The sequence below is a fragment of the Methylobacterium sp. WSM2598 genome (assembly GCF_000379105.1).
In the GTDB taxonomy this organism is placed as follows: domain Bacteria; phylum Pseudomonadota; class Alphaproteobacteria; order Rhizobiales; family Beijerinckiaceae; genus Methylobacterium.
Genome location: NZ_KB900609.1, coordinates 1,857,985 through 2,080,725, shown reverse-complemented (window position 1 = coordinate 2,080,725; position 222,741 = coordinate 1,857,985). Strand labels below are relative to the sequence as shown.

205 protein-coding genes, 3 tRNA genes and 15 pseudogenes (1 of these 223 only partly in view) are annotated in these 222,741 nt (G+C 69.5%); 98 read left to right on the top strand and 125 right to left on the bottom strand.

Annotation, left to right across the window (positions count from 1 at the left end; all coding sequences use genetic code 11):
• Positions 1–128 precede the first annotated feature (128 nt).
• The 4 genes and pseudogenes from MET2598_RS0109750 to MET2598_RS38930 form a co-directional block, all read right to left on the bottom strand.
• Positions 129–1,199, bottom strand: a complete 1,071-nt coding sequence (locus tag MET2598_RS0109750; protein ID WP_026190627.1) for an IS630 family transposase — start codon at positions 1,197–1,199, stop codon at positions 129–131.
• A 317-nt stretch (positions 1,200–1,516) separates the two neighbouring features.
• Positions 1,517–2,554 (bottom strand): IS110 family transposase, encoded by a 1,038-nt coding sequence (locus MET2598_RS0109745; RefSeq protein WP_018260697.1) that lies wholly within the window; start codon positions 2,552–2,554, stop codon positions 1,517–1,519.
• 124 nt (positions 2,555–2,678) lie between these two features.
• Positions 2,679–2,936, bottom strand: coding sequence for a hypothetical protein (locus MET2598_RS38935; protein WP_269083041.1), 258 nt, complete (start codon positions 2,934–2,936; stop codon positions 2,679–2,681).
• 49 nt (positions 2,937–2,985) lie between these two features.
• Positions 2,986–3,947 (bottom strand): annotated as a pseudogene (locus MET2598_RS38930) (IS630 family transposase).
• A 335-nt stretch (positions 3,948–4,282) separates the two neighbouring features.
• Between MET2598_RS38930 and MET2598_RS40925 the strand changes: the two are divergent.
• Together MET2598_RS40925 and MET2598_RS0109725 are read left to right on the top strand one after the other, a co-directional pair.
• On the top strand, positions 4,283–4,801 hold the full coding sequence (locus MET2598_RS40925; RefSeq protein ID WP_157182120.1) for a hypothetical protein: 519 nt from the start codon (positions 4,283–4,285) through the stop codon (positions 4,799–4,801).
• Between the two features lie 859 nt (positions 4,802–5,660).
• Positions 5,661–6,587, top strand: a complete 927-nt coding sequence (locus MET2598_RS0109725) for a site-specific integrase (RefSeq protein ID WP_018260692.1) — start codon at positions 5,661–5,663, stop codon at positions 6,585–6,587.
• A 393-nt stretch (positions 6,588–6,980) separates the two neighbouring features.
• On the opposite strand, the gene MET2598_RS0109720 is transcribed toward MET2598_RS0109725, so the two are convergent.
• Entirely contained in the window at positions 6,981–8,003 is a 1,023-nt protein-coding gene (locus tag MET2598_RS0109720; RefSeq protein ID WP_157182119.1) for a hypothetical protein, read from the bottom strand.
• A gap of 491 nt (positions 8,004–8,494) precedes the next feature.
• Positions 8,495–8,647 (bottom strand): hypothetical protein, encoded by a 153-nt coding sequence (locus tag MET2598_RS40920; RefSeq protein WP_018260690.1) that lies wholly within the window; start codon positions 8,645–8,647, stop codon positions 8,495–8,497.
• 301 nt (positions 8,648–8,948) lie between these two features.
• Between MET2598_RS40920 and MET2598_RS0109705 the strand changes: the two genes are divergently transcribed.
• The 5 genes and pseudogenes from MET2598_RS0109705 to MET2598_RS0109680 all read left to right on the top strand — a co-directional run bounded on the left by MET2598_RS0109705 (position 8,949) and on the right by MET2598_RS0109680 (position 13,998).
• A complete protein-coding gene (locus tag MET2598_RS0109705) occupies positions 8,949–9,575 on the top strand; it encodes a DsbA family oxidoreductase (RefSeq protein ID WP_020493644.1) in 627 nt (208 codons plus the stop codon).
• A 192-nt stretch (positions 9,576–9,767) separates the two neighbouring features.
• Positions 9,768–10,499: a hypothetical protein gene (locus MET2598_RS40915; protein ID WP_157182118.1), complete on the top strand. Its 732-nt coding sequence runs from the start codon at positions 9,768–9,770 to the stop codon at positions 10,497–10,499.
• A gap of 115 nt (positions 10,500–10,614) precedes the next feature.
• Positions 10,615–12,137 (top strand): annotated as a pseudogene (istA, locus tag MET2598_RS36235) (IS21 family transposase).
• Positions 12,138–12,148: 11 nt separating this feature from the next.
• Positions 12,149–12,892 carry an IS21-like element helper ATPase IstB gene (gene istB / locus MET2598_RS0109685; protein ID WP_018260687.1) on the top strand — a complete coding sequence of 248 codons (744 nt, stop codon included), beginning with the start codon at positions 12,149–12,151 and terminating at the stop codon, positions 12,890–12,892.
• A gap of 527 nt (positions 12,893–13,419) precedes the next feature.
• A complete protein-coding gene (locus tag MET2598_RS0109680) occupies positions 13,420–13,998 on the top strand; it encodes a class I SAM-dependent methyltransferase (protein ID WP_018260686.1) in 579 nt (192 codons plus the stop codon).
• Between the two features lie 56 nt (positions 13,999–14,054).
• Here MET2598_RS0109680 and MET2598_RS0109675 read toward each other — a convergent pair whose 3' ends face one another.
• Positions 14,055–14,387 carry a hypothetical protein gene (locus tag MET2598_RS0109675; protein WP_018260685.1) on the bottom strand — a complete coding sequence of 111 codons (333 nt, stop codon included), beginning with the start codon at positions 14,385–14,387 and terminating at the stop codon, positions 14,055–14,057.
• 35 nt (positions 14,388–14,422) lie between these two features.
• Between MET2598_RS0109675 and MET2598_RS36230 the strand changes: the two genes are divergently transcribed.
• The gene (locus MET2598_RS36230; protein WP_018260684.1) at positions 14,423–15,166 is read left to right on the top strand and encodes a hypothetical protein; all 744 of its coding nucleotides are present in this window, start codon (positions 14,423–14,425) and stop codon (positions 15,164–15,166) included.
• Between the two features lie 105 nt (positions 15,167–15,271).
• Here the strand turns inward: MET2598_RS36230 and MET2598_RS0109665 are convergent, their stop codons facing one another.
• Entirely contained in the window at positions 15,272–16,288 is a 1,017-nt protein-coding gene (locus MET2598_RS0109665; protein ID WP_026190623.1) for a TRAP transporter substrate-binding protein, read from the bottom strand.
• Positions 16,289–16,703: 415 nt separating this feature from the next.
• The gene (locus tag MET2598_RS0109660) at positions 16,704–17,585 is read right to left on the bottom strand and encodes an ABC transporter substrate-binding protein (protein ID WP_157182117.1); all 882 of its coding nucleotides are present in this window, start codon (positions 17,583–17,585) and stop codon (positions 16,704–16,706) included.
• Positions 17,586–17,754: 169 nt separating this feature from the next.
• Here MET2598_RS0109660 and MET2598_RS0109650 point away from each other — a divergent pair.
• A protein-coding gene (locus MET2598_RS0109650; protein ID WP_085984585.1) for an IS3 family transposase occupies positions 17,755–18,998 on the top strand; the annotation gives its coding sequence in 2 pieces (ribosomal slippage) (positions 17,755–18,079 and positions 18,079–18,998; 1,245 coding nt in all).
• Between the two features lie 352 nt (positions 18,999–19,350).
• Positions 19,351–19,527, top strand: a complete 177-nt coding sequence (locus tag MET2598_RS40910) for a hypothetical protein (RefSeq protein WP_157182116.1) — start codon at positions 19,351–19,353, stop codon at positions 19,525–19,527.
• Positions 19,528–19,538: 11 nt separating this feature from the next.
• Here the strand turns inward: MET2598_RS40910 and MET2598_RS0109645 are convergent, their stop codons facing one another.
• Positions 19,539–20,870, bottom strand: a complete 1,332-nt coding sequence (locus tag MET2598_RS0109645; RefSeq protein WP_018260681.1) for a DUF2382 domain-containing protein — start codon at positions 20,868–20,870, stop codon at positions 19,539–19,541.
• Between the two features lie 760 nt (positions 20,871–21,630).
• Here MET2598_RS0109645 and MET2598_RS0109640 point away from each other — a divergent pair.
• The 3 genes and pseudogenes from MET2598_RS0109640 to MET2598_RS0109635 all read left to right on the top strand — a co-directional run bounded on the left by MET2598_RS0109640 (position 21,631) and on the right by MET2598_RS0109635 (position 23,207).
• Positions 21,631–22,386 carry a DUF72 domain-containing protein gene (locus MET2598_RS0109640; RefSeq protein ID WP_018260680.1) on the top strand — a complete coding sequence of 252 codons (756 nt, stop codon included), beginning with the start codon at positions 21,631–21,633 and terminating at the stop codon, positions 22,384–22,386.
• 157 nt (positions 22,387–22,543) lie between these two features.
• A pseudogene (locus MET2598_RS40905) lies at positions 22,544–22,808 on the top strand (FAD-binding protein); the annotation flags it as partial.
• Positions 22,809–23,130: 322 nt separating this feature from the next.
• Positions 23,131–23,207: transfer RNA gene (locus MET2598_RS0109635), tRNA-Arg, on the top strand.
• Positions 23,208–23,620: 413 nt separating this feature from the next.
• On the opposite strand, the gene MET2598_RS0109630 is transcribed toward MET2598_RS0109635, so the two are convergent.
• Complete coding sequence (locus tag MET2598_RS0109630; RefSeq protein ID WP_012332651.1) at positions 23,621–23,989, bottom strand: PRC-barrel domain-containing protein; 369 nt, start codon at positions 23,987–23,989, stop codon at positions 23,621–23,623.
• Positions 23,990–24,322: 333 nt separating this feature from the next.
• On the opposite strand from MET2598_RS0109630, the gene MET2598_RS38915 reads away from it, so the two are divergent.
• Positions 24,323–25,273: a hypothetical protein gene (locus MET2598_RS38915; protein WP_084673805.1), complete on the top strand. Its 951-nt coding sequence runs from the start codon at positions 24,323–24,325 to the stop codon at positions 25,271–25,273.
• Here the strand turns inward: MET2598_RS38915 and MET2598_RS0109615 are convergent.
• Positions 25,204–26,196, bottom strand: coding sequence for a mechanosensitive ion channel family protein (locus tag MET2598_RS0109615; protein WP_018260678.1), 993 nt, complete (start codon positions 26,194–26,196; stop codon positions 25,204–25,206). The genes MET2598_RS38915 and MET2598_RS0109615 overlap by 70 nt on opposite strands.
• A 13-nt stretch (positions 26,197–26,209) precedes the next feature.
• Positions 26,210–28,459 carry a cation:proton antiporter domain-containing protein gene (locus MET2598_RS0109610; protein ID WP_018260677.1) on the bottom strand — a complete coding sequence of 750 codons (2,250 nt, stop codon included), beginning with the start codon at positions 28,457–28,459 and terminating at the stop codon, positions 26,210–26,212.
• 609 nt (positions 28,460–29,068) lie between these two features.
• On the opposite strand from MET2598_RS0109610, the gene MET2598_RS0109605 reads away from it, so the two are divergent.
• Positions 29,069–29,320 carry a hypothetical protein gene (locus MET2598_RS0109605; protein WP_026190622.1) on the top strand — a complete coding sequence of 84 codons (252 nt, stop codon included), beginning with the start codon at positions 29,069–29,071 and terminating at the stop codon, positions 29,318–29,320.
• An 88-nt stretch (positions 29,321–29,408) separates the two neighbouring features.
• On the opposite strand, the gene MET2598_RS0109600 is transcribed toward MET2598_RS0109605, so the two are convergent.
• A complete protein-coding gene (locus tag MET2598_RS0109600; RefSeq protein WP_026190621.1) occupies positions 29,409–30,455 on the bottom strand; it encodes a GGDEF domain-containing protein in 1,047 nt (348 codons plus the stop codon).
• A 597-nt stretch (positions 30,456–31,052) separates the two neighbouring features.
• Here MET2598_RS0109600 and MET2598_RS0109590 point away from each other — a divergent pair.
• Positions 31,053–31,415 (top strand): response regulator transcription factor, encoded by a 363-nt coding sequence (locus tag MET2598_RS0109590; RefSeq protein ID WP_012332656.1) that lies wholly within the window; start codon positions 31,053–31,055, stop codon positions 31,413–31,415.
• A 779-nt stretch (positions 31,416–32,194) separates the two neighbouring features.
• Here the strand turns inward: MET2598_RS0109590 and MET2598_RS0109585 are convergent.
• Positions 32,195–32,374, bottom strand: a complete 180-nt coding sequence (locus tag MET2598_RS0109585) for a hypothetical protein (RefSeq protein ID WP_012332657.1) — start codon at positions 32,372–32,374, stop codon at positions 32,195–32,197.
• Between the two features lie 215 nt (positions 32,375–32,589).
• Between MET2598_RS0109585 and MET2598_RS0109580 the strand changes: the two genes are divergently transcribed.
• A complete protein-coding gene (locus tag MET2598_RS0109580; RefSeq protein ID WP_018260673.1) occupies positions 32,590–32,868 on the top strand; it encodes a hypothetical protein in 279 nt (92 codons plus the stop codon).
• A gap of 21 nt (positions 32,869–32,889) precedes the next feature.
• On the opposite strand, the gene MET2598_RS0109575 is transcribed toward MET2598_RS0109580, so the two are convergent.
• Together MET2598_RS0109575 and MET2598_RS42110 are read right to left on the bottom strand one after the other, a co-directional pair.
• Positions 32,890–33,162, bottom strand: a complete 273-nt coding sequence (locus MET2598_RS0109575) for a PilZ domain-containing protein (RefSeq protein WP_012332659.1) — start codon at positions 33,160–33,162, stop codon at positions 32,890–32,892.
• 85 nt (positions 33,163–33,247) lie between these two features.
• Entirely contained in the window at positions 33,248–33,589 is a 342-nt protein-coding gene (locus MET2598_RS42110; protein WP_198293008.1) for a hypothetical protein, read from the bottom strand.
• A 211-nt stretch (positions 33,590–33,800) separates the two neighbouring features.
• On the opposite strand from MET2598_RS42110, the gene MET2598_RS0109565 reads away from it, so the two are divergent.
• Both MET2598_RS0109565 and MET2598_RS0109560 read left to right on the top strand, forming a co-directional pair.
• Positions 33,801–34,055: a hypothetical protein gene (locus MET2598_RS0109565; RefSeq protein WP_012332661.1), complete on the top strand. Its 255-nt coding sequence runs from the start codon at positions 33,801–33,803 to the stop codon at positions 34,053–34,055.
• 32 nt (positions 34,056–34,087) lie between these two features.
• Entirely contained in the window at positions 34,088–34,318 is a 231-nt protein-coding gene (locus tag MET2598_RS0109560; protein WP_012332662.1) for a hypothetical protein, read from the top strand.
• A gap of 1,000 nt (positions 34,319–35,318) precedes the next feature.
• Here the strand turns inward: MET2598_RS0109560 and MET2598_RS0109555 are convergent.
• From MET2598_RS0109555 to MET2598_RS0109540, 4 genes are all read right to left on the bottom strand, one after another.
• Positions 35,319–35,684 carry a septal ring lytic transglycosylase RlpA family protein gene (locus MET2598_RS0109555; RefSeq protein WP_018260672.1) on the bottom strand — a complete coding sequence of 122 codons (366 nt, stop codon included), beginning with the start codon at positions 35,682–35,684 and terminating at the stop codon, positions 35,319–35,321.
• A 405-nt stretch (positions 35,685–36,089) separates the two neighbouring features.
• A complete protein-coding gene (locus tag MET2598_RS0109550; protein WP_018260671.1) occupies positions 36,090–36,644 on the bottom strand; it encodes a ComEA family DNA-binding protein in 555 nt (184 codons plus the stop codon).
• Positions 36,645–36,724: 80 nt separating this feature from the next.
• A complete protein-coding gene (locus tag MET2598_RS42105) occupies positions 36,725–36,868 on the bottom strand; it encodes a hypothetical protein (protein ID WP_018260670.1) in 144 nt (47 codons plus the stop codon).
• Between the two features lie 6 nt (positions 36,869–36,874).
• The gene (locus tag MET2598_RS0109540; RefSeq protein WP_012332668.1) at positions 36,875–37,159 is read right to left on the bottom strand and encodes a hypothetical protein; all 285 of its coding nucleotides are present in this window, start codon (positions 37,157–37,159) and stop codon (positions 36,875–36,877) included.
• A gap of 233 nt (positions 37,160–37,392) precedes the next feature.
• Between MET2598_RS0109540 and MET2598_RS0109535 the strand changes: the two genes are divergently transcribed.
• A complete protein-coding gene (locus MET2598_RS0109535; protein ID WP_018260669.1) occupies positions 37,393–37,857 on the top strand; it encodes a MarR family winged helix-turn-helix transcriptional regulator in 465 nt (154 codons plus the stop codon).
• 156 nt (positions 37,858–38,013) lie between these two features.
• Here the strand turns inward: MET2598_RS0109535 and MET2598_RS0109530 are convergent, their stop codons facing one another.
• Both MET2598_RS0109530 and MET2598_RS0109525 read right to left on the bottom strand, forming a co-directional pair.
• Entirely contained in the window at positions 38,014–39,333 is a 1,320-nt protein-coding gene (locus MET2598_RS0109530; protein WP_018260668.1) for a pilus assembly protein TadG-related protein, read from the bottom strand.
• 193 nt (positions 39,334–39,526) lie between these two features.
• On the bottom strand, positions 39,527–40,789 hold the full coding sequence (locus tag MET2598_RS0109525; RefSeq protein WP_018260667.1) for a pilus assembly protein TadG-related protein: 1,263 nt from the start codon (positions 40,787–40,789) through the stop codon (positions 39,527–39,529).
• Positions 40,790–41,262: 473 nt separating this feature from the next.
• On the opposite strand from MET2598_RS0109525, the pseudogene MET2598_RS36225 reads away from it, so the two are divergent.
• Together MET2598_RS36225 and MET2598_RS43705 are read left to right on the top strand one after the other, a co-directional pair.
• Positions 41,263–41,976 (top strand): annotated as a pseudogene (locus MET2598_RS36225) (IS5 family transposase); the annotation flags it as partial.
• A 104-nt stretch (positions 41,977–42,080) separates the two neighbouring features.
• Positions 42,081–42,194, top strand: a pseudogene (locus tag MET2598_RS43705) (IS5 family transposase); the annotation flags it as partial.
• Between the two features lie 16 nt (positions 42,195–42,210).
• Here the strand turns inward: MET2598_RS43705 and MET2598_RS0109515 are convergent.
• Positions 42,211–43,830 (bottom strand): gamma-glutamyltransferase family protein, encoded by a 1,620-nt coding sequence (locus MET2598_RS0109515; protein WP_012332672.1) that lies wholly within the window; start codon positions 43,828–43,830, stop codon positions 42,211–42,213.
• Positions 43,831–44,067: 237 nt separating this feature from the next.
• Between MET2598_RS0109515 and MET2598_RS0109510 the strand changes: the two genes are divergently transcribed.
• The 5 genes from MET2598_RS0109510 (at position 44,068) to MET2598_RS0109490 (ending at position 49,485) form a co-directional block, all read left to right on the top strand.
• Positions 44,068–45,555: an ABC transporter substrate-binding protein gene (locus MET2598_RS0109510; RefSeq protein WP_018260664.1), complete on the top strand. Its 1,488-nt coding sequence runs from the start codon at positions 44,068–44,070 to the stop codon at positions 45,553–45,555.
• 13 nt (positions 45,556–45,568) lie between these two features.
• A complete protein-coding gene (locus MET2598_RS0109505) occupies positions 45,569–46,513 on the top strand; it encodes an ABC transporter permease (protein ID WP_012332674.1) in 945 nt (314 codons plus the stop codon).
• 103 nt (positions 46,514–46,616) lie between these two features.
• Positions 46,617–47,531: an ABC transporter permease gene (locus MET2598_RS0109500; RefSeq protein ID WP_018260663.1), complete on the top strand. Its 915-nt coding sequence runs from the start codon at positions 46,617–46,619 to the stop codon at positions 47,529–47,531.
• Positions 47,528–48,556 (top strand): ABC transporter ATP-binding protein, encoded by a 1,029-nt coding sequence (locus MET2598_RS0109495; RefSeq protein WP_018260662.1) that lies wholly within the window; start codon positions 47,528–47,530, stop codon positions 48,554–48,556. The genes MET2598_RS0109500 and MET2598_RS0109495 overlap by 4 nt, the downstream gene beginning before the upstream one ends.
• Entirely contained in the window at positions 48,553–49,485 is a 933-nt protein-coding gene (locus MET2598_RS0109490; protein ID WP_018260661.1) for an ABC transporter ATP-binding protein, read from the top strand. Before MET2598_RS0109495 ends, MET2598_RS0109490 begins: the two co-directional genes overlap by 4 nt.
• Positions 49,486–50,014: 529 nt before the next feature.
• Here the strand turns inward: MET2598_RS0109490 and MET2598_RS36215 are convergent.
• From MET2598_RS36215 to MET2598_RS0109475, 5 genes and pseudogenes are all read right to left on the bottom strand, one after another.
• Positions 50,015–53,176 carry a PAS domain-containing protein gene (locus MET2598_RS36215; protein WP_018260660.1) on the bottom strand — a complete coding sequence of 1,054 codons (3,162 nt, stop codon included), beginning with the start codon at positions 53,174–53,176 and terminating at the stop codon, positions 50,015–50,017.
• Positions 53,177–53,894: 718 nt separating this feature from the next.
• Positions 53,895–54,128 (bottom strand): hypothetical protein, encoded by a 234-nt coding sequence (locus MET2598_RS40900; protein WP_157182115.1) that lies wholly within the window; start codon positions 54,126–54,128, stop codon positions 53,895–53,897.
• A gap of 391 nt (positions 54,129–54,519) precedes the next feature.
• Positions 54,520–54,651, bottom strand: a pseudogene (locus MET2598_RS40895) (IS630 family transposase); the annotation flags it as partial.
• A 1-nt stretch (position 54,652) separates the two neighbouring features.
• Positions 54,653–54,984 (bottom strand): annotated as a pseudogene (locus MET2598_RS38905) (IS110 family transposase); the annotation flags it as partial.
• Positions 54,985–55,140: 156 nt separating this feature from the next.
• Complete coding sequence (locus MET2598_RS0109475; protein ID WP_012332679.1) at positions 55,141–55,344, bottom strand: dodecin family protein; 204 nt, start codon at positions 55,342–55,344, stop codon at positions 55,141–55,143.
• Positions 55,345–55,943: 599 nt separating this feature from the next.
• On the opposite strand from MET2598_RS0109475, the gene MET2598_RS0109470 reads away from it, so the two are divergent.
• Complete coding sequence (locus MET2598_RS0109470; RefSeq protein WP_012332680.1) at positions 55,944–56,432, top strand: hypothetical protein; 489 nt, start codon at positions 55,944–55,946, stop codon at positions 56,430–56,432.
• A gap of 193 nt (positions 56,433–56,625) precedes the next feature.
• Here the strand turns inward: MET2598_RS0109470 and MET2598_RS0109465 are convergent, their stop codons facing one another.
• From MET2598_RS0109465 to MET2598_RS0109435, 7 genes are read right to left on the bottom strand one after another with little or no spacing between them, the layout of a single operon-like run.
• Positions 56,626–57,618 (bottom strand): FAD:protein FMN transferase, encoded by a 993-nt coding sequence (locus MET2598_RS0109465; RefSeq protein ID WP_018260657.1) that lies wholly within the window; start codon positions 57,616–57,618, stop codon positions 56,626–56,628.
• Positions 57,615–58,196, bottom strand: coding sequence for a nitrous oxide reductase accessory protein NosL (locus tag MET2598_RS0109460; protein ID WP_018260656.1), 582 nt, complete (start codon positions 58,194–58,196; stop codon positions 57,615–57,617). The genes MET2598_RS0109465 and MET2598_RS0109460 overlap by 4 nt, the downstream gene beginning before the upstream one ends.
• Entirely contained in the window at positions 58,193–59,023 is an 831-nt protein-coding gene (locus tag MET2598_RS0109455) for an ABC transporter permease subunit (RefSeq protein ID WP_012332683.1), read from the bottom strand. The genes MET2598_RS0109460 and MET2598_RS0109455 overlap by 4 nt, the downstream gene beginning before the upstream one ends.
• Positions 59,020–59,925: an ABC transporter ATP-binding protein gene (locus MET2598_RS0109450; RefSeq protein WP_026190618.1), complete on the bottom strand. Its 906-nt coding sequence runs from the start codon at positions 59,923–59,925 to the stop codon at positions 59,020–59,022. The genes MET2598_RS0109455 and MET2598_RS0109450 overlap by 4 nt, the downstream gene beginning before the upstream one ends.
• Positions 59,922–61,277 carry a nitrous oxide reductase family maturation protein NosD gene (locus tag MET2598_RS0109445; RefSeq protein WP_018260654.1) on the bottom strand — a complete coding sequence of 452 codons (1,356 nt, stop codon included), beginning with the start codon at positions 61,275–61,277 and terminating at the stop codon, positions 59,922–59,924. Before MET2598_RS0109445 ends, MET2598_RS0109450 begins: the two co-directional genes overlap by 4 nt.
• Positions 61,278–61,311: 34 nt before the next feature.
• Positions 61,312–63,249, bottom strand: coding sequence for a TAT-dependent nitrous-oxide reductase (gene nosZ, locus MET2598_RS0109440; protein ID WP_018260653.1), 1,938 nt, complete (start codon positions 63,247–63,249; stop codon positions 61,312–61,314).
• A 16-nt stretch (positions 63,250–63,265) separates the two neighbouring features.
• Positions 63,266–65,515, bottom strand: a complete 2,250-nt coding sequence (locus MET2598_RS0109435) for a NosR/NirI family protein (RefSeq protein ID WP_036270321.1) — start codon at positions 65,513–65,515, stop codon at positions 63,266–63,268.
• A gap of 309 nt (positions 65,516–65,824) precedes the next feature.
• Between MET2598_RS0109435 and MET2598_RS0109430 the strand changes: the two genes are divergently transcribed.
• Positions 65,825–66,643: a ferritin-like domain-containing protein gene (locus MET2598_RS0109430; protein WP_012332688.1), complete on the top strand. Its 819-nt coding sequence runs from the start codon at positions 65,825–65,827 to the stop codon at positions 66,641–66,643.
• A gap of 204 nt (positions 66,644–66,847) precedes the next feature.
• Here MET2598_RS0109430 and hmpA read toward each other — a convergent pair whose 3' ends face one another.
• Positions 66,848–68,083: an NO-inducible flavohemoprotein gene (gene hmpA, locus MET2598_RS0109425; RefSeq protein ID WP_012332689.1), complete on the bottom strand. Its 1,236-nt coding sequence runs from the start codon at positions 68,081–68,083 to the stop codon at positions 66,848–66,850.
• A gap of 95 nt (positions 68,084–68,178) precedes the next feature.
• Between hmpA and MET2598_RS0109420 the strand changes: the two genes are divergently transcribed.
• A complete protein-coding gene (locus MET2598_RS0109420; RefSeq protein WP_012332690.1) occupies positions 68,179–68,652 on the top strand; it encodes an Rrf2 family transcriptional regulator in 474 nt (157 codons plus the stop codon).
• Positions 68,653–68,926: 274 nt separating this feature from the next.
• Here the strand turns inward: MET2598_RS0109420 and MET2598_RS40890 are convergent, their stop codons facing one another.
• From MET2598_RS40890 to MET2598_RS42700, 3 genes are all read right to left on the bottom strand, one after another.
• Positions 68,927–69,442 (bottom strand): hypothetical protein, encoded by a 516-nt coding sequence (locus tag MET2598_RS40890; protein WP_157182114.1) that lies wholly within the window; start codon positions 69,440–69,442, stop codon positions 68,927–68,929.
• A gap of 206 nt (positions 69,443–69,648) precedes the next feature.
• On the bottom strand, positions 69,649–70,011 hold the full coding sequence (locus tag MET2598_RS0109415; protein ID WP_012332656.1) for a response regulator transcription factor: 363 nt from the start codon (positions 70,009–70,011) through the stop codon (positions 69,649–69,651).
• Between the two features lie 79 nt (positions 70,012–70,090).
• Positions 70,091–70,483, bottom strand: coding sequence for a LuxR C-terminal-related transcriptional regulator (locus tag MET2598_RS42700; RefSeq protein WP_018260651.1), 393 nt, complete (start codon positions 70,481–70,483; stop codon positions 70,091–70,093).
• Between the two features lie 412 nt (positions 70,484–70,895).
• Between MET2598_RS42700 and MET2598_RS0109405 the strand changes: the two genes are divergently transcribed.
• The 3 genes from MET2598_RS0109405 (at position 70,896) to MET2598_RS0109395 (ending at position 74,624) form a co-directional block, all read left to right on the top strand.
• Positions 70,896–71,636 (top strand): HAD family hydrolase, encoded by a 741-nt coding sequence (locus tag MET2598_RS0109405; RefSeq protein WP_018260650.1) that lies wholly within the window; start codon positions 70,896–70,898, stop codon positions 71,634–71,636.
• Positions 71,633–73,915: a glycoside hydrolase family 65 protein gene (locus tag MET2598_RS0109400; RefSeq protein ID WP_018260649.1), complete on the top strand. Its 2,283-nt coding sequence runs from the start codon at positions 71,633–71,635 to the stop codon at positions 73,913–73,915. Before MET2598_RS0109405 ends, MET2598_RS0109400 begins: the two co-directional genes overlap by 4 nt.
• A gap of 367 nt (positions 73,916–74,282) precedes the next feature.
• On the top strand, positions 74,283–74,624 hold the full coding sequence (locus tag MET2598_RS0109395; protein WP_012332693.1) for a DUF1476 domain-containing protein: 342 nt from the start codon (positions 74,283–74,285) through the stop codon (positions 74,622–74,624).
• 122 nt (positions 74,625–74,746) lie between these two features.
• On the opposite strand, the gene MET2598_RS0109390 is transcribed toward MET2598_RS0109395, so the two are convergent.
• The 4 genes from MET2598_RS0109390 to MET2598_RS0109370 all read right to left on the bottom strand — a co-directional run bounded on the left by MET2598_RS0109390 (position 74,747) and on the right by MET2598_RS0109370 (position 78,399).
• Entirely contained in the window at positions 74,747–74,977 is a 231-nt protein-coding gene (locus tag MET2598_RS0109390) for a hypothetical protein (RefSeq protein WP_018260648.1), read from the bottom strand.
• A gap of 178 nt (positions 74,978–75,155) precedes the next feature.
• Complete coding sequence (locus MET2598_RS0109380) at positions 75,156–77,162, bottom strand: erythromycin esterase family protein (protein ID WP_018260646.1); 2,007 nt, start codon at positions 77,160–77,162, stop codon at positions 75,156–75,158.
• Positions 77,163–77,210: 48 nt separating this feature from the next.
• Entirely contained in the window at positions 77,211–77,666 is a 456-nt protein-coding gene (locus MET2598_RS0109375; protein ID WP_026190615.1) for a host attachment protein, read from the bottom strand.
• A 214-nt stretch (positions 77,667–77,880) separates the two neighbouring features.
• The gene (locus MET2598_RS0109370) at positions 77,881–78,399 is read right to left on the bottom strand and encodes a hypothetical protein (protein WP_018260644.1); all 519 of its coding nucleotides are present in this window, start codon (positions 78,397–78,399) and stop codon (positions 77,881–77,883) included.
• 585 nt (positions 78,400–78,984) lie between these two features.
• Between MET2598_RS0109370 and MET2598_RS0109365 the strand changes: the two genes are divergently transcribed.
• From MET2598_RS0109365 to MET2598_RS0109355, 3 genes are all read left to right on the top strand, one after another.
• A complete protein-coding gene (locus MET2598_RS0109365) occupies positions 78,985–81,861 on the top strand; it encodes an AMP-binding protein (protein ID WP_018260643.1) in 2,877 nt (958 codons plus the stop codon).
• A gap of 3 nt (positions 81,862–81,864) precedes the next feature.
• Complete coding sequence (locus MET2598_RS0109360; RefSeq protein ID WP_012332699.1) at positions 81,865–83,703, top strand: AMP-dependent synthetase/ligase; 1,839 nt, start codon at positions 81,865–81,867, stop codon at positions 83,701–83,703.
• Positions 83,704–84,029: 326 nt separating this feature from the next.
• Positions 84,030–84,269: a hypothetical protein gene (locus MET2598_RS0109355; RefSeq protein WP_012332700.1), complete on the top strand. Its 240-nt coding sequence runs from the start codon at positions 84,030–84,032 to the stop codon at positions 84,267–84,269.
• A gap of 52 nt (positions 84,270–84,321) precedes the next feature.
• Here MET2598_RS0109355 and MET2598_RS42100 read toward each other — a convergent pair whose 3' ends face one another.
• The 3 genes from MET2598_RS42100 to MET2598_RS0109340 form a co-directional block, all read right to left on the bottom strand.
• On the bottom strand, positions 84,322–84,462 hold the full coding sequence (locus MET2598_RS42100) for a hypothetical protein (RefSeq protein WP_012332701.1): 141 nt from the start codon (positions 84,460–84,462) through the stop codon (positions 84,322–84,324).
• A gap of 206 nt (positions 84,463–84,668) precedes the next feature.
• Positions 84,669–85,004 carry a c-type cytochrome gene (locus tag MET2598_RS0109345; protein WP_018260642.1) on the bottom strand — a complete coding sequence of 112 codons (336 nt, stop codon included), beginning with the start codon at positions 85,002–85,004 and terminating at the stop codon, positions 84,669–84,671.
• A gap of 52 nt (positions 85,005–85,056) precedes the next feature.
• On the bottom strand, positions 85,057–85,872 hold the full coding sequence (locus tag MET2598_RS0109340; RefSeq protein WP_012332703.1) for a universal stress protein: 816 nt from the start codon (positions 85,870–85,872) through the stop codon (positions 85,057–85,059).
• Positions 85,873–86,085: 213 nt separating this feature from the next.
• Here MET2598_RS0109340 and MET2598_RS0109335 point away from each other — a divergent pair, with 213 nt between their 5' ends.
• The 3 genes and pseudogenes from MET2598_RS0109335 to MET2598_RS40885 all read left to right on the top strand — a co-directional run bounded on the left by MET2598_RS0109335 (position 86,086) and on the right by MET2598_RS40885 (position 87,691).
• On the top strand, positions 86,086–86,736 hold the full coding sequence (locus MET2598_RS0109335) for a BON domain-containing protein (protein WP_012332704.1): 651 nt from the start codon (positions 86,086–86,088) through the stop codon (positions 86,734–86,736).
• Positions 86,737–86,810: 74 nt separating this feature from the next.
• Positions 86,811–87,082, top strand: a pseudogene (locus MET2598_RS42695) (hypothetical protein); the annotation flags it as partial.
• A 150-nt stretch (positions 87,083–87,232) separates the two neighbouring features.
• Positions 87,233–87,691 carry a cytochrome c gene (locus MET2598_RS40885; RefSeq protein WP_157182113.1) on the top strand — a complete coding sequence of 153 codons (459 nt, stop codon included), beginning with the start codon at positions 87,233–87,235 and terminating at the stop codon, positions 87,689–87,691.
• Between the two features lie 394 nt (positions 87,692–88,085).
• On the opposite strand, the gene MET2598_RS38895 is transcribed toward MET2598_RS40885, so the two are convergent.
• The 5 genes and pseudogenes from MET2598_RS38895 to MET2598_RS42685 all read right to left on the bottom strand — a co-directional run bounded on the left by MET2598_RS38895 (position 88,086) and on the right by MET2598_RS42685 (position 91,327).
• Positions 88,086–89,126, bottom strand: coding sequence for an ABC transporter substrate-binding protein (locus tag MET2598_RS38895; protein WP_157182112.1), 1,041 nt, complete (start codon positions 89,124–89,126; stop codon positions 88,086–88,088).
• Between the two features lie 916 nt (positions 89,127–90,042).
• The gene (locus tag MET2598_RS0109330) at positions 90,043–90,240 is read right to left on the bottom strand and encodes a hypothetical protein (RefSeq protein WP_012332707.1); all 198 of its coding nucleotides are present in this window, start codon (positions 90,238–90,240) and stop codon (positions 90,043–90,045) included.
• Positions 90,237–90,503: a hypothetical protein gene (locus MET2598_RS0109325; RefSeq protein WP_012332708.1), complete on the bottom strand. Its 267-nt coding sequence runs from the start codon at positions 90,501–90,503 to the stop codon at positions 90,237–90,239. Before MET2598_RS0109325 ends, MET2598_RS0109330 begins: the two co-directional genes overlap by 4 nt.
• A 25-nt stretch (positions 90,504–90,528) precedes the next feature.
• A pseudogene (locus MET2598_RS42690) lies at positions 90,529–90,938 on the bottom strand (hypothetical protein); the annotation flags it as partial.
• A gap of 53 nt (positions 90,939–90,991) precedes the next feature.
• Positions 90,992–91,327 carry a hypothetical protein gene (locus tag MET2598_RS42685; protein ID WP_236728697.1) on the bottom strand — a complete coding sequence of 112 codons (336 nt, stop codon included), beginning with the start codon at positions 91,325–91,327 and terminating at the stop codon, positions 90,992–90,994.
• A 662-nt stretch (positions 91,328–91,989) separates the two neighbouring features.
• On the opposite strand from MET2598_RS42685, the gene MET2598_RS0109310 reads away from it, so the two are divergent.
• Positions 91,990–92,508, top strand: coding sequence for a Cache 3/Cache 2 fusion domain-containing protein (locus MET2598_RS0109310; RefSeq protein WP_020493643.1), 519 nt, complete (start codon positions 91,990–91,992; stop codon positions 92,506–92,508).
• On the opposite strand, the gene MET2598_RS38885 is transcribed toward MET2598_RS0109310, so the two are convergent.
• From MET2598_RS38885 to MET2598_RS0109290, 4 genes are all read right to left on the bottom strand, one after another.
• The gene (locus tag MET2598_RS38885; protein ID WP_084673802.1) at positions 92,487–92,750 is read right to left on the bottom strand and encodes a recombinase family protein; all 264 of its coding nucleotides are present in this window, start codon (positions 92,748–92,750) and stop codon (positions 92,487–92,489) included. The two genes, MET2598_RS0109310 and MET2598_RS38885, sit on opposite strands and share 22 nt — an antisense overlap.
• A gap of 935 nt (positions 92,751–93,685) precedes the next feature.
• Positions 93,686–94,621, bottom strand: coding sequence for a class I SAM-dependent methyltransferase (locus MET2598_RS0109300; RefSeq protein ID WP_026190614.1), 936 nt, complete (start codon positions 94,619–94,621; stop codon positions 93,686–93,688).
• Positions 94,618–95,571: a class I SAM-dependent methyltransferase gene (locus MET2598_RS36195; RefSeq protein WP_036270319.1), complete on the bottom strand. Its 954-nt coding sequence runs from the start codon at positions 95,569–95,571 to the stop codon at positions 94,618–94,620. The genes MET2598_RS0109300 and MET2598_RS36195 overlap by 4 nt, the downstream gene beginning before the upstream one ends.
• Entirely contained in the window at positions 95,571–96,878 is a 1,308-nt protein-coding gene (locus MET2598_RS0109290) for a glycosyltransferase (protein ID WP_018260634.1), read from the bottom strand. Before MET2598_RS0109290 ends, MET2598_RS36195 begins: the two co-directional genes overlap by 1 nt.
• Before the next feature lie 592 nt (positions 96,879–97,470).
• Between MET2598_RS0109290 and MET2598_RS38880 the strand changes: the two are divergent.
• From MET2598_RS38880 to MET2598_RS0109280, 3 genes and pseudogenes are all read left to right on the top strand, one after another.
• Positions 97,471–97,656, top strand: a pseudogene (locus tag MET2598_RS38880) (IS5/IS1182 family transposase); the annotation flags it as partial.
• A gap of 600 nt (positions 97,657–98,256) precedes the next feature.
• A complete protein-coding gene (locus MET2598_RS38875; RefSeq protein ID WP_083784677.1) occupies positions 98,257–98,451 on the top strand; it encodes a hypothetical protein in 195 nt (64 codons plus the stop codon).
• 76 nt (positions 98,452–98,527) lie between these two features.
• A complete protein-coding gene (locus MET2598_RS0109280) occupies positions 98,528–98,848 on the top strand; it encodes a hypothetical protein (protein WP_012332714.1) in 321 nt (106 codons plus the stop codon).
• Positions 98,849–98,879: 31 nt separating this feature from the next.
• Here the strand turns inward: MET2598_RS0109280 and MET2598_RS43700 are convergent.
• Positions 98,880–99,147, bottom strand: a pseudogene (locus MET2598_RS43700) (hypothetical protein).
• Between the two features lie 2,031 nt (positions 99,148–101,178).
• Between MET2598_RS43700 and MET2598_RS0109265 the strand changes: the two are divergent.
• Positions 101,179–101,505 (top strand): hypothetical protein, encoded by a 327-nt coding sequence (locus MET2598_RS0109265; protein ID WP_026190613.1) that lies wholly within the window; start codon positions 101,179–101,181, stop codon positions 101,503–101,505.
• A gap of 70 nt (positions 101,506–101,575) precedes the next feature.
• Positions 101,576–102,187, top strand: coding sequence for a 5-formyltetrahydrofolate cyclo-ligase (locus tag MET2598_RS0109260; protein WP_018260629.1), 612 nt, complete (start codon positions 101,576–101,578; stop codon positions 102,185–102,187).
• On the opposite strand, the gene MET2598_RS0109255 is transcribed toward MET2598_RS0109260, so the two are convergent.
• Positions 102,174–102,488, bottom strand: a complete 315-nt coding sequence (locus MET2598_RS0109255) for a helix-turn-helix transcriptional regulator (protein WP_084673801.1) — start codon at positions 102,486–102,488, stop codon at positions 102,174–102,176. The genes MET2598_RS0109260 and MET2598_RS0109255 overlap by 14 nt on opposite strands.
• Positions 102,489–102,546: 58 nt before the next feature.
• Here MET2598_RS0109255 and MET2598_RS38865 point away from each other — a divergent pair, with 58 nt between their 5' ends.
• The gene (locus MET2598_RS38865; protein ID WP_012332720.1) at positions 102,547–103,509 is read left to right on the top strand and encodes an ABC transporter substrate-binding protein; all 963 of its coding nucleotides are present in this window, start codon (positions 102,547–102,549) and stop codon (positions 103,507–103,509) included.
• Positions 103,510–104,136: 627 nt separating this feature from the next.
• Here MET2598_RS38865 and MET2598_RS0109245 read toward each other — a convergent pair.
• Positions 104,137–104,212: transfer RNA gene (locus tag MET2598_RS0109245), tRNA-Glu, on the bottom strand.
• Positions 104,213–104,329: 117 nt separating this feature from the next.
• Here MET2598_RS0109245 and MET2598_RS0109240 point away from each other — a divergent pair.
• A complete protein-coding gene (locus tag MET2598_RS0109240; protein WP_018260626.1) occupies positions 104,330–105,151 on the top strand; it encodes a TrmH family RNA methyltransferase in 822 nt (273 codons plus the stop codon).
• 15 nt (positions 105,152–105,166) lie between these two features.
• Here MET2598_RS0109240 and MET2598_RS0109235 read toward each other — a convergent pair whose 3' ends face one another.
• From MET2598_RS0109235 to phnG, 9 genes are all read right to left on the bottom strand, one after another.
• On the bottom strand, positions 105,167–106,702 hold the full coding sequence (locus MET2598_RS0109235) for a CYTH and CHAD domain-containing protein (RefSeq protein ID WP_012332722.1): 1,536 nt from the start codon (positions 106,700–106,702) through the stop codon (positions 105,167–105,169).
• 150 nt (positions 106,703–106,852) lie between these two features.
• A complete protein-coding gene (gene phnN, locus MET2598_RS0109230; protein WP_012332723.1) occupies positions 106,853–107,386 on the bottom strand; it encodes a phosphonate metabolism protein/1,5-bisphosphokinase (PRPP-forming) PhnN in 534 nt (177 codons plus the stop codon).
• 1 nt (position 107,387) lies between these two features.
• Positions 107,388–108,524, bottom strand: a complete 1,137-nt coding sequence (locus MET2598_RS0109225; RefSeq protein ID WP_012332724.1) for an alpha-D-ribose 1-methylphosphonate 5-triphosphate diphosphatase — start codon at positions 108,522–108,524, stop codon at positions 107,388–107,390.
• Positions 108,525–108,537: 13 nt separating this feature from the next.
• Positions 108,538–109,242, bottom strand: a complete 705-nt coding sequence (gene phnL / locus MET2598_RS0109220) for a phosphonate C-P lyase system protein PhnL (protein WP_018260625.1) — start codon at positions 109,240–109,242, stop codon at positions 108,538–108,540.
• Positions 109,239–110,012: a phosphonate C-P lyase system protein PhnK gene (phnK, locus tag MET2598_RS0109215; protein WP_012332726.1), complete on the bottom strand. Its 774-nt coding sequence runs from the start codon at positions 110,010–110,012 to the stop codon at positions 109,239–109,241. The genes phnL and phnK overlap by 4 nt, the downstream gene beginning before the upstream one ends.
• Positions 110,009–110,896 carry an alpha-D-ribose 1-methylphosphonate 5-phosphate C-P-lyase PhnJ gene (locus tag MET2598_RS0109210; RefSeq protein WP_018260624.1) on the bottom strand — a complete coding sequence of 296 codons (888 nt, stop codon included), beginning with the start codon at positions 110,894–110,896 and terminating at the stop codon, positions 110,009–110,011. The genes phnK and MET2598_RS0109210 overlap by 4 nt, the downstream gene beginning before the upstream one ends.
• Complete coding sequence (locus tag MET2598_RS0109205) at positions 110,893–112,005, bottom strand: carbon-phosphorus lyase complex subunit PhnI (RefSeq protein ID WP_018260623.1); 1,113 nt, start codon at positions 112,003–112,005, stop codon at positions 110,893–110,895. The genes MET2598_RS0109210 and MET2598_RS0109205 overlap by 4 nt, the downstream gene beginning before the upstream one ends.
• 3 nt (positions 112,006–112,008) lie before the next feature.
• Positions 112,009–112,629 carry a phosphonate C-P lyase system protein PhnH gene (phnH, locus tag MET2598_RS0109200; RefSeq protein WP_018260622.1) on the bottom strand — a complete coding sequence of 207 codons (621 nt, stop codon included), beginning with the start codon at positions 112,627–112,629 and terminating at the stop codon, positions 112,009–112,011.
• Positions 112,629–113,108, bottom strand: coding sequence for a phosphonate C-P lyase system protein PhnG (gene phnG / locus MET2598_RS0109195; RefSeq protein WP_084673800.1), 480 nt, complete (start codon positions 113,106–113,108; stop codon positions 112,629–112,631). The genes phnH and phnG overlap by 1 nt, the downstream gene beginning before the upstream one ends.
• Before the next feature lie 78 nt (positions 113,109–113,186).
• Between phnG and phnF the strand changes: the two genes are divergently transcribed.
• Both phnF and MET2598_RS0109185 read left to right on the top strand, forming a co-directional pair.
• Entirely contained in the window at positions 113,187–113,936 is a 750-nt protein-coding gene (gene phnF, locus MET2598_RS0109190) for a phosphonate metabolism transcriptional regulator PhnF (RefSeq protein ID WP_012332731.1), read from the top strand.
• 538 nt (positions 113,937–114,474) lie between these two features.
• Positions 114,475–114,894 carry a tellurite resistance TerB family protein gene (locus tag MET2598_RS0109185; RefSeq protein WP_012332732.1) on the top strand — a complete coding sequence of 140 codons (420 nt, stop codon included), beginning with the start codon at positions 114,475–114,477 and terminating at the stop codon, positions 114,892–114,894.
• A 78-nt stretch (positions 114,895–114,972) separates the two neighbouring features.
• Here the strand turns inward: MET2598_RS0109185 and phnE (MET2598_RS0109180) are convergent, their stop codons facing one another.
• The 6 genes and pseudogenes from phnE (MET2598_RS0109180) to MET2598_RS0109155 form a co-directional block, all read right to left on the bottom strand.
• Positions 114,973–115,833, bottom strand: a complete 861-nt coding sequence (gene phnE / locus MET2598_RS0109180; protein WP_018260620.1) for a phosphonate ABC transporter, permease protein PhnE — start codon at positions 115,831–115,833, stop codon at positions 114,973–114,975.
• Positions 115,830–116,714: a phosphonate ABC transporter, permease protein PhnE gene (gene phnE / locus MET2598_RS0109175; protein WP_018260619.1), complete on the bottom strand. Its 885-nt coding sequence runs from the start codon at positions 116,712–116,714 to the stop codon at positions 115,830–115,832. Before phnE (MET2598_RS0109175) ends, phnE (MET2598_RS0109180) begins: the two co-directional genes overlap by 4 nt.
• A 34-nt stretch (positions 116,715–116,748) precedes the next feature.
• Complete coding sequence (gene phnD, locus MET2598_RS0109170; protein WP_012332735.1) at positions 116,749–117,678, bottom strand: phosphonate ABC transporter substrate-binding protein; 930 nt, start codon at positions 117,676–117,678, stop codon at positions 116,749–116,751.
• 53 nt (positions 117,679–117,731) lie between these two features.
• A pseudogene (gene phnC, locus MET2598_RS36190) lies at positions 117,732–118,530 on the bottom strand (phosphonate ABC transporter ATP-binding protein).
• Positions 118,531–118,768: 238 nt separating this feature from the next.
• Positions 118,769–119,386: an acetyltransferase gene (locus tag MET2598_RS0109160; RefSeq protein ID WP_012332737.1), complete on the bottom strand. Its 618-nt coding sequence runs from the start codon at positions 119,384–119,386 to the stop codon at positions 118,769–118,771.
• Entirely contained in the window at positions 119,383–120,072 is a 690-nt protein-coding gene (locus MET2598_RS0109155; protein ID WP_018260617.1) for a DUF1045 domain-containing protein, read from the bottom strand. Before MET2598_RS0109155 ends, MET2598_RS0109160 begins: the two co-directional genes overlap by 4 nt.
• A gap of 103 nt (positions 120,073–120,175) precedes the next feature.
• Here MET2598_RS0109155 and selB point away from each other — a divergent pair, with 103 nt between their 5' ends.
• The 4 genes from selB to MET2598_RS40875 all read left to right on the top strand — a co-directional run bounded on the left by selB (position 120,176) and on the right by MET2598_RS40875 (position 124,049).
• Positions 120,176–122,131, top strand: a complete 1,956-nt coding sequence (gene selB / locus MET2598_RS0109150; protein WP_236728696.1) for a selenocysteine-specific translation elongation factor — start codon at positions 120,176–120,178, stop codon at positions 122,129–122,131.
• An 8-nt stretch (positions 122,132–122,139) separates the two neighbouring features.
• Positions 122,140–122,232 (top strand) — tRNA-Sec (locus tag MET2598_RS0109145).
• 169 nt (positions 122,233–122,401) lie between these two features.
• Positions 122,402–123,574 (top strand): tyrosine-type recombinase/integrase, encoded by a 1,173-nt coding sequence (locus MET2598_RS0109140; RefSeq protein ID WP_018260615.1) that lies wholly within the window; start codon positions 122,402–122,404, stop codon positions 123,572–123,574.
• Positions 123,567–124,049: a hypothetical protein gene (locus MET2598_RS40875; protein ID WP_157182110.1), complete on the top strand. Its 483-nt coding sequence runs from the start codon at positions 123,567–123,569 to the stop codon at positions 124,047–124,049. The genes MET2598_RS0109140 and MET2598_RS40875 overlap by 8 nt, the downstream gene beginning before the upstream one ends.
• Here MET2598_RS40875 and MET2598_RS0109135 read toward each other — a convergent pair.
• From MET2598_RS0109135 to MET2598_RS0109105, 7 genes and pseudogenes are all read right to left on the bottom strand, one after another.
• Complete coding sequence (locus MET2598_RS0109135; RefSeq protein ID WP_018259945.1) at positions 124,015–124,824, bottom strand: IS5-like element ISMtsp14 family transposase; 810 nt, start codon at positions 124,822–124,824, stop codon at positions 124,015–124,017. The two genes, MET2598_RS40875 and MET2598_RS0109135, sit on opposite strands and share 35 nt — an antisense overlap.
• Before the next feature lie 131 nt (positions 124,825–124,955).
• Positions 124,956–125,870: a carbohydrate ABC transporter permease gene (locus MET2598_RS0109130; protein WP_012332742.1), complete on the bottom strand. Its 915-nt coding sequence runs from the start codon at positions 125,868–125,870 to the stop codon at positions 124,956–124,958.
• The gene (locus MET2598_RS0109125; RefSeq protein ID WP_012332743.1) at positions 125,867–126,748 is read right to left on the bottom strand and encodes a carbohydrate ABC transporter permease; all 882 of its coding nucleotides are present in this window, start codon (positions 126,746–126,748) and stop codon (positions 125,867–125,869) included. Before MET2598_RS0109125 ends, MET2598_RS0109130 begins: the two co-directional genes overlap by 4 nt.
• A 145-nt stretch (positions 126,749–126,893) precedes the next feature.
• Positions 126,894–128,270, bottom strand: a complete 1,377-nt coding sequence (locus tag MET2598_RS0109120; protein WP_018260613.1) for an ABC transporter substrate-binding protein — start codon at positions 128,268–128,270, stop codon at positions 126,894–126,896.
• Between the two features lie 307 nt (positions 128,271–128,577).
• Positions 128,578–129,761, bottom strand: a pseudogene (locus tag MET2598_RS36185) (IS3 family transposase).
• Positions 129,676–130,218 (bottom strand): annotated as a pseudogene (locus MET2598_RS38860) (IS66 family transposase zinc-finger binding domain-containing protein); the annotation flags it as partial. The pseudogenes MET2598_RS36185 and MET2598_RS38860, both read right to left, overlap by 86 nt.
• 508 nt (positions 130,219–130,726) lie before the next feature.
• Positions 130,727–131,905, bottom strand: coding sequence for a Hint domain-containing protein (locus MET2598_RS0109105; RefSeq protein ID WP_018260610.1), 1,179 nt, complete (start codon positions 131,903–131,905; stop codon positions 130,727–130,729).
• Positions 131,906–131,908: 3 nt separating this feature from the next.
• Here MET2598_RS0109105 and MET2598_RS42680 point away from each other — a divergent pair, with 3 nt between their 5' ends.
• Both MET2598_RS42680 and MET2598_RS0109100 read left to right on the top strand, forming a co-directional pair.
• Positions 131,909–132,100, top strand: coding sequence for a hypothetical protein (locus tag MET2598_RS42680; RefSeq protein WP_018260609.1), 192 nt, complete (start codon positions 131,909–131,911; stop codon positions 132,098–132,100).
• 515 nt (positions 132,101–132,615) lie between these two features.
• Entirely contained in the window at positions 132,616–133,773 is a 1,158-nt protein-coding gene (locus MET2598_RS0109100) for a YncE family protein (protein WP_018260608.1), read from the top strand.
• Between the two features lie 30 nt (positions 133,774–133,803).
• Here MET2598_RS0109100 and MET2598_RS40870 read toward each other — a convergent pair whose 3' ends face one another.
• From MET2598_RS40870 to MET2598_RS0109070, 5 genes are all read right to left on the bottom strand, one after another.
• Positions 133,804–134,034: a hypothetical protein gene (locus MET2598_RS40870; protein WP_157182109.1), complete on the bottom strand. Its 231-nt coding sequence runs from the start codon at positions 134,032–134,034 to the stop codon at positions 133,804–133,806.
• Positions 134,035–134,135: 101 nt separating this feature from the next.
• Positions 134,136–134,423 (bottom strand): YARHG domain-containing protein, encoded by a 288-nt coding sequence (locus MET2598_RS0109090; protein ID WP_018260607.1) that lies wholly within the window; start codon positions 134,421–134,423, stop codon positions 134,136–134,138.
• A gap of 608 nt (positions 134,424–135,031) precedes the next feature.
• Complete coding sequence (locus MET2598_RS0109080) at positions 135,032–135,265, bottom strand: GcrA family cell cycle regulator (protein WP_012332750.1); 234 nt, start codon at positions 135,263–135,265, stop codon at positions 135,032–135,034.
• A 208-nt stretch (positions 135,266–135,473) separates the two neighbouring features.
• Positions 135,474–136,832, bottom strand: coding sequence for a hybrid sensor histidine kinase/response regulator (locus MET2598_RS0109075; RefSeq protein WP_018260605.1), 1,359 nt, complete (start codon positions 136,830–136,832; stop codon positions 135,474–135,476).
• Positions 136,829–138,037, bottom strand: coding sequence for an FIST N-terminal domain-containing protein (locus tag MET2598_RS0109070; protein ID WP_018260604.1), 1,209 nt, complete (start codon positions 138,035–138,037; stop codon positions 136,829–136,831). Before MET2598_RS0109070 ends, MET2598_RS0109075 begins: the two co-directional genes overlap by 4 nt.
• Before the next feature lie 566 nt (positions 138,038–138,603).
• Between MET2598_RS0109070 and MET2598_RS0109065 the strand changes: the two genes are divergently transcribed.
• The 5 genes from MET2598_RS0109065 to MET2598_RS0109045 all read left to right on the top strand — a co-directional run bounded on the left by MET2598_RS0109065 (position 138,604) and on the right by MET2598_RS0109045 (position 145,585).
• Positions 138,604–139,359, top strand: a complete 756-nt coding sequence (locus MET2598_RS0109065; RefSeq protein ID WP_012332753.1) for a response regulator — start codon at positions 138,604–138,606, stop codon at positions 139,357–139,359.
• A gap of 187 nt (positions 139,360–139,546) precedes the next feature.
• Positions 139,547–141,610, top strand: coding sequence for a carbon starvation CstA family protein (locus MET2598_RS0109060; RefSeq protein ID WP_012332754.1), 2,064 nt, complete (start codon positions 139,547–139,549; stop codon positions 141,608–141,610).
• Between the two features lie 7 nt (positions 141,611–141,617).
• The gene (locus MET2598_RS0109055; RefSeq protein WP_012332755.1) at positions 141,618–141,842 is read left to right on the top strand and encodes a YbdD/YjiX family protein; all 225 of its coding nucleotides are present in this window, start codon (positions 141,618–141,620) and stop codon (positions 141,840–141,842) included.
• A 348-nt stretch (positions 141,843–142,190) separates the two neighbouring features.
• On the top strand, positions 142,191–143,126 hold the full coding sequence (locus tag MET2598_RS0109050) for a DMT family transporter (RefSeq protein ID WP_012332756.1): 936 nt from the start codon (positions 142,191–142,193) through the stop codon (positions 143,124–143,126).
• Between the two features lie 65 nt (positions 143,127–143,191).
• Complete coding sequence (locus tag MET2598_RS0109045; RefSeq protein WP_018260602.1) at positions 143,192–145,585, top strand: Tex family protein; 2,394 nt, start codon at positions 143,192–143,194, stop codon at positions 145,583–145,585.
• A 348-nt stretch (positions 145,586–145,933) separates the two neighbouring features.
• Here the strand turns inward: MET2598_RS0109045 and MET2598_RS0109040 are convergent, their stop codons facing one another.
• Together MET2598_RS0109040 and MET2598_RS0109035 are read right to left on the bottom strand one after the other, a co-directional pair.
• The gene (locus MET2598_RS0109040; protein ID WP_012332758.1) at positions 145,934–146,221 is read right to left on the bottom strand and encodes a hypothetical protein; all 288 of its coding nucleotides are present in this window, start codon (positions 146,219–146,221) and stop codon (positions 145,934–145,936) included.
• A gap of 310 nt (positions 146,222–146,531) precedes the next feature.
• Positions 146,532–146,975: a phasin gene (locus MET2598_RS0109035; RefSeq protein WP_012332759.1), complete on the bottom strand. Its 444-nt coding sequence runs from the start codon at positions 146,973–146,975 to the stop codon at positions 146,532–146,534.
• Positions 146,976–147,213: 238 nt separating this feature from the next.
• Between MET2598_RS0109035 and MET2598_RS0109030 the strand changes: the two genes are divergently transcribed.
• From MET2598_RS0109030 to MET2598_RS0109000, 7 genes are all read left to right on the top strand, one after another.
• Positions 147,214–150,216, top strand: a complete 3,003-nt coding sequence (locus MET2598_RS0109030) for a PAS domain-containing sensor histidine kinase (RefSeq protein WP_026190609.1) — start codon at positions 147,214–147,216, stop codon at positions 150,214–150,216.
• Positions 150,217–150,312: 96 nt separating this feature from the next.
• Positions 150,313–151,629: an ABC transporter substrate-binding protein gene (locus tag MET2598_RS0109025; protein ID WP_012332761.1), complete on the top strand. Its 1,317-nt coding sequence runs from the start codon at positions 150,313–150,315 to the stop codon at positions 151,627–151,629.
• Between the two features lie 194 nt (positions 151,630–151,823).
• Positions 151,824–153,164 (top strand): MFS family transporter, encoded by a 1,341-nt coding sequence (locus MET2598_RS0109020; protein ID WP_012332762.1) that lies wholly within the window; start codon positions 151,824–151,826, stop codon positions 153,162–153,164.
• 64 nt (positions 153,165–153,228) lie between these two features.
• Entirely contained in the window at positions 153,229–153,501 is a 273-nt protein-coding gene (locus MET2598_RS0109015) for a hypothetical protein (RefSeq protein ID WP_018260601.1), read from the top strand.
• Between the two features lie 417 nt (positions 153,502–153,918).
• Positions 153,919–155,868, top strand: coding sequence for an acetate--CoA ligase (gene acs, locus MET2598_RS0109010; protein ID WP_012332764.1), 1,950 nt, complete (start codon positions 153,919–153,921; stop codon positions 155,866–155,868).
• A 322-nt stretch (positions 155,869–156,190) separates the two neighbouring features.
• On the top strand, positions 156,191–156,499 hold the full coding sequence (locus MET2598_RS0109005; protein WP_012332765.1) for a DUF485 domain-containing protein: 309 nt from the start codon (positions 156,191–156,193) through the stop codon (positions 156,497–156,499).
• A complete protein-coding gene (locus tag MET2598_RS0109000) occupies positions 156,496–158,187 on the top strand; it encodes a cation acetate symporter (protein ID WP_012332766.1) in 1,692 nt (563 codons plus the stop codon). The genes MET2598_RS0109005 and MET2598_RS0109000 overlap by 4 nt, the downstream gene beginning before the upstream one ends.
• Positions 158,188–158,326: 139 nt before the next feature.
• Here MET2598_RS0109000 and MET2598_RS0108995 read toward each other — a convergent pair whose 3' ends face one another.
• From MET2598_RS0108995 to MET2598_RS0108985, 3 genes are all read right to left on the bottom strand, one after another.
• A complete protein-coding gene (locus MET2598_RS0108995; RefSeq protein ID WP_018260600.1) occupies positions 158,327–159,847 on the bottom strand; it encodes an undecaprenyl-phosphate glucose phosphotransferase in 1,521 nt (506 codons plus the stop codon).
• 101 nt (positions 159,848–159,948) lie between these two features.
• Positions 159,949–161,355: a glycosyltransferase family 4 protein gene (locus MET2598_RS0108990; protein ID WP_012332768.1), complete on the bottom strand. Its 1,407-nt coding sequence runs from the start codon at positions 161,353–161,355 to the stop codon at positions 159,949–159,951.
• A gap of 142 nt (positions 161,356–161,497) precedes the next feature.
• Positions 161,498–162,070 carry a polysaccharide biosynthesis/export family protein gene (locus MET2598_RS0108985; RefSeq protein WP_012332769.1) on the bottom strand — a complete coding sequence of 191 codons (573 nt, stop codon included), beginning with the start codon at positions 162,068–162,070 and terminating at the stop codon, positions 161,498–161,500.
• A 175-nt stretch (positions 162,071–162,245) separates the two neighbouring features.
• On the opposite strand from MET2598_RS0108985, the gene MET2598_RS0108980 reads away from it, so the two are divergent.
• A complete protein-coding gene (locus tag MET2598_RS0108980; RefSeq protein WP_018260599.1) occupies positions 162,246–164,525 on the top strand; it encodes a GumC family protein in 2,280 nt (759 codons plus the stop codon).
• A gap of 216 nt (positions 164,526–164,741) precedes the next feature.
• Positions 164,742–165,248 carry a L,D-transpeptidase gene (locus MET2598_RS0108975; RefSeq protein WP_012332771.1) on the top strand — a complete coding sequence of 169 codons (507 nt, stop codon included), beginning with the start codon at positions 164,742–164,744 and terminating at the stop codon, positions 165,246–165,248.
• A 274-nt stretch (positions 165,249–165,522) separates the two neighbouring features.
• On the opposite strand, the gene MET2598_RS0108970 is transcribed toward MET2598_RS0108975, so the two are convergent.
• From MET2598_RS0108970 to MET2598_RS0108960, 3 genes are read right to left on the bottom strand one after another with little or no spacing between them, the layout of a single operon-like run.
• Entirely contained in the window at positions 165,523–165,849 is a 327-nt protein-coding gene (locus MET2598_RS0108970; protein WP_018260597.1) for a cupin domain-containing protein, read from the bottom strand.
• A gap of 52 nt (positions 165,850–165,901) precedes the next feature.
• The gene (locus tag MET2598_RS0108965) at positions 165,902–166,276 is read right to left on the bottom strand and encodes a PH domain-containing protein (RefSeq protein WP_018260596.1); all 375 of its coding nucleotides are present in this window, start codon (positions 166,274–166,276) and stop codon (positions 165,902–165,904) included.
• 12 nt (positions 166,277–166,288) lie between these two features.
• Positions 166,289–166,495 carry a DUF1674 domain-containing protein gene (locus tag MET2598_RS0108960; protein WP_012332774.1) on the bottom strand — a complete coding sequence of 69 codons (207 nt, stop codon included), beginning with the start codon at positions 166,493–166,495 and terminating at the stop codon, positions 166,289–166,291.
• 121 nt (positions 166,496–166,616) lie between these two features.
• Between MET2598_RS0108960 and MET2598_RS0108955 the strand changes: the two genes are divergently transcribed.
• The 3 genes from MET2598_RS0108955 to purH all read left to right on the top strand — a co-directional run bounded on the left by MET2598_RS0108955 (position 166,617) and on the right by purH (position 171,702).
• Positions 166,617–167,960, top strand: coding sequence for an RsmB/NOP family class I SAM-dependent RNA methyltransferase (locus MET2598_RS0108955; RefSeq protein WP_018260595.1), 1,344 nt, complete (start codon positions 166,617–166,619; stop codon positions 167,958–167,960).
• A gap of 106 nt (positions 167,961–168,066) precedes the next feature.
• Entirely contained in the window at positions 168,067–169,788 is a 1,722-nt protein-coding gene (locus tag MET2598_RS0108950; protein ID WP_018260594.1) for a heparinase II/III family protein, read from the top strand.
• A 309-nt stretch (positions 169,789–170,097) separates the two neighbouring features.
• Positions 170,098–171,702 carry a bifunctional phosphoribosylaminoimidazolecarboxamide formyltransferase/IMP cyclohydrolase gene (gene purH / locus MET2598_RS0108945; protein WP_018260593.1) on the top strand — a complete coding sequence of 535 codons (1,605 nt, stop codon included), beginning with the start codon at positions 170,098–170,100 and terminating at the stop codon, positions 171,700–171,702.
• Here the strand turns inward: purH and MET2598_RS0108940 are convergent.
• Positions 171,674–172,834 (bottom strand): GGDEF domain-containing protein, encoded by a 1,161-nt coding sequence (locus MET2598_RS0108940; protein ID WP_018260592.1) that lies wholly within the window; start codon positions 172,832–172,834, stop codon positions 171,674–171,676. The two genes, purH and MET2598_RS0108940, sit on opposite strands and share 29 nt — an antisense overlap.
• A 300-nt stretch (positions 172,835–173,134) precedes the next feature.
• Here MET2598_RS0108940 and MET2598_RS0108935 point away from each other — a divergent pair, with 300 nt between their 5' ends.
• On the top strand, positions 173,135–174,418 hold the full coding sequence (locus MET2598_RS0108935; RefSeq protein ID WP_012332779.1) for a DUF3422 family protein: 1,284 nt from the start codon (positions 173,135–173,137) through the stop codon (positions 174,416–174,418).
• Positions 174,419–174,426: 8 nt separating this feature from the next.
• On the opposite strand, the gene MET2598_RS0108930 is transcribed toward MET2598_RS0108935, so the two are convergent.
• From MET2598_RS0108930 to MET2598_RS0108900, 7 genes are all read right to left on the bottom strand, one after another.
• Entirely contained in the window at positions 174,427–174,669 is a 243-nt protein-coding gene (locus MET2598_RS0108930; protein WP_012332780.1) for a hypothetical protein, read from the bottom strand.
• Between the two features lie 281 nt (positions 174,670–174,950).
• Positions 174,951–175,187, bottom strand: a complete 237-nt coding sequence (locus MET2598_RS0108925) for a hypothetical protein (protein WP_018260591.1) — start codon at positions 175,185–175,187, stop codon at positions 174,951–174,953.
• A 273-nt stretch (positions 175,188–175,460) separates the two neighbouring features.
• Complete coding sequence (locus tag MET2598_RS0108920) at positions 175,461–177,077, bottom strand: ABC transporter ATP-binding protein (RefSeq protein ID WP_018260590.1); 1,617 nt, start codon at positions 177,075–177,077, stop codon at positions 175,461–175,463.
• The gene (locus MET2598_RS0108915) at positions 177,074–178,510 is read right to left on the bottom strand and encodes a M20 family metallopeptidase (protein WP_018260589.1); all 1,437 of its coding nucleotides are present in this window, start codon (positions 178,508–178,510) and stop codon (positions 177,074–177,076) included. Before MET2598_RS0108915 ends, MET2598_RS0108920 begins: the two co-directional genes overlap by 4 nt.
• A gap of 48 nt (positions 178,511–178,558) precedes the next feature.
• A complete protein-coding gene (locus MET2598_RS0108910; protein WP_012332784.1) occupies positions 178,559–179,488 on the bottom strand; it encodes an ABC transporter permease in 930 nt (309 codons plus the stop codon).
• Positions 179,485–180,399 (bottom strand): ABC transporter permease, encoded by a 915-nt coding sequence (locus tag MET2598_RS0108905; RefSeq protein ID WP_012332785.1) that lies wholly within the window; start codon positions 180,397–180,399, stop codon positions 179,485–179,487. Before MET2598_RS0108905 ends, MET2598_RS0108910 begins: the two co-directional genes overlap by 4 nt.
• Positions 180,400–180,406: 7 nt before the next feature.
• The gene (locus MET2598_RS0108900) at positions 180,407–181,981 is read right to left on the bottom strand and encodes an ABC transporter substrate-binding protein (RefSeq protein WP_018260588.1); all 1,575 of its coding nucleotides are present in this window, start codon (positions 181,979–181,981) and stop codon (positions 180,407–180,409) included.
• A 162-nt stretch (positions 181,982–182,143) separates the two neighbouring features.
• On the opposite strand from MET2598_RS0108900, the gene MET2598_RS0108895 reads away from it, so the two are divergent.
• Positions 182,144–183,037 (top strand): LysR family transcriptional regulator, encoded by an 894-nt coding sequence (locus tag MET2598_RS0108895; protein ID WP_018260587.1) that lies wholly within the window; start codon positions 182,144–182,146, stop codon positions 183,035–183,037.
• Between the two features lie 46 nt (positions 183,038–183,083).
• Here the strand turns inward: MET2598_RS0108895 and MET2598_RS0108890 are convergent, their stop codons facing one another.
• Positions 183,084–183,293, bottom strand: a complete 210-nt coding sequence (locus tag MET2598_RS0108890; RefSeq protein ID WP_012332788.1) for a hypothetical protein — start codon at positions 183,291–183,293, stop codon at positions 183,084–183,086.
• Positions 183,294–183,464: 171 nt separating this feature from the next.
• Between MET2598_RS0108890 and MET2598_RS0108885 the strand changes: the two genes are divergently transcribed.
• On the top strand, positions 183,465–183,944 hold the full coding sequence (locus tag MET2598_RS0108885; protein WP_012332789.1) for a hypothetical protein: 480 nt from the start codon (positions 183,465–183,467) through the stop codon (positions 183,942–183,944).
• A 9-nt stretch (positions 183,945–183,953) separates the two neighbouring features.
• Here MET2598_RS0108885 and MET2598_RS0108880 read toward each other — a convergent pair whose 3' ends face one another.
• Positions 183,954–184,658 (bottom strand): spermidine synthase, encoded by a 705-nt coding sequence (locus MET2598_RS0108880; protein WP_012332790.1) that lies wholly within the window; start codon positions 184,656–184,658, stop codon positions 183,954–183,956.
• An 87-nt stretch (positions 184,659–184,745) separates the two neighbouring features.
• Between MET2598_RS0108880 and MET2598_RS0108875 the strand changes: the two genes are divergently transcribed.
• From MET2598_RS0108875 to MET2598_RS0108845, 7 genes are all read left to right on the top strand, one after another.
• Positions 184,746–184,952, top strand: a complete 207-nt coding sequence (locus MET2598_RS0108875) for a hypothetical protein (RefSeq protein ID WP_012332791.1) — start codon at positions 184,746–184,748, stop codon at positions 184,950–184,952.
• A 272-nt stretch (positions 184,953–185,224) separates the two neighbouring features.
• Positions 185,225–185,434: a cold-shock protein gene (locus tag MET2598_RS0108870; RefSeq protein WP_018260584.1), complete on the top strand. Its 210-nt coding sequence runs from the start codon at positions 185,225–185,227 to the stop codon at positions 185,432–185,434.
• An 87-nt stretch (positions 185,435–185,521) separates the two neighbouring features.
• A complete protein-coding gene (locus tag MET2598_RS40865; RefSeq protein WP_150108662.1) occupies positions 185,522–185,743 on the top strand; it encodes a hypothetical protein in 222 nt (73 codons plus the stop codon).
• 26 nt (positions 185,744–185,769) lie between these two features.
• On the top strand, positions 185,770–186,108 hold the full coding sequence (locus MET2598_RS0108860; RefSeq protein ID WP_036270726.1) for a DUF6481 family protein: 339 nt from the start codon (positions 185,770–185,772) through the stop codon (positions 186,106–186,108).
• Positions 186,109–186,222: 114 nt separating this feature from the next.
• The gene (locus tag MET2598_RS0108855) at positions 186,223–186,423 is read left to right on the top strand and encodes a hypothetical protein (protein WP_012332795.1); all 201 of its coding nucleotides are present in this window, start codon (positions 186,223–186,225) and stop codon (positions 186,421–186,423) included.
• Positions 186,424–186,568: 145 nt separating this feature from the next.
• Positions 186,569–186,775, top strand: coding sequence for a hypothetical protein (locus MET2598_RS0108850; protein WP_236728695.1), 207 nt, complete (start codon positions 186,569–186,571; stop codon positions 186,773–186,775).
• 296 nt (positions 186,776–187,071) lie between these two features.
• A complete protein-coding gene (locus tag MET2598_RS0108845) occupies positions 187,072–187,326 on the top strand; it encodes a hypothetical protein (protein ID WP_012332797.1) in 255 nt (84 codons plus the stop codon).
• Positions 187,327–187,416: 90 nt separating this feature from the next.
• On the opposite strand, the gene MET2598_RS0108840 is transcribed toward MET2598_RS0108845, so the two are convergent.
• From MET2598_RS0108840 to MET2598_RS0108795, 10 genes and pseudogenes are all read right to left on the bottom strand, one after another.
• Positions 187,417–187,815, bottom strand: coding sequence for a c-type cytochrome (locus tag MET2598_RS0108840; protein ID WP_018260582.1), 399 nt, complete (start codon positions 187,813–187,815; stop codon positions 187,417–187,419).
• On the bottom strand, positions 187,805–188,701 hold the full coding sequence (locus MET2598_RS0108835; protein WP_018260581.1) for a cytochrome c oxidase assembly protein: 897 nt from the start codon (positions 188,699–188,701) through the stop codon (positions 187,805–187,807). The genes MET2598_RS0108840 and MET2598_RS0108835 overlap by 11 nt, the downstream gene beginning before the upstream one ends.
• Positions 188,702–188,745: 44 nt before the next feature.
• Positions 188,746–189,135 (bottom strand): hypothetical protein, encoded by a 390-nt coding sequence (locus MET2598_RS0108830; RefSeq protein WP_012332800.1) that lies wholly within the window; start codon positions 189,133–189,135, stop codon positions 188,746–188,748.
• Positions 189,136–189,142: 7 nt separating this feature from the next.
• Positions 189,143–189,676, bottom strand: a complete 534-nt coding sequence (locus MET2598_RS0108825) for a cytochrome c oxidase subunit 3 (protein WP_236728894.1) — start codon at positions 189,674–189,676, stop codon at positions 189,143–189,145.
• Positions 189,677–189,777: 101 nt separating this feature from the next.
• A pseudogene (gene ctaD, locus MET2598_RS36180) lies at positions 189,778–191,695 on the bottom strand (cytochrome c oxidase subunit I).
• Positions 191,692–192,708, bottom strand: a complete 1,017-nt coding sequence (gene coxB, locus MET2598_RS0108815) for a cytochrome c oxidase subunit II (protein WP_018260580.1) — start codon at positions 192,706–192,708, stop codon at positions 191,692–191,694. Before coxB ends, ctaD begins: the two are co-directional and overlap by 4 nt.
• On the bottom strand, positions 192,705–193,268 hold the full coding sequence (locus MET2598_RS0108810) for a c-type cytochrome (protein ID WP_012332804.1): 564 nt from the start codon (positions 193,266–193,268) through the stop codon (positions 192,705–192,707). Before MET2598_RS0108810 ends, coxB begins: the two co-directional genes overlap by 4 nt.
• Positions 193,265–194,128, bottom strand: a complete 864-nt coding sequence (locus MET2598_RS0108805) for a substrate-binding domain-containing protein (protein ID WP_018260579.1) — start codon at positions 194,126–194,128, stop codon at positions 193,265–193,267. The genes MET2598_RS0108810 and MET2598_RS0108805 overlap by 4 nt, the downstream gene beginning before the upstream one ends.
• Positions 194,129–194,177: 49 nt before the next feature.
• Entirely contained in the window at positions 194,178–196,019 is a 1,842-nt protein-coding gene (locus MET2598_RS0108800; RefSeq protein ID WP_084673798.1) for a methanol/ethanol family PQQ-dependent dehydrogenase, read from the bottom strand.
• 399 nt (positions 196,020–196,418) lie between these two features.
• A complete protein-coding gene (locus tag MET2598_RS0108795; protein ID WP_018260577.1) occupies positions 196,419–197,036 on the bottom strand; it encodes a TetR family transcriptional regulator in 618 nt (205 codons plus the stop codon).
• A gap of 103 nt (positions 197,037–197,139) precedes the next feature.
• Here MET2598_RS0108795 and MET2598_RS0108790 point away from each other — a divergent pair, with 103 nt between their 5' ends.
• Together MET2598_RS0108790 and MET2598_RS0108785 are read left to right on the top strand one after the other, a co-directional pair.
• The gene (locus MET2598_RS0108790) at positions 197,140–197,946 is read left to right on the top strand and encodes an SDR family NAD(P)-dependent oxidoreductase (RefSeq protein ID WP_012332808.1); all 807 of its coding nucleotides are present in this window, start codon (positions 197,140–197,142) and stop codon (positions 197,944–197,946) included.
• The gene (locus tag MET2598_RS0108785; protein ID WP_018260576.1) at positions 197,943–199,271 is read left to right on the top strand and encodes an SCP2 sterol-binding domain-containing protein; all 1,329 of its coding nucleotides are present in this window, start codon (positions 197,943–197,945) and stop codon (positions 199,269–199,271) included. Before MET2598_RS0108790 ends, MET2598_RS0108785 begins: the two co-directional genes overlap by 4 nt.
• Positions 199,272–199,388: 117 nt before the next feature.
• Here MET2598_RS0108785 and MET2598_RS43695 read toward each other — a convergent pair whose 3' ends face one another.
• Positions 199,389–199,805 carry a DUF1330 domain-containing protein gene (locus tag MET2598_RS43695; protein WP_442919006.1) on the bottom strand — a complete coding sequence of 139 codons (417 nt, stop codon included), beginning with the start codon at positions 199,803–199,805 and terminating at the stop codon, positions 199,389–199,391.
• Positions 199,690–201,021, bottom strand: coding sequence for an acyltransferase family protein (locus MET2598_RS0108775; RefSeq protein WP_236728694.1), 1,332 nt, complete (start codon positions 201,019–201,021; stop codon positions 199,690–199,692). Before MET2598_RS0108775 ends, MET2598_RS43695 begins: the two co-directional genes overlap by 116 nt.
• Positions 201,022–201,039: 18 nt before the next feature.
• On the opposite strand from MET2598_RS0108775, the gene MET2598_RS0108770 reads away from it, so the two are divergent.
• The 4 genes from MET2598_RS0108770 to MET2598_RS0108750 all read left to right on the top strand — a co-directional run bounded on the left by MET2598_RS0108770 (position 201,040) and on the right by MET2598_RS0108750 (position 205,459).
• A complete protein-coding gene (locus MET2598_RS0108770; RefSeq protein WP_236728693.1) occupies positions 201,040–202,515 on the top strand; it encodes a sensor histidine kinase in 1,476 nt (491 codons plus the stop codon).
• A 141-nt stretch (positions 202,516–202,656) separates the two neighbouring features.
• Positions 202,657–202,956, top strand: a complete 300-nt coding sequence (locus MET2598_RS0108765) for a hypothetical protein (protein ID WP_018260572.1) — start codon at positions 202,657–202,659, stop codon at positions 202,954–202,956.
• Between the two features lie 450 nt (positions 202,957–203,406).
• Positions 203,407–204,216: a 2OG-Fe(II) oxygenase gene (locus MET2598_RS36175; RefSeq protein WP_236728692.1), complete on the top strand. Its 810-nt coding sequence runs from the start codon at positions 203,407–203,409 to the stop codon at positions 204,214–204,216.
• 406 nt (positions 204,217–204,622) lie between these two features.
• Positions 204,623–205,459 (top strand): lytic transglycosylase domain-containing protein, encoded by an 837-nt coding sequence (locus MET2598_RS0108750; protein ID WP_018260570.1) that lies wholly within the window; start codon positions 204,623–204,625, stop codon positions 205,457–205,459.
• A 272-nt stretch (positions 205,460–205,731) separates the two neighbouring features.
• On the opposite strand, the gene MET2598_RS36170 is transcribed toward MET2598_RS0108750, so the two are convergent.
• Complete coding sequence (locus MET2598_RS36170; protein ID WP_018260569.1) at positions 205,732–206,028, bottom strand: DUF6894 family protein; 297 nt, start codon at positions 206,026–206,028, stop codon at positions 205,732–205,734.
• 706 nt (positions 206,029–206,734) lie between these two features.
• Here MET2598_RS36170 and MET2598_RS0108740 point away from each other — a divergent pair.
• Together MET2598_RS0108740 and MET2598_RS0108735 are read left to right on the top strand one after the other, a co-directional pair.
• The gene (locus MET2598_RS0108740; protein ID WP_018260568.1) at positions 206,735–206,971 is read left to right on the top strand and encodes a hypothetical protein; all 237 of its coding nucleotides are present in this window, start codon (positions 206,735–206,737) and stop codon (positions 206,969–206,971) included.
• Between the two features lie 613 nt (positions 206,972–207,584).
• Positions 207,585–208,616 (top strand): calcium-binding protein, encoded by a 1,032-nt coding sequence (locus MET2598_RS0108735; protein WP_018260567.1) that lies wholly within the window; start codon positions 207,585–207,587, stop codon positions 208,614–208,616.
• 346 nt (positions 208,617–208,962) lie between these two features.
• On the opposite strand, the gene MET2598_RS0108730 is transcribed toward MET2598_RS0108735, so the two are convergent.
• The 4 genes from MET2598_RS0108730 to MET2598_RS0108710 form a co-directional block, all read right to left on the bottom strand.
• A complete protein-coding gene (locus MET2598_RS0108730) occupies positions 208,963–209,850 on the bottom strand; it encodes a helix-turn-helix domain-containing protein (RefSeq protein ID WP_018260566.1) in 888 nt (295 codons plus the stop codon).
• A gap of 178 nt (positions 209,851–210,028) precedes the next feature.
• Positions 210,029–210,340 (bottom strand): hypothetical protein, encoded by a 312-nt coding sequence (locus tag MET2598_RS0108725; protein WP_036270725.1) that lies wholly within the window; start codon positions 210,338–210,340, stop codon positions 210,029–210,031.
• Between the two features lie 44 nt (positions 210,341–210,384).
• A complete protein-coding gene (locus MET2598_RS43690) occupies positions 210,385–211,380 on the bottom strand; it encodes a hypothetical protein (RefSeq protein ID WP_442918991.1) in 996 nt (331 codons plus the stop codon).
• A 16-nt stretch (positions 211,381–211,396) separates the two neighbouring features.
• Positions 211,397–212,644, bottom strand: coding sequence for an MFS transporter (locus tag MET2598_RS0108710; RefSeq protein WP_236728691.1), 1,248 nt, complete (start codon positions 212,642–212,644; stop codon positions 211,397–211,399).
• A gap of 478 nt (positions 212,645–213,122) precedes the next feature.
• Between MET2598_RS0108710 and MET2598_RS0108705 the strand changes: the two genes are divergently transcribed.
• The 8 genes from MET2598_RS0108705 (at position 213,123) to MET2598_RS38835 (ending at position 220,346) form a co-directional block, all read left to right on the top strand.
• Positions 213,123–213,848, top strand: coding sequence for a sulfotransferase family 2 domain-containing protein (locus MET2598_RS0108705; protein ID WP_018260561.1), 726 nt, complete (start codon positions 213,123–213,125; stop codon positions 213,846–213,848).
• A 414-nt stretch (positions 213,849–214,262) separates the two neighbouring features.
• Complete coding sequence (locus tag MET2598_RS40855; protein ID WP_330218364.1) at positions 214,263–214,898, top strand: sulfotransferase family 2 domain-containing protein; 636 nt, start codon at positions 214,263–214,265, stop codon at positions 214,896–214,898.
• A 547-nt stretch (positions 214,899–215,445) separates the two neighbouring features.
• Positions 215,446–216,666, top strand: a complete 1,221-nt coding sequence (locus MET2598_RS0108695) for a tyrosine-type recombinase/integrase (RefSeq protein WP_036270315.1) — start codon at positions 215,446–215,448, stop codon at positions 216,664–216,666.
• Positions 216,667–216,669: 3 nt separating this feature from the next.
• Positions 216,670–217,428 (top strand): hypothetical protein, encoded by a 759-nt coding sequence (locus MET2598_RS40850; RefSeq protein WP_157182106.1) that lies wholly within the window; start codon positions 216,670–216,672, stop codon positions 217,426–217,428.
• A 68-nt stretch (positions 217,429–217,496) separates the two neighbouring features.
• Entirely contained in the window at positions 217,497–217,673 is a 177-nt protein-coding gene (locus tag MET2598_RS38840; protein WP_018260558.1) for a helix-turn-helix domain-containing protein, read from the top strand.
• A gap of 14 nt (positions 217,674–217,687) precedes the next feature.
• Entirely contained in the window at positions 217,688–218,728 is a 1,041-nt protein-coding gene (locus MET2598_RS36165) for an AAA family ATPase (protein ID WP_018260557.1), read from the top strand.
• A 107-nt stretch (positions 218,729–218,835) separates the two neighbouring features.
• Positions 218,836–219,090: a hypothetical protein gene (locus tag MET2598_RS0108680; protein WP_018260556.1), complete on the top strand. Its 255-nt coding sequence runs from the start codon at positions 218,836–218,838 to the stop codon at positions 219,088–219,090.
• Between the two features lie 1,001 nt (positions 219,091–220,091).
• Complete coding sequence (locus MET2598_RS38835) at positions 220,092–220,346, top strand: hypothetical protein (protein WP_084673795.1); 255 nt, start codon at positions 220,092–220,094, stop codon at positions 220,344–220,346.
• Positions 220,347–220,426: 80 nt separating this feature from the next.
• On the opposite strand, the gene MET2598_RS0108675 is transcribed toward MET2598_RS38835, so the two are convergent.
• From MET2598_RS0108675 to MET2598_RS0108660, 4 genes are all read right to left on the bottom strand, one after another.
• A complete protein-coding gene (locus tag MET2598_RS0108675) occupies positions 220,427–220,681 on the bottom strand; it encodes a hypothetical protein (protein ID WP_018260555.1) in 255 nt (84 codons plus the stop codon).
• Positions 220,682–220,864: 183 nt separating this feature from the next.
• Complete coding sequence (aqpZ, locus tag MET2598_RS0108670; RefSeq protein ID WP_026190603.1) at positions 220,865–221,599, bottom strand: aquaporin Z; 735 nt, start codon at positions 221,597–221,599, stop codon at positions 220,865–220,867.
• An 82-nt stretch (positions 221,600–221,681) separates the two neighbouring features.
• Positions 221,682–222,110, bottom strand: coding sequence for a hypothetical protein (locus tag MET2598_RS0108665; protein WP_026190602.1), 429 nt, complete (start codon positions 222,108–222,110; stop codon positions 221,682–221,684).
• Between the two features lie 52 nt (positions 222,111–222,162).
• Positions 222,163–222,741: the 3' portion of an AraC family transcriptional regulator gene (locus MET2598_RS0108660; protein WP_084673794.1), read on the bottom strand. The gene runs 525 nt beyond the window's last position; only the last 579 of its 1,104 coding nucleotides appear in the window; its start codon lies beyond the right edge, outside the window; it ends in the stop codon at positions 222,163–222,165.

The following is a 222,741-nucleotide window of genomic DNA, read 5'->3' as shown; positions in this document are numbered from 1 at the left end:
CCAACCGATCCTCAGCAGACATCATCAAGCAGCAGCCCTGCGCTGACTGCGGACAGAAGCAAGCCTCCGGCGAAGAGATGACGCTCAGAAGGGATTGACACCAATGCCCGTTACAGAAGTGCAGTGACTCATTCGGATGGTGCAGCGTTGCCGTTGATGGCATCGAGGATGGCAGTGGCTGGCTTGGTCCAGACAAAGGGCTTGGGCTTATCATTGTGCTCGGCGATGGAGCGGTTGATCGCGGCCTGAAGGTCCACGATCCCGCTGAAGCTGCCCCGCTTCAGCCTGCGCCGGGTCAGAGCCGAGAAGAAGCCTTCGACCGCGTTCATCCACGAAGCCGAGGTCGGAGTGAAGTGGAAGGTCCAGCGTGGATGACGAGCCAGCCAGGCCCGCACCTTCGGGTGCTTGTGGGTGGCATAGTTGTCCAAGATCACGTGGATCAGCTTGCCGGCCGGCACTGCTGCCTCGATGGTGTTGAGGAAGCGCAGGAACTCGTCGTGGCGGTGACGCTGCATGCAGCGGCCGATCACGGTGCCGTCCAGGACGTTGAGCGCCGCAAACAGTGCCGTGGTGCCGTGCCGGACGTAGTCGTGGGTCTGGGTCTCGGGGCGTCCCGGCCTCACGCCTCGGCTCGGGCGGGTGCGCTCCAGGGCCTGGATCTGGCTCTTCTCGTCCAGCGACAGCACCACAGCGTGGCGCGGCGGGTCCATGTAGAGGCCCACGATGTCCTCGACCTTCTCGGCGAAGGCAGGATCGTTCGAGCGCTTGAAGCTGCGCACCCGATGCGGCTGCAGGCGATGCGCGTCCCAGATGCGCTGGACGGAGCGCAACGAGATCCCGACGGCTTGTGCCAGGGCGCGACCGGTCCAATGGGTGACCTCGCCGGGCGGCTCGGAACAGGTGAGGGCAAGCACCTCGGCCACGGTGCCGGCGGAATGGGGCGGCTTGCCGGGCGGGCGGGTCTTATCGCGCAGCAGACCCTCGACCCCCTCCTCGGCGTAGCGCTGCTGCCAGCGCCAGACGGCGGGCCGGCTGACCCCCGCCTGCTGGGCGACGTCCAGGACGGGGAGGCGCTCGGCTGAGAGCAGGACGATGCGGGCGCGCTGGATGTGCTTGAGGGGCCGCGCCCGATCGGCGACGATGGCGGACAGGCACGTCAGGTCGGCGGCACTCGGGATCACACAGACAGTCTGAGCCATGCCTCAGACTCGCACGGCTCACGCCCGTTGTGAATCCTCCGTATGCGTCAGAGCACTTCTGTAACGGGCATTGGTGTCAATCCCTTCTGAGCGTCATCTCTTCGCCGGAGGCTTGCTTCTGTCCGCAGTCAGCGCAGGGCTGCTGCTTGATGATGTCTGCTGAGGATCGGTTGGCCTATCTAGGGTCGCGCAGTCACCTCGTCGGCGCTGCTGTGCACTGAACGGCCTGACCGGATCCATCGTCCCGGCGAAGGGACTCGGCCTCGGGGGGGCTGATGGTGATGAGCCCACCCGAAGAGTGTGTCGTCTCTCCTGGTCTAAGCGGCGGCCAGAGGCGCAGCTTTGTGAGTGACGAAAGAGGTCTGGTCGCGCAGCATCCGGTGCAGCACGACCGCGAGCTTGCGTGCGAGGGCGACCTTGGCCTTGCGCAGACCTGCACGCTTGGCGACGCTCAAGGCCCAGGTCTTCAGGTCGGATCCCTTCACCGGCCGCATCAGGATGACATTGGCCGCCTCATAGAGGGCGGTGCGCACTCCAGCGTCGCCGACCTTGGAGATCCGCCCCGTGTAGTCCGTCTCGCCGGACTGATACTTCTTGGGCGTCAGGCCAAAGTGGGGTCCAACCGCTCGTGATGAGCGAAACCGCTGCGGATCGTCCACCGCCGCCACGAAGGTCAGCGCCACCACGACGCCCACGCCGGGTGTTGTCATCAAGCGATGCGCCCTCTCGTCCTGGCGCGCCATAGCCCGCACCCGACGCTCAAAACCGCGGAGCTCCTCAGCGAGCACCTCTCGCGCCTTCAGCAGCGCGGTCGCGATCATCTCCAGAGCGGGATGGCCGTCGACCAGTGTCCGTATCCGGGCCGGATAGGTCTTCGGCGTCGTGGCGCCGACCTTCAGCCCGAAACCCCGCAGGATCCCGCGCAGGCTCATCTCCATATCGTGCAGCTTGCCCTGCACCAGCTTGCGCGCCGTCAGCATCGCACGGACCTCCTGCGCCGGGACCGACTTGCAGTGCACCGGGCGGAACCAACCCAGCCGCATCAGCTGAGCGATGCCGCGGGCGTCCTTCTTGTCGGTCTTCACCGGCATGGTCTTGAAGGCTGCGCGCACGTGGCGGGTCTCCAGCAACTCCACCGCCAAGCCGGCCCTGCTCATGGACGCGTAGAGCCACTGCGACAGCGGCCCGGCTTCCAATCCGATCCGCTCCATGGCCACGGGATGCTCGGCGAACCAGCTGATCAGGGCGTCAGGCTCACTCAGCACCTTCGCTTCGCGGACGATCTTCCCCTCAGCATCGACGACACAGACGTATGAGGCTTCCAGAGACACGTCGATCCCGGCATACTGCTTCATGGTCGTTCCTCGATGATGCTTGGCGCAGGCCCAAACCTGACGCCGTTGACTTCGGACACCATCATTCTGAGGGACGACCACCCAACCTCAAGCGCTCCGGTGTTCGGCGCGCCCGTTACATCATCTAGTTCGCGTTCAAGCCCATCTCCTGGCTCTGGAGCTTGCGCTTCCAGAGGCTCTCCATCCCGAGGATCTCCTCGTCCGTGGTGTCAGACCCGGCGACCTGAAGCACGGAGACCTGGTAGTCCGAGGGGTCGCGCGCCCTCAGGCGCACGTTCCCGCCGCGCCCGGTGCGCGCATAGTCCTCCCACCGACCGAGGAAGCCCCCGGCGCCGGTAGCCGAGCCGACGTAGACCTCCTTGGTTCTCGGGCACGTCAGCAGATAGACGCCCTTCGCGGCAGTCAGCGCGACCTTCTAGAGCGGCGCCCGATCATGTTGAAGCATAAGCATCGTCCTCATGCCCGCCTCCCGTTAAGTAATTGCGACACTCTTCGGGTGAGAAGTGCGTGAAAGTTCGGCGGATCGCCGCCCAGAGATCGCTGACGGTGCGGGCCGCCGCGCTGCGCAGGAGCGCTTTGAGCTTTGCGAGGGCCTGTTCAATCGGGTTGAACTCAGGCGAGTAGGGTGGGAGATCCAAGAGCCGGGCTCCGGCTGCCTCAATCGCCTCGCGCACCCCCGCCACCTTGTGGACGCCGAGGTGGTCCAGGATGAGCGTGTCGCCCGGCCTCAGGGTCGGGACCAGCGTCTCAGTCACGTAGGCGCGGAAGCGCTCACCCGTCACAGGCCCGTCCAGCAGCGCGATCGCCTCGGGCCCGGTCGTCCTCAGCCCGGCGATGACGGTGGTGGTCTTCCATTCCCCGGCCGGTGCCGCGATCCGGCAGCGCTCGCCGCGCGGTGCCCAGCCATAGCGGCGGACCATGCTGGTGTTGGCAGCCGTCTCGTCCAGGAACACGAAGCGGTCCGGGTCGAGGTCGAGTTGGCCCTCAGACCAAGCCTCGCGCGCCACTCTTACATCGTCTCGATCCTGCTCAGCTGCGTGCAGCGCCCCTTTTTGCGCGTGATCCGGTGCCGGGCGAAGAAGCGCGACAGACTGGTGGGGCTGACCGCAACGCCGTGCTCCTGAAGTGCCTCGCGCAACTCGCGCAGCATGATCTGCGGGCGAGCCTGGTAGGTCTGCAGGATGAGATCGGCATGAGCCTCGATGTAACGGGAGCGCTAGTCGCCGCCCCCCGGCTTGGGCGCGACGTGCCCCACGGGCTCCTTCTGCTGCGACCAGCGGCTGGCGCTGGCCCGGCTCACCCCAAAACGCTCGGCAGCTTGCCGGCAGGCCGCTCCGGCTGACACGGCGAACGCCACGCGCTGGCGCAGATCAACGGACAAGGTTGTCGGCATCGCCTCCTCCTTGCCCTATTAACCCCCAGCCGCCCGGCACAGCTTCCGATCGGACGAGCCCCGCCCTAGCCACTCATCAGTGAGGTGTAGCACACGGGACGGAGCAGCGCGGGCGGTAGTGTTCTCCGCGCAAACGGATAGACGTCATTACTGGTTTCGTTGAATACCAACGCGGCGCCCGGAACCGAGAGCTCTCAGCTCGTGTCGGATCAGTAAATAATGACTTATCGAATGGGAATCGATTTTGGCGTGCCAGCGGAACTTACAACACGCTCCGGGATTAAGATGGCAGTGGGCACTGACACTCACCCCAATCAAGAAATGCGAGAATATACATGAAGCTTGCATCTGGAATTTGGGATTCTGGAAGTCGTCGTGAAGTTATAAAGAAGCTGAAGGAAGGATCAACGCCGCGCAAATTGTCTTTAGAATTCGGAACACCTATTGGAACTATATATAGATGGAGAAGAGAGGCGGGCATTAACACTGCTGTTTCACGTCGACCTGGCACTATCATGGAAAAGGCGATCGAAACGGAACGGAATTTAGTCTCTATTATCGATAAATTTAAAACATTCGAAGCGCTGGATGATAATATAGTATCAGAATTCAACAGTAAAATTAAAGTGGCAAAGGAGATAATGCTGTCGCAATTGGGAAATGCTGAATTAATAATTAAGCTATTAAACACATCCCTGAAGGCGTCTGAGGAAATTATGCGGAAAAGCAAAGTTATATCATCCACGGAAGAGGAAAATTTTAACTCGGGGGCGCCAGAAATGCTAGAAACGATCGAAATCATCAGAGATTTTCATAGCTTCGTCAAGAGAATCAAACAGCTTAAACTCGACTAGGCGTCAACGTATCTGCTTGTTGATTGTGCTCACAAGGTTTCTGTAACCAGCCGCACGGCGCATGCGAATGAGCCGTGCGAACCTGCGCCTGTGACCCTGTTCCGGCACCTCCTGCCAGGCCTCGATCTCCCACGACATGCTCGACCTCCCGGGGGTAGTCCTGGACTTCAAGGAATGGTCGTGGACCTTCACGTTCCCTTTCCCGGCTCCTGCAAGAGCAACATGCCGCAATCTGAGCCCTCACCGATCAGCACGGAGCCGCGCCAGGGTGGGCTGCCCTGCCAGACCCTGAGTAACCGGCACGCGTCCTTCTGCGCCAGAACGATGAACAGGCAGGGGACAACCTGAGTGCGCGATGTCCCCTCCGTGTCCGTTACGAACGGATGCGAACAATCCGCTGCCGGGTTCAAATGTCCCCTACTTGTCCCCTCAATGTCCCCTCCGTGTCCGGCCGGAAGCTGAATGCGAATAGGTTTGAGCTGAATGTCCCCTTCGGGTAAGACGGTGGGCCGGAGAGCGCCGCCCTCGATGTTCGCTGACAGAAAACCGTGAACGATGTTCATATGGGGCGAGGCGGCGGCCGACCTCGTGCGTGTTCGCCTGCCGCCGGACCTAGTCCTTGTCGAGCCTGCACGTCCATCTCGCCTTCGTTGATCGTGCCGAACCTCATCCGGTCCGGCGCAGCGAGACATGCCTCCGCCTCGACCATACCCTCGACGACGTCACGCGACCCGGACCTCTCCTTGCAGGCCCTCCGGCGGCGTCCTTCAGTGCAGCGCTCACGAGGGACACCAGGAACGCGATGGCGACGATCAGAAAGCTCCGGGGCCGCTGGCAAGCATCCGTCAGGCGCAAGGGTATGCAACCCCGCTCCAAGAGCTTCGACAGCAAGAGCGACGCCGAGCGCTGGGCCCGCACTCTCGAAGCCGAGCTCGACCGCTGTGGCGCCCTCCCCGACACTCGCGTCGCAGAGAGCACGACGCTGACCGCGATCCTCACCCGCTACCGCGACGAGATCTCGCCCACGAAGCGCAGCTCGGTCTCGGAGGTCGCGCGCATCAACGCCATCCTGCGCCGGCCGATATGCCACCGCACGCTGGCACTGCTCTCGACCGCGGATCTCGCCAGCTACCGCGACGAGCGGCTCAAGAAGGTGGCGCCCGCGACCGTAATCCGGGAGTTGAACACCATCTCGCACGCGATCGATACGGCTCGTCGCGAGTGGGGCATCCACCTCGCCCAGAACCCGGCCAAGCTCGTCCGCCGCCCTGCCCTGCCCCGGGGCCGCACGCGCCGCCTGGAGGGCAACGAGGAGCAGATCCTGCTCGCCGCCGCGGACGCCGGGCGGGTGCGCTACCTGCGCCCGCTGATCGTGCTTGCGATCGAGACCGGCATGAGGCGCGGCGAGTTGTTGTCCCTGCGCTGGGAGCACGTCGACCTCGAGCAGCGAGTCGCGCACCTCCCGATGACGAAAAACGGCACGAGCCGGGACGTCCCGCTCTCGACCCGGGCCGTGGAGACGCTCAGAGCCCTCAGGACGGGCGAGAGCGAGATGGTGTTCACCGCAGCCCCGAACGCCGTGAGGCTCGCCTGGGAGCGCCTGACGCGCCGCGTAGGGCTCGAGGATCTGCACCTGCACGATCTGCGGCACGAGGCGGTGTCACGCCTGTTCGAGAAGGGCTTCAACGTTGCCGAGGTCGCGACGATCTCGGGGCACCGGGAGCTGCGCATGCTCCAGCGCTACACCCACCTCCGGGCCGCGGATCTCGCAAGCCGGCTTGGGTAGGAGGATCACCCGGAAGCTCATGGAGGTCGAGCGTGCCGCACCGGGGTGTCTCGTCCCTCGTAGCGGACGCACGCCTCCGGAGGAGCCGGACACCTCGGTGTTAAGCACGAAGCATCGACATAGGCGCACCCCTAGCCGGAGCCTCACTAAGCTTCGAGACCCTCTTTCATGCCCAGAGCTTCTTCAGCTTCGAGACGCCGTTATCCGGAGCCGGTGCCTCCCATCCTGAAGCTTGGAAGGGTGTAACGCTCTCCTTCTATTGAATACTCTCTTGAAGTGTTTCTACCATATGGAGAGCGTTACACCTGCCTCCGAGACACCCTCCGGCTCCCGCCGGAGGCCGCCTGCCAGAGTCTATGAGGATCCGGATCAGGTTCCGGCCCCTCCCGTAGCTTACGCTGCCTCGTCCAGGTTCCCGGCCTCCTCACCAGCCCCGACCCGTGCGAGCCGCTGCTTCTCCCGGAACCTGCGGACGCGTTCCCTACCCAGCTCCCGGACGTGCGCACGATGGGGATCATCGGAGCCATACCGTGCCACGACCGCGGCGCACGTGCGCTCCGACTCCCTCACACACTGCGCGGCGAGCGGGCACTTAAGACACGGGCCAGCGTTCACCTCCAGGGGCGCCGGGAGCCCGAAGCACGACGGGATGAGCTGCTCGTCCGGCACGTGCTCGACCGGGTCCGGGCCCCCAATTGCCCGCTCCCGAGCCATGGTCACGTGCTCCTCGCCGAAGAACTCCTCGGCCACGTGGGCCGGCAGCACCCGCATCATGTCGATGGACGCACCCAAGGCGAGCACCGGGCTCGACCTCTTGCGGGTCGTGCGTGCGACGTGCTGCTGGTGCGCGAGCTGGTCCGGCAGCCCGCAGAAGTTCTCGGTGCGGTAGTGCGGCAGTTCGGAGAGCCAGCGCGCGCCGACCAGCTCCTCCTCCCAGCGCTCCTTCACCGCCTTGATGCAATCGGCGGTGCGCATCTGCCCCGGCCGCAGCAGGCGCGTCTGCTTGGCCCGCCGGACCGCCGTCTCCATGTTCGTGTAGCAGTAGATGAAGTAGCCCATCCCGAGCGTGTCAGCGTGGACGCGCGCGTTCCAGAACGTGCTGAACTCCTGCCGATCGTGCCAGAGCTCGCCGGACGCGATGCCACGCTTGTCGGCCGCAACAGCGGTTTCGAAGTTCCGGCTCCACTGTATGCGGTAGGCCCTCTGATACTCCTCCACGAACTTGAGCGTGGCTTCGACGGGGGAGAGGAAGCGGTAGTCGAACCACTTGGTCTGAGCGACGTCGCGCTCAGCCTGCCAGCAGGCAGGGGTCATGTAGGCGGCGGCCTGCAGGAGGAGCTGGGCGCGCTCCTCCATGATGGTCGGGTCGAGCTCGCCGATGGCGCGCATGGGGGTGCGTTCAGATGATGCGGTCATCTGTCGGGGTCCTTCCAGGTCTGGGGCAGCCGCACGAACTCGTCGGCACATTTTCGCTATAGCGATCGGCCATCGGCGCTTCACATGAGAAACGCAAATTCTCGGCCCCAAAGCGCCAAGCCGCCAGGAAGCCCACTGGCGGGCGCTCTTCGCGCCAGCTACTCACCAGCTCTTGATACCGCCAAGCCGCTCAGCGACGGTCCCTGGCCATTCTACGGGGCATCCAGATCGTGGGGCCGGTCGGGCAGGCCCCGATGACCATCCTTCGCGATCGCTAGCTCCACCCCTGACCAGCTCGATGCCCCTGCCCCGCACTCCGCCCACCGAGATGCGGATGCTCGGCTACGCGGAAGTCGCGGTCGTCATGCATGAACTAGACCTACGCGGAGGCTCACGCCGTTCCCGCCGAACCCATCCTCCTGATCGTGAACCCGCTCGCCGGGCCAGGGCTCGCGCTACTCGACGTCGTGGACAAGCATCGCTGTCAGAAGCTAGGCGGGCGCGGCGTCCTGGTTGAGCAGGATCGCCCGGCGCGCCTGGTTCTTAAGGTGGATGACCGACCCGTCCGCGTCGGCGTGGCCCAGTAGGAGCTCGCCCTCGTTCAAGATAATGGCGATCTCGCTGCCCTGCGTGTCCACCGTCATACACCGACCAGGAGATCACCAGCACGGGGCCCCGGCAGTGCGCGGCCCGAAGGTGGATCGAGCCAATCCAGGGCGGAGGGAGCACCGACAGCCCGGTCGCGGAGATGGACCAGCACGACCATGTGGCTGGGAAGGGCACAGGCGAGCGTTTCCAGCGGCAGCTACTCACCCAGCTCTCGACACCGCCAAGCCGTCCAGCGACGCTCCCAGCCCATGCTGCGCAGGGCCCACACTGCAGGGAAGGTGAGACTGGTCTCCAAGCGCAGGATCGGCCATGTCCTCGTCGAGCAGGAGCACGCCCATGCCGTTGACGATCTCCGTGTTCTCCGACGTGATCTGCCCGTGGTGCTACCTCGGCAAGCGCCGGCTCGAACGCGCCCTCGATCAGCTCGGGCTGCGCGAGACCAGCGCAGTCGAGTGGCTGCCGTTCGAGCTGAACCCGGACATGCCGGTCGAGGGCATGGAGCGCGCCCTCTACCGCGCCCGGAAGTTCGGGGCCGAGCGCAGCGCGCAGCTCGACGCGCAGATGGCGGAGCTTGGACTGCAGGAGGGCATCAACTTCGCCTTCGAGCGGATGCACCGGACCCCGAACACGCGACGTGCCCACATGCTGATCGCGTTCGCCACGCAGCGCGGACGAGCGGGAGCGGTGGTAGACGCCCTGTTCCGCGCCTACTTTGAACAAGGCCGAGACGTTGGCGACCCCGATGAGCTCCTCAACGTCGGGGTAGCGGCAGGCCTCGATCAGGCCCCCGTTGTCGAGGCACTCAACAGCGAGCAACTCGGGCAGTCCGTGGAGCACGTCGAGCAACAGGCCGCCGAGATGCACGTCACCGGCGTGCCGTTCTTCATCGTGGACCGCAAATGGGCGGTCTCCGGCGCGCAGCCGACTGAGCGATGGCTCGAGGTCTTCAGCTCTAATGTCTAAGCATTCAAAGGACTATACGGGTGTGATCACGCGACCGGAATAAGGTCCCGGCAACATGCAGCGTGGTCACTGCACATCAAAGCCGGCCAGCAACCGCCAGTGCAGCGAAACAAGATCCATTAGCAATGTTCCTAGCTGTTCGATTTCAACGATTGACGACAGCCTGCTGGCCTCCTTTCTCGTGGCACCCCTATGAGTGATCATTTCCTTGATGTCGAGCCATCATTTGCTAACCAATGGCGGGCGGTCATCCTGTTTGGACGCAATACCGCTTCTTACAAATTCGCGCTGGCCGAGGCGCTGCTTGAGCTGGCTCCAAGCAGCGAGTTAGTCCTCCTTGAGGATTTGGCCTTGCCCTACGCACAAGCCTTGTGTCGCCATCTCAAGAATACACCTAAACAGGCAACAAGCTCATCGAGCCGTTTCCTGGATGAGTGCCGAAGGTTCAACGATGGCAGCTCGAGTGAGGAACAACTCAGGGCTGCCACGATTCGCCTCGGCTTCAATAATGTCATTGACGCGTTTCATAATCTAGCGATTCGTGAGCTTCCGAGCCGCTTCTTTGTTGACGAGCGAAAAGAATCAAAGGGCCTTCGACTCACTGACGCGTTTTCTACGCTGGTGAACGAGCATTCACCACAGGGGCTCCAACGTGAAACCGATGCTCGCTGGTGTTTGGTCGAGACCGCTTGGGAGCTTGGCCTAACGCGCTCTGTCATCGCTTTCGACCAAGTGACGACCGATCTGGTTGTAGATCGCAACCGCAGACGTGTGAGCGTGACGTCATGCCGGCACGCATTGAACGGCTATCAGAAAGGACACTGCTTCTATTGCTATGTGCGGATTCCGATTGAAGTCGGCCACCGGTTCCGAGGCGAAGCCGGCCAGCGTTCCGATTTGATGTCGGCCAGCGTTCCGAGATGAAGCCGGCCACTCGGTAGCCGGCATCGGCCACGGCGCATCCCCGCGGGTCAGCAACCGCGGCATCCCAGTCCTCGAGCACGAGGAGAGCGGGATGCCGGCCAGGAGACAGCTGACCATGCGACAAATCAAACAGATGCTGCGGCTCGCCCACGATGGGGTGAGTTCGCGCGAGATCGGACGAACGCTGGGCGTGGCCCGCTCGACCGTGCAGGACAACCTCGCCCGGGCAACCGCCGCCGGCCTAACCTGGCCGCTTGGCCCCGGGGTCAGCGACGCGGTGCTGGAACAGCGCCTGTTCGCCCGGGCTGGGGTGAAGCAGGGGGCATGCGGCGACTGCCCGAGCCGAACTGGCCCTCGCTGGTCAGGGAGATGCGCCGGCCCGGGGTCAACCTCACGGTGCTCTGGGAAGAGTACCGGGAGGCCCATCCGGAGGGCTACGGCTACTCCCGGTTCTGCGATCTCTATCGCGAGTTCGAGCGCCGGCTCACCCCGGTGATGCGCCAGCATCATGCCGCCGGTGACAAGGTCTTCGTCGACTACTCCGGCAAGAAGGTCGGGATCGTCGACTCCACCACCGGCATCGTACGCGAGGCCGAGATCTTCGTGGCGGTGCTCGGCGCGTCGAGCCTGACCTACGCCGAGGCGACCTGGACCCAGACGCTGCCCGACTGGATCGGCGCGCATGTCCGCCTGTTCCGCTTCCTCGGCGGTGTCCCCCGCCTCGTCGTGCCCGACAACCTCAAGAGCGGGGTGCACAAGGCCTCGTTCTACGATCCCCGAACTCAACCCGCTCCTACGGGATGATGGCCGAGCATTACGGCGTCGGCGTCCTGCCGGCGCGGCCTCGTAAGCCGCGCGACAAGGCCAAGGTCGAGGCCGGGGTTCGCTTCGCCCAGAGCTACATCCTGGGACGGCTGCGCCAGCAGACGTTCTTCTCGCTGGCCGAGTGCAATGCCGCCATCGCCGCGATGGTGGAGCGCATCAACGCCCCCCTGATGCGCCGGCTCGGCACCACGCGCCGCGCCCTGTTCGAGGCGATCGAGCGCGCGGCGCTCCGGCCCCTGCCGGCGGAGGACTACAGCTTCGCCGAATGGCGGCTGGCCCGGGTCAACCTCGACTACCACGTCGAGGGGGGCGGCTTCCTGTACTCGGTGCCCCACGCCCTGATCCGCGAGCAGGTCGACGTGCGCCTTACGGCGCGCACCGTCGAGGTGTTCCATCGCGGTCAGCGCGTCGCCGCCCACGAACGCCGCTACACCGGCGGCCGGCGGCCACGGCACCAATCCCGACCACATGCCAGCCGCCCATCGCCGCTACGCCGAGTGGAGTCCCGAGCGCTTCCGGCGCTGGGCGCGGAGCATTGGGCCGGAGACGGAGGGGCTGGTGATCGCCATCCTCCACGACCGGCCTCATCCCGAGCAGGGCTTCCGTACCTGCTTGGGTCTCCTGCGCCTCTATCGCGGGCTCGATCCGAGCCGGGCGGAGGCCGCCTCGGCCCGGGCCGTGGCCGTCGGGGCGCTCACCTACACCAGCATCGCCGCAATCCTGGCCAAGGGCCTCGATCGCGCAGCCCCGCCTGCCGAGGCCGTCCCGGTGATGCTCCACCCCAACCTGCGCGGCCCGCGCTACTTCCACTGACGGAGACGACGATGCTTAGCCATCCCCCCCTCGATCTCCTGCACGAGCTCGGCCTGAGAGGCATGGCCTCGGGCTTCAAGGCGCTCGACGCTAACCCGGAAGCCCGCGCCCTCGGCCATGCCGAGTGGCTCGGACTGCTCCTCGACCACGAGGCCACGGCTCGGCGACAGAAGCGCTTCGAGACCCGCGCTCGCGCCGCGCGGCTGCGCCATCCCGCCAGCATCGAGGACGTCGACTACCGCAGCCATCGCGGCCTGGACCGGGCGCTGTTCCTCAAGCTCGCCACCAGCGACTGGATCCGGACCCGGCGCAACCTCGTGATCACCGGCCCATGTGGCGTGGGCAAGAGCTGGCTGGCCTGCGCGCTGGGGCACAAGGCCTGCCGGGACGACCTCTCGGTCGTGTACTACCGGGTCCCGCGCCTGTTCACCGCGCTGGCCCTCGCCCGCGGCGATGGCCGCTACGGCCGGTTGCTGCGCCAGATCGCCAAGGTGAACCTGCTGATCCTCGACGATTGGGGGCCCGAGCCGCTCCTGCCCGAACAGGCTCGCGACCTCCTCGAGATCGTCGAGGACCGCTACGATGCCGGCTCGACCCTGATCACCAGCCAGGTGCCGGTGGATCGCTGGTACGAGATCATCGGCATCCCCACGCTCGCCGATGCCGTCCTCGACCGGCTGCTGCACAATGCCCACCGCATCGAACTCGCCGGCGAGAGCCTGCGCAAACGCAAGGCGACCGAGCCCGCCGCTTGACCCGCCGATCCGACCTCGTGATCTTCACCCCAGACCCGCGGGAGCGCCCCGTCGCCGGTCGGCTTCAGATCGGAACGGTGGCCGGCTTCGCCTCGGAATGACGGCCGGCTTCAACTTGGAACCCCCGGCCGGCTTCGTCGGAATACGCAATTGCTATGCACCGATCTCGGTCATGTCGGGTGATCCAGAACTTGCCGACGTGGACCACGTCTTTCCCCATGTTTTGAAGCCGCAGCTACTGAATATCGCCATCGATGGCGTCTGGAATCTCGTCCTGGCATGTGTTGCCTGCAACCGAGGACCGGCGGGGAAGTTCGATCAAATTCCCTCGATACGACTCCTCCAGCGACTTCACGCGCGAAACGAATATCTCATCCAGAGTCATCATCCTCTTCGGGAAACTATAATGATACAGACAGGACAGACGCGACTAGAGCGCAAACACTTTCTCCAGCGGACCTACGCGTGTGCCAAACAGCTACGGGTGCACGATTGGGAGCCAGAGCAGCGTGGCAGGGCAATGTTCAATGTCGATTGAGTTCTACGATCGGCATGCAGACGCGTTCTTCGCGGATACAGTGTGTGCCGACATGGGCGTGCCGCGGGCGCGCTTCCTGGCGCATGTGCCGGCGCGTGGGCGGATCCTCGATGCTGGGTGTGGCTCGGGGCGTGACGCCAAGGCTTTTGCAAAGCTTGGCTATGAGGTCGAGGCATTCGACGCCTCGCCTGAGATGGTTCGTCTTGCAAGCAGCTTCACGGGCCTACCGATCCGGCTGATGACCTTCGAGCAGATCCATTGGACTGCTCGCTTCAATGGTATCTGGGCGAGCGCATCCCTTCTGCATGCCCCTCGTGATCACCTGCCCCGTATCGCTCAGCGCCTAGAACAGGCCCTGACCGATGGTGGAGTGCTATATGCCTCTTTCAAGCATGGCGAGACCGAGCGCGAGAAGGATGGTCGGCGCTTCACGGACATGACCGAAGCGCGCCTTCGAGCCGAGTTCCTACCGGCCACGTCACTCGAGCTCATCGAGGTCTGGGTGTCGCCCGACGTTCGCCCAGGCCGATCAGACGAGGTTTGGCTAAACGCAATCATGCGACGGTGACCAGCCGAGCGTGGCCGAGGTGCCAGGTTTCGCCTTTTTCGAAAAGCCAGGCGTGTTCACGACGATGGCCAGCGACGGGCCTTGAAGGTAGTCTCGTCGCCGTTCCAGAAGGCGATCTCGCCGTCGATGGTATCGGGCCCGTTGAACTCCGCCCAGCCGTTGCCCCAGACCTCGTCCCCCTCGTCCGAGCCGTGAAAACGGAAGCCCACATCCGTTTGGCTGTAGGAGCAATCGAGGCTCGCGACGACGACCCCGAAGCGGAACTCGCCCGTGCCGCCATGTTCGAACGCGATGAAGGCCGGCTCGACGAGGTCGAGATAGTCGTTGTCCCAGGTGCCCGACTCGGTGATGCGCCACCGTCCCTGAAACAGCTCGCGGATGCTGCTCATGCGACCCAACTCCAGACCGGCACGGAGGACGGACCATGACCGGTGAGCGCGCGCCGACAACGCGGGACGCTATTCTCACGCAGTATCGACCGATCCGAGCATCAATCCAGGCCGTCCTCGCTCAGGCAGTCTCGCACTGCAAGAAGGCCGATTTCAACCGGGCCGCGAAGCAGCTCAACCTCGTAGACGAGGCGCAGCTCGAGGACGAGATGATCTTCAACATGCTTTGCGACGTAGCCCTATTTGAGCCCAACCAGCGCGGGCGGCGCGTGTTCGACGGCTTCATGCGCGGTCGCCTTGCCACCCTCGACCCGCCGGAGCAGGACGTCGCCCGCAGGATGGGCGCGGCATTCGTGTCGATCTTCCGGGTTGCGGACTGGCACGAGCATGCCGGCGTCTGGCTCGAGGACCTGCTCGCTGGAGGACGCCGGCTCTGGCTCCTTGACGAGAGCTTGGAGGCTTCCGCGCCCGAGGACATGGTGATCGGCATGCGGCTGTTCGATACCGGGCCGTTCCATGCCGGCTTCGGCATCATCGTCGAGCCCCAGGAGGATCTGATCGCGTTCTGCAAGGAAGCTGCCGCCCGCGGCGCCCGCCTGCCGCTCCGCGCCTCGCTGGCGGCGTCACTCTACGCGGACGACATCCTGGCGCGGAGCCTGCCTGCCGTCGAACACGTGGAGGTGCCCGCGGCGGTCGTCGAGGCCCTGCTGCGCGACGTTGGTCTGAGCCCAGGCACGCCGGTGTCCCCGGCTCGGCGGGGCCGCAGATGGCGCAGATAGGGCGCAGCCTGCACGCACTTCCAGCGCAGCGCGATCCGTTCGCACCCGGGGCGGGCACCAGCCTCGTCACCTGCGCGCCGACCTCCGGGACCCGCCCCCTTCGCATCATGTCCCGAGTGGGCCCGTGTAGCGCTCCAGCGCCCCCCAGGCATCCGCGCCAAATTTCGCCTTCCACTCACCGTAGTAGCCCGCGGAGATCAGGGCCGCGCGAAACATCTCTCGGTCCGGCGTGTTGATGGCGAGACCCTTGGCCCTCAGCCGCGTCTCCCCCTCGGCATCCATGCGCGCGAACACCTGCCGCTGCTTCTCCACCGCAGCATCGAAATGGCGGCTGATCAGATCTTGCGCGTCACGAGGCAGCGCGTCCCAGGTCCTGCCGTGGGCCAGGATCCACAACCCGTCCCAGCTGTGGCCGGTCCGCGAGAGGTATTTCTGCACCTCGTAGACCTTCGTCGCCTCGATCTGGGGCAGCGAGTTCTCCATCCCATCCGCCACCCGCGTCTGCAGGGCGGCGTAGGTCTCGGCGAGATTGATCGTCGTGGGCGAGGCGCCGAGCGCCTTGAACAAGGAGGTCAGCAGCGGGCTCGGCGGCACCCGGATCTTCAGACCCTGCAGGTCGGCCACTTGGGTGATCGGCCGGACGCTCGTGATCACGTCGCGAAAGCCGTTGTCGACGACCCGGAACGCCCGCAGGCCGAACCTGCCGAGCGCGTCCCGGATGCGCTCGCTGAGTGGCCCTCCATCGAGGGCCGCCCAGAGCGGCTCGTAGCCGGAAAACGCGTAGGCCACGCCCGGGATGCCGGCGAGCGGCGCCAACGTCTGCAGCGAACTCACCGACGTGAGGGTGAACGCGAGGGCACCCGAGCGCAGCTGCGACTGCATGCTCAGCTCGCTCCCGAGCTGGCTGTCGGGGTAGAGCGTGATGTCGATCCGGCCGTCGCTGTCGGCCCGGATGGCGTCGAGCGCCTCGACGAGACAGGTGGTGGCGGGATGGGCCTGCGGCATGGGTGAGCCCATGCTCATGCGCGAGGAGGCCGCTTGGGCCCGCACGCGTCGGGACGCGAGTGGGATGGCGAGCACCGCAGCCCCCGCTTGGCTGACGAGCGTTCGGCGCGTCGGCATCCTGGATCCTCCCTCTCGACCCTCGCCGGATTGTCCCGGTCCGCGTCGGAGACGACCCGTTGCTGGCGCGTTTGACAAGCCCGGCGCGCGACACCCCTGATCGAATCTGACAGGCAGCCGCTCAGGCTCCGCAGGAGTGGCGCGTGAGCGGCACACCAGCCGACGCCGCGGCGCAATCCGTTCGCGGCCGGATCACGTTAAGGCTGCTGGTAGAGCCGCGCGCGCGCCTTGAAGGCCGCCCGGAAATGGGCGCGGGCCGCCACCGGCGGCGGGCAAGCGGGCCCGGAGCTGAACTACTCGACCGGCGACGGTCTCCCCGGCGAAGTCGATGGCGAGCGCTGGCTGTCCCGCTCGCAGCGCCGCCTATGAAGGACCCGCGCCCGAGAGCATCGACCTTGCCGCGTCTGTGGTGTAATTACTCGATCACCTGATCGGCGAGCGCGATCAATGTCGTATTGACCTTCAGGCCCAGAGTGTGAGCTGTCCTTAGGTTGAGGGCGAGTTCGTAACGCGTGGGCTGTTCGATCGGAAGATCGGCCGGCGTCGCGCCTTTCAGAATGCGATCCACGAAATAGGAGGCACGGCGCCAGTTCTCGTTGATGTCGGTCCCGTAGCTAAGAAGCCCACCCACCTCGATCAGCTCGCGAAAGCCGGACACGATTGGCATTCTGGCCGCCGAGGCGGCCGCGGCAACGCGGTGGCGCTCGGTGATGAACATGGCGTCTGTCGGGATTAGCACGAAATCGCAACGCTGATCGGTCAGAATATTCATAGCACTGCCGATATCCTCGGGCACACCGACCTCGACTGATTTTAGTTCGATGCGCAACGAGGAGGCCGCTTCCTCGGCACCGTTCTTCTGAAAACGGCTAGCGGAATTCCGAGTATTGACCAGGATCCCGACAGTTGCGGCGCCTGGAATCAGTTCGCGTGCAAACTCGACTTGCTTACCGAGTAGCGTTCCGAAGCTGACGAGGGTGATACCCGTCACGTTGCCGCCCGGACGCGCCAGGCTTCGAGCCAGACCTGATCCGATCGGATCCACCAGCGTCGCCGAGACGACTGGGATGCTCGGCATCGCCTCCGTGCAGGCCCGCGCGGCTACGACCGTCGCCGTCACAGCGACGTCGAGATCGAGCTTGGCGAGTTCGTCGGTGAGCGCGGGGAGCCGCTCCAATCGGCCGTCGCTCCAGCGCGACTGAAGCGCGAAGTCCCGCCCATCGGAGTAACCCAGGTCTCGCAGTCCTTTCTGAAACGTGCGGACGTAATGTCCGTGTGACGCCACGGAGCCGGTCACCAGACACCCGATCACCGCCGGAGGGCCACGCGGCTGTGCGAGGGCCGGCTGGCCGCAGAAGGCGAGGAGCGACGTGGGACCGAGACCTGCGATTAGATCGCGCTCCTCCGCCTCCCGGTTGCTTGAGACACCCCAGAAGCGGACGGTCTCCGCGGCAGGGGTGAGAACGATGACGACAGACGTGAAGGCAGGTGCAGAGGCGGCTGGTCCTGGCCGAGGCGGGCGCATGTCCCGGCAGCGCAAGCGTGATGCGGTGCTTCGACTGCTGCGCGGCGAGGACCTGGAGAACGTCTCGCGTGGCCTGGGCGTGACCGCCGCGACCCTGTCGGGCTGGCGCGACGCCTTTCTGGCCGCGGGCGAGGCGAGCCTGGCGACCCGGCCCACCGAGCCCGAAGCCCTGGAGAGCGGGCGGTTGAAGGCCAAGCTCGGCGAGATGCTGTTGGAGCGTGAACTGCTGGAGGCCAAGATCGCCGCCCTGGAGGCGCGCGGCCCCGGCCCTTTGGCCCGCAGGAGGTCGCGGCGATGAGCCGGGCCGTCTCGCCGTCCAGCGGCACAGCTTACGGGCTGGTCCGCGTGTGCCGGATCTGGGGCGTGTCGCGCGCCACCGTTCACCGCCACCTCTCTCCTGCTCGGTCCGAACCGGCGCGGCGTCCTGGCCCGGTCGGGCCGATGCCGGATGCGGCACTGCTGGAGGCGATCCGCGCCACCCTCACCGGCAGCCCCTTCCACGGCGAGGGTCACCGCAAGGTCTGGGCGCGGCTGCGCCACACGGGCGTGCGCACCTCCAAGCGCCGCGTCCTGCGCCTGATGCGCGAGCATGATCTGCTCGCCCCGTCTCGCGTCGGCGCGCCGCGCGGCCCGCGCACCCACGACGGCACCATCATCCCGGACGCGGTGGACACGCTCTGGGGCACCGATCTGACCACCATCTGGACTGGCGAGGGCCAGGCCGCGGTGTTCGTGGCCATCGACCACTGCTCGGCCGAGTGCGTGGGCCTGCATGCAGCGCGGCGGGCCACGCGCTTCGAGGCGCTGGAGCCGATCCGCCAGGGTGTGCGGCAGCGCTTCGGCAGCTTCGCGGCCAAGAGCGCCTCCGGCTTGAGTGTTCGGCACGACCACGGCAGTCAGTACATGTCGGACGACTTCCAGAAAGAACTGGCGTTCCTGGGCATCGCGAGTTCGCCTGCCTTTGTGCGTGCGCCGGAGGGGAACGGCTGCGCCGAGCGCTTCATACGCACACTCAAAGAGAACCTGCTGTGGGTGAAGCGCTTCGACACGGTCGAGGATCTCCGCCGAGCCCTGCTGGCATTTCGTGAGACTTACAACGAGACGTGGCTGATCGAGCGGCACGGCTTCCGCTCACCGGCGGCTATTCGGGCCGCGCAGCTTCCACCTGCGGCTCTCGCCGCATAGGGTTCAAACCGGTGTCTCACAATCCGCGGGCGGTACAGCGCCGCCTCATGGGTAAGCCCCTCGTCCGTTCGACAATGGCGCGACCCTAGCACAGGCGACCACCGGGGTAGGATGCCAGGATGGTGGGCTGATCGCCCCGGCGAGGCGGGGCAGCCGCCATCGCGACGGCGGCGCGTTTTTCGGCGGAGAGTTGCTCCCCCCTGGACTGGGTGCGATGTCTTGCGAGAGCACCAGTGCGGCGGAACGCGACGGATGTGCGGGAGGATGCTCCCGGGCCGGCGAGGCGGCGTGGCCCGCGCAGCAGAGGCGGACCCTTAGCGAGGGACGTTCGCGCGCGAGATCGGGAGGCAGCATGGACCAGCGTCGATTTCTGGCCGCCATCGGCGCTGTCTTCGCGCAGCAGCGTGCGGTCGTCGCCGAGCCGGCCCTGTTTCCGGTTGTCGGCCTGTTGTGCAGAGCGTCGCCGGACCTCTGGACTCAGGAACAGAAAGATCGCGATCAAGTCATTGACCGCGATCCAAGACCATAAAGCCCAGCAGATTACTTGCTACTGTAAGCCAAGTTCGATCGCCCGTTGGCTGAGCGCTCTTTCGTATTCGAGATTTCGACCTCGTCGCGCCGCACTGTGTCTCTCACCGTTTCGATGCGCCGGGTGCGCTCGCGGCGGACGACGACCTCTTCTCGCACTTTGACACCTTTTCCGACGATGGGCAGTTCAGATGTCTCGATCATCTCGACAGTGAGTTCAGTCAACGCCTCACCCGTGACGGCATCGGTCGCTGGCCTACGCCGCTCAACCACAACCCTTTCGTCATAGAGCGCCACCTTCTGCTCAACCGGGCGCTCCACGACGTAGCGGTGGACCGTGGTAGTGCCGCTGTTCACCGTATGCTTGCCGACGATCAGCGTCTCTTCCGCGAGAGGAATGACTTCCTCCTCGTGGGTGGATTGCCGGGTCGAGGACGCTGGGGCAGTTGCCGAACGAGCCACGGAACGGCCCTGCGGGAAGCTCCACATCCCAAACATAGCATCCCAGAAAAGCGAGCCCGAGCTTAACGGCGCAGCGGCAATGCGCTGCGCGCCCTCCGCGGCAGTCCGGATGACCGTCCGGGAGTTCTCCTCGACGACCTCGGCCGCTTGCCTGACTTGCTCCGCGGCCTGTCGTGCTGCCGCCCTGGAGTTCCGCTCGCGGTCTGCAGCTTCTTTCTCCCTCGCTAGCACCTCTTCTGCCCGATCACGTTCCCGCCTTTGCTCGGCGCGGCGCTGTTCAGCCTCAACGCGCCTGGCTTCCTCGGCTTCAGCCTGGTCACGCTCCCGCTTTTGCTCTGCATGCCGCTGTTCAGCCTCAACGCGCCTGGCTTCGTCGGCTTCAGCCTGGTCACGTTCCCGCCTTTGCTCTGCACGCCGCTGTTCAGCCTCAACGCGCCTTGCCTCTTCGACTTCGGCCTTGCCGTCCTCGATCTTACCGGCGACGGTCTGCGCCTCCTCGTCGCTGAGCACCTTCAGAACTGCCGGGAGCAGCTCCTTCCGCTCATCACGCACGCTTTGCTGGAACACCTTTCTCAGCTCAGCAACTTTGGGGGCGAACTCCTCACTCCCCTTCGGCGTCTGTTCAAGCTCAGCCAGCAGCCTGCGGGTCTGCTTATTGTCGTTCAGAGCCTGAGCCACAAGCTCCCTGGTCTCTTTGTGCTTACGAAGGACAGGAAAAAGATGCTCTTCTTCAAGCTGAGCGGAGAGCTCCAATTCAGACTTAAGGTCAGCAAGCAAGCGCTCTCGCGTCTTAACCGCGTTCTCGGAGGTCTCTGCGAGCCTCGCAAGGAGTTCGTTTGCCTTGGCTGGACTAGTTTGAATCAGCTGTCTGATGGTGGTCATGCTTACCCTCGTGCAGGGTGGGACAAATGTCATCAACGCGGAACTCAAGCGGTGGCGAATCCACTCGGCCCTGAGTTTCTGGTGGTGCTTTCGAGGCGTTGAGCTGCAGGATCTTAGTCGCCTGTTGTCCGGCGCGTTGGTGCGCTCTCTTGATGTCGACGCAGGACGGACGACCGCGCTCGCGGCCCCGTGACAGCATGCGGTTTCATGCTGCACCGCAATGAGCAACGGCTCACGACACCCACCGGTTCCGGTAAAGTGCTCACTCGAACCATGGAAAAATTCGTTGTAGGTGATTTGCTGGGGTCCCGACGATATACACGCGATTTAATTGTGCCCGGTTCAGACGAGCCCGTCTGGTGCACCGCACATCCAAGCTGCGCTGCAATCCGGTCCACTGGAGCACAGCCACGCTCGGCGGCTGGCATGCGGGAATTGCGCCGGTGCGGCATCGCGCCAACGACCACGAGGTTGCCGACCTATCGGAGTGAACGGATGAGCGGTCGCGGACCGCAGGTCCGGAGAAGGCCGATCGGGACAGGCTCGACGCCGTTCTGTGTGCGATGATCGGGCTTCACTTGCGCCTTGCACGACGCGAGGCCAAGGTCATTATCGGTGACCGCGATGCGGGCCATATGATCGCACCGGCGACCTTAGACGTGTGCCATCGCCTCTTGGCTGCTGCAGCCTACGGCGTATCTACCGACGTCGACTGGGACCGGGTGGGGAACGCCGCGACAGCACGGCTGACTGGTAGGACATGGGATTGCTGAGCGTCACTGCTGTCGGGACAGCGGGCTGGAACGTGCCGAAGGCCTACACCGATCAATTTCCGGAATGCGGCAGCCATCTCGAGCGCTACGCACATCGCTTCAATGCGGTGGAGATCAACACCTCGTTCTACCGACCGCACCGTGTCGCAACTTACGAGCGGTGGGCCGCGGCCGTGCCCGAGCGATTCCGCTTTGCAGTGAAGGTCCCACGCGCGATCACGCACGAGCGGCGGCTGGAGAACGCCGACGAACCGCTCGCGCGCTTCCTTAATGAGGTGGCCGGGCTCGGGCCGAAGCTGGGCCCGCTTCTGCTGCAATTGCCGCCGAGCCTTCCCTTCCAGAGGGTGACGAGCAGCGACTTCCTGCAACGCCTCAGGCGTGCTGTTCCGGGAAACATCGTCTGCGAACCGCGGCATCCAAGCTGGTTCGCGCCAGACGTCGACGCGCTCTTGGCAGACCTGCTGATTGCCCGTGCTGCGGTTGATCCGGCACCAGTGCCTCTGGCGAGAGAGCCGGGCGGCTGGCGCGGCTTGGCTTATCATCGGCTGCACGGGTCTCCTCGGATCTACTACTCGGCCTATTCGCCGGGTGCGCTCGACGCGCTCGCGGAGCGTCTCGCGGCTGAAGCGAGGGACGGGGTTCCGAACTGGTGCATCTTCGACAACACGGCGGAATTTGCGGCCACGAGCAACGCACTCTCGACGCTGGAACGCCTGACGAGAGCTGCTGGGCAGCGGATGTGAAGCTCGTGCGGCTGCCAATCCTGCGCATCGGGGACGCCGGTCGCTTCCTTGTGCCCGCTCCTCCCGATCGCCAAAGCCGCCCTCGATCTTCGCCGCCCACAATGAGGTGCGCGCCGCGCCGGCACCCTCGCTGCAATGGCTTGCCGGCACACGAGAGGCACAAAGGATCGAGGCGGGTCCGTTCAAGGCACATCCGGCGACGGGGCATCACCTTCACCTACGGCGGCCTGGAGGTAGACGAGGCCGGCGCAGTGATCGCCGAGAACGGTGCGCCGATCCCCGGCCTTTACGCCTGCGGCGAGATCGTCGGCGGGGTGTTCTTCAACGGCTATCCGGGTGGCTCCGGCCTGACCTCCGGCGTCGTGTTCGGCCGGCGAGCTGGAGCCGGCGCAGCCGCTCAGACCGGCCGCGGAGCATCTTGAGCTCCACGGCGTGTCAGCCGGGCCGCGATAAGCCCGCTACTATCAATCCGGGCACGCGCCATGGCGTCGCCCGGGACGGCGTCCGGGAGGCAGCACTGCGGCACACCCGCGGTGCACGCGCCTCAACCGCGGCGCAATCCGTCCGCACCCGAGGCACAGCGCCGGCCCCTTCCTGCCCCTGCCTCCCCTCCCCGCGCACCCGACACGGCTCGACCGTGTGACCTTTGCCTGAGGAGCCGGCGCCCGATCCCCTTGAGCGGATTCACGTCCCTCTTCGCCGTTGCGCCGGCCCGCGTCATGCGCTAGTGAAGTGCCGCGGTCAGCACCCGTAGCTCAGCTGGATAGAGCGTTGCCCTCCGAAGGCAAAGGTCACACGTTCGAATCGTGTCGGGTGCGCCAACCTTTTCAAGAACTGAGTTCTCCCGCGATCCTCTCCTGTCCAATCGCTGTCCAATAAGGGCTCGTGAATGGCGGTGGAATCAGTCGTCACGAATCGCGGGTGTCAGGCCGCCTGACGCCACCGCTCGACGCGGTCGAGCCGGACACCGGCCCTTTTGGGGCACGCCTTGACCCCAACCGCCGAGGAGAGCGCACCAGCGGTGAAGGCTGAGCGCACGGCGCGGAGTCGGGTTGATCTGGCTCAGGCCCCACCCAGCGGCGCCTGACGTTCATGATACCGAAAGTGCCTGCGAGGAGCTCTCCGCGCGGGTGTATGGCGACCGATCAGCCACGTGGCCGCCCAGGTCGGAGCCACCTCGGGCGGAGACGCTCGCGTCACACGAGGATCAAGCGCAAGGCGATCTTACACGAACTTACAAGGGATACCTTATGTAGAACTCGGCGAGTTGCTCCCTCTGGTGCCCCGACAGGAGAGCCTCGTCACCACGAGCGAACTCGGGTGCGTTGCGCAGCTGCTCCTCCGTGATGTTCGTTTTGTAGCCGCCGAGCGCCGTGTCGTAATGCAGCTGTTCCCACGGGATCGTATGGGTCTCGGAACCCACGCCCAGGAAGCCACCGAATGTGGTGACGGCATAAGCGACATGGCCGCTGATCTTCTCGATTACGAGACGTTTGATCGTTCCGATCCGCTTCCCGCTGGCAGCGTGAACAGGGGTTCCCTCAATGCGGTCACTCTCAATGAGTGGGTGGCTGAGAGCCGATGAAGCGTCCGTCTCTGCCATGCGAACCCTCCCTTCGAGAACTCGGGGGCGCGATTCTAACCGAGGAGACGAACAGCTTCCAGGTCAACTCGCGCACCCTAAGTGCCTGCTGCGGCCAAGCTGATGCGGCTCGATGGATGGCGCGCAGGCTGACAGCCAGCCGTGACTTAACAGGAGCGCGTCTGATCCGAGTCCGGCGAGCGGAAGCGGCGTCGTTTGAGGATCTCGACAGAGCCTTTGACCGCGTGCCGGCCATGCGGCAGCACCCAACCCGTTGAGCGCCAGGGCTCTCCCGCTCAACCTCTAGTGCCGGGGCATGGAGGACAGCCATGGTGCAGTTCGGCCCCATCCTGAATTGGACCCGAGCGATACGCCGCCTTCACGCTGCGCGCGTCACTCAATTTCCCGCATGGCTCGCCTGAGGCGCAGCACGGCTTCAAGCTGTCGGGCGAGATCGTCGACCTTCTCTCCGAGGCGATCCCCGAACTGATCCCGGGTGCGCCCGACCTTGAGGGCGCGACGCAGCACAAGCGCAGCCTCAGGGTCTTCACGGCCTCCGACCACGGCGGGCGCGACGTCCATTACGGCATCCGCGAGCACGCCATGGGCGCGATGATGAACGGCATGGCGGCCCGCGGCGGCGTCGTGCCGGTGGGCGTCACCTCCCTCGTGTGCTCCGACTACCTGCGCCCGACCCTTCGCCTCGCCGCCATGATGGGGCTGCCGGTGCCCTTCGTGTTCACGCAGGATTCCATCGGCATCGGCCGCAACGGCCCCACGCACCGGCCGGTGGATTACCTCGCGTCCCTGCGCGCCATTCCCAACATGCTGGTGCTGCGCCCCGCCGATGCGGTTGAGGCGGCCGAGTGCTGGGAGATCGCCCTGAACCATCGTGCCGGGCCGTTCTCCCTGATCTTCTCGCGCCAGTCATGCACGCGATGCCGCGGCAGGGCACTGCGTTCGAGCCCGCGTAAGGGCCGACATCGCGGACAGGAGGCCGGACCGACTCCCGAGCGGGAGCGACGCCCGAGGGAGGGAGGAGAAGACGGCGCCGATTTTGCAGCAGCGGCCTCGCGTCGGCTGCGGTTTCAACCGAGCCGCCCCGCACCCAGCCGACCCCATCAAGTGCCGCACGAGCACGGAGAGACCGCAGGCAACCGAAAGCGTCGAACGCTCTGGATCGAGCTGCCGCCCATTGACCCCTTAGAGAACACAATCGGTCAGCCGGAATCCTTTCATCGAGCGCTCGGGCCGCGACCCGGCTCTGCGCGGACGCTCAGCACCGGTGCACCCACCAGTTCATAGGCCGTTGTCGCAATCCCGATTCCACCTTCTTCGAAGCGATCCAGGATCTCGCGGCTCATCGCGCTCTTCAGCTCTCTCACCCCATGCGTGCGCGTCAGAAAGCGCACAGTGACTTCGAGCCAGCTGTTCGTCAGGCGCAGGTAGATCCTCGGCTCCACGCCAGCATTCGGGAGATCGTAGCGGCGCTGCAGCTCTGCCGCATCCTCCGCACCGAGATCGGTGACCCGGTCCACGTGCTTGTGCACGGACTCCAGCAGGATCTCCTCCGCTCTTTGCCGATCGGCGCCGTAGCGGATCGGAACCGTCATCTCCTCCCAAATGTACGGGAATTCCCGCGTGTAGTTGTAGATCGGCTCGTCGAACACCTTCGCGTTCGACACCGTAACCACCCGCCCGGTGTACTGCCGAGAGTGCACCCATGTTGACGATGGGCCAGTCGATGCCGAGGTAACCGAGGCGGGCTCGCCCATCTCCAAGATCGTTGTCTGCATGAACGAGAGTGCCAACACGTCTCCGCGCACGCCTCCCATGACGATCCGGTCCCCCAGGTTGAAGGTCCCGCCCTGCAGAATGACCACGTAGCCCGCCACCGCCGTGATGACCTGCTGGAGCGCGAAGGCGAGCCCTGCGGTGACCAAGCCGAGAGCCGTGGCGAGGCGCGCCGGATCATCAAACCAGATCGAGAGAACGCCCAGCAGCAGGAATGCCGCTACGGCGACATGGACGCCTTGGCGCAGCCAGAAGGCCGTGCGCTTGTCCCGGACGTGATGGCCGACCCGACCAGCGACCCAACGCAATCCTCGGCCCAGCAGCACCACCACCGCGACGAAGGCCAGAGTGAGGAGCAGCCGCCGTCCGTTCTCGGGCGTGACGCCGATCAGGGTGACGCCGAACACGTGTAGGGCTGTGCCCGAACCGGCCATCGCGCCGTCCGTCTCAGTTCGCCACGAACAGGATGGAGCGGTCCGACGCCTCGAGGATGGTGTCGGCCACGCGGCCGAGTTGAAGGACCTCGCCGGGCCGGCGTGCCACCCCCAGGACCACGAGAGTGTGCCGACCGAGACGAGCCTGCCGCAGCACCGCGTCACCGGGCGTGATCGCGTTCTTGGCGAGGGTGCGAAGGGCAACACCGTAATGGTCCGCCATGGTCACCGCCTCCTTGAGAACAGCGTCGCCTCCCCGTCGCAGGCTCGCCCAGCGTCTCAGTCGCGGGCGCCCGGGCCGCTTGCCCGCGCCTTCCTCATCCGGAACATAGAGCACCGTTACGGATGCACTCGCGGCATGTGCGAGCGTCAGCGCGACGTCGAGGCCCCGGCGGGAGATGTCCGTTCCGTTGATCGGGACCAGGATGTCGAGCGGCCCATCCTCGGGATGGCTGACGTGCGGTCCGCGCGCGGCCACGATGGCCAGAGGGCCCGCGAAGCTGCCTGCGACGGTCGACACGGCCGCATTGAACCCGCCGCCCGGCCCGGTGGTCGGCTCGATGCCCACCACCAGGAGGTCGTAGCCCTTCGCCGCCTCCTGGGTCACAGCCTCCTCGAGCGGCGCCCCTGGCTGCTGCTCCAGCACGTCGAGCCCCGGCGCGACCTCCTCGTTCTGCCGGGCGAGCCGGGCCTGCACGACCTCGGCCGCGCCGCGCACGACCCTTTCGAGACCTGGCTCCCGTGCGGCTTCCTCCGCCGCCGTTCCGAGCCGGATCACCGTGACGGGCATGCTGCGTGCGCCGGCAATCAGGCCGGCAAGCCGGGAGGCGAAGCGACCCTTGGCGGTCTGGTCGGCGACGACGAGGAGGCGCTCGAGATTGGCCACGAAGCCGCGCTCCCCGAACTCTTCCCGTGCGAGCCGCGTGCGCTCGGCCTCGTCGAGTGGGAGCCGGGCAAGAGCCCAGCGCAGCATCGGCGGCATGGCCAGCGTGGTGATCACCGCCATCGCCACGATCATCGTGAACAGGTTCTGGGACAACGCCCCGATCGACAGCCCGATGGTCGCGACGATCACCTCGGTTGAGCCGCGCGCATTCATGCCGCAGGCCAGCGCGAGCGACTCGGGCGGACGCAGGCCCCCGAAAACACCGCCCGCGAAGGCGCCAGCGAATTTTCCCAGGCTGGCGACCGCCACCAGCCCGGCGGTCAGGAGCAGGAGGTGCGGGTCGCGCAGGATGGTCAGATCCGCACTCAGTCCGGCAAGCCCGAAGAAGACCGGTGCGAACAGGGCCGTGATCAAGCCGCGGAGCTGCTCGTCGATCTGCCGGGTGAGGATCGGCGACTGGCCGACCAGGAGACCCGCCATGAAGGCGCCGAGCACCGTGTGCACGCCGATGGCGTGGGTGGCGAGGGCCATCAGGCCCATGATGATCAGGATGGTGGTGATGACCGCCGCCTCGCTGACCAGGGTGTCGTTGGCCCAGCGGATTGCCAGGAAGACGAACCGCCGTCCGAGCGTGAAGCTCAGGGCCAGGAACAGCGCCGTTCCGGTCAGGCTCTGGGCGAGGCTCCAGACCTCGACCCGCCCGTGCAGGGCGAGGCTGAAGGTGATGGCGATGATCACCCAGCCGATGGTGTCGTCGATGATGGCCGAGGCGACGATCACCTGCCCGACCTTGCGGCGCAGGAAGCCCATCTCGCGCACCACCATGGCGACGATCTTGACCGAGGAGATCGAGAGCGAGGTGCCGAGGAACAGGGAGGTGACGAGGCGAAGCTCCGGCTTGGGGAGGAGGGAGGCCGGCAGGAACTCGCCAAGGGCGAAGCCGAGCGCGAAGGGAATGGCGACGCCGGTGACGGAGACGCTGATCGCGGCACGCCGGACCCGGCGCACGAGAGCGAGGTCGGTCTCCATGCCGGTCATGAGGAGCAGGAGCAGGATGCCGAGTTGAGCCACACCGCCGAGCATCGCCTTCTGCTCGGGGCCGGGTGGGAACAAGCCGTGCTGCAGGTCGGGCAGGAGGGCTCCGAAGACGGACGGTCCCAGAAGGATGCCGGCCATCAGCTGGCCCATGACGCTCGGCTGACCGATGCGCTGCATGAGTTCGCCCAAGAGACGACCGGCCGCGAGGAGGACGACGATCTGAGCGACGAACAGGAGTTCGGAGGGATGGCCAGCCGCGCCGCCATCAGCAGCGAGGACGGTCAGCGGCCATCCCGCCAGCAGGCCGACAACTCCGATTGCCAACGTCGCCACCCGCATGTGCACCCGCTCCACGTCTCAGCGGGCACCAACGTGCGAGAGGCCAGATCGGGACAGGGAATCTGCTTCTCGTGTTCTCCGCCGGCTTCGCGACAGCTCACGCTGATGGCCAAGGCTGGGGCAAGACGCGCGGCTCGGCCGACGCCGCGGAAGGGCCGAGATGCGCCACTTTCGGATTTTCGATCAGAGCCGCCGGAACGGCCGCTCGACGCTCCATAGCGGCAATTCGAATTCGGCGTGAGCCTCCATGGCGGTCCCGCCGAGTCGCATCAGGCGGGCGCATGGAACCAGCGTCACAGATCTCCGTGGCTGATGGTGGGCGGCTCGCTGTGGCTCCGACCCCTGATGACCAAAGGCCCGTTCGGGGAGCCTTGGTCTGGCCTCGCTCCCGAGCCGCGGCAGAGGCCAGACCAAGGCCCGGGCGGTCGTGGCGTTAGAAGCCGACGATGTAACCCATGATGATCGCGCTCGGCGCGCTTGGCAGCGCTCGCTCCATGTTGCGCAGCAGCAAATACTGATCACGTAAAATACGACTTGACAGCGCCACGAGCACAATGAAGCCTGTCAGTGGGAAGCCAGGATCTTTCGCCCAACGAGGCGAGGCATCGAATGACGTGCCGCTGTGACTGCTCGCAACCGCGCGAGGAGAACAAAATTGCTGTGCTCAATTATCGAGCGTACCTGATCGACGCCGGTGATCACATCTTCGGCGTCAAGCTCTTGGACGCAGATGATGACGTCGAAGCGTTGTTCAAGGCGCGCGCCCTCAACGTCGGCTGCGCCGTAGAGATCTGGGACCGCACGCGGCGCGTGATCAGGCTTCGGCAGCGATACGCCAAGGTCAGCACACCCACGATCTAGCCGCAATCCGTCAGCACGCCTGGCCTGCACCGCTTGACGGGTGGGCGGAAGGTCTGTGGGTGCGCTCCACCCCGCAGATCGTGAGTCGTCAGGCGAGGCAGATGCGATCCCGGCCCTGGCCCTTGGCCGCGTACAGGGCCGCGTCGGCCCGCTCGATGAGCGCGCCCTGCGCCTCGCCCGGCCGGGCTTGCGCCAGCCCGCCCGACAGCGTCAGCGCGCCGATGTCCCGCCCCGTCTCGCGCTTGATCAGCCGCTTGCCGCGCAGCCGCTCGCAGATCTGCTCGGCCACCGTCAGCCCGCTCTCGGCATCCACGTCGCTCAGGATCAGCGCGAACTCCTCGCCGCCGTAGCGGGCCACGAAGTCGCGCCCCTTCACATTGTCGGTGAGCAGGCGCGCCACCAGCCGCAGGACCTGATCGCCCGTGCGGTGGCCGTGCGCGTCGTTGAACAGCTTGAAGTGGTCCACGTCCAACAGGACGAGGCAGAACGGGCCGGCGCCCTCCGCCTTGGCCTGGGCAAGCTGGCGACGCAGGCGCGCGGTGAAGGCGCGCCGGTTGGCGATCCCGGTCAGGGCGTCGACGCTCGCCTCCTGGCGCACGCTGGCGAGGTTGCGCTGCAGCTTGCCGATCCGCTCGCCTGCCTGACGCAGCTCGCCTTCCAGCTCGGCGTTGCGGGCGCTGACGCGGGCGGTCTCGCGGGTGAGCAGGGCCACGGACTGCATCAGCATCGCGGCCGAGGGAGCGGCGCCGAGGCGATCGTTGCAGGCACTCAGGACCGAGCCGTAGGTGGCCAGGGCCTGCGCGCTGCCGGACAGGGCCGCGGCGAGCCGGCCCGCCTCGCTCTCCAGGGCCTCGGCCCCGTCATGCACCGCGTCGAGATCGATCTCCGGCAGAGGCGGGGAGCTCCCGTGCTGTGCCAGGGATCGAACACGCGCCAAGAGCGGCCCGAGATCCGCGTCCGGGAGCGCGCGGCTGTGATGGCGGAACAGCAGTTCGAACCCGGCAGGGCTCGGGTGGAGACCGTGCTCGCGAATGGTGTCGAGTGTCGTGGCCACGAGGGCCTGAAGGTAGGACCAGAGCCCATCCTGCTGTGGGGTGGACGCGCGGGTGGACACGCGTTGGGCGGATGTCGGCATGGGGCGATGCTTCCGTTCAGCGATCGCTGTCGAGCGGGCCGAACCCGATGAGGTTGCGGTACATGATCCCTGCTGAGAAATGCCCGTCAGCTCTTAAATCAAAGTTGCTCTTGACGGCTCGTCGAGAGCTGAATTGGACTAGTCCGCAACGCGCTACAGAGCGAGGTGGGATGGATTAGGTCAAGTGGGGTAGAGAACGCCATCGCCGCGACCAGGGCTGCATGCGCTGCGAGCGGGGTCCAGCGGCTGAGGCTTGCGTGCGCACGAGGTAGTCCGGAAGGTCGGCCGCGAGCTGGCAGCCGGCAGGAGACCCCCGTGCGCCCCTCGTGGCGGGCCGCACGGCCAAGGAGACCGGCCGGGCCCTCGCCATCCGCCCGCGGGCGGCAGCGGCTTACCAAGCCGAGAGCATGGAGAAGAGGCAGGCCGGCCGCCTGTCCGAGCTGGTGCGCCGGGCCGTTCTGAGCGGGCTGGAGCGAGCCTTGAGAGACATCAATTTGGAGTCAGGGTTGGGCCGGTAGATTGCCCCTTGCGGACGGGGAGGATGGCCCAATCCGGCCCCAGACCCCAGACCCCAGACCGCAGGATCAGGAGCTGGTCATGCCCATCTTCATCGCGGACGATGATCCTGCTGTCCTGAGCTCCCTGCAGTTCCTGCTCGAGAGCGAGGGCTACGCGGTCGCGGCTTTCGGCAGCGGGGCGGCGTTGCTCTCGGCCTTCCCCGGCCCGGCGCCGGGCTGCGTGATCCTGGACGTCATGATGCCTGGCCTGAGCGGGCTCGATGTGCTGCGCCGGCTGCGTGAGCTGGACGTGCACGCGCCGATCCTCCTGACCACCGGCCATCCGGACCCGAGCATCCGCGAGCGGGCGCGGGAGGCCGGGGTCCCCCTGCTCGAGAAGGGGCTCTCGTCGGAAGCGCTGCTCGCGGTTCTGGCGCGCACGCGCGAGGTGGGCTCTGCCTGAGAGGGCCATTCCCGGAGCCTGCCCGCCCAGAAACCCTGCGGACACGGCGACGTGCGAATCGCACGTGATGTCAAGCTCGTCCTCACCCAAAGTGGTGGGAGTCTTCTGGACTATTCTATTGTATGCCGAGTCTATGCGCGAAATTCTCAATATTTGACTGAATATATTGCGTGTTGCTGACTCTCACTCTCGCTCTGCATGCTTCCATTGTCATGCCATAATACAAATCTCCGCTAGACTTATAAGAAGCACATTGCATGTGTGGTATCATAAAATTGAATCCCGCGTATATTGATGATAAAATTATCAAAATGACTCCAATCTTGATGTATTTCGGCACATACTGGAAAGCAGATGGATTTTTTGTCGCTTTGCTCGCGCCAAAGGTGTTCTGCTTCATCACCGCGTCATTTTCTGCGTGCCTTCCCGAGACAGCTCTTTCGAGCCGTGCTCGAGGGATCGATCCGTGCTGGCGCATCTCTATGCTCTCAACCTGAAGCCGACTGATACTGACTATCTCAGTTTAAAATTCTACTAGTTTGCAAAACGTAAATATACCGAATTGATCAGCAAATTTTGACCGGAGCCGCCGAAGCGGCGGCACCGAACTTCAGCACTACCTTCGAAGATAACGAATCCGAGTTCCTCATCAAATTTGGATCGAGGCCCATGCACATGGCTGTGCTCTCAACATCCGTATTTCGGCGCCCGCCCCCGCGTCCACGGCAGCCGCTCCTTGAGCTTGGATCGAGGAAGCCGGCCGCGACGTGGGGGCGAGATCAGAAGCTGGAGGCCAGCTTCGTCAGGAGCAGGAACCCAGCCGCCACGATCGCCAACACGATCGCGACGCCCGCGAACATCAGGTCGCTGTAGCCGGTACATAGCGGGTAGCCGAGCGCGTCCGGCACTTTGCACGGCAGCGAACCGAGATCCTGCAGCAGCTTCTCAAGCTTCGTCATCGCGCACCTCGACCTGCCTCCCTGACGAGGGACGGATCGCCCCCGCCCGCAGTCTTGATCCCATCCGGCACAGATACGTTCGTCGCCCTCTAGTTCGCGTTCTGGTACTTGGTCGGTCCTGCGCTCATGGTGTCATCACACAGAGTAACAACTCGTTACTGGTCCCGTCCCTCTCCTGCTTGAGGTGCAATCAACCTCGCAGGACGTGTAAATCTATGGCCGGGACGGTGACCTCCCGAAACGAGGATAGGAGGGCGGCCGAGCGCGCGCCGAGGTTCCCGCAAGGCCGGGTGCTGCTGCCCGGCGTTGAGCCGGTCAAGTGCCTCGTCCGGGACAGAACGACAACGGGGGCCAAGCTCGGCCTCGCGGCGGAGGTCGCGCTGCCCCTCGCCTTCAAGCTGCTGCTGATTGAGGAAGATGGGGAGTTCCCGGTCGAGGAGCGCTGGCGGCGCGGAGACTGGGTCGGCGTCCAATTTCGCCCGAGCAGCCCGTGACAGGATCGGTGCGCTGGCCGGCTAATCGTTCAGGACCTCGGGAGCGTCCCGCTTCTCCACGAACGAAACCCCGACGTGGGTCCCGTCCTGCCAGATCTTTCTGACGGGACGGGACCTGGGTTCCTGGCCGATCCTCAATTCGAAGCGCCGCGCGACCTCCGTGTGGCGAGGAAGCTCGAGCGTGGCACCCGTGCGGGAGAGGCCGGTGATCACGCAGGCCAGGGTGCCTTCGAGGAGGCAGACAGCACCGGGCAGCCGGGTGCGGGCGCGGGGGGACGTGCGTCGCTCGAACATGCCAACCGGTGTGGCGGCAATCCCTTAAGGTACTATCAAAACGACCCTCGACGGCGGCCGCGCTCAAGGTGCTCAAGCTTGACGTTCACAGGTCTATGTTCAGTGTACTCACTATCGCACGATGCGGAGCCGAGCGGCCGTCTCCGCCGCCAACGGGAAAGGTTTCGGTGTTCCTGATGATCGCGGGCGCCTGCAGTGTCGCGAGCTGAGCGATCGTGTTCGCCCACACCAGGGTCGCCGCAACTGCCCCGCAGGCTGTGGACCTCACAGGCGACGCCTCCGCCCCCGGGCTCATCCTGTCGCGCCAGACGTACTTGGCCAAGCTGAATCGACTGCGCGGCCACCAGGCCTTCCGCTTCGCCTCGACCTGCAGGATGACTCTACCGGTCAACGTCGAGCGGAAGTTGAAGCGGCCCGTGATGCCCACGTCCCGGCCCATCCTCTGAGTAGGTGGTGTCATACGACATCCGGTTGATGGCTTCGCCATCTCCTATTTCGGCAATGCGGATGCCGGCTCCGCTCAGGCGCCGCGCGGCCTAGGCCATGATACGTGACTTGCGCACAAAGTTTTTGTGTCTAAACGACAGAGTACCAAGGCGGGGCTTCCTGTCCGCCCACGCGATCAGAGTTCCACGGTCATGATCCCTTCCCGCTCGATCCTCGCGCGCGCCCTCGCCGTCGCCGCCCTGGCCACGACCCTGGTCGGCTACACGGCCCTGCAGGCCAGGGCGGGCACCCCCGCCGGGGCCGACCTCGGGCAGCTGGCGCAGGTCTCCGCCACGTCCAGGACGGTCCTCTCCGACGCGCTGGCCGACAATTGCTACTACGTCGAGGAGCAGGTGATCGGCCGCTCCGGCAAGTCCCGGACCCGCCGCACGCAGGAGTGCGACTGATCCGCTCGGGATCACGGATCAGGGAGGCCCCCGTGCCCGACTTCTCGCCCGAGGCGCTGGACGACGCGGCCGGTCTCGCGCTGCTGCGCGACGTGTTGGGCGGGGTCGCTCCATCCCCCGCTCCGACCCTGGCTGGCCGGTTCGGCGTGGCGAGCGCGCCCGCTGAAGGCGCGGCCAATGCCAGTCCGCCAGTCCGCTCCGTGAAGCTGGCCCGCTTCAAGTCGGGCCGCAGGGTGCCCCCCCTGCTCGCAGCCGCCGTCTGAGAGCCCCTTACACGACCTCCTTCGCCCCCGCTCAGTGGTCGAAATTTCAGGAGTGAAGGCGGCTCGAATAGGTGCTCCAAGCCCGGACCATCCTCCGCCCGTCTCGCGCGCGGGCAGCGGTGTTCAGCGCGGCTCCCGGGTAAGACCACCCGCACCGCGGGCTCGGCCACTCGCGCCTGGACCTGGGCCGCCTGCGGCTCACCAGCCGGTACCCTGCGTGGCTTGGCCAAGGAGCGGCGCGCCTCGTCGGCCGGCAAGCGCGCGCCCGCGGGCGCGACCATGGCGGCCAGCAGCTTGCGGGTCCTGCGATCCAGGCTGGAGGAGCGCCCGGCGTCCTCAAAATCGCCGGCCCGGTGCTGGTCGCCCCCCTTGCCGGTGAACACCCCTGGTCCCTGGGCGGTGATCACGACGTCGCCGCGCCGCAGCGTGGCATCCCTCAGCAGGGCGGCCCCGGGATCCCGGCCCCTGGGCAGCAGCAGGGCGGCGTTGTCGGCCAGCTTCGGCCTGGGCGCGGGCCTCCCCACCGTCTGCCGCAGCTTCTCGGGCCTGGGCAGGGCGGCGTAGCGCGCCTTCGGCTTCGGCTGGATCTGCGCGCGCGGCTCTCTGAGCCACGCGCGGCGGCCGGACTGCCGCCACGCCCGCCGTTGGTGGGCGGGGTAGGACTCCGCTCCGGATCCGGAGGGCTGCAGGGTGGGCCCAGGCTGCGGCGCTGGCCGGGCCCCGATGAGGTTGTGGAACAGCAGGCCGAGCCCTTCCTCCTCGCCGGCCCGGACGTGGCCGGCCGTGGCGAGCATGAGGCACCCGGAGGTGAGTGCGACGAGCGCGCTGCGAAGTGACAGGGCCTGGAACAGCATCGGCATCTGCGCGCAGCTCGCGCGGATTGCGGGCCGGTGCGGCCCAAACGGAGGTTGGCCGATCCCGTTCCGAGAACCTGGTGTCCCGGTTTGCTTCCGGCCGGAGCTTATCGAGCTAGGCTAGACGGAAGCTTCGCGGGCCGTTGTCATAGGCGTGCGATCCTCACCTTGGCAACACCCGAAACACCGATCGCCCGCGCGGCCGCGTTCGAGAGGTCGATGACGCGCCCGCCCACGTAGGGACCGCGGTCGTTGATGCGCACCACCACCGAGCGACCGTTGCTGTTGTTGGTCACGCGCACGCGCGAGCCGAAGGGCAGGAAGCGGTGGGCCGCCGTGAGCGCGTGGGTGTCGAAGCGCTCACCGTTGGCGGTGCGCCGGCCGTGGAAGCCGGGGCCGTACCAGGAGGCGACGCCCGCCTGGGCCCGCGGACCGCCCTTGGCCTCGACACCGGAGGAGCCCGCGAGGGCGGTCGCGAGGGCGCAGGCGGCCAGAATAGCCTTGCAGGACATCACGCAATCCCGTTGTTGTTATTGACAGGGCGCAACCTACCTCCAAGTATGTCCACAATATGACTGGCGAGAACGCGGCTCCTTTCTGGCCGACCGCATCAGGCTGGACCTGATCACGGGCCGACGCTCAGGCTCCCTGGACGACAGAACTGGGGCCAGGAGGTCAAGATCAACGACGAACGTCTGCGTCACGAGCCGGGCGAGTGCGGCGATGTCGAGCGGGTGTCAGGCCCGCATCTGGTCCAGCACGCGCCCGAGACCGACGGCGTCCCGCAGAACGAGGCGAGGCCGTCCGGTGTCGGCGCGGGGGTGAGGATGGGGCGGCATGAGCGCGCAACCCAATCCGGCGCCGCCGCTCCTGCACCGATCATGGTGAATGGGGCGTTGCCGCGATCGTGGCCCAGCTTACGAGCGCACCCGGACCTGATCCCGGATCCGCTCGAAGCGGGCGCGGCTGAGCACGCGCCGGCTGACCAGTTCCTCGGCGGACCGGTAGGGCCGGCCCCGGACGATCGCCCGCCCGATCGCACCGCCGCCTCGCAGTCCGTTCAGCTCCGCCAGCGAGGCGGTGTTGAGGTCAACAAAGCGGCCGGCCACCGCCTGCGGCTCGGGCGCGATCAGGGCGGCCGTCCTGGTCGGAGTGGTGGGCTCGCTCACGGCGGCGGACGAAGCCGCGGGCGCCACGGAGCTCTGGGCCGCCGGGGGGCTCGAGGTCAGGGCCGTGCGGCTGGCCGCGTCGCGCAATCCGCTCGCGAGCGCCTGCATGTCCCCGCTCGCGGCAGGGGGGCTGGCCGCGGCGGTCGTGGAGGCCTGCGGGCCCGATCGCACGGGCCGCAGGACGGGCGAGGTGGCGTAGGCCTCGCTCAGCTCCAACCGGCCAAGGGTCACGGCGACCACACCGACGCCACCCGCGAGCACGAGCAGGGCGAACAGGCGCAGCCCGAACACGAATCTCAGCATGACCTCACTCCAGGGACGCGCGGGTGGGCGTGGAGGTCTGCCCGCGTCGCGGCAGCCCTCGCGAGGGACGCGGAGCGGGCTCAGGCGGCGAGGCTGCCGAGGGTGAGCATGCCGAGGATCAGGAGCGCGGTCGAGCCGGCGAAGCCGGCGCCGGCGCGCAGCCACCGCGCGGCGCGCGGGGCGGCGGGAGCCTGGGCGAGGGCTTTGGCGGTCAGGACAGTCATGGCGGCTCAGCGGGTGACCGGGCCGGGATAGACGACGCGCACGGTGCGGCGGGGCTCGCCGACGCTGCCCGCGCGAGCGGTGTCCGGGGCGGCGAGGGCAGCACCCTGGACCGGAGCGGGAGCGGTGCTCTGAAACCGGGTCACGGAGGGAGCGGCCGGCGCGGAGCTGGCCCGCTCGGGCGCGAGGGTGAGGCCCGTCAGGAGGGCGCTGAGGCCGCCCACGGCACCGAGCAGGCCCAGCGAGATGGTGGATCGGCTCGGGCCGGGCACGGTGCGGGTGGTGCGGATCATCGGTGGCCTCCCCAGGGCGTTTTTGCTTAGTGCGACGTTTTATAGAGCCCCAAACGTTGGAGCGCAAGCGTAATCCAGAACTAGGCCGTTCGGACGATGCTCTGCGTGGTGGACGCGACCTCGCTGCAGGCGGGCGGGGGTGCCGAAAGAATGAGCTTGTGCTCTAAACGTCGTCGTGCAATTTCGTCTCCTGGATGCGCATTTGAGAATAATGCAACTTTAGAGAGTGTCTGATGGCAAGACCCAGCGCTGACCTGCGGCTCGACAACCAGCTCTGCTTCAGCGTCTACGCGGCCGCGCACGCCTTCACGGCCGCCTACAGGCCGCTGCTGGAGCCCTTCGGCCTGACCTACCCGCAGTACCTGGTGCTGCTGGTGCTCTGGGAGCGGGACGGCGTGAACCTGAAGGAGATCGGTCGGCGCCTGCAGCTGGATGCGGGCACGCTGACGCCGCTGCTCAAGCGCCTGGAGGTGAGCGGCTACGTGCGGCGGCTTCGCGATCCCGAGAACGAACGTCAGCTGCGCCTGGAGCTGACCAGGGCGGGCCGGAGCCTGCGGGAGCGGGTCGGTGAGGCCCGGGAGCGGATCGTGTGCGCGCTCGGCGGGTGTGAGGAGCCGATCCAGGAGCTGAAGGAGGGGCTGCTGGGGATCATCCCGAAGCTGCGCCGCCTGGAGGGGAAGCGGTCCGTCCCCGATTGACGCCGACGAGCCCGTGCTGCCGCGCCGTCCTTGCCCGAAATCCAGTGTGTGGGGTGAGCCATATCGGGCCGAACGAGGCCGACCGAATCGGAGGGTTGGGCGTCGGCGTTCCGGGCACCTGGCGCGACCACGCGCGCAAGGCGCCTCCGTTTGGAATTACTGCACCAGCTTGATCGTGCGCTTGGTGGTGTTGCCGACCCCTTCAGGCACGGGGATGTCCGTCACGCCGTAGTTCGAGTTCAGGTAGAGGCTCGGACCGTCGAAGAACTCCACCTGACGCGCCACGATGATGGTGTACGCTGAGCGATCAGCAACGGGGTTGTTCGCGTCGATGATCAGGCGACCGGCCGGCAGGTAGATCGTGCCCAGCAGGTTGCGGGCGTTGTTGCTGATGATCCGGTACTGCCGCATCGGCGGTGAGCCCGGTGGTGGCGGAGGCGGCGGAAGCTTGGTGTCGGACTGGACCACCACCGGCGCCGTCACGGTCCGGTTCTCGAAGAACAGCAGGCCCGCCATCGGGCCGTCCTTCGGCGCGGTCAGGTCGATGCTGCTCTTGATGTCGAACAGCACCCCGCCGGCGTCCCCGGTGAAGTAGAAGCCGACGTTCTGCCCGGAGATCGCCCCGTCCTTGTCGACCACGAGCGGGCCGTTGTCGATCACGTACACCCCGGCCCCGAAGGTGACCTGGGCGCCGTTGGTGACCTTCAGCCCCTTGCAGTACACCCCCGGCAGCAGCAGCAGCGTCGGCGTCTTCGCTCCGTCGACCACGAGCTGGTCGGGGAAGGTGCAACTCGGCAGCGGGGGCGGCATGCGCGCGGCGAGCGGATCGGGCCGGGCGGGACAGCCGGTCTGCAGCAGGCCCTTGACGTAGGCCCGTCCCTTGCTGATGCCGCCCGCCGAGCAGATCAGCGCGGCGTCGACCGTCGCCCCGTCCTCCAGGTGCACCGCGGCCTTGTCGCTGGAATTGCCGAACAGCCCGCAGCTGGTAGCGACGACGTTGGCGTTCTTGTGCAGGTGCATGGCGTCGGCGTGGCTGTCGTCCAGCGTCAGCAGGCACACGCGGGTGGATCCGGAGAGCTCGCCCGTGGCCTGCGCGCTGAGCTCCATGGTCGGCATGGTGAGCAGGCGACCGAACAGGCTGCGCACGGTCTCGCGGATCTCGACCTGGACCCAGCCGCGCCGGTTCTGCACGCGAGCCGTGGCGCGGGTGACGGCGGGGTCGGTTCCGCCGGCCGCCTCGTAGGCCGTGCGCACCGCCAGGTTCCGGACGTAGGTGTCCGAGCCCGCAATGGTCAGCTCACCCGCGGCGGCGAGCGCGGCCGTGTCGACGGCCTTCTGCAGCTCGGTCCTTCGCTTGTGGATTCGGGCGTATTCGAGGGCGGCGCCGGAGCCGGCCACCAGCATCGGCAGGCACAGGCCGAGGATCAGCGCCGCAGCCCCGGCCCGGTCCGCAAGAAAGGTTTTCAGTGACCGCATCACCGGAGGTCCCGCTCCCGCCCCAAGCTTGGGCCGAACTGGAAAGGTTGGATTTCTGATCGTGCTCCGGCGGTGCCCGATGAGACGGGCGCCACGATGCGGCTCGCCCGGTCTCGGTCGACGCCGCAACCGGCGCGCGGGGAGGCTCCGTCACCCCGTGGCGATACGCCGATCACGCCGGCCGGGAGCCGGGTTACTGGGTCAGTCGCGGTTGTGAGACCGTCCGCTGGAACAGCGTCGTCATCGCGTCCGCGATGCCCTGGGTCGGGCTGACCTCGAAGTACAGGCCCGGCGAGGCGCAGCCCTGCATGGCGCTTGGCAGCGTCGCCTGGAACGGCGCGATCCAGGTGTTGTACCAGTCGTTGGTCGGCAGCGGCAGGTAAGTCGTGTACAGCACCGCGATCTTGATGCCCCGGTTCTTGAGCGTGGTGCAGTTCGCCAGCGTCAGCGGCTCCTGGCAGCGCCCCCCCGTGGTCTTGCGGGTGCAGGTCGAGGGATAGTAGGCGTCCGCCACGCCGTCGGAGACCAGGAACACCACCTTCTGCGGCGTCAGGGCGGTGGAGCCGTCGCCGGCGACGTCGATCTTGCCGTTCAGGCTCTGGAAGACGCCATCGAAGTCCGTGCACTGGTCGTTGTTGTAGCCGGGCTTCTGGATGGTCATGAGATCGATGGCCTGCGCGTTGGTCTTGGCGGCCGCGAGGTCCGAGCTCAGGGGGCTGACGGTGGTGAGCCCGACCGACGCGCAGTCCGCGCCCATCGTGTAGAGCGCCGTCCGGAACTGGCCGGGGACGAGGGCGGTGTTGGCGGCGGTGTCCATCAGGCGCTGGGTGGCCTGCCGGACCACGTCGATCCGCATGGTCACGCCGAGCGACTTGGCGAGGTGGTAGTAGTCGCTGTTCCCGGCCGACAGGTCGTGGCAGGCGAACGCGCACTTGTCCGGGGTGCGGCTCACCATGGTGCTGATGTCGGCGCTGGTCGCTCCGACGCCCATGGAGGGCGAGTTGTCAAGGAGGAGGTAGAAATCCATGTAGATCGGCACGGCGGACTTGGAGGCGGCGTTGCCGCTGACGGAGAGGGTGCGCATGCCGAGGATGCCCGAGAAGGCGGTCCTGTAGCTGGCGGTGTAGGACAGGGTCGCCGCGCGCACGCCGAGCAGGTCGATGACGACGGCGTCGGCCGAGACGCCGCTGATGTCCGGCATGGTCTGGATATTCTTGAGGAATGCGTCCCGAACCCGCGCCTGGGCGCTGAGCATGTCGAGGCTCATGGCGGCCTTGTTGGTGACCGACAGGACCGCGGCATCGGCGGCGGCGGCGAGGTCGGATCGCGCGGCGGAGACTCTCGCGTAATCGACGCTGACGCCCATCGCCACCATCATGGGCAGGAGCAACAGGCCGAACACGAAGCCGACGCTGCCCGAGCGCCCCGTGGACCATTCGGCACAGATGCGCCTCAAGGTGGGGACAGGGCGAGATAACACCTGCCTGGGCATCGATGCAGCTCCTGACGCGGCCGCCCAGCCCGGCTGACCGAATTTGATCTGATCGTGAGATACAGCTCATGATCTTAAATTTTGATTGATATTTCCGGGATGATGCATCGTCCGTAATATATTGATAAGGCGGCGGTCCAGCATCACATGTCCGAGCTGTAGCGTTAGAAACTGAGGCTTGACCTTCTGATCCTGAGAGGGCGCAGCCCGGCCCGGGCCGGCAGCCGAACCGGATGTCCAGAACGATGGGACATTGTTGTCGAACGCCGGCCAAGGGTGCCGATTACGACCCGATCCCTCAGAAGCCCATCGAGCTCTCACCTAGACTCGAGCGAGACACACCACCTGAACTCAGGTGCGGCGCTGCATCTGAGAGCCCTTTTGGACAATGAGGTATCGGGGTTCCGCGCGGGCGGAGGGCATGGTTCAAGCTCGGGATGTGGACCGAGCAGAGCCGTGGCCGGATGGCCGAGATTGCCAGGAAGACCGAGCGGTACCGGTCTGATCTCACGGACGAGGAGTGGGCGCGGATCGCTCCCCCGATGCCCCGCCCGAGCCGGCGCGGACGGCCGCGGCGCGTGGATCTGCGCGGGGTCGTGAATGCCTTGCGCTCCCGCGTGCGTGCGGGCTGCGGGTGGGAGATGCTGCCGACCGAGTTTGGCCCATGGCAGACGGTCGACGGGTGGTTCCGTCGCGTGATGCGGCGCTTCCTGGTCCAGACCATCCACGACCTCGCCCTGATGTGCGACCGGGAGCGGGCCGGCCGCGAGGCGAGCCCCTCCGCTACCGTCGTGGACAGCCAGTCGGTCAATGTGCCGGCGCCTGGGGCTGCGCGGGGCTACGACGCCGCCAAGAAGGTGACCGGCCGCAAGCGCCACACCGCCGTCGACACGGACGGGCGGCGGCTGATGGTGAACTTGAGCCCGGCGGAGATCTCAGACCCGGCTGGAGACCAAGTCATCCTCGACGCCATCCGCAAGCGCTGGCCGTGGGTGACGCACCTCTTCGCCGACGGCGCCTACGACCGGCTCCAGCCCATGGACAAGGCCGCCTCCCTCGACTTTTCAGTCGAGGTCGTGCGCCGATGCGACGAGGCCGCCGGCTTCCAGGTCTTGCCCCGCCGCTGGGTCGTGGAGCGCAGCTTCGGCTGGTGATCCGGGATCCGCTTGATCGAAGCGGATCCCGGATCACCAGCCCGCGCGGCGCCTGAGCGAAGCCCAAATCCGCCATCCCGAAGGGATCAAGCGGATTTGGTATGACACGCGGGCGCCGCCTCGTGCGCGACTACGAGCAACGCCTCGACGTCTCCGAGGCCATGATCCTCATCGCCATGGGCGCCATCCTTCTGCGACGGACAGCACATCCCTGACTTCTCAAAAAGACTCTCAGCACACGACGGCCTGACCGTCGCGCCGCGGATCACTCGCCGCGACGTAGCCATCCTCATCCGGATCGCCCATGCGCCAGATGAACTGGCCGGCCCCGAAATCCTGATAGCTGTCGTTGATCACCTCGATGCGGTGGCCGCGCTCGGCCAGCGCCCGCACCGTCTCGGACGGCATGGTCGATTCGGCGTTGATGCTGAGCCCCTCATTCACGCGCCAGCGCGGCGCGTCGCAGGCGGCCTGCGGGTTCTGGTGGTGATCGAGCATGCGCACCAGCGTCTGCACGTGGCCCTGCGGCTGCATGTTGCCGCCCATCACGCCGAAGCTCATCACCGGCGCGCCGTCCTTGGTCAGGAAACCCGGGATGATGGTGTGGAAGGGCCGCTTGCCCGGCGCCACCACGTTGGGGCTGCCCGGATCGAGGTGGAAGCCGTAGCCGCGGTTCTGCAGGGACAGACCCCATTCGGGCACCACGACCCCGGAGCCGAAGCCCATGAAGTTCGACTGGATATAGCTCACCATCATCCCCGAGGAATCGGCCGTGGTGAGGTAGATCGTGCCGCCGCTCGCCGGATTACCGGGGCCGAAATCCTGGGCCTTCGTCCGGTCGATCAGCCTGCCCCGCGCCCGGAGATAGGTGGGATCGAGCATCTCGTCCGGCGTGATCGTCATGCCCGAAGGATCGGCCACGTAGCGGTAGGTGTCACTGAACGCGAGCTTCATCGCCTCGATCTGCAGGTGCTGGCTCTCGGGCCCGTCGGGCGGCAGCGAGCCGAGGTCGAACTCCGCGAGGATGCCGAGCGCGATCTGCGCGGCGATGCCCTGCCCGTTCGGCGGGATCTCGTGGAGCGTGTAGCCGCGATAGTCCTGGCCAGTCGGCTCGACCCATTCGGGGCAATATGCAGCGAGATCCGCCACCGTCATGGCCCCGCCGTGCTCAGCCGCGTGGCGGGCGGTCGCCTCGGCGATCTCGCCCGCGTAGAAAGCCCGGCCCCTCGTCTCGGCCACGGCCCGCAGCGTCCGGGCGATGCCCGGCAGCCGCACCCGCTCGCCGACCTCCGGGGCGCGGCCGCGGGGCAGGAACACCTCGGCGAAGCCCGGCTGGCCGGCAAGCTCCGGAACCTGGGCGGCGGCCGCCCATTTCTGCTGCACCACGATCGGCGCGAGGTAGCCGCGCTCGGCGATCTCGATCGCCGGCTCCATCAGGTCGGCGAAGGGCAGGCGCCCGAAGCGCTCGCTGAGCGCCACCCAGGCCGCGACGGCGCCCGGCACCGTCACCGAATCCCAGCCGCGCATGGGCGGGCGGGCCGCCTCCCCGTACTTGCGGCGGAAGTAGTCCGGGGTCCAGGCGGCGGGCGCGCCACCGGAGGCGTTCAGCCCGTGAAGCCGCTGGCCGTCCCACAGGATGCAGAAGGCGTCCGAGCCGAGGCCATTGCTGCATGGCTCGGTGATGGTCTTGGCGGCGGCGGTCGCGATGGCGGCATCGACCGCGTTGCCGCCCCGCCAGATCATCTTGAGCCCGGCCTGGGCGGCGAGTGCGTGCGAGGTCGCCACCACGTTGCGGCCGAAGATTGGCATGCGCAGCGAGGGATAGCCGTGGTTCCAGACGAAGGGCTTCATCGATTCGCGTCCGTGGGTTCCGGGTCCGCGCCGCGGGGCTCCGCGAGCGATTCGAAGGCCCTGGTGCGCCGCTCTCCCGGGCGACGCAAGTTGCTCCGCGCGAAGCACCCCTTGGCGCGGCCGCCGCTTGGAACACGGTGTGCCACAGGGCCGCCGGTTTGCGACCTTGACGCGCCCGCCTCGGCGCCGGACCCTTCCGGCACGATCCGCCTTCCACCAAACGGACAGGACACCCGGATGCTGCGCCTTGCCGCCTGCCTCATCGCCGGGCTCGCACTCACCGCACCGCTCTCGGCCCAGACCCTGCGCTACGGCATGATGGAGGATCCGGACGCCCTCGACCCGACCCTGGCGCGCACCTTCGCAGGCCGCATGGTCTTCGCCGCGCTCTGCGACAAGCTCGTCGATATCGGCCCCGACCTGAAGCTGGTGCCCCAGCTCGCCACCAAGTGGGAGCTCTCGGCCGACGAGAAGACCCTCACCATGACGCTCCGGCCAGGGGTCAGATTTCACGACGGCGAGCCCGTGAACGCCGCGGCCGCCAAGTACTCGATCGAGCGCCACCTGAAGATGCCGGGCTCACAGCGTCGTGGCGAGATCGCGCCAATCGACTCCGTCGAGGCCGTGGACGACCTCACCTTCAAGATCAACCTGAAGCAGCCCTTCGCGCCCCTGATGGCGCAATTCACCGACCGGGCCGGCATGCTGGTCTCGCCCAAGGCCGCCGAGCGGCTCGGCGACAAATTCGCCACCGACCCCGTCTGCGCCGGCCCGTTCCGGTTCGTGGAGCGGGTCCCGCAGGACCGCATCGTGGTCGAGCGCTTCCCTGACTACTGGAACAAGGACCAGATCCACATCCAGCGCGTCGAGTTCCGGCCGATCCCCGACACCACGGTGCGGCTGACGAACCTGCGGGCCGGCCAGCTCGACCTGCTCGAGCGCCTCGCCCCCACCGACGCGCCGCAGGTGGCGCGCGACGCCAAGCTCAAGCTCGCCTCGACCTACGAGCTCGGCTTCCAATCGGTCCTGTTCAACACGGCCAAAGCCGGCTCGCCCATCGCCGACCCGCGGGTGCGCGCCGCCTTCGAGCTGTCGCTCGACCGGAACGCCATCAGCCAGGTCGTGTTCAACGGCGAGTTCCTGCCCGGCAACCAATGGGTCTCGCCGAAGCACCCGGACTACGTGAAGGACTACCCGATCCCGAAGCGCGACGTGGCCAAGGCCAAGGCGCTGCTCGCGGAGGCGGGCCAGCCCAAGCCTCAGATCACCATGATGGTCTACGCCAACAGCGAGGCGCCGCAGGTCGGCCAGGTCATCCAGGCGATGACCAAGGAGGCGGGCTTCGAGGTGAAGCTGCAGGCGACCGACTTCACCACCGCCCTCGATCTGGCCGACAAGGGCAACTACGAGGCCTATCTCTACAACTGGAGCGGCCGACCGGATCCCGACGGCAACACCTTCAGCTTTCTCAGCTGCAAGGCGCCGCTCAACTACCCGCGCTACTGCAGCCCCGAGGCCGACGCGGCGCTCCAGGCCGAGCGCGGCTCGGTCGATCCGGAGAAGCGCAGGGCGGCCTGGAAGGCGCTCGCCGACAAGGTGCTCACCGACCGTCCAAGCGTCTACTTGATGCACCGCAAGCTGCTCTGGGCTTACAGCCCGAAGATCAGCGGCTTCGTCCCTTATCCGGACGGGCTCGTGCGCTTCACCGGGCTGACGCTGAACTGACGCTGCGGTTCTGATGCTACGCTTTCTGGCCCATCGCCTCGCGCTCGCCGTCCCGACGCTCATTCTCGCCTCGATGATCATCTTCGCCCTGCAGCAATTGCTGCCGGGCGACGTGGCGACTGCGCTCACCGGCGAGGAGCGCGACCCCGAGGTGATCGCCTTCATCCGGCGAAAGTACCACCTCGATCAGCCGCTCCCGGTGCGTTACGCCTACTGGGCGTCCGGCGTGCTGCGGGGCGATCTCGGCGTCTCGGTGCGCCTGCAAAAGCCGGTGGCCGAGCTCGTCCTCGAGAAGCTGCCGGTGACCCTGGAACTCGCCTGCCTCGCCATGCTGGTGGCGCTCGCGATCGGCGTGCCCATGGGCATCCTCTCGGCGGTCAAGCGCGGCACCTGGGCGGACGCTGCGGCCAACGCGATTGCTCTCTGGGGCCTATCGATCCCGAACTTCTGGCTCGGCATCCTCCTGATCCTGCTGTTCTCGGTGCATCTCGGCTGGCTGCCGGCCTCAGGCTACGTGCCGCCGGGCGAGAGCCTGATCGACAATCTCGAGGCCATGGCGATGCCGGCCTTCGTGCTCGGCAACGCCATCGCGGCGGTGATGATGCGCCACACGCGTGCGGCGATGCTCGGCGTGCTCGGCGCCGACTACGTGCGCACCGCCCGCGCCAAGGGCGTGTCGCCCCTGCGGCTCGTGCTGCGCCACGCCCTGCCGAACGCGGCGATCCCCATCATCACGCTCGGGGCGCTGGAATTCGGGCAGCTTCTCTCGGGGGCGGTTCTCACCGAGCAGGTCTTCTCCGTGCCGGGCTTCGGCAAGCTGATGGTGGACGCCGTGTTCAACCGGGACTTCGCCACCGTGCAGGGCGTCGTGATCTGCACCGCCGCGACCTACATCGCCCTCAACCTTGCCGCCGACGTGCTCTCGGCCGTGGTCAACCCGAAGCTGCGCCGGGCATGAGGGGGGTGGATGACATGCCGGAACCTGCGCCGATCCTCTCTCCCGAGCGGGTGAAGGGCGGCCCCGAGCGATCGCGAACAGCGCGCGAGGACGCTCGACGCCGATGAGCACAGGCACCCCGGTCACCGAAGCGGCCGAGCCCGCTGCGCCCGCCGGCGGCCCTGGCACGGTCCGGGAGGCCGGCTCTCTCGCCGCCTTCTGGCGTCGCCTGCGCGCGCGGCCGAGCGCCGTGATCGGGCTCGCCGTCGTGGTGGCGCTCATCGCCATGGCCGCGCTCGCCGACGTCGTCGCGCCCTACGATCCCACCGCCACCGACTGGGGCGCGGTACGCGCCGCGCCGAGCCTCGCCCACCCGTTCGGCGGCGACGAGGTCGGGCGCGATGTGCTCTCGCGCATCATCTACGGGGCGCGCGCCTCGCTCGGGGCCGGCCTCGTCTCGGTGGGCCTGGCCGTGGCGCTCGGCCTGCCGATCGGCCTCGTCTCCGGATACGCGGGCGGCTGGGTCGATGCGGCGATCATGCGCGTCACCGACGCACTGCTCGCCATCCCGTTCCTGATCCTGGCGATCGCCCTCGCCGCGTTCCTGGGCCCGAGCCTCACCAACGCCATGCTGGCGATCGGATTGTCGGCCACCTCCACCTTCGTGCGTCTCACCCGTGCGCAGGCGCGAGCGGTGGCAGCCGAGGAGTTCGTGGAGGCGGCCCGCTCCGTGGGCAACCCAGCTTGGCGGATCGCGCTCGTGCACATCCTGCCCAACATCGTGCCGGCGATCCTCGTCCAGGCGACGCTCACCATCGCGGTGGCGATCATCGCCGAGGCCAGCCTCTCGTTCCTCGGCCTCGGCCAGCAGCCGCCCGAGCCGTCGTGGGGCGCCATGCTCAACGTCGCCAAGAACTTCATGGACCAGGCGCCCTGGATGGCGATCTGGCCGGGCCTCTCGATCTTCCTCGCGGTTCTGGCCTTCAACCTGCTCGGCGACGGCCTGCGCGACGCCCTCGACCCGAGGCAGCGCACATGACGGTTCCCAGGGGCGAGCCCCTCCTCGATGTGCGAGACCTGCGCGTGACGTTCGAGACCGAGAGCGGCACGGTCCATGCCGTCAACGGCGTCTCCTACGCGCTGAACGAGGGCGAGACGCTCGGCGTCGTCGGCGAGTCGGGCTCGGGCAAGAGCGTGCATGTCCTGGCCATGCTGGGCCTGATCCCACGGCCGCCCGGCCGGATCGTCGGCGGGCAGGTGCTGTTTCGCGGGAGCGACCTCCTTGCCCTGCCCGAGCGCGAGCTGCGCAAGATCAGGGGCCGCGAGATCGGCTTCGTGTTCCAGGACCCGATGAGCTCGCTCAACCCGGGCATGACGGTGGCCGCGCAGATCATCGAGCCCCTGCGCATCCATCTCGGCGTCGATCGCCGAGCGGCCCGGGCGCGGGCGCGCGAACTCCTCGACCTCGTGCGCATCCCGAACGCGATCGCCCGCCTCGACCAGTACCCGCACGAGCTCTCCGGCGGCCAGCGTCAGCGCGTGATGATCGCGATCGGGCTGGCCTGCCGCCCGAAGCTCCTCATCGCTGACGAGGCGACCACGGCTCTGGACGTGACCGTGCAGGCCGAGATCATCGCCCTGGTGCAGGAGCTGAAACGCGAACTCGGCATGGCGATGATCTGGATCACCCACGACCTCGGCGTAGTGGCCGGCATCAGCGACACCGTGCAGGTGATGTATGCCGGGCGCATCCTGGAGCGAGGACCTGTGGACGACATCTTCCGCGATCCGCGCAATGCCTACACGCTGGGGCTGCTCCGCTCTTTGCCCGATCTCAGCGGCGGGCGTGCCGGGCGCCGCCGGCTGCAGCAGATCGACGGCAGCCCGCCCGATATGCGCCGCCCGCCGCCGGGCGACCCGTTCGCCCCTCGCAACGCCTACGCCACCCCCCGCTGCCGCTCCGAGATGCCCCCGCTCGTCCAGGCCGAGGGCGCCGCGCCCGGCCATCTCGTAGCCGCCTGGTACGACCTGCCAGCGCGGCTCGCCGAGGAGCGCGCGCGATGACGGCCACGATGCCGCAGGCGGTGAGGCCCTCCTGCCCCGTCATCTCGGTGCGCAATCTCTCGAAGGCGTATCCCTTGCGGGCTTGGTGGGGCGGCAAGGCGAACGTGTTCCGAGCGGTGCACGACGTCAGCTTCGACATCGCGCCCGGCGAGACGCTCGGGCTCGTTGGTGAATCGGGCTCCGGCAAGTCCACGATCGGTCGGGCCGTGACCATGCTGAACCCGCCGACCTCCGGCACTGTCACCTTCGAGGGCACCGACCTCGCCAAGCTGGCGCCGCGGGCCATGCGGCGCATGCGCAGCCGCATCCAGACAGTGTTCCAGGATCCTTACGCGGCGCTCAATCCGCGCATGAGCGTCGGTGCCTACGTGGCCGAAGCCTTCCGGCTGCACCGGCCGCACATGGGAGCGCCGGAGCGCCGCGCCGCCGTGGCCCACCTGTTCGAGCGCGTCGGCCTCGACCCAGCCTTCATGGGCCGCTTTCCTCACCAGTTCTCGGGCGGCCAGCGCCAGCGCATCTGCATCGCCCGCGCGATTGCCCTGAACCCGAGTTTCATCGTCGCCGACGAGCCCATCGCCGCCCTGGACGTGTCGATCCAGGCGCAGGTGGTGAACCTCCTGCAGGATCTGCAGGCGGATCTCGGGCTCTCGTACCTGTTCATCTCCCACGACCTGCGCATGGTGCGCTACCTCTGCCACCGCGTCGCGGTGCTCTGGCGCGGGCGCATCGTGGAGCTCGCCGAGAGCGACCAACTCTACGAGGACCCGCGTCACCCCTACACGCAGCGCCTGCTCTCGGCCGTCCCGCTGCCCGACCCGGTCGCCGAGCGGACCCGTCTTGCAGCCCTCGGCCCGGAGCCATTAGGCGAGCGACAGCCGGGCGATCTGGTTGAGGTCGCCCCTGGACATTGGGTCGCGTCGGACGATTGAAGCTCAGCGCCGGGATCATGGAACGGCCGTGACCTGCCCGGCGGAGCTTGCGCGCCGCCGTCCGCAGCCGCTCCGATGACGAACCTCCGGCGACGCCCGCGTCCTGCGCGCGGAAGCGGGCGTGGAATGCGCTCGCGCACGCGCCCCGGAACGGGTCAGGAGTTCGCGCCCCGCAGGCTCGGTTGAGCGCCACTTCCGGAACTTCGCCGACGGCCGCCGGAACGGCCGCGCGTCACCCGGGACCGGACATGTCGACGTCGATAATCGTCCCTCCGGTTTCCCTGCTGATTCGCGTCAGGGCAACGTATGGAACGAGGGCTCCTTACACCTCATACGCCATCCGGTTGATGGCTTCGCCATCTCCCCTTTCGGCCATGCGGATGTCGGCGTCGCTCAGGCGCCGCGCAGGCGCGCGATCCGGGATCCGCTGCGATCAAGCGGGTCCCGGATCAGGAATAGCAATACGCTCTCTGAGCCTTCGCGCTCAGGTGCAAGCCTGTCGCCTGGATCTCACTGGCAGTCTGCTGCTTCACGACTTCCAACCTGCCGTCTTTGTCCGTCCGCGTCGCAGGACCTTGCGCAAGATGCGAGAGACTTGGTCGGCCGAGTAGGGCTTGTGCAGCAACTCGAAGCCGGTTGAGCTCTCCTGCGCCAGGACGTGGCTGTAGCCGGAGGTCAGCACCACCGGCAGGTTCGGCAGCCGCCGCTCGAGGAGCCGCGCGAACGCGATCCCGCCCATGCCCGGCATGACCACGTCCGAGAACACCACGTCGAACCCCGTGCCGCCGACCCCGAGCCTCTCTAGCGCGTCCTCCGCGTTGACGGCCAAGGCCGTCTCGTAGCCCAGGTCCTCAAGGATCTGGGTGGCGAAGCGCCCGACCTCGATGTTGTCCTCCACCACCAGCACCCGCTGGCCCGCTCCTCCGGGCTCGACCTGCGCCGTCTCACCGTCGTCCTCGGCCGGCGCCACAGGCTCGACCTCGGGCAGGTAGAGCGTGAAGGTCGTGCCCCGGCCCGGCACGCTCGCCACGTCGACATCGCCGCCCGACTGCTTGACGAAGCCGAAGACCTGGGACAGGCCGAGCCCCGTGCCCTTGCCGATCTCCTTGGTGGTGAAGAACGGCTCGAACACGCGGGAGAGGACGGCCGGCGCGATGCCCGAACCGGTGTCGCTGAGCGAGACGGCCACGAACCGACCTGCCGCCCCGGCGTGCCCCCGTATGGGCGGGAGCGATACTCCGCATTCCAGGCGCAGCGTCAGCGTGCCCTCGCCGCCCATCGCGTCGCGGGCGTTCACCGCCATGTTGACCAGCGCCGTCTCGAACTGGCTCACGTCCACCCGCACGAAACACGGGTGGTCCGGCAGGTCGGTCATCACCCTGATGCGCGCGCCCGTCACCGTGTCCAGCAGCTCGGCCACGGCGCGGAGGCGCGCCCCGACGTCGAGCGTCTCCGGCTTGAGGGCCTGACGCCGAGCGAAGGCGAGGAGCTGGCCGGTGAGCTTGGCGGCCCGGTCCACCGTGTCCGAGACCGCGGTGAGATAGCGGACCCTGCGCTCCTCGGCGAGGTCCGGGCGGCGCAGGAAGTCGACCGACGAGCGGATGATGGTGAGCAGGTTGTTGAAGTCGTGTGCCACGCCCCCCGTGAGCTGCCCGACCGCCTCCAGCTTCTGCGACTGGCGCAGCGCCTCCTCGGCTTGGCGCAGCGCCTCGGCCTGCCGCTTCTCGGCGGTGACGTCGCGCCCGTAGGCGTAGACGAGGTCGCTCTCGACCGACGTACGCCAGGAGATCAGGCGCGGGGTGCCGTCCTTGTGGCGGTAGCGGTTCTCGAAGTCGGTGAGATCGTCGGCCGAGACTGCCTGCTCCAGGGCCGCCAGGGTGGCCTCGGCGTCATCGGGCCAGATGAATTCCAGGAAGCTGTGTCCCACCACCTCGGATGGGCTGTGCCCCAGGATGGCCTGCCAACCCGGATTGACCGCGCGGAAGATGCCGTCGGCCCCGACCACGACCAGCAGGTCGCGGGAGTTGCGCCAGACCCGGTCGTGCTCGGCCGTCCGCTCGGCCACGCGCTGCTCCAGCACCTCGTTGAAGCGGACGAGGTCGGTCATCATCCGCTTCTGGTCGTCGATGTCGGTGCTCGTGCCCACCCAACGCACAACCTTGCCGTCGCTCGCCAGAACCGGTTGTGCCCGGGCCAGGAACCAGCGGTAGACCCCGTCGGCCCGCCGCAGCCGATACTCGGACTGGTAACCGGAGCGGACGGCGACCGCCGCGTGCCACTCCTCGGCCACGCGCGAGCGGTCATCGGGATGGACGACCGCGTGCCAGCCGTCCCCGTCGAGGTCGCCGGGTCGCAGGCCCGCGTAGGCGTAGACGCGATCGTTGAACCAGTAGGCGGTCCCGGCCGAGTCGGTGGCCCACACGAAGTTCGGCAGCACCTGCGAGAGGACGCGGAACTGCTCCTCGCTGGCGCGCAGCGCCTCCTCGGCCTGCTTGCGCGCCGTGACGTCGATGGCCGTGCCGAGCACGCGCACGCAGCGCCCGCCCTCGAAGACGCCGCGACCCTTGGCGGCAACCCAGCGGACGACGCCGTCCTCCCTGCCCACCGTGCGGTACTCGACGTCGTAGAGCGCGCGCTTCGTCGGATCGAGCGCGGCGGCGAAGGCGGCACTCGTGACGTCCCGGTCCTCCGGGTGGAGGCCGGCATAGTAGTCGGCCATCGAGACCGGCACGTCCGGCGAGATCCCGAACATCGCCTTCACCCGCGCGGGCCAGAACAGGCTGTCGTTGACGACGTCCACGTCCCAGAGCCCGACCTCGGCCGCCTCGGTGGCGAGCCGCAGGCGGGCCTCGCTCTCGCGCAGCCGCTCCTCCGTCCGCTTGCGGGCGGTGTCGTCGAGGAGCAACCCGTCCCAGACCACGACATCGGCAACGAGGCGCGGTGCGGAGATGATGCGGGTTTGGACGAGCGTACCGTCGGGGCGGCGCATGGGCGCCTCGACGTCGAAATCTGAGAGGTCGCGGATGGCGGCTCGCTCGGCCTCGGCGAGACGGCCGCGATGCTCGGGCAGGATCAGGTCGTAGGCCGCGGCCGGATCGGTGAGCACGGCTTCGGTCGTTACTCCGGTCATGCGCTCGAAGCCGCGCGAGAGGTACAGGAAACGCCGGCTGGAGCCATCCCGGGGCGTGGCGATCTGATAGACCGCACCACCCGGCAGGTGGTCGGTCACCGCCCTGAGGCGCGCCTCCGCCTCGCGCAGGCTGGCTTCCGCCCGCACCTGCCCCGTCGTCTCGGTGCAGGCGCAGAACATGCCGGCGACCCTGCCTTGCTCGTCGCGCACGGGCGAGTAGGAGAAGGTGAACCAGGTCTGCTCGTCGTAGCCGCGCCGGTTCATGGTCAGGAGCATGTTCTCCGACCACGTTGCCTCCCCGGCGAGCGCCTTGTCGATGAGCGGGGCGATGTCGGGCCAGATCTCCGGCCAGATCTCGTGAAAGCGCCGGCCGAGCGCGGCGGGGTGCTTGTCGCCGAGGATCTCCGCGTAAGCGTCGTTGTAGAGGAAGCCGAGCTCTGGCCCGAAGGCGACGAACATCGGGAAGCGCGAGCCCAGAATCAGGCTCACGGTCGCGCGCAGGGAGGGCGGCCAGGTCTCTGGCGGTCCGAGCGGCGAGCCGGACCAGTCGTGCGTGCGCATGCGCGCACTCATCCGCCCAGCTGCTGGGAGGAAGAGCGGGAACTGGAAAATGGTGTTCTCAGGCATGAGACGCGAGCAGGCTCGACCTCTGATGTGTGTTGCCGGCGTCCGGGAGGAGCATCGGTCCACGCTTCCACCTAGAGCGGCAGGCTTCGACGGCAGGTCCGGTGCCTTGACCAGCACCCTGGCCAAGACCCAGGCACCCTCGAAGGCGCCACGGCCTTCACGGCAATGCGCCACTGTCCTAAACAGACCACCGCACCGGTGCAGATCAACGCCGACGACCTCACGTTGAGGGGAGACGAAGGCCATGGACCGACAGCGCATTTTCATTTCAGCAATTTTTGCAACAGTGCTGACCTGAAGCGCTTTTGCTCAGACGCGCGGCTGCCAAGGTTGGAGTGATGTGGCACGCAAATCCTGACGAAGAGAAAATCTTTGGTACCATGAAGATCTGCGACGCAGCCCACGGGTGCCGCGGCCGCCGCCCTCATCGGGGGGGTGATCGCGAACCACCCGGCAGCGCTGATGCCTGCCGGGTTTCCCTTCGATCCTTCGAAGCCGTCAGGCCAAGCCTCTCAACGGTCTGGAGGTGCCAAATGGGAGGCTGATGGATCCACTTTGATTTCCTGACACGCAATCCTTGCAGCATTGCATCTCGGAAAGCGGTCGTTTTTTTGGACAGTTCGGTCGCGAAGGATGTCGCCACAGCTTAGAATCAAGGTAAAAACTGCCGGACGATCAGCGCTTTGGTGTGAGGGATATCTCTGGAAAATACGATGTTTGCATCCGACTTGCTGGCATCTGAATTTGTGATTTCAATTCTGAAAAGATCATTTTCCATCGCATGATAGTCACCGCCCGCCGAGACATGATCCAGATATGCATCCGGCAAAGGCGACGAATTCACGGAATCAAAGGCAGAAATCTCATTTTCCTGTTCATCGCTCATGTGAGTCGCCTTTGCCGGATGCGCGAGGAATTTTTGTTTCCCATCAATGACCACAGGACACAACTTGAATGTGCGAAGGGCAAACCTGTGTATTGAGATGCATCGTGACGGGCCCAGTCGCATTGCCGCAGTTGTTCACGAGGGAGCTCGCGCGACCGGGCGGGATGGGCTGCGGGTTCAACCCGCCGCTCACTCCTTCAAGATGCTCCTCAGACAGTTCGTTGGAGCTCGGAGCGACGCGACTCTGATCGCGCCGCATCAACGTTTCCAAGAAGAAGCGCATCGGGCTCTCCATTCACGTGCACTCGTGCGAGAATGCACATGAGACATAAGATTAACGAATCTAGAAGAACTGTGCATTGCCGCACATGCCGCACACATTGCGCGCCCCTGCCGGCTCCGGCACCTCGATGGTGTTGAGGAAGCGCAGCGCCTCGCCGTGGCGGTGACGCTGCATGCCGCGGCCGATCACGGTGCCGTCCAGCACGGTGAGCGCGGCAAACAGCGCCGCGGTGCCGTGCCGGACGCAGTGTCGGGCGGCGCACGGCTTCCGCCATGGCCTCGGCATCGGCCGCACCAGTTCTGCCACGCTTGACGTACGGCTTCACGGAGGCGGGTGGCATCAGCTTGACGGTGTGGCCGAGCTTGATCAGCGCGTGGGCCCAGTGATGGGCGGTGGCGCAGGCCTCCGTGCCGACCAAGCGCCGACCAAGCAGGGTGTGAGCTTGGCAAAGAAGGGCAGGACCCCGGCTCGCCGCAAAGGCCGGCGCGCGAGGACCTGGCCTCGCGCGCCGATGCCATGAACCTGGACGACGTTCTTCGCCAGACCGAGGCCGATGGTGCTGACCTGTGCCAGGGACGGCTCCGGATGACGAGAACCGGCGGCCTTATCCCGGCACAGCGGTGCCGTGAGCAGGGCCGTCCACCCCGTCAGGCCCGGCCCGCGGCCCCGCGCGAGGCCTCCAAAACACTGTCCGGAGGCCCAGAGGGGCGTTCAGTCAGCGCCCGCGCCTCAGCCCTCAAGCAGGAACGAGATTTTCACGTTGACCCGGAACTGGGTCACCTTGTCGTTCTCCACGACGGCTTCGAACTCCTTGACCCAGACGGACTGGATGCCGCGCAGCGTGCTGGATGCGCGCTCGACCGCTTGCTTGATCGCGTCTTCGTAGCCTTGAGGGGATTGAGCGGAGAGTTCGAGGAACTTCACCACCGACATGATTGCCTCCCTTGCGGGTCAGGCACGTGATGCTATGCCCGGCGCCCTGGGGAGGCAATCCTCGTGCAGTTGCGCCTCGTGCAGTTGCGCGCAGGGGCTTGGCAGTGGCTCCGAGGCGGGTCCGTACTGCCCGTTATGCGGAGCTTCTCCAGTCCGACTGAAGGCCGACTGTATCACGGGCCGCAGTTCAAGCCGCACAATCACCGTCCGTGGCGCATGCAGTAACATACGTCAGCTTCATGCTAGCAGAAGCGCTAACATGGGTCCGTCAAATGAATGACATCTCCTACGATTTCCTGCCAAGATTGATTTGGAAGCGCCACCAATGTTGATGGAACGAAAGAAATCCTCTTTCGGCGCGCGTCGAATGGTCTTATAGTCGAGTCTGGTCAGAGCTGGGCTTTTGCAGAAGAGACCCGGCCTCTCGCGAGGGCATGGCGGTTGCGCCATGTGCGGGCCCGCACATTCATCGGCTCTCGGCGAGGCCAGCATCGGAATCGGTCAAATTGGCCATACCGCTTTGGCCACTGCTCCCGTTAACTGCTCCCGTTAAGAGCTGACGCAGGTGGTACATAGCAGATCCACGGAAGGAGCTTCCTATGCAGAAGCCCGTCGCTCACCGGCATAACGATGGATCAGCACACTATTCGTACTGCTATCCTGAGGATGGCAATCGGCTGACTCGGTTCGAATGGCAAGTCTCACGCCAGACGGTGGAGACCAAGCAGCGCTCACGAACGGCACTGAGTCTGTTCGGCTCCGCTCTCGGCCTTGCGACGGCAGCGTTCTGGGTGACGATGCTGGTGTCCCCGCCGACATCGGAGGCGACAGCCGCGTCGGAACCCTCGGCGCGGTGCGCGCAGGTGGAGCAGACGGTCCGGCCGTGGCTCGACCGAGAAGTTGCCCGTCGTGCTCGCGTCGGCGTAACGGCGGGCCAGGCGGAGTTCAACAGCATGCTGCTGTCATACCAGTCCGCCCACGCGCAGTGCATGTCCGGCCGCGTGCGCAGCGCTGAGAGCAACCTCAAGCGCTTGGAGGTGCAAATCGCCGCGCTTGCCGATCGGTCCACGTCGCAGGACGAAGACTGAAATCCCATCACGCCCCTCGCGCCGATGATGGACAATCGGGCAGCACAGGTGGAGCACGCGCGCGAAGCCACGGCTCATCCGAAGCATTCGGCCAGATTACCCAAGGGCATGGACCGTTCGGGAGCAGAACCGGCTGCTGGCGCAGTGCTTTGGGCTGACGTTGAGCCGCTCTCGCAGCTCAACGTCAGGAGGATCAGACCACGAGCTGCATCGCCGCGCCACGCTGATCGATGAGATGGACCAGCTCCGCTCCGTGCAAGCGGGCCACCGCGGGCATGTCCTGCGGCCGCATGACACTGAACGCCGTCGAGAGCGCGTCGGCTGCAGTCGCGGTGCGGGCGATCACGGTCACGCTCTGATAGCGGTCCGCGCAGGTGCCCGTGGCCGGGTCGAACAGGTGATTGAAGCACCCGGCCGGGTCGAAGCGGAAGCCGTAAGGACCCGAGGTCGCGACGGCGCGGTCGACGACCGGCAGCACCGCCGCGCTCTGCCCGGGCCGCTGCGGATCCTCGATCCCGACCTGCCACGGGCGGCCATCGGGACGTGTCCCGAGCACCCGCGTCTCGCCCATGTCGACGAGGCTCTTGTCCACGCCTTCGCTGCGCAGAAGCGCGATGATCCTGTCCGTCACGAAGCCCTGGGCGATGCCGTTGAGGGTGACCGCCATGCCCCGGCGCATCGCGACCCGGTCCGGGCTGACCAGCAGCTTGTCATGGCCGATGCGCTGGAGAACCGCGCGACGGGCGGCCTGCGTCGGGCCGAGCGGGTCGGCGTCGGGCCGCGAGAAATGCGCCTGGTATAGCGCCCAGAGCGGCTGGACAGTGACGTCGAAGGCGCCGCGGGTCGTCCGCGAGACGCTCTCGGCCGCCCGCAACAGCGCGACGAATTCCGGGGGCGGCGCCACGACGATGCCGGAGCGGTTCAAGGCGACGAGCACCGAGTTGGCGTCGTAGAGGCTGAACATGGCCTCGAGCCGGCGCACCTCCTGCACGGTACGCGCGGCCAGGCTTTCGGCCGCGGCCCGGTCCTCATGGTGGATCTGCAGCTTGCAGATGGCGCCCAGCGCCTGACCCTGCCAGGTCACGAGCGCCGCGTCGGCCCTCGCAGGGCCGCCGAGGGGCAGGAGCGCCAAGCCGGCAGTGGCAGCGCTGATGCCGAGGAAGCGGCGGCGGGGCAGGCAGGTCATCGGACGCCTCCGTGCGCGTCGTGCGCCGGCGCGGCGCGGGCACCGCTTTCCTCGGTCGCTCCGGCGCCGGGCGCCTCACCGCCGGCCGCAAGGACCTCCGAGGACGGCACCTCGGCAAAGCGCAGCACCCGGCCGCCCTTCTCGGCGGCGAAGCGCTGCGCCATGTCCTGATCCGAGAACGGCACGATCTCCTCCACCCCCATCCCGCCTCGCGCGGAGCTGCCAACCACGAACCAGGCGGCGCGCGCCTCCACCCAGTTCTCCGCGCCCGGCTTCGCCCAGGAGGCGGCCTTCCCCATGTCGGAGACGTAGATGGCCAGGATGTCCTTCGGCTCGTCCGGCAGCATGGTGAAGGCGAGGGCGTCCCGCGCCGAGGAGAACCAGACCGGCTCGATCCGGCTCTGCAGCAGGATCTGGCCCTTGGGGCCGGGATGCTCCAGCACGTTCATGCCGCAATAATGGCCCATCGCGTCGGCCGTGAGGGCCGCGGGCTTCGGCGCCTCGGCGCTCCGCTGCTGGTTGCAGCCGGCCGCCATCAGGCTGATTGCTGCCGCGCAGATCAGGACGAGTCGCCTCATAGCTCCCTCCGAGAGAAGGACACCGCCGCCATGCCGAGCGGAAGAACCGTCCAGAGGCCCAGCGCCAGGACCAGTATCGACGGGGTCAGGGCGGCATCCGCGGTCAGCCCGGCCATCCCGGAGAACGCGCTGGCATTGCCGAGGCCCGCCAGGTTCACCAGCCGGTAAATGTCGGTTGGGTTGAGCAGCAGCAGGACGTTGAGGAGCCCTGCCGAGATCACGCGGCCCTGATCGACCACCAGGAGCCCGAGCAGCGCCATGTCGTAGATGAGCACCAGCGCGAGCCAGATCCCGATCGAGGCGCCGGCTGCCGTGCTGCGGCTGCCCGCGAGCGCGCTCACCAAGTAGCCGAGGGCCACGAAAACGGCGCCGAGCGCGACCGACGAGCCGATCATCGCGGCGAAGGCGAGCCAGCTCGCGGCTTGGATCTCGGCGCCGGTCAGCAGCAGGGCCACCGCCGCGGCGCCGTAGCCGAGCAGCGTGGCGAAGGCCAGGATCGCGAGGTGGCCCAAGAACTTGCCAAGCACCACCTGGCCGCGTCCGACCGGATAGCTGAGGAGCAGCAGCATCGTGCCGCGCTCCATCTCGCCGACGATCGCGTCGTGCGCGAGCAGCAGCGCGATCAGGGGCAGCAGGAATATCGTCAGGCTGGACAGGCTGACGATCACCACGTCGAGCGCGCGGACGCCGACGCTGCCGGTGGGCGCACTCCCGAGGAAGGTCAAGGCCAGGGACAGCCCGGCCATCAGCAGCGTGGTTGCGAGCACCCAGCGGTTGCGCAGCGCTTCCTGCACCTCCTTGACCGCCATGATCCAGGTCGCCCTCATGCCGCGGGCTCCCGATCACGCAGGAAATGAGCGTAGAGGTCGTCGAGCGTCGGTGAGAGCACGTCGATATCCTCGGGTGGCGACCCGGCGCACAGCAGCGCCCGCAGCACCGCGACCTTGCGGTGATCCGCGACCTCGACCTCGAGCGCCCCGCAGGGGAGGCGCCGAGCCGTCGCGAGGCCCGCCAGCAGAACGGGCGCCTCCGACCCGGGCCGGATGCGGATGCGCACAGGCAAGCGCGCCACGCGGCGCAGCTCCTCCAGCGATCCGCTCGCCGCCATGCGGCCCCGGTCCATGATGATGACCCGGTCGGCTCGGTCCTCCAATTCGCTGAGCGCGTGGGAGGAGAGCAGCACGGTGGCGCCGCGGCCAGCAAGTTCCCGCACAATGTCGTAGAAGGCGAGCCTGAGCGCCGGGTCGAGGCCGGTCGTGGGCTCGTCGAGGAGCAGCACCTCGGGCTCGCCGATCAGGGCTTGGGCGAGGCCCAGCCGCTGCCGCATGCCCTTCGAATAGGTGCCGACGCGGCGATGAGATGCCTCGCCGAGCCCGACACGCTCCAGCAGGCGGAGGCTCGCGGTCTCGGGCGCGCGCTTGAGCCGCGCGTAGAAGCTCAGGGTCTCGCGCCCGGTCAGGGCCCCGTTGAAGGAAACGTTCTCGGGCAGATAGCCGAGCCGCCGACGGGCCGCGAACTCCCCGGCGGCCGGGTTCTCGCCCAGCACCTGGACGCTGCCGGCATTCGCTCGAATCAGGCCCAGCATCAGCTTCATCAGGGTGGTCTTGCCGGCGCCGTTATGGCCGACCAGTGCCACGGCGCCGGAGGCCAGCGTGAAGCTGACGTCGCGCACCGCCTCGGCGGCCCCGTAGCGTTTCGTCACACCCCGCAGCTCAACCGCTCCGGTCATGGTTCCGGTCCTCGTCGTGCCGGCTTCGCGGGCGGCGAGATGAGGGGTTTGGTGTCCACGACACCGCCCGGCAGGAGAGCCGGGAACTGCGATTGTGCCCAGCGGATCACCTGGATCGCCGGCGAGTTGACCAGGACCTTGGCGGCGGGCGCCGTCCAGAGCACCTTGTCGATGATGTCGTTGGGCTGGTAGGCCGTATCGGCCAGCCCGTCGCCGTTCAGGTCGAAGCCCGGGTTGTCGCTCCAGTAGTTGCCTCGCCCGCCAGCCGACCAGTCGAGATAGCGCGTCCCGACATATTTCACCTGGTTGCGATTGGCCACGAAGGCGTTGCCGGACACTTGGTTGCCTTCGGAGCCCGCCGTGAAGTGGATGCCGATCTCGCAGCCCTCGAACCAGTTGTCGCGGAATCGGTTCTGGTTTGCATTGTAGATGAAGACGCATTTCTCCGGCCCGATCCGGGCCGCGGCGGCCGGGGCGGATGCCGGCCCGGCGGCTGGCAGGCCGTGCTCGGACGCCGAGCGCTGGCCGCGGCTCGTCCACCGCTCGGCGGGCTGCGGCCCGCCCACCACCAGATTGCCCGCCACCTCGGATCCGTTCGCGTAGTTGAAGACGAAGCCGTCGTCGCGGTCGCGGTCGGAGACGTTGCCGCTCACGACCAGCCGGTTCGAGAACATGATGGCGTAGCCGACCGCGTTGCCGGTCGAGATATTGTCTCTTATCTCGCTGTCGTTCGTATACATATAGTGGATGGCGAAGCGAAGGTCGTGGAAGTTGTTGCGGGAGAAGACATTGCGCTTGCTGCTGATCGTGAAGACGCCGTCCCGGCCGAAGCTGATGTCGTTGTCGACGACCTGCGCGCCGGGCGCGTTCCAGACCGATACCCCGTTGCCCGCCTCGGCGAGGCGGCCGTCCCGAAGGCCCACGATGGTGTTGTGGCGCACGAGGGCGTCCTCGGCCCCGTGCACGTAGACGCCGAACAGGTTGCCCTGGATGCGGTTGCGCTCCACGCGCGCACCCTTGGCCTCCTTGGTCAGGAAGACACCGGAATCCATCCGCTCCAGATTCGTTCCGGAGCCGCGCACCTCGAGCCCGCGGAGGCTCACGCCGGGCGACGTGACCGTGATGACGCTCCCGGCGCCGTCCCCCTCGATCATGGTTCCCGGCTCTCCCTCGATCGCGAGCGGCTTGCCGACCGCGAGCGGGCCGCGGTAGCGCCCGCTCCGGAAGACGAGCGTGTCCCCCGCGCGCGCCGCATCCACGGCCTGCTGCGGCGATCCCGCCGCGGGCGAAACCTCCCGCCGCTCCGCCCGGGCCGAAGGGGCCATGCTGGCGGCGAGAATCGCCGCCAGCATCCATCGGGTCCTCTGCGCTGCCTGGTCCATGACGTCAGACGTTCTTGGGCTCCACGAACATCCGCCCTTTCATCTCCATGTGCATCGCATGGCAGAACCAAGAGCAGTAGTACCAGTAGACGCCTGGCTTATTGGCCGTGAAGGTCACCGAGGCCGTCGCCTGCGGCGCGACCTCCATCTGAATGCCGTAGTTCACGATCGAGAAGCCGTGCGTGAGATCCTCGACCGCGTCGATATTGGTGACGTGGACGGTGACCTGGTCGCCCTGCTTCACCGTGAAGCTCTCGAGACCGAAGGACGGGGCCGTCGAGGTCATGTAGACGCGAACCTTGTCACCGTCGCGGATGACCTTGTTGTCCTCCTCAAGCCTGACGCCATCGGCCTTGGCCTGCTTTACTTGGTCAGCGAAGAAGGGATCGGCCCGGTCCCAGATCGAGATCGGGTTGATCTTGGAGCGATGGACGATGGTCGCGTCATGCGGCTCGGCAAAGCTCGGGCCGTCATGCACGATCATCATCTTGTCACCCGAGATGTCGATCAGCTGGTCGTTTTCCGGCTTCAGTGGTCCAACGTTCAGAAAACGGTCCTTCGAGAACTTATTGAGAGAGATGAGCCACTTGCCATCCGCCTCCTTCGTCTGTCCCATGGAGCTGTGATTGTGGCCCGGCTGATAATGGACGTCGAGCTTCTGGAGGATCGGGTCGACCTTGGCGCCCTTGTAGGCCTGCCGGGCCTTCTCGATGTTCCACTTCACCACTTGACTGTCGATGAACAGGGTCGTGAAGGCATTGCCCTTGCCATCATAGGCCGTGTGCAACGGACCGAGGCCGAGCTCCGGCTCGGCGACCACGACGTCGCGCGGCTTGATCTTGTCGTCAAACAGATCATCGAAGAGACGGACATCCATCACCGTCACGGTCGGCGACAGCTTGCCGTTGGCGACGACGTGGATGCCGTCCGGTGCGGTGTTCATGCCGTGCGGGCTGTTCGAAACCGGGACGTAGCGGGTGAAGCGCGAGCCATGCCGGCCGTCGACCATCGGTACGCCACCGACCACCTTGGCCTCACCCTTGCGCACCGCCTCCTCGATGCGCTTGATGTTGAAGATGACCACCCAATCCTGCTCGTTGGCGGTCATCTCGGCCAGCGTGACCCCTTCTTCGGAATTGTAGCAGGTCGCGAAGGCGTATTTGCCCTGATAGTCCGCATCGACGTTGTCGAGGTTGCCGTCCACCAGCACCTGCCAGGCGACCTGCATCGTGTCGCCGTCCACGGCAGTGAAAATGGCGTGATACTGCTTGTTGTCGTCGAGCACCTTGCCGTCGTTCGGAAGCGGCACCCGGTCCTCGCCGTTGCAGAAGACGTAGCCGGTGCGGGGATACTTCTGCACACGCAGGCCATGAACGGTATGCTGGTTGGGCAGCTCGATGATCTTGTCGCACCGCATCACGTCGAGGCGGATGCGGGCCACGCGCGTGTTGGCCTTGTCATTCACGAAACAGTAGCGCCCGTCATAGGTGCCGTCCGTGAACGACAGGTGCGGGTGGTGCAGGTCGCCGTTGTGATAGACGCCGCCGCGAGTCTCCAGAAACTGCTTCGTCTCGGGAAGGAGGCCCTCGGTCAGCACCTTGCGGCTCTGGTCGGTGAGGCCCCAGCCCGTGGCGCTGTCGCGGTTGAACACCGGAACCCGCATCAGCTCGCGCATCGACGGCAACCCGACGATGCGGAGTTCGCCGGTCTGGCCGCTCGAGAAGAAGACGTAGTACTCGTCGAGATCGCCGGGCTTGACCTCGGTCTTGTTCGGGCCGCCGGCGAGCGCGGGGCGCGCGCTCGGCTTCGTCTGCGCCTCGGCCGGCGTTGCGAGACCGCGCGTTCCGGCCGCCCCCGCGACGGCGCCGGTCGCCGCCGCGGCGGCCGTGGTGCCCAGCAGCTGTCTGCGATTCAGCCTGGCGTGCTCGGAAGTCTCGGACATGTCACGTTCTCCTTTGTCAGGACGGGGAGCGGGCGGACGGCGCCGTGGCGGGAACCGGCCTGCCGTCGACGGTCACGCTCGGCTTCGCGCCCCGGCCGCCGGTGCGCTGCGACGGCGAGCTGAGCGCTTCGAACTTCTCGCGCTTCAGCCGCACCTGGATCATGTGCGGGCAGCGGTGATCGTCGTGGTAGAGTTCCTGGCAGTGCATGCAGTAGATGCACTCGTTGACGTTGATGTGCCCCTCGGGGTGGATCGACTGGACCGGGCACTCCTTGGCGCAGCGCTGGCAGGGCGAGCCGCATTCCGGCCAGCGCTTCAGCCACTCGAAGGTGCGCATCCGCCCCGGAATGGCGAGCGCGGCGCCGAGAGGGCACAGGTAGCGGCAGAAGAAGCGCTCGACGAAGAGCCCCGCCGCGAGCAGCGCCACGGCGTAGAGCGTGAAGGGCCAGTCCCGCACGAATTTCAGGATGATGGCCGTCTTGAACGGTTCGACCTCGGCCAGCGTCTCGGCCATGGCAACCGAATAGAGCGATACGCCGAAGAGACCGAGGAAGATCACGTACTTGATCGGCCACAGGCGCTCGTGCAGCCCCCACGGAATCGTCAGCTGCGGCACCTTCAGCCACTGGGCAAGGGTGTTGGTGAGTTCCTGCAGGGCGCCGAACGGACAGAGCCAGCCGCAGAACGGCCCGCGGCCCCAGAACAGCAGCCCGGCCGCGATGGCCGCACACAGGATGAAAATCAGCGGTGCGGCCAGAAAGAAGTCCCAATGGAATCCCGTCACCAAGGCACTGGTGAAGGTGAGGATGTTCACGACCGAGAGCTGTGCATTCGCGTACCAGCCCAGCCAGACGAGGGTGAACAGCAGGAAGGCGCGCCGCACCCAGACATAGGTGTGCGGGTGCTTCACCAGCGCGTCCTGGAAGAAGAAGATGCCGGTCAGGACGAGGAGCGCCGCGGCGGTGATGCCGATGGCGATGCTCTTCGAGCGCCAGATCCTGATCCAGAGTGGCTCGTCCTGGATGGTGGTGGCGTCGGATCCCGCCACCGCCGCGGCGGGCGCCGCGGCAGGTCCCGGTGCGCCGGCGGGGGCTGGCTGCTCGGCAGCGGTGACGGCGCGCTGTTCCCGCCGGACGTAGCCGTCCGGTAGCGTGTAACCGACATCGAAGGTGAGAAAGGCCTTGTCCCGCGCGCCGACGGCCCGCTGCACCAGCAGCCGCAGCTGCCAAGGCTCAGTCGGATCGAAGGCGAAGTCCGGCGGGATCGTGAACAGGCCGATCTCCGGCAGGTCCGGCGCTCCGCCTTCGAGCGCGCCGAGCCGCGTGTGATTGCGGTCGCGGAAGCGGACACCGCTCCCGTCCTGGAGGAGTTCGATGCGATCGAAGATGCCGCCCCGGACGTAGGCCGCTCCCTTGAACGAGTAGGCCCCCTCCCCCGCCACGACGATGGCCTGCTGCCCCGGCCTGAGCTGGGAGCGCAGGCGGGCATAGCCGTCCTCCCCGAGCAGGCTGCGGCCGATCGTCGGCACCGAGACCAGGGCGACGTAGAGGTCGATGAAGGTGTCGTCCGGCGCACCAGGCTCCGGGTGCGAGGCCGCGGCCGCGTTGCCGGACTTGGCGAAGGCCTCGTTGATATCGGCGACGGACAGGTGCAGGCGCCGGATCGAGCCGTCGCCGAGCAGGGTCTGCCAGTCCTTGACCTCGCTCCTGTCCATGTCGACGGTCTTGGTGACCGTCGCGGCCGCCGCCGCGCCCGCTCCTGCCGCGCCGCCGAGGCGGCCGCTCTTGATCAGCTTCACGGCCGAGCGCACGGCGCTGTCGCCGATGACGAGCACCGTCACCGTGGCGCCGCTCACGATATCGACCTGCGGCAGCGGCTCCGCCCCGCTCGCGACCGGCCGCATGCCCTTGCCCACCAGCGTGTTGATCGCCTCCACGATCCGCTTCTCGGGGATGCCGATCAGCACGATCGGCTCCTTGTGATCGACAAGCTTCAGGCCGCGCAGCACACCTTGTGGGTCGATGCCGATCAGCACGTGGATCGGCTTGCCGGAATAGCCCGTTGCGCTGCTGAAATCGGTATTGAGGTAGACGTAACCCTTGAGCGTGCTGCCGGTGTAGACGGGCACGATGGGCGGATCGCCCTGAGGAGAACCGAACCGGTCGGCGCCTGCAAAGAATTCACCGGGCTGAACCTTGGCGAGGTAGTCGGTGAGCGGGCTGGTCCCGGCCGCCATGGCCGCCAACGCACCCCATAGGTGGATCATCGCGATGACGATGAATGTGGCCGGACTCCCGTACCGACGGCGGAGCTGCCCCCTGGGATCGCGTGCCGGCACCGTCGCCGCCCCTGCGTGGATGGCAGCTTTTCTAGAAGAATCCCCTAAACACGGCATAGGCACCGGCTCATCGTCACAATCCCGCCGAATCGGGAGGCTGATCGGGCGGTATGGCCAGAAAACCACTTCATTCTGCATCGGTCTTTGCGCTAGATCAAGCTTTCCGATACTGCGTGCGCCAGCTCGACGTCAGCTCGATTTTGATTCAGAATTCGACAAATAGGGAGCAAGACGACCATGCCCACCCTCAAAGCCGAGCCTGCCGGTCGTATCGAAAATCTGAAGAGCTTCTTCGCGCTCGCCCACCTGATGGAGAGCGAGGCGGCGCGCAGCTATGCAGAATTTGCGGACCTGATGCGCAAGCAGGGGCGACCCGATCTCGCCGACACTTTCGCACGCATCGCCGGGGAGGAGAGCGGGCACGCCGCCCATATCTCCCATTGGTCGCAGGCGGCCGAGGGGCGCGGACCCGATTCGCAGGATCTGCGATGGCCGCCGCCGCCGACATTCGAGCGTGAGGATGCTGCCGAAATCGCCGGGTCGCGGCTGCTCACGCCCTATCGCGTGCTGACGATCGCGGTCCGCAACGAGGAGCGGGCCTTCGCCTTCTGGGCGTATGTCGCCGCGCAGACCCGCAGCGAGGAGGTGCGCCGGGCGGCGGAAGCCATGGCCCGGGAGGAGCTGGAGCACGTGACGACGTTTCGGCGCGAACGGCGCCGGGCCTTTCACGCCATGCGGCAGGCGGGGGCGGGGCCCGCCGCCAGGAGCAGCGCCGCCGATCTGGAGGCGGCGCTCGCCGCGATGCTGCGTCAGGGCGGCTCGGACGCGCTGGCCCAGGAAACCGAAGCGCTCGGCGCGCTGGCCCGGCCGCTGCAGCTCGACGTGGCACGTCCCGCGACACGCTCAATCGAGGCCTTGGCCGAAGCGCTGGCCGACGCCTACCTGCAGGCGGCGGAGACGAGCAGCGACGAGGACAGCCTCGTGCGGCTGCAGGAACTCGGGCAGCGGGCCATTCTGAGGCTGGCGAAGATCAGGGAGATCTCCTCGCCTTCCTGAATGAGGGCCTGCGCACACGACGCGGGCGACGATGCTGACCATTTCTGGACCCGAATGGGACGATGGCGGTCGAACGCGGCGGCCACGCCCGCCGCCTCGGCCAGGGCGGTCTCGGCCAGGGCGGTCTCGGCAATGCGCGCGAACCTCGTGCGCATGCTGCTCAGGAATGGGCGCCGCCCTGCTGCGGGGACGGCGCCGTCGCATTCAGGCCGCCTGCTGCTCCAGCAGCTCGTCGGCCGGGCCGAAGAACTCGAACCGGATCCGCTCGGCCGGAACGCCCTGGCGCCGCAATCCGTTCACCAGGGCGCTCAGGAACGGCTTGGGACCGCACAGGTAGTAGGTCGCCGCCTCGTGCGGCGTCTGCCGCACCAGCCACTCCGCGGTGATCAGCCCCTGCCCGTCGTAGTGCTCCCCTGGCCGGTCCTCCGCCGCGGGCTCCGCGTAGAAGGTGTGCAGGCGAAGGTTCTCGTTGCCGGCCGTGAGCTCCCGGACCTGATCCCGCATCGCGTGCACGCGCCCGTTCTGGGCGCCGTGAACGTACCAGGTCGGGCGTTTGGGCGTGCTCCTGGCGATCGTCTCCAGCATGCTCACCATCGGCGTGAGCCCGACCCCGCCGCTGACAAGCACGACCGGACCCACGGACGTCCGGTCGAGGAAGAAGTCGCCCGCCGGCGGCGCCGCGCGCAGCACCGTTCCGGGCGCGGCCTCGTCGTGCAGCCAGTTCGAGACGATGCCCGCCGGCTCCTCCGGTCGGCCCTCGCGCTTGACGGTGATGCGGTAGGCCCGGTCGTTCGGCGCGCAGGAGATCGAGTAGTTGCGCTTGAGCACGCCGTGACCCGGCAGGTCGAACAGGAATCCGAGGTACTGACCGGGCTCGTGCCGCACCACTGGCCCGCCATCGGCCGGCACGAGAACGAACGAGCGGATGATCTCGCTCTCCGGCGTGACGCTCTCGATCACGAAGTCGCGCCAGCCGTTCCAGCCGCCGGGCTTCGCCGCCAGCTCCCGGTAGATCGCGGCCTCACGCCCGATCAGGAGCTCGGCCAGGAACCAGTAGGCCTCGCCCCAGGCCGCGCAGATCTCCGGCGTCGCCGCCGCGCCGAGCACGTCCCCGATGGCGCCCAGCAGCGCGTCGGCCACGTGAGGATAGTGTTCCGGAAGGATGTTGAGCGCGACGTGCTTCTGGGCGATGCGCTCCACCGCTCCGCCGAGTACGCCGAGATTGTCGATGTTGCGCGCATAGGCCAGCACGGCCTGCGCCAGGGCCTTGGGCTGAGAGCCGGTTTCGCCGTGATGCGACTGGTTGAAGAGATCGCGGATCTCGGGGTTCTTGAACAGGCGCTCGTACATGCGCCGGGTGATGTCCAATCCGTGCGCCTCGAGGGCGGGCACGGTGGCCTTGACGAGAGCAACGGTGGCGGGGGTGAGCGGGGTCGGCATCAGCGATTCTCAAAGGTGCATTGACGGCGCACCTTCTACCCAGCTGGCCGGAAAGATGCAAGCGTGATATACCTTATCTCCGTCCCGGAGCCCTCATGCACCTGACCCGCTACACCGACTACGCGCTGCGCACCTTGATCTATCTCGGCCTGCGAGAGCCGCAGCAGAGTTCGATCGCCGAGATCGCGCGGGCGTACGGCATCTCGGAGAACCACCTGACCAAGGTGGTGCATCAGCTCGGGCGCCTGGGGCTGATCCGCACGACGCGGGGACGGGGCGGCGGACTTCGTCTCGGCAAGCCGCCTTCTGAGATCGTGGTCGGCGCGGTGGTGCGCCAGACCGAGGAGGATCTGGCGTTGGTCGAGTGCTTCGCGAGCAGCGCCTGCGCCATCACGGCCTCTTGCCGGCTCCGGCGTGCGCTCGGGGAGGCCCTGGCCGCGTTTCTGGCGGTGCTCGACGGCTACACGCTGGCGGACCTGCTGGAGGATGGATCCGGGCCAGAGATCGCCCGGCTGCTGGGTCTTGCATCGCCGCAGGCTCGCAAGCAAAGCGCGCCCGAACCGGCCTGAGAAAGCTTGGCGCAAGCTGTCTCACGGCAGAAGCCGAAGGCGCGATTCACGAGATTCCGGAAGGTCCGTTTTCCCATGACGGTCGGCTGTCCCGGCGGTAATGGCCAAAATTCCGGAAGCGAATCATCTCGAAGTCTTCACTCTCGATCAGTTTTTGGCAAAATGCTTGCGGTCAGAATCTGCAATCGTTTTAATGAAGCGGCTGCCCCAATCGAGACATCAGGCACGAAGCAAATTTGGTCGCAGAGTCTTACTCATCGGCGTCTCCCCCTGCTCAGCACTGGTGCGGTGCGGTGCCGGCTGCTCTTTGCCCTTCCAACAATGCCTGCACGAACATCCACGCTTGCTCTCTGCATGCAATCAGTCTGTCTAGGATGACCCTGAAGTCTGCCTCCCTCCATTCGAGAAATTTGCCGGTTCGTTCGTCGCGCATCAGCAGCGCGTCCGGCAGTTCATCCGCATAGTACCACTTACAATGAACGACCTCATTCCTTTGCTCGGCACATGAACAGCATTCGCTATGCAATATTTTCCAAGACTTTATGACTGCGTCATCCCTTATCAACTCGGCCAGTACGTCATCTACCATCTTTACTCTGGCTTTTATGTCTCTGAGCGATTGTATGGATATATTTGCAAACCGACTGTAATTTAGACCTACACTCCAGTCGTCAGATACGGCGTGCCCACCAAATACAGACGCAAGCACATCGACAAGCCTGTCTTCTATGTATGTCCACTCCGTCGTGATGGCTGCGAGCAACGCCGCGCATTCCTTGCGCTCCAGCATGCCTCCAGACCGGCAAGAAGCCGAACTAAGGTGACTAGGTTGGGGCATGCTCAGGTTTCCTCAGGTTGGGGCTTTCTCGGCAGCCTTCAAAGCGATGGAACTCCCGATGGACGAGGAGGCGAACCGTCCAGCGTGCGCCTTGGACCGATCCGCACGTCGCCGTGTCCGCAGGGTTTCTGGGCGGGCAGGCTCCGGGAATGGCCCTCTCAGGCAGAGCCCACCTCGCGCGTGCGCGCCAGAACCGCGAGCAGCGCTTCCGACGAGAGCCCCTTCTCGAGCAGGGGGACCCCGGCCTCCCGCGCCCGCTCGCGGATGCTCGGGTCCGGATGGCCGGTGGTCAGGAGGATCGGCGCGTGCACGTCCAGCTCACGCAGCCGGCGCAGCACATCGAGCCCGCTCAGGCCAGGCATCATGACGTCCAGGATCACGCAGCCCGGCGCCGGGCCGGGGAAGGCCGAGAGCAACGCCGCCCCGCTGCCGAAAGCCGCGACCGCGTAGCCCTCGCTCTCGAGCAGGAACTGCAGGGAGCTCAGGACAGCAGGATCATCGTCCGCGATGAAGATGGGCATGACCAGCTCCTGATCCTGCGGTCTGGGGTCTGGGGTCTGGGGCCGGATTGGGCCATCCTCCCCGTCCGCAAGGGGCAATCTACCGGCCCAACCCTGACTCCAAATTGATGTCTCTCAAGGCTCGCTCCAGCCCGCTCAGAACGGCCCGGCGCACCAGCTCGGACAGGCGGCCGGCCTGCCTCTTCTCCATGCTCTCGGCTTGGTAAGCCGCTGCCGCCCGCGGGCGGATGGCGAGGGCCCGGCCGGTCTCCTTGGCCGTGCGGCCCGCCACGAGGGGCGTGAGCACCTGCCGCTCCCGCCCGCTCAGTCCCTCGACGGGGCGCGCGAACGCCCGCAGCGTCGGGTCGGCGGTCGGAGGTGGACTTCCGGACGTGAGGGCGGCGCGCACGGCCCGCAGCGGGATCTCGTCGTCGAACGGCTTCTCGATGAAGTCCCCGGCGCCGAGCCGCATCGCCTCGGCCGCGACCGGCACGTCGCCGCTGCCCGTCCCACGATGACCGGCCGCGGGCTGCCGACGGCCTGCACCCGGCGCAGGAGGTGGAGCCCCCCGATCCCGGGCCCGTGGACGTCGGTCAGGATGCAGGCGCCGGTGAGGCTGGGCGGCGCCTCCCGCAGGGGCTCCGCGCGGGCTAGAGGCGCGGGGCGAAGCCTGCGTGACGGTCCACTAACATTCCAACCGGGCCACCCAGTGGGGGCTGGTCACCGTCGCTTCTGCTCCAGGCCGGTGCCATCGACGGTCCCGTGCTCCAGCGGGCTTTCTCGACCGCGAGCTTGAGCGGCGGCGACTGGATGCTCTGTACGGCCGTCGCCAGCTCTGTTTTCCTCGGCGAGGTCAGGAAACGGCTGATCCGCATGACACGCCGCCGGGTCGGGGGGAGGTCAGAATGGTGCCGCTCATGATGGCGTTCGAGACCCGTGCGCCGACCGATCCTCGCGCTTTCATCTTCGACGTGGATGGGGTTCTGCTGGCCTCCCCGCACGAACGCGCCTGGCGTGAGGCGCTCGACGGGCTGGCAGATCCTGACCGCTTCACCACCGCCCTGTACCAGGCCCACGTCGCCGGCAAGCCGCGGCTCGATGGAGCCCGTGCGGCCCTTTCCGCCTTGGGTCTGCCCGACGTGCAAGGCCTCGCAGGGGCCTACGCCGATGCCAAGCAGCACTGCCTCGACAGGATCATCGCGGCCGAGGGCGTCACCGCCTTTCCGGACGCGCTCCGCTTCGTCCGGGTCCTTGCCGAGCGGGGATGGCCCATGGCGGCAGCCTCGTCCTCGAAGAATGCCGAGAGGATGATGCGCATGGTTCCGCTGAGGGAGGACCGCACGCTGCTCGACGCGTTCGCGGCGCGCGTCTGCGGCCGCGCCCTGCGACACGGCAAGCCCGACCCGGAGATCTTCCTGCTCGCCGCCGCCGAACTGGGGGTCGAGCCGGCCCGCTGCTTCGTCGCGGAGGATGCCCCGGCGGGAATCCGGGCGGCCCGGGCCGGCCGCATGACCGCCATCGGCATCGCGCGGCTCGGCGATGCGGCCGGATTGTGGGCGGCCGGGGCAGACCGCGTGGTGGCGAGCTTCGACGAGATCCGTATCGCCGACCTCGCCCTGGACCGCCCTTCGGGAGACGCATCATGACGGTGACCGACACGCCGGCGCAGGCCGTGCTCCCCGGCGACGATCCGTCCTGGCTCCTGCGCGAGACGGGATACGAACTCCTGCGGGAGAGCACCTTCGAGACGCGGTTCGCGGTCAGCAACGGCTTTCTCGGCTTGCGGGGAGGCTTGGCGACCCATCTCGGCGCCTGCCGGGCCATCCCGCCGCGCACCTACGTGGCCGGGCTGTTCGATACCCCCACTCCGGACAGCGCGGTGCCGGAACTCGTCCCGGCTCCCGACTGGACGCAGGTCCGCATCCTCCTGCCGGACGGCCCGCTGATGCGCTGCCCGGACCGGTCCTCCCGTGCCCTGACCTTGGACATGCACCGCGGGCTGCTCTTCATGGAAGCACGCCAGACCTGCAATGCCCCGCTCGACGTCTGCCTGCGCTCCCTGCGCCTCGTCTCGCTGGATGCGCGCGCGGTCGGGATGCAGGTGATCGAACTCCGGATCGAGAGCGGGGTCAGCGATCTCACGCTCGAAGCCGCGTTCGGGCCGACGGATTTCGAACTCGCGCCAGAGCGGGCGGAACTCGACCTGAAAGCGTGGCGCACGTGGCGGTCCGGCCGAAGCCTCGCCATCGCGGCGGCGGCCTCGCTGGAGATCGACGGCGTGGAGCGCCAGCCCGTGGCGCGGGGCGATCTGATCTGGACCTGGAGCTGGACGGCGCAGCCGGGGCAGGTGGTGAGCTTCAGGCGCGTCGTCGCGGTGACGCGCCACCACGGCACCGATGTCCATTCGGGCGCCCGGGCCCGCAGGGAGCTGGCTGCCGCACGCACGCTCGGCTGGCAAGGCCTCATCGCCCGCCACGAGGCGGCCTGGGCCGAGCGCTGGCGCCGCAGCGACGTGCGGGTGGAGGGCGACGAGGGCGCGCAGGCCGCCCTGCGCTTCGCCGTCTTCCACCTGAACGGGGCGGTGAACCCGGACGACCCGCAGGTCTCCGTCGCGGCCCGCGCCCTCACGGGCGACGACTACCGTGGCCACGTCTTCTGGGATACCGAGATCTTCCTGCTGCCCTTCTACACCCTGACGTGGCCGGAGGCGGCGCGCACGCTCCTGATGTATCGCTTCCGAACCCTGGACGCGGCGCGCGCCAAGGCCGCCCGGATGGGCTGGCGGGGTGCGCTCTACGCCTGGGAATCCGCCGATACCGGCGCGGAGGTCACGCCCCGGCAGAGTGTCGGCCCGGATCGCAAGATCCTCGACATCCGGTGCGGCAGCCAGGAGCAGCACATCAGCGCCGATGTCGCCTATGCGGTGTGGCAGTACTGGCAGGCGACGGCCGACGAGGCCTTCCTGCGCGAGGCCGGCGCCGAGATCATCCTGGAGACGGCGCGGTTCTGGGCCAGTCGGGCCGAAGCGGATCCGGATGGCAGCCGCCACATCCGCGGCGTGATCGGGCCCGACGAGTACCATGAGGACGTGGACGACAACGCCTTCACCAACATCATGGCCCGCTGGACCATTGAGCGCGGCCTCGATGTCGCGGCATTGCTTCGGGAGAGGTGGCCGGAAAACTGGGATGGCCTGTCGGGGCGGCTCGCCCTCGACGCTGAGGAACTGAGCCAGTGGAGCGAGGTGGCGCGGACGATCGCGACCGGTTACGACCCGCAGACGGGGCTATTCGAGCAGTTCGCCGGCTTCTCGGCGTTGGAAGAGATTGACCTCGCGGCCTATGCGGGGCGCTCGGTCCCGATGGATGTGGTCCTCGGGCGCGAACGGACGCAACGGACGCAGGTCATCAAGCAGGCCGACGTCGTCGCGCTTCTGGCGCTGCTGCCAGAGGTCTTTTCCGCGCGGGAGGCCGAGGCGAATTTCGACCATTACGAACCGCGCTGCGGGCACGGGAGTTCGCTGAGCCGGGCCATGCACGGTCTCGCCGCCGCACGCCTCGGCCGCCCCGAGACAGCGCTGCACTACTTCCACCAGAGTGCAGCGATCGATCTTGCGGATACGCATGTGGCGATCAGCGGCGGCATTCACGTCGCGGCTCTCGGGGGGGTGTGGCTGATCGCGATCTTCGGGATCGCCGGGCTGTCCCTGCGCGACGACGGGCCGGCCTTCCACCCGCGCCTGCCGGCGTCCTGGCGCAGCCTCGCATTCCGCCTTCAATGGAGAGGCCGGTCTCTCCTGATCACCATCGATCGTGACGCCCGGGTTTTCCGAGCGACGATCGAGAGCGGATCTAGTATGCCGATCTACTTTCATCACAAACGATACGTCGTTTCGAGCGATCACGATATCGAGATTCCAGTTTGAAACTGTAAATCTAAAGCTGATACGATGGTTCTGAGGTTTGAGCCGGAGGAAAATGCGGGTGCCTTGGCGCGGACCGGCGAACGCCGCCGCGCCGCCGATTGAGGGCGGGGCGCCGTCCCGGCACCCCAAAAGGGCGAAGCAGGCGCAAGTGCCGCCTCGACGGCCGTCACGCCGCGCCGTCCGCCAACACCCGCAGCGCGTCGCTGATGACGGCACCGGAATCGGCGGCGCGGCGACGCGCAGGCTGGCGGAACGGGCATGCCCTGCCGTCTACGGGTGCTTGATCTGCCGCAAGGTGGCGGCCGCTTTCACGGCACAGAATCCAGGCCGTCGAGGGCGTCCTCACTTCCATCCTGGAGACTGAGCCATGCCAACACTGTTCAAGGAACGCAAGCGGGCGTTCGAACAGCGGTTCGCGCACGAGGAGGATGTGCGATTTCACGTCCGGTCGCGCCGAAACCGGCTCATGGCTGCCTGGGCCTGCGAGCGCATGGGGCTGACAGGCACGCTGGCGGAGAAATACATCAGCGGCTTCTGCGACGCGGCCGTTGTCGCATCGGACGAGGACCTGATCGGCCGGTTTCGTGCGGACCTCGCGATGGCCGGTATCGAGGAGACGCTTCCTGGCCTCCGAACCCGGCTGGAGCGCTGCGCCGCCACGGCGCGGGCCGAGCGGCGCATGGGCGAGACGCTCGAGCGGGCCCGGTAGCGTCGGCGACGGCCGCCCTCCGCCGCATTCTCGCCACCGCCCCTGCCGGGACGGGCTGAATGCCGCCCCGGGCGCCCTCGCCCCCCCTCCTGCTGCGGGAGATGCACGGCGCATGCCCCGTCTCAGGCGCCGACCTTGCTCCTCTTCGTGAACACGACGGCATGGTCGAGCACCGCCGCGTCGCAGCCGTGGCCCTTGCCGAAATGCAGCAATCGCCGACTGGCGACGTCGTTCGTGCCGAAGATCCGGTCGTAGGCAGCGCGGTCGATCATGACCTGCTCGCCGACCGAGAGATGGGCGAGGAGGCGGTCGAGCGTCTGCAGCGAGATCCCCGGCGGGCCGTTCGTCATCATAGCGTGCTCCTCAGGTCCCATCGGCGCGCAGAAACCGCTCGAGCCAGTCCCGCGCGAGCGCGGTCGTCTCCTCGAAAAGGTGCGTGGCGCCCAGGTCCAAGCGAGGTCCCTCGCGCAGGTCATGCGGCTCGGAGCCGCCTCGTCGAGTGCGAGGCCGGTCTCCCTCGTTGCCGGGCCGTCACAATCCTGCCGGGAAGGTCTCGGGCACTTCGCCGTCCTCCCACAGGGGTGTCGTCTCCAGCGGCGTGACCGCGCGCGTCTCGTCGAAATGCAGCACGACGTCGAACTGGTCCGGAAGGTGAGCCCTGACATAGTGGCTCTGCCGCTCGGTGTCCGGGCGATAGACCACGCCGATGGCGCGCTCGCTCCGCGCCGGCCCCAGGGCCCGCGCGGCCGGAGACCCCGGCGCGAGGGGAAGGCAGAAGCGGCCGAGGCCGAGCGCGTGGAACAGCGCCTCGTAGCTGTCGGGCAGGGCCGGGCGGACGCGCTTGCGCTCGACGGGGGCGCCCCAGTCCGATGCGGCGGTGACGCTGCCCGCGTAGGTGGTGAAGCCGACCCGCACGACCTCGGCCCCGTGGCGTTCCCGCAGGATCTGGCCGAGGTTGAGTTCGCCGCGCGCGCTCATCTCCGTCGCCCGCGCGTCGCCGAGGTGCGAGTTATGGGCCCAGATCGCGATCTTCGGGGCGCTCCGGTCCCGGCCGAGATGGGAGACGAGGGCCGCCACGCATTCGGCCATGTGGCTGTCGCGCAGGTTCCAGGACGAGACCTCGCGCAGGAACATCGTGCGGTAGTATTCCTCCGCGTTCCGGACCACGCGGGCGTTCTGCCCGGCGCTGAACAGCTCCTCGGGGTCGGGGCTGCCGGCCCATGCGAGGCTGTCGGCGGCCCGGCGCTGCAGCGCCGCGAGCTGCGCGACCGCTTGGTCCTGGCAGGAGGGCGCGAGCTTCAGGCCGGTTATCAAGCCGTAGGTCTGGCCGTCCGGGCCGAAGCGGTCGAAGCAGGCGTAGCGGGCGCGGGCCTGGGCGGCGGCGGCCGGATCGACGGTCTCGAGGAAGCCCAGCACCGCCTTCATTGAGGCGCGCAGGCTGTAGAGATCGATGCCGTAGAGGCCCACCCTCTGCGCACCCGGAGGGAGTGCCAGGTTGTGGGCGCGCAGCCACTCGACGAAGGCGACCATCTCGGTGTTGCGCCACATCCAGGTCGGGAAGCGCCGGAAGCCGGCGAGGGCCTCGACGGCATCGAGGTCCTCGCTGTCGGCGCGCACGTAGCGGTTGACCCGCCACGCATCCGGCCAGTCGGCCTCGATCGCGACGGCCGTGAAGCCCTTCTCCCGGATCAGCCGCTTGGTGATCTCCGCCCGCTCCCGGTAGAATTCGTGCGTGCCGTGCGTGGCTTCTCCCAGGAGGGCGAACGTCGTCGCGCCGACGAGGTCGAGGAGCGCATCGTAGTCGTGCGCGCCTCCGCTCAGCGGGATGGCGGCCGCGCGCAGGGTTTCCACGAGCGCCGGGTCCGGTTCGGGAGCGCCGGCCACGGGCTGCACCTCGGCGGACCGGCCGAGAAGCCGCCGCACCTCGTCGTCGCTCGTCTGCGAGAAATCCTCGTAGGCGGCGCCCACGGCCCAGAACGGCTCGGGCATGTCGGCGCAGACGACCGCGTCGGCCTCCCTCTCCAGCCGCACGACGGTGTCGCGCGACCCGGTCGGCACCGCCACGACGATCCGCGCCGGATGGAGCTGCCGGACGGCCTCGATCGCCGCCTGCATGGTCGCGCCGGTGGCCAAGCCATCGTCGACGAGGATCACCGTGAGACCGCGCAGCGCCACGACCGGCCGGCCGCCCCGGTAGGCCCGCTCGCGCCGCCGCAGCTCCTCCGCCTCGCGCGCGCAGGCCGCGTCGATGGCGTAAGGCGGGATTTTCAAGGAGGCGACGACGTCGGCGTTGAGAACGCGGACGCCGCCACTCGCGATCGCGCCCATCGCGAGTTCCTCGTTGCCGGGAACGCCCAGCTTTCGCACCACGAACACGTCGAAGGGCACGCGGAGCGCCCGGGCGACCTCCGCGGCGACCGGAACGCCGCCGCGCGGGAGCGCCAGGACGACGACGTCCGGCCGGCCCTCGTAGGTGGCGAGCCGGCCCGCGAGCACCCGCCCCGCATCGGTGCGATCGTGAAAGACGCGTGGGCCCATGCTCGCCTCCGGCCGCCCGTCCGCCCTGCTCGCCGATCCGCCGGCCGCTCAGCCGGGCATCCCGCAGAGAAGGTGCTGGATCTCGGGCACGGTATGCTTCGTGAGGTCCTTGTCGACCTCGGCGAAGACGGCCTGTCGGAGCCGGTCCGGCAGGCCCTGCCGCAGGTCGGCGAGGGTTCGCGGCGGCGCGACGAGCGCCAGCGCGGTGATCCGGGTTCCCATCCGCTCCAACCCCGAGACGACCGCCTCGACGAAGCGGTGCTCGCCGAGATCGTGCCAGTCCGTCTGCGCGATCGCGCTGCGGCGTCCGTCCTGCACGACCCTCGGCGGCTTGTCGCAGCCTTGCTCGCGGGTTGTCGGATTGGGGGGCGCGCGGAACACCTCCTCGACGTGGAGGTCCGGCGCGAGAGGGTGGCCGAGGTTCCGCAGAACCAGGACTTTGCGCCCGTCTCCGACCACGACGCAGCCGCCATGGGGGATGCGCAACCGCTCCGATCCAGTCATGGCATGCCTTCCTGTTGCCTCTGCGGGCCGACAGCGCGGCCTCCCCGGCGACGCGGCGCCGGACTGCCCGCCCCGGATCGGTCGCTGCGGCTGTCGGCCCTCGCCAGCCGGAGCGGGCCGAATCCGGGCCTCCTTCGCCGAAGGGGGCACCGATCCGGCGGAGGACAGGGTGCAAGCACGAGAGCCTCGGCAGACCCGCGGTGCACCGCCCTGCTCAGTAGGCCCATCCCCAATACCCGATCGGGCGGCAGACGCCGTAATACGCGTCGAAATAGGCGTAGGGACCGCAGCCGCCGTCGTAGGGAAATCCGCTCAGGGCGTAGCCGGCGGCGAGCCCTAGTCCAGCCAAGCCGTAGCCCCAGCCGGGATACCAGCGGCGATAGGCGCCGTACCGATAGCCGTATCCGGGGTACCAGCGGCCGTAACGGTAGCCGAATCCGGGACCCCAGCCAACGCGGCCGTAGCCGAAGCGACCGACGCCGCCATAGGGTCCGCGGAAGCCCCCGATCGCTACCCCGCGATAGCCGCCGACCGGGCCGAAACGCCCGGCGCCGACGCCGCCACCGCGAAATCCCGCACCGCCGAAGCCGCCGCGGAAACCGCCGCCGTGAAAGCCGCCGCCGTGAAAGCCGCCGCCGTGAAAGCCGCCCCCGAACGAACGGGCGTCCGCGCCGGTTCCGGACAGGACCAGGGCGGAGGCGATTGCTGCGGAGACGATGACGAGCCGCTTCATGGCACGCTCCCCTGTTGTTCGGCCAGGCGGGCTGGCACTCCTCTTGCCGCCGGCGCCATCGGGCGACCGATCTCGCCCAGTGGCAGCATATTCCCGTCCGCGCGCCCGCCTTTGATCCCGATCAAACGCCTCGCGGACACGGCTTCGGCGAGAGGATTGGCCAGCCCTGGGCGCTCGCCCGCGGCCGGAGATCGCGGCCGCCACGGCGCGGGGCCGGGGGACGCGCGCCGCAACCGGGGCAGGGACGCGGATCAGGTCCGTGATCCCGCGCGTTTCGCGTCAGTGCGTCAGCTTTCAGGTCGGCGGGCCCATCGCGTCCGGCTCGCCTCCTCGGATGCTCCCTCATCGGCGCCGGCATCCGGCTCGGCCGCACCGGCCTGGATCAGCAGCTTGGCGGCCGTCGACACGGGCCTGCCGAGCCGGCGGCGAGGCGCGGTCCCAGCGAGGCACGACGTCGCGACCGCCCGTTGCGCCAGATCAACGCGGCCTCGCGGGCGGATGGTACCCCTGTTCCGCGGGCCGGAAGCCCCGGGCCGGCGCGCACGGGCGGCGGGAAGTCGTGCGGGAGGTCGTGCGGGAGTCGTCTTGCCGGAGGTCGCCTTGCCGGAAGTCGCCTTGCAGAACGTAACCCCTCAGGCGGGCGATCCGGCCGAGCGGCATCGCGAGCCGACCGCGGCGGACGTCCTCGAGGTGATCCGGTCTCTCCTGCTCGAACTGCATCCTGAGCGCCGCCGCTCCCCGGCCGTGGACCTCGACAGCGACCTCGAGCGGGATCTCGGCCTCGACAGCCTCGGCCGCGCGGAGCTCCTGCTGCGCCTCTCGCGCCGCTTCCGGATCCTGCTGCCGGAGCGGCTCATCGGCGAGGCCTCCACGCCGGACGACCTGCTCGCGGCCCTCCGGTCCGCCGGTGCGGCGCCCCGTCCGGGGGCCGTGCCGTCCCGCACCGAGGCCCTCCCCCCGGCATCCGAGCCGCACCGGGCCGAGACTTGGCCCGAGGTGCTCGCCTTCCACGTCCGCCACCATCCGGACCGGCCCCACCTGCGCCTTCGTGAGGGGCCCGACGCCGAGACCGTCCTCACCTACGCGGACCTCGACCGGCGGGCGCGCCGCGTCGCGGCCGGCTTGCTCGGCCACGGCCTCGCACCCGGCGACCGGGTCGCCATCATGCTGCCGACCGGACCCGACTTCTTCCCGGCTTTCTTCGGCTGCCTTCTCGCGGGCGGCGTCCCGGTGCCGCTCTATCCGCCGTTCCGGCGCGCCCAGGTCCAGGACCACCTCGAGCGCCAAGCCGGCATCCTGACGAATGCCGCCCCCGGGATCCTGATCACCGATTCGGCGGTCGCGCCCTTCGCCCGGCTGCTGCCGGACCGCGTCGAGGGATTGCGGGTGCTGACGACCGCGGCGGACCTCGCCGACGCGGAGCCCCTGGCCGAGCCCGTGCCGGCGACGGGCGCGAGCCTCGCGCTGATCCAGTACACCTCCGGCAGCACCGGCGATCCGAAGGGCGTGACGCTGACGCACGCCAACCTGCTCGCCAATGTCCGCGCCATGGGCGAGGCGCTCGGCGCCTCCTCGGCGGACGTCGTGGTGAGCTGGCTGCCGCTCTACCACGACATGGGGCTGATCGGCTGCTGGCTGGGAAGCCTCTACTTCGGCGCGCCCGCCGTGATCCTGCCGCCCCTGGCCTTCCTGGCCGATCCCGGAAGCTGGCTGTGGGCGATCCACCGGCACCGCGGGACGATCTCCGCCGCTCCGAACTTCGCCTACGAGCTCTGCCTCAAGAGCCTGCGCGACGAGGATGTCGCGGGACTCGACCTCGGCTCCCTGCGCGTCCTCACCAACGGCGCCGAGCCGGTGAGCCCCGACACCCTGGCGCGGTTCGCCCGGCGCTTCGGCGCCTTCGGCCTGCAGGCCTCCGCCCTCACCCCGGTCTACGGCCTCGCCGAATGTGCGGTCGGACTGGCCTTCCCGCCGCTCGGACGGGGGCCGCGCATCGACTGGATCGACCGCGCGGCGCTGTCGCGCGAGGGAACCGCGCGCCCCGCCCCGCCCGGCGAGGCGGGGTCGACCGCCTTCGCGGCCTGCGGGCGCCCGTTGCGCGGCCACCAGATCCGCATCGTGGACGAGGCCGGACGCGAACTGCCCGAGCGGCGGGAGGGCCGCCTCCAGTTCAGGGGGCCGTCCGCCACGGCCGGCTACTTCCGCAAGCCAGAGGCCACGCGCGTCCTGTTCGCCGGAGACTGGCTGGAGAGCGGCGACCTCGCCTACATGGCGGGCGGCGACGTCTACGTCACGGGGCGCACCAAGGACATCGTCATCCGGGCGGGACGGAAGATCCATCCGCACGAACTCGAAGAGGCCGCGGGCGCGGTCGAGGGGGTGCGGAAGGGCTGCGTCGCGGCCTTCGCCTGCCCCGACCCGAAGACCGGGACGGAGCGGCTGATCCTCGCCGCCGAGACGCGGCTGACGGACGCGCCGGCCCTGGCGGACCTGCGCCGCGCCCTCGCCCGGGCCGCCGGGGCGGTGCTCGATCAGCCCCCCGACGAGATCCTGCTGTGCGCGCCCCACTCGGTCCCCAAGACGTCGAGCGGGAAGATCCGGCGCGCGGCGGCGCGGGCGCTCTACGAGGCGGGCGAACTCGGCCGGGCGCAGCCCGCTCTCCGGGCGCAGCTCGCGGGGCTCGCCGTCGCCGGCATCGCGGCGCGGCTGCGCCGGATCGGCCGCCTCTGGTCGGACGCGTGCTACGCGGCCCTGTGGTGGGGCGTGCTCGGGGGGCTCGGCGCCGTCCTGTGGCTCCTCGTCCTCGTCCTCCCGAACCGCACGTGGCGCTACGCCGCGCTGCGCGCGGGATCGCGCGCCTTCTTCCGCCTCACCGGGACACCCCTCGCCGTCGAGGGCAGGCCGATGGCGCGTGCCGCCATCGTGGTGGCGAACCACGCGAGCTATCTCGACGCGGCCGTTCTGGCCGCCGTCCTGCCCGGGACACCGGTCTTCCTCGCCAAGCACGAACTGGCGCGCCAGCGCGTCGCCGGACCCTTCCTGCGGCGGCTGGGAACGGCCTTCGTGCATCGCGGCACCGCCGAAGGCGTCGCGGAGACGCAGCAGGTCCTTGCGCGCGTCCGGGCGGGCGAGCAGCTGGTCGCCTTCCCGGAGGGTACCTTCACCCGGAACCCGGGCCTCCTCGGCTTCCATCTCGGCGCCTTCCTGGATGCGTGCCGGGCCGACATCCCGGTCGTGCCGGTCGCGATCACCGGCACCCGGTCGCTGCTGCGCGCCGACCAGTGGTTCCCGCGCCGCGGCGCCGTCGGGGTGCAGTTCGGCGAGCCGATCGCACCCGACGGCAGCGACTTCCACGCCGCCATCCGCCTGCGCGACCGGGCGCGCGCGGCAATCCTGGCGCGGTGCGGCGAACCGGATCTGGCCGACGAGTCCGTGATTCCCTCCGCACCGCCCACGGCCTGAGCCATGCCCCCTGTCCTCGCCACATCCGATCCCTCGCCCCGGCCGCCCGGGGCCGAGGCGGGCACGATCCCGGCCCTGCTGCAGGCGCACGCGGCCCGCCGCCCCGCGGCGACGGCTTACGTCGCGTACGATCCCGACGCGGGCCGCTTCGCGAGCGTCAGCTGGGCCGAACTGGCCGCGCGCGTCGCCGCGCGGGCCGCCGCGCTCTCCCGCGAGGGCCTGACGGCCGGCGACCGGGTCGCGCTCTGGCTGCCGAACGGCGTCGAGTGGGTGGCCTTCGACCAGGCCGCGCTCTCGCTCGGCCTCGTGGTGGTGACTCTGTTCTCCGACGACGCGCGGGCGACCACGGCCGCCCTGCTGACGGATTCGGGCGCCCGCGTCGTGGTCGCGCGCCGCGCGGAGGAGTGGCACGGCCTCCGCTCCTGCGCGGGCGCGCTCGGCACGGTGCGACGCGTCATCGTGATCGAGGAGGCCGGGGCGTCCGGTACCGCGGATCCGCGCCTGCGCGGCCTCGGGGCGTGGCTCGCGAAGGCGCGCGGGTCCCTGCCGCCCCGCGTGCCCCTCGATCCCGACGCTCTGGCGACCATCATCTACACGTCCGGGACGACGGGATTGCCGAAGGGAGTGATGCTCTCCCACCGCAACCTCCTGTCGGTGGCGCAGGCGGTGCTCGACCGCAACCCGGGGTCGGACCGGGACGTCTTCCTCTCCTACCTCCCGCTCGCGCACGTCTTCGAACGGGTGGTCGGCTGCTACCTGCCGCTGATCCTCGGGGCGCGCGTCGTGTTCGCACGCTCGGTCGAGCACCTGCCGGACGACCTCCGCGTCGCGCGCCCGACCATCCTGCTCGTGGTGCCGAGCCTCCTCGACCGCCTGCGCCGGACCGTCACCGAGAGGGCCGCGAGGACGGCGCCGACGCGCTGGCTCCTGCGCGCCGCGCTCGCACGCGGCTGGGACCTTTTCGCCGCCCGCCGCGACGGCTGCCGGCTCGGCCTCGCCCGCACCGCCGCGGGCGCCCTGCTGCGCGCCGTCGCGGCGGCGCCGATCCGCCGCTCGCTCGGCGGCCGCCTGCGGCTCGCGGTCTCGGGCGGGGCCCCGCTTCCGGACGAGACGGCGCGCTTCTGCCTCGGCCTCGGCCTGCCCCTCGTCGAAGGCTATGGCCTGACCGAGGCGGCCTCGGCGGTCACCGGATTTCAGGTCGGCCGGACGGTGCCGGGCTCCGTCGGTCCGCCCCTGCCCGGGATGGAGGTGCGCATCGCCGACACGGGCGAGATCCTCGTGCGCTCGCCGGGCGTGATGATCGGGTACTGGCGCCGCCCGGATCTGACGGCGCAAGTCCTGCACGGCGGCTGGCTGTACACCGGCGACCTCGGCGTCCTGCGAGGCGGGTGCCTCTACGTCGCCGGCCGAAAGAAGGAGATGATCGTCCTGTCGACCGGCGAGAAGGTCTCGCCCGAGGCCGTCGAGGCCGCGATCACGCGCGATCCCCTGTTCCGGCAGGCCATGGCGGTGGGAGAAGGCCAGTCGCGCCTCACGGTTCTGGCCGTCGTTGATGAAGCCGCGTGGGCGCCGCTCGCGCGCCGTCTCGGTCTCGATCCGGAGGCCGAGGACGCGCTCGACCGCCCGGCCGCGCGGCAGGCCGCGCTGGCGCGGATCGCCGCGGCGCTGGAGGGCTGTCCCCGCGCCGCCCGCGTGAAGGACGTCCGCCTCCAGCGCACGCCCTGGACCGTCGAGGCCGGCCTCGTCACGCCGACCCGAAAGCTGCGCCGGGCCGCCCTGCTTGGCCGCTTCGCGAACGAGATCGCGGCCATGCGGGGCGGCCCCGCGGCCCCGGCAGGCTGAGAGCGGAGCGGTGCCGGTCTCCCTATCCGCCTTGCGCTGGATCAAGGCCGTGCCGCGCCCGCGCGAGCACGATCTCCGGCACTCGCCATGGGCCTGATCGCATACGCATCATCGCCTCCGAATTCGCAAGATCGTCTCGGATGATACCGGGCACCACCCCTGCATTCTCCCGTCGAGATACGCAGTCCAGGCGCCTTCGGAGAATCAGGCCGCTGCGGATATCGAGGCGAGGCTGTGTGGCCGGCTGGGCGTGACCGATGAGCGGGTCCGCGCCGATAGCTGCGACCGCGCGAGATCTCGGACAGCGTCGCTTGAGGAGGACGACGATGAACTCATCCCTGACGGAGCCCGTATATTGGCAGGGCCGGCAATGGGCCGTGACCGGCTACGGCATCGAGACGCTCGATGGCATGTACCACGTCGCGGCCGCGGAGGTCGGCGCGGTCGGCGACGCGCCGCCTCGGTGGCTCGACGCCCTCTGGCGCCGCTACGGGACCGATCGTGACGACCTGAGCGCCGCGCTGGCCGTGGCCCGGCAGGTTTTCGCCTGCCCGGACGCGGCGTGACGCCGGGATCCTGCGGGCGAGGGCTCGATTGTCCCCCTCGCGGCACTCCCGTTCACCGGGGCGCTACGGCAGCCTCGGTCTCGCTGGAGGGGGCATTGGCCCAGGCCGCCGCGATCACGCGGACCACGACGCGGAGCGTCCAGATCCTGTTCGCGAGGCCGAGGGTGCTCTGCGCGGCCAGGGCCGTCATCATGCCGGCCGCGGTCCCGCATGCGAAAGGTGCGGCACTCTCCCGCGCGAGAGCCTGTTTTCCGCGCGAGAGCCTGTTTTCCGCGCGAGAGCCTGTTTTCCGCGCGAGAGCCTGTTTTCCGCGCGAGAGCCTGTTTTCCGCGCGAGAGCCTGTTTTCCGGGCAGAAGCCCGGCGATGAGGTCGGTGGCGCGTGCAATCCGATGCCGCCCTCAGCGCCGGAGGGACTTGAGATAAGCGGTCAGATCCGAGGCTTCGTCCGGTTCGAGGCGGAACTCCGGCATGGCGGGGTGCCGATACGCGACGCCCTCGACCAGGACGTCGGCGAGATCGTCGACCGGGACCCGCCCGGCGAGGTCGCGGAATGGGGGTGCCGCGCGCAGGCGGCTCCTCCCCGAGCGATCGACTGCGTGGCAGCGCGCGCAGTGCACCAGCGCAAAGTACAGGCCCCGTTCGGCCTTCGCATCGCGGGCCGATGCGGCGAGGGCCGGCCAGACTGAGACCGCCGCGAAGAAGGCGAAGAGGCTGACAAGGCCCGCGCGCATCATACCGTTCTCCTTCGCGTCCGCGTCGTCCGGCAGCCTCTCCGCCGCCGCAAGGTCAGTGGGACAGGAGGCAGCAGACCGGCGCCGACAGCAGGAGGTTTCGCGTCACGCCACCGAAGATCCACTCAGCCAGCCGCGCGTGGCCGTAGGCCCCGCTCACAATCAGGTCGGCCTCGTTCTCTCGCGCGAAATCCAGGATGGCATCGGCCACGCGCTCGCCCGTCCGGGACAGCAGGTGCGCCGTGGCGCGCGCGCCATGGCTGCCGAGATGCGCGGCGACCTCCTCCGTGCCCTCGTCGAAGCCGCCGTCGCGCACGCTGACGACGAGCACCTGATCGGCCTGGCCGATGAAGCCGAGCGCTGCGGAGACCGCCCGGCGCGCCTCGACAGTGTCCTTCCAGGCGACCACGATGCGAGAGCCCGGCGCGCTGGTAACGCCCGGCGGCGCGACGAGCACGGGCCGGCCGACCTGCAGGACAAGCGGCCCCGGCGCGACGCCGAGCGCGCCGGGATCGGGGTCGTTTTCGCCGCGGCGGCTCACCACCAGGAGGTCGGCACTGCGCGCGTAGCGCACCATGTACGTCTGAGGATCCCACGCAGCCTGGTGCCAAGCGAGGCGAAGGCCGCTCCCCGCGTGACGCTCGAAGCGGGCGCGCATGCTCCCCAGCTCCGCCCGAACGAGTTGGGCGTTCGCCTCGAACCGGATCTCGGCATCGTGCACGTCGGTGACGAGGAGCGGATAGGGAACCTCCCGCGCCGCGATGCCGGTCAGCCTGCTCCGGAACTTGCGGGCGAGGTTGGCGGCGAGTTTCACTCGGTCGGAGGCGGCCTCTCCTGGATCCAGCGAGACCAGAACATTCGCATACGTCATCGCGGCCTCCCTGCACGGCGGCCATTCCCGAACCGGGACATCCTCCACCCGGATCGCGCACGCTCCATTGATCCAGCGCAAGGGACCGTCTCCGCATGCCGCCAGCACCGGCATCGGGGCGCGCCGGTCTTGCGCTGGATCAAGGCTCGTCGGCGCGGGACGCACAGGATCGGACTCGGCCAGCCCCGCCATCATGAGACCGGGAGAGACGCCATGACCGACAAGGACCTGCGCCGCGACGTGCTCGACGAACTCGATTTCGACCCCAGTCTGGACGCGACCAATATCGGCGTAGCCGTCTCGGACGGCGTCGTCACCCTCACCGGGCACGTCGGCAGCTACGCCGAGAAAGTCGAAGCCGAACGGGCCGCGCGGGGCGTCAAGGGCGTGCGGGCGATCGCCCAGGACATTCAAGTCCGCTCCCCTGAGGCCAAGAAGGTCGAGGACGACCAGATCGCCGCGCGCGCCCTCGCGATTATCGACTGGTCCGTGCACCTCCCGAAGGACACCATACAGGTCAAGGTCGCCAAGGGCTGGATCACCCTAACCGGGACGGTGGCTTGGCAGTACCAGCTGATGGGCGCGGAGGCGGCCGTGCGCAAGCTGTCCGGCGTGGTCGGCGTGACGAACCTCATCGCGTTGAGGCCCGCGGTCAAACCGACGGCGGTCCGGGACAGGATCGTGAAAGCGTTCAAGCGCCACGCGCTCGTGGAGGCGGACGCGATCACGGTGCGGGTCGAGGGCGACAGGGTCACCCTGGAAGGGGCCGTCGCGACGATGGCGGAGCGCGACGCCGCCGAGCGGGCGGCGTGGTCGGTGCCGGGCGTGCGGTCCGTCGAGGACCGGATCGTCGCGCTCGCCTGAGAAGACCGACGACGCACGCAGCGCCCGGCTATCCTGCGCCTCGCGACGTCGGGCCTCTCGGGGAGGCTGGCTCCCTGGCCGGACTGCGCCGCGTGCCCCCGTCGCCGGCGCGCTGCCCGAAGCATCCGGATGGCGGTGCCGGGTGCGGCTACGAGATCGTCGCGGACCTCAGCCCGGATGGCCGCCTCGACGCAGCGCTGCGCACGAGGCTCGCGACCGCCGCCGCTACCGTCTCCGCTGGACCGGCACGCTCGATCGCCACGGCCGCCTCGTGCACCGCGCCGGGGACGAAGGCGGCGCGACGTGGCTGATCGCCTGCGACGACCGCACGACGGAGGACCACGAAGCTCCCGCAACACCTTGGTTCGGTTCAGCCCCCCGCTTTGCACGGTGGCCTCGCCTGAACGCCGAAGGTCGAGAGATGCCGCACGACTTGGGATTCTCGGGATGATCCTGCACCGATCCGCCGCCTCCCTCCGCTGGAGATCAAGACGCCATGAAGCGAGTCATCATCCTCCTCGGCAGCGTTCTCCTGAGCCCGGTCGCCGAGAGCCAGACGACTCCGTTTGCGGAGCCGCGCTCAGTTCAAACCCCCGACTGGTCTCTCTTGAGCCTCGCGAACATCATGCAGCTGATCCAATCACGCCACATCAAGCTCTGGTACGCCGGACGGGCGCAAGATTGGGATTTAATAAATTTCGAGTCCGATCACATTTCGGATGATCTCACATCTGCGGCCATGCTCTACAAAAATATACCGCTGGAGTTCGTCTCGAATGCAAATCGAGCCCTAGCCCGCTTGAAAAAAGCCGCGAAGGAAAGAAACATACAGGGTCTACAAGCGGCTTATACGGACCTGACCACATCTTGCAATTCCTGCCATGCGGCTGGCGGCGTTGCTTTCATTCGCATCCAGCCGCCGACGCATATGCCTTTTACAAACCAGAAATTTTAAACGGTTGGTCGATTATCGGATGTCGAGGTTGCAGGGCAGGCGGTCGCGAGAATGGTGCCACTCTCCGGCCGGTTCGCGGCGTCCAGATGCCCCCCATGAGCGTCGACCAGCTGACCGACGGAGTGATGAGGCCTGTGCGCGAAGCGCTCGAATCGTACCAAATCCGCTTGATCCCTTCGGGATGGCGGATTTGGGCTTCGCTCAGGCGCCGCGCGGGCTGGTGATCCGCTTGATCCCTTCGGGATGGCGGATGTGGGCTTCGCTCAGGCGCCGCGCAGGCGTGTGACACGGGATCCGCTTTGATCAAGCGGATCCCGTGTCACAGCATCTTGGGCCTGCCCTGTGCCACAAGATACTAGGAATGGTAGCTCCGCGAAGCCGCGCACAGGTCTCATCATTCCATCAGCTCATCGGCACGGACGAGAATGGAGAGTGGAATTTCCAGTTGTAATACATTAGACGTTGAAATATTAACTACAATCTCGAATGTAGTTGGCTGCTCAATGGGCAGGTCGGCCGGTCGCACCCCTTTCATAATCTTGTCAACGAGCGCCGCCGCTCGGCGAAAGACGGCCGAGTAGTTTGGGCCGAAAGAAAGGAGGCCGCCTTCCTCAACGAATTCACGAGTCGGGTAGATTCCAGGCAGCCGATAATGGTTGGCGAGTTCCACTATCTGTCTCCGCGCTTCAGTAAAAACAGAGTCATCCATCGGAACGATGGCATCCGCTCCTAACGCTCGGATGCTTTCAAACGCACCGTCGAGATCGGCCCTAGATCGTACAGAAATTACGTCCAGTTTGAGACCGAGGGCCGTTGTAGCCTTTTTGGCTTCCCTCACGTAATCAGCGCATCCAGGATTGCCGTCGCGGATCAGGAAGGCGATCCGCTGAAGAGCCGGCAGCATCTCCTTGAGCAACTCGATGCGCTTGGCCGTCAGGTCAATCTGAACCGTAGTTAGGCCGGTCACGTTCGAGCTATGTTGAGCAAGGCCGCCGCTAGCCAGCCCGGCCGTCATCGGGTCGATCCCCGCTACGAAGACAATCGGGATTGTTCCGGATGCATGCCACGCCGGAAGCACAGCCGCCGCGCCCGATGCCACGATGAGATGGACGTTCTTGCTCACCAGCTTTGCGGCCGCTTCGGGCAATTGCTCCGCCGTCGTAGCTGCCTCAAACTCGATGACCAAGTTCTTCCCCTCCACATAACCGAGCTCGCTGAGACCTTGCCGGAACGGCTCGATGAAGCTGCGAGGCGGCGTGCCGATACGCAGGAAGCCGATCCGGTAGGTGTGAAGGGATGGCTGCGCGAAGGCCGAGCGACAGGCGATTGCGCCAAGCCCCGCAACAAATGCCCGCCGCCTAATCCGCACGGGCGGCAGGGGATGCGGCGACGGCAAGGCCGCAGACGACGTTTCACGGACAATGCGCCGTCTCATTCGAAGAGTGCTGTGAGGTCGAACTGCCTCATCTGAATACTCCGAATGTTGTCGCATACCCTGCCACGACAGCACGGCCCGGGCTAGTGGCGCATCAGACGGACCATAAGTCCGCCACCCGACCCGCTCAATAGCGGCTTCAATCCTCTTCTTGAACAGGGCCGGTCCGCTGTCGGCCTGAACCGGAGCCGATGGCCTGCCAGACGCAACGCCCGAAGCAGGTCGGTTTCGGTCCGAGGCCCGCAGGCGGGCGGCGCGCGATCGCCCCGGGCGTGCGGGTGCACGATGCCTTCAATCCTCAATCATGTGGGGATGCCTTCGGCCCGCCCGGCTCCGCCCACGGCGGGCCATTCGTGTTTCTGCCGCAGATCCGGCCACGGCACGTCTCGCCCATGCCTCCGCCTGTCCACGCATGAAGCCGGGACCAAGCCTGCTTCCGTGCGTTCTCCCCTGTAGTGAGGAGCGGCATCATGGCAAGCATAACCAAAATCTCCGCCGCCGATCGAAAGCTCTTCGCGCGAGCGGGGTTGGCGGAGCTCAACAATGCCCTGGCGAAATTGACACCCTCTAAGCGCAGGGCGTTCTGGATCGCTGTTCGGGGCTACTACGAACCTCCGCCAGAGGACCAGCACGAGTGATCGTGGTCCTGGCCCTGCCCTCCGCTCATCTGCGGGGTCTCGCGGCCTGCTCGTGGAGGCGCGGCGGGGGTTGCGGCGGCTCACAGGCGGAGAGGTAGGCGGCGTCCGTTGCGCGGCGATAGCGTGCGCGAGCTACGCGGGCCGTGTCAGGGCGGCAGCCGCGCCCGCCATAGGCGCACGGCGTGCACAACGCCCTCGATCTCGCCGGCATAGGGCAACGTCCAGGCCCGCGCCCTATCCCTCGTTCAGGGAGGCGTCGGCGATCCGGCGCTCGATCGTCAGGACGGGTCGCGCGTTGGCACTCGCAGCTCCCCCGTCACCAGCGCGATGATCTCGCGGGCGAGGGTCTGGGCATCGGTATCGCCGAGCGGGTGGTGGCCAGAGACGTCCCAGATCCGCTCCTGGATGAGCCGAGCGATCCGCAGTTCGAGCTTGTCCGGCTTGCGCGGCGGCTCTGTCGGGGTCTCGTCACTCATGCGCCTCCCTCCACCCTCGCCAGCAGGATGGCGGTGCGCACCGCCATCCGTCGCTGCGCCTCGAGGGCGTTGGTCAGGGCCAGCACCTCCCGGGCGTAGGCGTTCGCCGGGATCACCGCCGCGAGGTCCACGGCGACGCCTTCGGCGATCAGGCGCAGCCCCGGCGTGGGGCCGTCGAGGGAGGCGGCGACTGCGGATTTCACCTGCTCGTCCGTGACGGCCTTGAGCTTGAACAACTCGCCGATCGTGGGTCTGTCTGGCATCGCGCCGCCTCTCCGTCCAGGGGCATGGCCCGCGGAAGAGATCGCCCGCCGCCTTGCGGCTGAACAGGGCGAACCGGCGCCGCCGCTCCGGCCGGTCGTGCAGCATGTGCCAGTGCTGGCAGGAGGCGGCGAGGGTGCCGGGCGCGCTGTCGGCCGTGTCGTGGTTGAGGTGCGCCGTCGCCAGGACCACGCGGGTGAACCGGACGGTGTGGAGCAGGTCCTCCGGGAGCATGCGGCTGCGCAGGATCCGGCCGCGCCCGTCGCGCCGCGTCTCGGTCGCGGCGTCGAACCAGCGCCCGCCCTGAAGGCGACCCGTTGCAGGTGGGGCCGCCCGCAGCCCTCGCAGCGCCCGCCGGCGGACAGGAAGCGGATCACGTCGGAGAGCCGGGGCCAGTCGATCGGGTCGAAGCCGCGGTGCTCGGGTCGGATCGGCACGGGTGAGATCGGCGCCCTGATCGGCGCAGGCTACGGCGGAGTTCGTGATCCCGCTAGGCCGCCTTCCCGAACTCCCAGACGGTCACGCCGCGGCAGCGCCAGGGCTTGGCCTTCCGCGAGGTCCAGAGGTGTGTCGTCAGGTACGCCCCTGCCAGCTCGAACACCGGGTAGGAGCACGGCATCATCACGCCGCAGCAGTCGCCCCGGACGATGCCGGCCTGCGGGTGCACCGAGAACAGGGTGAGCGCGTCCCAGCCGAGCCGCGCCGCCTCGGCGCCGAACTCGTCGACGAAGCGGCGGCAGTTCTCCAGGCTGGTGGCCCACTCGTCGGGGCGGCCCCCGGGCAGGGCGGCTGGCCGGGGGAGAGGGCGGCGAGGCCGCGGCTCCACGCGGAGACCAGGGCGGCAGGATCGGCGATCGGGTTGGCGGTCAGCATGGCGGCCCGGTACGGCCCGGGGGTGTCGGGGAGCTTGCCGCCTCGCCTCCGGCAATGCGCCCGCGCCGGTGCAGGATGCGCCTTAACAGCCGCTTCCGACCCTCGGCGGCCCTTCATGCGGTCAAGCTGATTGAGTTCAGACCCTCAGAGCAATGGCCGAGTCTCAATGGATCAAGCGGTGCACGAGAAAAGCGCAAATAGTGGGACAGCAGCGCTCATTTCCAGGATCGCATTGAGGCAAAGGAGATGACTATGGGTTATCTGAAACTTGCAGGATTGTCTATTGCTGCGGCGCTTGTGCTTGGGCTGGGGAGCGGAGCAAAGGCGACTCCACTCAGCAGTTCTTCGGCCGGAGTTGCAGCATGTGAGGTGTCCGACGGATTGGTCATCAAGGCACTGACCAGGGCCGGAGTTGCGCATCGGTCGGCTCGAAGGACGGCCCGGCGTGTTAACCGCCGCCACGGCTACTAGCTGCTGGCTCAATCGCGCGCGAGGGCAGCCCATTTGCATAACTCCCACTCTAGAACGTGAGAGGCTGTCCCAGCGAGTGCCACAGGGGGACTGATTTTTCGTCTCCATTACGGGGATGTCGCGTTAACAATAAGGGAGATGACCATGAAAGCGCCTTTGCTTACCCTATCACTCCTGGCTTTCCTGGCCAGCGCGGCCGTTCCGATACTTACCAGTGTCTACGCTGGTCCCGCCGAGGACGTGCAGGCCGCCATGCAGCGCCTGAAGTCGAAGGCCGCTACCCTCGGAGCCCCGAGCGCAAAGGGCGAGGACACCGTCGCCGGGAAGACCGTTCCGGTTCTCTATTTCGGACAGACGAAAGTGAACGGTGACTTCACTCTCGTCGATAGCGTGCAGAAGGAGATGGGTGGAACTGAAACATTGTTCGTCAAGAGCGGTGGTGAATTCGTCCGCGTCTCAACGAATGTGAAGAAGGATGACGGATCGCGCGCCGTTGGGACCATTCTGGATCCGAAGGGCAAGGCCATCGCGGCGATCAACAAGGGCGAAGCCTATTTCGGAGAGGCCGATATTCTTGGCCACCCCTACATCACCGGCTACGAACCGATCCGTGATGCGAGCAGCGGCATCATCGGGATCTATTACGTGGGATATCCGAAATAGTGAGGCTTGGCCGCGGGAGGGGCTTGGCAAGAAGGCCGCGAGAGGCGGTCGAGCTTCCAGACCACGCGCACGTCGTCGGGACGGAGATAAGGCGAGGGCGGCCTCGAACTCGGGTCGCTTGGTGCCGCCGTGCCGGACTTCTTCTCCTCGAAGACGCGCTGGCCTCCGGCGCGGGCGAGGGCATCGCGCTGGAGGTCGAGGTTCTGGTCGTGGGTTGAGACGCGGGCGTATCCGACGAGCATGTCAGGATGGTCTCGCGGGAGGGTATTGCCGACAGTCGTTTTGTTTACACACCGGTTCGCGATTGAGTTCAGGCGTGTCTCGCTTGGGTCCCGATAAGGGCCTGATGGGGTGCTGAGTGCCGCCTGACGTTCGGCGCCGGCCACAGTTGGTGTTTCACGCCAATGTCTCGCTTGAGCACGCCGTTGCGTGACACGAGACCCTGAGGGTGGCGGCCGGGCCATGGGAGCGCCGGTCGCTTCGGAGCCCAGCCGCCTGCCGTACCATCCCGCAACCGGGAGAAGAAGCCGCGGCGGCACGACCAGTCTCAGCTACCGCACGACTGCGGCGAAGGAAGAGCGCCGGCACGAGCGAGATCCCGGCCGGCGTTCAGTTTCCGTCCCCTGTCGGCGTCCTCGCGAGCCCTGGCGTGCTCGATACCGGCGCGCTGGGCCTGCTCGGTGGCAACGGCCTGGGCCTGGACAGTCGCCGCCATAAAGCCGATCAGCGCGTCCCTAACGGCCTGCTGTTTCGGATCCGTAGTGGCGCCGTCCAAAGTCAAACAATTGGTGACCACGAGGACGATGACGCCTCAGCGCGTGAGCCCGCGGATCCCCGCAGACGTCCCTAGAGTAGCGACTGATTCGATTGACCTACCTCATATGCAGCGTGTCGCCCCGGCGCAGGAGTTCGAGCAGCCTGGGTCTTAACTTGGAGATGATCCGGGATCCGCTTGATCGAAGCGGATCCCGGATCACAAGCCTGCGCGGCGCCTGAGCGACGCCGACATCCGCATTGCGAAGCAATCAACCGGATGTCGAATGAGATCCGCATAAGTCAACGTTCGTAAGCCGAAAGTACCTCATACAGGCGGGTTTTCGCTGTCTTGCCAAGAGTTCGTATGGGAATGCCCATGCAGACACAACTGGTGCATTAAGTGCACCTTAAGGCGGATCGATCATGCGATTGCGGGCTTGCGCGCCACCAGCAGCAGTGATGCACCCTCATCATCGGGGCGGAACGGCTCCGGCTTGAGCTTCCGCATCACGAACCCACCCATGAAGCCGATCAGCGCGGAGGCGTGCCACGCCCAGGAGTGCCGATAATGAACCTGGCGGCATTTCACCGGTGAGCAGCGCTCCATCCAGTACACGATCGCATCCACGTCGCTCCAGGGCGCGATCTCGACCGCGGCGCTGACCAGACCCGCGCGGGCTGCGACCGCCTCCAGCGCCGCCTTTGTCCACCACGTGAGGTGATGCGGCACCGCGTTGATCAGGTAGTTCGGGATCCGGGTGTGCGCCGCCGGCACGTGCGGCACTCCGACGATCACGGTGCCACCTGGTCGCACCGCCCGCATCATCGCCTCTACCATCGCCACCGGCTGCTCGACGTGCTCTAGCACCTGGAAAGCGGTGACCACGTCGTAGTGGCCGGCATGCGTCCGCAGGTGGTCGTCCAAGTTCTCGATCCGGGCCCAGGACGCGCCGGGCTCGCCGGAGAAGTGCGGGTCCAGACCCGTGTAGTCGGCGTGGCGCACCTCGTGGCGGAACGCGCCGAAGCCGCAGCCAACATCAAGCACCCGGTTGCCCGCCGCAACGTGGCGGGCGGCCAGTCGGAACTCGGCCCGCGGGTGTCCTTCGCGCGGGTAGTGGCGGATATTCAGACGGCTGTAGAGGGTCGTGTAGAAGCCGGCATCCCCCTGCCGCATGGGGTCGAAGAAGTAGAGGCCGGTCGGCGACTCCCACAGGCCGAAGCGCGTTGCGCCGCGGAAGCTCGGGCGCACATCGACCCGCAGCGTGTAGCGCCAGAGGTCCGCGAGCAGGCGCGCGCTCACCCACTGCACGAGGCGGACCGCTGGTTCGCCCGTGACGGGACAGGGTGGGGTCGTCATGGGGTGTCCTGCAAGTCAGTGGAGAGATCAACGGTGCGCCGAGCGACTAGCAGCAGGGCGACGCCCTCGTCCGTTCCCGGCTTTGGTAGGGGTAGGAAGGACGCCGCGACGACTCCGCCAAGCGCTCCGACCAGGGCCGCAGCGTACCAGGACCAAGCGTGGCGGTAGTAGTGCGCGCGGCAGCGCACGGGCGAGAGGCGCGCCATCCAGTGCACGAAGACATCGCCACGAGACCATACGGATTCCCGCACGATGGCGTCGGTCAGTCCGACGCGGCGGGCGAGCGCCACCAAAGCCGGCTTGGTCCACCATGTCAGGTGGTGGGGCACGGCGTTGGTGAGCCAGTTCGGAATGCCGGTCTGCGCCGAGGGGACGTGCGGCACGCCGGCAATGACGAGGCCGCCCGGCCGCGCGGCCCGCGCCATCTCAGCCATGAGGCTGACCGGGTCGGTCACGTGCTCCAACACCTGGAAGGCACAGACGACGTCGTAGCTCCCCGCGTGCCTCACGAGATGGTCGCTCAGGAGCTCTGCCCGTGCCCAGGGACGATCCTCCCCGCCAGCAAAATGCGGGTCGAGCCCGACGTAAGTCGCGTGAGGCACGTGATGCCGGAAGGCCCCGAAACCACATCCGACATCAAGCACCCGGTCGGCGGGCCGCACGTAGGCGGCTGCGGTCCGAAACTCGTCACGATCGGGGTCCCGCAGGTACTGGCGCATGCCACGGCTCCGGTAGAAGGCCGCGTAAAAGTCCGCGTCGCCCGCCCGCATCGGGTCGAAGAAGTGGAGGCCGGTCGGCGACTCCCACAGGCCAAAGCGCGTCGTGCCGGAGAAGCTTGAGCGCGGATCAGCCCGGAATAAGAGCCGCCACAGGGCGGTGAGGTGGCGGGCGCTGACCCATTGCACGAGGCGCACGGCGGGCTCACCGGTGACTGGGCAGGATGGCGGCATCAGGTCGCCCCCGCGCGCGCGGTGTGCCGCTCGATCAGGTCCGCGGCGGCGCTGACTCCCGGTTCGCGCGCCATCGCCGTCGCGATCGCCACCACAGCCGCAGAGCGAGTTCCGGCCGCAGCTCGGGCGATCCGCCCGGCGAGGTCCTCCGGTGTCACGCGGCCGAGCGCCACGGGAGCCTCGCCCGCTCCAACTTCGGCGACGCGGCGACCCCAGTAGAACTGGTCGCCCAGCACCGGCAGCACCACGTTCGGCCGCCCGGCCCGAAGCGCCGCGGCCGTCGTTCCCGCTCCGCCGTGGTGAACGACCGCGGCGACATGGGGAAAGAGCAAGGCATGGTCGCTCTCCTGGATCGGTAGGATGCGGTTCTCAGCAGTGTGGTCGTCCGGCATCGGGCCGGCAAGGGCGAGCCTGCCCGACCCCGTGTGAAGGATCGCCCGCCCGCCCCAGAGGTCGAGCGCGCGCCGCACCACCTCGGTGTTGCGCTTGGCGCCCCAGAGCATGGAGCCGAACCCGATGTAGACTGGCGGAGGTCCGGTATCGAGGAAATGCCGGATCTTCTCGGGCAGCGCTGCTGCGGGATCCTGCTCCCGGAACCAGAAGCCGGTCTGCGTCGCCGGAACGGGCCAGTCCTTGGCGGGCGGGCTCAGCGCGGCGCTGTAGGCGAGCACCACGGGTGTTTCGGAAAGGCCGTGCGTGACCGGGTTCGTGAGCAGGTGCAGGTCTCCACCCACGCCGCAGCGCCGCAGCGCCCGCAGCGGGCCGTGCATCAAGGGCGTGAGCAGGCGAAACACCTCGTAGGAAAGGCGGTTGCCGACTCGCCCGAGGTTACGTCCGCCGAACAGTGAGAGGCTCTCCCGCGTTGTTGGCAACAGGGGCTGGCACATCACCAGCAAGGATGCGATGCCCCTCGCGCGCGCGATGGCTCCGGCGAAGAACCCAAAGCTGTTGTAAACCACGAGGTCGGCCCGGCCGACCTCGTCAAGGGCGCCGAGCATGAGGTCAGTGATTTGCGCCTCGACCCGGCCAGCAAGGGCACGCACATTTCGCAGCAGGCCGGACCGGGGTACGAAATTGCTGCGAAACAGCTCGTCGAAGGCCGGGTCGCGCAGCACCTCGGCAAAGGGTACTCCCATGGTGACGGGATCAAGACCGAAGCGGCGTACCAGCCCGGCGTAGTCGCTGGTGGTCAAGATGCGGACGGCGTGACCCCGCGCCTGCAGCTCGCGGCCGAGCACACAGAAGGGCTGTACGTCGCCTCTGGTTCCGAAGCTGACGAGGAGCATGCGGCGCGCGGGAACCGACATAGCTATCTGCCTCCGCCGCAGCTGCATCGCTGAGGGTGAAGTCGCTGGCTGCCTGCCGGGCAGAGACAAGCCACGCCTGCCGCTGCAACCTCCCCGGAGGCTTGAGGCGGCGTGAGGAAGTATGCCGCTTCGCGCGTTAGTTTACCCGATTGTGGGTGCGTCGGGCTTGCAGGCAGTCGAGCCTACCGAATATGGGGACCGCGCTCAGAAAAGAAAAAGGCCGCCCTCGCGAGCGGCCCGAAGTCTAGGGAGGAAACGCCCAAGGAGGGCACACCCGGCCGCGACGGCATCGCGGTTGGGCGCTCGTCATATGCCATGGGGCGAGGATTACTATAAGCGATGATAATAGCGTGCTGCATTGCAGGGAGTGAATAACAGGTGGACGTTCGGCTGATTGGCAGGACGGAGACGCATGCGCACCTGGCCGAGCAGGCCATCAGCAATCCCGCCCTGCCCGTGCCGCCGGTGCGCTGGCCCCGGACCGTCCCGTCCCGACCGAAGCGCCCATTCGGATCGGGGAAGGCGTAGAGCAACAGCGCAGCGGCGGCAGGGCAGCGATCCCCTTCCAGTGTTGGTTGGCTGGAAGCGCCCCATGCTGGGTCGGCGTGATCGGGAGCAACCCGAGTTGTTCGTAGAGGGCTCGCTGCGCCAGATCTTGCCGGATGATCACATCCTGGTGCGGGTCGACCGGATGCTCGGCCCGTCCTGGCTGCGGGAGAGCGTGGCTGACTTGTACTGCGCGACCAACGGCCGGGCATGGATCCCGGGCTTGGCGGTAGTGTCGCCGATCCCGCCCTCAGCGCCGAGCCGGTAGAGCAGCTTGAAGGCGCGGTCCGTCGGTGTCTCCCGCTGGGACCGATAGCCGGGCCCGGGGCTCCCAGCGATCCAGGTCGAAGGGCCTTCTCGCTTCGACGTCACACGGGGCGATCCTGCGCGGGGGACACCGCGCCGCCGGGATGCTGTTCGCTGGGCCGTAGAGGGCGGCGGTTCCGGAGCGACCTGGATCAACACCGCCCCACGCTGCCGTGACACGCTCGCTGATCCGGTCGGGCCGGGGAAGGCGCTGCCTCCACTCAGCTTGCCTTGGGCCGGTCCGCGCAAGCCGCCATGCCCGCAGGGTCCCGTGGCGGGCTTATCGCCTGCAGGTGCATGGCGGCCGGGCCGAAGCCCTACTCAGAACCCGGCCGCCAGCTCCAGCGACCAGCCCGCCACGGGCTCAAAGCGGTCACCAGTCGCTGCCTTCGCCCGCTCTCGTCGTCGACACGAGCGGGCGGTCCCGGAAGATCAGAGGCGACGACCCGGAGATCTCATCCCGGAGCACCGGGCCGCCGCCGTGCCGGCTGGGTGTTCAGCGCCGCAGGCGAAACGGTGGGCCAGGATGGTCAACGAAGTCTTACCGGCAGCAGAACGCCCGGCGGTCATTCCGTACCGCCGGGCGTCTGTTCGGAGACGAGCCGGCTCCTGGTTTCTGGAAACCGGCTTCGGTCCGGTTGACGATCCCAATCCGCCCAAGTTCGCGGACCTGGACGAGGCACAAGCCTGGATCGAGGAGCGGCGAGCTCGCGCGTCCTGAGCCTTACGACTGGAGTTGCAGTAACGCCTGATGTGCGGGCTGGCGCTTACCAGATGCGCTCCCCACGTGTGTGCACATGACACCCGAGCAGAACCTCCGGCCGGAGTGCGAGTGCGGTCCCGAAGAGCGCGTGGTGCGGGCGGAGATCGCCTACTGCCTGCTGGAGCGCGCCTATCAGACCTTGGCGCTCGCCTTCGAGCGTGCCGCCCCGGGCCGGTTCGCCTGCCTCAACCGGGCGGTGATGCGCGATGTCATGGCCGATCTACGCGAGATCCAGGAGACGCTCCCCGAGGGGATCGCGGCTGGGACCGCGCTCGCGGACATCGCGGCGGAGTTGCGCGAGACACTGCTTGCCGCTGAGAACATCGTCTGCACGCCCCAGGACGGAGAACGGTGAACCGCTGGGCTGTGTGCGGCGATTGCGTCCGTCAGGCAGGCCGCGCGAGCAGGATCGCCGTCCTGATCACTATGCACCGCGCGATCGAGGGTGGGATCGTCCAGCACGTCCCTAGCGATTTCGCGGTTCGCCACGGCCGCGGCAATGTCGATCGCCACGCCCTTCGCGATCAGGCGCATGCCGGGCGTGGGATCGTCCAGGTACTCCCGCATGGCGGCATCGAGCTGCTCGTCGGTGACGGCCTTGAGGGCAGGGAGCGCTTTGAGGTGTAGAAGCGAGGGCCTGAGGGCCCCTCCCAAGCCGACGGAACCGCCCGGAGCCGCCGCGCGGCTATCCGCTTTTCAGGGATCTCCACTCGACGCCGGCCGGGCTTCCCTCCCGAGCCGGCATTTCTTTGTGAGGGCCGGGTCTTCAGTGCCGCTTTCGGACCCGGCCCACGGCCCTGCCCCGGGCGTGCGGGCCTGGAGCGGACAGCCAAAGACTAGTGCATTGACGCATTCAAAACGTACATAGCTCAGCGCGATTTGTCCCTCATTTTCAGGCGAGTAGCGGCTGAGCACATGGTGTTTTCGTCGGCGTCTGTGCACCAGCACGGTCGAGGCAGCGGCTTGCAAGACTCCACTGAAAGCCAATAGACTGGCCCTCGACTGGCGGCCGGTTCGAGGCCCGCGCGAGACCTTCGGAACGCTGTCCAGAGGCACCATGACGCGTCCCATACTGGGGCTTGTGCGAATAGCGGGTTTCGCCGCCGCGACGGCGCTCAGCCTGCGGAACGTGCAGACGGCGACGAGATGAAGATTGTGTCGGAGGCGACTCGGTAGCGCCTTGCCAACTTGACCGCCAGCATACTCTTCTGGCGGAGTTCTACTCTACAGAGCCTCAGCCCGCCCGGCACCTCTCCACCGTGGCGGACTTTCTTTCGCTAACGTGGCTCAGGTCCGAATATGAGGTGCGACGGCACTCAAAATGTGCTTGAGGTACGCGCGATCCATTTCCCCAAACGTGGATCGCAGCCTTTCAGCCCGCCCGGTCCTGCCGCGGCGGGCTTCCCTCATTCGCTTGGGCCCACAGAGCATGGCAAAGGTCGGGACCAGCACGATCTCGCAGCTGAGCGCGATGACGTGGCTGGAGCGCCCGAACGGCTCGAGGATGCAGGCGTAGCACGCGCTCGTGGCGAAGAGCCTGAGCCGGGCAGCGGCGGCGGACATGCCGCAGTGGGCCAGCAGCTGCGGGACATCCTTCATGGCTCAGCTTACGGTTCCATAAAGGCCGGTTCGCGCCTTCATGCGCGCCATCGCACTCTCGGATCGGAGACGCGCTGATCCGCGTCAAGGCGGGCCTGCCCCGTTGACCGGCACTTTCACGCGTGTCGTGGCGCACGTCGGGCCGTTTACGGTTTCCTACCTCGATCGGCACACCCTGGTCGTTCCTCCCGAGGGGGCGTGCATGGCGCAGATCCGCATCCTGGACCCACTGAGCGGTCGCGTGGTCTCGGTTGATCTCCCGCTGCCTGCCGCTGCCCGTCCCGCTCCACGCCCCGCCGAAGCCGTTCGAGAGCCGCGTCCAGGGCCGGTGCAGGGCACGACGGCGCCGGAGAAGCCGCTGGCGGTGCCGCCGACCGCTGTCCCGGCGGCCTGAGGACGGTTGCCGCGGGGCGCTTCGATCAAGAACCCTCCTGCCCGGCGCGGCCGCTCCAGAGCTGCTTCGAGCCCTGATGCCCTGGCTGCCGAACCCTTCTCGGCCATAAGCAGAAGGCTTCCGCCTTGGGGTTTGATTATGGCGACCAGCGGTGTTGGCACGCCTCTGGAGGGCGCAGGAATGGCCGTGGGCGGCCGTTGTAACGGGACGGAACGGCGGGGCGAGCCGGTGCCGTCCAACTCGTGCAGCAGCTCCGCCGGCCTTGCTCCAGCGGTTCGTCGAGAACGGGCTCGTACAGCGCCTGCAATCGGCGCCCCAGGCGGTCGCGCGGTTGCGAGCCCGCGCGAGGTGGCTCCATACGCCCGCCTTGCGCGAATGGCCGAGAGCCGAATTATCCGCAGGAATATACGCCGTGGACATTGTGCCGCGCATAAAATGATGCCGGCCCGAGTAGGACCCGGCCGGCAGTGTGGGCCTTCAAACCTCCTCTTCGGGCCGACGAGGGCCCCCTCCGAGTCGAGCTGCTCCAACTTGGCAGTAACGGATCCACCGCATCGGAATGAACGACTTATCTCCGCGCCTGCGGAGGAATCGTCTGCTAAGATGAGCCTGCTGCAGGCCGACAGCGCCGAGCCCATGGGGCAGGATGCAGCGCTTCCACGGGGGCGCCCATGCTGGCAGGACGTCCGAACATGAACAGATATCCGGGTCGGCCCGCGGATGAGTGGGCCAGGATTATCGCTGAAGCCTATGCTGCTGAGGCACGGCCACCTCTTACACAGCGCCTGCTGGAGGAGATGCGCGTCATCATCACCGAGGCACTCAGGGAGGCGGAGGTGGCCAACAGCCCGGATGCCGAGCGCTGCGAGCGCGTGAACTTGGTTCTGGATCGCAGCGAGATGTCCCTCCACGCTGCCGTCGGACCTCGCCTCGCCGCCATCGATGACGCCGCCGGACAGGCTGTGATGGTGCACCGTTCGGAGGCTGGGCGGCCGTTGCGCCCCTATGGCGGGCAGTAAGCCGGTCACGCGGCGCACCGGCACGGCTGACATCCTCCGCAGCTAGCCCGGGAGAGGCGGGAGCAAGCCCATGAGCGACACATCCAAGATCTCGGACGCCAACACGGGGCTGCCGAATGCCGGTGCGGATTGGCCAACGATCCGCGATTGGCGCAAGGAGACGCGAACCAAGCTGATCGAGCAACGCATCGGGCTCTCCGCCCAGGATCGCGCGGCGCGGAGCCAGAGGGTCAGTCAGGCGCTCGGAGCGGCACTGGAGCCTTACGCCGGCAAGCTGATCGGCTTCTACTGGCCATTTCGCGGCGAGTATGACCCGCGAGCGGTTCTCTCGTCGATGCGGGAGCGGGGCACGCGCCTTGCGCTGCCGGTGATCGTGGAGCGGGGACAACCGCTCGTGTTCCGCGAGTGGTCACCGGGCCGCTTGATGGCGCAAGGCGTTTGGAACATCCCGGTGCCGGAATCCGGCGAGCCGGTGTTTCCCGACCTCCTGGTCGTCCCGCTCGTCGGCTTTGACGAGCAGGGCTACCGGCTTGGCTATGGTGGTGGCTTCTACGATCGCACGATCGCTGCGATGTCGGTCAAGCCGCGCACCATTGGTGTTGGCTTCGAGCTCGGGCGCCTGAGGACGATCTACCCGCAGCCACATGACATCGCTCTGGAAGAGATTGTCACTGAGCGCTGACACGAATGCTGACGCCGTCAGCGGGGCCCGAGCGCTCGTGAGGGTACGCGCCTCTGAGACAGGTCAACACGGTCGCGAGTCGCTTGCGGACCGTCCCGACCGGCACGTGGGCTGCGTTCGCGATCTCCTCCGCGCTCCTGCCGCCCGCGATCTCGTTGACCAGGCGCGCTTCGGAGGAGGTCAGGTTGAGGATCCTCTTCAGCACCTCGGGCGAGGGATGGGGGTTGGCATGCAGATTGCCGAGAATGACGACCTCGTGGGGTCCGCCCGGGGCGGGCTGGTTGATGGAGACGGTGCGCACGATTACCCTTTCGGGCGGCAATTGGCCCGCGAAGACGGTCGCGCTGGCGAGATGACCGATGAAGCGGAGAGACTTCCTCGCAGCGCTGTTCTTCCCGTGCTTGGCGCATCGGGTCGCGGCGGCGGCGAAGGCTCGCATCGTTATCCTACACAGCGGGTTTGCTGACCGCACACCCATCCACCAGCTTTACTCCGCGCTGAGTGACCTTGGGCATCACCAGGGGCAAACTGCCGATATTGAGCTTCTCAGTGCGGACGGCGATCCCGACCGCCTCACCTCGTTTGTGGCTCACATATCCCAGGTCCAGCCACAGGTCATCATTGCAGTGACATCACCTGCCGCACTTGCACTCAAGCGCGCGCATGTCTCTAAGCCGGTAGTGTTCTTGTTCGTGTCCGATCCAATTCGCCTTGGCCTAGTGAAGAGTCTACCCCGACCGGGAGCCAACTACACGGGAGTGACATTCAGTGATGCGTTTCTGGGGGCGAAACGCCTCCAACTCCTGACCGACACCGTCCCAGAAATGCGCACAGTCGCTGTCCTTTGGAGCCCGCAGTTTCAGGAGAACGCTGCCCTCGTGGAGAGTATCCTCATTGCAGGGAAACGGTTCAGTATCGAGGTGGCGACCATAGAAATCAGCGGCGCTGCTGGCTTGCCTGCTGCATTCGATGGTGCGGTAGCCGCTCGGGCGCAGGCCGTGATCTTCATCACCGAAAACGCCCTTTTCAACCACCGGCGCACGATTGCTGATTTGGCTTTGGCTCGGAAACTTCCAACTATCCACACCTTCCCGCCTGAGGTGCATGATGGCGGCCTGATGTCATTCTGCCCCGATCTCAGGGAGAGCTATCATCGCGCAGCGGCTCTGACCGATCGTGTACTTCAGGGAGCGCTGCCGCGTGATCTCCCGGTCGAGGAGCCTTCCAGGTTTACGTTGTGCGTCAACATGAGGACGGCAGCAGCACTCGGCTTAAACGTGCCCGATTCCATCCTGGCCCTTGCCGATGAGGTGATCGATTAGGCTGCAGTCCCCGCATCCGAGCATCACGTCGGCGGGCAGAGCGCGCCGCAGACGGACCGAGGCTTTGAGACGACGAGGCCCGCCCGGTAGGCCGCCGGGCGGGCTTTGACGCGAGACCGATGGCGGGTTGCCACTGAGTGAATGGTGCCCCCGATATGGTTAACGAGCGATCGCATGGCACCCTGGCCCGGGTGGCCCTTCGCCTTCCGCCAAGCAGACGCCCGCGGCCCGTTGCATGACGGCCACGCATGAGCTGCCGATCGTGCCGCGCTCCGCTGCCGCGATGGCCGCGATGGCACGGTTGGCGCGCCGTGCACTCGGGCTTCACCGCCGGGGCGCTCTCCTCGGCGGCGGGGTCAAGGCGTGCCGCCAAAGGGCCGGCCTACGGCTCGACCGCATCGAGCGTTGACGTCAGGCGGTGTGATGCGGGATCCGCTTGATCGAAGCGGATCCCGGATCGCGAGCCTGCGCGGCGCCTGAGCGAGGCCCAAATCCGCCATCCCGAAGGAATCAAGCGGATTTGGTATGACCAAGTGCGTGTGGGTGAGCCCACCCTCGTGCACGCCCACATATCGGACATACGTTGGACACGGGCAGCACCGAAAACAGCTAAGTGATTGATTCTGCTGGCGCGCCCTACGGGACTCGAACCCGTGTTTTCGCCGTGAAAGGGCGACGTCCTAGACCGCTAGACGAAGGGCGCTCGCGGTGAGCGACCCTATAGTGAGCTTCCGGGCCGACGGCAACCGCATTGATGGGGTTGACGCGGTCGGCGCCCTGCTGTGTGTCGGCGCGCCGCAGGGCGGCGGGAGGGCACAGCATGGCGATCAAGCGGATGCCGCCGCGCGAGCGGCGCGGCGGGCCGGACCGGCGGACCGGCGCGCCCGCCCGGGCGCCCGCGGGCGCGCGGGCCGGCGCGGGCCCGCGGAGGGCCGACGAGGACACGGTCGTCCTGTACGGCTGGCACCCGGTGGCCGAGGCCCTGCGCAACCCGCGCCGCCGGCTCACCCGCCTGCTCGCGACCGAGAACGGACTCGCACGCCTCACGGAGGAGGTCGGCGAACTGCGAATCGCCCCGGAGACCGTGCGGCCCGGCGAGATCTCGGCCCTGGTCGGGCCCGATGCCGTGCATCAGGGGCTCTACCTGGAGGCGGAGCCCCTCCCGGTCCCGCCCATCGAGGACCTGCCGGCCGACGCCGTGCTCCTCGCCCTCGACCAGATCACCGACCCGCACAATGTCGGGGCCATCGTGCGCACCGCGGCGGCCTTCGCGGTCACCGCCATCGTCACCACCGCGCGGCACTCCCCCGCCGCCACCGGCGTCCTCGCCAAATCCGCCTCGGGCGGGCTCGAACACGTCCCCTTCATCACCGTCCGCAACCTCGCCGAGGCGCTGATCCGCTTCGGCGAGCAGGGCTTCACCCGCATCGGCCTCGATTCCGAGGCGCCGGTCCCCCTGTCGGAGGTGACGCCGACGCGCCCGCTCGTCATCGTGCTCGGCGCCGAGGGCAAGGGGCTGCGCCAGCGCACCCGCGAGTGCTGCGACGTGATGGCCCGGCTCGACTTCCCCGGCGCCATCAAGAGCCTCAACGTGTCGAACGCCGCCGCCATCACCCTCTACGCCCTGGCGCCGCGGCGCTGACGCCGGCCCGCCCGGTCAGCGCCAGAAGGGCCGCACGTCGATCAGGGCCGCGTGGGCCTCGGCCGCCGCCCGCAGCAGGCGGGCGGTGCGCTCCTCCATGTCCGCCGCCGTGAGCCCGGCCGCGAAGACGGCCGAATCCGCGGCGCCCTCGGTCAGCGCCGCGGTGAGCGTGTGCGCGGTCGCGATGTCGTTGAGGTCGCCCAGGCAATCCTGCAGGTCGGCCAGCGCCTTCACGAAGGTCCTGTGCCGCTTGACCGCCTTCGGCTTGGGATAGAGGCTGCCGAAGAACTCCGCCCCGTAGCGCAGCTTCTTGGCGGCGATGCGCACCCGGTGGCGCGCCTCCGGGTCGAGTTCGTCGAGGTGGCGCCCGCGCTTCTTCACCTGGCGGCGGCGGCGCTCCAGCTCCTCCGTCGCGAAGGCCCGGGCCGGCCCGTCCCGGCGCGCCGCCTGCGGCGCCCCCGCCTCGCGCCAGGGCCCCGCATCGATCCAGGCGATCAGGTCGAGGAGGAAGAGCCGCCACTCCTCCCCCCGCAGGACCGCGCCCACCGCCTCGTAGGCGCGGCTGCGCTCGCCCTCCAGATGCGATTCCAGCCGCAGCAGGCCCGCCTCGTCCGGGCGCCGGGCCCGCTCGGCCGGGAGCGTGCTCGCGAGGAACACGTCGAGGTTGCGGGCTTGGCCGAAGGGCTCGCCGAGCCGCCGCAGCTCCGCCCGGATGGTGGGCGTCCGGTGATCCTCCACGAGGTCGCCGAAGAGCGAGAAGGCCGAGCGCAGGCGGCGCAGGGAGACCCGCAGCTGGTGCAGCGCGTCCGCGTCGCGGTGGTCGAGCAGCACCGCCTCGTTGAGCCGCATGTGGCGCAGGCAGGCATGCGCGACGGCCTGGAAGGCTTCGCCGGCGCTCGCCTCGGGGTCGAGCCGCACCGGCTCCGCCTTGCTGGCGCGGTCGAGGCGCCCGGCGAGGAGCGAGTAGCCGCGCTCGGCCTTGGTCATCACCCCGAGGCGCAGCGGCACGCTCGCGCCGATCTCGCGGGCGAGCCCGAACAGGTCGGCGGCCGAGCCGTCCTTGAGTTCGAGTTCGAGCTCGTGGATCGGGGCGACCCGGTCGCCCTCGCCGTCGAGCAGGGTGATCCGGCCGCGGTCGAGGGCGACCTCGATGCGCGAGCCGCCGCGCGCGATCACCCGGGTCGAGCGCTCGACGCCCGCCGAGAAGAGCGGCCGCAGCACGCTCTTGCGGCCCAGAACATCCCCCGCCGGGGTCTCGCCGAGGCGCGCGAGGTCGGGCTCGGCCCCGTCGACAGGCCATTCCCATTCGGGCCGGTCGAACAGCCCGGCGCCGGTGCCGGCCGCCTTCACCGTCTGGACGTGCCGATCCCCGTCGCGGCGCACCCGCAGCGTGAAGCCCGCCTCGCGCAGGCGCCGGTCCTCGGTGTCGAAATACACGGAGGTCAGCCGCGCCTCCCGCTCGTCGCCGCCGAGGAGCGGGTGCTCGCTCAGCGCCGCGAGGTCGGAGGCCTCGAATTCGAGCTTCAGTTCGGTCTCCCGCGGCGTGCTCATCCGGTCCTTCCATTCTCCCGCTGCGGCGGTGGGCGCGCCGGCCCGCCGCCCGGGCCCCGAGGCCCGAGCCGCCCGGGCAGGAACGCCCGAGACGAGAGAACGATATGGGCTCTCGGCACGCCGCCGCGCAAGCGTCCGGTTTCCGCTCGGTCAGCGCGCGCGCAGATGGGCGACGAGGGCGGCCGCGCCCGCCTCGGGCGGCCCGTCGTTGAGGATGGTCAGGTCCGCCGCGTCGGGCGCCCGCCGCGCGAGGCGCGCGGCGAGGTCGCCGTCCTCCGGCCGGCCGCGGGCGGCGAGGCGCCGCGCCAGCACCTCGGGCGGCGCCGTGACGCTGACGACGCTCACCCGCGGCAGGCGCGCCCGCGCCTCCGCCACGGCCCGCCGCGAGATGTTCGCGGTCACCACGTGTCCGGTCTCCGCCAGGGACAGGCAGGCGGCCGGCAGCGCGTAGCCGAGGCCGTGGGCGCGCCAGGCCAGCGCGAAGCGCCCCTGCGCCTCCCCGGCGGCGAAATCCGCCTCGCCGATCTCGCGGTTGTCCTCGTGCGCGGAGGGCGGCCGCGTCACCAGCCGGCGCGGGAAGACGTAGCGGGGCTCGGCCGCGAGCGCGTCCCGCGCGAGGCGGATCAGCGTGTCCTTGCCCGCGCCGCTCGGGCCGACGATCAGGACGAAGCCGCCCGGGCGCATCTCAGGCCACCCGCTCGCCGCCGCGCCAGACCTGGCGCACGACCGGCACGCCCCCCGCGCGCCGCACGCGCACGAGGTCGGCCCGCAGGCCCGCCCGCAGGGCGCCGCGGTCGTGAAGGCCGGTGGCCCGGGCGGGATTGGCGGTCACCGTCGCGATCGCGGCGGGCAGGGTGATGCCGGGCACCCGCTCGGGCAGGGCGAAGGCCGCCATCAGCAGGCTCGCCGGCACGTAGTCGGAGGACAGGATGTCGAGCTGGCCCTCGCGGGCGAGGTGCTCGGCCGCGACGTTGCCCGAATGCGAGCCGCCGCGGATCAGGTTGGGCGCCCCCATCATCACGGTGATGCCGGCCTCCCGGGCCGCCCGCGCCGCCTCGGCGGTGGTCGGGAACTCGGCCAGGGCCACGCCCTCGCGCCGGGCCAGGGCGACGTCGTCGAGGGTGGTGTCGTCGTGGCTCGCGAGGGCGATGCCGTTCTCCCGCGCGATCTCGACCAGGGCCGGGCGGTTGACCGCGTTGAGGGCCTGCCCCTCCCGGATCTTGCGCTCGGTCCCGGCCTTGATCGCCTCCAGGGAGCGCCCGCCCCGGCCGGCATATTGGTAGTACTTGGCGATGTCGCGGAACTGCCGCTGGCCCGGCGTGTGGTCCATCAGCGAGAGCAGGCTGACGGGGAAGCGCGCCGCGAAGTCCCTCACCGTGTCGACGACGTCGTGGGACGGGATCTCGCAGCGCAGGTGGGTGAGGTGCTCGGCGCGGAACAGGCCGGCCTCCCTGGCCTCGGCGATCGCCCGGGCGAGCTGCATCAGCTCCGGCCCGAGCCCGCTCCCGTCCGGGTCGCTGCCGGCGCGCAGGGAATCGAACACCGTGGTGATGCCCGAGGCCGCGATCTGCGCGTCGTAGGCCAGCACCGCCCCGAGGGGATGCCAGCGCACCCCGGGACGCGGCGCGTAGTGGCTCTCCAGGTGGTCGGTGTGGAGCTCGACGAGGCCCGGGATCAGGTGGTCGCCGCCGAGGTCGAGCCCGCGCGCGGGCGCCCGTCCCTCGCCGATCTCGGCGATGCGCCCCTCCGCCACGGCGAGCCAGCCCGCCTGCACCCGGTCGGGCAGGACGAGGGTCGCGTTCTCAAGGATGGTCTCGGTCATGCAGTCTCGCCCTTCAGGCCGCCGCGCGCTCGCGGAACCGGGTGACGTCGATGGTGCGGGTCGCCACCGCCTCGCGCACGTCCGCGTCGTGGAAGATGCCGATCAGGCCGGCGCCGGCCGCCTGCTTCTCGCGGATGAGGTCGATCACCACGGCGCGGTTGACCGCGTCGAGGGAGGCGGTCGGCTCGTCGAGGAGCAGGAGCGGCTTGTCGGCGATGAAGCCCCGCGCGATGTTCACCCGCTGCTGCTCGCCGCCCGAGAAGGTCGCGGGCGGCAGGTCCCAGAGCCGCTCCGGCAGGTTGAGGCGGGCGAGCAGCGCGGCGGCCCGGCGGGCGGCCGCCTCCGGGGCGAGGCCGCCCTCGCGGCCGGCCGCCTCCACCACCTCGCGGGCGCCCACGCGGGGGATCACCCGCAGGAATTGCGACACGTAGGCGACCACGCGGCGGCGCAGGGCCAGCACCTCGCGCGGGGCGGCGCTCGCCACGTCGACCACGCGCGCCCCGTCGCGGATGCGGATCGCGCCGCGATCGACCCGGTAATTGCCGAAGGCCATCTTGAGCAGCGAGGACTTGCCGGCGCCCGAGGGCCCGCCGAGCACCACGCACTCGCCCGGATGCACGGCGAGGCTCACGGCGGCGACGACCGGAAGGGCGAGGCCGCCGCGCAGGTGCAGCGTGAAGGTCTTGGCGACGTCCTCGAAGGCAATGAGCGGGATCATGCGGCGAGCACCGAGGAGACGAGGAGCTGCGTGTAGGGCTCGGCCGGGTCGTCGAGCACCTGGTCGGTGAGGCCGGTCTCGACGATGCGGCCGGCCCGCATCACGATCATCCGGTGGGACAGGAGCCGCGCCACCGCGAGGTCGTGGGTGACGATCACCACCGCGAGGCCGAGCTCCGCGACGAGGCGGCGGATCAGGTCGAGGAGCCGCGCCTGGACCGAGACGTCGAGGCCCGAGGTCGGCTCGTCCATCAGCACGAGGCGCGGGCCGGTGACGAGGTTGCGGGCGATCTGCAGGCGCTGGCGCATGCCGCCCGAGAAGCTGGTGGGCGGGTCGTCGACGCGGTCGGCGGCGATCTCGACCTTGCCGAGCCAGTCGAGGGCGGTGGCGCGGATCCGGCCGTAATGGCGCGCGCCCACCCCCATCAGGCGCTCGCCGACATTGCCGCCGGCCGAGACCGCCATGCGCAGGCCCTGGGCCGCGTCCTGCCGGATGAAGCCCCAATCCGTGCGCATCAGGTGGCGCCGCTCCGCCTCCGAGAGGCCGGCGAGGTCGGCGAGCCGCCCGTCGCGCAGGCGGTAGCGGACCGTGCCCGCGTCGGGCGCGAGTTCGCTCGCGATCAGCGACAGCAGGGTCGACTTGCCCGAGCCGGATTCGCCCACGATGGCGAGCACCTCGCCCGGATCGAGGTCGAAGGCGACGTCGGCGCAGCCGAGCCGGGCGCCGTAATGCTTGGTGAGGCCGCTGACGCTCAGGAGTGCGCTGGTCATTCCCCGGCTCCCCGGTGGCCGGCATCCCGGCGCTCCTCGCAGAAATCGGTGTCCGAGCAGACGAACATCCGCCGGCCGCGATCGTCGAGCAGCACCTCGTCGAGGTAGACGCCCTCCGCCCCGCACAGGGCGCAGGGCCGCTCGAAGCGCTGCACCCGGAACGGATGGTCCTCGAAGTCGAGGCTGCGCACCCGGGTGTGGGGCGGCACCGCGTAGATGCGCTTCTCGCGCCCCGCGCCGAAGAGCTGCAGGGCCGGGCAATCGTCCATCTTCGGGTTGTCGAATTTCGGGGTCGGCGACGGGTCCATGACGTAGCGGCCCGCCACCTCGACCGGGTAGGCGTAGGTGGTGGCGATGTGGCCGTGGCGGGCGATGTCCTCGTAGAGCTTCACGTGCATCAGCCCGTACTCGGCGAGCGCGTGGAGCTGGCGCGTCTCGGTCTCGCGCGGTTCGAGGAAGCGCAGGGGCTCGGGGATCGGCACCTGGTAGACCAGGACCTGGCCCTCGGTCAGGGGATGCTCGGGAATGCGGTGGCGGGTCTGGATCACGCTCGCCTCCCGGGTCCGCGTCGTCACCGCCACCCCGGCCGTGCGGGCGAAGAAGGCCCGGATCGAGACCGCGTTGGTGGTGTCGTCCGAGCCCTGGTCGATGACCTTGAGCACGTCGCCGCGCCCGAGGATCGCCGCCGTCACCTGCACGCCGCCGGTGCCCCAGCCGTAGGGCATCGGCATCTCGCGCGAGGCGAAGGGCACCTGGTAGCCCGGCACCGCGATCGCCTTGAGGATCGCGCGGCGGATCATGCGCTTGGTGCCCTCGTCCAGGTAGGCGAAGTTGTAGCCGGTCCCCTGTTCCGGGCCGGAATCTCGTGCGGCGATCCCGCTCATTCGGCGGCCTCCCCCTCGGCGGCGTCCTCGTGCGCGGCGGTCCGCGCGGCCGCGTGCTCGGCCCGCATCCGGCGCACCAGCTCCAGCTCGGCCTGGAAATCGACGTAGTGGGGCAGCTTCAGGTGCTCGACGAAGCCCGTCGCCTGCAGCGCGTCGCAATGGGCGAGCACGAATTCCTGGTCCTGCGCCGGCGAGGCGAGCGGCTCGCCGAGTTCCTCCGCCCGCAGGGAGCGGTCGACCAGGGCCATCGCCATGGCCTTGCGCTCGCACTGGCCGAAGGCGAGCCCGTAGCCGCGGGTGAATTGCGGCGGAGCCTCCGCGCTGCCCTTGAACTGGTTGACCATCTGGCACTCGGTCAGCGTCACCCGCCCGAGCGGCACCGGGAAGCCCAGCTCCTCGGGCGTGAAGTCCAGCGCGACCTCGCCGACCCGGATCTCGCCGACGAAGGGATGCGTGCGTCCGTAGCCGCGCTGGGTCGAGTAGCCGAGGGCCAGCACGAAGCCCTCGTCCCCGCGGGCCAGGGCCTGGAGGCGCACGGCCCGGTCGGCCGGGAAGCCGATCGGCTCGCGGGTGAGGTCGCCCACCGGCTCGCCCGCGTCCGGGGGCGAGGGTTCGATCAGCCCGTCACGGCCGAGGAGGTCGGTGACGCGGGGCGCCGGCCCCGGCTCCGGCTCGGCCTCGCCGGCCCGCGGCACCTCGCCCTCGGCGGCGAGCGCGAAGTCGATCAACCGGTGCGTGTAGTCGAAGGTCGGCCCCAGCACCTGCCCGCCCGGCAGGTCCTTGAAGGTCGCCGAGATCCGCCGGTGCAGGGCCATGGCGCCGGTCTCGACCGGCTCGCTCGCGCCGAAGCGGGTGAGCGTGGTGCGGTAGGCCCGCACCAGGAAGACGGCCTCGATCACGTCGCCCCGGGCCTGCTTGAGGGCGAGGGCGGCGAGGTCGCGGTCGTAGAGCGAGCCCTCGGTCATCACCCGGTCGACCAGGAGGCCGAGCTGCCCGGCGATCTGCGCGACGGAGAGCTCCGGCACCGCGGGGTTGCCCCGGCGCCGCTCCGCCAGCAGCCGGTGCGCGTTGGCGATGGCGGCCTCGCCGCCCTTGACGGCCACGTACATGGGTCAGCCCTCCGTCACGCGGGTCGAGCGCGGCAGGCCGGCGACGCGCCCGGGCGCCGTGAGCAGCAGGTCGAGCCCGAGCGGGAAGGCCGCCCGGTTCGCCCGCATGCGGGCGGCAAAGTCCGGCGGCAGCGGCGCCGCGCGCAGCCGCGCGCGCGCGCGGATCCCCGGCCCTTCGAGGACGAGCCCGCCCTCCTCCGTCGAGTTCGCCCCCGTCGGGTTCGTCTCGGCCAACTCCGCGCAGGCGAGGACGAGGGTCGCGGAGCGGTCCGGATAGGCGGGCTCGCCCTGCGCGAAAGCCGCGAAATCCGGGCAGGCGGCGGGCGCGGCGACGAGCGCGAACTGCGCCGCCGCGGGCTCGGCCACCAGGGGCGCGCCGGTGTGGAAGCGCAGGAAATCCGCCACCGCCCCGCTCGCCGCCAGGACGGGATCCAGCCAGAGCGGCGCCTCGGCATCCGCCAGGGCGAGCGCCACGGCGGCGAGTTCGGGCGTCAGCGGCCGCGGCGGGGCGAGGTCGGGCGCGAGGCGCTGGATCCGGCCCGGCCGGGCGAGGGCGTCCATCACGGCCCGGAACACGGCCTGCGCGTCGTGGACGGGGTCGCGCAACCCGGGAGCGAGCGTCATCAATCCTCTCCCCGCGCCATGGTGAAGAAGTTGACCCGCGTCGCCGCGACCCGGCGCGCCTGCGCCTGCGCCTCGGCGGCGCGGCGGGCGGCCACCGGGGCGAGCGCCCGCTCGACCGCGGGGCGCCGCCCGGGCTGCTGCCAGAGGGCGTCCAGGATCGCCGCGAGGCGCGCCTTCCGGCGGTCGCGGCCGAGATGGTAGGCGAAGCCGGTCGCGCCGTCGGGCAGCCGGACCGCCGCCCGGGTCACCGTGACCTCGCCGAGGTTGAAGGGCCGCCCGTCGCCCCCGATCCGCCCGCGCGCCATCACGAGGCCGGTCTCGACGGGGCGGAGATCCTCCGCCTCGCCGACCGGGCCGATCCCGTCGAGGGCACGGGAGAGTTCCTCCGCGCTGGCCTCGCCGCAGAGGGCCATGGCGGCCCGCCGCGCCGCGATCTCTGGCGCCTCGCCGCCGTTGCGTGGTGAAGTGCGATCCGGCATCGGTGTCCCGGGTGTCCTGATTTGTCTAGTCGTATAGACAAGCGGGGCGCGCGAGGCAAATGAAGTTTGGATGACGGTATGGGCGACGGCGATGGCACCCCGGTGACGGCCCTGAGCCGCGGCGAGGGCTTGGCGGCGTGGCGGCAGATCGCGGACGGGCTCTCGGCGGAGATCGAGGCGGGCCGGCTGGCGGCGGGCGCGCAACTCCCGACCGAGGCGGCGCTGGCGGCGCGGTTCGGGGTGAACCGGCACACGGTGCGCCGGGCCCTGGCGGCCCTGGCGGAGCGCGGGCTGGTACGGGCGACCCAGGGGCGCGGCACCTTCGTGGAGGCGCCGCGCCTGACCTACCCGATCGGGACGCGCACCCGGTTCTCCGAGATCGTCTCGCGGGCGGGCCGGGAGGCCTGGGGCGACCTGATCGCGGCGGCCGAGGTGGCGGCCGAGGAGGGGATCGCGCGCGACCTCGGCCTCGCGCCGGGCACGCCCATCCTCGAACTCGTGACCGTGCACCGGGCCGACGGCACGCCGATCTCCACGGCGCGGACCTGCCTGCCCCTGCCGCGCTTCGCCGGCTTCGACCGCGCCTACGCGCGGCGCGGCTCGATCACCCGCGCCTACGCGGATTACGGGGTGGCGGATTACACGCGGCTCTCGACGCGGATCGGGGCCCGGCTCGCCGCGGCCGACGAGGCGGCGCGGCTCGACCTCGCGCCGGGCCGCGTGCTCATCAGCATCGCGAGCGTGAATGCCGACGCGGACGGCGCGCGGATCCAGGCGACCCGCGGCCTGTTCGTGGCCGACCGGGTCGAGCTGGTCGTGGAAGCCTGAGATGATATCGGCCCGATACGGGATCCGCTTGGTCGAAGCGGATCCCGTATCATTCCCTGCGCCGCCTCGGCAGAGGGACCGTGGGCGGTGTCATACCAACGGCTCAGGATGCTGACGCATCGAGCCGTTGCTCCATCTCGAATTTTCGATTTCAAGCCAGAGGCTTGGCGATCCAGAGGCTTGGCGAACCAGAGGCTTGGCGAAAATTCGGGAGCCGCACCACCGGTCATGAGAAATGACCGGTGGTATCATCTCGCATCCCGGCAATCGGGCCGGCGTCGCAACCTGGCAGGAGAGATCGCCGGCAGGAGAGATCGGCTGCGCCGAACGACCCGCCGGGGGGCGTTCCGCCCCGGACGCAGGGGCACGGCGCGCGCGGGGGCGATCCGATCCGATCCCCACGTCTTAGCCCCCTCCGTAATCCAGTTCAGGCGCAATAAAATCTCGGATGTCTCGCGATCTGACCCCGTCGACAAATCGCGACATCTTAACTATGAACGGCCCGCACGCGACGCGAACTGTGCAGGGAGACCTGACGATGTTCAATATGTTCAAGTCACAAGTGTCCCTCGATCTGAGCCCGCGGAACTGCCTGGCGGTGTCGCTGATCCACTGCATGGCCGCCGACGGGGAGGTGGACCCGGAGGAGGTCGGGCACCTGATGTCGGTGCTCGGCCGCCAAGCGACCCGCCAGCAGCTCGACGCGGCCATCCGCTACGCGCGCGCGACGCCGCCGGCCCAGTTCCTGGCCGAGGCCGCGCCGAGGCTGCGGCCGGACCAGCGGCTCTGCATCCTTCTCAACATGATCGACAGCGCGATGGCGGATGGCGAGGCGGAGCCGGAGGAGCAGCGGCTCATCATGCAGTACGCGCAGGCGTTCGGCCTCGGCGAGAGCGAGCTGACCCCCTACTTCAAGGCCCTCGTGGCCAAGAACGATCGCGCCGTCCTGGACCGCTGATCGGCGGGCCCCGTCCTCGGCGACGGGCGTCGCCGGGGATGGCCCCCGCCCACCCGGTCCCGCCGCGTCCGGCCGCCCTCACCGGGCGGCCGGCCCGATGATCGCCCGCCGCAGCCGCGCCGAGACGAAGTCGATCGCCGCCACCGTCACCAGGATCATCGTGACCAGGAAGGCGACCTGCTGCAGTTCCAGCACGCCGATCAGCTCGGTGAGGTAGGTGCCGATCCCGCCCGCCCCGACGATGCCGATGATGGTGGCCGAGCGGGTGTTCGATTCGAAGAAGTAGAGCACCTGGCTCGCCAGCACCGGTAGCATGCCGGGCAGCAGGCCGAAGCGCAGGCGGTCGAGGGTGCTCCCGCCCGAGGCGGTGACGCCCTCGTGCGGCTTGCGGTCGGCGGTCTCGATCGCCTCGGCGAAGAGCTTGCCCAGCGCCCCGAAATCCGAGCAGGCGATGGCGAGGGCGCCCGCGAAGGGGCCGAGCCCGACCACGTTGATCCAGATCAGCGCCCAGATCAGCACGTCGACCGAGCGGAGCACGTCGAAGCCGCGCTTGGTGGCGAAGCGCAGGAAGGGGTTCGGGTTGGCGTTGCGCGCCGCCAGGAAGGCGAACGGGAAGGCGAAGAGCGCCGCCGTGAGCGTGCCCAGGAAGGCGATGGCGAGCGTCTCGCCGAGCGCCTGGAGGAAGGCGAGGAAGCGCCCGTCCGGCGAGGGCGGCAGCATCAGCGCGGCGAATTCCCCGAGCCGGCCGAGGCCGCGCAGGATGCGCAGGAGCGAGAAGTCGAGGTACAGCATCGCGACGATCGCGAGGCCGGCCGCGGCCGCGGCCGCGCCGATCACCGCCAGGCGCTGCCGGAGCGGCACCGCGAAGGCCTGCGGGTGGCGCGCCCTGAGGCCGCCGATATCGGCGAGCATCGCCCTGCGGAACGCGGCACCGCTCATCGGGCGCTCTCCCGTCCGAGCAGGGCGTGGCGCAGGCGCTCGGTTCCGAGATCGATGCCGATCACGGTGACGATGATCATCAGCAGGATCGCGCTCACGTCACTGTAGTAGAAGTTGCGGATCGCCACCAGGAACTCCTGGCCGATGCCGCCCGCGCCGACGAAGCCCATCACGCCCGCGCCGCGCACGTTCATCTCGAAACGCAGGAGCCCGTAGGAGGCGAAGTTCGACAGCACCTGCGGTACAACGGCGAAGCGCACGGTCTCGACCCAGCTCGCCCCGCTCGCGGTCAGCCCCTCGACGGGCTTCATGTCGATGTTCTCGACCACCTCGGAGAAGAGCTTGCCGAGCGCCCCGGCCGTGTGGATGGCGAGGGCCATCACGCCGACCATCGGCCCGAGCCCGAAGGCGATCACGAAGAGCAGCGCGAACACCACCTCCGGCACCGTGCGGCACAGTTCCAGGAAGCGCCGCGTCGCGAAGCAGAGGAGGCGCGAGCGCACGAGGTTCGCGGAGGCGAGAAAGCACAGGCCGAAGGCCGCGATCCCGCCGAACAGCGTGCCGAGATACGCCATCAGCAGCGTCTCGCCGAGGAGCATGGTCCATTTCGGCAGCCCCCAGTACCAGGCGGCGAGGTCGCCCGGCAGGGTGCCGGGCGACAGGGGCGGCATGATCCGGCCCAGATAGGCCGTGAAGTTCCGGATGTTCTCGAGGAAGGTGAGCGGCCGCACCTCCGCCATCGCGCCCGCCAGGACGATCAGGACGAGGAGGACGGCGAGCACGGCGAGGTTGCGCCGCCGCGCACCGGCGATCGCGGCCGCGTAGGCCGCCGCGAGGGTGCGGGCCCTCTCCGGCGGCAGGTTTGCGATCCGTTGGGTCAACGCGGCCGCCTCGCCCGATGCGTCCTCGGAATGACTACGAGCGCTTCCGCTGCTCGTCGTTGTAGCGGAGCATCTCGATGATCGGCTCGAAGTCCTTCAGCGTCACCGCCGTGAAGTCGAGGTCCTTGCCGTCCGACAGCTTGTCGAAGGCGACCTTGTCCTTCTTCGGCATCGCCACGAAGGCGGCGCGGATGCGCGTCTTCAGGTCGTCCGGCAGGCTCGCCAGCACCGCGAAGGGGCCCTCGGGCAGGAAGTCGGATTTGAAGACGATGCGGAAATCGGCCGGCGTCAGCGGCTTGCCGTCCGCGCTCTTGAGCATGTGCTTGGTCTGCATGCGGGTCAGCGTGCCGTCCGTCTCCGAGTTCCACAGCGTGGCGGAGGCGTCCGAGGTGCCCTGGATCAGGGCCAGCACCGAGTTCTCGTGGCTGCCGGCGAAGAACGTCTTGCCGAAGAACTTGTCGACGTCGTAGCCCGCCTTCTGCATGAAGAAGCGCGGCGCCTGGTTGCCCGAGGTCGAGTTGGGGTCGACCAGCGCGAGGTTCTTGCCCTTCAGGTCGGCGAGCGTCTTGTAGGGGCTGTCCGCCTTGACGTAGATGACGGAGTAGTAGCCGGAGGCGCCGCTATCGTGCTTCTGGTTGACGATCGGCTCGACCTTCACGCCGGTGATGACCGCGCGGGCGAAGGCGGCCGGGCCGTAGAAGCCGATCTGGATGTTGCCGGCGCGCTGGCCCTCGATCACCGCCGCGTAGTCGTTGGCGACGCGCAGCTTCACCGGCACGCCGAGTTCCTTCGAGAGGTAATCGGCGAGCGGCGTGTAGCGGTCGGCGGTGCCCGACGCGTTCTCGATCGGAATCACGCCGAGCGTCAGTTCCGGATACTTGGCCTTCCAGTCCTGCGCGGCGGCCGGGAGGGTGAAGCAGGCAAGCGCCGTCAGGGCGCCGACGAGGGTGCGTCGGGTCAGCATCGTGTCCGTCCTTCCATCATTCTCCAGGGGCCGGCGGCCCGCATCGGGTCGCGTCAGGCGCCGACCGGTGCCGGCGGCGCCAGGGCGGGGCCCGGCTCCGGGAGGGGTGTCGCGGGCGGCCGGTCCATCACCTCGCCGGCCTCCAGGCCGTAGAGGTCCTGCGCCACGGCCTCGGTCAGGTCCAAGGCGCGCCCGTCGAAGACGAGGCGCCCCGCCGAGAGGCCGACCAGGCGGTCGCAATAGGCGCGCGCCAGGTCGAGGGAGTGCAGGTTGCACAGGACCGTGATCCCGTACCGCGTATTGGCCTCGGCCAGCGCGTCCATGACCAGGCGCGTGTTGCGCGGGTCGAGGGAGGCGACCGGCTCGTCGGCCAGGATGATCTCGGGCTCCTGGACCAGGGCACGGGCGATCGCCACGCGCTGCTGCTGCCCGCCCGAGAGGGCGTCGGCGCGGTTCGCCGCGTAGGCGCCCATGTCGAAATTCTCCAGCGCCGCGAGGGCGAGCGCCTTGTCCTCCTCGGGCCACAGCCGCAGGAGGGCGCGGGCGGACGACACGTGGTTGAGCCGGCCCATCAGCACGTTCGTCAGCACGTCGAGCCGGCCGACGAGGTTGAACTGCTGGAAGATCATGGCGCAGGGCCCGCCCCTTCAGGGCCGTCACGTCGCGCCCGTCGAACAGGATGCGGCCCTCGCTCGGATCGACGAGGCGGTTCAGCATCCGCAGCAGGGTCGACTTGCCCGCGCCGGAGCGACCGATCACGCCCACGAAGCTGCCGCGCTCGATGCGCAGGGAGATCGCATCCACCGCGCGGCGGTCACCGTATTGGCGCGTGAGGTTCTCGACGACGAGCATCAATCCGTCCGCTGTTGCCGTACGCGGGACGTAAACGCCGGTTTGGCGACAGTTGAATGACAGCCGCTGCCGCCGGGGGGCTCTCGCGGATCCTTGCGGCCGCGTCCCGGCGGCGAGGCCCGCCGCGGCGGTTTGATACCCGATCCGATCGGTCGCTTCGGGATCGCGGATGCCGGCCTCGCTCCCGCGCCGCGCGGGCGCGTGATCCGGGATCCGCTTGGATCGGCCGGATCCCGGATCAGCCCCCGTGGCGGGCCAGGAAGTCCTCGACCGGCAGGGCACGGAAATCCGGCAGGGCGGCGCGCAGCCGCTCGTGGTCCCAGTCCCACCACGCCAGGGCCCGCAGGCGCTCGGCGACCGCCTCGGGGAAGCGCCGGCGCAGGAGGCGGGCCGGGTTGCCGACCGCGATCGCGTAGGCGGGCACGTCGCGGGTCACGACCGCGCCCGCCCCCACCACCGCCCCGGTGCCGATCCGGCGGCCCGGCAGGACAATGGCGCCGTGGCCGATCCAGACGTCGTGGCCGATCTCCACCGGCAGCGCCCGGCGCCGGTCGAAGAAGGCGGCCTCGTCCGCCTCCTCCGGCCAGTACTGGCTCGCCCGATAGGTGAAATGCGCCTGGGAGGCGCGCTCCATCGGGTGATTGCCCGGGTTGATCCGCACCATCGCGGCGATCGAGCAGAACTTGCCGATCCGCGTCGCGATCACCTCGCCGTCGTTCACGATGTAGGAGTAATCCCCCATCTCGGTCTCGGTCAGGCGGGTGCGGGCCCCGACCTCGGTGTAGCGGCCGAGGCGGCTCGCCACGATCGCGGCGGTGGGATCGACGAGGGGCTCCGGCCCGAGGCGCTTGGTCATGCGGGGTCTCCGAGGGGAATGCGCCGCAGCACCCGGAACGGGGCATCCCCGTCCTGCCGCAGCACCGTGACGGCGTCGAGGGTCAGCGGCTCGCCCGGCCCGTAGGCCGCCGCGAGCCGCGCGCGCCAGGGCGCGCGGTCCTCCTCCGGCAGGGCGTCCGTCAGCGTCATGTGGAAGCGGAAGCGCTCGAAGACGTGGGGGTAGCCCCAGCGGTCGAGGAGCGCCCGCTCGCGCGCGTCCAGGCGCTCCGGGCGGCGGCGCGCCCGCTCCGCCTCGCTGAGCGGCGCGCGCAGGGGGTCGAGGGCGGCGACGCACTCGGCCGCGAACAGGCCGAGCGCCGGCGGCGCCTCGTCCGGCACCAGGGCCGTGAAGGCGCCGAGCGTCGCGACGACGAGCCGCCCGACGGGAACCGGCGGGTGCCACGCCGCCAGCGCCGCCGCGGCCGCGACCAGATCCGCCTCGGCGACGCCCGGGGCGAGGCGCATCGGCGCCTTCAGGGTCGCGTGAAAGCCGTAGCGGCTCGGCGCGCGGGTCACGTCCTGCGCGTCCGCGAACCCGTCGTGCCGCGGAACCGGCGCGCCGGTCGCGGTGTCATAGCCGAGGACGCCGCAGCCGAACCGGGCCAGTCCGGAGCCGGGCGGGGCCGTGTAGTAGAGCGCGTAGCGGCACGACTCGGTCACGACCATCCCTCCGGCGAGCGTTCCGGACGGGTTCATCACGGTCGGATGACGGTTCCGTGACGAGGTTGCGTGGCGAGGTTGCGGGATGGGGCGCGGGGGACGCGGGGGCGTGGAGCATGGGCAGGCCCGGGGAGCGGGGGCAGCGCGCGGCGGCCGAGCCGGCCGGGCGCTGGTCGTCGGGGTGATCGGCCACGTCGATCACGGCAAGACGGCGCTGGTGCGCGCCCTCACCGGCACCGACACGGACCGGCTCAAGGAGGAGCGCGAGCGCGGGGTCTCGATCGTCCCCGGCTTCGCCCTGCTGCGGGTGCCGGGGGGCGAGATCGACCTCGTCGACCTGCCCGGCCACGAGCGGTTCGTGCGGGCGATGATCGCCGGGGCGACCGGCCTGCGCGCGATCCTGCTCGCGGTCGATGCCCGCGAGGGCATCAAGCCGCAGACCCTCGAACACCTCGCCATCGCCCGCCTGATCGGCGTGGACCGGGGCGTCGTCGCGTTGACGAAGTGCGACCTCGTCACGGACTCGGAGGCGGCGGCCCGGGCCGCGGAGGTGGGCGCGCTCGCCGCCGCGTCCGGCCTCGCGGTGCGCATCGTGCGGACGTCGGTGCTGCGCGAGGAGGGCCTCGCCGACCTCGCGGGGCACCTCGCCGACCTGCTGGGCGAGGTGCCCCCGAGCCCGGATGACGGCTGCCCCGTCCTGCCGATCGACCGCGTCTTCCCCCGTGCGGGCTTCGGCGCGGTCGTCACCGGCACGCTGCGGCGCGGGCGCCTCGCGCTCGGCGACGCGGTCGCGGTCGCGCCGGAGGGCATCGAGGGCGCGGTGCGCGCCCTCCAGAGCCACGGGCGGCCGGTCCAGGCGGCCGAGCCGGGGCGCCGGGTCGCCGTGGCCCTGCGCGGCATCGACCTCGCGCAGCTGCGCCGCGGGCAGGTCCTCGCCCCCCCCGGCTACCTCGTCCCGAGCCGCTGGCTCGACGTGTCGCTCACCTTGCTGCGGGAGGCCCCGGTGCCCCTGGCGGGCGGGGCGCGGCTGCGGCTCCTCGCCGGCACGGCCGACGTCCCGGTGCGCCTGCGCCTCCTCGACCGCGACGCGCTCGATCCCGGGGAGACGGCGCCGGCGCAGCTCCACGCCGAGGAAGCGGTCGCCCTGCCGGCGCGCGAGCCGTTCCTGCTGCGCTCGGACGCCCCTCCCCTCACCCTCGGCGGCGGCGTGGTGCTCGACCCGGCCTCGCGCCGGCGCCGGCGGCGCGACGCGGCCGGCCTCGCGGAGCTGCGCAGGCTCGCGGAGGGGCGGCCGGCCGAGATCCTGCGCGCCCGCCTCGCCGCGGCGGGCCGGGCGGGCGCGACGCTCGCCGACCTGTCGCGCCTCGTCGGCATCGCGCCCGAGCGCGTCCGCCGCCACCTCGTCGGCCTCGGCGCCGAGGCGATCGGCGAGCGCGTCCTCGGCGCGGAGGTCCGGGACGCCCTGCGGAGCGAGGCGCTGGCGGCGCTGGACGCCCATCACCGCGCCCATCCGCTGGAGCACGGGATCAGCCACGCGCGCCTCGCGACCGCGCTGCGCACCGGCGAGGCGGTGGCGGCGGCGATCCTGCGCGACCTCGTGGCGGCGGGGCGGGCGGTGCGCGACCGCGACCTCGTCCGCGCGGCCGCGTTCGACCCGCAGCGCCAGGAGCCGGCGCTGGTGCGCGGTCTCGCCGAGAGCTTCCGGCGGGCCGGCCTGACGCCGCCCGACGAGGCCGAGGCCGCCGGGCGCGATCCCCGCCGCCGGGAGGCACTGAACCACCTCGTCCGCTCCGGCACGCTGATCCGCGCCGCCGACCGGGTCCAGCGCCGCACGATCCTGTTCCACCGGGAGGCGGTCGAGGCGGCCAAGCAGGCCCTCGCCCGGGCCTTCGCCGGTCAGGACGGCTTCCTGGCGCGCGAGGCCGGAGCGCTGCTGGGGATCTCGCGCAAGTTCTCGATCCCGCTGCTGGAGCACCTCGACGCCGTGCGGTTCACCCGCCGCCTGGGCGACCGGCGCGTGCTCCTTCAGGCCGAGGCTGGACCTCGCCCCTCCTCCTCCCCATAACCCCCCTCGGAGGCGATCGGGGTCTGGTGGCCCTCCTGGTCTTCAAAACCAGCGGCACGCCACACGCGTGCGGTGGGTTCGATTCCCATCCGCCTCCGCCAGGACAGTGTTCATAGGCGTTCGCAGCCGACCGTTAACCCTTCAGATTTCGGTGGTTTTCAGCTTAGCGGCGTTCGCCCCGAACCGCTGGCATTCGCCCCAATTCACGCTTACGATGTGGGTAGCCACGGGAGTAGCGCGAGTTCGGCGGAGACTCGAAAGCTCACGGCGATGACCGTCGCCAAGCTGAAGTCGCCCGGCCACTATGGGGATGGCGGTGGCTTGTGGCTGCAGGTCGGCGACAAGGGAGCCAAAAGCTGGATCTTCCGCTTCACGCTCCGCGGCAAGTCACGCGCGATGGGGCTCGGCTCGGCCAACACGTTCTCGCTCGCTGAGGCCCGCGAGAAGGCGCTCGCCTGCCGCAAGCTCTGCGCTGAGGGCATCGACCCGATCGAGGCCCGCAAGACGCAGCGCCAGGACGCTGCACTGGAGGCCGCCCAGGCGATGACCTTCCGCGAGTGCGCGGTGGCCTACATCGACGCGCACCGCGCCGGGTGGCGCAACGCGAAGCACGCCGCGCAGTGGACCACGACGCTGGAGACCTACGCCTACCCTCACTTCGGCGACCGGCCCGTGGCGGCCGTCGATACCGACCTCGTGGTGCGCGCGATCGGACCGATATGGGCCAGGAAGCCCGAAACGGCGAGCCGGGTGCGCGGCCGCATCGAGTCGATCCTCGACTGGGGCACGACCCGCGGGTTCCGGCGCAGCGAGAACCCCGCGCGCTGGCGAGGGCGCCTGGAGAACCTGCTGCCGAAGCGCTCCCGGGTGCAGAAGGTGAAGCACCACGCCGCCCTCCCCTTCGCGGAGGTGCCGTCCTTCCTCAAGGCGCTGGAGTTCCAGCCCGGCGTCGCCTCGCACGCGCTCGCGTTCACGATCCTCACCGCGGCCCGCACCGGCGAGACGCTGGGCGCCACGTGGTCGGAGTTCGACCTTGATGCGCGCATCTGGAACGTGCCCGCCTCCCGCATGAAGGCCGGCGTCGAACACCGGATTCCGCTCACCGAGTCAGCTCTCATGGTCCTGCGGCGCATGGCGGAGATCCGGGAAGGTGACTTCGTGTTCCCGGGCGGCCGGCGGGAACGCCCGCTCTCCAACATGAGCATGCTGGTGCTGCTGCGTCGCATGCAGCGCGGCGATCTCACCGTGCACGGCTTCCGATCTTCGTTCAGGGATTGGGCCGCGGAGCACACCGACTTCCCGCGCGAGGTCGTCGCGGCCGCGCTCGCGCACGCCATCGAGTCGAAGGTCGAGAGGGCCTACCGGCGCAGCGACCTGTTCGCGAAGCGGCGCGAGCTCATGGAGGTGTGGGCGAATTATTGTGCGGTTTTCTGTCATGAGTGATCAGCACGAAGATAATGCCCATAGTAATTCAACAGTTGAGCCCGCCACTGGCAATTTTTATGAAGTTTATAAAGTGTATACCAACGGATCCATCGAATTTGTTATGAAAATTGCTGCCGAGGCTATAGCGTCCGGCGAATTAGGACAGGTCGACCTGCATGGAGTGGAAAACGGCATCGCTCGATTGAGGGGCAATACTGCTGATTTATTTTCATTGCTTGAAAAATCTATTAACAAGAACAATCCAACATTCTTCGATGAAGCTGCTGTTGAGGCAATTTGGTCGCTGCTGGAAGGAATTTTTCTCGTTGCGTTTCACACGAGCACGTCCGACAGAGCTAGACGCTCTGTTCAGCGGCGCACTACCGAAAAAGCACGAGCAGCGCGTGCCGAAAAAAGAAAACAAAGGGACGACCTTCTAGATGAGCATCTAGAGCGTGTTATGAACTTTCTACTATGCGTCCGAGCTTGCTGAGCATGTCACAGACGAAGGCGACCATGTACATTCCAGCCAGTGTGCTCGCATAACGCTCGTAGTCCTTGACCAGCCGGCGGCAGCGCACCGCCCAGGCGAGCGAGCGCTCCACCACCCAACGCCGCGGCAGCAACACGAAGCCGCGCTTGGCCTCCGGGGCCTTGACCACCTCCAACGCGATCCCGTTCGCCTGCGCTGCGGTCGCTGCCTTCTCACCTGTGTAGCCCTGGTCGACGAATGCCTTCTCCACGCCCCCGTCCGTCTCCGCCTGGACCACGCAGGTCAGCGTGCCGACCTGACTGCGGTCATCGCCATCCGCCGGCGTGACGTGCAGCGCCACCCCGTGACCGGGCGTGTCGACCGCCAGATGCACCTTCGACCCGCGCATGCGCTTGGCCCCGTCGTAGCCGGCCCGCTCGCCGCTCTCGGGCGAGGAGCGCTGGGTCCGGCTGTCCAGGATCACCGCCGAGGGCTCCGGCTCACGCCCGGCCGCCTGCCGCAGCACAGCACGCAGGTCGCCGGCCACATCGGCGAAGCACTCGGCGGCCAACCAGCGCTGGGTCTGCTGGTAGACCGCTGCCCACGGCGGCAGGTCGTGGGGCAGGAACCGCCACGGCGCGCCGGTCTTGACGATGTAGCGCAAGCCGTTGAACACCTCGCGCAGATCGTGGTCACGCTGGCCCGAGTCCTCGCGCAGCAGCGCCAGGTAGGGCGCCACCAGCGCCCACTCCTCATCGGACACGGCGGACGGGTAGGCGGCGCGATCGGTGCTCATGCCCTTCAACGCTCACGCTACATCGTAGGTTCATAACACGCTCTAGGCCCACGACAGGGCCGTTGCCGCCAAATCTGAACCAATCCGCGTCCGAAGCACTCGGGAAGGTTCAGGCAAATAGGCCGGCAGCTTCAACTCTTGACCGCGCCGGCCGTCAGTCCCCCGACCATGTACCGTCTGAACACATAATAAACCGCCGCAGGCGGCAGGGCGTAGATCAGCCCCGTCGTCATGAGCAGTTCCCAAGGCGAGTCATCGGCTGCTAGAAAGCTTCCGAGCGCGACAGGCAGGGTCACATCTGTGTCGCGGGACAGCAGCAGGAAGGCAAACAGGTACTCGTTCCAGGCGAGCAGGAGCGCGTAGACACCGATCGCGACGAGCGACGGTGTCATCAGGGGCAGATAGACGAAACGGAAGAGCTGGGGCGGTGAGGCCCCGTCCATCACGGCTGCCTCGTCCAGCTCCAGCGGCAGCTTGTCGGAGGCCTGCTTCAGCACCCAGATGGCGTAGGGACTCGCGATTGTCACCATCGCGAGGATGAGCGCCCACTTGCTATTGAGCAGCCCATAGGCGCCCATCGTCTTGTACATCGGCACCGCGAGAAATGCCGCTGGGATGAAGTAGGTGAAGAGCGCAAGATTCATCACGGTCCGGCCGCCCCTCACCCGCAACCGGCTGATCGAGAAAGCGGCCGATGTTGCGATGAAGAGCGTCAGGACTCCGGTTGAGAAGGCGATGAACACCGAATTCCAGAGCTGTTGCCAGAAATGCGACAGAAAGTAATGCTGCTGTCCGAAGACGATCCCGAAGTTTCTGAGGGTTGGGTGTTCCGGAAAGAGCGCCCCCGAGAGCGCGTCCTGCTTCGGCGACATCGCGAATAGAACGAGGTGATAGATCGGTATCAGGGTCCAGAGCAGGACCGGGATGCCGACGAGGAGCAGCTTCGCCTCGGTTCCAGCGGCTCTCAGCCAGCTGGAATTGCGGTGGGACAGACCTGTGGGCGAGCGCCTCGTGTCGCGCGGCGGGCCTGCGATTCCGGTGCTCATTTCGAGAGCCTCCGCATCAGGACGTAGACGAGGGGCAGAACGAAGGGCATCGCGCAGACGACCGCCGCCATCGAGTGGTCGATCTGGTCAAGCCTCAGGTAACGAATACCGAGCGTCGCGAGCACATGCGTCAGGTCTGCGGGCCCGCCACCGGTGAGCAGGTAGATGCTGTTGAAATCACCGAGTGTCCAGATCATCGAGAGGATCGTGCACGTCACGTAGAGCGCCCGCATGGATGGCCACGTGACGTGCAGGAATTTCTGCCAGCTCGTCGCGCCATCGACGGAGGCCGCTTCGTAGAGGTCGGACGAAATGGCGAGGCGTCCGGCGAGGAGGATCAGCGTCCAGAACGGCAGCGATTTCCAGATATGCACCGCGATGGCGAGCGTCAGCCCGAGTCCAGGATCGTTGAGCCAGTTCGGACCGTCCTCTCCGGTGAAGCGGAAGATGGTCTGGTTCACGATCCCCCATTCGGGGTTCAGCATGAACCGAATGGATAGGATGGTCGGAATCGACGGCACCGCCCAGGGCAGGATGAAGAGCACTGAGAGCCAGCGGATCCAAAGCCGCTCGTGAGTGAAGAATCCTGACAAGAAGAGTGCTATGGCCATCTTCACGTTGATCCCGACGATCAGGAAGATCAGGGTGTTGACGACAGCGCGCGCGAAAATCGGATCGGCCGCGAGATGGGCGTAGCTCGCCGGGCTGCGCGCGAGCCAGAGCCCGTAGCCGATCGGGTAGATGACGAAGAGCAGGAACACGAGAAGGTAGGGCGCGATCAGGATCGCACCCCAAGCCTGCCAAGCACCGAGGCGGACTGGCCTGGGCGCGGTTGCCGGCGCGGCATCATCGGCCGTTATCGCGCGCGCTCCCGACATCCTCGGTCTCCCTGTTGAGTCACTGCCGCGGGTGGGCGGCACCGGCTGAGCAGAACCGCATCGGACTACTCCGCTCAGCCCCTTGTTCCCGCATCATGTCGGCCGCCAAACCGATCACCGCCCCGGCGGACAATGCTCGGCCCCGTTACGGCGCAGCGACCTGCCTGATGCGGGCGAGCATCTCGTCGGCGGCCTTCTCGACCGGGACCTTCTCGCTCACGACCCGGTTCATCGCCTTGGCGAAGACATTCTCGTTGTTGATCAGCGTGAATTTGTAGTTTTTGACATAATCGAACGGCTCCGTACCCGACTTAAACTGATTGTAGACGGCCTTGCGATGCTTGTCGGCCTGCCAGAAGGTGCTTTCAATCGAGGCGTTCGTCACGGGGAACCAGCGGCCGAGCGCACCCTCGACGTAAGGGCGGAGGTTGTCTTCCTCCATGATGAACTTCACGAACTCCTTGGCGGCCGCTTTGTTCTTGGCACCGGCGAAGACGACGCCGTGTTTGACGTCCGCGCGGTAGGTCATCGGTTTACCGTCGGGCCTGTTCGGGAACGGCGCGGTGATGATCGTCTCCTCGTAGGCCTTCTTGGCGGCCGCGCGCTGCTCGTCAGTCGCGCTCGGATTGAGGCTGTCCTCATACCATTTCGCCGCGATGGAGATCGTGAAGTTGTGCGTCATCACCGTCGTTCGGTTGTGGAAGGCCACGTTGTTGTCGGGGTCTTTCCAGGTCGTCGCGGATGGAGGGACACATCCCTTAACATAGGGATCGGTATAGTCCTTGAGGGCTTTGATCAGACCGTCACGTGCCTTCGGATCATCGACGAGGAGCTTGCCGTCGCTGTCGACGAGCCTAACGTCATAGGCGTCCATGAAGGCGTAGAAGGACTGGAAACTGTCAGTCGACTCCACACCCATCGGCGCGCCGATCCCGTAGGTGCGGGAACCTGAAGCCTTGCGGTAAGCGGGCTGAACCTTATCACACCAGAAGGACCAGTACTCGGCCCAGCTCGTCGGAATATCGCTCTGCTTGAAACCGGCCTTCTCGATCATGTCTCCCCAGATTTCAGTATGAAGTGTCTGCCGCTTCAGAGGAAAACCGAAGTAAGCCTTCCTGTGGATCTGGTCGTTGTAGAGTAGCACGTGCTCGACCGTCTGCGGCGCGAAGCGCGGCATCATCGGCTGCAAGATGTCAGTGAGATCCTCCAGCTTACCCTCGAAGGCCCACTTGCCAGCAGCTTGATTGTTGTATGTATCGGAATAGCCGACATCCGGCGGCGAACCGGAGTCGAGCGCCGCGACCGTCTTCGGGATCATGTCCTGAATCGCGTACTGCGACAGCTCGACCTTAATTCCGGTCTTTTGCTCGAACTTCTTGATGGTCGCCCAGAGGGACTCGTCTTCAGACCGATAGAAGCCTTTGCTGAACCAGACAGTGAGCGTCTTGTCCTGCGCGACGGCTGGCATCGCGGCCAGCACCCACGCGCCCAACGACAACGCTCCCGCGATGCCTCGCCTCATCGGTTCTCTCCTCCCATCCGCCTCGTTCATCGGGCGGCTGCCCGAGATTTCAGCATGGGACGAAGTCCGAGGCAAACCGGAATAGTCGGCGGCAACAGCGTAGCGATGGCAGCGCCGCGCACTCTCACTGAATATTGTGACCTGCCATCGGGCGCGCGAGCAACGCCGCAAGAGCGAAGCGCGCTGCGCGCCAGCGCCGCCCGTACGTCGTGCTTGCGCGCAGGGCGGTCCTCCGCCGGGCGTCCGGCGCCGAGTCGGCGCTCGGCCACGTCACTGATCCTCCCGTGATTTCGCGGACACGGGGAGTTTAGCTCGCGGTCCGTTCGGCTTGCTCGGGCGTGAGATAACCGAGTGCCGAGTGGATGCGCTGCCGATTGTCGTAGCCCTCGATGTAAGCGAACAGGTCGCGGCGCGCCTCATCCCGGGTCGCCCATCGTCGCTGATGGACGAGCTCGACCTTGAGGGTGTGGAAGAAGCTCTCCATCGGGGCATTACCGTAGCAGCAGGCCGTCCGGCTCATGGACGGCCTGGCCGCCATGCCGGCGAGCTGCCTCCGGTAGGCCTCGGCCGCGTACTGGCTGCCGCGATCCGAGTGGCAGATAAGCCCGGCGGCCGGTCGCTGCCGCTGGGCGGCCATCATCAGCGCAGCCACGCTCAGCTCGGTGCGCATATGATCGCGCATCGACCAGCCGACGATCTTGCGCGTGGCCAGATCGAGGACGGCAGCCAAGTAGAGTTAGCCCTCGCCGGTCGGCAGGTAGGTGATGTCGGCCAGCCAAACCGTGTTCGGCCGCGCGGCCGAGAAGTTCTGCCTCAGGAGGTTCCGGGCGATTGGGAGATCGTGACGGCTGTCGGTCGTGCAGGGCCGGAACCGACGCCCCGCCAGGGCACGGATGCCGTGCCGGCGCATGAGACGCTCCACCCGCCCGCGGCTGGCTGAACGGCCCTCGGCCCGCAGGGCGGCATGCACGCGTGGGGCACCATAGCGCCGGTGGTGGGCGGCATGGATGCGCCGGACATCGTCCAGGAGCTGGCGGTTGGAGGCCGAGCGGGCGCTCTCAGGCCGTGACCGCCACCCGTAAAAGCCGCTGGGGGAGACGTCGAGCACGCGGCACATGAGACGCACCGGCCAGGTCCGCGCATGCTGCTCGATGAAGGCGTAGGTCACGTGGGCATCTCCGCGAAGATGCCGATGGCTTTTTTTAGGACGTCGCGCTCCATGCGCGTGCGGTCGAGCTCACGCCGCAGACGGGCGATCTCGGCGGCCTGATCGGACGGCGAGGCGATCGGGCTTGATGGCAAGGCCCCGGTCGATCCTGCCGGCCGCGGTCGGGGCGGTGCCCCGTTCAGCGTTGCACGCCACTGCCGCAACATCGAGGGCTGGATCCCGAGCTCGGCCGCGATCTGCATCTGCGGCCGGCCGCTGCTCTCCAGCAGGGCGACCGCTTCGCGTTTGAACTCGGGCGTGAACTCCCGTCTCGTCTTCGCCATCCGACACCTTCCCCGCTCCGCCAGAGCGGATCAGAGGTGTCCGTGAAACCGAGGGAGGATCAAACAGCCTCTCCGACCGCTTCAACGTCTCGAGCAGCCGCTCGTGGACCGGGCGGAGCAGGAAGGCTGCACGCCCGACCCAGTCGGCCAGGGTCGAGCGGTCCAGGTGAACGCCTTGGCGGGTCAGGATCCGCGCCTGCCGATAGAGCGGCAAGTGGTCGGCGTACTTGTAGACGAGGACCTGCACGATCACGTCCTCGCAGGCGCGGCAGGCGTAGCGCGGACGCCGGATCGCGATGACTCGGACCTGGGCCGGCACGACGTCGAGACGCTCGGACACGTCCTCGCCGATCCGACGCAGGCGGCCTGCGCAGCAGGGACAGGCGGTGCTCTCGATGTCGACTACGCGCTCGACGCGCGGCAGGTGGGCGGGCAGAGCGCCACGGTTGGCGCGCCGTGCACTCGGGCCTCACCGCCGGTGCGCTCTCCTCGGCGGCGGGATCAAGGCGTGCCGCCAAAGGGCCGGCCTACGGCTCGACCGCATCGAGCGTTGACGTCAGGCGGTGTGAGAGGACGCGGCAGCGGTCAAGTCCGCACCCGAGCGCTGCAGTTCGTCTACTTTCGCTGTCTTCATGTAGTACACATGTGGGTAGGCGCTCAAAGCGAAAAGCTAATCATCTGAAGGTAAAGGTGAATTTTCCTCAGAAGGGCGGAATCCGCCTCCGCCAAACACTCTCGCGCCCGCGAGGCGTTCGGCATCTCCCGGGAGGTCGCCCGCGGGCTGCGGGGGGCGGGCGATCCGGGCGACGCTCGACCCCGGCCCGCCTCTCCCGACGGCCGGAGGGGGGACGACGCCAGCGACGAACCGGGACCGAGCAACGGCTTTCCCGCTCCCGGGCAGGCCCGAGAGCGGGAGGGATGCACCGGCAACCCGGGCCGCCGGTGTCGGTCGACTCTCTCCGCGGTTACGCGGCGCTCGCGACCAGGGTCAGGGTCCGGCCGATGCGGGTCGGCTGGATCGCTTCCCGCGCGGAAGCGGGCGCCTGCCAGCGCGGCAGCGGCGCGCAGGCCAACTCCACCCGCAGGAACACCGTGTCGGTCAGGCCGGCCAGCAGCTCGGCCGGCAGCCGCGCCCGGCCGGAGGTCCAGCGCCAGCGCCGCGCCGCACCGGCCTCCTCCGGAGCGTGGAAGCCCTCGCCCAGGCGCGGATCGTCGAGCGCCACGATGCGCGGCTCGCCCAGGCCGTCGTCCAGCGTCAGGCCGACCACCGACAGACCGAGCACCCGCTCGTCGCCGCTCTCGCCGACGTGACGCGGCACGCTCGTGGGGCTCACCAGCCACACCTCGCGCGCGGAGGCGGGCAGCATGAACCGGGCCGTCAGGTCCCGCACGGCCGGCCGCACGATCTCACCGTCCACCTCCAGGTGAACCTCTGCCCACGCCTCCGAGGCGGCCATCTGCCAGCCGATGGCCTCGGCGTGCCGCTGCATCCGGGCGCGCACGGCCTCCACCACGGGACCGCCGTCGTGGAACGGCCGGCAGTAGCCGTCATGGCTGCGCACGGGCGCGTCGGGCAGGGCGGAGGCGGCCGCGTCGAGGAAGAAGCCGCGGTTGCCCATCTCCAGGTAGCTCTCGGCGGGCTGGCCGTTGGCGATGAGGATATCGTGGCTGTCGAGCTCGACGTGCCAGTAGGTGACCTCCTCGACCTCCTCCTGAGTGACGGTGCTGCCGTTGACGAGGGCGGAGGCGGGGATGAGCACCTCGCCGAGCAGGTCGAGGCAGATGGCGTGAGCGGGCGAGACGAGCAGGTCCTGGGCCGGCTTGCCGGGGCCGAAAGCATCCTTGCGGATGCGGATGGGGCGGGCGGCCGCCGGATTGGCGTGGCTGCGGCAATCCAGGGCGCTGTGGCCGATCCACTTGATGGGGCGGTGCTCGCCCGACGCGGTGACGACGAGGTCCCCGACGCGAAGGTTCTCGACCGCCACGTCGCCGTCGACGGTGCGAAGCAGCGTGCCGGTGCAGTAGCACGGCACTTGGTAGTCACCGAGACTCGTCTCGCCGAACGTGATGTTGTCGCCTACCGTCAGCGGGACGTTCGACGCGAGGAGCCCAAATCCAGTCCCATCCGCGTTCTCGGTGAACACGATATGATTCGGATCATCGAGATTCGTGGCATAGACAGTGATGACCGCAGTCGGATCGGCTTGATTCGTGAAAGTTACTGGATCTCCAGGATTATTCACGGTTCCGTTTACGAAGTAGTCGGCATCGCCAAGCTGTTGAACGTTGAAGATGGAATTGTTGACTCCGTCATTGTCGCCACCAAGATAAGCGGCTAGATAAGAGCTATTATTGAACACAACTGGCGTAGGCATTGGGAACCCGCCCTCCCGATTGCTTGGTTCGGCTCGCGCCGATCGACAAAATTCATGGATATACATACACCAGTACGTTTACAAGTGCTTCTCTGCAACACTGGCGTGCAAACATCGTCGGCTCAAACGGTTCCCTGTTGATGAATGCAGCGCAGGGATTGGCGCGGCGGGCGAGGTCTCACAGGGAAGGAGATCGCGCACGGCCAGATCGCGTCCTGCCGATCGCGCGGGGGCGGCGAGGCGACCGGGTGCGACGGACGTGGGCGGCGAGATCTGGAGCCCCACTGTCGCTGACGAAGCCCGCCCCCCAGGGAGGGGCGCAAGCCGCCTCCGTCGCCTTGCCCCGTGACCGAGCTTCGCGCGGGCGGATCGGTCGCCGTCGGTGCTGAAAATGGTGTGGCCGCGCGCACGTCCCGGGCTACAGTGCCGCTTCGGAGCGCGGCGAAGAACGACCGCGCCCCCCCGGGGGGATCACCATCATGGGCATGCGTCTTCGCGCGTTCGCGTTCCTGTCCGCCGCGACACTGGCCGCCACGCCCCTGCGAGCGGAACTCGCCGTGTCGGCCAATGACGGCCACACGGTGCTCACCGACGCGGGCGCCCAGGTCCCGGCGACGCCGCCGGTGCCGGACAGCGTCACGGTGCTCGACCTCTCGGCCTCCCCGCCGAGGATCGTCGGCGAGGTGCAGGCGCCGGCCAGCGTCGTGGGTCCGCCGCAATCGGTGGCCGTCGCCCCGAACGAGACCTTCGCGATCGTCACCAGCGCCACGCGCGTGGACCCGAACGACGCCGCCAGGATCGTGCCGGACGACCGCGTCACCGTGATCGATCTCACCAGCACGCCGCCCAGGGTGAGGGCCTCCCTGACCGCCGGGAAGGGGGCGGCGGGCGTCTCGATCAACCGCGAGGGCACCCTGGCGCTCGTGGCGAACCGGACGGAGGGCACCCTCTCGGTCTTCAAGATCGCGGGTGGCGAGGTCAGCCCCGCCGGGAAGGTCGATCTCGGCAACGACAAGGCCGGGCCGAGCCACGTCGTGTTCTCCCGCGACGGGCGCGAGGCCTATGTCACGCGCGACGGCGACAACAAGGTCTCGGTCCTCGCCGTGGAGGGAAGCCGCGTCACCTACGCGAAACGGGATTTCACCGCGGGCGTGCGCCCTTACGGAATCGAGATCACCCCGTCCGGGGACGTGGCGCTCGTCGCCAATGTCGGGCAATCGTCCGGGGACCACGACACGGTGAGCGTCATCGACCTGCGGGCCAAGCCGGCGCGCGTCGTCAACACCGTGACGGTCGGGCCGACGCCGGAGGGGATCCGCCTCTCCGCGGACGGGCGCCACGCCGCCCTGGTGATCGAGAACGGCAGCAACCTCGCCAAGGCGTCGCCCTTCTTCAACGACAAGGGCGTGCTGCGGATCTACGCGGTGAGCGGCACGGACCTGAGGAAGGTGGCCGAGGCCCCGATCGGGCGCTGGTGCCAGGGAGCGGTCTGGACCAGGGACGGCCGGACGGTGCTCGTCCAGTGCATGGTGGATCGGCGCATCGAGGTGTTCCGGTTCGACGGCGAGGCGCTGAGCGCCCAGGCGCCGGTCGCCCTCGGCGCCGGCGGCGCGGGGTTCCGGACCGCCGAGCCCTGAGCCCGGCGCGGGAGCCGCGCGGCTCCCGCGTCACAGCACCGCGAAGGCGAGGCGCAGCACGCTCCAGCCGACGAAGCCCAGCCATGCTAGGCTGAGAGGAATGCCGAGCATCAGCGTCAGCACCATGGCGGCGCGGCGGATCCGATCCGGCATCGGCGATGCGGGCTCGAATCGGGACGGCTCGGTGTCGTTCTGGACCACGGCGGCAGGCTCCTCGATCTGGTCACGCCATGGTCGCAAGAGCGGCACCACGCCGTTCACACCAAATCCGCTCGATCCCTTCGGGATGTCGGATTCGGGCTTCGCTCAAGCGCCGCGCGGGCGCGTGATCCGGGATCCGCCGCGGTCAACCGGATCCCGGATCAGGGGGTGCAGCCGAGGACGGATTCCGTGCGGCGGATCGCCGTCACCGCCTCGCGCTGACCAGCCGAGAGCGGCACCTGGCGCTCGTCGTCGTAGAGGCAGCCGGCATTGCCGAAGGCGCGGATCCCGCGGGGCGTGCGGAAGCAGTAGCCCGCTTCCTTGAAGATGCGGTTGCGCTGGTACCAGAGTTCCTCGCAGCCCTGGGCGAAGGCCTGGACGGGCGACAGTGCGGCCGCGCAGGCCAGTCCGGCCAGTGCGAGGGTGGGCAGCATCGAGCGGTGAGCCATGGGGTCGGACCTCCCTGCGCCGCCGAGCGGCGCGGCGGGTCGAGGATGCCCCGCGGCGCTGGCGGCGCTATGCGCGGGCGCACCTCGCGCAGAACAGATGTCGCATCAGACTCCCGGATTCCAGTCGAAACGCAGCCGTCCACAGATATGGAGAGTTTCAACGCGGGACAGATTCGTCTATGCGGTGTTTCCGCGGCCGCGCACGGCGCGGCGGGAGGCCCCTTCACTTGGCGACTCGTCACGTCACGCGGTGCCGGTTCGCCGTGGAGCTGATCTGCGCGGCGGCGATTCTCGCCCTCGCGGGCCCGTCGGCAGCGCGCGCCCAGGCCCGGTGGGTCGATCCGCCGGCGCGCTCGCTGCTGCCCGCCCAGCCGGTCCGCTCCTCGCGGAGGATTCCCCCGCTGCCCGCGGTCGGCCCACCGGCGATCACACGGGTCGCGGCGGGCCCGACCCGCGCGCGGCGCCCGGCTGCCCGATCCCTCCGGCCGTGGCTGGCCGCCGCGCGGCCGCCGCTGCGACGCGCCGGCCTCGTCCTGCGGACTCTCTACCCGACGATCGGCAGCGCCGACGCGCCGCGGCGGCCCTGACGGCCGCTCCGGGGGGCGCCCTCAGCGCAGCCGGCCCGGCCGGGCCGGCTCGAACACGATCCGGCGGTGGAAGGCGCACCAGCTCTTGCCGTCCTGCACCGGGGCCCCGCAGCAGATGGCGCGGTCGTTCGGCTCGCCGATGATGAACTTGCACACGAACGCGCCCGACTGCGCGAACGGAACCCGGAGCTCCGGAGAGGGCTCCTCGACGGTCTCGGCAGGGAAGAGATGCGACATGCGCACGAGTTGGTTCATCGGTGACTGACTCACGGGCCTCCACTCGGTCCAGGTGAGGACGGCGGGCCGGTTCGAGAAGTGAAGCGGCACGCCGCCCGTGGAACCCGTGGCGGCACGGGTCGCAGGGACAGCGCGATTCGCCCAATTTGGAGAGCATGATGCGGGAAAGCAAGTCCCGCCCCCCTTGAGGCGCCGCGGGGCACGCCTGCGTCGCGCGCGGGGCCGGTCAAGATTTGCTCAGGAGATGCGCCAGCAGCGCGCGCAGCTGACCGGGCTTGATCGGCTTGTGGATCAGCTCGCAGCCTGCCGCACGGACATGGGCCTCGACCTCCGGCGAGTGGTCGGCGGTCGTCACGACGGCCGGGATGTCGCCGCCATGCACGGTGCGAAGCCACGTCACCGTGTCGAGGCCGCAGGCTCCGCCGTCGAGGTGGTAATCCGCGATGATCACGTCCGGGCTCCAGGTGGAGCCGGTGAGCCGGATCAGGCTGAGATGGTCGCGGGCCGCCAGCGCGTGCGCGTCCCAGTTCTGGAACAGCCGGGCGAGCGCCTCCAGCGCCGCCCGGTCGTTCTCGATCACGGCGATGCGCGCCCCCGTGAGGCTCGTCGGCAGGGCGAGGGGCTGGGCCGGCCGGGGCGCCTCGGCCTGGGCGCGCGGCAGGATCAGGGTGAAGCGGGACCCGTGGCCGACCCGGGAGACGAGGCTCAGCCGGTGGCCGAGCGCCTCGGCGGACCGGCGCACGATGGAGAGGCCGAGTCCGAGCGCGATCTCCCCGTCGACGCTCTCGCGCCCGCCCCGGTGGAACTCCTCGAAGATCAGCTCCCGGTCCGCCTCCGGGATGCCCGCGCCCGAATCGATCACGTCGACGCGCACGTCCCCGCCGCGCGGCCGGGCCGCGACCAGGACGCCACCCGTGCGGGTGTAGCGGATCCCGTTCGAGACCAGGTTCTGGATGATCCGCTGCAGCAGCACGAGATCGCTCGACACCCAGAGGTCGCCCGGGCGCACGCTGAGCCGCAGCCCCTTGCGGGCCGCGAGCGGGCCGAAGCTCGCCTCGACGCTCGCGAACACGTCCGCGAGCTTCAGGCTGCGCGGCTGCGGCTGGATCAGCCCGGCATCGAGCTTGGAGATGTCGAGGAGCGTCTTGATCAGGTCCTCGATCGTCTGGAGCCCGCGCTCGACCTGGCCGACGATCGCGAGCGCCTCCGCCCCCACCGGCATGTCGCCGAGGGCCGAGAGCGACAGCCGCGCCGCGTTGAGGGGCTGGAGCAGGTCGTGGCTCGCCGCGGTCAGGAAGCGGGTCTTCGAGCGGTTGGCCCGCTCCGCCTCCTCCTTGGCGGCGATCAGCGCCTGGTTCGAGCGTTCGAGGCTGCGCATCAGCGCCGTCAGCTCCTCGGTCCTGGCGCGCACCTGCCCCTCGAGGGTGATGGCGGTCTGGAACAGCGAGTAGGCGGTGCCCTGCTGGTCCATCGAGCGCTCGACCTGGGACATCAGGGCCGCGTTGATGCGCTCCAGCTTAGCGATGCGGCGGTGCAGCGCGGCCACCTCCTCGGCGGGTGCGGCCTCCATCGTCTCGGTCCTCATCGGGCGATCCCCATGGCGCCTCCCGCGGGGCCGGATGGCACCGCCCGCGGCGCCGGCTGCCGCCCGATCGCGATGCCCGTGAAGGTCTGGTTCAGGTGCATGGAGCGAAACTGCTCGCCGTAGGTTTCGAAACCGACGACATTGTACTGGCGGTACAGGTCCGAGATGCAATGCCGGACCTGATGCAACTCGGCATCGAGGCGGCGCAGGACGCATTCGAATCCGATCACGAGGTCGAGGCCGCCGAGCCGCGCGTCGAGGCGCGCCAGTTCCTCGCGGGTGGCGGCCACGATGTCCTTCTGCCGCGCCAGGGTGAGGACGACCCCCTCGTCGAGCGCGCACAGGAAGCTCAGCGACCCGTCCGGGTTGAGGTGACGGATCGAGCGGCAGAAATAGTCGCCGCCGATCCGCACCACCAGGGGATTGGCCGCGAAGTCGGTCGCGGTCAGGGATTCGAGCGGCAGGCCGAGGGCCCGCGCGTACTCGGCCGCCGCGGGCTCGGCGTTGAGTTCGCGCACGGCCCGCCGCTCGCGGTCCGTCTCGGTGACCACGAACTTCGCGCCGGTCGGCTCGAAATTGTGGTTCTTGAAGATCTCGATCGGGAAGTCGGTCTCGATCAGGAGCAGGATCGCCGCCCCGCGATGCACCGCGCCGTCGTGGATCAGGGCGGTGTCCCGGAAGGTGAGGTCGTCGCCGGCCGATCCGCCCACCAGCGGCACGCCGTCGAGGCCGGTCGAGACCGCCGAGATCACCGCCTCCTCGGCGTTGGTCAGGCCGTCGATGAGCGAGAGGGCGAAGCGCTGCCCCCCGGTCCCGATCGCGTCGAGCTCCGCCCGCAGCGCGCGCAGGGCCGAGGCCGCGCGCTCCGCGTCGAGGTGGCCGATCTCCGGCAGCAGCACCGAGGCGACCCGGAACCCGGCCCGCGGGAAGGCCACCGCCACGAGCCCGCGGTCGAGGCCGCCCGTCGGGCTGATCTCCCCCGACGAGGTGCAGCCGGAGACGCGCAGGCCCGGGAAGTGTCGCGCCAGGGCGCCGGCCACCGCCCCGGCCCCGTAGGCGGGCGAGAAGAAGGTCACCAAGTGCCCGATCGGCTCGCGCTGCAGGGCGTCCGCGAACGCCGCCACCGCCGCTTCCGCCTCGGATTCATCGGTCCAGGCCGTCTGAATGCCGCAAAGGTGCGAGCAGGCGCGCGTGCCCTGCGCCACGGCGTGTCTCCCAGGCCCGCCGCCGGAACGCCGCGGCGGGGCGGGCTCGATTATGGCGATTGCTGGGAGAAGAGGCAAATGCGGCAGGGTGCGCAGGCGCAGCCGGTGCGGCGACTGCGCCTGCGCTGGGGAACGGGGCGGCGATCGCCCCCGCGATCGGCAGGCGCGCCGGAAAGGCGCCCCCGCCATGATGCCCACCCCGGTTCCCGCCTGCTTCGCGGCGACGTTTCCTCCGACCGCTGAAGGTCAGAACGATACGTCCGGCCCCCGCGCGGCCACCATTGGACCAAGGTGCAGGGGCACAGTCGTCGCCGCGTTGCACCCTAATCGTCATACCAAAGCACAGTGTCGCCAGTTCTCCCAGCGTGATACTGGTTGCGAATACGAATAAGGGTTGTAGTTCACAAGTATTATTTGCTCACCGGCGGGACTGGCCCGGTGCCGCGCCGAACCGGTGGACGAATGCCCGTCGGCGCGCCCCGGGGCCGGGCCGGCGAGCGGCCGGTCCGGCGCGGCGCGCCGGGGCGGCGTTCTGCGGCGCGGTGATCGAGGGAAGTTGCGGTCCGATGGTGGCATTGACCAGTACGGGCAACCAAGTGTCTCCTGCCGAGGGGAGGCCTCCGGACGCGGTGCCGGCGCCCACGGAGAAGGGGTCGGACATGCACCTGATGATCGTCGATGATCACCCGCTCTTCCGCGAGGCGCTGACGAGCGCGGTGCGGCTGGCCTTCCCGGCCGCCGCCGTGGAGGAGGCGGACGGGATCGAGGCGGCCTGCGCGGCGCTCTCGCGGCTGCGCTCGGTGGACCTGACCCTGCTCGACCTGTCCATGCGCGGCGTCAACGGCTTCGACGGCCTGCTGGCGATCCGCACGCGCTTCCCCCGCATCCCGATCCTGGTCGTGTCCGGCATGGACGATCCGCGCATCGTCCGCGAGGCGCTGAGCCACGGCGCCGCCGGCTTCGTGCCCAAGGCGGCCGGCAAGGCGGTGCTCACCCGGGCGATCACGGACGTGCTGAACGGCGCGATCTTCGTGCCGGACGGCGTGGGCGCGCAGGAGGGCGAGGCGCCCCGCGGCGGCAAGCCGCCCATCGCCCAGCGCATCGCCGAACTCACGCCCCAGCAGGTCCGCGTGCTGCTGATGATCCGCCAGGGCAAGCTCAACAAGCAGATCGCCCACGAACTCGGCGTCGGCGATTCCACCGTGAAGGCCCACGTCTCCGAGATCCTGCGCAAGCTCGGCGTGATCAGCCGCACGCAGATCGTCATCGAGACCGCCAACCTCGACTACGACCACATCATGTCGGAGAGTTCGGCCGGGTGATCGGACGGGCTCCTGCCGCAAGGGAGCCGGCGATCGCCGAGCGGTGCCGTCCGCGGAGGGGCTCGCGGGTGCGCGCGCGGCTCACACCGCGCGCGCCCGGGGCCTATCCGAAAGTCTAAGAGCGGCTATGATCCCGGGTGACTAAACGGCCGGTCGAACCGACCGCCCCCTCGGGAGAAACGCCAGCATGACAGCCATCCAGAAGCACGGGCCATGGGCCCTCGTCGGCGCGCTCGGCGCCGCCGCGCTCGCCCTCGTCGCCACGCAGCGCGGCGAGACCGTCAACGCCCTCTGGATCGTCGTCGCGGCCGTCTCGGTCTACCTGATCGCCTATCGCTACTACTCGCTCTTCATCGCCGAGCGGGTGATGCGGCTCGACCCGACCCGCGAGACCCCGGCCGTGCGCCACAACGACGGTCTCGACTACGTCCCGACCGACAAGTACGTGCTGTTCGGCCATCATTTCGCGGCGATCGCCGGGGCCGGGCCGCTGGTCGGGCCGGTCCTCGCCGCCCAGATGGGCTACCTGCCGGGCCTGCTCTGGATCCTGGCCGGCGTGGTGCTGGCCGGCGCCGTGCAGGACTTCATGGTCCTGTTCGTCTCGATGCGCCGCGACGGCCGCTCGCTCGGCGAACTGATCCGCTCGGAACTCGGCACGATCCCGGGCGTCGTGGCGCTGTTCGGCGCCTTCCTGATCATGGTGATCATCCTGGCGGTGCTCGCGCTCATCGTCGTCAAGGCGCTGGCCGAGAGCCCCTGGGGCACCTTCACGGTGATGGCGACGATCCCGATCGCGCTCCTGATGGGCGTCTACTCGCGCTGGATCCGGCCCGGCAAGATCGGCGAGGTCTCGCTGATCGGCTTCGTGCTGCTGATGCTCGCCATCGTGTACGGCCAGACCGTCGCGGCCGATCCGACCCTGTCGCGCCTGTTCACCTTCACGGGCACCCAGCTGTGCTGGATGCTGATCGGCTACGGCTTCGTCGCCTCGATCCTGCCGGTCTGGCTGCTGCTCGCCCCGCGCGACTACCTCTCGACCTTCCTCAAGATCGGCACGATCGCCGCGCTCGCGCTCGGCATCCTCGTCCTCGCCCCGCACCTGCAGATGCCGGCGGTGACGAAGTTCGTGGACGGCACCGGCCCGGTCTGGTCCGGCTCGCTCTTCCCCTTCCTGTTCATCACCATCGCGTGCGGGGCGGTCTCGGGCTTCCACAGCCTGATCTCGTCCGGCACGACGCCGAAGCTGATCGACAACGAGATCAACGCCCGCTTCATCGGCTACGGCGGCATGCTGATGGAGTCCTTCGTGGCCGTGATGGCGCTGGTCTCGGCGAGCGTCATCGATCCGGGCGTCTACTTCACCATGAACTCGCCCGCGGCCGTCGTCGGCACCACGCCGGAGACCGCCGCGGCGGCCGTCACCAAGATGGGCTTCGCGATCACCCCGGAGGCGATCCAGCAGACCGCCGCGGACGTGGGCGAGCACACGGTGATCTCCCGCGCCGGCGGCGCCCCGACGCTGGCGGTGGGCATGGCCCACATCATCTCCAACGTCGTCGGCGGCAAGGCCATGATGGCGTTCTGGTACCACTTCGCCATCCTGTTCGAGGCCCTGTTCATCCTCACCGCGGTCGATGCCGGCACGCGGGCGGGGCGGTTCATGCTGCAGGACCTGATCGGCGTCGCGGTGCCGGCCTTCAAGGACACCGCCTCCTGGGGGCCGAGCATCGTGGCGACCGCCCTCTGCGTCGCCTTCTGGGGCTTCTTCCTCTACCAGGGCGTCACCGACCCGCTCGGGGGCGTGAACACCCTGTGGCCGCTCTTCGGCATCTCGAACCAGATGCTGGCCGCCATCGCGCTCACCCTGTGCACGGTGGTGATCTTCAAGATGAAGCGCGAGCGCTACGCCATCGTGACGATCCTGCCGACCCTCTGGCTCGTCGCCTGCACGCTCACGGCGGGCCTGCAGAAGGTGTTCTCGGCCGATCCGCGGGTCGGCTTCCTGGCCCATGCCGACCGCTACGCCTCGGCCGCGGCGGAGGGGAAGGTCCTGGCACCCGCGAAGTCGCTCGATCAGATGAGCCAGATCGTCTTCAACGACCGCATCGACGCCGTGCTGGCGATGCTGTTCGTGGCCGTGGTGGTGGCGATCGTCGCCTTCGGGGTGAAGTCCTGCGTCGCGGCCTACCGGGCCTCGACCTGGACCGCCCTCGAGAGCGACCCGCGCGCCGTCCCGGCCCCGGCGGAGTGAGGCGGCCATGGCGCTTCCGTCGGAGCCCCTGCGCGAGCGCTGGGCGGCCCTCACCCGCTGCGTCTGCGACGGCGCGCGGCTGATGGTCGGCCAGGGCAATTACGACGCCTACCTGGCCCATATGCGCAGGACGCACCCGGACCAGGAGCCGATGAACCCGACGGAGTTCTTCCGCGACCGCCAGAACGCCCGCTTCGGCGTCGGCGGCCGCGGCGGGTTCCGCTGCTGCTGAGGACTCGGGGGGGGCGGCCCTCGGCCCTCCGCCCGGCCTCGCCCCGCCGCCGGCGCCCGGATCTCCCGCCCGAGGAGGTCCGCGGGCCGGCGGAACCGCAGGATCCGCCGTCGTCCGCCAATGCAGACGCGTCTTCGCCTGCGGGGCGGGCCGCGACCGCCGCCCATGATCAATCCGGCGCCCCCGTCACACCGGTCATCGCCGCGCCCCGCTGTGGTCACGATCGGGTAAATCCGGACTTAACCAGGGCTGAGCGGACAGCATGGCCGTGCCGCGGGATCGGCACGGCTCGATTCGGCCAAGCAATGCTAAGTTGATCGGAGTGTCGCTCCCGCCCGCTGCAGTCCCGTGGCCACGCTCGCCCCTTCCCTCCCCGCCGTTCTCCCGTCGCGCCCCACCCTGCCCCGCATCGGCGAGCAGCCGCTGCGCGGGATCGGGCTCGTCGTCCTGTCCACCATCTTCCTGTCGAGCTCCGACGCGATCGCCAAGTACCTCTCGGGATCGCTGCCGGCGCTGGAGATCGCGTGGCTGCGCTACGTGGGCTTCGTCGGGGTGATGCTGGCGGCGGCGCTGCTCACGCGGCGGCGCGGGCGCTCACCTCTCCGCAGCGCGCGGCCTGGGCTGCAGGTGCTGCGCGGCCTCGCCCTCGTCGGCTCGGCCCTGCTGTTCCTCTCGGGCCTGCGCTACCTGCCGGTGGCGGAGGCGACCGCGATCAGCTTCGTGTCCCCGATCTTCGTCACCGCCCTGTCGATCCCGCTGCTCGGGGAGACGATCGGCGTCCGGCGCTGGATCGCCGCCCTGGTCGGCCTCGTCGGGGTGCTGATCATCCTGCGGCCGGGCACCAGCGCCTTCCAGCTCGCCGCCCTGCTCCCGGTCGCCTCCTCGCTGTTCTGGGCCCTCGCCCTGGTCGCCACCCGCAAGATCAACGGCTACGACGCGCCGCAGACCACGATGACGTGGTCGGCGCTGGTCGGCTTCGCCGTCCTGACCTGCCTCGTGCCCTTCGCCTGGGTGGCGCCGAACCTCGACGAGATCGCGATCGGCGCGGCGGTCGGCCTGATCTCGACCACCGGCCACTGGATCGTGACGACCGCCTACCGGCACGCGCCGGCCTCGACGCTGGTGCCGTTCTCCTACACGCAGATCGTCTGGGCGGCCCTGATCGGCGCCCTCGCCTTCGGGTCGCGGCCCGACGCCTTCGTGGGCGCCGGCGTCCTTGTGATCGCCGCGAGCGGCCTCTACACCGCCCACCGCGAGCGGCTCAGGGGAGCCCGGGGGGCCTGATCCCCCGGCGGGGACGCGACGCGGCCCCGCCGCCCCGCCCCCGCTCGCCCGGATCGTGTGAGGACATGGCGAGCATCACCCAGCGCATCGCGGCCGAGCTCGGCGCGCAGGAATGGCAGGTCAAGGCGGCGGTCGACCTCCTCGACGGCGGCGCCACCGTCCCGTTCGTCGCCCGCTACCGCAAGGAGGCGACCGGAACTCTCGACGACGCGCAGTTGCGCACCCTGGAGGAGCGGCTGCGCTACCTGCGCGAGCTGGAGGAGCGCCGCCGGGCGATCCTCGACGGGATCGAGGCCCAGGGCAAACTCGACGAGGCCCTGCGCCGCCAGATCCTGGCGGCCGAGACCAAGGCCCGGCTCGAGGACCTCTACCTTCCCTACAAGCCCAAGCGGCGCACCAGGGCGCAGATCGCCCGCGAGGCCGGGCTCGGCCCGCTGGCGGAGGCGCTCCTCGCCGATCCGCGCCGCGGGCCGCGCGAGGCCGCCGCCCCCTTCGCGGACGCGCAGAAGGGTGTCGCCAGCCCGGAGGCCGCGCTGGAGGGAGCCCGCGCCATCCTGATCGAGCGCTTCGCCGAGGATGCCGAGCTGGTCGGCGCCCTGCGCGAGACCTTCTGGAAGGAGGGGCGCCTCGTCTCCACCCTGCGCGCGGGCAAGGCCGAGGCGGGCGCGAAATTCGCCGATTACTTCGCCTTCTCGGAGCCGCTGACCCGCCTCCCCTCCCACCGGGTGCTGGCGCTGTTCCGCGGCGAGAAGGAGGAGGTGCTCGACCTGCGCCTCGACGAGACGCCCGCCGGGACCGAGCCCGGCGCGCCGAGCCGCTACGAGGGCCGCATCGCCCTGCGCCACGGCATCCGCGACGAGGGCCGCCCCGGCGACCGCTGGCTGGCCGAGACGGTGCGCGCGGCATGGCGCACGAAGCTCAGGCTCTCGATCGAGCTCGACCTGCGGGCGCGCCTGTGGGAGGCGGCCGAGAGCGAGGCCGTGCGGGTCTTCGCCGGCAACCTGCGCGACCTGCTCCTGGCGGCCCCCGCGGGCGCGCGCCCGACGCTCGGGCTCGATCCGGGCTACCGGACGGGGGTCAAGGTCGCGGTGGTGGACGGAACCGGCAAGGTCGTGGCCACGGACACGATCTACCCGCACGAGCCGCGCCGCGACTGGGACCGCGCCGTCGCGACCCTGGCGCGCCTCTGCCGCCAGCACCGGGTCGAGCTCGTGGCGATCGGCAACGGCACCGCCTCGCGCGAGACCGACCGGCTCGCCGGGGAGCTGATCCGCCTGCACCCGGACCTCGGCCTCACCAAGGTGATGGTGTCGGAGGCCGGCGCCTCGGTCTACTCGGCCTCCGCCTATGCGAGCCAGGAATTGCCGGACCTCGACGTGTCGCTGCGCGGGGCGGTCTCGATCGCCCGGCGGCTGCAGGATCCCCTGGCCGAACTGGTGAAGATCGAGCCGCGCTCGATCGGCGTCGGCCAGTACCAGCACGACCTCGCGGAGGGGAAGCTGTCGCGCTCCCTCGACGCGGTGGTGGAGGATTGCGTGAACGGCGTCGGAGTCGACGTCAACACCGCCTCGGCCCCGCTGCTGGCGCGGGTCTCGGGGCTGAGCGAGCGGGTGGCGCAGGCCATCGTCGTGCACCGCGACGCGCACGGGCCCTTCCGCAGCCGCACCGCCCTGAAGAAGGTGGCGGGTCTCGGGCCCAAGGCCTTCGAGCTCTCGGCGGGCTTCCTGCGCATCACCGGCGGCGACGACCCGCTCGACGCCTCGGGCGTGCACCCGGAGGCCTACCCGGTGGTGCGCAGGATCCTGCAGGCGACGAAGAGCGACATCCGGGCGGTGATCGGCAACGGATCGGTGCTGCGGAGCCTCGATCCGCGGGCCTTCACGGACGCGACCTTCGGGCTGCCGACGGTCACCGACATCCTGGCCGAGCTGGAGAAGCCCGGCCGCGACCCGCGCCCGAGCTTCCGCACCGCGAGCTTCCAGGAGGGCGTCGAGACGATCGGCGACCTCAAGCCCGGGATGCTGCTGGAAGGGGTGGTGACCAACGTCGCGGCCTTCGGGGCCTTCGTGGACGTGGGCGTCCACCAGGACGGGCTCGTGCACATCTCGGCCCTGTCGAACAGCTTCGTCAGGGATCCGCGGGCGGTGGTGAAGCCCGGGGACGTCGTGCGGGTGAAGGTTCTCGACGTCGACGTGCCGCGCAAGCGGATCTCGCTGACGATGCGCCTCGACGATGCCCCGCAGGCCCGGCCGGGCCGGGACGGCGCCCGGCGGGAGCCCGCGCCGAACCCTCCGCGCGCGGAGGCCAAGCCGCCGCGCGCGGAGACCAAGCCGCCGCGCGCGGAGACCAAGCCGCCGCGCGCCGATACAAAGCCGCCGCGCGGGGAGACCGAGCCGGCCGGCGACGGCGCCCTCGCCGAGGCGCTGCGCCGGGCGGGGCTCGACCGGCCGCGGCGGTAGGACGGAATCGGGTGCCGGGCCGCCGGCGGGCCCTCGCGGGCGACCGGGCCGGGACCTGTTCATCGGCGCAGATCGGAGCGAGGGCGTCGCGCCGGGCGGCGGTCCCGACCGGCATGCCGATGTCGCGCGTGCGCCGGGGGCCGTTCTCGTCTTCCCGGGTCGCGACGCCTTCCGCGCCGCGAGCCGGGAACGCGCACCCTCACATGCCACACCCGCCTGATCCCTTCGGGATGGCGGGTCTGCGCTTCGCTCACGGGCCGCGTGATCCGGGATCCGCTGTGATCAACCGAATCCCGGATCAGGCCGGGTCACCCGGTTCGCCGACAGGATCCGAACCGGGGCGATTCTTCAGGGGACGACGCGGCCCGGCGCCGGCGGCTGGGGCGGCGAGAAGGGCGCGATCGGCACGTCGCAGAAGCAGCGCGCGCCGAGCGGGCGGGGACCGGGCATCGGGCAGGAATAGGGCTGCGGGCCGGACAGGCCGCGCTGGACCGCGTCGCAATTGTACCCGACGGCGCGTCGGGAGGGCGGCGGGGGCGCATCGTAGCCGTAGGCCGGCTGGGCCGCGGCCGGCGCGGCGAGTCCCGCGGCGAGCAGGGCCGCCGACGCGAGGAGGGCGCGAACGAACCGTCGCATCACTGCGTGTCTCCGTCAGGATGGGCGCGCCCCGCGGCACGGGACGGCAGGGCCGGCATCGGTAGCGGAACCGGGTCGTGGCGGCAACGCGCCGGGACGCGCCGGCGGGCCACGATGCTCGGCGCGAGGGCGATCTGGGGGATCCGACGTCGCGCAGGAATCGGGAGCGACCCCTTCCCCGGGAGCCACCCGCGCCCGATGCGCGCGCGGCCGCGCCCCTCCCGGGACACGGCCGCTCGGCAACGCCTGTTCACACTGGTTCGGGCATCGCTGCCCGTGCGGCGCGCCGGGACGGCGCGACCGCGCCTCCTCAGGAGGCGTTGTGCGTCACGTCGTTGGTGGCGCTCTTCGCGGCGTCGACGCCCTGCTGCATCGCCGCCTTGGCATTCTCGGCGCTCTGCTGCATGGCCGACTGGGTCATGCTGCCGAACTCCTTGGCCTGCGACTGGATCGCCGCGAACTGGCTGCGGAGGAACTCGGCTTGGTGCTGCATCGCCTCCTGCACGTCGCGGGAGCGGACGAGCTTCTGGGCGAGGTCGAAGGCGGCATTCACGTTCTGCTCCGCGAAGGCGAAGCTGCGCGTCGACATGGTCTGCGCATTCGTCCGGGCCACTTCCGCCGAACCCTGGATCGTGTCGGCCGTCTTGCGGGCCGCGCTGATGAACGAGTCGAACGCCTTCCGGGCCTGGTCGACGCTCTTCTCCGCGAAGTCGCGCATCTCGGCCGGAATCTCGTAGTTCGGGGTGGTGTTCATGTTCGTCTCCTCACTGATGCTCTCTCTGGCACAGGCGTTGTGCACTGCACAATAGCACATTCGGCGCGGAATGCCAGTTTCCCGCAGGCCGTTAAGGTTAATGATGGTGTAACGCTCGACCTGCGCATTCCGTGCCCGTGCGCGGTCGTTTCATTTCCGTTAAATCGGTGCCGGACGCATGGTGGCGGAGCGGCGAATCGTTCGATCCGGCGTGAATCGGGCGGATTGGGGAGCGGCAGTGGACGAAGGGGCGCTGTTCGAGGCGAAGATCGCGGCGCTGACGGCTCTTCCGGCCCTGGCGCGGCTGACGGCCGGGCGCCCGATCGCGTGCCTGTTCCTCGATGAATCGGCCGAGCGCGTCCTGCATCATTCCCCTGCGGCAAAGGGTCTCCGCGACGCGATCGCCGATCCGCAGGGCCGGATCGACCGCGACCTCGACGTACCGCGCCAGCTGCGCGGGCTGCGCCACCTCGCGCCGGACGGGGAGAAGCCCCGCCTGTCGCGGCTGCGGATCGACCCGGGCGGGCTCGCCCCGCCCCTCGTCTGCGCCTGCTTGGTGGTGTCCCTGCCGGGCGACCGCCGCGCCCTCGCCCTGATCCCGACGGATCCGCTGCCGGCCCTGCGGCCGAGGCGGCGCCACGCGGTCCCCGCTCCCGCCCCGCCCTCCCCGCCGGTCTCCGGCACCGGCGCGGCGCCGATGCGCTTCCTCTGGCGCAGCGACGCGGAGGGCCGGATCGTCGAGGCGACCGAGGCGCTGACCGGCCTCGTCGGCCGCACGCCCCTCGGCCGGAGCTGGGCCGAGCTCCTGGCCGACACCGTGCAGGGGACGAGCGACGACCTCGCGGCGGCCCTCGCGGCGCGCCGGACCTTCCGCGCCCTCCCGGTCCTGTGGCGCTTCGACGGGACGGAACGAGGCGTGGCTGTCGACCTGTCCGGGGCGCCGCGCCTGGGCGAGGGCCGCGCCTTCGCGGGATTCAGCGGTTTCGGGGTGATTCGGCCCGACCGCGTCGCGCCGATGCCGCCCGCCCGCGCCGCGGCCCCGGCGAAGCCGAGCCTGCGCGAGCGCGCCGCCGCCGTGATCGCGATCGGGCGCGCAAGCGCCCCCGAGGAGCCGGGCCGGGCGGCGACGTGGGAGCCCCCGCCCGTGCCCGAACTGCCCGCCTTCGCCTCGCTGGCGGGCGCGACGCTGGCGGGCTTCGCCGGGATGATGGCCGCGACGCCGCTCAACGCCTTCGGGCTCGGCTGGCCCTTCTGCCTCGACGAGGAGGGCAGTGCGGAGCCGCCGACACGCAAGGACGCCGAGCCGGTGGCCGCAGCCGCCGCGCCGCGCGCCAGCGCCGAGCCGGTCGCCCAGGCGGCGCCCGAGCCAGTTGCCCGAGCGGCGCCCGAGCCCCCCCTCGCCCCGCCCGAGCCGGATGCGGCGCCCGCGCCCGGCCCGGAGACGAGGCCCGAACCCGCGGCGGGGGACGGCGAAGCGGGCCGGCGCCCCGAGGCGGCGGGCCGCGACGAGACCCCGGCGCCCGCCGCCGAACCGGCGCCGGAGGTGCCGCGCCCCCTCGCGCCCGGCCAGCTCTCTCTCAACGAGCACGCGGCGTTCCGCGAGATCGCCCGGATCCTCGGCGCGCGCTTCGCGGGCGACGCGCCGCAGGACGGGCCGTCCCCGGCGCGCGACGCGGAGGAGGCGCCGCGGCGCGCGGGGGCGGTGACGCCCTTCCCCGCCCTGGCCCTCGCCCGCGCGCCCGAGCGCGGCCCCTCCACCGCCGGCGAGGTGGCGCGCGTGCTCGACCGGCTCCCGATCGGCATCCTGGTCCACCGGGGAGAGGAGGTGTTGCTGGCCAACCGCGCCCTCCTGTGCCTCGCGGATTACGAGAGCGCCGAGGCGCTGACGGCGGCGGGGGGCGCGGGCAGCCTGTTCCGGGGCCGCGATCCGGCGAGCCTGGCCGTGGGCGAGGGCGATCCGGCCGGCGGGGCCGGTCATCCCGTCGTCCTGGCGACCCGCACCGGTGAGGCGCTGCCGGTGGCGGCCGTCCTCACGCCGGTCGAGTGGGGCGGCGCGCCCGCGAGTCTGCTGGCCCTGCGCCGGCTGCCGGAGGAGGACCCCGCCCGGCATCTCCGGGCGGCCGAGCTGGAGCGCGCCCGCCAGGAGGCGCGCCTGCGCGAGAGCGAGGCCGTCCTCGACGCGGTCACGGACGGGGTCGTCACCCTGGACGAGCGCGGCCGCGTGCTCGCCCTCAACAAGGGCGCCGCCGCCCTGTTCGGGCACGAGCCGCGCGAGGTGAGCGGCGAGGACCTGACGGTGCTGTTCGCCCAGGACGGCCGGCCCGCGATCCGCGCCGCCCTCGAACGGGCGCGGGCCGGGGAGCCGGCGAGCACCGAGGTGGCGGCGGAGGGCGGCGAGCCCATCCTGGCCCTCACCCTCGCGCCCCTAGCGCAGGAGGAGCCGCGCCGCTTCTCGGTGCTCCTGCGCGACGTCTCGGCGGCGCGGCGGACGGAGGCGGAGCTCCTGCGCGCCAAGCGCGCCGCCGAGGCGGCGAGCAGCCAGAAATCGGATTTCCTGGCCACCATCAGCCACGAGATCCGCACACCCCTCAACGCGATCCTGGGCTTCACCGAGGTGATGATGGAGGAGCAGTTCGGCCCGATCGGCAACGAGCGCTACCGGGATTACCTGCGGGACATCCGCAGCTCGGGCGAGCACGTGGTCAGCCTCGTCACCGACCTGCTCGACCTCGCCAAGATCGAGGCGGGCCACCTCGACCTCCACTTCACCGGGGTGGTGCTCAACGACCTCGTCGGGGCGAGCGTGTCGCTGATGCAGCCGCAGGCGGCGCGCCAGCGGGTGGTGGTGCGCACGAGCTTCGCGAACGGGCTGAGGCCGGTCCTCGGCGACCAGCGCTCCCTGCGCCAAGCGGCCCTCAACCTGATCGCCAACGCGATCAAGTTCACGGATGCGGGCGGTCAGGTGATCGTCTCGACGGCGATGACCGACCGCGGCGGCGTGGCGCTGCGGGTGCGCGACACCGGCATCGGCATGACGCCGGACGAGGTCGAGACGGCGCTCCAGCCGTTCCGGCAGGTCGCGACCGCGCAGAACCGGCGCGGCCGGGGCACCGGGCTCGGCCTGCCCCTTACCAAGGCCCTGGTCGAGGCGAACCGGGGCACCTTGCGGGTGTCGAGCCGCAAGCACGAGGGCACGCTGGTGGAGGTGCTGTTCCCGCCCGCCCGGGTGCTCGCGATCTGAGCTCTCCGCCCGCCTCGGCCCCTTCCCGTTCGCCGGATCGGCGCTAAACTTGTGCAGTGCGGCAAAGCTCGCCCGCTGCCGCAAGGGACCTGCGTCATGCCGCTCCGCCCGCTGCGCCCCCTCCTCGCCGGCCTCCTTGTCGGCCTCCTCGCCGCCGCGCCGCTCCCGGCCGCCGCCGAGGGCGTGGCGATCGCCCTGCTCACGGAGCGCACCGGGCCCGCCGCGGCCACCGGGATCCCGCTGGCCAACGGCTTCGCCGACTACCTGACGATGCTCAACCAGCGCGACGGGGGCCTCGGCGGGCAGCGGGTGACGGTCACGGAATGCGAGACCGGCGGCAACCTGGAGCGGGGCCTCGCCTGCTACGAGGAGGCCCGGCGGGCCGGCGCCGTCGCGATCAATCCCGGCGGGGTCGACCTCGCCCTCGCCCTGCTCGGCCGGAGCGCCGCCGACCGCATCCCCCTCGTCTCGGTCCCGGCCGGCCCGGCGCTCGCGGCGGCCGGCCAGCGCTTCCCCTACGCCTTCGCGCCCCCGGCCACCGCCTGGGACGGGCTCACGGTCGCCCTCGCCTTCCTGACCAACGCCCCGGAGGGGCTGGAGGGGCGGCGCGTCGCCTACCTGCACCGGGACACGCCGGCCGGCCGCGACCCCGTGCCGGTGATGGAGGGGCTGGCCGGGGAACTGGGTTTCAGCCTGCGCAGCTACGCCCTGCCCGAGCCGCCGGAGGGCGCCGGCATCTGGCGCGGCGTCAAGGCCGCCTCCCCCGACATCCTGATCCTCGACGGCTCGGCCGGGCTCGCGGGCGATCCGGTCGGGGACGCCCGCGCGGCCGGGATCCCGCTCAATCGCGTCATCGCGCTCGGCAGCCCGAGCGCCGAGGCCCTGCGCCAGGCCGGTCCCGCCGCGCGGGGCTTCCGCGAGATCACTTGGCACGCGGCGACCGACAGCTTCCCGGCCTTCGACCAGATCGACCTCCTGGCCATCGATGCCGGCCTCTCGCGCACGGAGAAGGACGAGGCGACGGGCCTGCTCTACAACCGGGGCGTCTACGCGGCCGTGGTCACGGCGGAGGGGATCCGCAACGCGCAGCGCCGCGCCAGGGGCGAGCCCCTCGACGGCGACGCGGTCCGGCGCGGGCTCGAAGCGGTCCAGATCGACGGGGCGCGCTGGAAGGAACTCGGCCTGACCGGCTTCGCGGCGACCCTGCGGCTGTCCTGCGGCGACCATAGCGGGCACCTCGCGGGCCTCGTCCTGGAGTGGAACGGCGCCAAGTGGGTTCAGGTCAGCGACAAGATCGCCCCCCTGCGCCAGCGCCTGCGGCCGCGCCTGGAGGCCGCCGCCCGGGCCTTCGTCGAGGGCGCGGCCGCGGGCGGGCCCTGGCCGGAGCGGCCCGAACCCTGCGAGCGCTCGTGAGGCGCCCGGCGGCGGGGCCGGTCCCGACGCGCCGCCAACGAGGCGGCGGGACGCGGCCGCGCCGCTGATTCGGCCCGGGCGCCGCGCGAGGGCTGCACCGCCGCGCAAAAGCCGCTATGGCTCCGAGCGCCGCGTCCCGGGCGTCTTCCCGCGAGACCGGGCCGCGGCCCAGAATCGGAGGACTCGCCCCCGCGATGACAACCACATTCCGCGCCGCCCCCGACGCCCTCGCGTCGCAGAATCCGACCATCGCCGCCTTCGACACCAGGGCCCGCATCCGCGCCATCATCGGCTCGTCCTCGGGCAACTTGGTCGAGTGGTACGATTTCTACGCCTATGCGTTCACGGCGATCTACTTCAAGGACGCGTTCTTCCCCGGCGCCGACCCGACCGTCCAGCTCATCAACACCGCGGCGGTCTTCGCCATCGGCTTCCTGATGCGGCCGATCGGCGGCTGGCTGTTCGGGCGCATCGCCGACCGGCTGGGGCGCAAGAACTCCATGCTGATCTCCGTGCTGATGATGTGCCTCGGCTCGCTGATCATCGCGGTGCTGCCGACCTACGGGCAGATCGGGCTCCTCGCCCCGGTCCTGCTGCTCCTCGCCCGCATGGCGCAGGGGCTCTCGGTGGGGGGCGAGTACGGCACCAGCGCCACCTACATGAGCGAGGTCGCCCTGAAGGGGCGGCGCGGCTTCTACGGCTCCTTCCAGTACGTCACGCTGATCGGGGGCCAGCTCCTCGCCTCGCTGGTGGTCGTGCTGGTCACCCTCGGACTCTCCGACCGCGAGATGAGCGCCTGGGGCTGGCGCATCCCCTTCCTCATCGGCGCCCTCGCGGCGGTCGTGGCGCTCTACCTGCGGCGCTCCCTGCACGAGACCTCGACCGCCGAGACGCGCGGGGCGCAGGAGGCCGGCAGCGTCCGGGCACTCTGGCAGCACCACCGCCGCGCCTTCCTGACGGTGCTCGGCTACACCGCCGGCGGCTCGCTCATCTTCTACACCTTCACCACCTACATGCAGAAGTATCTCGTCAACACCGCCCACATGGACAAGAAGACCGCGAACTACGTCATGACCGCGGTGCTCTTCACCTACATGGTGGTGCAGCCGCTGTTCGGGATGTTCGCCGACCGGTTCGGGCGCAAGACCGCGATGCTGATCTTCGGCGCGTCCACCACGGCGCTGACGGTGCCGCTGCTGCACGCGATCGGCGGCACCACGGACCCGTTCCTCGCCTACGCGCTGATCACGGCGGCGCTGCTCTGCGTCTCCTTCTACACCTCGATCAGCGGGCTGGTGAAGGCGGAGATGTTCCCGGCCGAGGTGCGGGCGCTCGGCGTCGGCCTGTCCTACGCCATCGCCAACGCGCTGTTCGGCGGCTCGGCGGAATTCGTGGCCCTCTCCTTCAAGGATTGGGGCGTGGAGACGTGGTTCTTCTGGTACGTGACGCTCATGTGCGCGATCGCCTTCCTGACCTCGCTGCAGATGCCCGACAGCCGCCGCTCCGGATACCTTCAGGGCGACGGCACCGCCTGAACCGGGGCCGGGGCAGGGCGTTGACCCGGCGGGATCTCCGCTCACCAGCACAAAGGATCGCGCGATGCGCCTCCCCCGCCTCCTCGCCCTCGGGTTGCTCGCCGCCACCCTCGGCGCCGGGCCGCTCGCCGCTCAGAATGCCGATCCGGGCGCGCCCGGACCGGGCGCCGCCCCGGCGGAGCCCGGATCGACCGGCACCGTCAACCGCAACGTCACGGCGACCGGGCAGACCAAGCCGCCCGGCCGCGCCGCCGCCCCGCGCGAGGCCAACCAGCCCGACCGGGTGAAGGAGCTCAACCGCAAGGTGGATACCGGCATCTGCATCGGCTGCGACTGATCCGACATCCGACGGATTGCTTCGCCATGCGGATTTCGGCGTCGCTCAAACGCCGCGCGGGCGTGTCAGACGACATCCGACGGATTGCTTCGCAATGCGGATGTCGGCTTCGCTCAAACGCCGCGCGGGCTCGTCATCCGCTGTCCGGACGATCACGTCCGGACGGCGTCTGATACAGGTCAAGGCCGCGGCCGGCGTGGCCGTGCCAGGGAGGGAAGCGACGGTGCGGGAAGGCGCGCTCCCGGGAGCGGTCGGCCCCGCGCCGCGCCAAGCGGCCGGCCCTGCAACGCGGCTCATCCGAAAGGCGTTAGACGGAAGAATCCGTTGCAGGCCGGCCGCTCGCGGGATTAACACCTAAGCACAAGCACCGGACTCCGAAACGAACGGTCCGGCTAAGGTGAAGAGAGGGAGAGCGCCATGACTCAACGGATCGTCGCGGTGCCGGCCGCCGTCAAGGAGCGGGCATATATCGATGAGGCCAAGTATCGCGCTTGGTATGAGGCTTCGATTAACGATCCCGAAGGATTCTGGCGCGAGCACGGCAAGCGGATCGACTGGTTCAAGCCCTACACCAAGGTGAAGGAGACCGATTTCGGTCCGGGCAACGTCTCGATCCGCTGGTTCGCGGACGGCGTCACCAACGTCGCGCACAATTGCATCGACCGCCACCTGGCCACGCGCGGTGATCAGGTCGCGATCATCTGGGAGGGCGACGATCCCTCCGAGTCCCGCAGCATCACCTACCGCGAACTGCACGCGGAGGTCTGCCGGATGGCGAACGTCCTGCGCAACCGCGGCGTCGGCAAGGGCGACCGGGTCACCATCTACTTGCCGATGATTCCCGAGGCGGCCTTCGCCATGCTGGCCTGCGCGCGGCTCGGCGCCATCCACTCGATCGTCTTCGGCGGCTTCTCGCCCGATTCGCTCGCCGGCCGCATCGAGGGCTGCGCCTCCAAGCTGGTGATCACCGCGGACGAGGGCCTGCGCGGCGGCCGCAAGGTGCCGCTCAAGGCCAATGTCGACGCGGCGATCCAGCGCCTGCCGCGGGACAGCGTCGACCACGTCATCGTGGTGCGCCGCACCGGCGGCAGCGTCGCCATGGAGGCGGGGCGCGACGTCTACTACGACGACGCCGCCCGCGAGGTCACCGACGAGTGCCCCGTGGAGCACGTCGAGGCCGAGCACCCGCTCTTCCTGCTCTACACGTCGGGCTCGACCGGCCAGCCGAAGGGCGTCGTCCACACCACCGGCGGCTACCTCGTCTACGCCTCGATGACGCACCAATACGTCTTCGACTATCACGAGGGCGAGGTCTACTGGTGCACGGCCGATGTCGGCTGGGTGACGGGCCATTCCTACATCGTGTACGGGCCGCTCGCGAACGGCGCCACGACCCTGATGTTCGAGGGCATCCCGACCTACCCCTCGGTCTCCCGGTTCTGGGACGTGGTCGACAAGCACAAGGTCAACATCTTCTACACCGCCCCGACCGCCATCCGCTCCCTGATGGGCGCGGGCGAGGAGCCGGTGAAGAAGGCCTCGCGGTCGACGCTGCGCGTCCTCGGCTCGGTCGGCGAGCCGATCAACCCCGAGGCCTGGGAATGGTACTACCGGGTCGTCGGCGACGAGCGCTGCCCGATCGTCGACACGTGGTGGCAGACCGAGACCGGCGGCATCCTGATCTCGCCGCTGCCCGGGGCCACCGCCCTCAAGCCCGGCTCGGCCACCCAGCCCTTCTTCGGCGTCAAGCCGGTGGTGGTGGACGGCGACAACAAGGTGCTGGAGGGCGCCTGCGAGGGCAACCTCTGCCTCGCCGATTCCTGGCCGGGCCAGATGCGCACCGTCTGGGGCGACCACGAGCGCTTCGTGCAGACCTACTTCTCGACCTTCCCGGGCCGCTACTTCTCGGGCGACGGCTGCCGCCGCGACGAGGACGGCTACTACTGGATCACGGGCCGGGTCGACGACGTCATCAACGTCTCGGGCCACCGCATGGGCACGGCCGAGGTGGAATCCTCGCTGGTGGCGCATCCGAAAGTCTCGGAAGCCGCGGTGGTGGGCTATCCCCACAGCCTCAAGGGCCAGGGCATCTACGCCTACGTCACCCTGATGAACGGCGAGGAGCCGACCGAGGCGCTGCGCAAGGAACTGGTCGCCTGGGTGCGCAAGGATATCGGGCCGATCGCCTCGCCGGACCTGATCCAGTTCGCCCCCGGCCTGCCCAAGACCCGCTCGGGCAAGATCATGCGCCGCATCCTGCGCAAGATCGCCGAGGACGACTTCTCCTCGCTGGGCGACACCTCGACCCTCGCCGATCCCGGCGTGGTCGACGACCTGATCGAGAACCGGCAGAACCGCGCCGGCTGAGGTCGCCCCGCCCGCGGCGAGCGCTCGCCGCGGGCAAGGCGCGATCGCAGATCGTCACGTCAAGCTTGGCCACGAGAATCGCTCAATCCGCTACAACCTTCGTCGGATTGAGCGATTTTTCAGACTATCCGCCCTGGTCAACAGGTCTGAATTCAGCCAAACGCGGTGGCGGGCCGCACCCGCCGCGCCGGGTGCGGCTTTCTGTTTGCACGCGACAGCGATCAGTTCATTCTACCGGCAATGACAGCGCCCGACCCGACGGATTCGTCTGGCGGGACCGGTCGCGCCATGCGCGCCGCAACACTCACGGGAGGTCGTCACCATGTCCGGACCGGACACAACGCGTATCCTCAACAATCCGAAGTTCCGCGAGCTGGTGGCCGAGCGGACGCGCTTCGGCTGGCTGCTCTCGGCCATCATGCTGGGGATCTATCTCGGCTTCGTGCTCCTCGTGGCCTTCGCCAAGGGTTTCCTGGCGATGAAGATCGGGGCGGGCGTGACCTCGCTCGGCATCCTGCTCGGCGTGGCCGTGATCGTCTCGGCCTTCGTGCTGACCGGCATCTACGTCCAGCGCGCGAACGGCCGCTTCGACGACCTCACCCGCGACCTCAACCGGGAGCTCGCCCGATGATTCGCCTGCGCCTCCCCGCCCTCGCGGCCCTCGCGCTCCTCGCCGCCGCCACCGCCGCGAGCGCGGCGGGTCCCGACCTCGGCGCGGTCCAGAAGCAGAACCTGAACTGGTCCGCCATCGGCATGTTCCTGCTGTTCGTGCTCGGCACGCTCGGCATCACCTACCGGGCCGCCGCGCAGACCCGCTCGGCCGCCGACTTCTACGCGGCGGGCGGCGGCATCTCGGCCGGCCAGAACGCGCTCGCCATCGCGGGCGACTACATGTCGGCGGCCTCGTTCCTGGGCATCTCGGGCCTGGTGTTCTCGTCGGGCTTCGACGGGCTGATCTACTCGATCGGCTTCCTGGTCGGCTGGCCGATCGTGCTGTTCCTGATCGCCGAGCGGCTGCGCAACCTCGGCAAGTTCACCTTCGCGGACGTGGCCTCGTTCCGCCTCGACCAGACCCAGATCCGGGTCCTGTCGGCCACCGGCACCCTGGTGGTGGTCGCCTTCTACCTGATCGCCCAGATGGTCGGCGCCGGCAAATTGATCCAGCTCCTGTTCGGCCTCGACTACCTCTACGCGGTGGTGCTGGTCGGCATCCTGATGATCGTCTACGTCGCCTTCGGCGGCATGAAGGCGACGACCTGGGTGCAGATCATCAAGGCCTGCCTGCTGCTGGCGGGCGCGACCTTCATGGCCCTGGCGGTGCTGTGGCGCTACGGCTTCAACCCGGAAGCCCTGTTCGCCGCGGCGGTCAAGGAGCATCCCAAGCACGACGCCATCATGGCGCCGGGCGGCCTCGTCAGCGACCCGATCTCGGCCATCTCGCTCGGCATCGGCCTGATGTTCGGCACCGCCGGCCTGCCCCACATCCTGATGCGGTTCTTCACCGTCTCGGACGCGCAGGCGGCCCGCAAGTCGGTGTTCTACGCGACCGGCCTGATCGCCTACTTCTACATCCTGACCTTCATCATCGGGTTCGGGGCGATCACCTTCCTGATGAACGATCCCTCCTACTTCAAGGCGGGGGCGGACGGCGCCTACGACCGCATCGCCGGGCTGATCGGCGGCACCAACATGGCGGCGGTCCACCTCGCCAACGCCACCGGGGGCGCGCTCTTCCTCGGCTTCATCTCGGCGGTGGCCTTCGCGACCATCCTGGCGGTGGTGGCGGGCCTGACCCTGGCGGGCGCCTCGGCGGTGAGCCACGACCTCTACGCGCAGGTCATCGCCCGCGGCCGGACCTCCGAGCAGAAGGAGGTGCGCCTGTCGAAGCTCTCCGCCGTGGTGATCGGCGTCGTGGCGATCGTGCTCGGCTACGTCTTCGAGAACCAGAACGTCGCCTTCATGGTCGGCCTCGCCTTCGCGGTGGCGGCGAGCTGCAACTTCCCGGTCCTGGCGATGTCGATCCTGTGGAAGGGCACGACCACCACCGGCGCCCTGGTCGGGGGCCTCGTCGGCCTGATCACCGCGGTGGCGATGGTGGTGCTGTCGAAGGCGGTCTGGGTCTCGACCCTGGGCTACTCCACGGCCCTGTTCCCCTACGACAACCCGGCCCTGTTCTCGATGCCGATCGCCTTCCTGGTGATCTGGGCGGTGTCGAAGGCCGACGCCAGCGCCCGGGCGCGCCGCGAGCGCGACAGCTTCGAGGCCCAGTACGTGCGCTCGGAGACCGGCATCGGGGCCGCCACCGCCCACGCCCATTGAGGGCCCGGCCCCTCCCCGCCCGGGCGGCGGCGAGGGGCCGCCCGGTGACGCGGATGGCGGGGTCGGCCCGATGAACGGGTCCGCTCCCGCCTCCGTCCCTCGCCCGGGAGCCACGCCCCCGCGCGACACGCCCTCCGCTTCAGTAGGCGTTCTCGGTCTTGAGCAGGGCGAACGGCGTCATCGCCAGGATCTGCAGGTCGAAGAACACCGACCAGTTCTCGATGTAGTAGAGGTCGTGCTCGACGCGGCGCTGGATCTTCTCGCTCGTGTCGGTCTCGCCGCGCCAGCCGTTGATCTGGGCCCAGCCGGTCAGGCCGGGCTTGACCTTGTGGCGGGCGAAGTAGCCGTCGACGACCTGGTCGTAGAGCGTGTTGGCGGCCTTGGCCTGGAGCGCGTGCGGGCGCGGGCCGACCAGCGACAGGTCGCCCTTGAGCACGTTGAACAGCTGCGGCAGCTCGTCGAGGGAGGTCTTGCGGATGAAGCGCCCGACCGGCGTCACCCTGGGATCGCCCCTGGTCACCAGCCGGGCCGCCCCGGCGTCGCTCTGGTCGACGTACATCGAGCGGAACTTGTAGACCTCGATCAGCTCGTTGTTGAAGCCGTAGCGCTTCTGCCGGAACAGCACCGGCCCCTTCGAGGTCAGCTTCACCGCGAGCGCCACCGCCAGCATGATCGGCGCGAAGGCGACCAGCATCAGGCCGCCGACGGTGCGGTCGAACATGGCCTTCACCACCACGTCCCAGTCGGCGATCGGCTTGTCGAACAGGTCGAGCACCGGCACGGAGCCGAGATAGGAGTAGCTGCGCGGGCGCAGGCGCAGCTTGCTGGCATGGGCCGAGAGGCGGATGTCGATCGGCAGCACCCAGAGCTTGGACAGCATCTGCAGGATGCGCGCCTCGGCGGAGATCGGCAGGGTGAAGATGATGAGGTCGAGCCGGGTGTTGCGCGCGTAGGCGACGAGGTCGCTCACCGTGCCGAGCTTGGGGTAGCCGGCGACGACGTCCGAGGAGCGCCCGTCCGAGCGGTCGTCGAACACGCCGACGATCTTGACGCCGGAATCCGGCTGCCACTCCAGCGCCTTGATCAGCGCCTCGGCGGGCTCCCCGCCGCCCACGATCGCGGTGCGGCGGTCGAAGCGGCCCTGCCGCATCTGGTCGCTCACCGCGATCGACAGGGCGAGCCGCCCGCCGAGCAGGAGCACCAGTCCGGCCATGTAGTACGCGCCGAGCCACAGGCGCGAGTACTGGTCGCCGAGCTTGGCGAAGAACAGCACGGTCGCGGCGAGCAGGAAGACGAGGGACCAGCCGAGGGCCACCCGCAGGCCGAACTGGAAGAAGGCCCGGAAGGCGCGGATCCCGTAGGAGCCGGCGACCTGCTGCACCGCGAGGTTGAGCGCGGCGAGGCCGAATATCGCCGCCAGATAGCCGAGATGCAGCGGCACCAGGCCGTGCAGCACCGCGAGCTGCGCGGCGATGCCGGTCGCGGCGACGAGGCCGAACTCCGCCGCGCGCACGCAGCCCGTCAGCACCACGAGCGAGAGCGGCCCGCCCTTGCGCGGCGGCACGAGATTCTCGGCCGGCGGCATCGCCGCCCGGCTGCCGGCCTCGCCCGGCTGGGCGGCGGCCGACTTGAGAATGTCGCGGACGTCGAACGCAGTCATCTCGCGCCTCACGGATGCGCCTTCCTCGGCGGCACGATCACGGGCCGGGGGCCGATCGCGCGCCCCCGCGCGCATTCTCCGGTGGGGCCGTCACGGAAGCCTTAACGCGCTCCCGCCCGGCGCGGCGCCTCGGCGGTCCCCGGGAGGTCCCGCGCGCGGACGGCGTCCGCCGCGCAGGCGGCGTCCGCCGCGCAGGCGGCATCCGCCGCGCAGGCGGCGTCCGCCGCCCGGTCGGGCGGGGCGGATTCCCCCGCCTCCCGGGCCTCGGCCGCCGGGCCGCGCGCGTCGCGGGCCGCGCGGTAGCCGGCGAGGATCCCCTCGGCCATCCGCTGCATCGAGAAGCGGGTGCGGATGAAGGCGCTGAGGCCCGCCGCCTCGTCGCGCCGCTCCGCGGCCGGCTGGTCCAGCTTGCGCAGCAGCGCCCCGGCCAGCGCCTCGACGTCCCGCGGCGGGACCAGGGCGCCCGAGGCCGGGCCGAAGATCTCCGGGATGCCGCCGACATTGGTCGCCACGAGGGGCTGGGCGGCGGCGGCGGCCTCCAGCACCACGTAGGGCAGCGACTCGGCGAAGGACGGCACGACCATGATCGTCCCGCGGGACAGGGCGGAGCGGATCGGCTGGGGCGGCTCGAAGCGGACGACGTCCTCGAGCCCGAGCGACCGGACCCGCTGGCGCAGGGCGGCCTCGTCGGGGCCGGAGCCGACGACGAGCAGCGTCAGCCGCCGCCCGAGGGCGTGGCGGATGCGCGCGAGGGCATCGAACAGCACGGGCACGCCCTTCGCGTCGCGCAACTCGCCGATGTAGACGAAGTCGCACGGCTCGGCGGCGGGCGCGATCGGGGCGAATTCCGCCGCGTCGATGCCGTTCTGCACGACCCGCACGAGGCGGTCCGTCTCGCCCACGTAGGCGGCGTAGCGGCCCGCGATGTAGGCGCTCTCGAACAGGAAGACGTCGGTGCGGCGCGTCAGCCCCCCCTCGGCCGCCATGTAGAGGCGGTGCAGGACCGTGCCGGGCTTGTAATTGAAGCTGCCGCCGTGGGGCGTGTAGGCCCGGACCGGGTCCGGCACGCGGCGCGGGGTCACGACGAGGCGGGCGAAGAGGCCTCCCTTCGAGCCGTGGCCGTGCAGCACCGTCGGGGCGAGGCGGCCGACGACGCCGTGCAGGCGGGCGAGGGCGGCGAGGTCGAGCGGGTGCGGGTTGCGCCGCATCGGCACCCGGGTGAGGCCCAGCGCGAGCGCGGGCGCGATCTCGCCGAGCACGGCGGCGGCCCGCTCGCCGCCCGTGCTCGCGTCGCAGAACAGCCCGACCGCGTGGCCGGCCGCGATCTGCAGGCGCGCCACGTCCATCACGTGCCGGAACAGCCCGCCCACCGGGGCGCGGAACACGTGCAGGATGCGCTCGGGCGAGGCGGGCTCGCCCCGCAGCGGGGCCGCGGCCGCGGCCGGATCGGCGGAACGGAGTTGGGGGACGGCCACGAACCTCTCCCGGACGGCGGCGCGGCCGGTCATCCGCCCGGGACGGGCGAGCGGACCCCGCGCCTGCCCGTCTTGGCCGAGTCTTCGTCGCCGGGCCGTTAAGCGCCGGCGGCGGCCCGGGCGACGCCTCGGACCGTGGTTAAGGTCGCGTGTGGAGGATGGCGCCGCGCCCGCCTCAGAACCAGCGCTCCTTGATCAGGATCGTATCCCCCGGGCGGACCGGATAGGTGAGCGGCACGATGCCGGAGACCGGCCCGTCGCGGGTCTGGCGGGTCAGCACCGCGTAGTCGCGCGCCGCCCGCGGCCCGAACCCGGCCGCGATCGCCACGGCCGTCTCGACCGTCATCCCGTTCACGTAGGGGTACTGGCCCGAGGTCGTGACCTCGCCGAGGATGAAGAACGGCCGGTAGAGGTCGATCTCCACGGTCACGTGCGGCTCGCGGACGTAGCCGTCGCGCAGCCGCGCCTCGATCGCCCGCGCCGCCTGCAGCGTGGTCCCGCCCCCGACCGCGACCGGGCCGATCAGCGGCATGATGATCCGCCCCGCCCCGTCCACCATGTAGAGGTTCGACAGGTTGTCCTGCCCGAACACGATCACCCGCAGCCGGTCGCCGGCCGCGAGCGGGTACTGCGTCCCGATCGACCCGGTGGCGGTCGCGTCGAGGTACTCGGTCCGGTACTCGGGATGCATGCAGCCGCCGAGCGCCAGCGTGGCCGCGAGACCGGTCAGAAGAACGCGTCGATTCATTGCTCTCGGCCTGATGCGTCCGATGCGGCAGGTTTATGCGGGCGTGGTTAACGAAAACTCACCTGATCCCGCCGCGCCCGTGATGAGAAATTTACCGACCCGCAACCTTAATCAGTTGTGATGCGGCCAGGGCGGCCCCGGCCGGCCTCGGCTTCTCACACCGCAGACGGCCCGTATGCTCCGCGCGTCTCCCGCCATCCCGTCACCGCCGCCGGGCGCCGTGACCGATCCCCTCCCGCGCCATGCGGAGCGCGCGGCGGGCGAGGGCGTCGCGCTCGGCGACATCGGCCGGCTGCTGCGGCGGCACTGGCTGGCGATCCTGCTCCCGACCCTGGCGGCGCTGGCGGCCGCGATCGCCTTCGTTCAGCTCGTCCCGCCCCGCTACACCGGCGAGGCCAAGCTGCTGCTGGAGAGCCGCGACAGCGCCCTGACGCGGCTGCAGCAGGAGCGCGGCGACGCCGCCCAGCCGATCGACGAGCAGGCGGTGGCGAGCCAGGTCCAGGTGGTGATGTCCCGCGACCTCGCCCGCGAGGCGATCCGGCGCCTGAACCTCGTCGGCAACCGGGAGTTCGACCCGACCGTGGAGGGAATCGGCTCCCTGCAGCGGCTGCTGATCATGCTCGGGCTGGTGCCGAGCCCCCTCGACCGGGACCCCGAGGACCGGGTGCTGGAGCGCTACTTCGACCGGCTGCTGGTCTACTCGGCGGGCAAGTCGCGCATCCTGACGATCGAGTTCCGCTCCCGCGACCCGGACCTCGCCGCCCGCGGCGCCAACACGATCGCGGACCTCTACCTCGCCTCGCTCGCCGCCGCGAAGGTCGACACCGCGCGCTTCGCCTCGACCTGGCTCGGCAGCAACGTCGAGACCCTGCGCAGCCGCGTCGCCGAGGCGGAGGCCAAGGTCGAGGCGTTCCGCGCCCGCAACGGCCTGATCGGCGGCCTCGCCGGCAGCGGCGGGGCGCAGCCGATCGGCGCGCAGCAATTGACCGAGCTCTCCAGCCAGCTCACCCAGGCCCGCGCCGCCCAGGCCGACGCTGCGGCCAAGGCCAAGCTCATCAAGGACATGATTCGCGACGGGCGCGCCTTCGAGATCCCGGACGTCGCCAATAACGAGCTGATCCGCCGCCTCGTCGAGCAGCGCATCACCCTGCGCGCGCAGCTCGCGCTGGAGGGCCGCACCCTGCTGCCGCAGCACCCGCGCATGAAGGAACTGACCGCGCAGGTCACCGACCTGGAGGGGCAGATCCGCGCGGCCGCCGACCGCACGGTGCGCACCCTCGAGAACGACGCCCGCATCGCCGGCAGCCGGGTCGAGAGCCTGCAGGCCGCGGTCGACGCGCAGCGCGAGGTCGTGGCCAAGGGCAACAGCAGCGAGGTGCAGCTGCGCGCCCTCGAGCGCGAGGCGAAGGTCCAGCGCGAGCAGCTCGAATCCTACCTCGCGCGCTACCGTGAGGCCGCCGCGCGGGATGCCGAGAGCGCCGCCCCGGCCGATGCCCGGGTGGTGTCGCGGGCGATCGTGCCTGACACGCCGTCCTTCCCCAAGAAGCTGCCGATCATCGGCTTCACCACCGCCGTCGCCTTCCTGCTCGCGGCCGGCAGCGTGCTCGCGCGCAGCCTCATCGCCGACGATCCCGACGACCTGCGCGGCCGGGGCCGGCCGCGGCCGCGTCGCGCCGCGGTGCTCGCCGATGTGAGCGCGCGCCCCGACGCGCCCGCGCCCGCGCCCGCGGCGGGCGGGGCGGCCGCCGCCCTCGCCGAACCGGAGGCCGGGGCCGCCGAGGAGGAGGATCTCGGGTGGGGCGCGCCGCCCGCTTCCGCGCAGGATCCCCTCCCCGCCCCCGCGATGCGGGAGGAGCCCTACGAATTCGACGCACTGGTGGCCCGGCTCGCCTCCGTGGAGAGCGCGGGGGACGGGCGGCGCGTCCTGATCCTCGGATCGGGCGGCGCGGGCGAGCCCGAGGCGCTCGCGCTCGCGCTCGGGCGGTCGCTCGCGCGCTCGGCGCGGGCGGTGCTGCTGCCACTGGACGCGGCGGCGGGCGGCGCGCCGGGCCTGACCGACATCGTGCTCGGCGAGGCGCCGTTCGGGGAGGCGATCCAGCGCGACCCGGGCTCCCGCCTCCACCGGGTCGGCCCCGGCTCGCACGCGCCGGGCGTGCTCCTCGACGAGCGCGAGGGCCTGGGCCTGACCTTCGACGCCCTCGGGCAGGCTTACGACTGGATCCTCTGCGTGCTGCGCGACGACGGCCGCGACCCGGGGACGCGCGCCCTGGCCTCGGCGACCTGCCTCTGGATGGACGCGGTCGTCATCGCCTCGAACGCGCCGGCGGACGATGCCGACCTCGTCGCCCTCTACGCGCTCGCCGAGGGCGCCGGCGTGCCGGAGGTGATCGTGGCGCAGGACCGGGCGCCGCCCCCGGTCGCGGTGCCGGCCTACCCGCTGCGGCGCTCCGCCTGAGGCGCCGGGCCCCGCGCCCCGGCCCGCGGCGTCCCGGCACGGTCACGGAACGCTGACCGAGACGCCGCGGAGTCGCGCTCCCGGCGCCACCGGCCGTTAAGGCTCCGCGCCGTTCCTCCCCGTTCACCCCGGGGCAAGCATCTTCGCCAACCGGAACGACAGAATTCCTCGCGGATTATCGTCCCGCTTCAATGGTCACGCTCGAGGACCACAGGGATGATCAAGCAGAGTGGATGGGCCGCTACCATTGCGGTGGCGGCCACGGTGGCGTGCGGCCCGGCGACGGCGCGCGAGATCGTCGCCTTCGAGGCGGACGTGTCGCCGGGCAGCATCGTCGTGCGGACGAGCGAGCGCCGGCTCTACTTCGTCAACGGCGACGGCACGGCGATCCGCTACCCGATCGCGGTCGGCAAGTCCGGCAAGCAATGGACCGGCCTCGCCCATGTCGAGGGCAAGTACGTGCAGCCGGCCTGGTCGCCGCCCTGGGAGGTCAAGCGCGACAATCCCCGCCTGCCGAACGTGATCGCGGGCGGCTCCCCGCGCAACCCGATGGGAGCGGCCGCGCTCACCCTCGACCGCGGCGAGTACGCGATCCACGGCACGAACCGGCCGAGCTCGATCGGGACCTTCGCGTCCTACGGCTGCATCCGGATGTACAATCAGGACGTCGTTGACCTGTTCGGCCGCGTCGCCGTCGGCACGCCGGTCATCGTGACCCGCTGAGAGGGTGAGGATCGTTCCGTCCGCGCCCCCCGTCGGCGCCCCGGCCGGCGGGGTTGAATCATCCGTCCCCGACCGCCGAGGCTATCGCGGCAACGGCCCAGGATGCGGACGCACCGGGCCGTTGACCGTCTCGAATTTCCGACACCAAGCAAGGGCTTGGCGAGAAGAATGGTTCGGCGCGAATTCGGGAACCGAACCGGCGGTCACGAGACATGGCCGCGGGTGTCATACCAAATCCTCTTGATCCCTTCGGGATGGCGGATTTGGGCTTCGCTCAGGCGCCTCGCGCGGGCGGCGCGGTCGCCTCGACCGCCGTGAAGGTCTCCAGGACGCGGTAGGTGTGCTCGGCCCCGGCGGGGACGAGCCAGGAATCGCCCGGCTCCAGCCGGACGGTCCGGCCGGATATCTCCAGCTCCGCGCGGCCCGCGACGACGTAGCCCACGGTCTCGTAGTCCCGGGCCACGACGGGCTTCTTGTCGGTCGGCGGCTCCTTGTCCCAGAGCCGCATCGCGACGCGCTGGCCCGCGGCGAGGACGCGCTCGCCCTGCGGCCCGCGCGGGGCGGTCTCTCCCGAGATCTTCGTGATCGTCGTGCCGGCCATCGGCGCCTCCTCGCTCTCCCGATCCCAACGGAAGCGCGAGGCGCCCGTTCCCTCAGCGCAGGGAGGCCGCGATGGCGCGCTGGATGCCGCGGATGTCGGCGCCGCGCCGCAGCGTGCGCGAGATTGGGTCCGGGCGCCCCGAGACCCAGACCTTCAGCTCGGAATCGAGGTCGAAGCTGCCGGCATTCTCGACCGAGAACGAGGTGATCGCCCGGTAGGGCACGGTCAGGTAGGAGATCTTGCGGCCCGTGACGCCCTGCCGGTCGACGAGGATCAGGCGCCGGTCGGTGAAGACCATCAGGTCGCGCAGGACCCGGAAGGCGACCTCGACCGTCTCGCCCGGCACGAGCATGCCGTCGAGTTCCCGCGCCACGTCCGCGGGCGCCGCGTCGCTGCCGTGACCGAGCAGGCCGTCGAGGAGGCCCATGGCGCATCTCCCTCAGAAATCCGTGGCGAGGCCCTTCACCTCCCAGTCGTCGTAGCGCACCGGCTCCAGGCCGCCGCGCCCGTCGATCTCGCGCGCCCGGCGGATCTCGGCGGCGCGGGCGTCGATGGCGGCGCGGCGGGCCTGCGCCTCCGCGAGGGCGCGCTGCGCCGCCGGGCTGAGGGTCTTGCGCGGCGCCTCGGCCAGCCTCTCGTCGTCCATCATCGTGCTCCCGCTTGCATCCGGGCCGGCGCGGTGCCACGCCCGGCGCCTCGCGCGTCGGATCCTCCCCCGCAGGTGGAGGGGAGCCGGCGCGCCGTCAAGGCGGAGCGGCGACGGGCGCATGGATGACGGGCAGGACGAACGAACGGCCGGGCTCGCCGCGCGGCGCCTCGCCTATGCGAGCGTGGCGGACCTCCTGGGGGCCCGCTCCGGCACCGCGCTCGACGACGTGCTCGACCCGGCCGCTTCGCGCGCCGCCCTCCCGGGGCCGGACCTCGCGCTGGCCCGCGCCATCGCCACGGCGACCTTCCGGCATCTCGGGCTGATCCGCCACGCCCTCGCGGCCCGGCTCGCCGAGGGGCTGCCCGAGGGCCAGCCGAAGCTCCTGGCACTGCTGGCGACCGGCGCGGCGCAGATCCTCGTCCTCAACGTGCAGGACCACGCGGCCGTGGATCTCGCGGTGCGGCTCGCCAAGGCCGATTCCGGGCTGCGCCACCTGTCCGGGCTGGTGAACGCGGTGCTGCGGCGCATCTCCCGGGAGAAGGCGGCGATCCTCCGGGAGGGGGAGGCCGACCCGCTCGGGATCGAGACCCCCGGCTGGCTCGCCCGGCGCTGGAGCGCCGCCTACGGCGCCGAGACGGCGCGCTCCATCGCGGCGGCGCATCTGCGCGGGGCGCCGCTCGACCTCTCGGTGCGCGGCGACCCGGCGCCCTGGGCGGAGCGCCTCGGCGCGCGCCTCCTCCCGACCGGGAGCCTGCGCCTCGACGAGTCCCGCACCCCCGTGCCGCTCCTGCCGGGCTTCGCCGAGGGGGAATGGTGGGTCCAGGACGCCGCCGCCGCCCTGCCGGCCCGCCTGCTCGCGGTGCGGCCGGGCGAGCGGGTCGCGGATCTCTGCGCCGCGCCGGGGGGCAAGACCGCCCAGCTCGCCGCGGCGGGGGCGAGCGTCCTGGCGGTCGACCGCTCGGAGGCGCGGCTGCGGCGCCTGCGCGAGAACCTCGCCCGCCTCGGCCTCACCGCCGAGGCGCGGGCCGCGGACGCGCTCGCCCTGCCCGAGGACGAGCGCTTCGACGCCATCCTCCTCGACGCGCCCTGCAGCGCCACCGGCACGATCCGGCGCCACCCCGACGTCGCCTGGACGAAGCGGGAGGCGGATCTCGGGCGGCTCACCGCCCTGCAGGCGCGGCTCCTCGACAAGGCGGCGCGGCTGCTGCGTCCGGGCGGGCGGCTCGTCTACTGCACCTGCTCCCTCGAACCCGAGGAGGGCGAGGGGCAGGCCGAGGCGTTCCTCGCCCGTCACCCGGATTTCGCGCGGCAGCCGGTCGACCCGGCGGAGATCGGCGGCGAGGCGGCGCTCCTCGGCCCCGCGGGCGACCTGCGCACCCTCCCCTGCGCCTGGTTGCCGGCCGAGGGCGGACGGGGCGGGCTCGACGGATTCTTCGCCGTGCGCCTCGGCAAGGCGGCCTGAGGCGGGCGATCCTGTTCACAAGCGCGCCCGCGCCGTTTGACGCCGCGATCATCCTTCACCATTGGTTGTCATCATCCCCGCGGGCGCGGGGACCTCGGGGGGTGGCGTGCACTGGGGGCCTGACCGCTGGCGCTTCTACCGGCTTGTCGGGCGCGAGATCGGCCGCGCCGCCCGCTCCGCCATCCTCCACCTCTCCTCGGCGCCCTCGGCCTTCGCGCGGCTGCGGCCGACCGGCCTCGTCATCGCGCCCCAGGACCTGCGCACCAGCGACGCCACCCTGGCGGGCGACATCTACGCGGGCCTGTTCGTGTTCGCCGGCCGGGCCCTCGCCACGGGCGGGCGCTCGCCCTTCGACTTCACCCCGCCCTCGCCCGAATGGGGGGAGGCGCTCTACGGGTTCGGCTGGCTGCGGCACCTGAGCGCCGCCGACAGCGCGCTCGCCCGCTCCAACGCCCGCGCCTTCGTGCAGGACTACCTCGCCGGGCGCGGCGACCGCGACATCGCGGACCGGCCCGCCGTCGCGGCCCGCCGGCTGATCTCGCTGCTCAGCCAGTCGCCCCTCGTCCTCGAAGGGGCGGACCACGCCTTCTACCAAGCCTTCCTGAAGGGGATCGGGCGCTGCGTGCGCCGCCTCGACACGGCCCTGAGGGACGGCATCCCGCCGCGCCAGCGCCTCGCCGCCGCGGTCGCGCTGACCTATGCGGGCCTGTGCTGCGACGGGTTCGAGCCGGTGCTGCGCCGGGGCGTGCGCCTCCTCTCCCGGGAGCTCACCCGGCAGATCCTGGCGGATGGCGGCCATCGCAGCCGCGACCCGGCGGCCGTGCAGGAACTCCTGCTCGACCTGCTGCCCCTGCGCCAGAGCTTCCTCAGCCGCGACATCGCCCCGCCCGATCCGCTGCTCGTCGCGATCGACCGGATGCTGCCCTTCCTGCGGCTGCTGCGCCACGGGGACGCCTCCCTCGGCCACCACAACGGCATGGGGGCGACGGAGGCCGACCAGCTCGCGACCCTGCTGATCTACGACGGGGCGCTGGCCCGCCCGCTGATGCACGCGCCCCACACCGGCTACGCGCGGCTGGAGGCGGGCCGCACGCTCCTCGTCGCGGATATCGGCCCCGCGCCGCCGCTGGTCTACTCGACCGTGGCCGGGGCGGGCTGCCTGTCCTTCGAACTGTCGAGCGGCGCCCAGCGCCTCGTGGTCAATTGCGGCATGCCGGCGAGCGGCGACGAGATGCGCCAGCTCGCCCGCACCACGGCGGCGCACTCGACCGCGGTGCTCGGAACCGCCTCGTCCTGCCGCTTCCTCAACCCGCCCGGGCCCGGCTTCGCGCACCCGATCGCCGCCTGGCTGCGCCACCGGATCGGGCCGGTGATCCTGCGCGGGCCGCTCCGGGTCCCGGTCGAGCGCGGCAGCGCGCCGGACGGCACGGCGGTGCTCGCGGCGAGCCACGACGGCTACCTCGCGGGATTCGGGCTGATCCATGAGCGGCGCTGGCGCCTCGCGCCGGCGGGCGACCTCCTGGAGGGCGAGGACGCCTTCCGGCGGCCGGAGCGGGAGGGGCGCGCCCGCGGCGCCGGCCGTCCGGTCGAGGCGGCGATCCGTTTCCACCTGCATCCCTCCCTGCGGGTGAGCCGGGAGGGCCGGGCGGTGCGCCTGCAGGGCGCGGGCGGCGAGGTGTGGCTGTTCGAGACCGAGGCGACCGATCCGGTGATCGAGGAGAGCGTCTTCTTCGCGGCCTCGAACGGCGCCCGGCGGACGGAGCAGATCGTGCTGCACCTCAAGGTCGCGGACGGCACCCGGCTGGCGTGGCGCTTCCGGCGCGCGTGATCCGCTGTCCGGACGATCACGTCCGGACAGCGGATCACGGGCCCGCGCGGCGCCTGAGCGACGCCGATATCCGCATGGCCGAAATGGGAGATGGCGACGCAATCCGTCGGATGTCGTATGACACTCTGACCCGCGGGGTCCGCCCACCCGGCACCGGTTGCGCCGCGGGGCCGCGGATCCCGCGGCGCATGGGGGCCCAGCGCCGCCTCGTCTGGTCTCCCGGGGCCGTTTCTGCTACCGCGCCCGGACTTTGCAGCCGAAGGCAGGCGCCCGCGCCGGTGCGCCGCCCCGTTATCCGGACGTCGACCCATGGCGAGCGACCTCACCCCCGTCACCCGCGCGCTGCTCTCGGTCTCCGACAAGAGCGGGCTCGTGGACTTCGCGCGCGCCCTCGCCGCCCGGGGAGTCGCCCTCGTCTCGACCGGGGGCACGCACCGGACGCTCACCGAGGCGGGGCTCGCCGTCACCGAGGTGTCCGACCTCACCGGCTACCCCGAGATGATGGACGGGCGGGTCAAGACCCTGCATCCGGGCGTGCACGGCGGGCTGCTGGCCGTGCGCGACAATCCCGAGCACCAGGCCGCCATGCTGGCCCACGGCATCCCGGCGATCGACCTCCTGGTCGTCAACCTCTACCCGTTCGAGGCGACGCTCGCGGCCGGGCGCCCCCCGGCCGAGTGCATCGAGAACATCGACATCGGCGGCCCGGCGATGATCCGGGCGGCGGCCAAGAACCACGACGACGTCGCGGTGGTGGTCGACGTCGCCGATTACGCGGCGATCCTGGCGGATCTCGACGCGCATGCGGGCTCGGTCACACGGGCGACCCGCCGCCGCCTCGCCCAGAAGGCCTTCGCCCGCACCGCCTCCTACGACGCCGCCATCGCGACCTGGCTCGAGGGCGAGTACGCCGCCGATCTGCCCGGGGCGCCGGCCTTCCGGGCCCTCGGCGGCACCCTCGCGCAGGGCCTGCGCTACGGCGAGAACCCGCACCAGAAGGCCGCGTTCTACCGCACGGCCGGCGCCGCGCGCCCGGGCGTGGCGACGGCCCGCCAGCTCCAGGGCAAGGAACTCTCCTACAACAACCTCAACGACACGGACGCCGCCTTCGAGTGCGTCAGCGAGTTCGACCCCGCCCGCACGGCCGCGGTGGTCATCGTCAAGCACGCCAATCCCTGCGGCGTCGCGGAGGGCGGCACATTGCTCGCGGCCTACGAGCGGGCGCTCGCCTGCGACCCGGTCTCGGCCTTCGGGGGCATCGTCGCGCTCAACCGCACGCTCGACGCCGAGGCCGCGCGCCGCATCGTCGAGATCTTCACCGAGGTGATCATCGCCCCGGACGCGACGGGCGAGGCGGTGCGGATCGTCGCCGCCAAGAAGAACCTGCGCCTCCTCGTCACCGGGGGCGTCGGCGATCCGCGCCAGCCGGGCCAGGTCTGGCGCAGCGTGGCGGGCGGCATCCTGGTCCAGGACCGCGACGCGGCCGTCGTCGACGACATGGACCTGCGCGTGGTGACCAAGCGGGCGCCGAGCGAGCGCGAGCGCGCCGACCTGCGCTTCGCCTTCCGGGTCGCCAAGCACGTGAAGTCGAACGCGATCGTCTACGCCCGCGACGGGGCCACGGTCGGCATCGGCGCCGGGCAGATGTCGCGGGTCGATTCCTCCCGCATCGCCGCCTGGAAGGCGGCCGAGGCTGCCAAGGCCGCCGGGGCGCCGGAGAGCCTCGCGCGCGGCGCCGTGGTCGCCTCGGACGCGTTCTTCCCCTTCGCGGACGGGCTGCTCGCCGCCGCCGAGGCCGGGGCCACGGCGGTGATCCAGCCGGGCGGCTCGATGCGCGACGACGAGGTGATCCGCGCCGCCGACGAGGCCGGTCTCGCCATGGTCTTCACGGGAACCCGCCACTTCCGGCACTGACCGCGGGGGCGGCGGGCGACGCCGCGCGGACGCGGTTGCGGCCGTCGCTCTTCGCCGCGTAGAGGGCCGCGTCCGCCCGCTGGAGCGCGGGTTCGATCCCGTGCTCGTCCTCGCGCAGGATCGCGACCCCGATGCTGACCGTGATCCGGATCGGGTCCTGGCCGACCCGGAAGGGGTGGGCCTCGGTGGCGGCCCTGACCCGCTCGGCGAGAGCCTCGGCCATGGCGGGATCCGCACCGTGCAGCACGACCAGGAACTCCTCCCCGCCCCACCGGGCGGCGATGTCCCGCGCGCGCAGGCTGCCGCGCAGGCGCCGGGCGAATTCCACCAGCACGGCGTCGCCGCCCTCGTGGCCATGCCCGTCGTTGATGGCCTTGAAGTGGTCGATGTCGGCGAGGAGGATGGCGGCCGGTCGGGCCCGGCCGTGGGCGAGCTGCGACAGGCCGCGGCGGTTGGCGAGGCCGGTCAGCGGGTCGGTGCCGGCGAGATGGGCGAGGCGCAGGCTCGCCCGCTCGCCCGCCATCGCCAGGAAGCCGAGATAGACCAGCGCGCTGCAGGATTGATCGATCACCAGCGAGAGGTCGGCGCCGCGATTCGCGGCCATGGCCGCCGGCTCGACGGCGAGCAGCGCCATCGAGGCGAGGAAGATCACCAGATAGGTCCCGAAGCCGGCCGCCACGACGGCGGAGGACCACAGGCGGGCGATCGCGCCGTCGCGCAGCAATTCGGCCAGGGTGACGGCGATCTGGACCGCGAGGGCCGCGAAGGCGGCGACCATCGCGGCCCTCTGGCCGAGGCCCAGGGCCGCCCCGTAGGCGAGAGCCGGCAGCAGCGCGAGACCGACGAGCCGGCGCCGGTCGAGGGGCCGTTCGTTGAACAGCCGAAGGCCGCTCCAGCACAGGGCGTTGCTGGCTCCGAACAGGAGATAGGCGGCTAGGTCCGGCTGGGACGTCGCTCCGCCGCCCGTGCCGGCATGGTAGACGAGCCCCGCCGACGATATCCCGATGCTCAGGCACCAGTGCAGCAGGAAGGGCTCGGACCGCTGCCGCCGCCACCAGATTCCCATGACCACGATGTAGGCAAGGCGGGCGCTGATGCTCGCGAACAGCAGCGTGGTGGAATCGAGGGCCATGGCTCAGTCACGCACAGCTCGGCACCCGTCGCGCATCGTCGCCGCGGTGCCCTCGCGGGCCGGATCCCGCCGGCCGGGCCGCTCCGCCTCCGCACCAGTTCAGCGCCGAATCGTTACCGACTGACCCAACGGCATGGATCGGATTCGCCGACGGAGCGGAGCCGCCGCGGTCGCGCGAGTCCGGGGCGGACCGGGCGCCGCGCCAAGCTCCGGATCCCACGGGGAGAATCGCGTTGACGCCCGCCCCGGCTTGCGCCAAGCGTTGCCGGGACCGCGCGACGGCGGCGCCACGGGACGCTGATGCGGCTGAACGAACATGCCCTGCGGGCGCGGGTGCTGGCGGAGGTGCATGCCCGGCCCTTCATGCCGGTGAAGACCCCGCGGCGCTTCCTGCACTACGCCTTCCTGACGGATGGCGAGGCGGCGGCGGCGGACCGGGCCGCGCTCGACGCCTATTGCGCCGGCCTCGGCCTGCCAGGGCCCCCGGCGGCGGCCAAGCAGCACCGGGTGGTCTTCTCGGGGGCGATCCTGCGCTGGGAGAGCCACAGCGAGTTCACCACCTACACCTGGGAATACGCGGACCAGCAGGGTCTCGCCTTCCAGCCGCAGCCCGACGCGCTCGCCGGGCCGATGGAGGGCCTGCCGCAGCCGGGCGACCTGCTCGTCGCCGTCGACCTCCACCTGCTCGCGGCCGGCGAGGGCGACGTGCCGCCGGAGATCACCGCGACCTTCTCGCCCTCCTCCCTGGCGGTCGCCCAGGCGGAGGGCGGCGCGGCCGTCATCGCCACCGACTTCCAGGCCGACCCGCACGGCTTCGTGCGCGTCGTCGTGGCGGATCGCGGCATGACCCGGGTGGCGGCCGGCGCCCTGGTGCAGCGCGTCCTGGAGATCGAGACCTACCGCACCCTGGCCCTGCTCGGCCTGCCCGAGGCGCAGGCGCTCGGCCCGGCGATCCGCCGGATCGAGACCGCCCTGCCGGTGCTGATGGAGGAGATGCGGGCGAGCGAGGGGTTCGAGGCCAACCACCAGCTCCTCGACCGGCTGATCGCGCTCTCGGCCGAGCTCGAGGCCGGGGCGGCCCGCTCGCTCTTCCGCTTCGGTGCCACCCGGGCCTACGACGAGCTGATCCGCCTGCGCCTCGACGCCATCCGCGAGCAGCCGATCCCCGGCCAGACGAGCTGGTCGGTCTTCCTCGCCCGGCGCTTCAACCCGGCGATCCGCACCTGCATGGCCACGGGCGAGCGGCAGGACACGCTCTCCGAGAAGCTCTCGCGCGCCGCCCAGATGCTGCGCACCCGGGTCGACGTCGAGCTGGAGAAGCAGAACCACGCCCAGCTCCAGGCGATGAACGACCGGGTGAGGCTGCAGATCCGGCTGCAGCAGACCGTCGAGGGCCTCTCGGTCGCGGCGATCAGCTACTACGTGGCGAGCCTCGTCCATCACGTGCTGGAGGGCGCGCACGCGGCGGGGCTCCCCGTCGACGCCACGATCGGGACCGCGGCCGCGGTGCCGGCGATCGTGCTCGCGGTCGCCTGGACGGTCCGGCGCATCCGGCGCCGGCACGCCGAGGGCGAGGCCGGCTGACGCCCGGCTCAGCCCGCGAGCGGCGCGAAGAAGCAGAACACGTAGTCGCCCCGGTGGCACCAGTGGAAATTGCCGTCCTTGCTCGGGCGGACCTTGGCCATGGGGATGAAGATGCCGTGGGTGCGATAGCCGCCCGGCACCTCGACCGCGTCGCTGATCGGCTCGCAATCCTGATCGGAGCAGCACTCGTAGGGGTACCACGAATGGGCCGGCTGGATCAGCGACAGGGCGAGGACGAGCGCGGTCTTCATGGGAGGCCACCTTCCGGTTGGTGCCGGCCGGCAGGGCCGGCCGGGGATCTCCCGGCACGGGCCGTGCCAAACTCGCTCCCCTTGGGAGATGGGCGCGGCGCGGCGCGTGCCAAGACGGGTCCGGCGCATGGCGGCAATGAGGGGTTGCGCGCCCGGCCGCTCCCCGGCCCAAGCCGCCCTGGAAATTCCGCCGCCCTGGAAATTCCGCCGCCCTGGAAATTCCGCCGCCCTGGAAATTCCGCCGCCCCGGACATCCCGCCGCGCGCCGCTCGCGGCCGGCCTCAGGGGCGCGGGATCCCCATCCGCAGGTGCCGCGCCGCGGCGCGCAGGCCGACCTGATCGAGCAGGGACGCCAGTTCGGGCTCGCCCCTCTCCCGCGCGCACTCGCTCAGGCCCGCGAAGCGGTGCAGCGCCTCCTGGACCTCGTCGCGGACGAGGAGGTAGGGCGGCGGCGGGGTGACGATCAGCGAGGGCGGCAGCACCCGACGCAGGATGGTCCGGCAGGATGTCTCGACCATCGTGTGCGTCTCCCCGGATCGGCGTGGACCGAACCTGTAGCCCAGGTGGCGCCCGAAGTGAGGAGTCATACGAAATCCGACGGATTGCGTCGCCACGCGGATGCCGGCTTCGCTCAGGCGCCGCGCGGGCTTGTGATCCGGGATCCGCTTTGATCAAGCGGATCCCGTATGACACCGCCGGTTGCAATTGCCGCGCCCGGTCAGTCCGGCCGGGTGGAGGCGGGGCGGGACGCTGGTCACGGCGCTGGCCGCGGGCCTCCTGACGGCGCGCCGTCAGGCCGACTGCATCTCCCGCGCGAGGCCAGGAACCGCCGCAAGCAGCGCGCGCGTGTAGGGATGGCTCGGGGCGCGGAACAGCTCCGCGGCCGGCCGCTCCTCGACGATCTCGCCGCGCTGCATCACGGCGATCCGGTCGCAGATCGTGGCGGCGACGCGCAGGTCGTGGGTGATGAACAGCATGGCGATGCCGAGCCGGCCCTTGAGCTCCTCCAGCAGGGCGAGCACCTGGGCCTGGACCGACACGTCGAGGGCCGAGACCGCCTCGTCGGCGACCAGCACGTCGGGCTCCATGGCGAGGGCCCGGGCGATGCCGATGCGCTGGCGCTGGCCGCCCGAGAAGGCGTTCGGGTAGCGCTCGGCCGCGGCGGGCGGCAGGCCGACGAGCCCGAGCAGGTCGCGCGCCCGCGCCCGCGCCTCCCGGGCCGGGACGCCGTGGGCGATCGGCCCCGCCGTGATGATCTGCTCCACGGTGCGGCGCGGGTTCAGGGAGGCGAAGGGATCCTGGAAGATCATCTGGATCCGCCGCCGCTCGCGCCGCAGCGCTGGGGGCCCCAGGGCCGTGTAGTCGAGCGATCCCAGATGCACGCTGCCGCGATCGGGCTCGATCAGCCGGATCGCGAGCCGGGCCGTGGTCGACTTGCCCGAACCCGACTCGCCGACGAGGCCCAACGTCTCGCCGCGCCGCAGGTCGAAGGCGACCTCCCGCACTGCCGCGACGACCCGCTTGCGGCCGAACAGGCCGGTGCGGGAGGTGTAGGTCTTGCTGATCCCGGCCGCCGCCAGCACCACCGGCTCCCGGTCCCGGGGCGGTCGCGGCGGCGGGGCGAGGCGCGGGACCGCGGCCAGCAACGCCCGCGTGTAGGGGTGGCGCGGCGTCTCCAGCACCTCGCGGGCGCTGCCGGACTCGACGAGGCGGCCGCGCTGGAGCACCGCCACGTGGTCGGCGATGTCGGCCACGACCCCGAAATCGTGGGTGATGAACAGGACGCTCATGCCGCGGCGCTGCTGCAGGTCGCGGATCAGCCGCAGGATCTGGGCCTGGGTGGTGACGTCGAGCGCCGTCGTCGGCTCGTCCGCCACCAGGATCGAGGGTTCGAGGGCGAGCGCCATGGCGATCATGGCCCGCTGGCGCTGCCCGCCCGAGAGCTGGTGCGGGTAGGCGCGCACGATGGTCTCGGGATCCGGCAGGCCGACCTCGGCGGCGAGCGCCAGGACGCGGGCGCGGCGCTGCGCGCGGTCGAGCAGCCCGTGCGCCTCGAACATCTCGGCGATCTGGTCGCCGATGCGCATCACCGGGTTCAGGGCCGTCATCGGCTCCTGGAAGATCATGGCGATGCGCCGCCCGCGCAGGTCGCGCCAGTCGCGCTCGTCGAGGCCGAGCAGGTCGCGCCCCTCGAACTCGATGCGCCCGCCGGTCGGCCGCACGCCCCCGGGCAGCAGCCCGGTGAGCGCGTAGGCGCTCATCGACTTGCCCGAGCCCGACTCGCCGACGACGCAGAGGATGCGCCCCGGCATCAGGTCGAGGGAGAGGTCCTCGACCGCGTGCGCGCGGTCGGCGCCCCGCGGCAGGGCGAGGCTGAGGTTGCGGATGCGCAGGACGGGCTCGGTCACGGCGCTCCCCCCCGGACGCCGCGGCCGCTCGCGCGCCGCGCCAGCACCGCCGGGCCGGTCTCGCCGAGATCCCAGTAGAGGCCGGCCATCAGGACGAGGGCCTCGCGGGTGAGCGGGGCGAGCAGGTGCTCGTCCGGGGCGTGCTGCGAGCAGGCCGGGTAGGAATGCGGCACCCAGAGCGTCGGCAGCCCGAGGATCTCCGAGAAGGCGTCGTTCGGCAGCGAGCCGCCGAGATTGGGCAGCAGGGCCGGCCGCTTGCCCGTGCTCTCGGCGATCGAGGCGAGCGCCCAGGCGACCCAGGGGTCCTCGACCGGCAGGCGGGTCGCCCGGAACACCTCGGTGCGGGCCGGCCGCACCGCCACCATCGGGAAGCCGTGCGCGTCGAGATGCGCGCGGAGCGCCGGGATCAGAGTCTCCCAGTCGGTGCCGACCACGAAGCGCAGCTGCAGGGTCGCCTTGGCGGAGGGCGGCACCGCGTTGAGCGGACCGTCCGGGTCGCCGGTCTTGAAGGCGAGGACTTCGAGCGCGTTCCAGCCGTAGACGCGCTCGGCCGGGCTGAGGCCGGGCTCGCCCCACTCCGCGTCGATCGCCGGACCGTCCGGGTCGCCGCCCACCGTGATGTCGGCGAGCGCCTCCCGCACGCCGGGCGGGATCGGCGGCGGGCGCAGGCGCGCGACGCGGATCGCCCCGCGAGAATCGACCAGGCTCGCGATGGCGTTCGCCAGCACGGTGCCGGGATTGCGCAGCAGCCCGCCCCAATTGCCCGAATGGTGGCCGCCCTCGCGCAGGTCGACGGCGAGCTCGAAGTTGAAGGCGCCGCGCGATCCGAGGAAGAGGGTCGGGCGCTCGGCGCTCACCCGCGGCCCGTCCGAGGCGAGGAGGAGGTCGGCCCGCAGCGCCTCGCGCTCCCGCCGGCAGACCTCGCGCAGGCCCGGCGAGCCGGTCTCCTCGCCCGTCTCGATCAGGAGCTTCGCGTTGAAGCCGAGCCGTCCGCCGCGGGCCTCCGCCACGGCCGCCAGGGCCGCGAGGTTGACGAGGTGCTGGCCCTTGTTGTCGGCCGTGCCGCGCCCGTACCAGCGCCCGCCCTCGACGACGATCCGCCACGGGTCGAGGCCCGCGCGCCACTGCTCGGGATAGCCCCGCACCGTGTCGCCATGGCCGTAGATCAGCACGGTCGGCAGGGCGTCGTCCTCGTGGCGCTCGGCGATCAGGAAGGGCCCGTGCACGCCGTCGGGATTGTCGAGGAGGCGGTGGCGGAAGCCGAGCCGCGCGGTCGCCGGGACCAGGAATTCGGCCAGGTAGGCGGCGAGCGCCGGGATCTGGCCGGGCGCCTGGCTCTCGGTGGGCCGCGCCACCGCCTCCCGCAGCGTGGCGAGGAAGCCGCCGTCGTCGAAGTGGCGCGCCGCGCGCGCCAGGGCGTCGTGTCGGGACATCGCAGACCTATCAGACTCTTGGCGGACCTCGAACGGAGGTTCGCGCGGTCAGGAACGCCGCTCGGGGGCGGTAATGTCGCGCAGGCCATCCCCGAGCAGGTTGACGGCGAGCACCAGGACCAGCAGGGCCACGCCCGGGATGGTGATCACCCAGGGCTGGAACAGCATGTACGGCTTGCCCTCGGCGATCATCAGGCCCCAGGAGGGCAGCGGCGGCTGCACGCCGAGGCCGAGGAAGGACAGGGCGGCCTCGAGCAGGATGGCGTGCGCCATCTCCAGCGTCGCCACCACGATGAGCGCGTTGAGGATGTTGGGCAGGATCTCCTGCAGGAGGATCCGGGCGGTCGAGAAGCCCTGCGCCTCGGCGGCGGCGACGAAATCCTGGGCCCGCACCTGCCGGGTCGCCGCCCGCGTCACCACCGCGAAGCGGTCCCAGAGCAGCAGGCCGAGGACCAGCACCACGACCTTGAGCGAGCCGCCGACCAGCGCCGCCATGGCGAGCGCCACCAGCACGACCGGCAGCGCGAGGCGCGTGGTGACGACGTAGCTCACCAGGGCGTCGATCCGGCCGCCGAAATAGCCGGCCAGCAGGCCGAGCGTCGTGCCGATCAGCCCGGAGATCAGCGCCGCCGAGAACCCGATCAGCAGCGAGATCTGGCTGCCGTAGATCAGGCGGCTGAGATAGTCCCGCCCGAGCTTGTCGGTGCCGAGCAGGTGCTCCCAGGAGCCCTTGGCCTGCCAGATGGGCGGGATCAGGCGGCGCGAGACGTCCTGCGCGTAGGGGTCGTGCGGGGCGAGCAGCGGCGCGGCGAGCGCCGTGAGCAGGACGAGCCCGAGGAGCCCGGCCCCGATCAGGAAGCCGGCGTGCGACAGGCCGCGGCGCAGCACGATAGCGGTCGGCGAGCGCACCGGCAGCGGCGCCTCGGCGGCCGGGGGGACGAGGCCGGGCTCGGCCGGCGGGGAGCTCGGGGCGATCATTGGCGCAGTCGCGGATCGAGGAGGGCGTTGAGGAGGTCGGCGGCCAGGGTGAGCGCGATGTAGATCATCGCCAGAACCAGCACGATCGCCTGCACCACCGGGAAGTCGTTGCGGGCGATCGACTCCCAGGCGAGCTGGCCGAGCCCCTGGAGCGAGAACACCGCCTCGACGACGATCGATCCGCCGAGCATGAAGCCGAACTGCACCGCGGCGAGCGCGATCACCGGGATCACCGCGTTGCGCAGGGCGTGGCGGACCAGGATCTTGCGCGGCGGCAGGCCCTTGGCCCGGGCGGTGCGGACGAAGTCGGAGGAGAGCACCTCCAGCATGCCGTTGCGGGTGAGCCGCATCACCGCCGGCATGGCGTAGTAGCCGAGCGCCACCGCGGGCAGCACGAAATGCTTCCAGGTGGCGTTGCCCGAGACCGGCAGCCAGCGCAGGTTGACCGAGAACACGATGATCAGGGCGAGGCCGAACCAGAAGGTCGGCATCGCCTGCCCCAGCACCGAGACGAACAGGGCCGCGCGGTCGATCCAGGTGTCGCGGCGCACCGCCGCCAGCACCCCGAGCGGGATCGCCACGAACAGGGCGACGGCGAGCGCCACGACGCCGAGAATGAGCGTCACCGGCAGGCGGGCGGCGATCAGGTCGGTGACCTGCTCGCGGAAGTAGAAGGACTGGCCGAAATCGAGGTGGAGCGCCTTCCAGGCCCAGGCGGCGAACTGGGCGAGGAGGGGCCGGTCGAGCCCGTACTGGGTCCGGATCGCCTCGATCTGCGCGCCCGTCGCATCGGGCCCGGCGATCGCCGTGGCGAGGTCGCCGGAGAGGTGCAGCAGCAGGAAGCTCGCCACCGAGACGGTGACGGCGACGCTGAGCGCCACGAGCACGCGGCGCAGGGCGAAGCGCAGCATCGCGGCCTCACTTCCAGGAGGCGGCGTAGAAGCGCGGCACCTCGTCGGGCTGCGCCGTGAAGTTCAGGTCCTGGGTGAAGGCGTAGTTCGACGGGTAGGAGAACATCGGCAGCGCGTAGGCCTCGCCGGCGATGCGCGAGAGCGCCTCGGCGTACTTCGCCTTGCGCTCGCCCGGGTCGCTCGCGGTGTCGCCGGCCTGGAGCGCCGCGATCACCGCCGGGTCGCGGGTCAGATCCTCGTCGCCGCCGCGGAAATACACGCCCGTGAAGGCCGAGACGTCGTTGACCGAGAACGAGCCCCAGGTCTGGAAGCCGATCGAGACCTTGCCGCCGCGCAGCGCGTCCCGGAAGGCGGCGTAGCGCAGGTAGTTGAGCCGCGCCCGGATGCCGACCGCCCGCAGGTAGCCGATCACGGCCTCGGCGTAGTCGCGCTCGCGATAGGCCGCGAGGTCGATCTCGAACCCGTCCGGGTAGCCCGCCTCCTTGAGCAGCGCCTTGGCCTTGGCGGGATCGTAGGCGTAGCGCGGGGCGCCCTCCTCGACGCAGCCGAACTGCCCGGAGAAGCACAGCACGTTCATCACGCGCGCGCCGCCGCGCACGAGGTTGTCGACCATCGCCTTGCGGTCGATCGCGTAGGAGATCGCCCGGCGCACCCGCACGTCCCTGAGGGGCGACTTCTCCATCGCCCGGCCGCCGACGTCGAATTGCAGGAAGCCGACCCGCATCGTCTCGGCGCTCAGCACCGTGATCCCGGGCGCCGCGCGCAGCTGATCGGCCTGGTCGCTCGGCACGCGCCAGATCCAGTCGATGCCGCCGGTGACGAGCTCGGCCATCCGGCTGTCGGCGTCCGGGATGACCCGGAATTCGAGCTTGCCGATCTTCGGCCGCCCGATCGGGCTGCCGGACCAGTACTTCTCGAAGCGCTCGAGCTTGACGCCGCGCCCGCTCTCGACGCTGACGATCCGGTAGGGCCCCGTGCCGACCGGCGCCTTGGCGAAGCCGTCGAGCCCCACCTTCTTGAAATAGGCCGCCGGGAAGATAGGGGTCGGACCCGCGAGGTATTCGAGCGCGGCCGGGAACGGCGCCTTCAGGTGGATGCGCACCGTGTGCGGGCCCAGCACCTCGGTGGACTTCATCCAGTCGACGTTCTGCTTGGTGACCGTGCGCGCCTCGGGCGTGAGCACGTAGTTGAAGGTGAAGGCGACGTCCTCCGGCGTGAGCGGATCGCCGTTGTGGAAGACCACGCCCTCCCGGATGGTGAGGTCGAGGGTGACGGGATCGGCCCATGTCCAGGCGGTCGCCAGCATCGGCTGGTAGGTGCCGGTGGCGGGATCGCGGTAGAGCAGCGTGTCCCAGGCGTTGCGGGCCAGGATGACCCCCTCGCGGGCGCTGTTGTGATAGGGGCTGACGTTCTCGGGCTCGCTGTCCGAGGCGTAGACCAGGGTGTCGTTGGCCTTGCCGGCGAGGGCCGGGCCCGCCGCCCCGGCCAGGAAGGCCGTCCCGGCCAGGAGCAGGGCCGCCGCTCCGCGACCGCGCGGGGCGGTGCGGGCGAGGCGGGGGGCCGGTCGGGTCCGTCTCAGCATGTCGGATCGCCTCTCAGAGTGCGGCACCGCCCCGGATGGGTCCCGCGGAGCTCCTGCCGCTTTCGTGACCATGCCAGAGTGTTGTGCAGGATGGTTCGCAGCAAGTAGAATTTGGCGAAGCGTCCGTTGCCGATCCGGCAAGGGTCGGCGGGGGCGGGAGCGATGCAGACCAGCAGCCTGCGGTACTTCCTGGCCGTGGCGCGAACGGGATCGATCGCGGCGGCGAGCGCGCAGCTCAACGTCGCCGCCTCGGCGATCAGCCGGCAGATCGCCAACTTGGAGGCCGAGCTCGACTGCGTGCTGTTCGAACGGCGGCCGCGCGGCATGGTGCCGAGCCCGGCCGGCGAGTTGCTGGCCCAGCACGCCCACCAGGTGCTGATGCGCACCGAGCAGGTCGTGACCGAGATCCGCGACCTGCAGGGGCTGGTCCGGGGCCTGATCCGGGTGGCGAGTTCCGAGGGCTTCGCCCTCGACATCCTGCCGAACGCCATCGCGGCCTTCCACGGGAGCCATCCGGGGATCCGCTTCGAGCTGACGATCCTGCCCCCGGCCCAGGTGACGCAGGTGGTCGCCGCGGGCGACGCCGATATCGGGATGACCTTCGCCATGGATGCCGTCCCGCCGGTGCGGGTGGTCTACAACGCGCGGGTGGAGATGATCGTGGTGGCGGCGCCCGGACACCCGCTCGCGGGGGCGCCGCTCCTGCGCCTCGCCGACCTCACCGCCCACCCGGTCGCGCTGCCGACCCGGGACACCACGGCGCGGCGCATCTTCGACGCCGCCTGCGCGGCCGAGGGGGTGGCCATCGAGCCGACCCTGACCGCCAACCATCTCTGGGCGCTGCTTCCCTTCGTGCGGCGCACGCGGGGCGTCGCGGTGATGTCGGCCCTCTCGGTGGAGACGCCCCTGCGGCTCGGGGAACTCGCCGCGGTCCCGATCCGGACGCAGGGCGGGCTGATGCGGGGCATCCAGGTGCAGACGATGCGGGATCGCCGGCTGCCGCGGGCCGTCGGGGCCTTCCTGCGCAGCCTGCTCGCCGCCCTGCCGCCGGCGTGAGGGCGGCTGCCGCAGCCCGGCCCGGTCGGGGAGCGCGGCCGCCCCCTCAGCCCCGGTGCTCGCGGATGTCGCCGATCACCGAACCGGTATCCGAGCCCGGCGGCCACCATTGCGCCGGCAGCACGGCCTCGACGCGGTCCTCCGGATAGGTCGCCTGCAGGAACGACAGCGCCTCCGAGCGGGAGGTCGCCCGAATCGTGATCGGCGGTCGGTAGCCGCGCCGCGTGCGGAGGCTGCCGATGAAGAGCTTGGTCATCGCGATCTCCAGCTCTGTCGGGCATGACGGGACGGGGCCTGCGGGGCGCCGCAACCCTGACCGTATTGACGCCGCAAGCGCTCTTTTGTTCCGGCCAGGACCGGATTTTCTCCCCGGTCCCCGCCCATCCGTTCCTGGACGGACCAGTGTTTCGGTGTGATCCTCGCGCGCATGACCCGTCTCTTTCACGCGGCCGACCATTACCCGCCGGTCGGCGCGATCCTGCGGCCCGGACATTACGGCCGCATGATCGGTGTCTCGCTGCATTGTCACTACGATCACGCGCGCGAGAAAATCCTCGAAGAGGTCAGGGCGGCCGGATTCCGGGACAAGCCGTCGCGCCTGCGCAGCATCTTCGCCTGCCTCACGGAGGAGGACGTGCGCGCCTATGTCGAGACGCAGTGCGCCCGGCATGCCGGGCGCGTGCGCGAGCCGCTCTACGAGGTCGAGTCGATCGATGCGGCGGCCCCGACCCATGTCGGCGACTGGACCATCGCCGAGGCGGTCCGCTGCGGCGGCGACGAGGCGGTGCTGCTCGCCGAGCTCTACTGGAAGGGCAGCGAGGGCCCCGAGCGCCCGCCGGTCGGAACCTACCGGGAGCTGGTCACCACCTCCCCGCTCAGGGTGGTCCGGCGGCTCGATGCGGCCTGACCCGCCCCCTCACGGCGCGGGCCAGCAGAACGGCGTCCCGGTCTCCGAGGGCGTGGCGAGCCAGACGACGTGACGGCGGCCGCTGCGGCCGTTCGCGTGCACGCGGACCTCCTCCACGGCGAAGCCCGTGTTGCGCAGGCGGGCCTTGAAGCGCCGGTCGGGCCCGCCGGACCAGACGCCGAGGACGCCGCTCGAGCGCAGGGCGTAGCGCGCCCGCCTCAGGCCCCAGCTGTCGTAGAGGCGGTCGTTCTCCACCCGCGTCAGCGCCTCGGGGCCGTTGTCGACGTCGAGCAGGATCGCGTCGTAATCCGCCTGCCCCTGCTGCATCACGCGCTTGACGTCGTCCTCCCGCAGCTCGACCCGCGGATCGTCGAGGCTCCCGGCGAAGACGTGGGCCAGCGGGCCGCGCGCCCAGGCCACCACGGCCGGCACCAGTTCCGCCACGACGACCCGGGCGTCCGGCCCGAGCGCGTCGAGCGCGGCCCGGAGCGTGAAGCCCATGCCGAGCCCGCCGATCAGCACCCTGGCCCGCGGGCGGTCCCGCAGGCGGGCGCAGGCGAGGGCGGCGAGGGCCGCCTCGGAGGTGCAGGCGCGGTTGCTCATCAGCTCGATCCGGCCGACGCAGATCGTGAACTCGTGGCCTCGCTGCATGAGGCGCATCGGCTCCCGCTCGCCCGGGATGGCGGCGGCATCGAGTTGAACCCATTCTGTCACCGGGAAGGCCTCTGGTTTCGGGACGCGGGCGCGGTCCGTGGAGCGCCGTAGATGGTCATGGCGCGCCTTTCGTGCGATGTCCGTGTGATGAACGACACAAGCCTGTACCCCTTCGCGATCGAAGTTTCACCGCTGGCCCGGCCCAAGGGCCATTACGGCTGGGCGATCCGCCGGCACGGCAAGCTCCTCGAACGGTCGGACCGGCCGCACGAGAGCGAGGCCAAGGCGCGCGCCCAGGCCCTCGCGGCGGTGGAGCGGGCCTTCCGCGCCGGCTCCGACTCGCGGCGGCGCTGACGCGCGGCGGCGCCGGGCCGCCCGCATCCTCGCAGGCGTCGGGCAGCGACGGCGCGCGGGGCCGGGTCTTTTCGCCCGGGCGCCTTGCCATCGGGGTGGAACCGGCCCATATTACATCTATCGATCTTTGGCCGGACTTCCGGGCCTCTTCGCCCAGCTTTTGCCGGGCGCACGCTCTGACACTCTCTCCAAAACTATCGATCAGGCGAGACTTGGCCGCGCTGAAGCGCGCCGGGTTCACGCGTGCACTCGCGAAAAACATGGATACGATGATGAGCACCGGCACCGTCAAGTGGTTCAACGGCCAGAAGGGCTTTGGTTTCATTCAGCCGGACGACGGCGGCAAGGACGTCTTCGTTCACATCTCGGCCGTCGAGCGCTCGGGCCTGCAGACCCTCTCCGAGGGCCAGAAGGTGTCCTACGAGCTCGAGACCGATCGCCGCAGCGGCAAGCAATCCGCCGGCAGCCTCCGGGCCGCGTAGACCCTCCGGCGATCGATGCGGCCGGGTCCGGCCGCATCCCTCCCCTGTTCCGAGTGGACAGACCTGAACTCCGATAGGTTACTCTGAGTGAATTTTACGTTTATTTCGAATCATCTTCCGGGTTCCGCGGCGGCCGAGCCGCTGACGTTCCAGGTGCGGCAGATCTGGCAGAAGGTCGGCGACGAACGCGTCGACGTCAGCCACCTGCTCGACAGGACCTACGACTATCATTCGACGCGGGAGTTGCGCTGGCATCTGGCCGACAGGTTCTCGAGTCCGGTGCGCACCGTCAGCCTGAGCCGGGCCTAGCCGTGGCGCGATTTCAGGACGCCCCGCTGGGAGATCGGCTGAGATCGGCCGCCGCTTCCCGGCAGGCCATGCTGGCGCGCTTCCGCGACCGGCCGGCCGATGACGATCCGGCCCTGGCCGCGCGCCGCGCCGAGCGGCAGGCCCTCGCCGAGGCCCGCGCCCTGCGCGCGGCCGAGCGGGAGGCCGAGCGCGCCGCCGAGGCCGCCCTGGCGGCGGCCGAGCAGGCGCGCCGGCGCGAGGTCGAGGCCGCGGCGCGGGCGCGGGAGGAGGCCGAGGCCTCGGCCCGGGCCCTGTCGCTGCAGGCCGACCGGAAGGCTGCCCGCGACGCCCGCTACGCGGCCCGCAAGGCCCGCCAGCGCGGGTGACGCTCCCCGCCTTCGGCGGCAGCAGCCTCGGTCCCCGCGGCGGCACCCGCGGGGCCTCACCTCCGCGACGCGTCGAGGCCGGCGCGTCGCCCCTCGTCGGGAGAGACTCGACCCATGTCGCACAAATTCAAGCTGCATCAGCAAGTCCGCATGCTCCGCAGCGGCTTCTCCGACTCCCTCGCCAGCAGCGGGGAGGTGTTCGAGGTCGTGCAGCTGATGCCGGAGGACCGGACCGGGGAAGCCACCTACCGGATCCGCTCCCGCATGGGGGAACGGGCCGTGCGCGAGAGCGAGATCGCCGCCGCCGCCCGCTGACCCCTCGGCCCTCGCCGGGGTGCCGTCTCGGGCGCCCCGACATCCCGCCGGCCCGGGCGCGGATCGTCCGCCGCGCAGCCGGGATCGGCACGCGCCCGTTTCCCCGTCACGGGTTCTCGACCGGGCAACCCGAAAGCGAATGAGCATGACCAGGAGCCCCATCACAGGCGCGGCGCGCGGCCCCTCGAACGAGGAGTTCAGGGAGCGGATCGCCCGCCTCGCCCCGGTGCCCGGCACGGAACCGTCGAGCGCTTCGCGCGCGTCCCGCGGCAAGCCGGCCCGCGGGCAGCGGCCCGCGCCGCCGCCGGACGCCCCCGCGCCCGCCGACGCGGCGGACACCGCCGAGAGCTGACGCGGCCCGCGCGGGAGCGCCGGACCAGCGCGCCGTCGGACATCGGGTCGCGCCCCGGCCCGTCGGGCGGGACTCGGCCGGATCCCGTCGCCGAGCAGACGAGCATGGGGCAATTCTGCTCGGCCTCTTGAGGCTGCATCATGTTTCGCCGACGCGGTGCTTCGGTTCGCCGCCGAACCGCTGACCCCTTCGGCACCGGCCGGTCCCGGCCGGCGAAATGCGGCACCGGCCGGTCCCGGCCGGCGGAAGGATGCTTAGAACGAAATCGGACGGACGCACGCGATCCCGGAACGACCATGGCGACGGCGACCACCTACGTGATCCAGACCTTCGAGATGAAGCGCAAGCGCCTCGTGCCGGGCGCGCGCGACGTCGCCCCGACCGAGAGCGGCGCGCTCAAGCGCGCCGAGGCCATCGCGGCCCGCAAGCCCGGCGCGGCCGCCCTGCGGATCCGGGCCGACAGCGAGACGGGCGAACTGGAAGGCGTCGCGATCCTGGGCCGGTTCGGCGAGGTGCCGGACGACTTCGCCGAGATGATCACGGGGTCCTGAGCATCGGTCGCCGGCTCGGCGTCGAGCCGGCGGCGGTGCCGATCGGCGCCGTCCGGCGGGACGGCGGCGGGCGGTCCGGCCGGCGCGCCTCTAGCGATGGGCGTACAGGTAGGCCGCGATGTCCCGGGCCTGCGCCTCGGAAATCCCGGTGACCGGCATCGCCGTCCGGGGATCGAGGGCTCTCGGATCGACGATCCAGCGAACCAGGTTTTCGGGCGTGTTCGTCACGACCCCGCCGATGTAGACGCGCTCGGCCACGCTGCCCAGCGGCGGGCCGACCCGCCCCCGAGGGCCCGCGAGGCCCGGGATCTCGTGGCAGCCGGCGCAGCCGTGGCCGATCATCAGCGCCGGGGCGCGGTCGGGGTCTCCCCCAGTCAGGTTCCTGGCAAGCTCGATCCGTTGACGCCGGAGGTCGATCCGGTGAGCGACGAGGCCGCCGGTGGCGAGGGCCGCCGCCGCGGCGAGGAGCGCGATCCATCTAAGCGGCATGGGCCTGCCTCGCGGTGTCCGGTCCTGAGCGACGGATCCAGATCCCGGCCAGCGTCAGGGCGGCCGCGGCGTAGACCAGCCCGGCCGGCACCCACATCACCAGACCGGCGAGCTGCTGATCCTCCAGGGGAGTCAGCCCCCACTCGGCGGCCGCCGCGACCTGGCGCGGGTACCAGAGCCGCGGCGAGACCGTCAGCAGGACTCCGAGCAGGCCGGTGTGGAGGCTCGTCAGGAAGAGGTAGAGGAAGGATGCCCCGTAGCCGCGGCTCCGGACGGGCCCGTGCAGCAGGGCCCACCAGAACAGGAGCGCCGAGAGCAGGAAACTGAGGTGCTGGAGCCAGTGCGCGAGGGCGTTCACCAGCACGAGATCGTAGAGGCCCGGCATGTGCCAGGCCCAGAGCGCCACCCCGTGGAGCAGCGTCGCCGAGAACGGCGTTCGCATGGACCGCCACGCGGGACCGAGGACCGGCAGGCGGACGACCCCGCCGACACGCGGGCGCCAGGACGCGGGCAGGGCCCACAGCATCGCGCTGCCCGGGCGGGCGAGCACGAGCAGGGGAGCCGCGATCACCATCAGGAGCTCGTGCTCGACCATGTAGGCGGTGAAGAGACGTTCGCCCCACCCGTGCAGCGGGGACAGCAGGGCCAGGGCCAGCACGGTCCAACCGCTCCAGAAGCAGGCGACCTGCCAGCGGCGCACCCCGCGGCCGTGACCGGCCCGCCCCCACAGGCGCACCGTGCCGACCAGGAACAGCACGGCGCTGACGGAGAGCGGAGCGAGCACCCTCGGGTCGCTCGCCCAGGCGGGGCCGCTCGGCCAGAGCGCGCCGGGATCGCCGCCATGGGCCGAGCTGCCCGTCGGCAGGACGAGTGCCGCGGTGACCATCGCGGCGCAAGCTGCCCGGGCGCGGGCCTCCGCCGCGGGCCGCCTCACCGCTCGCACCCGCTGAACACCAGCCCGGCGACGCCGTGAACCCCGATCACGACGGCGAACAGGAGCGAGACCAGCACGCCGATCGCGGCGATCAGCCGGTGAGGACGGCCGCCCTCGGGCGAGTCGAGGGAGGTCGCGCGCGACCCGTCCGGGGCCGGCACCGTGGTCGCGTCGGCCTCCGGCGGCCGCTGACAGGCGCGCCACGAGGCGTAGCTCCCGCCCAGGCTCGCCGCGACCAGAGCCGCCGCGAGGAGGGGGATCACCGGAAAGCGGTGGGCGCAGCTCCAGGGCGCGAGCGCGTAGTTCGCCTGCGTGCTCACCAGCCACGCCGTCGGGCCGGCGAAGATTCCGGCGGAGGGCCATCCTCCGGTCAGCCAGTTGCGCATCGCACCCTCACCAGCGCGGCAGCCAGTACACGGCCAGGTAGATCGGCAGCCAGGACAGCACGACGAAGTACCAGTAGAAGGCGTTGTCGCTCACGTCGCTGAAGCGCTTGCCGGTCGCGTGACGCGTGAACATCAGGGCGGTGAGCACCAGCGTGTCGCCCGCATCGGTGATCAGGTGCGTCAGGTGCAGGCCGAGCAGCACCCAGGTGATCGAGCCGTAGGCGTTCTGGTCCCAGTTCACGCCGAGGCCCGTGAACTCGTAGAGCCGGACGGCGGTCGCCGCGATCGCGACGAGGGACATGATCACGAGGTCGCGCCGCACGCGCCCGAGGTCCAGCGCCTGCGCGTCGCGGTCGGCCACCCGGTTCGGCCAGAGGCTGGCGAGCAGGAGCAGCGTGTTGAGGGTTCCGGCCCAGTGGTCGGGCGGCGCCGGCGCCAGGGGCCATTGCGGGTTCTGCTGCACCAGGTAGAAGCAGGCGCCGAGCGCGAGCGCGAACCCGGTGCCCTCGACGACGAAGAAGCCGAGCGTGCCCCACCACATCGGGCTCGTCGGGCCGAAGCCGTAGGTCGGGAGGGCCGAGACGTCCCGGGTCACGCGCGGCGCGTCGGCCCGGGCGGGTCGCGCCTCGGCGCGCAGGGTGCTCATTCCTCGTCCTCCGGCGCGGTCTTGGGCCAGAACCAGCCGGTGAGCGCCGCCGCGATCGGCAGCGCCCCCCAGAGCACCGCGTAGGGTGTGAAGATCGAGCCGATGAAGGTCACCCCGACGGCGATCGCCGCCGCGAGCGGCCAGATCGACGGAGCGGGCGAGGTCTCGCGCAGCTGGGGCTCGGCCTCGGCCACGCTGCTGACGACCAGCTCGCGATGGCCGACGCTCAGGCCGGTCACGACGGGCAGGCCGCCCCGCTCCGCCCAGAGCGGCTCGCGGTGGGTGACGAGCGGGATGCGGTCGAAGTTCTGGGGAGGCGGGGGGGGACGCCGTCGCCCATTCGAGCGTGCCGGCGTTCCAGGGATTCGCGCCGGCGACGTCGCCGCGACGCAGGCTGGCGATCACGTTCCAGGCGAAGACGAGGAAGCCCGCGAACAGGATCAGCGCGCCCGCCGTCGAGAGGAGCTGCAGGTGTCCCCAGCCCATCTCGGGCCCGTAGGTGTAGACGCGGCGCGGCATCCCCATCAGCCCGCTGATGTGCATCGGGAAGAACGCGACGTTGAAGCCGACGAAGGTGAGCCAGAAGTTCCAGGCGCCGAGCCGCTCGCTCAGCAGGCGTCCGGTGAATTTCGGGAACCAGTAGTAGATCGCACCGATCAGCGGGAAGACGTTGCCGCCGATCAGCACGTAGTGGAAGTGCGCGACGACGAAGTAGGTGTCGTGGACCTGGGTGTCGATCGGCACCGAGGCGAGCATGATCCCGGACAACCCGCCCGCCACGAAGATGAAGAAGAAGCCGGCCACGAACAGCAGCGGCGTGCGCCAGACCGGCCGCCCGTCCCACAGCGTCGCGATCCAGCAGAAGATCTGCAGCCCGTTCGGGATCGCGATCAGCATGCTCGACGCGGTGAAGAAGGCCGCCCCGAGCTGCGGCAGCCCGGTCACGAACATGTGGTGGACCCAGAGGCCAAAGGACAGGAAGCCGGTGGCGATCAGCGACAGGACGAGGGCGAGGTAGCCGAACGTCTCGCGCCGCGCGAAGGTCGGGATGATCGCCGACACGAAGGCGGTCCCCGGCAGGAAGATGATGTAGACTTCCGGATGGCCGAAGAACCAGAACAGATGCTGGTAGAGCAGCGCGTCGCCGCCCTCGGCCGGGTTGAACAGGTGCGTGCCGACCAGCCGGTCGAGGATCAGGAAGGTCGAGGCGAGCATCACCGCGGGCAGCGCGAACACGATGATGAAGGAGTTGACGAACAGTGCCCAGACGAAGACGGGAATGCGGTCCAGCGTCATGCCGGGCGCGCGTTGCTTGAGCACCGTCACGATGATCTCGATCGCGACCGCGAGGCCCGAGAGCTCCGTGAAGGTGATCATCTGCGCCCAGGTATCGGCGCGCTTGCCCGGCGAGTACTCAGGTCCGGAGAGCGGCACGTAGGCGAACCAGCCGACATCCGGCCCGATGTTGAGCAGGAACGACACCCACAGGAACAGCCCGCCCGAGAGGTAGACCCAGTACGAGAAGGCATTGAGGCGCGGGAAGGCGAGGTTGCGGGTGCCGACCATCAGCGGAACGAGGTAGACGGCCATGGCCTCCCCGATCGGCACGCCGAACAGGAACATCATGGTCGAGCCGTGCATCGTGAAGAGCTGGTTGTAGGTGTCGGGACCGACGAGGCCGCTCTCCGGCCGGGCGAGCTGCAGGCGCATCACGAGGGCGGTGAGGCCGCCGAGGAACAGGAACAGGAAGGCCGTCACGATGTAGCGCCGGCCGATGATCTTGTGGTCGACCGTGGCGAGCGCGCCGAGGAGGCCGCGCCGGGTCCCCCAGACGCGGCCGAGCCGCGCGCTGAGCGCCGGCCCGTCGAGGTTCGTGTCGCGCAGGTCGCCGGTCGCGGACGCCACGTCGCTCATTTGAGCCCCTCGAGGTAGGCCGAGACGGTGTTCAGCTGGTCGGGGTCGAGCCTCACCAGGGGCATGTTGACCCCGGGCTTGATGCCGTGCGGGTCGACGATCCAGGCCGCCAGGTTGCCCCGGCTCATCGGCAGGGTGCCGGCGGCCAGGGTGCGGCGCGAGCCCACATGGGTGAGTTCCGGACCGTTGCGGCCGGCCGCGGCGGTGCCCCGCACCTGGTGGCAGAGGGAGCAGGGCGCGGCGACGAAGGCCGCCTCGCCCGCCCGGGCCTCGTCGCTCCCGGGCTCGGGACGGGGTGCGGCCTGCCCCCGGCGCCAGCGGTCGAAGCTCTCCTCGTTCTCCGCGATCACCAGGAGGCCCATCTTGGCATGCTGCATCCCGCAGAACTCGGCGCATTGGCCGCGGTAGAGGCCGGGACGCTCGGCGGTGAAGTGGATCGCGTTGGTCCGCCCCGGGATGAGGTCCTGCTTGCCCGTCAGGCTCGGGACCCAGAAGGAGTGGATCACGTCCGTGGAATCGAGCGTCAGCCGCACCGGCACCCCGACCGGCACGTGGATCTCGTTCGCGGTGGTGAAGCCGCGGCTCGGCTCGGGGTCCTCGTACTGCACCTCCCACCACCATTGGTGCCCGATCACGCGGATCGTCACCCGGGCCGCCTCGTCGCCGAACAGCCGGCGCTGCCCGGCGTAGCTCAGACCGGTCAGGACCAGCACGACGAGGCCGGTCGCGACCGTCAGTCCCGCCACGAGCGCGGTCGCGCGCCGCTCGCGCCGCGGGTCGATCGCCAGCGGGTCGGCGGTCTCCGCCCTCCTCGCCCGAACGCTCGCGAGGAGCGCGAGCATCACGGCCAGCCAGATCGCCGCCAGCACGGCGCTGAACAGCCAGAACAGCCACAGCAGGTCCCGCGCCTGCGGGCTGACCGGGTCCAGGGGGGACTGCACGAAGGTGCAGCCCGCGAGCGGGAGGGCGAGGCCGAGGGCCAGGGCGCGCCGAGCACTCCCCCGCGCGCTCATCGGGGCATCTGCCCTGACGGCGGAACGATCCCACCCGAGACCGGCGGGCTCGGGCTGGTCCGGTTCTCGGAGGGATGCGGATGCATGCTGTCGCTGCGGGAGGGCGCCGCGCTCGACGGCACGTTCCCGCTCATCGAGCGGACATAGGCGGCGAGCTCCCAGATCTGGTCGTCGGGGATGCGCCCGCGGAACGAGGGCATGCCGTTCGGCCGGCCCTCGCGGATGGTCTGGACAATGTTCTCGATCGAACCGCCGTAGATCCAGCGGTCGTCGATCAGGGCAGGTCCCATGCCGCCGCCGCCCTGGGCGTGGCAACCGCTGCAGTTGAACCACGTGAAGAGCTTCTTGCCCTGGCTGAGGTGGTAGGCGTTGCCCTCGAACTGCTTGGCCCGGCCGCTGGTGCGGGTGGTCGGCAGCGCCTCGCCCGGCGACAGATCGCTGAGGGCGACCTGCTCCCGGGACTCCGCCCCGACGGGGCTCGGGCGCGCCTCGCGATCCTCCCTCTGGCAGGCCGCGAGGGCGAGCGCGGCGAGCGCCAGCTTGGCCGAAAGCCGGTTCATGGCCCCGCCTCGACCCGGCGCGTGCCGTCCAGGCGGGGCACGTCGTAGCGGAGGAGGATCGCGTCGATCTCGGCCCGGTGGCGCTCCAGCGCCGCGCCCACCTCCAGGCGCAGATCCTCGTCCCCCCGTCGCACCCCCATGGCCACGTCGAAGACCATCGGCCCTTTCGGCCCGTCGATGGCGGGCTCGATCGGTGCCACGCGCAGGGGTGGGTCCGCCCGCGCCGCGAAGTAGCCGGCCATCGGCCCCCACGCGAGGGCGACGTCGATCTCTCCGCTGGCCACCGCGTCGATGATGCGGGCGGGCGGGTTCGGCGCCGCGTAGTCACCCGTGAGGAGGTAGCCGCGCACGTTCCCGGTCATGCCCCGGCGGGCGAGCGCCCGCGCGGGCGGGGTGCCGGCCGCGTCCTTGCCGACGAGCTGCACGCCCACGGTCATGCCGGCCAGGTTCGGGTCATCGAGCGACCGGATCGAGGGGCCCCCGGGACGCGACACGACCACGAAGGACGAGCGGTAATAGGGCCGGGTCGGCCGCAGGGCCTCGAGCCCGACCGGGATTCCGGGAACGAGATCGCACCGGCCAGCCAGGATGGTGTTGCGCAGGAAGCCGCGCCGCTGCGCCCACCACGTGTAGGTCACGGTGGCGCCGAGATCGCGGGCGACGATGTCGACGATCCGGTTCTCGAAACCCTCCCCGCCCCGGTTCGAGAACGGCAGGTTGTTCGGGTCCGCGCAGACCCGCAGCTCGCGGGCGCCGGCCCCCGAACAGGCGAGGGCAGCGGCGCAGCCGCAGGCGAGCCGGAGCAGCCCGGAGCATCGTCCGACGAAGCGGATGCCGGTCCGTCGAGGACGATGCGGCAAGGCCGACGACCCGGAGCAGCGTCCGACGGCGACGCGATCGGGCGCCGCGCTAGGGAAGGGAGAAGTCATAGAGCATCCCTCCCTTCGTCGTGACCTCCTTCAGGTCGCGCATGGCGTTGAGGAAGCCCAGCGCGCCGGTGCCGTCGCGCGGGTCGAGGTCGGCGGAGACGATGACGCCGGGCCAGCCGCCCACGCCCGACAGGATGGCGACGTGCTGGTGCCCGTCCGGGCCGCGATAGGTGGTCGGCTGGCCGATGATCCCGGAGCCGGTCTTGAACTGCCACAGGACCTCGCCCGTGCGCGCGTTCACGGCTTTGAACCAGCCGTCCATGGTGCCGTAGAAGGTGACGTCGCCCGCGGTGACGAGGGTTCCGCTCCAGACCGGGAACTCCTCCCTGATCGACCACGCGGCGCGCTCGCCCGCGACGTCCCAGGCGGTGTAGACGCCGCGGTGGCCTCCGGGACCGGCCTTCATCCGGACTTCCGACCCGAGATAGGGCGTTCCCGCGATGTAATTCGCCTCCATATGCTCCTCATCCATGCAGAGGTTCGTATGGGGCAGGTAGAGGAGACCGGTGCGCGGCGAGTAGGCCGAGGGACTCCAGTCCTTGGCGCCCGAGGCATTCGGGCAGATGTCGCGCATCACCTTGCCGACCTGGGGCTTCTTTTCCGGAATGTACTGCAGCCGCCCGGTCTTGAGGTCGACGCCGGTGGTGGTGGTGATGGCGTGGAAGGGCTTGGCCGACAGCACCTCCCCGCTGGTGCGGTCGAGGATGTAGACGTAGCCGTTGCGCTCCGGCCGCACGAGCACCTTCCGGGGCTGCCCCTTCCAGGTCATGTCGAGCAGGATCTGCTCGTTGATGCCGTCCCAGTCGTAGAGGTCGTGAGGGCTCCACTGGTAGAACCAGCGCGCCTGCCCCGTGTCGGCATCCCGCGCGAAGATGCCGGAGGTCCACTTGTTGTCGCCGGGGCGCTGGTCGGCGTTCCACGGACCGGGATTGCCGGTCCCGTGGTAGACGAGGTTGAGGTCGGGATCGTAGGACAGCCAACCCCAGACCGTGCCGCCGCCCTGTTCCCAGGCGTTGGGCGGCCAGGATCTGACACCGAGATCCTGGCCCTTGTCGGACTCGTAGAACGGCTTGAAGTCGGATCCGATCAGCACGTCCTTGTCGGGGCCGGTGTTGAAGGCCTTCCAGGCGACCTTGCCGGATTGCTGGTCGAGGGCCTGGATCCAGCCCCGCACGCCCATCTCGCCGCCCGCGTTGCCGACAAGGACCTTGCCGTGGGCGACGAGCGGCGCCATCGTCATGGTCTCGCCCAGGTGGATGTTGCCGACCCTGGTCTTCCAGGCCTCCACGCCGGTTGCGGCGTCCACCGAGACGACGTTGCCGTCGAGCGTGTTGAAGAAGAGGTGCCCGTCCGCGTAGGTCGGCCCGCGGTTCACGACGTCGCAGCAGGCGACCCCCTGCGCGGCGGCCTCGGGCTTGGGATTGTACTGCCACTTGAGCGGCGCGCCGGGCTTCGTCAGGTCGAGCGCGTAGAGGATGTTGGGATAGGGCGAGAGCACGTACATCGTACCGCCCACCACCAGCGGCGAGGATTCCTGCCCGCGGTTCACGCCCACCGAGAAGGTGAACGCCACGCGCAGGCTCTTGGCGTTCTCCGGCGTGATCTCCGCCAGCTCGCTGTAGCGCGTGCTGGCGAAGTTCTTGGCCGGCATCGTCCACTGGCCATCGTCGGCGGGTGCCGCGGCGACCGGAGGGCGGGGATGCTCCTGGGCCCCCGACGTCGGGTCTCGCGCCGCCGTGGAAGGGGCGGGCTCCTGCGCGGCTGCCAGGATCGGAACGGAGAAGCCGACAAGGAAGCAGGTCCTTAGTACGAGCCTCTTCACGAGGGCCTCTCTCGCTGTGCGGGACAGCTCTCCCGCGACCATATCCAAAATCTGATGCTGAAACTAAGTTACCGGATGGGGCAGTCTCGGCGCGAGACGGCCTCCGGACTTATCTTGTGTTAATCGACGAGAGGCGATGGCCGCTCAATTCCTGAGAATTCGACTGGGCTGAGCTCCGTCGTTTGAACGGACATTCCCGCATCATGCCCCCTCGCGGGCGCCGCGAAGGATCCGCGCGGGCGGCACGGCCCCGGTCGGGACTGCGCCGGGTGCCGCCTCATGCGACATCCGGTTGATGGCTTCGCCATCTCGCATTTCGGCAAGGCGGATGTCGGCTTCGCTCAGGCGCCGCGCTCAGGCGCGTGATCCGGGATCCGCTTCGATCAAGCCGATCCCGGATCAGGCGTCCGCGCAGGGCTTCGTCCGGGACGCTTCCCCGTCCGGCGGGCCGCCCGCCGCGTCCGAACAGGCCGCCAGGACCTCGTCGCGCAGGGGACCCGGACCGACCCCCCGCGCCACGACGACCGCCCCGACCATCGCGGCGAGACGCCGGATGGCCGCGGCGCGCGCCCGCGCCGGGCCCCGCCCATCGGGCTCCGCGGCCGCGACGCGGGCGACGATGTCCTCGACCCCCCGCGCGAGGGCCGCCGCCACCTCGGCCGAGCCGCGGCCCGCATCGATCCCGAGGGCCGCGACGGGACAGCCCACGCCCGGATGCGCGACGTGGTCCGCCGAGAGGTACTCGGCCAGGTAGGCGGCGAGGGCCGCCGCCGCGCCCTCGCGCGCGCGGCGCCGGTCGAACCGGTCCGCGTGGCCCGCGAAGGCCGCGCCCAGGGCCGCGGCGACGAGGTCATCCTTGGACCGGAAGTGCTTGTAGAAGCCGCCATGCGTCATCCCGGCCGCCTCCATCACGTCGGCGATGCTGGTCGCCTCGATCCCGCGCTCCCGGAGCAGGCGCGAGGCCGCCTCGACGATGCGGACCCGGCTCGCCGCCGCGGCCTCCTTGGAGACGCGCATCCCTTCCTCCCCCCGCTGCCTGCCGGTTGACATTTAGATGATAGGTGACATCCTCGCAATTAGATGTCGATTGACATCCCATCTGCCCGGCGAGGTCGCCCCGATGTTCCCTGCCCTCTCCCGCCCCCTCCCCCGCCTGCGCGACCGCTACGGGCCCGCCGCCCTCGTGACCGGAGCCTCGGACGGGATCGGACGCGCCTTCGCGCGTCAGCTGGCCGCGGCGGGGTTCGACCTCGTCCTCACGGCGCGCCGCGAGGCGGTCCTGACCGAGCTCGCGGGCGCGCTGCGGAGCCGCCACGGCGTCGACGTGCAGGTACTGGCCGCCGATCTCGCCGAGGCCGAGCAGGTGGGGCGGATCGCGGAGGCGACGGCCGGCCGCGACCTCGGCCTCCTCGTCGCCGCCGCGGGCTTCGGCACGTCCGGCCCTTTCATCGAGGGCGACCTCGCGGCCGAGCTCGGCATGATCGACGTCAATTGCCGCTCCCTGGCTGAGGTGACGCACGTCTTCGCGCGCCGCTTCGCCGAGCGGGGGCGCGGCGGCATCGTCCTGCTGAGTTCGCTGGTGGCGTTCCAGGGCGTGCCCCGGGCGGCCAACTACGCGGCGACCAAGGCCTACGTGCAGAGCCTGGCCGAGGGTCTGCACGCGGAGCTGCGCGCGCGCGGCGTCGACGTCCTGGCCGCGGCGCCCGGCCCGGTCGTGAGCGGCTTCGGCGGGCGTGCCGGGATGCGGATCGCGGCGGGCCAGACGCCCGACGAGGTCGCGGCGGGCAGCCTGCGCGCCCTGGGACGGCGGGCCACCGTTCGCCCCGGCTTCCTGGCGAAGGCGCTGGAGACGGCGCTCACCCCGCTGCCCCGTTTCGGCCGGGTGGCGATGATGGGCCGGGTCATGGCCGGGATGACCGCGCGATGACGCCCGCTTCCGAGGGGCCCGCTCCCCTGCGCGCCGTGGCGGGCGGCGACGGCGTCGTCCCGCGGCTTCGCGGCGACGACCTGCTGGCGCTGGCCCGGGCCTGCGGCGCCGACGATTGCGGCCTGGCCTCGATCACGGATCCGGCGCTGCGCGAGGAGGTTCCCTCCGTGACGAGGGCCTTTCCGGCCGCCCGGACCCTCCTCGCCCTGGTCGGGCGCATGCACCGCGAGCCGGTGCGCTCCCCGGCCCGCTCGGTGGCGAACCTGGAATTCCACAGCTCGGGTCACGACCTCGACGGGGTCGCGCGCCGGATCGTGCGCCGGCTGGAGGATTCGGGCATCCGCGCGCTCAATCCGGCCATGGCCTTCCCGATGGAGATGGACGATTTCCCGGCGCGGGCCTGGGTGGTCTCGCACAAGCGGGTCGCGGAGGCCGCCGGGCTGGGCCGGATGGGCCTGCACCGGAGCCTGATCCATCCCCGCTTCGGCTCCTTCGTCCTGCTGAACACGGTGCTGATCGCGGCCGAGGTCGACGCGCCCGGGACGCCCCTGGACGTCGCCCCGTGCGTGTCGTGCAAGCTCTGCGTGGCGGCCTGCCCGGTCGGGGCCCTGAAGCCGGACGGGGCGTTCGATTTCTCGGCCTGCCTGAACCACAATTACCAGCAGTTCATGGGCGGCTTCGCCAACTTCGTTGAGGACATCGCGGAGAGCCGCTCGGCCGCCGATTACCGCGCCAAGCACGGCTACGCCGAGACGGTGACGCGCTGGCAGAGCCTGTCCTACGGCCCGACCTACAACGCGGCCTACTGCATCGCGGTCTGCCCGGCCGGCGAGGACGTGATCGGCCCCTACCTCGCCGACAAGGCCGGCCACCTCCGCGCCGTCGTGGATCCGCTGAAGGCGCGGACCGAGCCGGTCTACGTCGTGCGCGGCAGCGACGCGGCCGCGCACGCGGCGCGCCGCTTCCCGCACAAGCGCCTCCGCTTCGTGCGCCAGGGCGCCCGGGCCACCACCGTCCAGGGCTTCCTGTTCGGCATGCCGCTGACCTTCCAGCCCGGGCGGGCCGGCGCCCTCTCGGCGGTCTATCACTTCGCCTTCACGGGGCGCGAGGCGGCGAATGCCACGGTGACGATCCGCGACCGGCGCATCACGGTGGCCGAGGGGCACCTCGGCCGACCGGACCTGCGCGTCACCGTCGAGGGGGCGGCCTGGCTGCGGTTCCTGAACCGGGAGGTCAGCCTGCTGCGCCTGCTCGCCACCGGCCGCCTGCGCCTGCGCGGCTCCCCGCGGCTGCTCGCCGCCTTCGGACGCTGCTTCCCGGCCTGAGCGGAGGCGGGATCACCCGACATCCGACGGATCGCGTCGCCATGCGGATTTGGGCTTCGCTCAAGCGCCGCGCGGGCTTGTGACACGCTGTCCGGAACTGATCGTCCGGACAGCGGATCACACCCCCTCGACGATGCGGATGTCGCGCTCGGCGCTGCCCGCCAGGAGGGCCAGCGCCTCCTGGTAGGCCGGGCTGTCATGGGCCGGGCTGTCATGGGCCGGGCTGTCATGGGCCGCGCGGGCCTGCTCCACGCTGTCGGACTCGATGAGCACGGTGCGCTGCGGGAGCCCGGCCTCGCAGACCTGGGCCGGCAACCCGCGGGCCAGGATGCGGCCGCCGGCCGCCGCGATCGCCGGAGCGCTGCGCCTCGCGTAGGAGGGTGCGCGTCGGCGCCGATGCGGCTCCGCGGCCGCGGCGTCAGGACGCGCTCTTGGTCGAGGCGACGGTCCCGTCGCGTCCGGAGCGCGCGTAGCCCCCCCGCACGCGGGCCCAGGCCGCGGCGATCCCCGCCGCGATCCCGTCCTTGCGCTCAGCCACGAAGCGCAGGACCGCCTTCTTCCTCAGCATGACCTTCGATTCGAGCCCGTGCCAGGAGATCGCCGCGAAGACGGAGGTCACGCAGAGGCTGAGCACGAAGTTCAGGTACCAGACGCGGTGGCCCGGCATCAGCTGGGTGACGGCCTGCTGCACGGGAAAGCCGTACAGGTAGAGCCCGTACGAGTAATCGGCCGCCCTCGTCAGCCACTTTCCTCGGAAATCCAAGAGACCAATGTATATAGTCACGTATGAAACGAAAACGGAGGCAAGATCCTCGGCAACGCGGCTCGATTGCAGGACGCAGAAGGCGTAAAGGCCGGTGCAGATCAGGAACAGCAGCGTGGAATGGGCGATGACTTCCTTATTCAGGTAGAGCGCGACGCCGAACATGAAGCACAGGACGAGCATCCTGCCCGGAGGCTGGGCGGCCGATGCCAAGCTGCCGCCGTTGTGATCCCTCATGATCAGCAGGACGAGGAAGGCCGCGAAGGCGCCGAGGAAGAGGCGCGGGCGCTGCGTGAGCCCGATCACGGCGGCGATGCTGATCGCCACGTAGCATTCCAGCTCGTGGGGGATCGTCCATAGCTGGGCGTTGACCAGGTTGGGTACCGGCAGATCATTGAACACCCCCGGCAACGTGAAATGCACGTCGCCGAATACGTTCAGCAAGTAGACATAGAATGTCTTGTCGGTGAAGTATCCGCGCAAGGTCAGAACCGTGAAGAGCGGGCCGAGGATCAGGGCCGAAATCACGACCTCCGCCGTGAGCGCGGGAAAGATGCGGATCACCCGGAGCACGGCGAAGGACAAGAGGTCGTTTCTCACCACGGAGCCGGCCACCAGGAAGCCCGAGAGCGCAAAGAATGCCGGGACCAGGAACCACACCAGGATCTTCAGAGGGCTGTGATACAAACTTTCCTCTACAACCAAGCCATAACTCGTCGCCACCGAATGCCAAAGGATGATACAAATAGACAAAGATGTACGCAATAAATCAAATCCCCGTGGCCGGCAGCTTGCCTGCTGCCATTTCACGTCAAGCGAAGTCATCGGATCGCTCCATTGCGGATCGATGTCAGGTCGCGGCCCGCAGCGGTTATCTAGGCATTCCTTCGAGCGCCGATGTTGACGGTCATCAAATCGGCCCGCCGGCGCGTGCTGCGCGGCATTTGCGCCGATTCGATTCCGCGGGCTAACCTTCGCGGCGTTCACGGGCCGATGCGCGGGAGGATGCGATTGAGCGCCCCATGGCCGCCCGGCGACGGCGAGATGAGCCGGCGCATCCGTGGGTACGACTGGGCCTCGACGCCGCTCGGACCGGTCGAGGGATGGTCGCCGCCGCTGCGGATCATGGTCGAGCAGGTGCTCGCCTGCGCGGCCGTGTCCTCGCTGGTCTGCGGCCCCGCGCGCATCCTGATCTACAACGACGCGGCCGCCCGCCTGTACGGCGACCGACACCCGGCGGCGCTGGGCCGGCCGCTCCCGGAGGTGTTTCCGGAAGGCTGGGCGGTCGTCGCCCCCTTCTACGCGCGCGCCTTCGCCGGCGAGAGCGTCGCCGTCGCGGCGCAGCCCCTCGACACGCGCGGCGAGGGCGATCCGGGCGCGGACGTGTTCGACGCCTTCCTGACGCCGGTGCGCGACGGCCCGACCGTCGCGCAGGTCCACATGGTCGGCATCGAGGTCGGCACCCGCGCGCGGGCCGAGGCGGCTTTGCGCGAGAGCGAGGCCCGCCAGCGGGTCCTGATCGAGGGCATCCCGCAGCTCATCTGGCGCTCGCGGGACGGCGGACATTGGATCTGGTCCAGCCCGCAATGGAGCGCCTTCACCGGCCTCTCGGCCGAGGCGAGCCGCGGTCTCGGCTGGCTGGAAGCCCTGCACCCGGACGACCGGCAGGCGGCGGCCGCCGCCTGGGTCGACGCGGATTCCGGCGGCCCGCTGATGATGGAGACCCGCATCTACAACGCCTCCGAGGGGCGCCACGGCTGGTTCGCGACCCGCGCCGCGCCGGTGCGCACCGAGAGCGGCGCGGTGATCGAGTGGCTCGGCACCTCGACGGACATCGATCAGCTGCTGCGGCTGCGGGAGCGCCAGAGAGTGCTGGTGGCGGAACTCCAGCACCGCACCCGCAACCTGCTCGGCGTGGTCCGGGCGATCGCCGACCGCGTGATCCCGGGCGAGGCCGCCCTCGCGGAGGTCCGCACGCGGTTCCACGACCGGCTCGCCGCGCTCGCGCGCGTGAACGGCCTGCTCTCGCGCCTCGAGGACAGCGACCGGATCGCCTTCGACGCGCTCATCCGCACCGAACTCGCCGGCCACGGCGTCGTGGTCGATGGGCGCGGCGGCCGGGTCGCGCTCGAGGGACCGCGCGGCATCCCCCTGCGCTCGGCGACGGTGCAGACGCTCGCCCTGGGCTTGCACGAACTGGCCACCAACGCGCTCAAATACGGGGCCCTGTCGCGGCCGGAGGGCCGCCTGAGCGTGTCCTGGCAGGTGGTTCGGAGTGCGGGCGGCGCGCGGCTGCGGGTCGCGTGGCGGGAGCGCGGCGTGAGGGTGCCGCTCGGAGCGGACGGAGAGCCCCCGCGCCGCGGCTACGGCCTGGAACTGATCGAGCGGGCGCTGCCCTATCAGCTCAGCGCCGAGGTCGCCTACAGGCTCGGACCCGACGGCGTCGACTGCACGATCATGCTGCCGCTCGCGCCCGGCTGAGCCTTCCGCCGCGGCCGCGACGCGGGACGGGCTCCTGCGGGCATCGCCCCGGGCGGGTCGGCCGCAGGGGCCCGCGCGGGCCGTCCGAACCTGCCTGCGGCTGGCGGGTTGCTCCCGGGACGACCGCTTCCGGAGCCCGCCATGCGGATCACCGTTGCATCCCTGACGCTCGGCCTCGCGGTCGCGCTGCCGGCACCGGCGCCCGCGCGGGCCGCCGGTTCGGCCGCGCCTCCCGCCGACGCGAGGGACGTGTTCTTCGCCTACATCCCGCCCAGGGCCGAAGGCTCCGCCTTCGTGCCGCGCCGGCCCGAGGCCACCGGCAGCATCCCGGCGCCCGCGGCCCACCACCCTCCGCGGGATCGGGGGCTCCCGAACCAGGCGCTCTCCGGGATCAAGGGCCAGAAGGTCGTGCGCGACATCTGCATCGGCTGCGACCCGTGACGGGCCCCTCGCCGGACCGGCACCCGCGCGCGTCGGTCTCGCGGACGGGCGGTCCCGCCCCGCCGGGCTCCCGCGAGGGGAGGCGGCCGACCACGCCCACCACCCCGACGGCCATGCTCGGCGAAGCCGCCGCCATCGTCGCGGCGCCGCGCCGGTGCGCCGGGGCGCTCCCGGGTCGCACGCCGTCCGGTGCCCGTCGCGCACGATGCCGGCTCCCCACCGGGATCGGCGTCCGGGTCGCGGCGCGCGGACAGGGCGCCGTCGCGCGGCCCGCGGCCGAGGGCGACGGGCGCGTCGCCCGGCCAAGTCGAGCGGGGACGATCCCTCGATCGAGTCCCGCTGCCCTGGCTTGCAAGCAGACTAGCTTGCAACTCTCGATGCGTGGGACCAGTGAGGGAAGTGAGCCGCAGATCCCAAACTGCTCCTGCACTGGCGCCCCGGGCCCCGTCCATGCAACGCGATGTCTTGAACGATGACAGGTATTTTTCAGAGTCGGATCTTGCCACATTGAGAGATGTTTATCGGAACGCCGCCCCTTTTCCGCATCTCTTATTGAAAGACGTATTTTCAGAGTCACTTCTCGATTTAATTGTTCAGGAATACGGGACAGGCGGACCTGCGCTCTGGACGAGCTACAACACCGAATTGATGAGGAAAAGGATCACGGCACCGAATTCGACCCTCCCTGCCGCAGCTCAGCTCTATTTCGACGTGGTGAGCTCGCCACGCTTCATTCGATTCCTGTCGAGTTTGACCGGCATCCAGAACCTCCTGCCGGACCCGAGCTTGTTCGGCGGAGGCATGCACGAGGTGTCCGGAGGTGGATTGTTCGAGGTCCACGTGGATTTTCAGAGCCAGCCGGAGACGAAGCTCGACAACAGGCTGGCCCTGATCACTTACCTCAATCGCGACGGGACGGACCAGGACGGGGGCGCCCTGGAACTCTGGTACGCGGAGCCGGCGCGGCGCGGGGCCGTGATCGCGCCGGTGTTCGGCACCACGCTGATCATGGGGCAATCGGCGACCGCCGCCCACGGCCATCCGCGCCCGGTTCGGCCCGGCCGCGCGCGCCGGGCCCTGATCGCCTACTACTACACGAACGGTCGCCAGGACGGCGGTCGTTCGGACAGCAGGGCCACCGTCTACGTCCGGCACCCCTCGCTGCGCGCCCTTCAGAGACTGCAGATCATCCTGCGCGGGACGCTTCCCCGGCCGATCCTGGCGGCGCTGAAGGCGCTCTACGCCAGGTTCCGGACCTGACCGCCCCTCGGGCTCGGCGCGCGCCGAACCCTCGAACGGACGACGCGCCGCCGCGGGAGGCCTCGCCCCGCCGCCCCCGCCAGTACAGGCACCCGGCGACCCGAGCACGGTGTTACCTCAACACAACACTCGCTCGAAATTGCTCCGAAACTATAGTCTGTTAATTCCTGCGCGAGCGACCGAGCGCGAGTTGCCCTGTGTGGGTCTACCATGCAGAGTGATGAGGAGGAGCGTGTGGAACTCATCCTGGTGGTCGGGACGGTCGCGATGATTGGCGGCGCGCTTCCCCTTTTCCACGGTTATCGCCTCGTTGCCTCGCGCAGCCGGTACCGGAGGTCGCGCAGGAGCAGGGCGATCGCGTGGGACGCTCCGGCGAATTGATGCTTCGAGGTGGCGGGAGAGCAGGATGGTGTCGCCCGGCCCGGACACGACCATGCGGCCCCTCAGGCCCACGAGCCTGCGCGCCTACCGGGCCCGGGTGACCCGGAGCGCCCTCGTCCGGGTCGCGGTGCGAACCGTCGCGGGCCGCAGCCTCGCCCTCTCCGGCGCGCTCGCCGCGGTGCTGTTGCTCACCGCCCCGGGCGTGCTGCCCGGCGAGGACGGCGTGCAGCCGGCCATCGCCCTGGCGGCCCCTCCCCCCGCCCCCGCCCCCGCCGTGCCGCGCATCGCGCGGGAGACCGGCCCGGGCGGCCCCGCCCACGCCTATGTGAGCCGCGCCCACGCGGCGACCGCGGATGCCCCGCCCTCCCCGCTCGCCGTCTCGACCATCGCCGACGCGTGGTCGGCGGCCTTCTTCGGCGACCGCGAGCGCGTGACCGCGTACATCGCGGATGCCGCGCTGGCCCACGATCTGCCGGCGGAGTTCCTGCTGCACCTGTTGAAGCAGGAGAGCGGCCTGAACCACCAGGCGGTCAGCCGGGCGGGCGCCCTCGGCATCGCCCAGTTCATGCCGGCCACGGCCGGCGAGCGCGGCCTCGTCGACCCGTTCGATCCCTTCGAGGCGATCCCGAAATCGGCGGAGCTGCTGCGGGAATTCCGGACGCAGTTCGGCAATCTCGGTCTGGCAGCGGCGGCCTACAACGCCGGACCCCGGCGGGTGCGCGATTGGCTGGCCGGTCGCTCCTCCCTTCCGGCGGAGACGCGCAACTACGTCGTGCGGATCACCGGCCGGACGGTCGAGGAATGGAGAGTGCGCGGGGATCTCCTCGGCTTCGCCGACCCGATGCCGCGTCGCGGGTCCTGATCCGCGCGGCGGCGCGGGATTGCGGGCCGCCCCCTCCCGGCCGCGGGAGAGACTACGTAGGCGCGGAACGATGAATATCTCCGCAAGTTGATGATCAGTAACGCGGTCGATCTCTGGACAGATTCGAAGCACATCCAAGCAGGGCGACGTGTCGGCGGCCGCGTCGCCTGCCTGAAAAGACGCTCCCCGGGGCGTCATCGGCGTCGGGCACGGGCTGGCGGGCCGCCCGGACCGCACGTGCGCGCCTCCGGGCAGGCCGCGCCGGCCGCGCGTCAGGACTCGCCCAGAAACGGCAGCATCGCGAGGATCGCCCCGGCCGCCGACCTGATCACCAATGTCCAGTTGCCGTGCCGGTCGTCCGGGTCGTCGCCCAGCAGCGTCTCGGCGATGACCCGTTCGGCCTGGTCCAGCACTTCTTCGAGCGAGGCCGCCTCGACGCCCTCCTCGTCGCGGATGAGGTCCCGGCCGTCGGAGAGATCAACGTAGAAGCGCTGCATCAAGTCAGCCCCCATTGCCCCTCGCCGCGTGCGCACGAACTCCGCCTGCGCCGCGGGCACGTCGTCCGGCATGGGCGAAACACGCCGTCCGGTGAAGCTTCGGGCGCAGCGGTACGCAATTTGACGCGTTACTAGTGATGGTCGCGCGTCGCGGTACCTGCTATATGTCAATAACAAACTAAAAAACATGCTCGGGACGCTTGGAACGAAGTGAATCCATGCTCGTTTCGACCCGACGCTCATCGGGTGCGTGAGCTTGCTTGCAATGAGGCGTGGCGATGCATTCACGGCGCTCTGTTGAACCGAAGAGCACGTCGGTCTCTCAAGCGAAGAGAGTCGAGTCGATTCGCAACCACATCAGGAAAATCCTCTCAAGTCAGATCAAGGCTAGATTGCAAGGCGTCGAGCTCAAAGACTGACAGCCGCGCGGCTCGCTTCCGCGCGCATGACAGGCCCGGTCCGACGGAGCTTGATCTGACCGTCATCCCGGCCGGACGGGGCGAGCCGGTCGCCACGTCCGCCCCGCCGCGGCCGGGAACGCTGGCCTCACGGGGATGACTTGATCGGCCCGTGACTTCGTCGGCGCGTGACTTGGTCAGCGGATGGATCGGCGAGGGCCGGGCCGCGGTGCATCGGACGCCGGACGCGCAGCCGTCACGAGATCTGCCGTCCATCAACTCAGGCGACCGGAATCCCGGTCATGATCGGGCATCGGGGAAAGCCGGCACGCAATCGGGTCGCGTGGCGTGGAACAGGGGCGTTTCGAATGCGTCGCGGGATGGATTGGGACCGGTATGCCGTATGCCACTGGCAGGATCCGTGCGGGGACGGCCGAAGCTTCGGCATCGGCAGCCGCACGCAGGCCTTCGAGACACTCTCGGAGGCCATCCTGTTCGCCGTGACTCAGGATTTCGGCGAAGATCGCACCGTTCGCATCAGCTGCGGCGGCAGCACGTACTGCGCGGCCGACATCAAGCGACTCGTCGAGCGCTTCGATTTTCCCTGGGACGATTAGCGCCTCGCGGCTCGCCCGGGACGTCGGCGGGTCCGGGGCGGCGCGGCAGGCCCGGCGAGCGCGGGCGGGATCCGGGCGCGGCGGGAGCGGGTCCTGCGCGGCGCCTCTCACCGCAGGACGGACGTCCCGCCCCGAGCCGCTCGGGCGGGCGACCGGCGCCCGCGCGGCGATCCTCGCGCCCGAGCCCCCCGCCCCTCGCCCGCCCTGCGGTGGGCCGCGCCCGGCGGCGGGCCCGCGCGACGCGCGGCCGCGCGGTCGACGGCGCGCTCCGAGCGGCATCCGTGCCGGCAGGGCCCGCCGCGGCTTCGGCCCGGTTCCGCGCGGCCCGGATGCCCGGCGCAAGATCGGAACCCGGGGCTTCTCCCGTTCTCCGACACTCACTCGGACTCGTTCAGGGCTCCCCGCCGAGCACAATAGTGTCCCAAGTGCCCCGCCGCGCCGGTCACGCCGGGCTCCGCGGACGCAAAAACTCGCGACTAGTCTCAAATAGACTCGGGTCGGCCTGCGGGACTCGCACATGTAATTGCGCAGCATAGCGGCGGCATTCGTCGCCATGGGCAGGAACAAGGGAGGGTGCGCAAGGTTGGTCACGGCCTCACAGGGAGAAACGCCCATGGCGACGCTTAACGGCACTCCGGGACCCGACCAACTCATCGGCACGAACGCGGCCGACGTGATCAACGGGCTGGCAGGCAACGACGTCCTGCTCGGCGCACTCGGCGATGATCAGATCAACGGAGGCGCGGGCTTCGACAGGATCGACGGCCAGGACGGCAACGACACGCTCGACGGCGGAGACGATCCGGACTACGTGGCGGGCGGCCCCGGCAACGACGTCATCTACGGCCGCGGCGGCAGCGATCAGCTGATCGGCGAGGCCGGGGACGACCTGATCTACGGCAACGAGGGCGACGACTACGCGGCCGGCAATCCGGGCAGCGACACCCTGTTCGGCGGCGCCGGGAACGACTTCTTCGTCGGCGAGCAGGGCAACGACTTCGTTTTCGGCGACGAGGGGGACGATTTCGTCTCCGGGGGTGAGGACAACGACATCGTCCGCGGCGGGATCGGCTACGACTACGCCGACGGCGACCTGGGCGACGACACCGTCTACGGCGACGAGGGCAACGACGTCGTGTTCGGCGACGCGGGCAACGACCGCCTGTTCGGGGATACGGGCTTGGGCGGCGGCGGAAACGACACCGTGAACGGCGGCGCCGGCGACGACGTCGTGTTCGGCGAGACCGGCGACGATCAGGTGTTCGGCGGCGACGGCAACGACTTCATCGGTGCCGGGGCGGGCAACGATTACCTCTCGGGCGGCGCCGGCACCGATTCACTGTACGGCGAGGACGGCAACGACCTCCTGTTCGGCAATGCCGGCAACGATGAACTGGTCGGCGGCGCCGGCGCGGACACCTTCGCGTTCGGGCGCGGGGACGGGCAGGATCTGGTGCGCGACTTCGTGTCGGGCACCGACGTGATCGCCTTCAACAACAACGCCTTCGCGAACTTCGCGGCGGTGCAGGCGGCGAGCCGGCAGGTCGGATCGGACGTCCTGATCAGCTACGGCGACGGCGACACCATCACCCTGCAGAACCGGCAGGTCGCCACGCTGACCGCCGCCGACTTCACCTTCGGCTGAGGCCCGCCCGGCGACCGGGCGCCGTCCGAGACGCGCCGCCCGGTCGTGTCGCGCCGAGGCGGTCGCTGAACGAGAGCGAGACGGCTCCCCCGCGCCCTCCACGGCGCCGGCGCGGGCGGCCCCCCTCGCGAGGGCAGTCCCCCGCGGGGACGGGGTGAGGAACGGGTAACCGCACCAGCCCCGAACCCGGCAGGCCCCGCCGGGGCCGGCGCTGGCGGCCCGCGCCGAGCCGACCAGCCTCCGGCAGATCCGGGGCGGTTCAGCCTCGCCGGGTGCTTGCACGGCACCGAGCGGCTCGCCGCGATGCGGAACCGGGCGCCGTGGGGGCTTCCACCATCGATCCTCGTCAGATCGCCGACCTCTCCAGCGCGGCCCTCAGGAGCGACGCCGCCGTCGCGCCCTTTGCGGCCCGACTCCAGATCTCGTTCGCGATATTCTCGTAAAGTTGAACCGGTTGTTTATCTTCCGTTACCATGGCGACGCCAGTCTTGATGTTGGGAAGGTCGCCTCCCAGACGAAATGGGCTGAGCCCGACCAGCGTCCTGTCAGACACCCTGAAGAGCTGAAAGGCCATGTTCGGCAGGATCTCGTTGATGATGCCGATCTGGATACCCATCGGCTCACGCTCGATGATGCCGAGGAGGTGCTCGACTTCGGCCCGCGCGACCCGTCGACGCCTCGCCACCTCGGAAGCGGGCAAGTCGAACCGGCCGACCACGCCGATCTTCAACCACCGCTCGATTTCCGGCAACGCCACGAAGTTGATGACGCTGAGCCGGCGGCGGTCGCGCAAGGCCTTGCGCTCATCGAGGATCGACACGATCTGCTCGATCTCGGAGCAGGCCCTGCACGATTCGGCCTCATACGAGGGCAATGCCTCGATCAAAGTCTTTCTCAGGAACGCCGAGTAGTTTTCTGACGTCAGCAGATATGACATGGGCGGAAAATGAGCAACAACTTGATCGCATTGTTCTTCTAATTGACGCATGCGCTCGAAATAGCTGACCGAGCTGGCGTAGTACTCGACGCCCGCGCCCAGCAGCGAGGCCAAAGTGGTGCTCAGGAGGGCGGCGAGGCGCTCGAGCGTCTCGACCTTGACGACCTCGCCGCCCTCGATCCGGTAGACCGCCGCCCGCGAGATGCCGAGGCGCTCCGCGACCTGCTCCGCGCTCAGGCCCTGCCCGATCCGGTACGCGCGCAGCCGGTTGCCGATCTCATCCGGGCGGATCGCCATGCCTCTGTCCCGTCGCCGCGTCTCATTCTTGAGACAGATAGGTCAGTGCGCGGATCGTGAGAAGTGCCGGTCGGGGCCTCGTCCGGAGGAGGCGCGCAATCCTCTCGATCGGCGCGGCCCGGCCGAGGCTGCCGCCGATCGATGCGTTCGCCGCGTCTCCGCCGGTGTCCCGATCGGTCTACGCGTCGGCCAACTCCGTTTGCGCGATCTCGTTGAGGAGCCTGATCTGCTGCTCGGCGCTGGCGTTCTCCGGTTGCACCGCCCTGGTCATGAGGTCCTTCAGCCTGTCGAGCGCGACCGTGCCGACTTCGGGAGACAGCGGCTCTTCCGCATAGGCCCAAATGAACTTGCTGACGAGATCCGACAAGAGCCGCATCAGGGCGGCGTGATCGTGATCATGTTTCCTGATGATTTTGGCGCGTTCCCGGAATTCAATGTACGTATTCACGCCGCCTTGCTGGGCGTTCAGCCAATTCGAAAGGTCCTGCATGGTGTACACTCCTCTCACTCGCTTCGGAGGGATCCGGTATTCCGTCAGGGCGCGGCCCGCGATCGGTCATCGTGGTGGGTCGACCACGCGGCTCTGTCGGTGAGGAAGGCCGCGACCGCCCGCCGCCCATCCGCCGAGGGGGGCGCGCCCTGATCGGCGCCCAGGACGTCCCCCGAGGCCGGCGCGTGGAGCCTCGGCCCCTCGGCGAGCACCCGCGGCTCGGTGCGCGGGGGGCGCGCGCCGAGGAAGGCTCCGGCGCAGCCTCTCGACGGCGTGGCCCCGTCGCGCGGCGGCGCGGGCCGGCGCAGGGCGATCGCCGCCGCGGGCGGCCCCGCGCGACCGCGGCGCGGATCCCGGTTCATCGGGCGGCCTCCTCCAGGGCAGCCCGCATCACGGCGACGCCCGCCGCGAAATCGTCGAGGTCCATCGCCTCGGCGGGGTTGTGCGAGCCGTGGCGGTTGCGGACCAAGATCATCGCGGTGGGGACGCCCGCATTGGCGAAGACCGCCGCGTCGTGTCCGGCCCCGCTCGGGATGGTCTCGTCGGGCAGGCCGAGGCGCCGGGCCGCGGCGCGCGGCCGCCTGAGCCAGGGGCGCGAGCGTCGCCAACCCCGCGCCGCGCCCGACCGCCACGATGGAGCGCCAGCCCGGGTCGAGGGTGAATCCGACGCCGAGGGGCCCCAGGATGTCGAGGTGGTCCCCGGGCCTGAGCGTGTCGAGCCCCCGCGTGCCGGCCCCGGCCACCTTGTAGAGGAACTCGACCTGGCGCCGGATCGGGTCGGCGCCGTAGAGGCTCATCGGGCGGCGCAGGAACGGCTGCTCGCCGGGCGGGTGCGGGCACAGAAGCTGGAAGAACTGGCCGGGCGCCGCGCCGGCGGCCTCGGCGCCGCACCGGACCACGAGGTGGCGGTACTGGGCGTTGACGGTCCGGTTGACGACGACCTCGGCGAGTTCGGCGACGATGCTGGCCTTCCAGGTCGCGCGGGAGGCGGGGCGGGCCGGCGCGCCGGTCGCGGGCGCCTGGGCGAGGAGGTCCGACATGAGCGTCTCCGCCCGGTTACACGAGTTCGGCGCCGCGCCGCTCGGGGATGAGCAGCCACAGGGCAACGATGTCGAGGAGGTAGAGGGCCGCCAGCAGCCCGATGGCGAATGCGAAGCTGGAGGTGGCGGCGAGGGCGCCGACGACGACCGGCCCGAACCCGCCGACGGCGCGGCCGATGTTGAACAGGACGTTCTGCGCCGTGGCGCGGGCCGGGGTCGGGTAGAGCTCGCTGATCAGCGCGCCGTAGCCGCCGAGCATGCCGTTGACGAAGAGGCCCATGACCGCCCCCGCCACGAGGAGCTGGACGGGATCCGTCAGGCGCGCGTACAGGACCACCATGACGGCCGCGCCGAGCATGTAGATGAAGAAGGCGGGGCGGCGGCCGATGCGGTCGGCGAGGTGGCCGAAGCAGAGGATCCCGACCGCCATTCCGGCGATGGTCACCGCGGTCCAGGCGGCCGACTGGGTCAGCGCGAAGCCGAACCGGGTCGACAAGTAATTCGGCAGCCAGATCATCACGCCGTAATAGCCGAAGTTCTGAACCGAGCAGAGGATGACCATGCCGAGGCTGAGCTTCGCGGTCTCGACATCCTTGATCAGCAGGCGAAGCGCCGATTCCTTCGGCCTGTTCTGCGTGCCCGCCACGAAGACGTCCGGCTCGTGCAGCGAGTGGCGGATGACATAGGCGACGACCGCCGGGAGGACGCCGAGGGCGAACATCCCGCGCCAGCCGATCACCGGCAGCAGGAGGGGCGTGGCGAGAGCCGCCGCGAGCACGCCGAACTGCCACCCCAGGCCGACATAGGACGACGCCCGGGCCCGCTTGGAGGCGGGCCACGCCTCGGCGACGAGGGCCATGCCGATGCCGAACTCGCCGCCGAGCCCGATCCCCGCAACCGTGCGATAGATCAGGAGGTCCCAGTAGCCCCGCGCCAGGGCGCAGAGGCCGGTGAAGACGGCGAACAGCACGATGGTCCAGGTCAGGACGCGGACGCGGCCGAGCCGGTCGGACAGCATGCCGAAGCCGACGCCGCCGATCACGGCGCCGATCAGCGTCGCGGTCACCAGCGAGGCGCCCTGCGCCGCGCTCAGACCCAGGTCGGCGGATATCGCCTTGAGGGCGAAACCGAGGATCATGAGATCGAACCCGTCCATCGCGTAGCCGATAGCCGACCCCCACAGCGCCTTTCGGGCGGCGCTGCCGACGACGCCCGCCGCTGCGTGGTCCGCAGGCCCATCCATGGTCGAAACGAGATCTGCCACCTTGCTCCTCCGGGGATCCGCCACCACGATCGTCCGCATGGGCGCGCCGCGCGCGACGCGGTCAGACCGTGCCGACCCATCTGCGAGCGGTCCTTGCTACGCAGGAAGCACTGTTCCTCGCGCGTCCGGCCTGGGGCGCGTGTCGTGACCTTCACGTCGCGAGATGCATGCCGCACGCCACCGAGGTGCTGTAGGGGCAGCACCAGTCCGTTGTGTCACGCGCTGATCTCATTCGCAAGAAAAGTCTCATTATTGAGACAAGCGGAAAGGACGTCTCCCTCCGGAGCCGCGCGCGCGAGGGGCGGAGGGTCGATCGACCGGGCGATCATCGCGCCCGCCACCATGACCTGGAAAGCACCGCCCCGATCGGCGAAGGTCGCCCCGCCGGCCTGCCCGTCTCGGCAGCCCGGCGAAACCGGTCCGGCCGGCCACCCTGGCGGAGATTCCCACGAGCCGCACCACGCTCCGGGACACGACCATGCGACAGATCTCCATCCTGCACATCGGAGAGACCGGCGGCACTGCCCTGCGGGCCGTCGTCGACGCGCACAAGGCGCGCCATCCCTCCGCCGCGATCGAGGTCTTCCCACATCACGTGACGCTGGCGCACCTGCGCCGCGATCACCCCGAGAGCGGGATCGTCTTCTTCGTCCGCGAGCCGGTCAGGCGCTTCGTGAGCGGGTTCAACAGCCGCCTTCGGAGAGGTCAGCCGCGCTACAACGTCCCATGGTCGCCCGACGAGGAACTGGCATTCACCCGGTTCCCCGATGCGAGTGCGCTCGGCGAAGCGCTCGGGGCCGACGATCCTGGGAGACGCGACGATGCCGCACGCACGATGCGCAGCATCGCGCATGCGCGGCGTGACCTCACCCATTATCTCGGTTCGGTCGAGGCTCTCGACGCCGCGCGCGATCGCATCCTGCTCATCGGCAGCCAGGAAACCTTCGATTGCGATGTTGCCAAGTTGAAAGTTCTGCTTCGGATCGACGATGATATTCATCCGCTGCAGGACGATGTTGCGGCCCACCGCAATCCCGCTGCTCTGCCGCGCGATCTGACGCCGGCCGCCGAGCACAACCTGAAGATTTGGTATTCCAACGACTATCAAATCTATGAATGGTGCAGGCCGTTCCGCGAAGAGCGCGACGGCAGGAATGCGGGCACCAGGGCGTCGTCCGACGACGTGGCCGCAGGTCCGTCGTAGACCGCATCGTCACCAGCACGACAGCCAGGCGCGAGGGGCGGCGGGCGCGGCCGGACGGACATCGTCAGCCGAGCGTGAGCGGCGACGGCGGCGCCCGTCACGCGGCGACGCCTTCGGGGCGGCGTCGGCTTCTCCGGTCCCGGGGTCGCGGGGCGAGTCCGGCCCGACGATGGATCGGCGGCGGACCGGTTACGGTACCATATTACCGCAGAGGTCGGCGGAATGTCTGCTATCGCTCCGAGATGACATCCTCTGACGCAGGTGCCTCGCCGTCGGTCCGGGAATTCGATCGTGATCTGCAAGCAGCGAAAACTGATATTCATTCACATTCCGAAATGCGGTGGCACGTCGATCGAAAATATCATCTGGACAAATGAGTAAGAAAGGAGCGAAGACACACTCTGGAACGGCTTCATAGGACCATTTTCTAATTGGTATCAGACAGACGGCCTGCAGCACCTCACAGCGAGTCTCGTAAAGAGGCACATAGGCGACAGTTTATTCGATGAATGCTTGAAGTTCGCTGTCGTCCGTAACCCGACGGATCGCATCGTATCACAGTTCAAATACATGTCGGTACGCTCGGATCTTCGGGAGTTCATCGGCCTGAAGGATCGTTACGAATTCGAGGATTGTTTGGAAGCCATTCAAAAAAGGAAACATGTCCAATGGATGCCGCAGGTAGATTTCATTCGTTCCGCGTCCGGAGATACTATCGTGGACAAGATCTACCGGCTGGAGGATCTGTCATCCGATCCTTCGCCTCTCGCCGCCGATATCGGAATTCCCATCGAGACCCTGCCCCGTGAGAACCACACTGACGGCGTGAGAAAACCCGTCTTGAAACCATCCGACTTCAGCATGATCGTTGATATGTTTCGGCAAGATTACGAATTCCTGGGTTACAGCATCCCGACGCTGGATTCGGCTCGATCGCACGATCCGGAGCATCCCGGCAGCGGCCCTGCCATCGCCCCTTGGGCCGAGGGGGAACGGCAGGACCGTCGTGGCGAACGCGACGCAGGCCGCGCCTCCGACATGCGGCGCTGAGAGCCTGTTGCGCGATCCGAGCGGTGAGCCTGCCGGCGCATGAGGGTTGCGCCGCTCGCGGCGCGGATCAGCGCCTGCGCGCCGGACGAGGCGAGGACGTCGGCGGATGTGATCGGGAGCCGCCCGCCGGAATCGACCGCGATTCGACGCTGAGGGGCCCGGCCCTTCCCGACAACGGCCGCTTCGCCGCGCGGTCCTGGCGGGCAGCGCCCGTCGCGGATCGGCACTGTGACGTACTCATAAGCCTCTAATGCCGGGAAGCCGGTGTCTCCCTTTGCGGCATCGGCGGCGACGCGTGGCGCACGGCGGCGGGAACCACGGCAAGAGGGACAAACCGCGGCGCTAATCCGTTCTCAATACCGGACAAATTAGCGAAATTGGCGGAGAGGGAGTCCGTCATACGCACTTCCACCCACGTCCAGCAGCATCTGCCACAGCGTTGAAAGTCAACGTGATATGGCGTGAACCTTCTTCCCACGTCCACCGTTGTCCGCCAAAATCCGGCATCTCTGTTAGGGCCCGTGTTGGGGCCGGCCCGAGGAGTGCAATGCCGCGCACCACGAACCGCCTATCCGCCCGAACCGTCTCGACCCTCACGAAGCCTGGCCGTCATGCCGATGGTGGAGGCTTGTACCTGTCTATCTCGTCCGATGGCTCGCGCCGACGTTGGGTCTACCTGTTCCGCTGGCGTGAGCCCGGCCAGACGGGCGCCGGCAAGCTGCGCGAGATGGGTCTGGGCAGCGCCAGTACCGTAAACCTCGCCCGTGCCCGCGAACTGGCTACCGCCGCCCGTGTGCACGTCGCGAACGGCGTGAACCCGCTTGCCGTGCGTGACGTGGTACCCGAGAAGCGGATGCCTACCTTCAGCGAGATGGCTGAGGAGGTGGTCAGCTCCCTTGAGACTGGCTGGAAGAACCCTAAGCACCGAGATCAGTGGCGCATGACCCTAACGCGCTACTGCGAGCCGATCGGGAGCGTTCCGGTCGATCAGGTCACGACCGAGCAGGTTTTGGCCATCCTGAAGCCGCTCTGGCCCAAGGTGCCGGAGACAGCCTCTCGCCTGCGCGGTCGGATCGAGAAGGTGCTGGACGCGGCTCGGGCCAAGGGGCACCGGACAGCCGAAAACCCGGCTCGTTGGCGCGGTCACCTCGATCACCTACTGCCCCGCCGCCAGAAGCTGACCCGCGGCCACCACAAGGCCCTCCCCTACCAGGAGGTGCCGGCTCTCATTGCGCGTCTGCATCAAAGCGGATCGATCAGTGCACTGTGCCTGGAGTTCGCGATCCTGACTGCGGCTCGCAGCGGCGAAGCCATGGGTGCGCACTGGAGCGAGATTGATCTCGATCGGGGCGTTTGGACAGTGCCAAAGGAGCGAATGAAGGCCGGACGCGAACACCGGGTACCCCTGTCCGGCCGTGCCCGCGAGATCCTGGCCGGGCTCCGGGAGGTGAGCCAGGGCGAACTCGTCTTCCCCGGCAACAAACCCGGGCGACCACTGTCGACCATGGCCTTGGAGATGCTACTGCGCCGGATGATAGTGGACGCCACGGTGCACGGATTCCGCTCGGCGTTCCGAGACTGGGCAGCTGAGCAGACGAGTGTGCCACGCGAAGTCGCCGAAGTCGCGCTTGCGCACACCAATAAAGATAAGGTTGAAGCCGCCTATTTTCGGACGGATTTGTTCGAGAAAAGACGATCCCTGATGGAGGAGTGGTCGGATTTTTGTACCAGATCGTTATGTCCATTGTCTGCGCATCTGATGGAGTAATAGATGGACGACGAATGTAGCAGCGACGATTTTTTCTACAATGCATACGAGGAGCGTTTCCGTAACCCGATATGGACGTTAGAACAACTACTCGCCTGGATCGTGTCTAAGGACCCGACGACTGTTGGCAGTCTCTCGGCGGAGAGCCTACAGGAGATTTCTCACGAAGATGCATGGCAGAAGCTCCATGATGATTATTTTCTGATCTCTTACGCGCTTAAACGCATTGCTTTCATGTCTGAGGCAAGCATTGCAGCTGAACTTGCAGTTGCTCGTCGCCAAGCCATGCAAGAACTGCAAGGAGGACGCCTTATCGCTACTTGGAAAATTCCGAGGCAAGCGCGCGCAGAGATCGCTCGGTATCACTGGATGGACCATGACATGGAGCGAAATGCATGGGGATTTTTGGATGTTGCGGGGGGCGATCTAATCGATGGCAGTGATGTGAGGGTCGAAAAGGATAATGTTCTGAAGATCTGGCCAGAAGCATTGTTGGGCCGCGCTCTGGTCAAGGAGGAAGAAAAAGTAGCCATTCAACTCTTGGCAAAGCTGATGAAGGAGTCGCCAGACACGCCCACCAAGACTAAGGAGGAGGCACTCGACTGGGTCAGGTCCCAGGCTCCGTCGCTTGGAACGCGAGCGGGAGATCGTGCCTGGGCGCGCGCTATTGAACTGGCGGGGGCTACCGCATGGGCCGAGGGCGGGCGCAGACCGTCATCGAATCGAAACAGGACACCCACGAAATCGCGACGGTGGTCTTAATCCGGCGGCTCAGGCCATCTCTCGTGCATTGACCGGGGCCCACCCGGCGAGTGCACATGAGGTGATCCATGAACGAGGTTTTGAGCTACAGCATCGCGGATGCGGTCAAGGTAAGCGGGGTCGGGCGCAGCTTCCTGTATGAGCAGATCAAAGCCGGCAAGCTGAAGGCACGCAAGCTCGGCCGCCGCACGCTGATCATGGCGGCGGACCTGCAGAGCTGGCTGGCCGCCCTCCCCACGATCTAGGCGGGAGCACAGTCATGCTCGATTTCGCCCAGACATCCCCGATTGAAACAGCCGAGGTCAACGAGTCCACGGCGGATGCAGAGGTTGGCCCCGTCCAGGTGCGCCCGAGACTCGGTCGTCTTAACGCCACCGCGTTGCTAGCCAAGAAGCTGCCGACGATCGAGCACATCGTGCCCGGCTACATCCAGCCAGGCTTGTCGATCGTCGCTGGAAAGCCGAAGACCGGTAAGTCGTGGCTCTCACTGGGCTTGGCCGTTGCGGTTGCCACCGGCGGGCTGGCGCTCGGCAACGTGCCGGTGAAGCAGGGTAGCGTCCTCTATCTGGCCCTGGAGGACAACGAGCGCCGCCTGCAGCAGCGCCTGCGCCAGATCCTGCAGGACCAAGAGGTCGTCCTGGATGAACTGTACCTCGAGACGGAGTGCCCGCGCCTGGATGCAGGCGGCGCAGAAGCAATCCGTGAATGGGTCGACGCGACCGTAAACGCGCGAATGGTCATCGTCGATGTGTTCACAAAGATCCGGCCTGAGCGCAGCACCAGCGACACAGGCTATGAGGCGGATTACAGGGCGCTGGTCCCGCTGAAGCAGCTCGCAGACGAGACTGGCATCGCAGTAGTCGTGGTCCACCACACGCGAAAAATGGCCGCGGAAGATCCGTTCGAGACTGTGTCTGGCACAAATGGAATCACAGGCGCGGCCGACACGATCCTGATCCTCGATCGGGGCAGCCAGGGCACGACGCTCTACGCCCGCGGGCGTGACATCGAGGAGATCGAGACCGCCCTGCTGTTCGACAAGCAGACGGGTACCTGGTTAGCGCAAGGACCAGCTGCCGAAGTCCGCCGCAGCGACGAGCGGCAGGCAATCTTGGCCGCCCTGGCCAAAGGGGACGGGCCGATGTCACCGACAGAGCTGAGCGTCAAACTTGACGTGCCCAACGCAAACATCCGGCAGCTGCTCCAAAGGATGATGTCCTCAGGCGAGGTCAGCAAGTGCGGGCGCGGCCTGTACGTCCTCAACGACAGTGGTGATGAGGAGGTGACCACGGAAGTATAAGAACTCGAACCATCGTAGAGCTAAGACACTGAGCGGTCTGAGCGATTGTGATCTTGTGATCGTTTTGACCGCCCTTCACTCCTCACCAACAGGGAACACGCACAGAAATGACCCGCTTCTTACCCATCGCAACCGCCCTAGGCGAAGCCGCTGCCCTCCACGGCCGCCATCCCACGGCTGCCCAGTTCGCCGAAATCGAGGCAGCCTTGCGGGCACGAATCGTCATCGACTTCGAAACTGGAGCCGCCGGCATCTGCTACGACGACGGCTACGTCATTGACCCCGCCGCCTACGTCGCCCACCAAATGTCGTATCCGGACATCGAAATCCGATCGACACCGGGCGCCACGCCCGATTTCTGAAGACCCACAACTTAGAACCCGACGCCGCACGGCAGCTCGCCGCTGACTGCGCCCAGTCGGCCAGCCTTAAGCTGGCCGGCTCGGCTGCCACGAGGCACCTGGAACACGCTGATCAAGCGCGTTCCTCTCCCGGCCGCATAGCTGACGACGGCCCCGCCGTTATTCCGACGTCAGATGGAATTGTTTCCCTCGCCGCCGATATGGTCGCCTCACCTCTGGCGATGGCTGCACGGTCCCCGGCAGGTCTGCGTTAGGACAGCCCTCCCTAACGTAAATTGGCCTTTTGTGCATCGCTGGTGTGCCCCAGTCACGCGAGGCCACCCCCATATCCAAATAAAAAATTGGTCTCTTTTTGTAGGGTGCATCACCGTGAGCGCGCAAGCAGAAGAGCCTGGACCTCCTCCAGCCGAGTAGCTCGCCTCATCCTCAGCTCCTTTCTCAGAACGGTCACGAAGTCGCCGCCGGTTCAGGTCTTCGCCGCAGGCGGCGATCACATCGATCACACGATCACAACCGCTCTCCAGCTGCGCTCTCGAAAAGTGGCAACGAGGGAGTGCCATTTGGTTGGGTTGAGTGGCCGCGTGTGGGTCGCTGTGATCATGTGATCGATGTGATTGCCCCTCGTCGTCCGGCTTCCAGCACTCGCCCGGGCGCGAGGGGTAGCCGCCTCGTGCTGTCTTGCCCGGCATTCAAGGCGTATGCTGCCGCTCTGCGCCACTTCCAGAACTTCGCTCCAAGCCGCCGGAACGGCCGCTCAACATCCGAGAACGGCCATTCGAAATCGGTGATAGCGCCTCCGGCACTGACTCAGACTCGCACAGGATCGCCGCCGGAAACTGCCCGACAGCGCTCGCGTCAAAATAGAGGCCGCTGCTCTGGGCTTTGTCGGAGTGTGACAGAGCACCCCAGCTTGGCATGATGATGATCTACGATCGTCTTGTCGCACCGCCGCTATGGCGGAGCAAAAAAGATAAACGCCAGAATGTGGCGGGTGAGGGGCCATGACCGTCAAGTTAATCGCCGTCAGCATTGGGCTGTCCGTCCTGGCGCTGGCCTCTCCAGCGGTGTCGCTGGATCTGGGTACGCTGGCGGAGCAAAAAGCCTGCACGCCAGACGCGATCAGCCTCTGCGGCAAGCACATCCCGTTTCCGGGACGGGTGAAGGCGTGTCTCCTGAGCAAGAGGGAAAGCCTGAGGCCGGCGTGTCGTTCGGCGATCGCGGCCTATGAGGCAAGGACCGCAGCGCCCCGCCAATGAGCCGAGGACCGCAGCGCCCTACAAACGTCGGCGCAAGCCTTCCTCGCGAGGCAGGATCTCCGCTCTGCGATGAGCAGCTATCAGTGATGCACCGGCCCTTCCGATTTGGCCGTGCCCAGGACGCAGAGCGCGAGGCCGAGCACGCCCACCAACGTCCCGATCACAGAATGATGGACATACGAGTAGTAGTAGCCTGTGCAGCCGATCAGGACGCCGGTCGAGGTCAGCAGAAGGCCCTTGCGGAGTGAGGGCTTGGTCGCGTCCGGCGAGAATGCGGCGGATGAGGACGCATCGGTCGACGGCGCGGCCGCTGCGGATGCGAGGCTCTGATCCATGCTGGCCTCCGTGTGATCAGCGGCTCTTAATCTAGAGGAAGCTGCAACAGCATTCCCTCGTCTCATCGCGGCCGTCAGAACCGGCACAGCCATTCCATGCTTGCTGCTTCTGCGTGCACTGCTTGATCAGACGAGACAATCTGAACGGAATGCCAGCGCGGATCTGGCCGCGCCGGCGTCCCATCAGATCGTGCGCGTTGCTGGATTGACGCCGGTGACTTGGGCGGAGGGCTCCTCACTGAGCCAGCGGTAGAGCACGCCGCCGAGCGCCCCGCCCGCGAGCGGCGCGACCCAGAACAGCCAGAGCTGCGCCAGCGCCCAGCCGCCCGCGAACAGGGCCGGCCCGGTGCTGCGCGCCGGGTTGACCGACAGGTTGTCGATCGGGATGCCGACGAGGTGGATCAGCGTCAGGCACAGGCCGATGGCGATGGGGGCAAAGCCCGCGGGCGCCTTGCCGTGGGTCGCCCCCATGATCACGAACAGGAACATCATGGTGAGCACGACCTCGGCGAGGAGCGCCGAGATCACGCCGTAGTGACCGGGCGAGTGCTCGCCGTAGCCGTTGGCCGCGAAGCCCTTCGCGAGGTCGAAATCCGGGGACCCGCTCGCGATCGCGTAGAGGAGGGCCGCCGCCACCACCGCGCCCGCGACCTGGGCGCCGATATACGGCCCGATGTCTTTCGAGGGGAACCGGCCTCCTGCCGCGAGCCCAATCGTGACGGCCGGGTTGAGGTGGCAGCCCGAGATGTGCCCGATGGCGTAGGCCATGGTGAGCACGGTGAGCCCGAAGGCAAGCGAGACGCCTAGCAGCCCGATCCCGACCTGCGGGAAGCCCGCCGCGATCACCGCGCTGCCGCAGCCCGCGAAGGTGAGCCAGAAGGTGCCGATCCCCTCAGCCACACATTTGCGAAGTATCATGGCCGTCTCCCTGTGCTGATGGCCGGACGAGGAGGACTTCGCCGCCTCAAGATCCGCCCGTCTGGTGGCTCATTTCTGCTCACTACCGCGAGCAGCGCTGATACTCGACCCCGGTGGGGTCTTGATCGCCGTAGTAGCGCTTCAGCATCCGGTTCGGTGACACCGCCATGAATACCCTGACCTCGTTGGCCGCGACGGCGTTCGCGCAGTCCAGCATGAGAAGCTGGCGCTCGCCGGCCGGTTTGACTGACGCGATCCGACATGATGCCCCCGGCGTCCTCAGGCGATTGCCGGTGACGATGAAGGCAGGGGCGAAGAGGTCTAGCGGCTTCTTGAACGACGCTCTCTTCCCTACCGACGAGTAGACCTCGGCACAGTCGCGCCCGCTCAACACCCACGCGCCTTGATAGCCCGAGAGGCCGGCCTCTGCCGCCCTTGCGTTGGGCACTGCGATCGAGGTTCCCAGGCTCAGACCGAGTCCAATGGCACGGACAAAGCTTGCGCGTCTCACGGCGGCGTTCCCCTAGAGCCTACGTTGTCGGCGTGGAACTGCTTCACGGTCGTCAACTGGCTCGCTGTTCCTTCCGCCACGTGCTCGGCGTGGTGCCGGTCCAGCGCCGAAACGCGTGCGTGAACGCGGCTGGCTCCGAGAACTCCAGGGCGGCCGAGATCTCCGTCAAGCTCATCGTGGTGTCGGCCAGCAACTGCTTGGCCATTCCGAGCCGCGTCTGGTTCGCGATGGACCGGAACGTCGTCCCCTCAGCCTTCAGGCGGCGGGCCAGCGTGCGCTGAGCGATCGCCAGCCCCTGCGCGACGTGGATCTTACTGGTCCGCTGCTGAGTCGCTGTCGAGCGCACAAGCCGCTGAACTTCAGCAGTCATGTCGGACGGGATGACGGCCTCAAGCTGCCGGATGCGCCGCTCCGCCGCGATGCGAATGAGCGGGTTGGCGCCCTCGATCGGCCGCCTCAGGACCCGGGCCGGAAACACCAGCGCGGCGATCTCCTGCGAGAACCGGACCGGAGCGCGGAAGAAGCGCGTGTAGGGCGTGGTATCCTTCGGCTCCAGCCGCGGCAGCAGCACCTCCTCCGGGCTCCAGTGCGGGCTGCACAGCGACCGCAGCACGCTGGTCAGCGCCGCAAT

Bases quoted from the DNA above. Each gene is read 5' to 3' on its own strand.
- MET2598_RS0109725 (WP_018260692.1), top strand. From the start codon at position 5,661: ATGCAACCCCGCTCCAAGAGCTTCGACAGCAAGAGCGACGCCGAGCGC.
- MET2598_RS0109025 (WP_012332761.1), top strand. From the start codon at position 150,313: ATGCCGCTCCGCCCGCTGCGCCCCCTCCTCGCCGGCCTCCTTGTCGGC.
- phnG (WP_084673800.1), bottom strand. From the start codon at position 113,108: ATGCCGGATCGCACTTCACCACGCAACGGCGGCGAGGCGCCAGAGATC.
- MET2598_RS0108930 (WP_012332780.1), bottom strand. From the start codon at position 174,669: ATGAAGACCGCGCTCGTCCTCGCCCTGTCGCTGATCCAGCCGGCCCAT.
- MET2598_RS0109185 (WP_012332732.1), top strand. From the start codon at position 114,475: ATGTTCAATATGTTCAAGTCACAAGTGTCCCTCGATCTGAGCCCGCGG.
- MET2598_RS0109160 (WP_012332737.1), bottom strand. From the start codon at position 119,386: ATGACCAAGCGCCTCGGGCCGGAGCCCCTCGTCGATCCCACCGCCGCG.
- MET2598_RS0108830 (WP_012332800.1), bottom strand. From the start codon at position 189,135: ATGCGCAACTGGCTGACCGGAGGATGGCCCTCCGCCGGAATCTTCGCC.
- phnL (WP_018260625.1), bottom strand. From the start codon at position 109,242: ATGATCCCGCTCATTGCCTTCGAGGACGTCGCCAAGACCTTCACGCTG.
- MET2598_RS0108925 (WP_018260591.1), bottom strand. From the start codon at position 175,187: ATGGTCGAGACATCCTGCCGGACCATCCTGCGTCGGGTGCTGCCGCCC.
- MET2598_RS0109140 (WP_018260615.1), top strand. From the start codon at position 122,402: ATGACCGTCGCCAAGCTGAAGTCGCCCGGCCACTATGGGGATGGCGGT.
- purH (WP_018260593.1), top strand. From the start codon at position 170,098: ATGGCGAGCGACCTCACCCCCGTCACCCGCGCGCTGCTCTCGGTCTCC.
- MET2598_RS0109430 (WP_012332688.1), top strand. From the start codon at position 65,825: ATGCCCACCCTCAAAGCCGAGCCTGCCGGTCGTATCGAAAATCTGAAG.
- MET2598_RS0109080 (WP_012332750.1), bottom strand. From the start codon at position 135,265: ATGAACCAACTCGTGCGCATGTCGCATCTCTTCCCTGCCGAGACCGTC.
- MET2598_RS0109580 (WP_018260673.1), top strand. From the start codon at position 32,590: ATGGCCGGGACGGTGACCTCCCGAAACGAGGATAGGAGGGCGGCCGAG.
- phnK (WP_012332726.1), bottom strand. From the start codon at position 110,012: ATGACCAGCGCACTCCTGAGCGTCAGCGGCCTCACCAAGCATTACGGC.
- MET2598_RS0109415 (WP_012332656.1), bottom strand. From the start codon at position 70,011: ATGCCCATCTTCATCGCGGACGATGATCCTGCTGTCCTGAGCTCCCTG.
- MET2598_RS0109605 (WP_026190622.1), top strand. From the start codon at position 29,069: ATGACGTGCCGCTGTGACTGCTCGCAACCGCGCGAGGAGAACAAAATT.
- MET2598_RS0108985 (WP_012332769.1), bottom strand. From the start codon at position 162,070: ATGAATCGACGCGTTCTTCTGACCGGTCTCGCGGCCACGCTGGCGCTC.
- MET2598_RS0109335 (WP_012332704.1), top strand. From the start codon at position 86,086: ATGACCGACAAGGACCTGCGCCGCGACGTGCTCGACGAACTCGATTTC.
- MET2598_RS0109460 (WP_018260656.1), bottom strand. From the start codon at position 58,196: ATGAGGCGACTCGTCCTGATCTGCGCGGCAGCAATCAGCCTGATGGCG.
- MET2598_RS0108910 (WP_012332784.1), bottom strand. From the start codon at position 179,488: ATGATCGCCCCGAGCTCCCCGCCGGCCGAGCCCGGCCTCGTCCCCCCG.
- MET2598_RS36170 (WP_018260569.1), bottom strand. From the start codon at position 206,028: ATGCCGGACGACGTGCCCGCGGCGCAGGCGGAGTTCGTGCGCACGCGG.
- MET2598_RS0108965 (WP_018260596.1), bottom strand. From the start codon at position 166,276: ATGGGCCTCCTCGACGGCCTGCTCGGTCACGGCAGCGACGCGGCGCCC.
- MET2598_RS0108765 (WP_018260572.1), top strand. From the start codon at position 202,657: ATGCGGATCACCGTTGCATCCCTGACGCTCGGCCTCGCGGTCGCGCTG.
- MET2598_RS42105 (WP_018260670.1), bottom strand. From the start codon at position 36,868: ATGACTGTCCTGACCGCCAAAGCCCTCGCCCAGGCTCCCGCCGCCCCG.
- MET2598_RS0109310 (WP_020493643.1), top strand. From the start codon at position 91,990: ATGAAAGCGCCTTTGCTTACCCTATCACTCCTGGCTTTCCTGGCCAGC.
- MET2598_RS0109300 (WP_026190614.1), bottom strand. From the start codon at position 94,621: ATGACGACCCCACCCTGTCCCGTCACGGGCGAACCAGCGGTCCGCCTC.
- MET2598_RS40875 (WP_157182110.1), top strand. From the start codon at position 123,567: ATGAGTGATCAGCACGAAGATAATGCCCATAGTAATTCAACAGTTGAG.
- MET2598_RS0109225 (WP_012332724.1), bottom strand. From the start codon at position 108,524: ATGACCGAGACCATCCTTGAGAACGCGACCCTCGTCCTGCCCGACCGG.
- coxB (WP_018260580.1), bottom strand. From the start codon at position 192,708: ATGAGCGCGCGGGGGAGTGCTCGGCGCGCCCTGGCCCTCGGCCTCGCC.
- MET2598_RS0108840 (WP_018260582.1), bottom strand. From the start codon at position 187,815: ATGCCGCTTAGATGGATCGCGCTCCTCGCCGCGGCGGCGGCCCTCGCC.
- MET2598_RS0109515 (WP_012332672.1), bottom strand. From the start codon at position 43,830: ATGAAGCCCTTCGTCTGGAACCACGGCTATCCCTCGCTGCGCATGCCA.
- MET2598_RS0109135 (WP_018259945.1), bottom strand. From the start codon at position 124,824: ATGAGCACCGATCGCGCCGCCTACCCGTCCGCCGTGTCCGATGAGGAG.
- MET2598_RS0109495 (WP_018260662.1), top strand. From the start codon at position 47,528: ATGACGGTTCCCAGGGGCGAGCCCCTCCTCGATGTGCGAGACCTGCGC.
- MET2598_RS0109555 (WP_018260672.1), bottom strand. From the start codon at position 35,684: ATGTCCTGCAAGGCTATTCTGGCCGCCTGCGCCCTCGCGACCGCCCTC.
- MET2598_RS0109540 (WP_012332668.1), bottom strand. From the start codon at position 37,159: ATGATCCGCACCACCCGCACCGTGCCCGGCCCGAGCCGATCCACCATC.
- MET2598_RS0109445 (WP_018260654.1), bottom strand. From the start codon at position 61,277: ATGCTGGCGGCGATTCTCGCCGCCAGCATGGCCCCTTCGGCCCGGGCG.
- MET2598_RS0109155 (WP_018260617.1), bottom strand. From the start codon at position 120,072: ATGGTCGTGACCGAGTCGTGCCGCTACGCGCTCTACTACACGGCCCCG.
- MET2598_RS0108850 (WP_236728695.1), top strand. From the start codon at position 186,569: ATGACCAGGAGCCCCATCACAGGCGCGGCGCGCGGCCCCTCGAACGAG.
- MET2598_RS0109205 (WP_018260623.1), bottom strand. From the start codon at position 112,005: ATGTACGTGGCCGTCAAGGGCGGCGAGGCCGCCATCGCCAACGCGCAC.
- MET2598_RS36215 (WP_018260660.1), bottom strand. From the start codon at position 53,176: ATGCGCACGCACGACTGGTCCGGCTCGCCGCTCGGACCGCCAGAGACC.
- MET2598_RS38885 (WP_084673802.1), bottom strand. From the start codon at position 92,750: ATGCTCGTCGGATACGCCCGCGTCTCAACCCACGACCAGAACCTCGAC.
- phnN (WP_012332723.1), bottom strand. From the start codon at position 107,386: ATGCGCCCGGGCGGCTTCGTCCTGATCGTCGGCCCGAGCGGCGCGGGC.
- MET2598_RS0109630 (WP_012332651.1), bottom strand. From the start codon at position 23,989: ATGGCAGAGACGGACGCTTCATCGGCTCTCAGCCACCCACTCATTGAG.
- MET2598_RS0109750 (WP_026190627.1), bottom strand. From the start codon at position 1,199: ATGGCTCAGACTGTCTGTGTGATCCCGAGTGCCGCCGACCTGACGTGC.
- MET2598_RS0109240 (WP_018260626.1), top strand. From the start codon at position 104,330: ATGGCGATCAAGCGGATGCCGCCGCGCGAGCGGCGCGGCGGGCCGGAC.
- phnH (WP_018260622.1), bottom strand. From the start codon at position 112,629: ATGACGCTCGCTCCCGGGTTGCGCGACCCCGTCCACGACGCGCAGGCC.
- MET2598_RS0109745 (WP_018260697.1), bottom strand. From the start codon at position 2,554: ATGAAGCAGTATGCCGGGATCGACGTGTCTCTGGAAGCCTCATACGTC.
- MET2598_RS0108970 (WP_018260597.1), bottom strand. From the start codon at position 165,849: ATGGCCGGCACGACGATCACGAAGATCTCGGGAGAGACCGCCCCGCGC.
- MET2598_RS0109005 (WP_012332765.1), top strand. From the start codon at position 156,191: ATGTCCGGACCGGACACAACGCGTATCCTCAACAATCCGAAGTTCCGC.
- MET2598_RS0109420 (WP_012332690.1), top strand. From the start codon at position 68,179: ATGCACCTGACCCGCTACACCGACTACGCGCTGCGCACCTTGATCTAT.
- MET2598_RS0109470 (WP_012332680.1), top strand. From the start codon at position 55,944: ATGCAGAAGCCCGTCGCTCACCGGCATAACGATGGATCAGCACACTAT.
- MET2598_RS0109590 (WP_012332656.1), top strand. From the start codon at position 31,053: ATGCCCATCTTCATCGCGGACGATGATCCTGCTGTCCTGAGCTCCCTG.
- istB (WP_018260687.1), top strand. From the start codon at position 12,149: ATGCTTAGCCATCCCCCCCTCGATCTCCTGCACGAGCTCGGCCTGAGA.
- MET2598_RS36175 (WP_236728692.1), top strand. From the start codon at position 203,407: ATGCAACGCGATGTCTTGAACGATGACAGGTATTTTTCAGAGTCGGAT.
- MET2598_RS0108935 (WP_012332779.1), top strand. From the start codon at position 173,135: ATGCGGCTGAACGAACATGCCCTGCGGGCGCGGGTGCTGGCGGAGGTG.
- MET2598_RS0108855 (WP_012332795.1), top strand. From the start codon at position 186,223: ATGTCGCACAAATTCAAGCTGCATCAGCAAGTCCGCATGCTCCGCAGC.
- MET2598_RS0109705 (WP_020493644.1), top strand. From the start codon at position 8,949: ATGCCGTTGACGATCTCCGTGTTCTCCGACGTGATCTGCCCGTGGTGC.
- MET2598_RS0109330 (WP_012332707.1), bottom strand. From the start codon at position 90,240: ATGAGTGACGAGACCCCGACAGAGCCGCCGCGCAAGCCGGACAAGCTC.
- hmpA (WP_012332689.1), bottom strand. From the start codon at position 68,083: ATGCCGACCCCGCTCACCCCCGCCACCGTTGCTCTCGTCAAGGCCACC.
- MET2598_RS0109380 (WP_018260646.1), bottom strand. From the start codon at position 77,162: ATGGGCCCACGCGTCTTTCACGATCGCACCGATGCGGGGCGGGTGCTC.
- MET2598_RS0109130 (WP_012332742.1), bottom strand. From the start codon at position 125,870: ATGAGCACCGGAATCGCAGGCCCGCCGCGCGACACGAGGCGCTCGCCC.
- MET2598_RS40890 (WP_157182114.1), bottom strand. From the start codon at position 69,442: ATGCTGGAGCGCAAGGAATGCGCGGCGTTGCTCGCAGCCATCACGACG.
- MET2598_RS0109125 (WP_012332743.1), bottom strand. From the start codon at position 126,748: ATGTCGGGAGCGCGCGCGATAACGGCCGATGATGCCGCGCCGGCAACC.
- MET2598_RS0109665 (WP_026190623.1), bottom strand. From the start codon at position 16,288: ATGCCGACGCGCCGAACGCTCGTCAGCCAAGCGGGGGCTGCGGTGCTC.
- MET2598_RS40900 (WP_157182115.1), bottom strand. From the start codon at position 54,128: ATGAGCGATGAACAGGAAAATGAGATTTCTGCCTTTGATTCCGTGAAT.
- MET2598_RS0109015 (WP_018260601.1), top strand. From the start codon at position 153,229: ATGCGCCTCCCCCGCCTCCTCGCCCTCGGGTTGCTCGCCGCCACCCTC.
- MET2598_RS0109260 (WP_018260629.1), top strand. From the start codon at position 101,576: ATGAGCGACACATCCAAGATCTCGGACGCCAACACGGGGCTGCCGAAT.
- MET2598_RS0109550 (WP_018260671.1), bottom strand. From the start codon at position 36,644: ATGCTGAGATTCGTGTTCGGGCTGCGCCTGTTCGCCCTGCTCGTGCTC.
- MET2598_RS40915 (WP_157182118.1), top strand. From the start codon at position 9,768: ATGAGTGATCATTTCCTTGATGTCGAGCCATCATTTGCTAACCAATGG.
- MET2598_RS0109680 (WP_018260686.1), top strand. From the start codon at position 13,420: ATGTCGATTGAGTTCTACGATCGGCATGCAGACGCGTTCTTCGCGGAT.
- phnD (WP_012332735.1), bottom strand. From the start codon at position 117,678: ATGCTGACCCGACGCACCCTCGTCGGCGCCCTGACGGCGCTTGCCTGC.
- MET2598_RS0109390 (WP_018260648.1), bottom strand. From the start codon at position 74,977: ATGATGACGAACGGCCCGCCGGGGATCTCGCTGCAGACGCTCGACCGC.
- MET2598_RS0109575 (WP_012332659.1), bottom strand. From the start codon at position 33,162: ATGTTCGAGCGACGCACGTCCCCCCGCGCCCGCACCCGGCTGCCCGGT.
- MET2598_RS0109345 (WP_018260642.1), bottom strand. From the start codon at position 85,004: ATGATGCGCGCGGGCCTTGTCAGCCTCTTCGCCTTCTTCGCGGCGGTC.
- MET2598_RS0109055 (WP_012332755.1), top strand. From the start codon at position 141,618: ATGGCGCTTCCGTCGGAGCCCCTGCGCGAGCGCTGGGCGGCCCTCACC.
- MET2598_RS38865 (WP_012332720.1), top strand. From the start codon at position 102,547: ATGAAGCGGAGAGACTTCCTCGCAGCGCTGTTCTTCCCGTGCTTGGCG.
- MET2598_RS0109065 (WP_012332753.1), top strand. From the start codon at position 138,604: ATGGTGGCATTGACCAGTACGGGCAACCAAGTGTCTCCTGCCGAGGGG.
- MET2598_RS0109210 (WP_018260624.1), bottom strand. From the start codon at position 110,896: ATGAGCGGGATCGCCGCACGAGATTCCGGCCCGGAACAGGGGACCGGC.
- MET2598_RS0108835 (WP_018260581.1), bottom strand. From the start codon at position 188,701: ATGGTCACCGCGGCACTCGTCCTGCCGACGGGCAGCTCGGCCCATGGC.
- MET2598_RS36165 (WP_018260557.1), top strand. From the start codon at position 217,688: ATGCTCGATTTCGCCCAGACATCCCCGATTGAAACAGCCGAGGTCAAC.
- nosZ (WP_018260653.1), bottom strand. From the start codon at position 63,249: ATGTCCGAGACTTCCGAGCACGCCAGGCTGAATCGCAGACAGCTGCTG.
- MET2598_RS0108995 (WP_018260600.1), bottom strand. From the start codon at position 159,847: ATGACTGCGTTCGACGTCCGCGACATTCTCAAGTCGGCCGCCGCCCAG.
- MET2598_RS38840 (WP_018260558.1), top strand. From the start codon at position 217,497: ATGAACGAGGTTTTGAGCTACAGCATCGCGGATGCGGTCAAGGTAAGC.
- MET2598_RS0108980 (WP_018260599.1), top strand. From the start codon at position 162,246: ATGCTCCGCGCGTCTCCCGCCATCCCGTCACCGCCGCCGGGCGCCGTG.
- acs (WP_012332764.1), top strand. From the start codon at position 153,919: ATGACTCAACGGATCGTCGCGGTGCCGGCCGCCGTCAAGGAGCGGGCA.
- aqpZ (WP_026190603.1), bottom strand. From the start codon at position 221,599: ATGATACTTCGCAAATGTGTGGCTGAGGGGATCGGCACCTTCTGGCTC.
- MET2598_RS0109075 (WP_018260605.1), bottom strand. From the start codon at position 136,832: ATGAGGACCGAGACGATGGAGGCCGCACCCGCCGAGGAGGTGGCCGCG.
- MET2598_RS0108705 (WP_018260561.1), top strand. From the start codon at position 213,123: ATGCGACAGATCTCCATCCTGCACATCGGAGAGACCGGCGGCACTGCC.
- MET2598_RS0108885 (WP_012332789.1), top strand. From the start codon at position 183,465: ATGACCCGTCTCTTTCACGCGGCCGACCATTACCCGCCGGTCGGCGCG.
- MET2598_RS0109600 (WP_026190621.1), bottom strand. From the start codon at position 30,455: ATGCCGACATCCGCCCAACGCGTGTCCACCCGCGCGTCCACCCCACAG.
- MET2598_RS0109020 (WP_012332762.1), top strand. From the start codon at position 151,824: ATGACAACCACATTCCGCGCCGCCCCCGACGCCCTCGCGTCGCAGAAT.
- MET2598_RS0109355 (WP_012332700.1), top strand. From the start codon at position 84,030: ATGAACTCATCCCTGACGGAGCCCGTATATTGGCAGGGCCGGCAATGG.
- MET2598_RS0109505 (WP_012332674.1), top strand. From the start codon at position 45,569: ATGCTACGCTTTCTGGCCCATCGCCTCGCGCTCGCCGTCCCGACGCTC.
- MET2598_RS0108770 (WP_236728693.1), top strand. From the start codon at position 201,040: ATGCGATTGAGCGCCCCATGGCCGCCCGGCGACGGCGAGATGAGCCGG.
- MET2598_RS0108785 (WP_018260576.1), top strand. From the start codon at position 197,943: ATGACGCCCGCTTCCGAGGGGCCCGCTCCCCTGCGCGCCGTGGCGGGC.
- MET2598_RS0108905 (WP_012332785.1), bottom strand. From the start codon at position 180,399: ATGCTGCGCTTCGCCCTGCGCCGCGTGCTCGTGGCGCTCAGCGTCGCC.
- MET2598_RS0109375 (WP_026190615.1), bottom strand. From the start codon at position 77,666: ATGACTGGATCGGAGCGGTTGCGCATCCCCCATGGCGGCTGCGTCGTG.
- MET2598_RS0109120 (WP_018260613.1), bottom strand. From the start codon at position 128,270: ATGAGGCGAGGCATCGCGGGAGCGTTGTCGTTGGGCGCGTGGGTGCTG.
- MET2598_RS38835 (WP_084673795.1), top strand. From the start codon at position 220,092: ATGACCGTCAAGTTAATCGCCGTCAGCATTGGGCTGTCCGTCCTGGCG.
- MET2598_RS0108955 (WP_018260595.1), top strand. From the start codon at position 166,617: ATGGATGACGGGCAGGACGAACGAACGGCCGGGCTCGCCGCGCGGCGC.
- MET2598_RS0108940 (WP_018260592.1), bottom strand. From the start codon at position 172,834: ATGGCCCTCGATTCCACCACGCTGCTGTTCGCGAGCATCAGCGCCCGC.
- MET2598_RS40920 (WP_018260690.1), bottom strand. From the start codon at position 8,647: ATGACGGTGGACACGCAGGGCAGCGAGATCGCCATTATCTTGAACGAG.
- MET2598_RS0108845 (WP_012332797.1), top strand. From the start codon at position 187,072: ATGGCGACGGCGACCACCTACGTGATCCAGACCTTCGAGATGAAGCGC.
- MET2598_RS0108990 (WP_012332768.1), bottom strand. From the start codon at position 161,355: ATGACCGGCCGCGCCGCCGTCCGGGAGAGGTTCGTGGCCGTCCCCCAA.
- MET2598_RS43690 (WP_442918991.1), bottom strand. From the start codon at position 211,380: ATGTCGGACCTCCTCGCCCAGGCGCCCGCGACCGGCGCGCCGGCCCGC.
- MET2598_RS0109640 (WP_018260680.1), top strand. From the start codon at position 21,631: ATGGGATTGCTGAGCGTCACTGCTGTCGGGACAGCGGGCTGGAACGTG.
- MET2598_RS0108870 (WP_018260584.1), top strand. From the start codon at position 185,225: ATGAGCACCGGCACCGTCAAGTGGTTCAACGGCCAGAAGGGCTTTGGT.
- MET2598_RS0109325 (WP_012332708.1), bottom strand. From the start codon at position 90,503: ATGCCAGACAGACCCACGATCGGCGAGTTGTTCAAGCTCAAGGCCGTC.
- MET2598_RS0109720 (WP_157182119.1), bottom strand. From the start codon at position 8,003: ATGACCGCATCATCTGAACGCACCCCCATGCGCGCCATCGGCGAGCTC.
- MET2598_RS0109060 (WP_012332754.1), top strand. From the start codon at position 139,547: ATGACAGCCATCCAGAAGCACGGGCCATGGGCCCTCGTCGGCGCGCTC.
- MET2598_RS0109510 (WP_018260664.1), top strand. From the start codon at position 44,068: ATGCTGCGCCTTGCCGCCTGCCTCATCGCCGGGCTCGCACTCACCGCA.
- MET2598_RS36195 (WP_036270319.1), bottom strand. From the start codon at position 95,571: ATGCCGCCATCCTGCCCAGTCACCGGTGAGCCCGCCGTGCGCCTCGTG.
- MET2598_RS0109455 (WP_012332683.1), bottom strand. From the start codon at position 59,023: ATGAGGGCGACCTGGATCATGGCGGTCAAGGAGGTGCAGGAAGCGCTG.
- MET2598_RS0108875 (WP_012332791.1), top strand. From the start codon at position 184,746: ATGAACGACACAAGCCTGTACCCCTTCGCGATCGAAGTTTCACCGCTG.
- MET2598_RS42680 (WP_018260609.1), top strand. From the start codon at position 131,909: ATGATTCGGATCATCGAGATTCGTGGCATAGACAGTGATGACCGCAGT.
- MET2598_RS0109645 (WP_018260681.1), bottom strand. From the start codon at position 20,870: ATGACCACCATCAGACAGCTGATTCAAACTAGTCCAGCCAAGGCAAAC.
- MET2598_RS0109435 (WP_036270321.1), bottom strand. From the start codon at position 65,515: ATGATCCACCTATGGGGTGCGTTGGCGGCCATGGCGGCCGGGACCAGC.
- MET2598_RS40850 (WP_157182106.1), top strand. From the start codon at position 216,670: ATGGACGACGAATGTAGCAGCGACGATTTTTTCTACAATGCATACGAG.
- MET2598_RS0108825 (WP_236728894.1), bottom strand. From the start codon at position 189,676: ATGTGGTGGGGCACGCTCGGCTTCTTCGTCGTCGAGGGCACCGGGTTC.
- MET2598_RS0109035 (WP_012332759.1), bottom strand. From the start codon at position 146,975: ATGAACACCACCCCGAACTACGAGATTCCGGCCGAGATGCGCGACTTC.
- MET2598_RS0108900 (WP_018260588.1), bottom strand. From the start codon at position 181,981: ATGCTGAGACGGACCCGACCGGCCCCCCGCCTCGCCCGCACCGCCCCG.
- MET2598_RS0108680 (WP_018260556.1), top strand. From the start codon at position 218,836: ATGACCCGCTTCTTACCCATCGCAACCGCCCTAGGCGAAGCCGCTGCC.
- MET2598_RS0109360 (WP_012332699.1), top strand. From the start codon at position 81,865: ATGCCCCCTGTCCTCGCCACATCCGATCCCTCGCCCCGGCCGCCCGGG.
- MET2598_RS0109565 (WP_012332661.1), top strand. From the start codon at position 33,801: ATGATCCCTTCCCGCTCGATCCTCGCGCGCGCCCTCGCCGTCGCCGCC.
- MET2598_RS38895 (WP_157182112.1), bottom strand. From the start codon at position 89,126: ATGAGACGGCGCATTGTCCGTGAAACGTCGTCTGCGGCCTTGCCGTCG.
- MET2598_RS0109530 (WP_018260668.1), bottom strand. From the start codon at position 39,333: ATGCGGTCACTGAAAACCTTTCTTGCGGACCGGGCCGGGGCTGCGGCG.
- MET2598_RS0109395 (WP_012332693.1), top strand. From the start codon at position 74,283: ATGCCAACACTGTTCAAGGAACGCAAGCGGGCGTTCGAACAGCGGTTC.
- MET2598_RS0109265 (WP_026190613.1), top strand. From the start codon at position 101,179: ATGAACAGATATCCGGGTCGGCCCGCGGATGAGTGGGCCAGGATTATC.
- MET2598_RS0108890 (WP_012332788.1), bottom strand. From the start codon at position 183,293: ATGACCAAGCTCTTCATCGGCAGCCTCCGCACGCGGCGCGGCTACCGA.
- MET2598_RS0109615 (WP_018260678.1), bottom strand. From the start codon at position 26,196: ATGGCCGGTTCGGGCACAGCCCTACACGTGTTCGGCGTCACCCTGATC.
- MET2598_RS0109100 (WP_018260608.1), top strand. From the start codon at position 132,616: ATGGGCATGCGTCTTCGCGCGTTCGCGTTCCTGTCCGCCGCGACACTG.
- MET2598_RS0109500 (WP_018260663.1), top strand. From the start codon at position 46,617: ATGAGCACAGGCACCCCGGTCACCGAAGCGGCCGAGCCCGCTGCGCCC.
- MET2598_RS0108895 (WP_018260587.1), top strand. From the start codon at position 182,144: ATGCAGACCAGCAGCCTGCGGTACTTCCTGGCCGTGGCGCGAACGGGA.
- phnF (WP_012332731.1), top strand. From the start codon at position 113,187: ATGGGCGACGGCGATGGCACCCCGGTGACGGCCCTGAGCCGCGGCGAG.
- MET2598_RS40925 (WP_157182120.1), top strand. From the start codon at position 4,283: ATGAAGCTTGCATCTGGAATTTGGGATTCTGGAAGTCGTCGTGAAGTT.
- MET2598_RS0108975 (WP_012332771.1), top strand. From the start codon at position 164,742: ATGATCAAGCAGAGTGGATGGGCCGCTACCATTGCGGTGGCGGCCACG.
- MET2598_RS0108915 (WP_018260589.1), bottom strand. From the start codon at position 178,510: ATGTCCCGACACGACGCCCTGGCGCGCGCGGCGCGCCACTTCGACGAC.
- MET2598_RS0109475 (WP_012332679.1), bottom strand. From the start codon at position 55,344: ATGTCGGTGGTGAAGTTCCTCGAACTCTCCGCTCAATCCCCTCAAGGC.
- MET2598_RS0109340 (WP_012332703.1), bottom strand. From the start codon at position 85,872: ATGACGTATGCGAATGTTCTGGTCTCGCTGGATCCAGGAGAGGCCGCC.
- MET2598_RS40885 (WP_157182113.1), top strand. From the start codon at position 87,233: ATGAAGCGAGTCATCATCCTCCTCGGCAGCGTTCTCCTGAGCCCGGTC.
- MET2598_RS0108795 (WP_018260577.1), bottom strand. From the start codon at position 197,036: ATGCGCGTCTCCAAGGAGGCCGCGGCGGCGAGCCGGGTCCGCATCGTC.
- MET2598_RS42100 (WP_012332701.1), bottom strand. From the start codon at position 84,462: ATGATGACGGCCCTGGCCGCGCAGAGCACCCTCGGCCTCGCGAACAGG.
- MET2598_RS0109610 (WP_018260677.1), bottom strand. From the start codon at position 28,459: ATGCGGGTGGCGACGTTGGCAATCGGAGTTGTCGGCCTGCTGGCGGGA.
- MET2598_RS0109370 (WP_018260644.1), bottom strand. From the start codon at position 78,399: ATGAAGCGGCTCGTCATCGTCTCCGCAGCAATCGCCTCCGCCCTGGTC.
- MET2598_RS0109000 (WP_012332766.1), top strand. From the start codon at position 156,496: ATGATTCGCCTGCGCCTCCCCGCCCTCGCGGCCCTCGCGCTCCTCGCC.
- MET2598_RS0108730 (WP_018260566.1), bottom strand. From the start codon at position 209,850: ATGGCGATCCGCCCGGATGAGATCGGCAACCGGCTGCGCGCGTACCGG.
- MET2598_RS0109585 (WP_012332657.1), bottom strand. From the start codon at position 32,374: ATGACGAAGCTTGAGAAGCTGCTGCAGGATCTCGGTTCGCTGCCGTGC.
- MET2598_RS0108960 (WP_012332774.1), bottom strand. From the start codon at position 166,495: ATGGACGACGAGAGGCTGGCCGAGGCGCCGCGCAAGACCCTCAGCCCG.
- MET2598_RS0109400 (WP_018260649.1), top strand. From the start codon at position 71,633: ATGACGGTGACCGACACGCCGGCGCAGGCCGTGCTCCCCGGCGACGAT.
- phnE (WP_018260620.1), bottom strand. From the start codon at position 115,833: ATGAGCGGTGCCGCGTTCCGCAGGGCGATGCTCGCCGATATCGGCGGC.
- MET2598_RS0109465 (WP_018260657.1), bottom strand. From the start codon at position 57,618: ATGACCTGCCTGCCCCGCCGCCGCTTCCTCGGCATCAGCGCTGCCACT.
- MET2598_RS0108790 (WP_012332808.1), top strand. From the start codon at position 197,140: ATGTTCCCTGCCCTCTCCCGCCCCCTCCCCCGCCTGCGCGACCGCTAC.
- MET2598_RS0109535 (WP_018260669.1), top strand. From the start codon at position 37,393: ATGGCAAGACCCAGCGCTGACCTGCGGCTCGACAACCAGCTCTGCTTC.
- MET2598_RS0109405 (WP_018260650.1), top strand. From the start codon at position 70,896: ATGGTGCCGCTCATGATGGCGTTCGAGACCCGTGCGCCGACCGATCCT.
- MET2598_RS0109045 (WP_018260602.1), top strand. From the start codon at position 143,192: ATGGCGAGCATCACCCAGCGCATCGCGGCCGAGCTCGGCGCGCAGGAA.
- MET2598_RS0108735 (WP_018260567.1), top strand. From the start codon at position 207,585: ATGGCGACGCTTAACGGCACTCCGGGACCCGACCAACTCATCGGCACG.
- MET2598_RS0108725 (WP_036270725.1), bottom strand. From the start codon at position 210,340: ATGCAGGACCTTTCGAATTGGCTGAACGCCCAGCAAGGCGGCGTGAAT.
- MET2598_RS0108675 (WP_018260555.1), bottom strand. From the start codon at position 220,681: ATGGATCAGAGCCTCGCATCCGCAGCGGCCGCGCCGTCGACCGATGCG.
- MET2598_RS0109040 (WP_012332758.1), bottom strand. From the start codon at position 146,221: ATGCGACGGTTCGTTCGCGCCCTCCTCGCGTCGGCGGCCCTGCTCGCC.
- MET2598_RS0109675 (WP_018260685.1), bottom strand. From the start codon at position 14,387: ATGAGCAGCATCCGCGAGCTGTTTCAGGGACGGTGGCGCATCACCGAG.
- MET2598_RS0109280 (WP_012332714.1), top strand. From the start codon at position 98,528: ATGACACCCGAGCAGAACCTCCGGCCGGAGTGCGAGTGCGGTCCCGAA.
- MET2598_RS0108695 (WP_036270315.1), top strand. From the start codon at position 215,446: ATGCCGCGCACCACGAACCGCCTATCCGCCCGAACCGTCTCGACCCTC.
- MET2598_RS0108750 (WP_018260570.1), top strand. From the start codon at position 204,623: ATGGTGTCGCCCGGCCCGGACACGACCATGCGGCCCCTCAGGCCCACG.
- MET2598_RS36230 (WP_018260684.1), top strand. From the start codon at position 14,423: ATGACCGGTGAGCGCGCGCCGACAACGCGGGACGCTATTCTCACGCAG.
- MET2598_RS38875 (WP_083784677.1), top strand. From the start codon at position 98,257: ATGGTCAACGAAGTCTTACCGGCAGCAGAACGCCCGGCGGTCATTCCG.
- MET2598_RS0108810 (WP_012332804.1), bottom strand. From the start codon at position 193,268: ATGAACCGGCTTTCGGCCAAGCTGGCGCTCGCCGCGCTCGCCCTCGCG.
- MET2598_RS0109090 (WP_018260607.1), bottom strand. From the start codon at position 134,423: ATGGCTCACCGCTCGATGCTGCCCACCCTCGCACTGGCCGGACTGGCC.
- MET2598_RS0109490 (WP_018260661.1), top strand. From the start codon at position 48,553: ATGACGGCCACGATGCCGCAGGCGGTGAGGCCCTCCTGCCCCGTCATC.
- MET2598_RS40910 (WP_157182116.1), top strand. From the start codon at position 19,351: ATGGACCAGCGTCGATTTCTGGCCGCCATCGGCGCTGTCTTCGCGCAG.
- MET2598_RS0109290 (WP_018260634.1), bottom strand. From the start codon at position 96,878: ATGTCGGTTCCCGCGCGCCGCATGCTCCTCGTCAGCTTCGGAACCAGA.
- MET2598_RS0109235 (WP_012332722.1), bottom strand. From the start codon at position 106,702: ATGAGCACGCCGCGGGAGACCGAACTGAAGCTCGAATTCGAGGCCTCC.
- MET2598_RS0109450 (WP_026190618.1), bottom strand. From the start codon at position 59,925: ATGACCGGAGCGGTTGAGCTGCGGGGTGTGACGAAACGCTACGGGGCC.
- MET2598_RS0108740 (WP_018260568.1), top strand. From the start codon at position 206,735: ATGGATTGGGACCGGTATGCCGTATGCCACTGGCAGGATCCGTGCGGG.